General features: G+C 68.7%; 223 protein-coding genes, 2 tRNA genes and 4 pseudogenes (2 of these 229 cut by a window edge). 144 read left to right on the forward strand and 85 right to left on the reverse strand.

The genetic code is table 11. The annotated features are described in order from the left end of the window. From EDF69_RS06160 to EDF69_RS06190, 7 genes are all read right to left on the reverse strand, one after another. Positions 1-79, reverse strand: the beginning of a protein-coding gene (locus EDF69_RS06160; protein WP_132882526.1) for a TIGR02466 family protein. Its footprint begins 527 nt before the window's first position; the window shows 79 of its 606 coding nt (coding positions 1-79); its start codon is at positions 77-79; its stop codon lies off the left edge, out of view. 193 nt (positions 80-272) lie between these two features. Further along, positions 273-845 (reverse strand): aminoacyl-tRNA hydrolase, encoded by a 573-nt coding sequence (pth, locus tag EDF69_RS06165; protein ID WP_132882525.1) that lies wholly within the window; start codon positions 843-845, stop codon positions 273-275. A gap of 96 nt (positions 846-941) precedes the next feature. Then, the gene (locus tag EDF69_RS06170) at positions 942-1562 is read right to left on the reverse strand and encodes a 50S ribosomal protein L25/general stress protein Ctc (RefSeq protein WP_125962222.1); all 621 of its coding nucleotides are present in this window, start codon (positions 1560-1562) and stop codon (positions 942-944) included. A gap of 130 nt (positions 1563-1692) precedes the next feature. After that, the gene (locus tag EDF69_RS06175; RefSeq protein ID WP_132882524.1) at positions 1693-3003 is read right to left on the reverse strand and encodes an amidohydrolase; all 1311 of its coding nucleotides are present in this window, start codon (positions 3001-3003) and stop codon (positions 1693-1695) included. A gap of 71 nt (positions 3004-3074) precedes the next feature. Further along, complete coding sequence (locus tag EDF69_RS06180) at positions 3075-3689, reverse strand: DUF4893 domain-containing protein (protein ID WP_132882523.1); 615 nt, start codon at positions 3687-3689, stop codon at positions 3075-3077. 101 nt (positions 3690-3790) lie between these two features. Beyond that, complete coding sequence (locus tag EDF69_RS06185; RefSeq protein WP_132882522.1) at positions 3791-4576, reverse strand: 3-hydroxybutyrate dehydrogenase; 786 nt, start codon at positions 4574-4576, stop codon at positions 3791-3793. A 20-nt stretch (positions 4577-4596) separates the two neighbouring features. Continuing rightward, positions 4597-5769 carry a patatin-like phospholipase family protein gene (locus tag EDF69_RS06190; RefSeq protein WP_132882521.1) on the reverse strand — a complete coding sequence of 391 codons (1173 nt, stop codon included), beginning with the start codon at positions 5767-5769 and terminating at the stop codon, positions 4597-4599. A gap of 126 nt (positions 5770-5895) precedes the next feature. Here EDF69_RS06190 and ypfJ point away from each other — a divergent pair, with 126 nt between their 5' ends. From ypfJ to EDF69_RS06215, 5 genes are all read left to right on the forward strand, one after another. After that, positions 5896-6789 (forward strand): KPN_02809 family neutral zinc metallopeptidase, encoded by an 894-nt coding sequence (gene ypfJ, locus EDF69_RS06195; RefSeq protein WP_132882520.1) that lies wholly within the window; start codon positions 5896-5898, stop codon positions 6787-6789. 4 nt (positions 6790-6793) lie between these two features. Next, positions 6794-7270, forward strand: coding sequence for a GreA/GreB family elongation factor (locus EDF69_RS06200; protein WP_132882519.1), 477 nt, complete (start codon positions 6794-6796; stop codon positions 7268-7270). Beyond that, positions 7267-7722 (forward strand): YaiI/YqxD family protein, encoded by a 456-nt coding sequence (locus EDF69_RS06205; protein ID WP_132882654.1) that lies wholly within the window; start codon positions 7267-7269, stop codon positions 7720-7722. The genes EDF69_RS06200 and EDF69_RS06205 overlap by 4 nt, the downstream gene beginning before the upstream one ends. Positions 7723-7748: 26 nt before the next feature. Then, the gene (locus EDF69_RS06210; RefSeq protein ID WP_125962215.1) at positions 7749-7928 is read left to right on the forward strand and encodes a hypothetical protein; all 180 of its coding nucleotides are present in this window, start codon (positions 7749-7751) and stop codon (positions 7926-7928) included. 67 nt (positions 7929-7995) lie between these two features. Beyond that, positions 7996-9000 (forward strand): zinc-dependent alcohol dehydrogenase family protein, encoded by a 1005-nt coding sequence (locus EDF69_RS06215; RefSeq protein ID WP_132882653.1) that lies wholly within the window; start codon positions 7996-7998, stop codon positions 8998-9000. A 96-nt stretch (positions 9001-9096) separates the two neighbouring features. On the opposite strand, the gene EDF69_RS06220 is transcribed toward EDF69_RS06215, so the two are convergent. Continuing rightward, entirely contained in the window at positions 9097-10470 is a 1374-nt protein-coding gene (locus tag EDF69_RS06220) for a DUF2171 domain-containing protein (protein WP_132882518.1), read from the reverse strand. Positions 10471-10684: 214 nt separating this feature from the next. Here EDF69_RS06220 and EDF69_RS06225 point away from each other — a divergent pair. Both EDF69_RS06225 and EDF69_RS06230 read left to right on the forward strand, forming a co-directional pair. Further along, positions 10685-10760: transfer RNA gene (locus EDF69_RS06225), tRNA-Ala, on the forward strand. Between the two features lie 224 nt (positions 10761-10984). Further along, positions 10985-11254, forward strand: a complete 270-nt coding sequence (locus tag EDF69_RS06230) for a DUF6894 family protein (RefSeq protein ID WP_425336595.1) — start codon at positions 10985-10987, stop codon at positions 11252-11254. A 1-nt stretch (position 11255) separates the two neighbouring features. Here EDF69_RS06230 and EDF69_RS06235 read toward each other — a convergent pair whose 3' ends face one another. The 6 genes from EDF69_RS06235 to EDF69_RS06260 all read right to left on the reverse strand — a co-directional run bounded on the left by EDF69_RS06235 (position 11256) and on the right by EDF69_RS06260 (position 14779). Then, positions 11256-12560: a tyrosine-type recombinase/integrase gene (locus EDF69_RS06235; RefSeq protein ID WP_132882516.1), complete on the reverse strand. Its 1305-nt coding sequence runs from the start codon at positions 12558-12560 to the stop codon at positions 11256-11258. Positions 12561-12711: 151 nt separating this feature from the next. Then, positions 12712-13056: a hypothetical protein gene (locus tag EDF69_RS06240; protein WP_132882515.1), complete on the reverse strand. Its 345-nt coding sequence runs from the start codon at positions 13054-13056 to the stop codon at positions 12712-12714. Next, positions 13049-13342 carry a hypothetical protein gene (locus tag EDF69_RS06245; RefSeq protein WP_132882514.1) on the reverse strand — a complete coding sequence of 98 codons (294 nt, stop codon included), beginning with the start codon at positions 13340-13342 and terminating at the stop codon, positions 13049-13051. The genes EDF69_RS06240 and EDF69_RS06245 overlap by 8 nt, the downstream gene beginning before the upstream one ends. Then, on the reverse strand, positions 13339-13848 hold the full coding sequence (locus EDF69_RS06250; protein WP_132882513.1) for a hypothetical protein: 510 nt from the start codon (positions 13846-13848) through the stop codon (positions 13339-13341). The genes EDF69_RS06245 and EDF69_RS06250 overlap by 4 nt, the downstream gene beginning before the upstream one ends. After that, positions 13845-14147: a hypothetical protein gene (locus tag EDF69_RS06255; RefSeq protein ID WP_132882512.1), complete on the reverse strand. Its 303-nt coding sequence runs from the start codon at positions 14145-14147 to the stop codon at positions 13845-13847. The genes EDF69_RS06250 and EDF69_RS06255 overlap by 4 nt, the downstream gene beginning before the upstream one ends. Beyond that, positions 14144-14779 (reverse strand): hypothetical protein, encoded by a 636-nt coding sequence (locus EDF69_RS06260; protein WP_204991323.1) that lies wholly within the window; start codon positions 14777-14779, stop codon positions 14144-14146. The genes EDF69_RS06255 and EDF69_RS06260 overlap by 4 nt, the downstream gene beginning before the upstream one ends. A gap of 21 nt (positions 14780-14800) precedes the next feature. Here EDF69_RS06260 and EDF69_RS06265 point away from each other — a divergent pair, with 21 nt between their 5' ends. From EDF69_RS06265 to EDF69_RS06285, 5 genes are all read left to right on the forward strand, one after another. Beyond that, positions 14801-17668: an SGNH/GDSL hydrolase family protein gene (locus EDF69_RS06265; protein WP_204991324.1), complete on the forward strand. Its 2868-nt coding sequence runs from the start codon at positions 14801-14803 to the stop codon at positions 17666-17668. A gap of 51 nt (positions 17669-17719) precedes the next feature. Next, positions 17720-18319: a hypothetical protein gene (locus tag EDF69_RS06270; RefSeq protein WP_239555331.1), complete on the forward strand. Its 600-nt coding sequence runs from the start codon at positions 17720-17722 to the stop codon at positions 18317-18319. After that, on the forward strand, positions 18316-18768 hold the full coding sequence (locus tag EDF69_RS06275; protein ID WP_204991325.1) for a hypothetical protein: 453 nt from the start codon (positions 18316-18318) through the stop codon (positions 18766-18768). The genes EDF69_RS06270 and EDF69_RS06275 overlap by 4 nt, the downstream gene beginning before the upstream one ends. Before the next feature lie 737 nt (positions 18769-19505). After that, positions 19506-20063, forward strand: a complete 558-nt coding sequence (locus tag EDF69_RS06280) for a glycoside hydrolase family 108 protein (RefSeq protein ID WP_132882509.1) — start codon at positions 19506-19508, stop codon at positions 20061-20063. Further along, entirely contained in the window at positions 20060-20497 is a 438-nt protein-coding gene (locus tag EDF69_RS06285) for a hypothetical protein (protein WP_132882508.1), read from the forward strand. Before EDF69_RS06280 ends, EDF69_RS06285 begins: the two co-directional genes overlap by 4 nt. Positions 20498-20921: 424 nt before the next feature. Here the strand turns inward: EDF69_RS06285 and EDF69_RS06290 are convergent, their stop codons facing one another. Beyond that, complete coding sequence (locus EDF69_RS06290) at positions 20922-21125, reverse strand: hypothetical protein (protein ID WP_132882507.1); 204 nt, start codon at positions 21123-21125, stop codon at positions 20922-20924. 302 nt (positions 21126-21427) lie between these two features. Further along, positions 21428-21646: a hypothetical protein gene (locus EDF69_RS06295; RefSeq protein ID WP_132882506.1), complete on the reverse strand. Its 219-nt coding sequence runs from the start codon at positions 21644-21646 to the stop codon at positions 21428-21430. Positions 21647-21744: 98 nt separating this feature from the next. Here EDF69_RS06295 and EDF69_RS06300 point away from each other — a divergent pair, with 98 nt between their 5' ends. Together EDF69_RS06300 and EDF69_RS06305 are read left to right on the forward strand one after the other, a co-directional pair. Beyond that, the gene (locus EDF69_RS06300; protein ID WP_132882505.1) at positions 21745-21930 is read left to right on the forward strand and encodes a hypothetical protein; all 186 of its coding nucleotides are present in this window, start codon (positions 21745-21747) and stop codon (positions 21928-21930) included. Continuing rightward, positions 21923-22111 carry a MucR family transcriptional regulator gene (locus EDF69_RS06305; RefSeq protein WP_165889981.1) on the forward strand — a complete coding sequence of 63 codons (189 nt, stop codon included), beginning with the start codon at positions 21923-21925 and terminating at the stop codon, positions 22109-22111. The genes EDF69_RS06300 and EDF69_RS06305 overlap by 8 nt, the downstream gene beginning before the upstream one ends. 4 nt (positions 22112-22115) lie before the next feature. On the opposite strand, the gene EDF69_RS19555 is transcribed toward EDF69_RS06305, so the two are convergent. Together EDF69_RS19555 and hspQ are read right to left on the reverse strand one after the other, a co-directional pair. After that, positions 22116-22544 carry a thermonuclease family protein gene (locus tag EDF69_RS19555; RefSeq protein WP_132882504.1) on the reverse strand — a complete coding sequence of 143 codons (429 nt, stop codon included), beginning with the start codon at positions 22542-22544 and terminating at the stop codon, positions 22116-22118. A gap of 335 nt (positions 22545-22879) precedes the next feature. Next, positions 22880-23260 (reverse strand): heat shock protein HspQ, encoded by a 381-nt coding sequence (gene hspQ, locus EDF69_RS06310; protein WP_132882503.1) that lies wholly within the window; start codon positions 23258-23260, stop codon positions 22880-22882. Positions 23261-23391: 131 nt separating this feature from the next. On the opposite strand from hspQ, the gene EDF69_RS06315 reads away from it, so the two are divergent. After that, positions 23392-23481, forward strand: a tRNA-Ser gene (locus EDF69_RS06315). Between the two features lie 90 nt (positions 23482-23571). Here EDF69_RS06315 and EDF69_RS06320 read toward each other — a convergent pair. Continuing rightward, entirely contained in the window at positions 23572-24528 is a 957-nt protein-coding gene (locus tag EDF69_RS06320; RefSeq protein ID WP_204991326.1) for an NADP-dependent oxidoreductase, read from the reverse strand. Between the two features lie 111 nt (positions 24529-24639). Here EDF69_RS06320 and EDF69_RS06325 point away from each other — a divergent pair, with 111 nt between their 5' ends. Together EDF69_RS06325 and EDF69_RS06330 are read left to right on the forward strand one after the other, a co-directional pair. Then, on the forward strand, positions 24640-25194 hold the full coding sequence (locus tag EDF69_RS06325; protein WP_339538013.1) for a TetR family transcriptional regulator: 555 nt from the start codon (positions 24640-24642) through the stop codon (positions 25192-25194). A gap of 359 nt (positions 25195-25553) precedes the next feature. Beyond that, positions 25554-26246, forward strand: coding sequence for a DUF3313 family protein (locus EDF69_RS06330; RefSeq protein ID WP_132882501.1), 693 nt, complete (start codon positions 25554-25556; stop codon positions 26244-26246). Positions 26247-26404: 158 nt separating this feature from the next. Here the strand turns inward: EDF69_RS06330 and EDF69_RS19560 are convergent, their stop codons facing one another. Further along, positions 26405-26725: a TolC family protein gene (locus EDF69_RS19560; RefSeq protein WP_239555333.1), complete on the reverse strand. Its 321-nt coding sequence runs from the start codon at positions 26723-26725 to the stop codon at positions 26405-26407. Positions 26726-26838: 113 nt separating this feature from the next. On the opposite strand from EDF69_RS19560, the gene EDF69_RS19565 reads away from it, so the two are divergent. Further along, complete coding sequence (locus EDF69_RS19565) at positions 26839-27192, forward strand: hypothetical protein (protein WP_239555335.1); 354 nt, start codon at positions 26839-26841, stop codon at positions 27190-27192. Between the two features lie 447 nt (positions 27193-27639). On the opposite strand, the gene EDF69_RS19570 is transcribed toward EDF69_RS19565, so the two are convergent. After that, on the reverse strand, positions 27640-27840 hold the full coding sequence (locus EDF69_RS19570) for a hypothetical protein (protein ID WP_165889980.1): 201 nt from the start codon (positions 27838-27840) through the stop codon (positions 27640-27642). Then, the gene (locus tag EDF69_RS06340) at positions 27837-28073 is read right to left on the reverse strand and encodes a hypothetical protein (protein WP_132882500.1); all 237 of its coding nucleotides are present in this window, start codon (positions 28071-28073) and stop codon (positions 27837-27839) included. The genes EDF69_RS19570 and EDF69_RS06340 overlap by 4 nt, the downstream gene beginning before the upstream one ends. Here EDF69_RS06340 and EDF69_RS19575 point away from each other — a divergent pair. The 5 genes from EDF69_RS19575 to paoC all read left to right on the forward strand — a co-directional run bounded on the left by EDF69_RS19575 (position 28072) and on the right by paoC (position 33078). Then, positions 28072-28524: a LysR family transcriptional regulator gene (locus EDF69_RS19575; RefSeq protein ID WP_239555337.1), complete on the forward strand. Its 453-nt coding sequence runs from the start codon at positions 28072-28074 to the stop codon at positions 28522-28524. The two genes, EDF69_RS06340 and EDF69_RS19575, sit on opposite strands and share 2 nt — an antisense overlap. 175 nt (positions 28525-28699) lie before the next feature. After that, entirely contained in the window at positions 28700-28966 is a 267-nt protein-coding gene (locus tag EDF69_RS19580) for a LysR substrate-binding domain-containing protein (RefSeq protein ID WP_239555339.1), read from the forward strand. A 307-nt stretch (positions 28967-29273) separates the two neighbouring features. Then, complete coding sequence (paoA, locus tag EDF69_RS06350; protein ID WP_132882499.1) at positions 29274-29915, forward strand: aldehyde dehydrogenase iron-sulfur subunit PaoA; 642 nt, start codon at positions 29274-29276, stop codon at positions 29913-29915. Next, entirely contained in the window at positions 29912-30862 is a 951-nt protein-coding gene (locus EDF69_RS06355; RefSeq protein WP_132882498.1) for an FAD binding domain-containing protein, read from the forward strand. The genes paoA and EDF69_RS06355 overlap by 4 nt, the downstream gene beginning before the upstream one ends. After that, positions 30859-33078, forward strand: coding sequence for an aldehyde oxidoreductase molybdenum-binding subunit PaoC (gene paoC, locus EDF69_RS06360; RefSeq protein WP_132882497.1), 2220 nt, complete (start codon positions 30859-30861; stop codon positions 33076-33078). Before EDF69_RS06355 ends, paoC begins: the two co-directional genes overlap by 4 nt. Positions 33079-33181: 103 nt before the next feature. Here the strand turns inward: paoC and EDF69_RS06365 are convergent, their stop codons facing one another. Next, positions 33182-34285, reverse strand: coding sequence for an IS630 family transposase (locus EDF69_RS06365; RefSeq protein ID WP_132884640.1), 1104 nt, complete (start codon positions 34283-34285; stop codon positions 33182-33184). Positions 34286-34469: 184 nt separating this feature from the next. On the opposite strand from EDF69_RS06365, the gene EDF69_RS06370 reads away from it, so the two are divergent. The 5 genes and pseudogenes from EDF69_RS06370 to EDF69_RS19585 form a co-directional block, all read left to right on the forward strand. Then, positions 34470-35378 (forward strand): LysR substrate-binding domain-containing protein, encoded by a 909-nt coding sequence (locus EDF69_RS06370; RefSeq protein ID WP_132884616.1) that lies wholly within the window; start codon positions 34470-34472, stop codon positions 35376-35378. Positions 35379-35481: 103 nt separating this feature from the next. Next, positions 35482-36249 (forward strand): glucose 1-dehydrogenase, encoded by a 768-nt coding sequence (locus tag EDF69_RS06375; protein ID WP_132884617.1) that lies wholly within the window; start codon positions 35482-35484, stop codon positions 36247-36249. Positions 36250-36341: 92 nt separating this feature from the next. Further along, complete coding sequence (locus EDF69_RS06380) at positions 36342-36752, forward strand: (R)-mandelonitrile lyase (protein WP_132884618.1); 411 nt, start codon at positions 36342-36344, stop codon at positions 36750-36752. A gap of 163 nt (positions 36753-36915) precedes the next feature. After that, complete coding sequence (locus tag EDF69_RS06385) at positions 36916-37218, forward strand: hypothetical protein (RefSeq protein WP_132884619.1); 303 nt, start codon at positions 36916-36918, stop codon at positions 37216-37218. Positions 37219-37973: 755 nt separating this feature from the next. Further along, a pseudogene (locus tag EDF69_RS19585) lies at positions 37974-38612 on the forward strand (glycosyltransferase); the annotation flags it as partial. A gap of 75 nt (positions 38613-38687) precedes the next feature. On the opposite strand, the pseudogene EDF69_RS06395 reads toward EDF69_RS19585, so the two are convergent. Both EDF69_RS06395 and EDF69_RS06400 read right to left on the reverse strand, forming a co-directional pair. Continuing rightward, a pseudogene (locus tag EDF69_RS06395) lies at positions 38688-39308 on the reverse strand (dTDP-glucose 4,6-dehydratase); the annotation flags it as partial. Continuing rightward, a pseudogene (locus EDF69_RS06400) lies at positions 39299-39691 on the reverse strand (dTDP-4-dehydrorhamnose 3,5-epimerase family protein); the annotation flags it as partial. The pseudogenes EDF69_RS06395 and EDF69_RS06400, both read right to left, overlap by 10 nt. Before the next feature lie 109 nt (positions 39692-39800). Between EDF69_RS06400 and istA (EDF69_RS06405) the strand changes: the two are divergent. Beyond that, entirely contained in the window at positions 39801-41288 is a 1488-nt protein-coding gene (gene istA, locus EDF69_RS06405) for an IS21 family transposase (protein WP_132884630.1), read from the forward strand. Between the two features lie 14 nt (positions 41289-41302). Further along, the gene (istB, locus tag EDF69_RS06410; RefSeq protein WP_204991410.1) at positions 41303-42136 is read left to right on the forward strand and encodes an IS21-like element helper ATPase IstB; all 834 of its coding nucleotides are present in this window, start codon (positions 41303-41305) and stop codon (positions 42134-42136) included. Between the two features lie 88 nt (positions 42137-42224). Here istB (EDF69_RS06410) and EDF69_RS06415 read toward each other — a convergent pair whose 3' ends face one another. Then, positions 42225-42977, reverse strand: coding sequence for a hypothetical protein (locus EDF69_RS06415; RefSeq protein WP_132884386.1), 753 nt, complete (start codon positions 42975-42977; stop codon positions 42225-42227). Between the two features lie 193 nt (positions 42978-43170). On the opposite strand from EDF69_RS06415, the gene rarD reads away from it, so the two are divergent. After that, entirely contained in the window at positions 43171-44067 is an 897-nt protein-coding gene (rarD, locus tag EDF69_RS06420; RefSeq protein WP_132884385.1) for an EamA family transporter RarD, read from the forward strand. 36 nt (positions 44068-44103) lie between these two features. Here the strand turns inward: rarD and EDF69_RS06425 are convergent, their stop codons facing one another. After that, positions 44104-44643 (reverse strand): glycine zipper 2TM domain-containing protein, encoded by a 540-nt coding sequence (locus tag EDF69_RS06425; RefSeq protein WP_132884384.1) that lies wholly within the window; start codon positions 44641-44643, stop codon positions 44104-44106. Between the two features lie 167 nt (positions 44644-44810). On the opposite strand from EDF69_RS06425, the gene EDF69_RS06430 reads away from it, so the two are divergent. Further along, entirely contained in the window at positions 44811-45302 is a 492-nt protein-coding gene (locus EDF69_RS06430) for a hypothetical protein (RefSeq protein WP_132884383.1), read from the forward strand. A 369-nt stretch (positions 45303-45671) separates the two neighbouring features. On the opposite strand, the gene EDF69_RS06435 is transcribed toward EDF69_RS06430, so the two are convergent. Beyond that, positions 45672-46370, reverse strand: a complete 699-nt coding sequence (locus tag EDF69_RS06435; RefSeq protein ID WP_132884381.1) for a hypothetical protein — start codon at positions 46368-46370, stop codon at positions 45672-45674. A 63-nt stretch (positions 46371-46433) separates the two neighbouring features. Continuing rightward, on the reverse strand, positions 46434-47264 hold the full coding sequence (locus EDF69_RS06440; protein WP_132884380.1) for a class I mannose-6-phosphate isomerase: 831 nt from the start codon (positions 47262-47264) through the stop codon (positions 46434-46436). A gap of 126 nt (positions 47265-47390) precedes the next feature. On the opposite strand from EDF69_RS06440, the gene EDF69_RS06445 reads away from it, so the two are divergent. Together EDF69_RS06445 and recN are read left to right on the forward strand one after the other, a co-directional pair. Next, on the forward strand, positions 47391-48194 hold the full coding sequence (locus EDF69_RS06445) for an outer membrane protein assembly factor BamD (RefSeq protein ID WP_125961676.1): 804 nt from the start codon (positions 47391-47393) through the stop codon (positions 48192-48194). Positions 48195-48233: 39 nt separating this feature from the next. Next, positions 48234-49898 carry a DNA repair protein RecN gene (gene recN, locus EDF69_RS06450; protein WP_132884379.1) on the forward strand — a complete coding sequence of 555 codons (1665 nt, stop codon included), beginning with the start codon at positions 48234-48236 and terminating at the stop codon, positions 49896-49898. A 646-nt stretch (positions 49899-50544) separates the two neighbouring features. Here the strand turns inward: recN and EDF69_RS06455 are convergent. Then, positions 50545-50967, reverse strand: coding sequence for a DUF4279 domain-containing protein (locus tag EDF69_RS06455; RefSeq protein ID WP_132884378.1), 423 nt, complete (start codon positions 50965-50967; stop codon positions 50545-50547). A gap of 266 nt (positions 50968-51233) precedes the next feature. On the opposite strand from EDF69_RS06455, the gene EDF69_RS06460 reads away from it, so the two are divergent. Together EDF69_RS06460 and EDF69_RS06465 are read left to right on the forward strand one after the other, a co-directional pair. Further along, positions 51234-52874: a M28 family metallopeptidase gene (locus EDF69_RS06460; RefSeq protein ID WP_132884377.1), complete on the forward strand. Its 1641-nt coding sequence runs from the start codon at positions 51234-51236 to the stop codon at positions 52872-52874. A 237-nt stretch (positions 52875-53111) separates the two neighbouring features. Then, positions 53112-53945, forward strand: a complete 834-nt coding sequence (locus tag EDF69_RS06465) for an NAD(P)-dependent oxidoreductase (protein WP_132884376.1) — start codon at positions 53112-53114, stop codon at positions 53943-53945. On the opposite strand, the gene EDF69_RS06470 is transcribed toward EDF69_RS06465, so the two are convergent. The 4 genes from EDF69_RS06470 to EDF69_RS06485 all read right to left on the reverse strand — a co-directional run bounded on the left by EDF69_RS06470 (position 53855) and on the right by EDF69_RS06485 (position 58771). Further along, positions 53855-54784, reverse strand: a complete 930-nt coding sequence (locus tag EDF69_RS06470) for an EamA family transporter (RefSeq protein ID WP_132884375.1) — start codon at positions 54782-54784, stop codon at positions 53855-53857. The two genes, EDF69_RS06465 and EDF69_RS06470, sit on opposite strands and share 91 nt — an antisense overlap. Beyond that, entirely contained in the window at positions 54781-55782 is a 1002-nt protein-coding gene (locus EDF69_RS06475) for a threonine aldolase family protein (protein WP_132884374.1), read from the reverse strand. The genes EDF69_RS06470 and EDF69_RS06475 overlap by 4 nt, the downstream gene beginning before the upstream one ends. A gap of 53 nt (positions 55783-55835) precedes the next feature. Continuing rightward, positions 55836-58061 (reverse strand): transglycosylase domain-containing protein, encoded by a 2226-nt coding sequence (locus tag EDF69_RS06480; protein WP_239555345.1) that lies wholly within the window; start codon positions 58059-58061, stop codon positions 55836-55838. Between the two features lie 143 nt (positions 58062-58204). After that, positions 58205-58771 carry an HNH endonuclease gene (locus tag EDF69_RS06485; RefSeq protein WP_125961668.1) on the reverse strand — a complete coding sequence of 189 codons (567 nt, stop codon included), beginning with the start codon at positions 58769-58771 and terminating at the stop codon, positions 58205-58207. 96 nt (positions 58772-58867) lie between these two features. Here EDF69_RS06485 and gluQRS point away from each other — a divergent pair, with 96 nt between their 5' ends. The 5 genes from gluQRS to egtD are packed head-to-tail and all read left to right on the forward strand — an operon-like array spanning position 58868 to position 62798. Next, positions 58868-59737, forward strand: a complete 870-nt coding sequence (gluQRS, locus tag EDF69_RS06490) for a tRNA glutamyl-Q(34) synthetase GluQRS (RefSeq protein WP_132884373.1) — start codon at positions 58868-58870, stop codon at positions 59735-59737. A 9-nt stretch (positions 59738-59746) separates the two neighbouring features. After that, positions 59747-59974 carry a twin transmembrane helix small protein gene (locus EDF69_RS06495; protein WP_132884372.1) on the forward strand — a complete coding sequence of 76 codons (228 nt, stop codon included), beginning with the start codon at positions 59747-59749 and terminating at the stop codon, positions 59972-59974. Continuing rightward, on the forward strand, positions 59974-60543 hold the full coding sequence (locus EDF69_RS06500) for a cob(I)yrinic acid a,c-diamide adenosyltransferase (protein ID WP_132884371.1): 570 nt from the start codon (positions 59974-59976) through the stop codon (positions 60541-60543). The genes EDF69_RS06495 and EDF69_RS06500 overlap by 1 nt, the downstream gene beginning before the upstream one ends. 15 nt (positions 60544-60558) lie before the next feature. After that, on the forward strand, positions 60559-61827 hold the full coding sequence (gene egtB / locus EDF69_RS06505; protein ID WP_132884370.1) for an ergothioneine biosynthesis protein EgtB: 1269 nt from the start codon (positions 60559-60561) through the stop codon (positions 61825-61827). Further along, positions 61827-62798, forward strand: a complete 972-nt coding sequence (gene egtD / locus EDF69_RS06510) for an L-histidine N(alpha)-methyltransferase (RefSeq protein ID WP_132884369.1) — start codon at positions 61827-61829, stop codon at positions 62796-62798. Before egtB ends, egtD begins: the two co-directional genes overlap by 1 nt. A 4-nt stretch (positions 62799-62802) precedes the next feature. Here the strand turns inward: egtD and EDF69_RS06515 are convergent, their stop codons facing one another. Beyond that, entirely contained in the window at positions 62803-63903 is a 1101-nt protein-coding gene (locus EDF69_RS06515; protein ID WP_132884368.1) for a DUF1176 domain-containing protein, read from the reverse strand. A gap of 72 nt (positions 63904-63975) precedes the next feature. On the opposite strand from EDF69_RS06515, the gene EDF69_RS06520 reads away from it, so the two are divergent. From EDF69_RS06520 to EDF69_RS06535, 4 genes are all read left to right on the forward strand, one after another. Continuing rightward, positions 63976-64845: a 3-hydroxybutyryl-CoA dehydrogenase gene (locus tag EDF69_RS06520; RefSeq protein WP_132884388.1), complete on the forward strand. Its 870-nt coding sequence runs from the start codon at positions 63976-63978 to the stop codon at positions 64843-64845. A gap of 275 nt (positions 64846-65120) precedes the next feature. Continuing rightward, a complete protein-coding gene (otsB, locus tag EDF69_RS06525) occupies positions 65121-65876 on the forward strand; it encodes a trehalose-phosphatase (RefSeq protein ID WP_204991327.1) in 756 nt (251 codons plus the stop codon). Then, positions 65873-67672 (forward strand): glycoside hydrolase family 15 protein, encoded by a 1800-nt coding sequence (locus EDF69_RS06530; RefSeq protein WP_132884367.1) that lies wholly within the window; start codon positions 65873-65875, stop codon positions 67670-67672. The genes otsB and EDF69_RS06530 overlap by 4 nt, the downstream gene beginning before the upstream one ends. After that, positions 67669-69063, forward strand: coding sequence for an alpha,alpha-trehalose-phosphate synthase (UDP-forming) (locus EDF69_RS06535; RefSeq protein ID WP_132884366.1), 1395 nt, complete (start codon positions 67669-67671; stop codon positions 69061-69063). The genes EDF69_RS06530 and EDF69_RS06535 overlap by 4 nt, the downstream gene beginning before the upstream one ends. A 22-nt stretch (positions 69064-69085) precedes the next feature. Here EDF69_RS06535 and EDF69_RS06540 read toward each other — a convergent pair whose 3' ends face one another. Together EDF69_RS06540 and EDF69_RS19795 are read right to left on the reverse strand one after the other, a co-directional pair. After that, entirely contained in the window at positions 69086-70348 is a 1263-nt protein-coding gene (locus EDF69_RS06540; protein ID WP_132884365.1) for a NupC/NupG family nucleoside CNT transporter, read from the reverse strand. Further along, on the reverse strand, positions 70345-70479 hold the full coding sequence (locus tag EDF69_RS19795) for a hypothetical protein (RefSeq protein ID WP_272695210.1): 135 nt from the start codon (positions 70477-70479) through the stop codon (positions 70345-70347). Before EDF69_RS19795 ends, EDF69_RS06540 begins: the two co-directional genes overlap by 4 nt. A gap of 53 nt (positions 70480-70532) precedes the next feature. On the opposite strand from EDF69_RS19795, the gene EDF69_RS06545 reads away from it, so the two are divergent. From EDF69_RS06545 to EDF69_RS19875, 9 genes and pseudogenes are all read left to right on the forward strand, one after another. Next, positions 70533-71189 (forward strand): queuosine precursor transporter, encoded by a 657-nt coding sequence (locus EDF69_RS06545; protein ID WP_132884364.1) that lies wholly within the window; start codon positions 70533-70535, stop codon positions 71187-71189. Beyond that, a complete protein-coding gene (locus tag EDF69_RS06550; RefSeq protein ID WP_132884363.1) occupies positions 71186-71494 on the forward strand; it encodes an alkylphosphonate utilization protein in 309 nt (102 codons plus the stop codon). Before EDF69_RS06545 ends, EDF69_RS06550 begins: the two co-directional genes overlap by 4 nt. Before the next feature lie 204 nt (positions 71495-71698). Beyond that, positions 71699-72598 carry an acetylglutamate kinase gene (argB, locus tag EDF69_RS06555; RefSeq protein ID WP_132884362.1) on the forward strand — a complete coding sequence of 300 codons (900 nt, stop codon included), beginning with the start codon at positions 71699-71701 and terminating at the stop codon, positions 72596-72598. Positions 72599-72689: 91 nt separating this feature from the next. Then, positions 72690-72992, forward strand: a complete 303-nt coding sequence (locus tag EDF69_RS06560) for a YggT family protein (RefSeq protein ID WP_125961655.1) — start codon at positions 72690-72692, stop codon at positions 72990-72992. Continuing rightward, positions 72992-73303, forward strand: coding sequence for a DUF167 domain-containing protein (locus EDF69_RS06565; RefSeq protein WP_132884361.1), 312 nt, complete (start codon positions 72992-72994; stop codon positions 73301-73303). Before EDF69_RS06560 ends, EDF69_RS06565 begins: the two co-directional genes overlap by 1 nt. Then, on the forward strand, positions 73300-74175 hold the full coding sequence (gene folD / locus EDF69_RS06570; RefSeq protein WP_132884360.1) for a bifunctional methylenetetrahydrofolate dehydrogenase/methenyltetrahydrofolate cyclohydrolase FolD: 876 nt from the start codon (positions 73300-73302) through the stop codon (positions 74173-74175). Before EDF69_RS06565 ends, folD begins: the two co-directional genes overlap by 4 nt. Before the next feature lie 17 nt (positions 74176-74192). Further along, the gene (locus tag EDF69_RS06575; protein WP_132884359.1) at positions 74193-74813 is read left to right on the forward strand and encodes a MarC family protein; all 621 of its coding nucleotides are present in this window, start codon (positions 74193-74195) and stop codon (positions 74811-74813) included. Between the two features lie 416 nt (positions 74814-75229). Continuing rightward, complete coding sequence (locus EDF69_RS19870; RefSeq protein WP_339538739.1) at positions 75230-76918, forward strand: TonB-dependent receptor plug domain-containing protein; 1689 nt, start codon at positions 75230-75232, stop codon at positions 76916-76918. After that, positions 76888-77952: pseudogene (locus EDF69_RS19875) on the forward strand (TonB-dependent receptor domain-containing protein); the annotation flags it as partial. The gene EDF69_RS19870 and the pseudogene EDF69_RS19875, both read left to right, overlap by 31 nt. Before the next feature lie 77 nt (positions 77953-78029). Here the strand turns inward: EDF69_RS19875 and clpB are convergent. After that, positions 78030-80609, reverse strand: a complete 2580-nt coding sequence (gene clpB, locus EDF69_RS06585) for an ATP-dependent chaperone ClpB (protein WP_132884358.1) — start codon at positions 80607-80609, stop codon at positions 78030-78032. Between the two features lie 65 nt (positions 80610-80674). Here clpB and EDF69_RS06590 point away from each other — a divergent pair, with 65 nt between their 5' ends. From EDF69_RS06590 to EDF69_RS06605, 4 genes are all read left to right on the forward strand, one after another. Beyond that, entirely contained in the window at positions 80675-80986 is a 312-nt protein-coding gene (locus EDF69_RS06590; protein ID WP_132884357.1) for a hypothetical protein, read from the forward strand. A gap of 636 nt (positions 80987-81622) precedes the next feature. Next, positions 81623-81874: a TonB family protein gene (locus EDF69_RS06595; protein WP_165890080.1), complete on the forward strand. Its 252-nt coding sequence runs from the start codon at positions 81623-81625 to the stop codon at positions 81872-81874. Between the two features lie 134 nt (positions 81875-82008). Further along, on the forward strand, positions 82009-84891 hold the full coding sequence (locus EDF69_RS06600) for a M16 family metallopeptidase (protein WP_132884355.1): 2883 nt from the start codon (positions 82009-82011) through the stop codon (positions 84889-84891). An 11-nt stretch (positions 84892-84902) separates the two neighbouring features. Next, complete coding sequence (locus tag EDF69_RS06605; RefSeq protein ID WP_132884354.1) at positions 84903-85205, forward strand: hypothetical protein; 303 nt, start codon at positions 84903-84905, stop codon at positions 85203-85205. A gap of 78 nt (positions 85206-85283) precedes the next feature. Here EDF69_RS06605 and EDF69_RS06610 read toward each other — a convergent pair whose 3' ends face one another. Next, positions 85284-85592, reverse strand: a complete 309-nt coding sequence (locus EDF69_RS06610; protein WP_125961646.1) for a hypothetical protein — start codon at positions 85590-85592, stop codon at positions 85284-85286. Between the two features lie 347 nt (positions 85593-85939). Here EDF69_RS06610 and EDF69_RS06615 point away from each other — a divergent pair, with 347 nt between their 5' ends. Beyond that, positions 85940-86515, forward strand: a complete 576-nt coding sequence (locus EDF69_RS06615; protein WP_132884353.1) for an outer membrane protein — start codon at positions 85940-85942, stop codon at positions 86513-86515. Between the two features lie 131 nt (positions 86516-86646). Further along, complete coding sequence (locus EDF69_RS06620; protein ID WP_132884352.1) at positions 86647-87318, forward strand: fumarylacetoacetate hydrolase family protein; 672 nt, start codon at positions 86647-86649, stop codon at positions 87316-87318. A 61-nt stretch (positions 87319-87379) separates the two neighbouring features. On the opposite strand, the gene EDF69_RS06625 is transcribed toward EDF69_RS06620, so the two are convergent. From EDF69_RS06625 to EDF69_RS06645, 5 genes are all read right to left on the reverse strand, one after another. Next, complete coding sequence (locus EDF69_RS06625; protein ID WP_132884351.1) at positions 87380-88060, reverse strand: TonB-dependent receptor domain-containing protein; 681 nt, start codon at positions 88058-88060, stop codon at positions 87380-87382. Between the two features lie 77 nt (positions 88061-88137). Then, entirely contained in the window at positions 88138-88971 is an 834-nt protein-coding gene (gene istB, locus EDF69_RS06630; RefSeq protein ID WP_204991410.1) for an IS21-like element helper ATPase IstB, read from the reverse strand. A 14-nt stretch (positions 88972-88985) separates the two neighbouring features. Continuing rightward, complete coding sequence (gene istA / locus EDF69_RS06635) at positions 88986-90473, reverse strand: IS21 family transposase (protein WP_132884630.1); 1488 nt, start codon at positions 90471-90473, stop codon at positions 88986-88988. Positions 90474-90581: 108 nt separating this feature from the next. Beyond that, positions 90582-91634, reverse strand: a complete 1053-nt coding sequence (locus EDF69_RS06640) for a ribonucleotide-diphosphate reductase subunit beta (protein WP_132883166.1) — start codon at positions 91632-91634, stop codon at positions 90582-90584. Between the two features lie 44 nt (positions 91635-91678). Then, positions 91679-91879: a hypothetical protein gene (locus tag EDF69_RS06645; RefSeq protein WP_132883167.1), complete on the reverse strand. Its 201-nt coding sequence runs from the start codon at positions 91877-91879 to the stop codon at positions 91679-91681. A 56-nt stretch (positions 91880-91935) separates the two neighbouring features. Here EDF69_RS06645 and EDF69_RS06650 point away from each other — a divergent pair, with 56 nt between their 5' ends. Continuing rightward, the gene (locus tag EDF69_RS06650; protein ID WP_132883168.1) at positions 91936-92214 is read left to right on the forward strand and encodes a DUF2171 domain-containing protein; all 279 of its coding nucleotides are present in this window, start codon (positions 91936-91938) and stop codon (positions 92212-92214) included. A 172-nt stretch (positions 92215-92386) separates the two neighbouring features. Here the strand turns inward: EDF69_RS06650 and EDF69_RS06655 are convergent, their stop codons facing one another. Next, positions 92387-94288 carry a ribonucleoside-diphosphate reductase subunit alpha gene (locus tag EDF69_RS06655; RefSeq protein WP_132883169.1) on the reverse strand — a complete coding sequence of 634 codons (1902 nt, stop codon included), beginning with the start codon at positions 94286-94288 and terminating at the stop codon, positions 92387-92389. A 408-nt stretch (positions 94289-94696) separates the two neighbouring features. On the opposite strand from EDF69_RS06655, the gene EDF69_RS06660 reads away from it, so the two are divergent. Continuing rightward, complete coding sequence (locus EDF69_RS06660) at positions 94697-96286, forward strand: amidase (RefSeq protein WP_239555347.1); 1590 nt, start codon at positions 94697-94699, stop codon at positions 96284-96286. A 128-nt stretch (positions 96287-96414) separates the two neighbouring features. Here EDF69_RS06660 and EDF69_RS06665 read toward each other — a convergent pair whose 3' ends face one another. The 3 genes from EDF69_RS06665 to EDF69_RS06675 all read right to left on the reverse strand — a co-directional run bounded on the left by EDF69_RS06665 (position 96415) and on the right by EDF69_RS06675 (position 97972). Further along, entirely contained in the window at positions 96415-96807 is a 393-nt protein-coding gene (locus EDF69_RS06665) for a DUF4345 family protein (protein WP_132883170.1), read from the reverse strand. After that, entirely contained in the window at positions 96804-97265 is a 462-nt protein-coding gene (locus EDF69_RS06670; protein ID WP_132883171.1) for a DUF2721 domain-containing protein, read from the reverse strand. Before EDF69_RS06670 ends, EDF69_RS06665 begins: the two co-directional genes overlap by 4 nt. Positions 97266-97348: 83 nt before the next feature. Next, the gene (locus EDF69_RS06675) at positions 97349-97972 is read right to left on the reverse strand and encodes a DNA-3-methyladenine glycosylase family protein (protein ID WP_132883172.1); all 624 of its coding nucleotides are present in this window, start codon (positions 97970-97972) and stop codon (positions 97349-97351) included. A gap of 78 nt (positions 97973-98050) precedes the next feature. Between EDF69_RS06675 and EDF69_RS06680 the strand changes: the two genes are divergently transcribed. After that, positions 98051-98368 (forward strand): 2Fe-2S iron-sulfur cluster-binding protein, encoded by a 318-nt coding sequence (locus tag EDF69_RS06680; RefSeq protein WP_125961975.1) that lies wholly within the window; start codon positions 98051-98053, stop codon positions 98366-98368. 156 nt (positions 98369-98524) lie between these two features. Here the strand turns inward: EDF69_RS06680 and EDF69_RS06685 are convergent, their stop codons facing one another. After that, positions 98525-99532: a quinone-dependent dihydroorotate dehydrogenase gene (locus tag EDF69_RS06685; protein WP_132883173.1), complete on the reverse strand. Its 1008-nt coding sequence runs from the start codon at positions 99530-99532 to the stop codon at positions 98525-98527. Between the two features lie 181 nt (positions 99533-99713). Here EDF69_RS06685 and EDF69_RS06690 point away from each other — a divergent pair, with 181 nt between their 5' ends. From EDF69_RS06690 to EDF69_RS06720, 7 genes are all read left to right on the forward strand, one after another. Continuing rightward, on the forward strand, positions 99714-100196 hold the full coding sequence (locus EDF69_RS06690) for an SUF system Fe-S cluster assembly regulator (RefSeq protein ID WP_125962022.1): 483 nt from the start codon (positions 99714-99716) through the stop codon (positions 100194-100196). Then, complete coding sequence (gene sufB, locus EDF69_RS06695) at positions 100196-101659, forward strand: Fe-S cluster assembly protein SufB (RefSeq protein WP_132883174.1); 1464 nt, start codon at positions 100196-100198, stop codon at positions 101657-101659. Before EDF69_RS06690 ends, sufB begins: the two co-directional genes overlap by 1 nt. Positions 101660-101731: 72 nt before the next feature. Beyond that, positions 101732-102475, forward strand: coding sequence for a Fe-S cluster assembly ATPase SufC (sufC, locus tag EDF69_RS06700; protein ID WP_132883175.1), 744 nt, complete (start codon positions 101732-101734; stop codon positions 102473-102475). Continuing rightward, positions 102472-103551, forward strand: a complete 1080-nt coding sequence (locus EDF69_RS06705; protein ID WP_132883176.1) for a SufD family Fe-S cluster assembly protein — start codon at positions 102472-102474, stop codon at positions 103549-103551. The genes sufC and EDF69_RS06705 overlap by 4 nt, the downstream gene beginning before the upstream one ends. Then, positions 103548-104762, forward strand: coding sequence for a SufS family cysteine desulfurase (locus tag EDF69_RS06710; RefSeq protein WP_132883177.1), 1215 nt, complete (start codon positions 103548-103550; stop codon positions 104760-104762). Before EDF69_RS06705 ends, EDF69_RS06710 begins: the two co-directional genes overlap by 4 nt. Further along, complete coding sequence (locus EDF69_RS06715) at positions 104762-105232, forward strand: SUF system Fe-S cluster assembly protein (protein ID WP_132883178.1); 471 nt, start codon at positions 104762-104764, stop codon at positions 105230-105232. The genes EDF69_RS06710 and EDF69_RS06715 overlap by 1 nt, the downstream gene beginning before the upstream one ends. Before the next feature lie 14 nt (positions 105233-105246). Beyond that, complete coding sequence (locus EDF69_RS06720; RefSeq protein ID WP_132883179.1) at positions 105247-105600, forward strand: HesB/IscA family protein; 354 nt, start codon at positions 105247-105249, stop codon at positions 105598-105600. 707 nt (positions 105601-106307) lie between these two features. On the opposite strand, the gene EDF69_RS06725 is transcribed toward EDF69_RS06720, so the two are convergent. Further along, entirely contained in the window at positions 106308-106991 is a 684-nt protein-coding gene (locus EDF69_RS06725; protein ID WP_239555349.1) for an arylesterase, read from the reverse strand. A 65-nt stretch (positions 106992-107056) separates the two neighbouring features. On the opposite strand from EDF69_RS06725, the gene EDF69_RS06730 reads away from it, so the two are divergent. The 5 genes from EDF69_RS06730 to EDF69_RS06750 all read left to right on the forward strand — a co-directional run bounded on the left by EDF69_RS06730 (position 107057) and on the right by EDF69_RS06750 (position 112043). Continuing rightward, a complete protein-coding gene (locus EDF69_RS06730; protein WP_132883180.1) occupies positions 107057-107755 on the forward strand; it encodes an ABC transporter ATP-binding protein in 699 nt (232 codons plus the stop codon). After that, positions 107752-110265 carry an FtsX-like permease family protein gene (locus tag EDF69_RS06735; RefSeq protein ID WP_132883181.1) on the forward strand — a complete coding sequence of 838 codons (2514 nt, stop codon included), beginning with the start codon at positions 107752-107754 and terminating at the stop codon, positions 110263-110265. Before EDF69_RS06730 ends, EDF69_RS06735 begins: the two co-directional genes overlap by 4 nt. Before the next feature lie 22 nt (positions 110266-110287). Next, entirely contained in the window at positions 110288-110911 is a 624-nt protein-coding gene (locus EDF69_RS06740; RefSeq protein ID WP_125961985.1) for a TetR/AcrR family transcriptional regulator, read from the forward strand. 142 nt (positions 110912-111053) lie between these two features. After that, entirely contained in the window at positions 111054-111464 is a 411-nt protein-coding gene (locus EDF69_RS06745; RefSeq protein WP_132883182.1) for a hypothetical protein, read from the forward strand. A gap of 237 nt (positions 111465-111701) precedes the next feature. Further along, entirely contained in the window at positions 111702-112043 is a 342-nt protein-coding gene (locus EDF69_RS06750) for a hypothetical protein (protein ID WP_132883183.1), read from the forward strand. A gap of 55 nt (positions 112044-112098) precedes the next feature. Here the strand turns inward: EDF69_RS06750 and EDF69_RS06755 are convergent, their stop codons facing one another. From EDF69_RS06755 to tgt, 4 genes are read right to left on the reverse strand one after another with little or no spacing between them, the layout of a single operon-like run. Further along, positions 112099-113070 (reverse strand): cell wall hydrolase, encoded by a 972-nt coding sequence (locus EDF69_RS06755; protein WP_339538015.1) that lies wholly within the window; start codon positions 113068-113070, stop codon positions 112099-112101. 25 nt (positions 113071-113095) lie between these two features. Continuing rightward, positions 113096-115942: a M16 family metallopeptidase gene (locus tag EDF69_RS06760; protein WP_132883184.1), complete on the reverse strand. Its 2847-nt coding sequence runs from the start codon at positions 115940-115942 to the stop codon at positions 113096-113098. A 23-nt stretch (positions 115943-115965) separates the two neighbouring features. Further along, positions 115966-116166: a hypothetical protein gene (locus tag EDF69_RS06765; protein ID WP_125961989.1), complete on the reverse strand. Its 201-nt coding sequence runs from the start codon at positions 116164-116166 to the stop codon at positions 115966-115968. A gap of 19 nt (positions 116167-116185) precedes the next feature. After that, positions 116186-117316, reverse strand: coding sequence for a tRNA guanosine(34) transglycosylase Tgt (gene tgt / locus EDF69_RS06770; RefSeq protein WP_125961990.1), 1131 nt, complete (start codon positions 117314-117316; stop codon positions 116186-116188). Between the two features lie 111 nt (positions 117317-117427). Between tgt and EDF69_RS06775 the strand changes: the two genes are divergently transcribed. Beyond that, positions 117428-117592: a hypothetical protein gene (locus EDF69_RS06775; protein ID WP_165890013.1), complete on the forward strand. Its 165-nt coding sequence runs from the start codon at positions 117428-117430 to the stop codon at positions 117590-117592. Between the two features lie 199 nt (positions 117593-117791). On the opposite strand, the gene pgeF is transcribed toward EDF69_RS06775, so the two are convergent. From pgeF to lgt, 4 genes are read right to left on the reverse strand one after another with little or no spacing between them, the layout of a single operon-like run. Further along, on the reverse strand, positions 117792-118556 hold the full coding sequence (gene pgeF, locus EDF69_RS06780; protein ID WP_132883185.1) for a peptidoglycan editing factor PgeF: 765 nt from the start codon (positions 118554-118556) through the stop codon (positions 117792-117794). Then, positions 118553-119062 carry a GNAT family N-acetyltransferase gene (locus tag EDF69_RS06785; protein WP_132883186.1) on the reverse strand — a complete coding sequence of 170 codons (510 nt, stop codon included), beginning with the start codon at positions 119060-119062 and terminating at the stop codon, positions 118553-118555. The genes pgeF and EDF69_RS06785 overlap by 4 nt, the downstream gene beginning before the upstream one ends. Continuing rightward, positions 119059-120105 carry a class I SAM-dependent methyltransferase gene (locus EDF69_RS06790; protein WP_425336599.1) on the reverse strand — a complete coding sequence of 349 codons (1047 nt, stop codon included), beginning with the start codon at positions 120103-120105 and terminating at the stop codon, positions 119059-119061. The genes EDF69_RS06785 and EDF69_RS06790 overlap by 4 nt, the downstream gene beginning before the upstream one ends. Then, the gene (lgt, locus tag EDF69_RS06795; protein WP_132883187.1) at positions 120102-120980 is read right to left on the reverse strand and encodes a prolipoprotein diacylglyceryl transferase; all 879 of its coding nucleotides are present in this window, start codon (positions 120978-120980) and stop codon (positions 120102-120104) included. Before lgt ends, EDF69_RS06790 begins: the two co-directional genes overlap by 4 nt. Positions 120981-121093: 113 nt before the next feature. Here lgt and EDF69_RS06800 point away from each other — a divergent pair, with 113 nt between their 5' ends. Genes EDF69_RS06800 through phbB form a run of 3 tightly spaced genes read left to right on the forward strand, consistent with a single transcriptional unit; the run spans position 121094 to position 125141 of the window. Next, positions 121094-123355, forward strand: a complete 2262-nt coding sequence (locus EDF69_RS06800; RefSeq protein ID WP_132883188.1) for a xanthine dehydrogenase family protein molybdopterin-binding subunit — start codon at positions 121094-121096, stop codon at positions 123353-123355. Then, on the forward strand, positions 123352-124359 hold the full coding sequence (gene hemH, locus EDF69_RS06805) for a ferrochelatase (RefSeq protein WP_132883189.1): 1008 nt from the start codon (positions 123352-123354) through the stop codon (positions 124357-124359). The genes EDF69_RS06800 and hemH overlap by 4 nt, the downstream gene beginning before the upstream one ends. A gap of 59 nt (positions 124360-124418) precedes the next feature. Further along, entirely contained in the window at positions 124419-125141 is a 723-nt protein-coding gene (gene phbB, locus EDF69_RS06810) for an acetoacetyl-CoA reductase (RefSeq protein ID WP_132883190.1), read from the forward strand. Between the two features lie 104 nt (positions 125142-125245). Here the strand turns inward: phbB and EDF69_RS06815 are convergent, their stop codons facing one another. Next, positions 125246-125638 (reverse strand): glycine zipper 2TM domain-containing protein, encoded by a 393-nt coding sequence (locus EDF69_RS06815; protein ID WP_132883191.1) that lies wholly within the window; start codon positions 125636-125638, stop codon positions 125246-125248. Between the two features lie 164 nt (positions 125639-125802). Here EDF69_RS06815 and EDF69_RS06820 point away from each other — a divergent pair, with 164 nt between their 5' ends. Continuing rightward, a complete protein-coding gene (locus EDF69_RS06820; protein WP_132883192.1) occupies positions 125803-126801 on the forward strand; it encodes an esterase-like activity of phytase family protein in 999 nt (332 codons plus the stop codon). A 44-nt stretch (positions 126802-126845) separates the two neighbouring features. Here the strand turns inward: EDF69_RS06820 and rpmB are convergent, their stop codons facing one another. Beyond that, positions 126846-127148, reverse strand: a complete 303-nt coding sequence (gene rpmB, locus EDF69_RS06825) for a 50S ribosomal protein L28 (protein WP_132883193.1) — start codon at positions 127146-127148, stop codon at positions 126846-126848. 183 nt (positions 127149-127331) lie between these two features. On the opposite strand from rpmB, the gene EDF69_RS06830 reads away from it, so the two are divergent. Together EDF69_RS06830 and EDF69_RS06835 are read left to right on the forward strand one after the other, a co-directional pair. Then, positions 127332-127550: a hypothetical protein gene (locus EDF69_RS06830; protein WP_125962000.1), complete on the forward strand. Its 219-nt coding sequence runs from the start codon at positions 127332-127334 to the stop codon at positions 127548-127550. A gap of 98 nt (positions 127551-127648) precedes the next feature. Further along, positions 127649-128077, forward strand: a complete 429-nt coding sequence (locus EDF69_RS06835) for a nucleoside deaminase (RefSeq protein ID WP_132883282.1) — start codon at positions 127649-127651, stop codon at positions 128075-128077. Between the two features lie 150 nt (positions 128078-128227). Here the strand turns inward: EDF69_RS06835 and EDF69_RS06840 are convergent, their stop codons facing one another. After that, positions 128228-128905, reverse strand: a complete 678-nt coding sequence (locus EDF69_RS06840) for an OmpA family protein (RefSeq protein WP_125962028.1) — start codon at positions 128903-128905, stop codon at positions 128228-128230. Between the two features lie 157 nt (positions 128906-129062). Between EDF69_RS06840 and EDF69_RS06845 the strand changes: the two genes are divergently transcribed. After that, positions 129063-130370 carry a hemolysin family protein gene (locus tag EDF69_RS06845; RefSeq protein ID WP_132883194.1) on the forward strand — a complete coding sequence of 436 codons (1308 nt, stop codon included), beginning with the start codon at positions 129063-129065 and terminating at the stop codon, positions 130368-130370. Between the two features lie 20 nt (positions 130371-130390). On the opposite strand, the gene EDF69_RS06850 is transcribed toward EDF69_RS06845, so the two are convergent. Further along, positions 130391-131098 (reverse strand): helix-hairpin-helix domain-containing protein, encoded by a 708-nt coding sequence (locus tag EDF69_RS06850; RefSeq protein ID WP_132883195.1) that lies wholly within the window; start codon positions 131096-131098, stop codon positions 130391-130393. Between the two features lie 80 nt (positions 131099-131178). Next, positions 131179-132441, reverse strand: coding sequence for a phosphoribosylamine--glycine ligase (purD, locus tag EDF69_RS06855; RefSeq protein WP_132883196.1), 1263 nt, complete (start codon positions 132439-132441; stop codon positions 131179-131181). On the opposite strand from purD, the gene xseA reads away from it, so the two are divergent. The 5 genes from xseA to mtnP are packed head-to-tail and all read left to right on the forward strand — an operon-like array spanning position 132440 to position 136429. Beyond that, complete coding sequence (gene xseA / locus EDF69_RS06860; protein ID WP_132883197.1) at positions 132440-133819, forward strand: exodeoxyribonuclease VII large subunit; 1380 nt, start codon at positions 132440-132442, stop codon at positions 133817-133819. The genes purD and xseA overlap by 2 nt on opposite strands. Before the next feature lie 19 nt (positions 133820-133838). Further along, on the forward strand, positions 133839-134039 hold the full coding sequence (locus tag EDF69_RS06865; protein WP_125962004.1) for a DUF2093 domain-containing protein: 201 nt from the start codon (positions 133839-133841) through the stop codon (positions 134037-134039). 35 nt (positions 134040-134074) lie between these two features. Beyond that, entirely contained in the window at positions 134075-134953 is an 879-nt protein-coding gene (locus EDF69_RS06870; protein ID WP_132883283.1) for a M23 family metallopeptidase, read from the forward strand. Between the two features lie 56 nt (positions 134954-135009). Next, on the forward strand, positions 135010-135543 hold the full coding sequence (locus tag EDF69_RS06875; RefSeq protein WP_132883198.1) for a superoxide dismutase family protein: 534 nt from the start codon (positions 135010-135012) through the stop codon (positions 135541-135543). A gap of 16 nt (positions 135544-135559) precedes the next feature. Further along, a complete protein-coding gene (gene mtnP / locus EDF69_RS06880; protein ID WP_132883199.1) occupies positions 135560-136429 on the forward strand; it encodes an S-methyl-5'-thioadenosine phosphorylase in 870 nt (289 codons plus the stop codon). 127 nt (positions 136430-136556) lie between these two features. On the opposite strand, the gene EDF69_RS06885 is transcribed toward mtnP, so the two are convergent. After that, positions 136557-136982 carry a GNAT family N-acetyltransferase gene (locus tag EDF69_RS06885; protein ID WP_132883200.1) on the reverse strand — a complete coding sequence of 142 codons (426 nt, stop codon included), beginning with the start codon at positions 136980-136982 and terminating at the stop codon, positions 136557-136559. Positions 136983-137483: 501 nt separating this feature from the next. Beyond that, a complete protein-coding gene (gene acnA, locus EDF69_RS06890; RefSeq protein ID WP_125962007.1) occupies positions 137484-140156 on the reverse strand; it encodes an aconitate hydratase AcnA in 2673 nt (890 codons plus the stop codon). A 236-nt stretch (positions 140157-140392) separates the two neighbouring features. Between acnA and EDF69_RS06895 the strand changes: the two genes are divergently transcribed. The 3 genes from EDF69_RS06895 to EDF69_RS06905 are packed head-to-tail and all read left to right on the forward strand — an operon-like array spanning position 140393 to position 143125. Continuing rightward, a complete protein-coding gene (locus EDF69_RS06895) occupies positions 140393-141172 on the forward strand; it encodes a histidine phosphatase family protein (protein ID WP_132883201.1) in 780 nt (259 codons plus the stop codon). Beyond that, entirely contained in the window at positions 141169-142053 is an 885-nt protein-coding gene (locus EDF69_RS06900) for an NAD(P)H-hydrate dehydratase (protein WP_132883202.1), read from the forward strand. The genes EDF69_RS06895 and EDF69_RS06900 overlap by 4 nt, the downstream gene beginning before the upstream one ends. Positions 142054-142105: 52 nt before the next feature. Next, complete coding sequence (locus EDF69_RS06905) at positions 142106-143125, forward strand: glycosyltransferase family 2 protein (RefSeq protein WP_132883203.1); 1020 nt, start codon at positions 142106-142108, stop codon at positions 143123-143125. A gap of 171 nt (positions 143126-143296) precedes the next feature. On the opposite strand, the gene EDF69_RS06910 is transcribed toward EDF69_RS06905, so the two are convergent. Together EDF69_RS06910 and EDF69_RS06915 are read right to left on the reverse strand one after the other, a co-directional pair. Continuing rightward, complete coding sequence (locus EDF69_RS06910) at positions 143297-144028, reverse strand: class I SAM-dependent methyltransferase (protein WP_132883204.1); 732 nt, start codon at positions 144026-144028, stop codon at positions 143297-143299. A 1-nt stretch (position 144029) separates the two neighbouring features. Beyond that, on the reverse strand, positions 144030-144413 hold the full coding sequence (locus tag EDF69_RS06915; protein WP_132883284.1) for a GtrA family protein: 384 nt from the start codon (positions 144411-144413) through the stop codon (positions 144030-144032). Positions 144414-144587: 174 nt separating this feature from the next. Between EDF69_RS06915 and EDF69_RS06920 the strand changes: the two genes are divergently transcribed. Next, positions 144588-146378 (forward strand): AcrB/AcrD/AcrF family protein, encoded by a 1791-nt coding sequence (locus EDF69_RS06920; RefSeq protein ID WP_204991429.1) that lies wholly within the window; start codon positions 144588-144590, stop codon positions 146376-146378. A gap of 6 nt (positions 146379-146384) precedes the next feature. Here EDF69_RS06920 and EDF69_RS06925 read toward each other — a convergent pair whose 3' ends face one another. From EDF69_RS06925 to EDF69_RS06935, 3 genes are all read right to left on the reverse strand, one after another. Further along, on the reverse strand, positions 146385-146768 hold the full coding sequence (locus EDF69_RS06925; protein ID WP_204991328.1) for an acyl-CoA thioesterase: 384 nt from the start codon (positions 146766-146768) through the stop codon (positions 146385-146387). A 31-nt stretch (positions 146769-146799) separates the two neighbouring features. After that, entirely contained in the window at positions 146800-148911 is a 2112-nt protein-coding gene (locus tag EDF69_RS06930) for a RelA/SpoT family protein (RefSeq protein ID WP_132883206.1), read from the reverse strand. Between the two features lie 145 nt (positions 148912-149056). Then, positions 149057-150265, reverse strand: coding sequence for an LL-diaminopimelate aminotransferase (locus EDF69_RS06935; protein ID WP_125962013.1), 1209 nt, complete (start codon positions 150263-150265; stop codon positions 149057-149059). Positions 150266-150439: 174 nt separating this feature from the next. Here EDF69_RS06935 and EDF69_RS06940 point away from each other — a divergent pair, with 174 nt between their 5' ends. The 4 genes from EDF69_RS06940 (at position 150440) to murA (ending at position 155088) form a co-directional block, all read left to right on the forward strand. Next, positions 150440-152224, forward strand: coding sequence for a PHA/PHB synthase family protein (locus tag EDF69_RS06940; protein WP_132883207.1), 1785 nt, complete (start codon positions 150440-150442; stop codon positions 152222-152224). Positions 152225-152346: 122 nt separating this feature from the next. Then, the gene (locus tag EDF69_RS06945) at positions 152347-153120 is read left to right on the forward strand and encodes a phasin family protein (RefSeq protein WP_132883208.1); all 774 of its coding nucleotides are present in this window, start codon (positions 152347-152349) and stop codon (positions 153118-153120) included. Between the two features lie 188 nt (positions 153121-153308). Next, entirely contained in the window at positions 153309-153668 is a 360-nt protein-coding gene (clpS, locus tag EDF69_RS06950; RefSeq protein WP_129342525.1) for an ATP-dependent Clp protease adapter ClpS, read from the forward strand. 136 nt (positions 153669-153804) lie between these two features. Continuing rightward, positions 153805-155088, forward strand: coding sequence for a UDP-N-acetylglucosamine 1-carboxyvinyltransferase (gene murA, locus EDF69_RS06955; protein WP_132883209.1), 1284 nt, complete (start codon positions 153805-153807; stop codon positions 155086-155088). Between the two features lie 56 nt (positions 155089-155144). Here murA and EDF69_RS06960 read toward each other — a convergent pair whose 3' ends face one another. From EDF69_RS06960 to EDF69_RS06975, 4 genes are read right to left on the reverse strand one after another with little or no spacing between them, the layout of a single operon-like run. Beyond that, complete coding sequence (locus EDF69_RS06960; protein ID WP_132883210.1) at positions 155145-156101, reverse strand: cation diffusion facilitator family transporter; 957 nt, start codon at positions 156099-156101, stop codon at positions 155145-155147. Positions 156102-156154: 53 nt separating this feature from the next. Beyond that, a complete protein-coding gene (gene coaD, locus EDF69_RS06965) occupies positions 156155-156607 on the reverse strand; it encodes a pantetheine-phosphate adenylyltransferase (RefSeq protein ID WP_239555747.1) in 453 nt (150 codons plus the stop codon). A 53-nt stretch (positions 156608-156660) separates the two neighbouring features. Further along, complete coding sequence (locus EDF69_RS06970) at positions 156661-157566, reverse strand: polyprenyl synthetase family protein (protein WP_339538017.1); 906 nt, start codon at positions 157564-157566, stop codon at positions 156661-156663. A 1-nt stretch (position 157567) separates the two neighbouring features. Further along, positions 157568-157813, reverse strand: a complete 246-nt coding sequence (locus EDF69_RS06975) for an exodeoxyribonuclease VII small subunit (RefSeq protein ID WP_132883213.1) — start codon at positions 157811-157813, stop codon at positions 157568-157570. Between the two features lie 99 nt (positions 157814-157912). Between EDF69_RS06975 and EDF69_RS06980 the strand changes: the two genes are divergently transcribed. Then, the gene (locus EDF69_RS06980) at positions 157913-159316 is read left to right on the forward strand and encodes an NAD-dependent succinate-semialdehyde dehydrogenase (RefSeq protein WP_132883214.1); all 1404 of its coding nucleotides are present in this window, start codon (positions 157913-157915) and stop codon (positions 159314-159316) included. 170 nt (positions 159317-159486) lie between these two features. On the opposite strand, the gene EDF69_RS06985 is transcribed toward EDF69_RS06980, so the two are convergent. From EDF69_RS06985 to EDF69_RS06995, 3 genes are read right to left on the reverse strand one after another with little or no spacing between them, the layout of a single operon-like run. Beyond that, complete coding sequence (locus tag EDF69_RS06985; protein ID WP_132883215.1) at positions 159487-160863, reverse strand: efflux transporter outer membrane subunit; 1377 nt, start codon at positions 160861-160863, stop codon at positions 159487-159489. Then, positions 160860-162035, reverse strand: coding sequence for an HlyD family secretion protein (locus tag EDF69_RS06990; protein WP_339538018.1), 1176 nt, complete (start codon positions 162033-162035; stop codon positions 160860-160862). Before EDF69_RS06990 ends, EDF69_RS06985 begins: the two co-directional genes overlap by 4 nt. Continuing rightward, a complete protein-coding gene (locus EDF69_RS06995) occupies positions 162032-163582 on the reverse strand; it encodes an MFS transporter (protein WP_204991329.1) in 1551 nt (516 codons plus the stop codon). Before EDF69_RS06995 ends, EDF69_RS06990 begins: the two co-directional genes overlap by 4 nt. 283 nt (positions 163583-163865) lie before the next feature. On the opposite strand from EDF69_RS06995, the gene EDF69_RS07000 reads away from it, so the two are divergent. The 4 genes from EDF69_RS07000 (at position 163866) to EDF69_RS07015 (ending at position 166476) form a co-directional block, all read left to right on the forward strand. Next, entirely contained in the window at positions 163866-164303 is a 438-nt protein-coding gene (locus tag EDF69_RS07000; protein WP_239555354.1) for a phasin family protein, read from the forward strand. Positions 164304-164390: 87 nt separating this feature from the next. Beyond that, on the forward strand, positions 164391-165170 hold the full coding sequence (gene modA / locus EDF69_RS07005; protein WP_132883216.1) for a molybdate ABC transporter substrate-binding protein: 780 nt from the start codon (positions 164391-164393) through the stop codon (positions 165168-165170). A gap of 9 nt (positions 165171-165179) precedes the next feature. Continuing rightward, on the forward strand, positions 165180-165866 hold the full coding sequence (modB, locus tag EDF69_RS07010) for a molybdate ABC transporter permease subunit (RefSeq protein WP_132883288.1): 687 nt from the start codon (positions 165180-165182) through the stop codon (positions 165864-165866). Then, positions 165856-166476: an ATP-binding cassette domain-containing protein gene (locus EDF69_RS07015; protein WP_132883217.1), complete on the forward strand. Its 621-nt coding sequence runs from the start codon at positions 165856-165858 to the stop codon at positions 166474-166476. The genes modB and EDF69_RS07015 overlap by 11 nt, the downstream gene beginning before the upstream one ends. Positions 166477-166501: 25 nt before the next feature. Here EDF69_RS07015 and EDF69_RS07020 read toward each other — a convergent pair whose 3' ends face one another. Then, positions 166502-168565, reverse strand: coding sequence for a TonB-dependent receptor (locus tag EDF69_RS07020; RefSeq protein ID WP_132883218.1), 2064 nt, complete (start codon positions 168563-168565; stop codon positions 166502-166504). Between the two features lie 148 nt (positions 168566-168713). Here EDF69_RS07020 and EDF69_RS07025 point away from each other — a divergent pair, with 148 nt between their 5' ends. The 29 genes from EDF69_RS07025 to tatC all read left to right on the forward strand — a co-directional run bounded on the left by EDF69_RS07025 (position 168714) and on the right by tatC (position 199540). Further along, on the forward strand, positions 168714-169706 hold the full coding sequence (locus EDF69_RS07025; RefSeq protein ID WP_132883219.1) for a cysteine synthase A: 993 nt from the start codon (positions 168714-168716) through the stop codon (positions 169704-169706). Positions 169707-169753: 47 nt separating this feature from the next. Next, positions 169754-170071 carry a hypothetical protein gene (locus EDF69_RS07030; RefSeq protein ID WP_239434590.1) on the forward strand — a complete coding sequence of 106 codons (318 nt, stop codon included), beginning with the start codon at positions 169754-169756 and terminating at the stop codon, positions 170069-170071. 359 nt (positions 170072-170430) lie between these two features. Then, complete coding sequence (locus EDF69_RS07035; protein ID WP_132883220.1) at positions 170431-170913, forward strand: division/cell wall cluster transcriptional repressor MraZ; 483 nt, start codon at positions 170431-170433, stop codon at positions 170911-170913. Continuing rightward, entirely contained in the window at positions 170910-171857 is a 948-nt protein-coding gene (gene rsmH / locus EDF69_RS07040) for a 16S rRNA (cytosine(1402)-N(4))-methyltransferase RsmH (protein WP_132883221.1), read from the forward strand. The genes EDF69_RS07035 and rsmH overlap by 4 nt, the downstream gene beginning before the upstream one ends. Then, positions 171857-172594, forward strand: a complete 738-nt coding sequence (locus EDF69_RS07045; protein ID WP_204991330.1) for a hypothetical protein — start codon at positions 171857-171859, stop codon at positions 172592-172594. Before rsmH ends, EDF69_RS07045 begins: the two co-directional genes overlap by 1 nt. A 20-nt stretch (positions 172595-172614) precedes the next feature. Further along, positions 172615-174300, forward strand: a complete 1686-nt coding sequence (locus EDF69_RS07050; RefSeq protein WP_239555759.1) for a peptidoglycan D,D-transpeptidase FtsI family protein — start codon at positions 172615-172617, stop codon at positions 174298-174300. Next, on the forward strand, positions 174297-175718 hold the full coding sequence (locus EDF69_RS07055) for a UDP-N-acetylmuramoyl-L-alanyl-D-glutamate--2,6-diaminopimelate ligase (RefSeq protein ID WP_132883224.1): 1422 nt from the start codon (positions 174297-174299) through the stop codon (positions 175716-175718). The genes EDF69_RS07050 and EDF69_RS07055 overlap by 4 nt, the downstream gene beginning before the upstream one ends. Next, on the forward strand, positions 175715-177085 hold the full coding sequence (locus tag EDF69_RS07060) for a UDP-N-acetylmuramoyl-tripeptide--D-alanyl-D-alanine ligase (protein ID WP_132883225.1): 1371 nt from the start codon (positions 175715-175717) through the stop codon (positions 177083-177085). The genes EDF69_RS07055 and EDF69_RS07060 overlap by 4 nt, the downstream gene beginning before the upstream one ends. Then, on the forward strand, positions 177085-178155 hold the full coding sequence (mraY, locus tag EDF69_RS07065) for a phospho-N-acetylmuramoyl-pentapeptide-transferase (RefSeq protein ID WP_125961454.1): 1071 nt from the start codon (positions 177085-177087) through the stop codon (positions 178153-178155). Before EDF69_RS07060 ends, mraY begins: the two co-directional genes overlap by 1 nt. Beyond that, positions 178152-179441, forward strand: a complete 1290-nt coding sequence (gene murD / locus EDF69_RS07070) for a UDP-N-acetylmuramoyl-L-alanine--D-glutamate ligase (RefSeq protein WP_132883226.1) — start codon at positions 178152-178154, stop codon at positions 179439-179441. The genes mraY and murD overlap by 4 nt, the downstream gene beginning before the upstream one ends. After that, the gene (locus EDF69_RS07075) at positions 179438-180667 is read left to right on the forward strand and encodes an FtsW/RodA/SpoVE family cell cycle protein (protein ID WP_132883227.1); all 1230 of its coding nucleotides are present in this window, start codon (positions 179438-179440) and stop codon (positions 180665-180667) included. The genes murD and EDF69_RS07075 overlap by 4 nt, the downstream gene beginning before the upstream one ends. After that, on the forward strand, positions 180667-181818 hold the full coding sequence (gene murG / locus EDF69_RS07080; protein ID WP_132883228.1) for an undecaprenyldiphospho-muramoylpentapeptide beta-N-acetylglucosaminyltransferase: 1152 nt from the start codon (positions 180667-180669) through the stop codon (positions 181816-181818). Before EDF69_RS07075 ends, murG begins: the two co-directional genes overlap by 1 nt. Beyond that, the gene (murC, locus tag EDF69_RS07085) at positions 181815-183242 is read left to right on the forward strand and encodes a UDP-N-acetylmuramate--L-alanine ligase (protein ID WP_132883229.1); all 1428 of its coding nucleotides are present in this window, start codon (positions 181815-181817) and stop codon (positions 183240-183242) included. The genes murG and murC overlap by 4 nt, the downstream gene beginning before the upstream one ends. Further along, the gene (locus EDF69_RS07090; protein ID WP_132883230.1) at positions 183239-183436 is read left to right on the forward strand and encodes a hypothetical protein; all 198 of its coding nucleotides are present in this window, start codon (positions 183239-183241) and stop codon (positions 183434-183436) included. Before murC ends, EDF69_RS07090 begins: the two co-directional genes overlap by 4 nt. Beyond that, on the forward strand, positions 183433-184347 hold the full coding sequence (gene murB, locus EDF69_RS07095; RefSeq protein WP_132883231.1) for a UDP-N-acetylmuramate dehydrogenase: 915 nt from the start codon (positions 183433-183435) through the stop codon (positions 184345-184347). The genes EDF69_RS07090 and murB overlap by 4 nt, the downstream gene beginning before the upstream one ends. 43 nt (positions 184348-184390) lie before the next feature. Beyond that, on the forward strand, positions 184391-185332 hold the full coding sequence (locus EDF69_RS07100) for a D-alanine--D-alanine ligase (protein WP_132883232.1): 942 nt from the start codon (positions 184391-184393) through the stop codon (positions 185330-185332). After that, entirely contained in the window at positions 185329-186309 is a 981-nt protein-coding gene (locus EDF69_RS07105; RefSeq protein ID WP_132883233.1) for a cell division protein FtsQ/DivIB, read from the forward strand. Before EDF69_RS07100 ends, EDF69_RS07105 begins: the two co-directional genes overlap by 4 nt. A 10-nt stretch (positions 186310-186319) precedes the next feature. Further along, positions 186320-187579 (forward strand): cell division protein FtsA, encoded by a 1260-nt coding sequence (ftsA, locus tag EDF69_RS07110; RefSeq protein ID WP_125961446.1) that lies wholly within the window; start codon positions 186320-186322, stop codon positions 187577-187579. A gap of 112 nt (positions 187580-187691) precedes the next feature. Continuing rightward, positions 187692-189176, forward strand: coding sequence for a cell division protein FtsZ (ftsZ, locus tag EDF69_RS07115; protein ID WP_132883234.1), 1485 nt, complete (start codon positions 187692-187694; stop codon positions 189174-189176). Positions 189177-189314: 138 nt separating this feature from the next. After that, positions 189315-191285 (forward strand): tetratricopeptide repeat protein, encoded by a 1971-nt coding sequence (locus tag EDF69_RS07120; RefSeq protein WP_132883235.1) that lies wholly within the window; start codon positions 189315-189317, stop codon positions 191283-191285. After that, positions 191282-192451 carry a deoxyguanosinetriphosphate triphosphohydrolase gene (locus EDF69_RS07125; RefSeq protein ID WP_132883236.1) on the forward strand — a complete coding sequence of 390 codons (1170 nt, stop codon included), beginning with the start codon at positions 191282-191284 and terminating at the stop codon, positions 192449-192451. Before EDF69_RS07120 ends, EDF69_RS07125 begins: the two co-directional genes overlap by 4 nt. Before the next feature lie 214 nt (positions 192452-192665). After that, positions 192666-194390 (forward strand): arginine--tRNA ligase, encoded by a 1725-nt coding sequence (argS, locus tag EDF69_RS07130; RefSeq protein ID WP_132883237.1) that lies wholly within the window; start codon positions 192666-192668, stop codon positions 194388-194390. Then, a complete protein-coding gene (locus EDF69_RS07135) occupies positions 194390-195139 on the forward strand; it encodes an SPOR domain-containing protein (RefSeq protein WP_132883238.1) in 750 nt (249 codons plus the stop codon). The genes argS and EDF69_RS07135 overlap by 1 nt, the downstream gene beginning before the upstream one ends. 308 nt (positions 195140-195447) lie before the next feature. Then, complete coding sequence (locus tag EDF69_RS07140) at positions 195448-196452, forward strand: glycoside hydrolase family 3 N-terminal domain-containing protein (protein WP_132883239.1); 1005 nt, start codon at positions 195448-195450, stop codon at positions 196450-196452. 217 nt (positions 196453-196669) lie between these two features. Further along, on the forward strand, positions 196670-197398 hold the full coding sequence (locus EDF69_RS07145; protein WP_125961440.1) for a segregation and condensation protein A: 729 nt from the start codon (positions 196670-196672) through the stop codon (positions 197396-197398). Next, positions 197395-197973, forward strand: coding sequence for an SMC-Scp complex subunit ScpB (gene scpB / locus EDF69_RS07150; RefSeq protein WP_132883240.1), 579 nt, complete (start codon positions 197395-197397; stop codon positions 197971-197973). Before EDF69_RS07145 ends, scpB begins: the two co-directional genes overlap by 4 nt. Before the next feature lie 30 nt (positions 197974-198003). Then, entirely contained in the window at positions 198004-198297 is a 294-nt protein-coding gene (locus EDF69_RS07155) for a twin-arginine translocase TatA/TatE family subunit (RefSeq protein ID WP_132883241.1), read from the forward strand. Positions 198298-198350: 53 nt separating this feature from the next. After that, positions 198351-198767: a Sec-independent protein translocase protein TatB gene (tatB, locus tag EDF69_RS07160; protein ID WP_132883242.1), complete on the forward strand. Its 417-nt coding sequence runs from the start codon at positions 198351-198353 to the stop codon at positions 198765-198767. Next, on the forward strand, positions 198764-199540 hold the full coding sequence (gene tatC, locus EDF69_RS07165; RefSeq protein WP_132883243.1) for a twin-arginine translocase subunit TatC: 777 nt from the start codon (positions 198764-198766) through the stop codon (positions 199538-199540). The genes tatB and tatC overlap by 4 nt, the downstream gene beginning before the upstream one ends. A 266-nt stretch (positions 199541-199806) precedes the next feature. Here the strand turns inward: tatC and EDF69_RS07170 are convergent, their stop codons facing one another. From EDF69_RS07170 to EDF69_RS07190, 5 genes are all read right to left on the reverse strand, one after another. Further along, positions 199807-201129 carry a serine hydrolase gene (locus EDF69_RS07170; RefSeq protein WP_132883244.1) on the reverse strand — a complete coding sequence of 441 codons (1323 nt, stop codon included), beginning with the start codon at positions 201127-201129 and terminating at the stop codon, positions 199807-199809. A gap of 34 nt (positions 201130-201163) precedes the next feature. After that, complete coding sequence (locus EDF69_RS07175; RefSeq protein ID WP_132883245.1) at positions 201164-202306, reverse strand: hypothetical protein; 1143 nt, start codon at positions 202304-202306, stop codon at positions 201164-201166. Between the two features lie 104 nt (positions 202307-202410). After that, positions 202411-204393: a DNA topoisomerase IV subunit B gene (gene parE / locus EDF69_RS07180; RefSeq protein WP_132883246.1), complete on the reverse strand. Its 1983-nt coding sequence runs from the start codon at positions 204391-204393 to the stop codon at positions 202411-202413. A 51-nt stretch (positions 204394-204444) separates the two neighbouring features. After that, positions 204445-205449, reverse strand: coding sequence for an alpha/beta fold hydrolase (locus EDF69_RS07185; RefSeq protein ID WP_132883247.1), 1005 nt, complete (start codon positions 205447-205449; stop codon positions 204445-204447). 78 nt (positions 205450-205527) lie between these two features. Next, positions 205528-206244 (reverse strand): GcrA family cell cycle regulator, encoded by a 717-nt coding sequence (locus EDF69_RS07190; RefSeq protein WP_132883248.1) that lies wholly within the window; start codon positions 206242-206244, stop codon positions 205528-205530. Between the two features lie 69 nt (positions 206245-206313). Here EDF69_RS07190 and EDF69_RS07195 point away from each other — a divergent pair, with 69 nt between their 5' ends. From EDF69_RS07195 to EDF69_RS07220, 6 genes are all read left to right on the forward strand, one after another. Beyond that, on the forward strand, positions 206314-207156 hold the full coding sequence (locus EDF69_RS07195) for an ABC transporter permease (protein ID WP_132883249.1): 843 nt from the start codon (positions 206314-206316) through the stop codon (positions 207154-207156). 128 nt (positions 207157-207284) lie between these two features. Further along, positions 207285-208475 carry an aspartate aminotransferase family protein gene (locus EDF69_RS07200; protein ID WP_132883250.1) on the forward strand — a complete coding sequence of 397 codons (1191 nt, stop codon included), beginning with the start codon at positions 207285-207287 and terminating at the stop codon, positions 208473-208475. 90 nt (positions 208476-208565) lie between these two features. Next, positions 208566-209492 (forward strand): ornithine carbamoyltransferase, encoded by a 927-nt coding sequence (gene argF / locus EDF69_RS07205; RefSeq protein ID WP_132883251.1) that lies wholly within the window; start codon positions 208566-208568, stop codon positions 209490-209492. Between the two features lie 304 nt (positions 209493-209796). Next, the gene (locus tag EDF69_RS07210; protein WP_132883252.1) at positions 209797-210708 is read left to right on the forward strand and encodes an Hsp33 family molecular chaperone HslO; all 912 of its coding nucleotides are present in this window, start codon (positions 209797-209799) and stop codon (positions 210706-210708) included. 73 nt (positions 210709-210781) lie between these two features. Beyond that, positions 210782-211210, forward strand: coding sequence for a DUF3617 domain-containing protein (locus EDF69_RS07215; RefSeq protein ID WP_132883253.1), 429 nt, complete (start codon positions 210782-210784; stop codon positions 211208-211210). Between the two features lie 338 nt (positions 211211-211548). After that, positions 211549-211752, forward strand: a complete 204-nt coding sequence (locus tag EDF69_RS07220; RefSeq protein ID WP_125961426.1) for a hypothetical protein — start codon at positions 211549-211551, stop codon at positions 211750-211752. A 17-nt stretch (positions 211753-211769) separates the two neighbouring features. Here EDF69_RS07220 and EDF69_RS07225 read toward each other — a convergent pair whose 3' ends face one another. Then, entirely contained in the window at positions 211770-213062 is a 1293-nt protein-coding gene (locus tag EDF69_RS07225; protein ID WP_132883254.1) for a M20/M25/M40 family metallo-hydrolase, read from the reverse strand. Between the two features lie 46 nt (positions 213063-213108). Next, positions 213109-213564, reverse strand: a complete 456-nt coding sequence (locus EDF69_RS07230; protein ID WP_125961424.1) for a universal stress protein — start codon at positions 213562-213564, stop codon at positions 213109-213111. A gap of 125 nt (positions 213565-213689) precedes the next feature. On the opposite strand from EDF69_RS07230, the gene EDF69_RS07235 reads away from it, so the two are divergent. The 8 genes from EDF69_RS07235 to rpsL all read left to right on the forward strand — a co-directional run. Next, on the forward strand, positions 213690-215006 hold the full coding sequence (locus EDF69_RS07235) for a pyruvate dehydrogenase complex dihydrolipoamide acetyltransferase (protein WP_132883255.1): 1317 nt from the start codon (positions 213690-213692) through the stop codon (positions 215004-215006). Positions 215007-215046: 40 nt separating this feature from the next. Further along, on the forward strand, positions 215047-215268 hold the full coding sequence (locus tag EDF69_RS07240) for a hypothetical protein (RefSeq protein WP_132883256.1): 222 nt from the start codon (positions 215047-215049) through the stop codon (positions 215266-215268). Beyond that, positions 215261-215650: an acyl-CoA thioesterase gene (locus tag EDF69_RS07245; protein WP_132883257.1), complete on the forward strand. Its 390-nt coding sequence runs from the start codon at positions 215261-215263 to the stop codon at positions 215648-215650. The genes EDF69_RS07240 and EDF69_RS07245 overlap by 8 nt, the downstream gene beginning before the upstream one ends. A gap of 27 nt (positions 215651-215677) precedes the next feature. Further along, the gene (lpdA, locus tag EDF69_RS07250; RefSeq protein WP_132883258.1) at positions 215678-217078 is read left to right on the forward strand and encodes a dihydrolipoyl dehydrogenase; all 1401 of its coding nucleotides are present in this window, start codon (positions 215678-215680) and stop codon (positions 217076-217078) included. 107 nt (positions 217079-217185) lie between these two features. Next, complete coding sequence (locus EDF69_RS07255; RefSeq protein ID WP_132883259.1) at positions 217186-217467, forward strand: hypothetical protein; 282 nt, start codon at positions 217186-217188, stop codon at positions 217465-217467. 87 nt (positions 217468-217554) lie between these two features. After that, positions 217555-218163 carry a DUF4142 domain-containing protein gene (locus EDF69_RS07260; RefSeq protein ID WP_132883260.1) on the forward strand — a complete coding sequence of 203 codons (609 nt, stop codon included), beginning with the start codon at positions 217555-217557 and terminating at the stop codon, positions 218161-218163. Positions 218164-218280: 117 nt separating this feature from the next. Next, the gene (locus EDF69_RS07265; RefSeq protein WP_132883261.1) at positions 218281-219585 is read left to right on the forward strand and encodes a Xaa-Pro dipeptidase; all 1305 of its coding nucleotides are present in this window, start codon (positions 218281-218283) and stop codon (positions 219583-219585) included. A 245-nt stretch (positions 219586-219830) separates the two neighbouring features. After that, positions 219831-219838, forward strand: partial view of a 30S ribosomal protein S12 gene (gene rpsL, locus EDF69_RS07270; RefSeq protein WP_086129340.1) — the beginning only. The gene runs 364 nt beyond the window's last position; the window shows 8 of its 372 coding nt (coding positions 1-8); the start codon lies at positions 219831-219833; its stop codon lies beyond the right edge, outside the window.

Here is a 219838-nt window from a genome sequence, read left to right on the forward strand (position 1 = left end):
CCTCCAGCTCGGCGATCAACTCGGGCTGGCCGATCTGCTCCTGGTAGAGCGGAGTGGTGAAGAGGTGGCGGACGGGCATGGGGGACTCCTGGGGTAGATCGACATGATACCCGACCCGTTCGTCTCGAGTAGGGATCGAGCTTGTCGAGAGCCCGTATCGGGAGAGCCACCGCAATCGGTCTCTCGATACGCCGTCTCGACAAGCTCGACGGCTACTCGAGACGAACGGCGGATGAGGTAGGCGGGCAGAGCATCCGCGACAGAGGAGTGCCCTAATCCCGCTGCAGCCGCAGCGCGACCTCGTTCATGAAGCGGACGTCGTCGCCGCGCGCCAGCCACTCGGCTTCCGCCGCGACCGCACCCAGCATGTCGGACAGGTCCTCGATCTCGGCCTTGGCATAGTTGCCGAGCACATAGCCGGTGACCCGGTCCTTGTGCCCCGGATGGCCGATGCCGAGCCGGACGCGGCGATAGTCGTTGCCGATGTGCTGGTCGGTGGAGCGCAGGCCGTTGTGGCCGGCAGCGCCGCCGCCGGTCTTCACCTTCACCTTGAAGGGGACCAGGTCGAGCTCGTCGTGGAACAGCGTCACGTCGGCCGGTGTCAGCTTGTAGAAGCGCATCGCCTCGCCGACCGAACGGCCGCTCTCGTTCATGTAGGTGCCGGGCTTCAGGAGCAGCAGCTTTTCGCTGCCGATGCGCCCTTCCTGCACCCAGCCCTGGAACGCTTTCTTCGGCGGGGAGAAACCGTGCACCTCGCCGATCGCATCGACGGCCATGAAGCCGACGTTGTGGCGCTGCATCGCATGTTGCGGGCCCGGATTGCCCAGGCCGACCCAGAGCTGCATGGCTGTCCCCGTGCTTGGGTGTTCCAAAAGAACATCGCCCCCGCAACAGGTTGCGGAGGCGATGCTGTCTTTACCGATGTCGGAAAAGGGAAGGGCTCAGGCGCCCGCACCCTCGACTTCGGTCTGGGTGTCGCCTTCGCTCGACTTGAGCGCGGACGGCGCCACGATCGTCGCGATGGTGAAGTCGCGGTCTTCGATCGCCGGCTGCGCGCCCTGGGGCAGCGTCACCGCGGAGATGTGGATCGAGTCGCCGACTTCGGCGCCCTTGAGCGAAACCTCGACCTGGTCGGGGATGTTCGCTGCGTCGACCACCAGCTCCAGCTCGTGACGGACGACGTTCAGAACGCCGCCGCGCTTGATGCCGGGAGCCTCTTCCTCGTCGGTGAACACTACGGGCACCTGGACGGTGACGGTCGAGTGCTCGCCGATGCGCAGGAAGTCCACGTGCACCGGCAGGTCGGTGACGGGATCGAAAGCCACGTCCTTGGGCAGCGTGCGGATCGAGGAACCGCCGGCGTCGATCATCACGACCGAGTTCATGAAGTGGCCGGTCATCAGCAGGCGCATCAGTTCGCGACCGTTGACGTGGATCGGGGTCGGTTCTTCGTTGTTGCCGTAGATCACGGCGGGCACGCGGCCTTCACGACGAAGCGAACGGGAGGCTCCCTTGCCAACCCGATCGCGCGTCTCGGCCGACAGCGTAAGCTGGTCGCTCATCACAGTCTCCGTATTGCGCTTGGTTCCATGTTCGCCGACCGGGCCTCCAGGGATGACCCCGGCACGACAAGGGCGCGCGCTTACGCGAACGCGCGCCGAAACGCAAGCAAGGCGCCCGTTCGGCGGTCTGCTACTTCTTGAGCACGTCCAGCGCCGCTGCCGTCAGCGCCTCGGTCGCGGTGCCGATCACGGCCTCCGCATCCGGTGCCCAGCCGGCGCTGTGGAGCGAGGGCAGCTCGGCCACCCCGTCCTGTGCCTTCGCCCACTTGTCGGCGGGCACCCCGCCGACCCAGAAGATCATGCTCTGGATCGACTTGTCCGCCAGATAATAGCGGCTGAAGTCCTCCCCGCCCATCGTCGCCGGCACCTCCTTGACCCGCGCTTCGCCGAAGCGCCCGGTGAACAGCGTGCGCAGTTCGCCCGACAAGGGCTCGGTGTTGAAGGTGGCGGGGGTGTAGGTCTGCTCGACCTGGACGGTCGGCATGCGATCCTCGGGGATGCCGGCGGCGATCGCCTCGCCGCGCGCGATCCGGGCGATGCCGTCGAGCAGCTGCTTGCGCGACTCGTCGGTGTAGCTGCGCACGGTCAAGAGCAGCTTCGCCTCGTCGGGGATGATGTTATGCTTGGCGCCGGCATGGAAGCTGCCGACCGTCACCACGCCCGGCGTCTGCGGGTCGAGTTCGCGCGACACCAAGGTCTGGAGCGCGCCGACGATGCGGGAGGCGAGCACGATCGGGTCCTTGGTGGTGTTGGGATAGGCGCCATGACCGCCGACGCCGCGGACCACCACGTCGACCGAGTCGACGTTGGCGAAGGTGTAGCCGGAATGGACGCCGATCACGCCTGCCTGCAGCCCGGCGCTGTCGTGGAAGGCGATGGCATGGGTGGGCTTGGGAAAGCGCGTGTAGAGGCCGTCCGCCAGCATCGCCTGCGCGCCGAGCCCCACTTCCTCCGCCGGCTGCGCGATCATCACCAGCGTGCCGGACCATTGGCCTTTCATCGCCGACAGGTTGCGCAGCGTGCCGACCCAGCTCGCCATGTGCGTGTCGTGGCCGCAGGCGTGCATCACGCCCGTCTCGACGCCATCGGCGGTGGTGGCGCGGACTTTCGAGGCGAAGGGGAGGCCGGTCGCCTCCGTCACTGGCAAGCCGTCCATGTCGGTGCGGATCAGCAGCGTGGGGCCGGGGCCGTTGCGCAGCACCGCGACGACGCCGGTGCCGCCGACCTTCTCGGTCACGGTGAAGCCTGCCTTGCGCGCCTCGGTCGCCATGCGCGCGGCGCTCTTCACCTCCTGCCGGCTGAGCTCGGGAGCGGCGTGGAGTTCGCGGTAGAGCGCGGTCAGCTGCGGCAGTGCCGCCATGGTCGCGTCGCGGACCGGTTCGGCAGCGGCAGGCGAGGCCGGCACCCCAAGCGTGGTGGCGAGCAGAGCGGTGGCGAGCATTGGACGCATGGCGATTCCCCCTGATGTGGACGCCAGCGTGCGACGACCAGCCGCCGCTTGGCAAGCAGCGCTCAGCCGGCGGGGACCAGCTCGATCACGTCCAGGGTGGATTCAAAGCGCGGATAGGGAAGGGCGATGCGCCAGCGGCCCTCCGCCACGCGCTCCACCCGGCCGGCCATGTCGCGGGTGGTGTCGCGGCCATAGTCCAGGGGGGCGGTCTCGTCGCTGAGCATCAGCGTGCCCAGGAAGATGCCGCGCACCTCGCTGTCCGGCAGGATGAGCCCGACCGGACGCTGTGAGCCGGTGCGCTTGTAGAAGCTCAGCACATCCCCCTCCTGCTCGATGCGGCAGTCGAAGAAGGGATAGGCGACGTAGCCGGGGGTGGCGGCACGACCGGTGCCGAGCTTGAAGACGCGGCAGCGATAGTCGCCGGGCGGTGGCGGCGAGCCGGGCAGCGCCAGGTCGGGATCGAACAACTCACCCTGCGCCGCGACCTCCTTCGGACTAACCACCCGGGCCGCCGCCAGTGCCGCCATCCAGGCGGTGCGCCAGTTGCGCAGCCGGTCGCGATCGGCGGCGGTCGCCATCGAGCGCCAGTCGGGCGTGGCGCTCGGCGTGGCGGCAACGTCGGAACGCTCGGCTCCGCCATGGGCACAGCCACCTGCGAGCAGCGCCGCCGTCAACACCGTCCAACACCCGCCAATTCGCATCCGCACCATCCCCCCGATCCGATTTCGTTTTGTCGAACGACCAAGCTCGCCGCTTCGATCCGCAAGCGCAAGCGCCGTCAGGCGGCGGTCCAGCCGCCGTCCATCGAGAGATTGGCGCCGGTGATCGCCTTGGCCTCTTCCCGGCAGAGGTACAGCGCGAAGGCGGCGACCTGCTCGGAGGTGACGAACTCCTTGGTCGGCTGGGCAGCGAGCAGCACGTCGTTCATCACCTGCTCGCGGGTCAGCCCGCGCGACTTCATGGTGTCGGGGATCTGCTGCTCCACCAGCGGCGTCCAGACATAGCCCGGCGAGATGCAGTTGACGGTGATGCCGTGGGTCGCGGTTTCCAGCGCGATCGTTTTGGTGAGGCCGGCGATGCCGTGCTTGGCCATGACATAGGCCGACTTGTTGGGGCTCGCGACCAGCGAATGGGCCGAGGCGGTGGAGATGATCCGGCCCCAGCCCTGCCGCTTCATGTGCGGCACCGCGGCGCGCATCATGTGCCAGGCAGACGACAGGTTGATGGCGAGGATCGCGTCGAACTTCTCGACCGGGAATTCCTCGATCGGGGCGACGTGCTGGATGCCGGCGTTGTTGACGATGATGTCGACGGAGCCGAATTCCGCCGCGGCGCCATCGACCATCGCCGCGATCTCGTCCGGCTTGGTCATGTCGGCGGCATTGTAGCGCGCCGCACCCCCGCTCAGCGCCGCCAGGCCAGCGCGCTCACGCTCGATCGCTTCCGCATCGCCGAAGCCGTTGATGACCAGCGTCGCGCCCTCGGCGGCCAACGCCTTGGCGATCGCCAGGCCGATGCCGGAGGTGGAGCCGGTGACGATCGCGGTCTTGCCCTTCAGGAACATGGCAGGGTCCTTTTGCTGGATCAGCGCGGCGCCGGGGGGAGCGGCGGCGTGCGGGTGAGGTCGTAGGCGGCGGTCTTGCCGTTGAGGAGGTCGGCGGCGACCACCTGCGCATTGGCCATGGTCTCGGCAACGGCGGCACCGCCGGCGGCCCAATGCTCGTGCATGGTGCGCGCTGAGAATTCGAAGTCGCGCGATCCGCCCTCCCAGGCGTTCGCGCGATAGATCAACTGGACCAGGCTCACCGGCAGCTCGGCCGCCATCGCCGCGAGCGCCTGTACGTCCGGATCCGTCGACATGTCGTCAGGGAGCTTGGCGAGGACCTTGCGGATCGCCTCGCGCTCCTGGCGCAGCTTCATGCGCTCGTCGCTGACCTGGCGGGTGCGGCTGGAGAAGCGAATCTCCTTTTCGCGCGCCAGCACGTCGGTGATCGTGCGCGGGCGTTCGGAGGCCGCGGCGAACAGATCGACCTGGAACACCAGCATCGCCGCGTCCTGATGATCGAGCACATGGGTGAGCGGCGTGTTGGAGACGAGGCCGCCGTCCCAATACCATTGCCCGTCGATCTCCACCGGCGGCAGGCCCGGCGGCAACGCGCCCGACGCCATGATGTGGCGCGCGTCGATGCGGCGCTCGCGGGTGTCGAAATAGGCGAAGTTGCCGCTCTCCAGGTTCACGGCGCCGACCGAAAGGCGCACCGGTCCGTCGTTGAGCAGGTCCCAGTCGACCAGCGCGTCGAGCGTCTCGCGCAGAGGTTCGGTGTCGTAGAAGCTCAGCGCCTCGCGGGTGCCGGGCAGGGCGAGGGCGGGGGGCCAGAGCCGCGGGCGGAAGAAGCCGGGGACGCCCTGGCCGAGCACAAAGGCGGCGGACCATTCGTGCACCGCCTCGCGCACGCGGTCGTCGGGATAGAGCGGAAACCGCGGCAGGGCGCTGCTCGCCTGTTCCCAGAAGGCGCGAAGCCGCTCGATCCGGCGCTCGGGCGGATTGCCGGCGATGATGGCGGCGTTGACGGCACCGATGGAGATGCCCGCCACCCAGTCGATCTCGATGCCGGCGCCTTCCAGCGCCTCGACCACGCCGGCCTGATAGCTGCCCAGCGCGCCGCCGCCCTGCAGCACCAGGGCCACGCAGTCGGGCAGCGGAAGGACGTCGCGGCTGCGGCGCGTGCGGCGCAGGCTGGGATCGGCATCGGCCATCGGGAGCGACCATGGACCGGAAGCGCCGCGGCTTCAACGGGATGCGCACATTCGGCGGCGGGGCGTGCAACGTCCCGGCTCGCCGCGCATTTTGGTTGCGGACCTTCAACGAACAGGGATGGCGCGATGCGTCTCGACGATCTCGATCCGACACGGAACGCACGCGACCTGGGAAGCGGCGGCGGCGGGGGCGGCGGCTTCGGCCTGCTCGGCCTGTTGCCGCTGTTGCTCGGCCGAGGGCGGATGGGCTGCGGCAGCTTCGCGATCCTGGCGGTCGTGGTCGTCGGCTATCTGTTGATGAGCGGCGGCGGCGGTATCCTGGGCGGCGGCGGTGGCCAAAGCGTGCAGCAGGGCCGGGTCGCCAGCAGCGGCAACAACGTCGCCTGCGATACCGAGGCGGAGCTGTTCTCGTGCCGGGTGATGACCTCCACCGAGCAGACCTGGGGCCGGATCTTCCAGGAACAGGGCGCCACCTACCGCCCGGCCACGATCAACTTCTACCAGGGTGGCGCGCAGTCTGGCTGTGGCGCCGCCCAATCCGCGATGGGGCCCTTCTACTGCCCGCCGGACCAGGGCGTGTACCTCGACACCAGCTTCTTCCAGGAGCTCAGCCAGCGCTTCGGCGCGGCGGGTGACTTCGCCGAGGCCTATGTCATCGCGCATGAGGTCGGCCACCATATCCAGAACCTGACCGGTACGGCCGAGAAGGTGACGGCGATCCAGCAGCGCTCCAGCCGGGCGGAGGGTAATGCCGCTTCGGTGCGGCTGGAGCTGCAGGCGGACTGCTATGCGGGCGTCTGGGCGGCGCGCAACCGCGACCGCATCGAGCCGGGCGACGTCGAGGAAGGCATGCGCGCGGCGCAGGCGATCGGCGACGACACGCTCCAGCAGCAGTCGCAGGGCCGCGTCGTTCCGGAAAGCTTCACCCACGGCACCTCTGCCCAGCGGATGAAGTGGTTGCGCACCGGCCTGGAATCGGGTGATCCGGCCAAATGCGATACTTTTTCCGGAGCGATCTGACCCGATGAGCGTGGCCTTTCGACGTGAGGACGACGACGAGCACAAGGAGCCGAAGTTCGAGCTGCCGCTGCCGCCCGGCGAGAATCTGGTGACCCGCCGGGGCCTGGCGAAGATCGAGGCGGAGGTCGCCCGGCTGGAGGCGGCGGTCGTCGCCGCGGCCGACGACGAGAAGCGTGCAACGTTGAAGCGCGACCTGCGCTATTGGCGCGCGCGCTTTTCCACGGCGACCATCGCGCCGCCCCCGCCGGAGGGCGAGGTGGCGTTCGGCTCTTGCGTGACCTTTCGCCTGAACGGCCAGACCCGCACCGTGTCGCTGGTCGGCAGCGACGAGGCGGACCCCGCGGCGGGGCTGATCCCGTTCACGGCGCCGCTTGCGGTCGCGATGACGGGCGCGGAAGTGGGCGATCTGGTCGATTTCGGCGGGGGCCCGGCGGCGATCGAGGTGCTCGATACCCGCCCGATCGCGGAGCCGGCGTCCTGAGTACGTCGCTTCGCGTCCTGGTCGACGCCGATGCCTGCCCGGTCAAGGACGAGGTGTACCGCGTCGCCGAGCGCCACGGCGCGCAGGTGACGATCGTCAGCAACGCCTGGCTGCGGGTGCCCCCGGGCGTCGAGCGGGTGGTGGTCGACAGCGGGTTCGACGCGGCCGACGACTGGATCGCCGAGCATGCCGACGCCCGATCCGTGGTGGTCACCGCCGACATCCTGCTCGCGGACCGCGCCTTGAAGGCGGGAGCGAGCGTGGTCGCACCCAGCGGCAAGCCGTTCACCACCGCCTCGATCGGCAGCGCCATCGCGGTGCGCGCGATCATGGCGGACCTGCGTGCCGGGGGCGAGCAGATCGGCGGACCACCGCCCTTTTCCAAGGCGGATCGATCGCGCTTCCTGCAGGCGCTCGACACGCTGCTGGTGCGGCTGGCGCGGACGGGGTAGCGCAGGGCTTCCCAAGGAGAACCATCATGGCCGAACGTTTCGAGCGCCATCGCCAGCCCTGGCGCCCCGACGAGATCCAGAAGCTGCACACGCTCGCCAAGAAGGGCATGGCCCTGAAGGCGATCGCCAAGGCGCTCACCCGCAGCGAGGAATCGGTGAAGCAGCGCGCCAAGGAAGACGGGCTGCCGATCGCCAAGCTGCACTGATCGCGCGGGCGGGAGACCCGCGCCGTCGCCTGCGTTGTGCCTGCATCCCGAACAGGAGATGCAGATGATGAAGGCGATGACAGTAGCCGCCCCGGGCGGGCTCGACCGGCTGCGGCTGGAGGAGCGGCCCGATCCGGGCGATCCCGGCCCCGGCGAGATCCGCGTGGCGCTGCACGGAAGCTCGCTCAACTATCACGACTATGGCGTGGCGACCGGCGGCATGCCCACCGAGGACGGGCGCGTGCCGATGGCCGACGGCGGCGGCACGGTGGAGGCGGTCGGCGAGGGCGTCAGGGAGTTCGCCGTCGGGGACTCGGTGGTGTCCTGCTTCTTCCCGGATTGGCTCGCCGGACCGCCCAGGATCGGCGACTTCAGCCGGACGCCCGGCGACGGCATCGATGGCTTTGCGCAGGAGCGGGTGGTGTTGCCCGCCACCGCCTTCACCCGCGCGCCCAAGGGCTATGACGCGGTGGAAGCGGCGACGATCACCACCGCCGGCCTCACCGCCTGGCGCGCGCTGGTGGTCGACGGAAATCTCAAGGCCGGCGACACGGTGCTGCTGCTGGGCACCGGCGGCGTCTCGATCTGGGCATTGCAGATCGCCAAGGTGATGGGCGCGCGGGTGGCGATCACCTCTTCGTCCGACGAGAAGCTGGAGCGTGCCCGCACCCTCGGCGCGGACTTCACGCTCAACTACCGGTCCGAAGCCGAGTGGGGCCGCCGGGTGCGCGACTGGAGCGGGGCGGGCGTCGACCATGTTGTGGAGGTCGGCGGACCGGGTACGCTCGCCCAGTCGATCGAGGCGGTGCGGGTCGGCGGGCACATCTCGCTGATCGGCGTGCTGACCGGGCGCGGCGGCGAGGTGCCGACCGCGGCGCTGATGGCCAAGCAGGCGCGGTTGCAGGGGCTGATCGTCGGCAGCCGCGCGGACCAGCAGGCGTTCGTCACCGCCCTGGAGGCGACCGGCATCCGCCCGGTCGTGGACCGGCGCTTCGCACTCGAAGACCTTGCGGACGCCTTCCGCTACGAGGAAAGCGGCAGCCACTTCGGCAAGATTGGCGTCGAATGGTAGCGTCTCACTGAGAGATACAAAAAGGGCCCGGACCGAAGTCCGGGCCCTTGCCGTAGGTGCTGCCAGGCAGGGGGAAGCCTGGCAGCGCTCGGGGGCTCAGCGGAAGGTTGAGCCGCCCTGAGGGGTGGTGCCGCCGGTCGTGCTCGACCCCGCGGCAGTACCCGTTCCCGACGTACCGCCGGTGTTGGCGGTCGCGCCCACGGTGCCCAGCGTGCCGGTGGTGCTGGTCGTGCCGGTGGTGCTGGAGCCGGTCGTGCCCGAGCCGCCGACGCCGCGGCCCGCGCCCGATCCGCCCTGCGCATCGTCACCGAACATCGCCTGGCTGTGCTCCTCGTCACGCCAGTGGCGCTTCGCTTCGTCCGCGGTCTTGCGGATCTTCACCTTGTCGTCGACCGTCTCGATCCAGCGCGACGGGATCGAGTGGTGGCGGCCGTGGGCGTCGGCATCATTCTTGGTCAGGAGGATGCGGTCGCCACGCACCTTGTCGACGGTGCCGACGTGCTGACCGTCCGAGCCGACCACTTCCATATGCTCATGGACACGGTTCAGCGAAGTGCGCTGGCCCTGCCGCTCGGTGCGCCAGCTACTGAACTCGTTGTGGAACTTGCTCGCATGTTCCTGGCGATACTCGTCATAGTCGCGATCGAACTCGGCAAGCTGGTTGCTGCGCCAGTTGCTGTAGTGGGGATCGTGGCCATAGCGGTCGTCGCGACGCTCGCGCTGCTCGTCATAGCGCTGGTCCAGCTCGCGGCGGCGTTCCGCCTCTTCGTCGCCGAACCAGGAGCGGACCTCGTCGCCGGCGCGTTCCAGGAAGCCGCGCTCGTCATGGTCATAGCCCTGCGGCCGTCCGCCGAAGCGCCGCTCGTCGCGATCGTCCCGGTCGCGGAAGCGGTTCTGCGCGCCATAGCCGCGATGATGATCGCGTTCGCCATGGCTGCGCTCGCCAAAGCTCCGCTCGCCATAGCCGCGTTCGCCGTGGCTGCGATCGACGAAGCCGCGCTCGCCATAGCCGGAGGATGCGCCGTAGCCGCCGCGGGGGCGCTGGTCGCGGTCGCCCAGATACCGGCCGCCGGAGTTGCGATCGCCGCCGTAGCGGTGGTCGCGATCCCAGCTGCCGCCCTCGTCCTGGTTGTCGACGTCGGTGAAGCGGTGGCCGTCGCTTGCGTAGCTGCCGCGATAGGGCTGGCTCGACCCGCGGTCGCGATAGCGCCCACCGCCGTATCCGCCCGAACCCTCGCCGCCGAAGTTGCGCGCGCCATAGTCCCGGTTGCCGTAGTCGCGGCCGCCATAGTCACGCTCGCCATAGCCACGACCCTCGTCGCGCCGGTAGCCGCCGCGTCCACGATCCTCGTCATAGCCGGCCGCCGCATAGTCGCGCGCGCTGGAATAGGTATAGTCGCGGCCCGAGCCGAAATCTTGGCCATAGTCACCCGCGGTACCGCGCCCGCGGGGGTAGCGTTCATACGCCATGGATCGTCTCCTGAAACGTCATCCTGCGGTGCCGCGTCTCGTGGCGCAGCTTCCGGAAATTATAACAGGTTAAGGATGAGCCGGTTCCGCGCGCTGGACGCACAGCGGGTGCCGTTCGGCGCACGATGCGGGGCTGGTTTCGGAAGAAGGCGACGGTTGCATCGCCCGAAAAGCCCGGCTAAGGGAGCGGCCCCGGCTTTGCCGGGGACGGGGCGGGGCTGTAGCTCAGATGGGAGAGCGCTGCAATCGCACTGCAGAGGTCAGGGGTTCGATTCCCCTCAGCTCCACCACCCCGCAGCCCAGCATTTCCGCCTGTCTCGTGTTGCTGGCCTCTCCGAGCTTCTGACGATCTGACGCTGTTGGGACCGCATTGGGACCGCAGGCCTGGGCTGGATTACGATCGCGAGTGTCTCAAGGAGCGGCCTGTAGGGTTGTGAGGCAAAACTCGGCGGAGACGAAACCCGAGTAGCGTCAGGTCGTTGGACATCGACACGCCGGCCCGGAGGCCCTGCCGATGCCAAGGTACTTTATCAACCTGCGGACCGGATCTCATGTCGCCAGCTCCACGGAGGTGAAGCGTGAGGATCTGACGAAACTTCGGTTGGAACTAGCAAAATTCGTCGGGGAGGTCCTGAAGGATCACGCCGAGCAGATCTGGTCGGATGAGTTGTGGCAGATCGAGGCGACTGATGAGTCGGGGCTGATCCTTTTCGTGATGCACGTTTCCGCATCTGACGCACCAGCGACGCGCCGCTTGGTTCCAGCCACACCAGCGGGCGTGTAAACTACATAGCCGCGGATGATCTGGGTCGCAGATGCACCGTGGTGTACCGCTTCATCTCCGACCAATAGTCCTCAACGGCACCGATCAGCTCAGCCAGATAGTCCGGCCGCAGGTGCCGGTAGTTGCGCTTGTTCGTGCCCTCGCCAACGTGGCCCGCTGCCGCTTCAATCTGCGCCTCAGGAACGCCGCGCGCGTGCATCTCGGTGATGATGGTGTGACGTAGGGTGTTCGGTGTTCCGCGCCCGCGCAGCTTCGGCCGCGGCTTGGTCTCGCCCAGCTTTCGGCGTGGCGGCAGCATGGCGGGCTTACCCCGCGCGTCCAGCACCGGCCGGCTAATCCCGGCCTCGACCAGGCAGGCGTCGAAGGCGTTGCCCAGGTCGTAGCAGTCGCGCTCGAAGAATTCCGGCACGTCCGGATCGGCCCACTTCGCCTGCGCCAGCTCTGCGCGGTACTTGATAACCTTGCCGCTGACACCTTCCAGCCACGGCGCCAGCGTCGGCGCGATCGGCACGATGGACCGGCGCTTGGACGTCTGGTCGCGATCCGGATCCAGGAAGAAGATCAGGCCGCGGTCGATCTGGTGATCGTGCAGGTCGAGGATTGCTTCGCTTCGGCCGCAGGTGCTCAGGGCGATCAGCGAGTAGAGGAACACGTGGTGTCGCTCGGGCCGGCTCCAGGCTGCTTCCAGCAGCGCCGCCACCTGCTCCATTGAGTAGGTGAGGTCGCGCGGCTTCGCCTTCTCCTTCGCCTCCACGTCCTTCACGAACGGGGCCGCCTCGATGAGCTCCTCGCGCCACGCCCAGTTCAGCGCGCCGCGGAGTGCCGCCAGGTCGCGGCTGATCGTGTGGCCGCCGACGGCCTCGCCCTTTCGGAATGCGATGAATCGATCGACGAACGTCTTGTTGATGTCGGCGACCGTCACGCCGCCCGTGATGCGGCCGAGGCGTTGCTCGCGGTCGAAGAAGCGCAACAGGTGCTGCACGGAGATGGCGTAACGCGCGCTGTCCGCCTTCGTCGCGACGTGATCCCGCATCCAACCGGTGAGCAATTCGGGCACCATCGCCTGCGCCCTCGGCTGAGGCTCGGCCGGCTTGCTTGCCTCCAGATAGTGGCGAGCTAGCGCTTCCCGCGCTGCCTCGGGCGGCTCAGCGCTGCCGCTTCCTCCAATGCCTGTCTTGCGGCGGCGCCGTGTACGAGCTGCGGGATCGTACCAGCAGATGCTCCAGTCGTCTCTTTCGGCTCGGTATTCGAGCCAGAAGGATCCGAGCTGGACGCGCTCAGCGCTTTGGGCCTTCTGTCGCGCCATGTGGCGACGAGCTCCTTCCTGCGTTCGTCGGTGAGAATGGAATAGGCGGGGGACTCGACCAGAGCCCGCACGACATCCGGTGCTAGGTGCGCCCTGGTCCCGTTTCGGGCAGCGCGCTCGAGCTGATCGGTCAGTTCATGAAAGGGCAGGGTCACTGGACCCTCCAACGGTATGCGACGTACCGCCGATTATCCGCCGTCGAGACGTGCAGCCGTATCTGGCTGGCTTTAGCTCGGTATCGCCGTCCCTCGAAGTCGAACTTCGCGACCCGTTTGCGGCCAGTCAGTGCTGCGACCGCGGCCTGGGCTGCGTCGAGCAGGGCTGTTGTCTCCTCTGTTGAGAAGTCGCCCTCGGCCAGCACGTCCCGCGCCGGCGCCTGACTCGCTTCTTCGCACTTGCCGGGCTGGTCGGCTGGTGCCGGCACGCGCACAGCTGAGAGGCTCCGCTCGAGGTGCGCCTCGGCGATCGCGTTCGCCTGATCGACGTCGTCAGCCAACGGCCTGCTCCGTCCGCCTGACCCACGCGGCGTGCGCCTCGAAAGCGCTTGCCGGGTCTTCGTCAGTTGGAAGCTTTGGCTCCAGACCGGCCAGGAATAGCTCCATGAACCGATCCCAGAGCCGGGCCACCTCCTGCGCCGCCTGCATTCGCGCAGTGCGGGCCTGTGCGGTGTCAGCGGTGCCTCGCTCTGCGGCCGAATAGCGCGCGTGCAGGGCGAGGGCGGCGGCGTCGAAAGCGGCCCATGCCGCCTCTACGGACGAGTTCTCTACTGCCAGCCGGATCATGCTGCCGGTTCCTGGGTCCGTGCGGCCGGGCGCTTGCCTCGTACCTCCCAGACGAACGCGAGTAGCTTGGCAATATTGTCGAACGAGCCCTGGCTGGCCCAGCGCGAGCACGATACCACCTTGCCGTTCGGCATTTCGACGAAGTTGCCGATGTCTTCCGGTTCGCTGACACCGTCGTTGACGCCGGAGGCAGTCACCGGGCGAACTTCTCCGTCGATGCACAGAGCCCAGCCGATCAAGGGGATTGCTTCGACAAACCACTCAGCTGCCTGACCATCATCGCTGCCATCATCGCTGAAGATCTGCAGGAGGTTGGTTCCGGGTTCCGAAGGGATCAGCTGAACAGGCGTCTCGCCGAACCGCTCCCACGTCATCAGGTCCATGTTCGTGGTGCCGTCCGCCTGCCGAAGCTTGAGCATTTCCACGCCGTGCCGGTTCTCGACCGACGAGGCGCTGACGACCTGGTGCAACGGGATGAAGCAGCGGTGATTATAGATGCCGGTCATGAGTGGAGCTCCGGATTGATGGTCTCGAAGGGGCTAGGTGACCGCTGAGCCGCGGCGATGAGGCGCTGGAGCTTCCTGGCCAGCCGGTCACACAGCGCCCGCGTCTTTGCGGGTGTCTTCGTCTCGACGCTGGTCGAGCTGAGGAGAGCGATCATCGACAGCATGGCGTCGATGACCTCGGCGCTGCGCACGAAGGCTGTGCGCGGCTGGCCAGGCTCCTCGACGAGCGACACTGTCATGATCGCCTGCATGAGCGCCTCGGTGAAGCGTGCCTGATAGGCGTGGTCGATGTCGCTCATGCTGCGTCCACCCACGGCTGAGCGGGTTCAGCAAGGCCAAGCTTCCGGGCCTCCGCCAGCGCCTTAGTCGCTAATTCCTGGGCCGGTTCGAAGCCCTCCTCGACGATTTGCGCAATCAGTAGCAGTTTCGTCATTACGTCCGGAGATGTAGCCGCCGGAGTGTCGAACAGACGCTCCTCAAGCGCGTTCATGCGCCCGCAAACCACGTTTCTTTCCTCGTCAGTAAGGTCAGGCTCGCCAAGTCGACCAAGCTCCGCATTACGCTCGTTGAGGATGTTGCGGAGACCGGCACCATTTTTCCCGGAAAGGCGTGCCACGCCGGCCGCGCTTGGCTCGACTGTGGCTGCGCGCGCCACCGGCGGGGTGATGTTCGGGCCGCCGTCGGCAACCATGGAGGCGAGATCTACGCCGCCAAGTTTCGCCAAGTCGTCGATCGCGCCCCAGAGCAGCCGGGTGTACCAGTCGCTGGAGGCCAAACCGTCCCGGAATACCACATGGCTGGTATCGGCGATGGCACGGTCAGACCACGCCTGGCCGACGTTCCCCCTGAACGCTAGGCGCAGCTTCGCCAGCACGCCCTCGATCGTCGTCGCACGCGCGGCAAAGATACGCTCCTCAGCTGCGTCGATCACCGCGCCAGTTTCATCGGCGGATTGATCATCGAGCTCTGGGCCGGCCGCGAGCCACTCTTCTGTGCCGCGCCTGCATACTGCGAACGCGGACAGAAGGTCTTCGTCCTGCTGGCGGAATGCTCCACGCCGGCCGAACCGGCGCGCGTCGGATGCGAGCACCTCGGCGATCCGCTGGTCGCAGCGCGCCCAGTCCTGCGTCTGGCGGGCGTGGAGATGGTGGACGGCGTGCCTGTGAGCACGATCGTCGGGCGCTACAACCTGACTACCATGCGGGACAAGCTGCCCTACGGCGGTGAGGTCGGCGCCGACTACCCGATGGTCCACGAGATCGAGCTGGACGGGCAGACCCGCTTTTACGGGCGGTGGACCGCACGCGGCACGGTCATGGACAGCGAAACCGCGCCGGTTCAGCGCGAGTCGCTCGCACGGACATCGAACCTGGCGTCGACTGACACTGTGGAGATGTCTGCCACCATTGCTGGTGACGAAGTCATCCAGCTTTCGATCAACGGCACGGCCGAACTGAACGAGATGCTCACCAAAGCCGCCAGCGAGCTGGGGCAACAGGTGGCGACAGCTACTGGCGAGCGCGTGCTTGCCCAGGATGCAGCAGCGGAGGCCCGGGGGCTCTCCCGGCCGTTCCTGTCCTACATCTACGACACGGCCACGGTCGGCGGTGCAACCGCATTGACGAGCGCCGGAACTGCAACCGGCAACCGAACCTATTTCGGACCGGTCTTCGACCGGCCCTTCCTTCTGGAACAGGTAGATTTCCGCGCGTTCAGCACCAACACGGCACCCGGCGCCCTGCACCTGGTGAAGCGGATCAGCGCCGGGGCGTATAGCGTGATCGCGTCCGCGCCCATTCCGATCGGCGCTATCCAGGCTGACCTCGACACCGTCCTGAAGAACACCGGATGGCTCGTGGAGGGCGGGTATCTTTTGCCGGCCGGCTACACCGTCGCCATCTTCGGGGCGGACGCCCGTATGCGGCAGACTACGCTTGCTGGCGGCGTGTTGCCCTACGTGCAGGGCAATATCGCCGGCGACAACGTGGCCGTGAGCACGACCAACGGCGCCATCCCGCAGATCCGCATGGTGGGCCGCGTGGCGCCGGGCACCTACGCGAAGGTCGCGGAGCATCAGCAGTATATCGACTCCCTGAAGGCCGCGAATGCGCTGACTGCCCTCAAGGGCGTCGCGTTCGCCACTCCTGCTGTGCTGGGCGTTCCGGAACACGAACAGGCCGGGGCCGCCAACGCCGGCCGGACGAACATTGTTCGGACCGCGACCGAGCCGTTCCTGCTCACGGGCATCGAGTTCGAGATGCTCACCGGTACCGGCTCTGTAGGGGCCTTCAAGCTGCTGAAGGAAGAGAGCGTCGGGATCTATTCGGAGATCCTGAGTTCGCCGGTTGCCATCGCCGCCGGCGGCAACGTCATTCCGGCCGGCACGGGCTGGATCCCCGGCGATGGCTATCTGATCCCGGCCGGCTGTGCCGTCGCGGTGTATACGCCGGGCGACGCCCGGATGCGCACCAAGGCGACCGGTCGCGATAGCTATTACAAGGCGGGCGTGAACCTCACGGGTTCCAACCAGGTGACTTCACTCTCTGCTGGCGTGGAACCGCAGATCCGCCTGCGTGGCTACACGGCGCCGGGTGTGGCGGCCGAAGTGCGCGAGCTGGCGGCAAAAGTAGCGGCTCTCCCGAGCGGCGGGCTCGTGATAGCGGACGCGCTGCGCGGCTCCACGGTCATCGTCGACCAGGTGATGAAGGCCGGCAACGACCTGCCCGCCGCGTGGCGGCTGAACGGATGGACGCAGGCGGCGGCGGGCATCGTGCCCCCAGCTACCCGGACGGGCTGGGGCGCCACCGCCTATTTCGACGCGGACAGCGCGCAGGATCGCAAGACGATCCGCATGCGGGCGACGGTGCACGATGCGAACGCCGTGTTCGGCCTGCGCGCCGTTCGTGGCGCCCGCGGCTCGACGCTGATGGTCGACGGGCAGGCGGGTACGCTCACCCTCTATGCCGACGTGGGCGGCGAGACCGACCAGCTTTCCCTTGAAGCTCCGGGAACTCCCGGCCCCTCGGTTCTCCTGCCTGCCGGCTTCCTGGTGGCGGGTCACGAGTACCTGCTCGAAATGAAGCGGGTGAACCTCACCATTCGCGCCTTCATCCGCGACACCACCAGTCAAGTCTCGGTGCCAGTGTCGACGGCGTACACGGGCGGCTTCCTCACCATGCTGAACGGTGGCGTCGGCGTGGTGGCGGTCAGCGGCAACGTGACGGTGTCCCGCCTTACCTGGATCGTGAACGTCGACAGCCGGCCGTTCGCGCTGTGGTTCGGCGACAGCATCACCGATGGCGTAGCGATCCGGAAGCCCGACGCGCCGACCGGCGGTCGCCTCATCGAAAAGTTCCGGGGGCGTGGCGACATGATGACCTGCGGCAAGAGCGGAGATCGCTCGTCGGACATCCTGTCGCGGCTCCAGTTCGAACTGACCTGGGCAACCCCGCGCTACGTCGTGATCCTCGCCGGGGCGAACGACGGCGGTGTGGTCTCGTGGGAGACCAACATGAAGGCGATGATCGCAGCGGTGGAGGCGAAGGGCAGCATCCCGGTCCTGGTCACCACGCCGCCGCGCAACGCCAACACGGCGGCGATGAACGATCGCCTCCGCAACAGCCCCGACTTCGCCAAGTACACGCTGATCGACCTCAACAAGGCGGTCACGCTCAACCACGACATGACGACATGGGACGATACCCTGCACATCGGCGATGGCGTGCATCCGAACGAAGAGGGGCACCTTCGCTACTCTCGGCAGATCGAGATCGATGCGCCCTTCCTGCTCGACAACGGCGCCGGGCTGTCGCTCGCCTAACTGCGCGTTCCTTTAAGCGACGCCCGGCGCTGTCCGGGCAGGAGATCCACAATGCACCCATCGCGCTTCGTCGCGGTGCTGGTGGGCCTGCTCGTGCCCGTCAGTGCCGCATGGGCTTCTGCGGCCAACAGCTTGGCCGCCCAGATGATCGCCAACGCGCCACGATCGCAGGCGCCGCCGTCGTTCAACGGCGACCCGACCCTGTTCGCCTGGAACCTGTTCCTGATGACCGCGGGCATGTTCCTCGGCTTCATGCTTTCTGCGCGGCAGGCGCAGCGGATCTGGTCACAGCGCGTCTATGACCATCCGCTTCACCCGGTGACGCTCTACCGCGCGATCACCTTCCTGGCGGCGGTCGCACTGATGATCCGATGCGGTACAGAGGCGCTGAACCTGTGGGGCTGGAACCCCGACGATCCCGCCACCTATGCCCGCGTCGTTATGGCGAAGCGCTGGCTGGACCCGGTAGCGCTGGGCTGCGGCTTCTCGTGGATGGCGATCGTGGTGCTCGGCGAGCCCGGCATCGAGTACAAGCTGCGCAGCGGGCCTCTGCCGGTCGACATGTGGTCTCGCTGGCCGGTGTTGGCGCGGGCGGCGGGTATTGTGATCTTGAGCGGTATCATCGCCGCTGCGGCTGTCCTCCTTCGGTGAAGGCTCAGGCGGCGGCGGGGGCGGCCGCGGCAGTCCCCATTCCGGTCGTATGGTCGATCGCGGGCTATCAGTTCCAGGCGGGGCCGTTGGTGGTGACCGTCGGCATCGTCCTGATCACGCGGCTGTGCGTCTATCTCAACACTCAGGGTAAAAAGCAGATCGCCCTCGACCTGGCGGTGACGGCGCTGTGCAGCGCGATCGCGGCGCTGTGGACGCAGGCGCACCAGCTGGACCTGCTGCCGGCCGGCATCAGCGCAATGACCATCGCCGGCATCGGCTATGGCCTGATCGGCATGGCGAAGAGCCAGATGCTCAACGCGGTCCGTGAGGGCTTCCAGGCGATGATCCGTACACTTGGCGCACCGGCGCCGCCCAATCCAGCTGAGCGGACGCTGAGCGATGACGATGAAATCGAGCGGCTGACCCGGGAACTGCGCAAACACGATTGATAAAAAGCCCCACCTGAGGGGACAGGCGGGGCAGGTTCTTAGGAGAGGGGTGCCGGCTTCATGAGGAGAGCCGGACAGCGGTTGTTCTGCCAAGTCAATGTTACGCCAGGATTAACAGGGTCGGACGAGTCCCGTACTTCTGGCCATTCAGCTCATCGTCGACCAATATTCCGAGGCTGTGATCGCGCAGCCGAATGGGTTTGCCGGTCCGAGTGTTGGCGCCGGCGACGCAGCTGGCGCACCATCTTCTCCCATTCTCGGGCCTGAGCTTCGTGCCGGAGGCGCTTGGCCTCCCGCCTTTGGAGCTGACGGTTCCGCTGCCGCCTCTGCCAAAATAGCCCGGCTACGGTGGCGACGACTGTAACCATTAGAAAGAACGTTAACCACATAAGGCACCTGTACGCTTCGACGCGCTTACGTTGCGCGCTGCATCCTGAACCCCCTGTGACCTGCACTGATCCGCGCCTCATGGCAGGAACGACACAGCTGACCAGTGCGAGCGAGAAGCCGCGTTATCTGGAAGATAATCGTCGTCGGTGAAGGCCCAGGCTGCGCGTCCACGAAGAGCGAAGAAGTCGCCCCGGCTCTTCGTGTTGCTGCCCGGGAGCCGGGGCGAGAGCGCATAGGACAGACCTGCGGCCCGTCTGAAACGTGGACCTCCAATCCTTACGAGAAAATGAACGCTGCGCGGCCGGGGCGTGCAGCTTGCTCCCCAATTGCACCTGAAAGGAAGAGCCATGACGAAGACAGCGATTCAGCTGGTCGACGAGGTGATCGCGCGCGAGGGTGGGTATAGCAACCACCCGGCCGATCGCGGCGGCCCCACGAATTGGGGCATCACCGAGCAGGTGGCGCGGGCCTATGGCTATAGGGGCGACATGCGCGCCCTGCCACGCCAGACCGCGGTGGAGATCTACCTCAAGCGCTACTGGACCGCGCCCGGTTTCGACAAGGTGGCGCAGCGTGACGCGGCGGTCGCAGCCGAGCTGTTCGACGCTGGCGTGAACATGGGGCCGGCCTGGGCGGGCAAGTTCCTGCAGCGCGCGCTGAACCTGCTGAACAGCGAGGCGAAGCACTATCCAGACATCGCAGTGGACGGCGGGGTCGGCGCAATGACGCTGGCGTCGCTCGACGGCTACCTGCGGCAGCGGAACAACGGCGAGGGCAGGGCGGTGCTCCTGTGGCTCGTGCGCGCCTTCCGGACCGGGCGCTATGCGGACATTGCCGAGGCCAACTGGACGCAGGAGGTGTTCCTGTACGGCTGGATCGCGCGCCAGGTGCGAGAAGCGGAATGACCGCGCTCGCACTGCTGCGCCGCTTCTGGTGGGCGCTGCCGATGCTGGCGCTCGCCGCCGCGCTCCTCGCCACCCGGGCGACGCTAGCCGACCGCACGGCCACGCTGCGCGCCGAGCGCTCCGCTTGGACATCCGCGCTCGATGCTGCGGAGAAGGTGCGCCTGGAGACCGAACGACGCTTCGCCACCAACGTCGCGCAGGCGGCGACCAACTACGCCGATGGGCTGGCTGCGCGCCAACCGATCATCGTTCGATCCACTAACACCGTGAGGGAATATGCGCAGACTGATGCTGGGCGCGTGCTGTGTCGTGATGCTGACCGGGTGCGCGCGATCGACGCCCTCGATGCCGAGCTCGCCGAAGCTGCCCGATCCGCCGGCGGCGGCGCTGGTCCCGTGCGAGCCGACGCCGCAGCGGCGGCAGGCGGACGGTAGCGCGACGGCCGCCGACGACGACGAGACGATTCGCGACGGGCGGTTCGACCTGGCCGCGTGCGAAGCGAAGCGTCGGCTGCTGGTGGAGGCGTGGCCTCGGTAGCGGTGCTGTTATTCCTCGGACGGCTTACTCGGAATGGTGGGGATGGCGCCCTGCGCCAACTTATCGAGCACGATCGGTGCTGATGCGCCGAGATAGAAGGCACTTAGTACGGTGTTAGCATCAAACACTACCGCCAGCGTGCCGCCGCCAAGCGCGAGGAGGATCCTAACGAAAAGGTACCCTGGCTTCCTGTAACGGCGCGGTAGATCGCCATCTGAATTTGCAGTGGCACGCGCACATACTCCGATCTCGACTAGGCCGCTGCCTATGACGCCGACCCAGAAAAGGCCGATCGAGCCGAAGTAAGGAAGTTCCAGAGAGCTAGCGGTGGCGGTACGGTCGCGATTGCGTGAAGCTATCGCTCAGGCGCAGCATCGAGACCACCTTCGAAAAATGGGAAAGGAAACGCATCGCCGCCCGCCGCTGATGGAGCAGGGTAGCCAGTACGACTAGGACGTTCGCCAAGATCAGGGCACCCGCTACGGTCGCCATCACGGCGCTCAGGGAGTTAATCAGGAAGTCCATGTCCGTACGCCTCTCTCCTCCCGTTTAAACGCGCTGCCCCCAGCGCTAGATCCGGTAGATCGTCTTGGAAAGAGCCGGAGTCAAGGCGTGGGGCGGGGCGGTGGCTGTGCGGCGAGCTGGGCAACTTGGTGGCGCTGTTTCTGACCCGACGAGAAGGGTCTGATCCAGTTCAGTATCGAAGTGCACGGGTTTGAGTCTCCGGCGCTGAAAAGCTCCGCGCCGCCGCGAGCGCAACCGCTGGGTAGGTCAGACTACCCACGCCCATAGACCAGCGACCAACACCAGCACTGTCAGGGCTCCGATCAGTAGAGCTTCCGCGCGTGTCGCTGCGGGAGAGCGCCTTCGGTGTGCCCGTGTCGCAGCTGGGTCAGCATGACGTCGATCCGCCGCATCCTCTGCTCGCCTTCGCGGTCGCCCGCGTGCATCCTCGCCACGATCTGTTCGGCGACCCACAGCGGCGCCATTTCGCCGTGCGTGGCTTCGATCCTGCGTGCTTCCGCCCATAGTTCTGCCTCGCTCATGCAACCTCTCGTAGTAATCTTTAGACAGTGCTGTCGTGTTGGTAAGGGCTGGACTTGATGCCAACCCTCGTTCAACTTCGCGTTCGGGAGGGAATCACATGCGCTACTTGCTGCTGGCTGCGATGCTCGTCGTTGGATCTCCGAACGTCAACCCGTGCAATGCGGCGTTTGCGGCGGCAGCGGCGTGCTGCAAAGTCTGCTCCAAGGGCAAGGCCTGTGGCAACAGCTGCATCGCGCGCAACAAAACTTGTCATCAGCCGCGCGGCTGCGCCTGCGATGGCTGAGAAGATTCAGCCGTCAACCCGCCAGGATGACAGCCTCCTCGACGGACAAGGCAAGCTGGACGTCGCTAAGGTTGTGACGCGGATCGCAGTCGCTTGGTTAAGGAACCCACGCAATAAGATCCCCGCCGAAACGGTTCCGGAACTGCTGCGGCGCATCCATGAGGGGCTCGCGTCGCTTTAGCCGCTCAGCACCTATGTCGCTTCCAGTAGCGCCTCCATTGCAACACCGTTCCCGTGTCGACCATTGCGCAGGAGATATCACCGGCGACTGGAGACACGCACCAGGCGCCCGTCCTGCTGCCGATCGCCCGTCCAGTCGAGGTGCAGCGGAGCGCCGGCCCCCGCACCAGGACATGCCCTTGCTTGCTCTTGCCGGTCGCGGTCCCCAGCAGCCGGACGAGTGCCTGGCGCGCCTGCTCCGCCGTAGCGCGCGGGCAAGGTTGGTTGCTCCGGCAGGTGCCGTCGGACTCCCGCGCGGCGATCCCGGCCAATCGGATGCGTGGTCCTTCCTTGCACCAAACCGGTCCATCTCCGTCCCAAACACGGGTAGGAGTGCAGGTGAACGTCTGGCCGGCAGGGATTACGGCTGCAGCTAGTGCGGCAAGGATGAGCATGGCTCCCTCGCTAGCGCCGTGCAGTTCAGGCGTCCACGTAGAGGTGTTCGTTCGCTGATCGGCAGCCAGCCGCAGCGGCGCGGATGCCAAAGTTGGGACCGCACCGGGACCGCAAATCGCCCGATGTTCCTTAGCTGTTCCGCTTTATAGATCGGTGCAGCTAGGCGCTTTCTCTGTGATGAGGCAACGTTAGCTGCAATCGCACTGCAGAGGTCAGGGGTTCGATTCCCCTCAGCTCCACCACCCCTTTCGCCGCCGGATCGCCGGGCGGCACGCCACCCGGGACATTGCAGGAAACCGGCACGCCTCCTTGAAGGTTGCGGCGCCTTCGGCTCTCAGTGCCGGTGTTCGCGGCGCAGTCGGTAGCGACCTTCCGAATAGACGTCGAACAGACCCTCGATGGCGGGGTGCTCGACCGGCTCGTCGCTCTCATCGACCACCAGGTTCTGCTGGCTGACATAGGCGATGTAGCTCGCCTCTGCATTCTCGGCGAGCAGGTGGTAGAAGGGCTGGTCCTTGCGCGGGCGGATCTCTTCCGGGATCGCTTCATACCATTCGTCGCTGTTGGCGAAGACGGGGTCGACGTCGAAGACCACGCCGCGGAAGTCGAACAGGCGGTGGCGGACCACGTCGCCGATGGAAAAACGGGCATGCGCAACGGGCGGCATCGCCACCGGCGCATCGAGCAGGTTCCGGGGCTCGGACATTTCGATCATGCACAATATCTAGTCCCGGGAGAAAAAGGCACAAGGAGGCGCTTGCACTCCTGAACGCTTTGGCCTAACGGCGACCGCTCGCTGACCGGCGCGCCGTTTCTTCTCAGGAACGGATCGCGCCAAACCTCTGCGGAGAGGTGCCGGAGTGGTCGATCGGGGCGGTCTCGAAAACCGTTGAGCCCGCAAGGGTTCCGAGGGTTCGAATCCCTCCCTCTCCGCCAAGAGGCGCCGAGTCTACGCCGTGGCGCGATGTTCTGCGACATCGCTACCGAACGCCCCCGATATCCGGATCCGGTCAGTTCCTATATAGTTTAGTCGCCAACGGGCAGGAGCACCAGCTTGCCATGCGCACGTCCGCCATGGCTCAACTCAAAGCCGGTGCGCCATTCATGGATAGGAAATGTGTGCGCAATGGGAATTGTGAAGCGTCCCTCCGCCGCAAGCTGTGCATAGCGGGCAAGTGCGTCGTAGCGTGGAATTAGGCCCGCTTCTCGACCTGTCGTGCGGACGCCGAGCCCCTCTTCATCAAAGTCGGTGATGCTCATTACCCGATCGGCGTCACCATCGACGATCCTGATCAAATCCGGCAACACCCCCGGTACCAGCGCCGTGTGGAATACCAGATCTGGCGCGCCCCCGGCGATCTCGCGAACGCGATCGACCATCCCGTCGCCGTAAGACGTGACCTTTGCACCCAGGTCTCGCAAACGCTCCGCGAAGGTCCTGCCGGCGGTCGTGATTGCGTGGGCGCCGCGCATCAGTGCGATCTGGACGGCAGCAAATCCTACCATCGTTCCGCCACCGTTGATTAGAATGGTCTGACCGGCGGACAACCCAAGCAGATCGAGGCTACGAACGGCCGTCTCGACCGCCATGGGCAGCGCAGCCGCCTCGACAAAGTCCAAGCCTTCCGGAACAAGTTCCCATACAGCCAGAACCACTTGATCCGCCGCTCCGGCTGTCGAATAGCTCATATAATCTGGAACGCCGAACACACGGTCGCCCACGCGCACGTTCGTTACACCTTCGCCAACAGCATCGACGGTTCCGGAAACGTCGAGCCCGACGCCGCCGGGCAGAGGTCCAGGCATAACCCCGAGGCAGAGAACCCAATCCATCGGATTCAAGGCGCACGCGCGAACCCGAACGCGTATCTGGTTCGCACCCGGTTGCGGGACTGGCGCCTCTTCGAGCCGAAGCACGTCCGACCATTGCCCATAGCGATGAAAGCGCAGGCTTCTCATTGTCGCGTGTTCGTCGTCGCTCATGGCTTGCTCCTGCGAAGGTTACTCTCTAGGGTGTCAGTCGCTGACTATACGTTCAATAGTCAGTGACTGACAAGAGGATGTTGCAGATTCGTGCCACGAAACCGAGAGCAGGTGCGTCGCCGCCTCCAGCAGGCCGCTTTGGAATTATTTCGCGAGCGCGGGTTCGATGCGACGACTGCAGCAGAAATCGCACAACGGGCCGGTGTCACGGAACGCACTTTCTTCCGGCACTTTCCCGACAAGCGCGAGATCCTGTTTGATGGCGAGGATGCCTTTGCGGCGGCGCTGGTTGACGGAGTAGCCAACGCACCCCAGGCCTTTGGGCCGCTTCAAATCCTGTTTCGCGCCTTTGAGACCGTAGAGCAGATACTCGAATTCAATCGCCCATTCTCGGAGCCCCGGGCTCAGATCATCGCCGATGCGCCAGCTTTGCGTGAACGCGAACTGGCAAAAACAGAAGCATTGAAGAGTGCGTTGGCGGCAGCCTTGCTGGAACGCGGTGTAAAGGATCGTCTGGCAATGCTCGCCGCTCAGACTGGCATGGCGGCATTTAGCCAGGCTTTTTATGCATGGCTGAAAGATCCCTCGCGCAAATTGCACGAACACCTCATCGAAGCCTTCAGCGATCTTGACACATTGTGGCCGTTTCGCGGGGCGATCTGCTAGCCGGCGGGATAAGAGACCTAATGACCCTGGAATATTGAGGCCAATCAGCCGCGGAGCCAACCGAGCGGCGTTAGAGGCGATAGCGTAGACGTAGTGCTCATCATCGGGCGCGGCCCGCCAAGAGGTCGCCTTTCCAAGCATTGGTGAGATTCCTCTGGTTGCCCGTTCGGCTGCCACTCTGAGGTGGCTGCGCACGAACGGCCGAGCATCCGGCTCATTCCCTGGCTCAGGGATGGGGCGGCGCTTCACGCAGCCGCACCGGGGCTGCGGACATATCCGGACCATGATCGGTAGTTCTGCCGATGGCGAACCCGGCCCTCGAGAGCCTTTACTCCTGATCCAAGGACAGGAGACCCCCGATGAGAAGCTTTGCGATCGTAGCGTCGCTCCTGCTGGCAACAGCGACCGTGCCGGCCGCGATCGCGCAGGACGAACACAGCTGGGACAACCTGCTGCGCGTCAAGGCCAAGAAGATGGACGCGGTGTATCTGCTGCCGCAGGCGGACTTCCGCGGCTATACCAAGGTGATGCTGGATCCGACGCAGGTCGCGATGCGCAAGGACTGGAAGCGCGATCGCAACAACGAAACGGTGGGCATCTTCGAGGACGTGACCGACAGGGACGTCACCCGTATTCTCACCGAGGCGCGGACGGGGTTCGAGAAGCTGCTTCGCGAGGCCTATACCAAGGCGGGCTACCAGATCGTCACCGAACCCGCCGCCGACGTTCTTCGGATCGAGACCGCCGTGGTGGACATCGACGTCGAGGCGCCGGACACCATGTCCGCCGGGATGACGCGCGTATACACGCACGAAGCCGGAGGTGCGGTCCTGGTGGTGGAAGCGCGCGACTCGGTCACCGGTGCCGTGCTCGGACGCGCGGTAGACGGGGACACGACGGGCGACCTCGGCCCCTATCTGCGCAACCGGGCGACGAATACCGGCGAGTTCGAGCAGCTTTTCTCGCACTGGGCGAAGGTGAGCGTCGACGGCCTTGCGGAACTGAAGCAACTGTCGCCGGTGGATGCGCAGGGACGCCTCGCCAAACGTTGAACAGGCGAAGGTAGAAGGGCTGATCACTTGCGCGGGAAGTTTGCCCCCGCGCGAACGCCTGCTGCTCGCCGCGCGGGTGAGCCGCTGGATCATCGAGGAAAATGGAAGCGGCAGAGAGTTGGAGCGGCGCATCCGATCGCCGGTACGCGCTGTCAGCCTCAGCGTTCCAGCCCCAACGCCCCGCGATCGGCGGTGGCGGCCGCGAGTTCCGCGCGCGCGCCCGCGATGCGACTTTGCGCGTCAACCACTCGCACGCGTGCATCCGTCGCCGTTTCCTCACGCTGGTTCACGAGGAAAAAGTTGCTTGAACCCAACTCGAACCGGCGGCGTTCGGCGGCCACCAGCCGTTCTGCAAGCTGGAGTTCCTGTTCGGCAATCGCGGCCAGCCGTTCGGCCGCGTCGATACCGATGGTGATGCCGTCCACTTCCACCGCGATCTGATCGCGCAGGAACCGACTGCGCGCCTCCAGCGCGTCCATCTCTGCACGCGCCTCCGCGACGCGACCCCGCGCGGCGCGGTTTTCAGCGGCACGGAGAAGCGGACCCCGATTGCGGCTTCGAGCGGCGTGCGGGACGGGCCGCCCAAGCCCTCGTGGCCGACATCCTTGCCGACCTCTCCGCGGAGGTCGAGCCGCGGCCGAAGTTCGTTCTGCGCCAGCGCCAGGCGCGCCGTATCCTGATCGATGCGCGCCAGCAGCGCCTGAAGGTCGGGACGTCCCCGTGCGAAATCCGGACGGGGGACGGCGGCCACGCCGGACAGGGCGTCCGCATCGCGGGGCAGGCGCTCCGGCCCGACCCGTACCGGCTCTCCTGCCTCGTTCCGCAGGTAGAGCGACAAGGTGTTGGCCGCAGCCTGGAACTTGCCCTCCGCCCGCACCACCCGCGCACAAGATTTTGGTCGTTTTCGGCCAGAAGGATTTCGGGTCGGGCCCCGAGTTGCACCTGACGCGCCAGACCGCCGCGTCGGCTCTCCGACAGACTCGAGCAGGTCGCGGTAGGCGCGCAGCCGCAGGTCCGCGGCGACCCAGGTCTGATAGGCGTCGATGACCCGCCGCTGCACGCCGGTCGCCACTGCCTCCCGTTCGAAGCGCGCGATGTCGATGTCGCCGGATGCCAAGGTGCGCCGCGTGCGGCGCTCGTCCACCAGCCGATCCCGGAGCAGGGAGTAGAGCGCGCCGACTTTCACCTCCCCCAGGCGGTTGGTGTGATTCTCGTCCTCATAGACGGGAAAGGCGCCGCGGCTGACGCGGTAGCCACCGTAGACATAGCCCCCATTGCCGTCAGCGGGCGCGTCGCGCGCGTTCCGGCGACGGTTCCATCGCAATAGCCCAGGACTCGCGATCGGCCATCGATCTCGAACACGATGTCGAATACGCCAGGGACTCAGGGCGTGTCATTCGGCGACGCGTACCCGTGCCAGTGCCTCGACGATCTGCGGCGCTGCGCGGGCGGAGGCGCGCAACACTTCCTCCAAGGTCAGCGGCGCGGATGCCGGCGTCGCTGCCTCAGCGGCTGCATTCCGCTGGGGCGCTGCAGAGGTGGCGGAATCGGGCGCAGTGATGAGCGCGGGTATGAGGAGCAGGGACCGGATCATTCCGACTTCCCCACCTTGGCGGCGACCTTGCTGCTATCTTCCCTCGTGTCGCTCTTCTCAGTCGCGGCCGGACGACGAGCCGAGCCGCGTATCCAGCCCCAGCGGTAGGCTGGCCAGGCGAGCGCGCCGAGGTCGGCCCCGCCGATTTGGATCAGCCCGCTTTCGGGATGGGCATGCCACTTCAACAACAACGCCAGCCGATGCTCGGCACCGGACTCGACTATAGCCTTCATGCTTACCCTGCGGCAGCGCCACTATCTGCTGGCCATTGCGGACACCGGATCCTTTGCGATGGCGGCGCGCCCCGCCAACGTCTCGCAGCCGACGCTCAGTCGACAGGTACGCGGGCTTGAGGAGCGGGTGGGTGTGCGGTTGGTGGAACGCAGCACCACGGGCGCCGTGCTGACGCCGATCAGCCGGAGTATCGTCGCGACGGCGCGTCGGATGTTGAGTGATGCGCGAGACATCATCGCCCTCGCAGGCGGAGCTTCGGACAGCCGGGCCGGCACGTTGAAGCTGGGCACGACCCCCACGCTTGGTTCGTATCTCCTGTCTCCGATCATTGCCGAACTGCATCGGACGGCCCCGCGTCTGCGCCTGCACGTGTGCGAGGGCATCCCGACGAACAGGTGCTCGAACTCTCGCGAGGGAACATTGATGTCTTGCTGGGGCCGCTGCCGATAACCGGCGACGATCTGATGAGTTCCGTGAGCCGCTCCACCTCGTCGCGGCGCTAGACCATCCTCTGGGGCTCGACGGAGCGGTGACTCGCGATGACCTGGCGGGCAGCCCGCTTCTGACGCTGGATCCCCGACATCACCTCGCCTGACAGGCAGGTGATGTCGCCCAGGCCTACGACATGAAGATTGCGCCGGATTACTACGGCACAAGTCTGGACAGTCTGCACCAGATGGTAGCGAGCGGGCCGGGACTGGCTCTGCTGCCGAGCCTCTATCTCCGGTCCGAGGTGGGCGGGGCCGCAGGCAACAAAATCCTGCCTATCGAGGGGTGGCGAGCCCATCGGTCGATCGCCATGGCCTGGCGGAGGCAGTCATCGATGAGCACGGCTTTCAAGCTGATAGCCGAACACGTACAGGCCAGTGCGAAGCGCTTGCTGGTGGGATAGTCTCCGGAAGGTCTGCCGCGGCATGTCAACGGACCCCCGGCACGTTCGATGCACCCGCACACGTTGCGCGGACGGCGCCGATGCCGTCCGACGTTGTGGCAAAGCGTCTCGGGCGGGAATGTGTCACGGGAGAGGTCGCTAGCCTCCACCGTCCTCACCCAATTCGATGAAGAACATTCATCGCCTCGTTGAGCTGCTTTGCGGGCGCGATCGCCTGTGCCAAGCGTTAGAAAGAGTTGCGCGCAACGGCGGTGCGGCCATGCGTATGCGCGGCGCTGACGGACCGGCGAAGGAAGGAACCTTTATCATGGCCGCAGAGGCTGAACTCGGAATGTCTCGCCGAACCGTCCTTGCCAGCGGGGCGGCGACGGCGGTCGTCGCGACTGCGCCGGCGAGCGCCGCGGCAGCGCAAGCGACAACCGCTGTGAAAGCGGTGCCGACCATGCCCGTCTCGTTCGAGGTGAACGGCCAGAAGCGCGATCTCACCCTCGATCCGCGCACCACGCTGCTCGATGCCCTGCGCGAGCACCTGCACCTCACCGGCACCAAGAAAGGCTGCGACCACGGGCAGTGCGGCGCCTGCACGGTGATCGTGAACGGCGTCCGCATCAACTCCTGCCTCAGCCTCGCCGCCCAGCACCAGGGCGACACGGTCACGACGATCGAGGGCCTCGGCACGCCTGAGAAGCTGCACCCGATGCAGGCCGCGTTCGTCCGCCACGACGGCTATCAATGCGGTTATTGCACGCCGGGCCAGATCTGCTCGGCGGTGGCGGTGCTGGACGAGATCAAGCGCGGCGTGCCGAGCCATGTGCAGGCGGACCTGACGGGGAAGCCCGGCTTCACCAACATCGAGATGCGCGAGCGGATGAGCGGCAACATCTGCCGGTGCGGCGCCTATTCGAACATCGCCGAGGCCATGGCCGAAGTGGCGGGAGCCAAAGCATGAAGGCCTTTACCTACGAACGCGCCACGGACCCGGTCGCGGCCGCCCGGGCCGCGGCCCGGCCGGGCACCAAGTTCCTGGCCGGCGGCACCAACCTGCTCGACCTGATGAAGCTGGAGATCGAGACGCCGACCCATCTGGTGGACGTCCAGGACCTGGGCTTCGACAAGATCGAGAAGACCGCGGACGGCGGCCTCCGGATCGGGGCGCTCGTCACCAACACCGATCTTGCGACCGACGCGCGCGTGCGCCGCGACTATGGTGTGCTCGCCCGTGCGATCGTGGCGGGCGCGTCCGGCCAGCTTCGCAACAAGGCGACGACCGCGGGCAACCTGCTCCAGCGCACCCGCTGCCCCTATTTCTATGACACCAACATGCCCTGCAACAAGCGCAAGCCGGGCTCCGGCTGCAGCGCGATCGGCGGTGTCTCGCGCCAGCTCGCGGTGATCGGATCGAGCGAGGCCTGCATCGCGACCAACCCCAGCGATATGGCGGTGGCGATGCGCGTGCTCGACGCCACGGTCGAGACGGTCAGTCCGCAAGGGCAGACGCGATCGATCCCGATCGCCGACTTCCATCGGCTGCCCGGCGACACGCCGCACATCGAGAATGTGCTGACCCGGGGTGAGCTGATCACCGCGGTGACGCTGCCCAAGCCCGTCGGCGGGTTCCAGGTGTACGAGAAGGTGCGGGACCGCGCGTCCTATGCCTTTGCCGTGGTGTCCGTGGCCGCGATCGTCCAGAAGGACGGCACGGGCCGGGTCGCGCTGGGCGGGGTCGCGCACAAGCCGTGGCGTGTCGAGGCGGCCGAGGCGGCGATGCCGCAGGGCGCCAGGGCGGTTGCGGCGAGGCTGCTCGCCGGGGCGAAGCCCACGCACGACAATGCATTCAAGCTGCCGCTCGCTGAGCGCACGCTGGCAGCGGTGATGACCGAAGCGAGGTCCGCATGAAGTTCGACTCGCCCGCGGGCACCAACCCGATCGATCAGCAAAAGGTCGTGGGTCGCGCCCACAGCCGCATCGACGGACCGCTCAAGACTACCGGCACGGCACCCTATGCCTATGAGTTCCACCGGGAGGTCGCCGACGCCGCCTATGGCTATGTGGTGGGGTCGGCCGTGGCGAAGGGCCGGATCCGCGCGATGAACCTGCGCGACGCGAAGGCGGCGCCGGGGGTGATCGCGATCGTGACGGCCGCCGATGCCGGCAAGCTCGGCAAGGGCAACTACAACACGGCCAAGCTGCTGGGCGGGCCGGAGGTCGACCATTATCACCAGGCGGTCGCCCTCGTCGTGGCCGAGACGTTCGAGCAGGCCCGCGCAGCAGCCGCGCTGGTCCGCGTCGACTATGACCGGCGCGCCGGCCGCTTCGACTTGGACGAGGGGCTGAAGACGGCACCGCTGACGGGGGGCAACAGCGGCGAGGGCAGCGAATCCCCGCCCGAGCACCGGGTCGGCAAGTTCGAGGAGGCCTTTGCGGCAGCGCCCGTGAAGCTGGACGCGCTGTATACCACGCCCGACCACAGCCATGCGATGATGGAGCCGTTCGCTTCCATCGCCGCCTGGAACGGCGACGAGCTGACGCTCTGGACGTCCAACCAGATGATCGACTGGGGCCGTTCGGACCTCGCCAAGACGCTGGGGATGCCGAAGGAGAAGATCCACTTCCTTTCGCCCTATGTCGGCGGTGGCTTTGGCGGGAAGCTGTTCCTGCGCACCGACGCAGTGCTGGCGGCGCTGGGCGCACGCGCGGCGAAGCGGCCGGTGAAGCTCGCGCTGCAGCGCCCGCTGATCGCGAACAACACCACGCACCGGCCCGCGACGCGGCAGCGCATCCGCATCGGCACTACGCCGGACGGCACCATCACCGCCATCGCGCACGAGAGCGGATCCGGCGATCTGCCCGGCGGCGGCCCCGAGACCGCGGTGAACCAGACCGAGCTGCTCTATGCCGGTGCCAACCGGCTGACCTCGCTGCGGCTCGCCGTGCTCGACCTGCCCGAGGGCAATGCGATGCGCGCGCCCGGGGAAGCACCGGGCATGATGGCGCTCGAGATCGCGATCGACGAGATGGCCGAGAAGCTCGGCATGGACCCGATCGCCTTTCGCGTGAAGAACGACACCCAGGTCGACCCCAAGACGCCGACGCGCCGGTTCTCGCAACGCAACCTCGTCCGCTGCCTGGAGGAAGGTGCCGGCCGCTTCGGTTGGTCGCGTCGCCAGGCGAAGCCCGCCCAGGTGCGGGACGGCCGCTGGCTGGTGGGAATGGGCGTGGCGGCGGCGTTCCGCAACCACCTCGCCCTGCCGTCCGGCGCGCGGGTCCGGCTGGGCCGCGACGGGGTGGTGACGGTCGAAACCGACATGACGGACATCGGGACCGGCAGCTACACCATCATCGCCCAGACCGCGGCCGAGATGATGGGCGTGCCGATCGAGCAGGTGGCGGTGAAGCTCGGGGATTCGAGCTTCCCCATCTCTGCCGGTTCGGGCGGGCAGTTCGGCGCCGCCAGCGCGACCTCTGGCGTCTATGCCGCCTGCGTCAAGCTGCGCGAGGCGGTGGCCCAGCGGCTCGGCTTCAACTCGGCCGACGCGCAGTTCACCGGCGGCAAGGTCACCAGCGGCAATCGCTCGGCCACCCTGGCCCAGGCGGCGGCTGCCGGAGAGCTGGTCGCCGAGGACAAGATGGAATGGGGCGACCTCGGCAAGCAGATGCAGCAGTCGACCTTCGGCGCGCATTTCGTCGAGGTCGGCGTCGACGCCTATACGGGCGTGACCCGCGTGCGGCGGATGCTGGCGGTCTGTGCGGCCGGGCGGATCCTGAACCCCGTTACTGCCCGCAGCCAGATGATCGGCGCGATGACGATGGGTGTCGGCGGCGCGCTGATGGAGGCGCTGGAGGTCGACAAGCGTTTCGGCTTCTTCGTCAACCACGACCTTGCGGGCTATGAAGTGCCGGTTCACGCCGACATTCCGCACCAGGAGGTGATCTTCCTGGACGAGGCGGACCCGACGGCGAACCCGCTGAAGGCGAAGGGCGTGGGCGAGCTGGGGCTCTGCGGGGTCGGGGCGGCGGTCGCCAACGCGATCTACAATGCGACGGGCGTCCGGGTGCGCGACTATCCGATCACGCTGGACAAGCATCTGGAGAAGCTGCCTGCGATCGCCTGATGCGGACAGCTGCCACGCTTCTCCCCTTCGATGCGGTTGTTCCGGGTCGGGTGGGCTGACGCGCAAGAAGGTCTAGACCCATGAGCGATCTAGTCACCTGAATCTAAAGTTCGCCGCATAACGTACGGTCTGCGGCTTGGCAGAAGCGCTTTACGGAGGCGAGTATCTCGTCGGCGGACTTGGTCCATCGGTAGGGCTTCGGGTTCTCGTTGTGGCGCTCGATGAAGGCACGGATGTCCTGCTCGAGCTGATTGGTGGAGGTATGGACGCCGCGGCGCAGTTGCTTGCGGGTAAGTTCGGCAAACCAGCGCTCGACCTGGTTGATCCACGAAGCCGAAGTCGGCGTGAAATGCACATGATAGTGCGGCCTGCGGGCGAGCCAGGCCCGGACGAGCGCGGTTTTGTGGGTCGCGTAATTGTCCATGATGATGTGGACATCGAGATCGGGCGGCACCTGGGCGTCGATCTGCTTAAGGAAGTCCAGAAACTCGGCGGCGCGATGACGCTTGTAGCATTTGCCGATCACGAACCCCGAAGCGATGTCGAGCGCTGCGAACAGCGAGGTCGTGCCGTGACGGACGTAACTGTGAGTGCGCCGCTCGGGTACTCCTGGCATCATCGGCAGGACCGGCTGCTCTCGATCGAGCGCCTGGATCTGGCTCTTCTCGTCGACGCTGAGCACCAACGCGCGGTTAGGCGGGGAGAGATAGAGCCCGACAATGTCGCGGACCTTTTCCACGAACAGGGGATCGCTCGACAGCTTGAACGTCTCCGACCGATGCGGTTGCAGCCCAAAGGCCGACCAGATGCGCCGGATCGTCGTGTGGGAGAAGCCGGTCGCACCCGCCATCGAGCGTATCGACCAGTGGGTCGCGTCAGTTGGCGTGGAGCGGAGTGTGCGCTCGATCACGGCAGCAACCTGATCATCGTCGATCGTTCTCGGTCGTCCGGGCCGAGCCTCGTCCATCAGTCCCTCAACTCGGTCCTTCAGGAAGCGCCGTCGCCACTTACCGACTGTGTGCTCGTGCACGCCCAACTCAGCAGCGACAACCTTGCTCTGAATACCGTCCGCACAGCGAAGGATAATACGGCACCGCTCCGACATCGAGCGAGACACCCGCCGCCGGCGAACCTGCCGCTCCAGATAGTCCCGCTCCTCCGCCTCCAACACCAGAGGCATCGTCGGTCGGCCGCCCGCGTTCGCCATGCCAAGCTCCTCATCAGCGGAGCCAGCATACAATGCGACTTACTTCAGTTCCAGGTGACTAGCGCTCCATCGTTTAACTGGGGACGACGGCACCATGCCGGGCTTCGGCATGTATCAGACGGTATTTGAGGAAGCCGCTCGGTCGTTCGAGACCCTGATCAATCCAGGCGATCGGCTGTAGCCCGTGGCTGCGAACCGTTCCGATCTTGCCGACATCACCTACTTCCTGGCCATCGCCAGGCACCGCAGCTTCCGCTTGGCGGGACTGGAGGTAGGGGTCAGCGCATCCGCGCTGAGCCATGCCTTGAAAGGACTGGAAGGGCGCCTCGGCGTCAGGCTGCTCAATCGCACCAACCGTAGCGTCACGCTGACTGCGGCGGGTGAGGAACTGCGCGACGCGATCAGCCAGCCGTTCACCGCGATCGACCGGGCGCTTGAGGATCTCAATCGCTACCGTGATGCGCCAACCGGCCGCATCCGCCTGAATGTCGTCGCCGATGCGGTCCCGTTGCTGTTCGGATCGGTGCTGCCGCTGTTCGCCGAGCGCTTTCCCGACATCGAAGTCGACATCGTTGCAACCAACCGCATGGTCGATGTGGTCGGCAGCGGTTTCGACGCGGGGATCCGCTATGGCGGCACCGTTCCCGAAGACATGGTCGCCCAGCGTCTCTCCGCCAACCTGCGCTGGGTCGTGGCGGCATCTCCTGCGTATCTGGAACGCTACGGGGTGCCTGGTGCGCCGCAGGACCTCCAGCAGCATCGCTGCATCGGCGTGCGGCTGGGAAACGGGCGTATCTATCATTGGGAGTTCGAAGGGCCGGAGGGCGAGTTCGCCCTGCCGGTTCACAGCAAGATCACCGTGGATGATACTCAGGCTCTGTTGACGCTGGGCTTGCAGGGCATGGGGCTCATCTATGGTCTGGAACCGGCCTTCGCGCCGTACGTGGCCCGCGGCCAGCTCAATCTGGTTCTGGAGGAGTGGGCCACCCAGGGGCCAGGCTATCACATCTATTATTCCAGCCGACACCAGGTGCCGACCGCGCTTCGCCTCCTGATCGAGCTCATCCGCGAAGTCCGTCCCTTGGGCTTGTGAGCGCGCGCGATGAGCGACGCTCACCGTCTCATGAACGGCTGCCGGGCTAATCCCGCTCCGGCTTGAGGCCTACCTCCGGGGTGACAAGCTTCGGAGGCAAACAATGACCCCTACCTACGACTTTACGGGCCAGGTCGCATTCGTGACTGGCGCAAGCCAGGGCATGGGCCTGGCCGCGGCGAAGGCCTATGCCGCAGCGGGTGCCATCGTGGTGCTCACCGATGTGCAGGCAGAACGCATCCAAGCCGAAGCCGAGAAGATCCACGCCCAGGGAGGCAGAGCGATCGGCGTTGCTTGCGATGTCAGCGAGGAGGACCAGGTGGCCGCAGCGATCGAACAGACGGTTGCGGAGTTTGGGCGCCTCGACATCGCATTCAACAACGCCGGTGTGCAGGCGCCCGCGAACGATCTGGCCGACCAGCCGACCGAGGACTTCGATCGTGTCATGGCGATCAACCTGCGCGGCACCTGGGCGTGTATGAAGCACGAACTGAGGCAGATGCGGGCGCAAGGAACGGGCGCGATCGTCAACATGGCCTCGATCGGCGGGCTGATCGGCAACCTCGATCTCGCCGCGTACAACGCCACCAAGCATGGCGTGATCGGGCTGACCAGAAGCGCCGCACTGCGCTACGCCAAGCTCGGCATCCGCATCAATGCAGTCTGTCCGGCCACGATCAACACTCCGATGGTGGCGAGCATGCTGGAAACCCAGCCTGAGGCGATGGAGGACATCATGCGCCTGCAGGTGATCGGCCGTCTCGGTGAGCCCGAGGAAGTCGCCGCGGCAGTGTTGTGGCTGTCGAGCGCTGGCGCCAGCTTCGTCCACGGAATCGCCCTGCCCGTCGACGGCGGCTTCACGGCGAATTGACGATGATCGCTCGATCGCTCTTCGGGCCCGCAATCCTGGCGGGCTCACTCATCCTCCCGACCATCGCGCATGCACAGCAAGGAGAACCGAAGATGGAAATCACCCGCAAGGCGGCGATGAAGACCGCCGACGGCCCGGCGGAATATTTCACGGGCAAGGTCATCATCACGGGCCAGTTCCAGCGCCCGGATCCCTCCCGCGTCAGCGGCGCGATCGTCCATTTCGAGCCGGGCGCGCGCACCGCGTGGCACACCCATCCGGCCGGGCAGACGCTGATCGTCACGGAGGGCGTGGGCTGGACCCAAGTCGAGGGCGGACCGAAGCTCGAGTTCCATGCCGGCGACATCCTGTGGTGCCCTGCCGAGCACAAGCATTGGCACGGTGCGACCCAGCACGAAGCAATGACCCACATCGCGCTCCAGGAAGCGGTGAACGGCTCCCCCGTGACCTGGATGGAGAAGGTGACGGACGAGGAGTATCTTGCCCCGGTCGCGAAGGATTGATCCCATGCCGCGCCTGTGAATGAGGCGGATGATTGCGTCGCCTCTTCCTGCCGACCGCGCTCGGCAGCCGCTCTTTCAAAAACGGGGCGAGCTTCGGGTGTGGCCGGAACCGGTGCGAGCCGCGTCCGTGCAGCCGAACGAGCATCCACGCGTTGCGCCAGCCATGAATTATGTCGAGCACATCCTCGTTGCCCTTCTCGTCCAGTCGGCGGTCGGACTTTTCAGCGGAAACTGGTGGGCAGGGGCAGGCGTGGCGTCGACGTACTTCATCAGTCGGGAACTCGCGCAGGCGGAGTACCGATGGATCGAGCAATTCGGCCATGGGCTCCGATCCAACATGCCATGGTGGGGGCCATTCGACCGGCGGGTGTGGACGACGCTCGACCAGTGGGTCGACTGGCTCGGACCGCTGATCGTCACGTTTGGCCTAGCCTGGTTCCTCACCCGCTATGTGGTGGGTCGCTGAAGCGAGGCTGAAGCCGCGGCGGACGCCGTTTCCACTTGCCGGTTGCCCGTCAACCGCTATCGGCAGGCGGCATGGCTTGGCACCGGATACAGGGTTGGGGGCGGCCTCGGGCACTGCGTTGCCGGACCGCCTGGCTGGTGCTGGCCGTCCATTGGGATGCCGTGTGCCTTGCGCCCCGCAGATGGTGCCGGGCAGTTCTGTGGCGCCTGCTGGGCAAGCGCGTGCGTGCGCGGGCGCAACTCGCACCGCTGCTCGCCGCGTCCCCCAGGGCCTACCGGCTCTGGATGCAGCGACAGGCCAGGCCCGTTGACGTTTCCTCCTTAGAGGGGCCGGCGATCGTGGCGCTGGTGCAGGCAGGCCCCGGCCAGGACGAGACCCTTCGCGCCGCACGGAGCCAGAACCTCGGCGTGCTGGCGATCGGCACGCCCGAGGTCCCGGATCTGGCGGCCGCCGTCGCGCACATCGACTGGGGCTCGCAGCCCTGGCTGATGCCGCTCTGCGCTGGCGACGTGCTCGCCCCCGACGCAGCGCGGATATATCGGGCCGCTGCCTCGACCGGCGCTGGCGGCCTCATCTATGCGGACGATGACTGTATCGACGGTCGCGGGCGACGAACGCAGCCGCACTTCAAGCCCGATTGGAACCCGGAACTGTTTCGGCACTTCGACTATCTGACGGGCGCCTGTATCCTGCAGGCGCCGAGGGAGGCGGTGGCACGCCTTGAGGGCGAGGATTGGGCGGGGGCGCTCGTACGGATGGCGCTTGACACGGGAGGCGGGGCGCCAATCCACGTCCAACGCATCCTGCACCATCGGCGTGCCCGCCCTGAGCCGCGGGTGCCGGCGGCCGTAGGGCGCACAGGGGCGGGCACGCTCCCGCGCGTCAGCGTGATCGTGCCGACGCGCAATCGGCTCGACCTGCTGCGCCCGTGCCTGGAAGGGGTTGCGGCAACCGATTATCCCGACATCGAGGTGCTGGTCGTCGACAATGGCAGCGACGACCCGGCCACGCTTGCCTATCTGGCGAAGCTGGAGGGGGAAGTGGCAAGTATCCGCTATCGGGTTTTAGGGTGCCCTGGCCCATTTAATTTTTCCGCCCTCAACAATCATGCGGCGCGACTGGCGAGCGGGACGATGCTGTGCCTGCTCAACAACGACATCGAGGTGATCTCACCCGATTGGCTGAAGATTATGGTCGCCCAAGCGTTGCGTCCGGATATCGGCGCGGTTGGCGCGCAACTGCTCTACCCGGACGGGCGAATCCAGCACGCTGGCGTCGTGGTGGGGGTCGGCGGCGCTGCCGCACATGCGCACCGGCTGTTGGCACCGGAGGCGGAGGGTTATTTCCGGCGCCACGCCTTGCCGCAATATGTTTCGGCCGTGACGGCGGCATGCCTGGTCGTTCAGCGCCAGCGGTTTTCCGCGGTCGGGGGCCTGGATGAGGAACAGTTCGCCGTGGCCTTCAACGACGAGGGCGTTGAGGATGGTGAGGGGAATCAGCTTTTCGGGGAAGTGATAGGGGCCATAGTTGTTGGAGCAGTTCGAGACGACGACGGGAAGGCCGTAGGTCCGCTGCCACGCCTTGGCAAAATGATCGGACGCCGCTTTCGACGCCGAATAGGGCGAGCTCGGATCATAGGGCGTGGTCTCGGCAAACAAGCCCGTCTCGCCAAGCGAGCCATACACCTCGTCCGTCGAGACGTGCAGGAAGCGGAAGCGTTCGCGCGCATCGGCCTCAAGGCCGTTCCAGTAGCTGCGAGCGGCTTCCAGCAGGGTGAAGGTGCCCACGACGTTCGTCTGGACGAAATCCGCGGCGCCGGTGATGGAGCGGTCGACGTGACTCTCCGCGGCCAGGTGCATGATACGGTCTGGCCGGAACGTGGCGATTGCCGTCTCCATCGCCGCGCCGTCCCGGATGTCGGCCCTGAGGAAGCGGTGGTTCTTGTGCCCGGCCACCGCCCGCAGCGATGCCTCGCAGCCGGCATAGGTCAGGGCATCGATCGTGAGGACCTCGGCCTCTTTGTCGAGCACCAGATGGCGCACCACTGCCGAGCCGATGAAACCCGCTCCGCCTGTCACGATCACACGCATCGGTTCATCGCCTCCCGTTCAGATTGTTCCTTGCCCTCGGCCCACTCGAAGTAGAGGGGCAGGTCGTCGAGGCCGGGTTGATTGCGGTCTTTCTGGGAAAGGCTTCCGGGGTCCGCCACGTTGGGCCAGGTCACACCGACCGCGGCATCGTCCCAGCGCAGGCCGCGATCGCTGCCTGCGTCATAGAAGTCGGTGACCTTGTAGGAGACCACCGTATCCGGCTCGAGCGTGCAGAAGCCGTGCGCCATGCCGGGGGGCACCCAAAGCTGCCGGCCGTTCTCCGGCGTCAGTTCCTCGCCGAGCCAGCGGCCGTAGGTCGGGGAGCCCTGCCGGATGTCGACCACGACATCGAACAGCGCGCCAGCGGTGCACCGCACCAACTTCTGTGAAGGGCGGTGACAAACCAGGCCACAGGACCGCCGGCGCAGTGCCGTCGGGGGCGGAGTAAAATCCGGCCAGTTGGTAAGCTGCTCCCTTTGCGGAGCGGCGGGGATGTTTGTCGTGGAGAGCTACGCAGCGGTCAGACGGTTTGTATTTGTCGAGGGGCATAGTCGCCGGGAAGCGGCGGAGGTGTTCGGGCTGAACCGGGATACGGTACGCAAGATGTGCCTGTATTCGGCGCCTCCTGGATACCGCCGGACGAAACCTCCGACCAAGCCGAAGCTCGGGACGCTGCTACCGGTTATCGACGCAATCCTGGCAGCCGACCGCGAGGCGCCGGGCAAGCAGCAGCACACGGCCAAGCGGATCTTTGAGCGGCTGCGCGACGAGCATGGCTATACGGGCGGCTACACGATGGTGAAGGACCATGTGCGGCTGTGCAGGGCCCGCGGGCGCGAGACCTTCGTGCCGCTGGCGCACCCGCCGGGGCATGCACAGGTCGACTTTGGCGAGGCGGTCGCGGTCGTCGGCGGGGAGCGGATGAAGATCCACTATTTCTGCATGTCGCTGCCGCAGTCGGATGCCTGCTTCTTCAAGGCGTATCCGCGCGAGACGACCGAGGCGTTTCTTGACGGGCACGTGTCGGCATTCGCGTTCTTCGGGGGCGTGCCGCTGTCCATCCTCTACGACAACACAACCATCGCCGTGGCAAAGATCTGCGGCGATGGAACGCGCGAGCGCACACGCGCCTTCACCGAGTTGGTCAGCCACTACCTGTTTCAGGACCGTTTTGCGCGTCCAGCGCGAGGCAACGACAAAGGCAAGGTCGAGGGGCTGGTGAAGTTTGCGCGCAACAACTTCATGGTGCCCGTGCCGGTCGCTGCCAATTTCGATGTCCTGAACGCCAGGTTCGAGGAGTCCTGCCGTACGCGCCAGGGCGAGCATGCCGGTCAGCACGCGCAGACCATTGCCGAGCGGCTGGCGGCAGACGTATCGGCATTGCGCACGCTGCCGTCCGTACCACTGGAGCCATGCGAGAAACGCGCGGCGCGCGTGTCGTCGACCGCGATGGTGCGCTACCGGACCAACGACTATTCGGTGCCGACCGCGTACGGCTACCGCGACGTGATGGTGAAGGGGTTCGTCGACGAGGTCGTCATCATATGCGCGGGCGAAGAGATTGCCCGGCACGCGCGTTGCTACGACGAAGGCGTATTCGTCTCCAACCCACTGCACTATCTCGCGCTCATCGAGACCAAGCCCGGTGCGCTCGACCAGGCGGCAGCCCTTCAGGACTGGAACCTGCCGGACATCTTCCAGCATCTGCGCCACCTGCTCGAGGCCCGGATGGGCAACAAGGGTAAACGCGAGTTCATCCAGGTGCTGCGGCTGCTCGAGGCGATGCCGCTTCCCATCGTCACGGATGCCGTGACCGAGGCAGTCCAGTTGGGCGCACCTGGTTTTGACGCGGTAAAACTCATCGCGCTGGCGCGTATCGAGCGCCGTCCGCCGCGCCTGGATTTAGCGGCGTATCCGCACGTGCCCAAGATGGACGTCAAAACGACGTGCGCGGCCGACTATGCGGTGCTGGCAGCATGACGGACAAGGACGCCATGCCGGTGGGCACGACCGCAGGTACGCCACAGGTGCTGCTCGCCCATCATCTCAAACAACTCAAACTGCCAACCGTTCTGCGCGAGTACGAAAAGGTCGCGCGCGAATGCGCGCAAGGCGGGGTCGACCACACGCGCTACCTGTTGCGGCTTATCGAGTTGGAGCTCATCGACCGCGAGCGCCGGACCATCGAGCGACGGATCCGCGCAGCCCGTTTCCCGGCTGTGAAGAGCTTCGACACCTTCGAGTTCACCGCCATCCCCAGCCTGAACAAGATGATGGTGGTCGAGCTCGCACGGTGCGAATATATCCTGCGCCGCGAGAACGTCATTGCGCTCGGCAACAGCGGGACAGGCAAGACGCATGTAGCCCTCGCGCTCGGCCTGGCGGCTTGCCAGAAGGGCTTCACAGTCGCCTTCACTACCGCGGCCTCGCTGGTGAACCAGTTGATGGAGGCGCGAGACGAGCGACGGCTGCTCAAGCTCCAACGCGAGATGGCGGCCGTGAAGCTGCTCGTCGTCGATGAACTCGGCTACGTCCCGTTGTCCCCGACCGGCGCCGAACTGCTCTTCGAGGTGCTGTCGCAGCGCTACGAGCGCGGCTCGACCATCATCACCTCCAACCTGCCGTTCGAGGACTGGACGCAGGTGCTCGCCTCCGAGCGGCTGACCGGCGCACTGCTCGACCGGCTCACCCACCATGCCACCATCCTGACCATGAACGGCGACAGCTATCGCCTCAAGCAGTCCACCGGACGCAAACGTCGCGGGGCGGAGCAAAACCAGGCCAGTGCCCTGTCCGACCCGGACACCGGTGAGATATTATCTTCCTGACCATCAGGCCGAGGACGGCAACGATATGAAAAGGGCCCCGATCGGGGCCCTTTTCATATCGTCAGCGCGCGCCTCAAGTGGCCTGCTTTTACTCCGCCCCGCTGGCCTGGTTTTGCTCCGCCGTTGACACCAGCGACAGGGTGAGGGTCGCGAGCGGTACGTGCGGGACGCTTGGCCCCACGAAGGCAGAGGCGTCGCCGGTCCGCAGCAACGCGTGGCGCGGCCGCAGGCTGGGCCAGACCAGCAGCAGCACGAACGACCAGAAGATCAGATGGAAGAGGGCCGAGCTGAGGTTTGGGAAACGGATCGCGGCAAAGGCATTGCCGATCAGCGGATTGGCGGTGGCGAACAGCGCGAGAAAGGTCGCGCCACCCAGGAGCGGCAGCGCGAGGATCGTGAGAACCGCCACTGGCCCGGTCCCCGGCCGCGCGGGTGAGACCTTCCGCAGGCGCACCATGTCCTGCAGCAGCGCCAACGGAGTGAGCAGGCCGTGGAGGAACAGCCGCCCGGTCCAGCCAATCGCGGTCCCGAACCGGTGCTGCGGCAGCAGGGCCGCGGAGGCGAGCGCCGCCCAGAACAGGCACCAGTCGAGCGGGTCGGGATCCTCCACCAGTGCGAAACCGGCCGCGATCGCGAACAACAGCGCGCCGAGCGCAGCCCGGTTGCGGCGCAGGTCGGGGCGCGTGAGCGCGAGCACCGCGGTCCAGGCGAGCGCGAATACGCCGAGGGTGGCGCCTGGCTCCTCGCCGTAGAAGAGCAGTTGCGCCACCGCGACCAGCGCGACGGCGCCGAGGGCTTTGCGATGGAAGGTGAAACCTGGTCGATGCGTGCTGGCGGTCATGCCGATCTCCCTTGATCGGCCCGGGACTAAACAGCGCCCGTCGAGGTCGCGCGGAAGCGGTCGACCGGAAACCATGGCGCTTCGGTGCAGAAGCCGTGCAGAGGGGCGACCGAAGTGCGCGACGGGTGGACATGGCAGCGCTTTGGCGGCACGGCGGCGGCGCTTCTCCCCCATCACCGCGGGTTCCGAATTCATGACGCATCAGCCTGAAAGCCGTCGCGGCCTGATCCACGGCGCCACCGCCTATGGCCTGTGGGGGCTGCTGCCGCTCTATTTCCACCTGCTCGACCAGGTCGACGCCGGCGAGATCGTGGCGCAGCGGGTGCTGTGGTCCGTCGTGCTGCTGGTGCCAATCGTGCTGGTGCTGGGCCGTCGCGCCTCCTTGTGGGCGGTGCTGCGCAATCCGCGGACCATGGCGATGCTGGCGGCGAGCGCGGTGCTGATCGCGGCCAACTGGCTGCTCTATGTCTGGGCGGTGCTGCACCACCAGGTGCTGGCGGCGAGCATGGCCTATTTCCTGAACCCGCTGCTCAACATCGCGATGGGCGTGGCGCTCCTGGGCGAGCGGCTGACGCGCGCGCAGGCGGTGGCGGTGCTTCTTGCCGGGGCGGGGGTCGCGGTGCTGGCGCTGGGGGCGGGCGGTGCGCTGTGGATCAGCCTGACGATCGCGCTGAGCTTTGCCTTCTACGGCCTGATCCGCAAGCTGGCCCCGGTCGAGGCGTTCGAGGGGCTGACGATCGAGACGCTGCTGCTGGCGCCGTTTGCGCTCGCGTATCTCGTCTGGCTGTCGGGCCACGGCGGCATGAGCTTCGGCCGGGAGGGCGGGACCACCGCGCTGCTGGTGCTGGCGGGGGCGGTCACCACGGTGCCGCTGCTGCTGTTCGCGGCGGCCGCACGCGAGCTTCGGATGGCGACGCTGGGCCTGCTCCAGTTCCTGGCGCCGACCATGCAGTTCCTTTTGGCGATCACGCTGTTCGGCGAGCGGCTGGACCCGGCCAAGCTGCTGAGCTTCGGGCTGATCTGGGCCGGGCTTGCGGTCTATGTCGGCGGCAGCGTCCTCGGCCGCACGCGGCGTGACGCCGTCGCCTGACGAAAACGGGGCCGGCAGGCGCCGGCCCCTCCTGCCTTAGCGGCAGACCACCTCGCGACGATCGAGCGAGCGGCCGAGCAGTGCGCCGCCCGCACCGCCGATCAGCGTCCCCAGCAGCTGCGAGTCGCCGTTGGTGAGGATGTTGCCCAGCACGCCACCGGCCAGGCCGCCGACGATCAATCCGGTCGTGCCGTCCGTGCGGCGGCAGTAGTAGCGGCCGTTGCTGCCGCGGTAGACGCGGTCGTTCCGGCTGAGGTAGCGCGGCTGGTAGTAGTTGCCGCCGCGATAGTAGCGATCGGCATAGTAGCGGCCCTGGCCGCGCTCGTACCGGTTGTAGTCGTAGTTGCGGTACTGGCGCCAATCGCGCTGATTCTGGGAGATGCGGCGGCGGTCGTCGCGGCGATCCTCGCGGCGTTCGTTCCAGCGCCGCTCGTTCCGCTCGCGCTGCTGCCGGGCGCGGGCATCGCGATAATCCTGATCGCGCCATCCCTGCGCGGCCGGCGCCGCCGACGCGGCAGCCGGGATGGTGGGAAGAACCATGGCCGCCATCAGGCTGGCGATCAGGGGAATACGCATGACAGTCTCCACTTGGCTTTGATGCGTGAAGAACGGTGCGATGGAGTCCCGGGTTGCGTGAACGGCAAACTACCTTCCGTTCATGCGAAGGCTAGCAAGCGAGGCGGGAGAGTTTGAATGCTGGTCAGGAGTGGGTGGACAGCGGACATAGCGTGTAACGGTATTATATGACGATCAGAGGCATTGAGCATTTTCCGCAACCGGAAGACTGGACCGAATTCAGCCTCCAGCAGCTTGGCTACAGGCGGTACTCGGTCTCGATATTCGACCACTGGCTGACAGAGAACGAATGGTCACTGCACCCGTTCGTCTCGCTGGAGCGAGCCCGCGCCAACGGGTTTGAGCAGGCTTTCCACGAGCAAAACCGGAGATTCCGCGCCTTTTACCGCAGCATCTTCGACGGTGGTGTTTTCCGTCTGACTGGATCGCGTTCGAGGCCGCAGGTGACTTGGCACGCTCGCTGGGATCGCCGTCTGAAGAAGGCCGTGACCGCTATGGTAGAAGATCGAACTTGGGGCGCGGAGTTCTACGCACCGGTCTCTCACATCCGTATCTCGTCCGGCGATGCCCGCACCGATACCGTGTTCCTCGAACGGAATGCGGATGAGGTCGCCATCAGAAACCTCGTGATGAGTCACGGCCTAAATCTCATCGGCTGATCCGACATGGGTGCAAGTAAGTGGTTAGCTGCCGTTCAGTCGAACCAGCGAGTGTGCATAGAGCTCAAAAAAGATCGGTCTTCCACGGGATACCCGGACGCTGAACCGATCACCGAATCCACGCCGCACTGGGGGCAAAGGGCTGTTCCGCCTTCATCCTCCAGCCACTCATCGATACTAGCCGTCATGAAGGTTGCTTGGCAGTAGAAGCAGCCGCACACACCACTTCGCTCCAGCTGCTCCCGGTGGTCGCGCGAATGACGGTGAGCAGCATCCAACGCCTGAGATCATATTCCATCAGGCCAGCATCGACGCGCTAGGGAATGTCGGCAAGTAGGCGCTAGTTGCCGCTCTCGTTCAGGCCGCAACCTAGTCCGCGTCTGCCGAACCGAGCGACGCAGCAATGCCCGCAGCGGCTTCGCGCAGCATCGCTTCGGATTGCGCGGCGGCTTTCAGGAAGTCGGCCTGGGAAGCGGGCGTGTAGTTGCAGCCGACGAACAGATGGTCCGTGGGAGGGGACGGAGGCGCCTCGCCGCCGAACGCCTTGGCCAGTGCCGCCTCGATCGAGCCGCCGGTCGGTTCATAGGCGCCGAGCATGGGGCCGGTCTCGGGATCCACGAAGCGATAATATTGCTCGGTGACCTTGATGGGCGCGCGCTCCATTTTCTGCGCGGCGATAAAGGCCGCCGCCTTGTCGCGCGGCCAGAACGTCACGACCCAATCCTTCAGGAAATAGACGGTGGAGACCTGCTCCCCCAGGAACGCGACGGGCTTGGAGAGCGTGTAGCCGTAGAGGCCGATCACGCCCTTTGTCTCCTCGCTCTCCTTGATCTCCCGCATCCAGGCGGGCGGCTTGCCCTGAAGGAACAGCGCGGTGGCGAAGGCGACCGCGGCCGGATGGGACCGGCAGCTGAGCGCATCGCCCAGCGTCTCGGGCGTAAGCTGGATGTCCTCTTCCTCCACCGCGTCCTCGGTCGCCTCGAGCTCGGCCTCGTCGGCCTGGGCGAGCGCCGGCACGGGCAAGGCAAGCGAGAGCGGAAGCAGCAGGCGCAGCAGAGTCGTGTTCATCAACCAACCTGTCGAACGGAGGCGAGCCGACCCGAGCGCGGGCGCGCGGGTCGGCCGTGTGGATCAGGCGGCGATGCGCTCGCTGCCCGGGTAAGCGAACAGCAGGTCGGCGCCTTCGCCGGCTTCGACCTGGGTGGTGCCGGTCAGCGTCAGGCATTCGCCGGCCTTGAACGGGGTGCCGTCGGCGGTGCCTTGGCCGGTGACCGGGACCAGCCAGCCGGTGGTGCCTTCCGGCAGCGTCACGGTGCGGGTGCCGGCGGGCCAGCGTTCCAGCACGAACTTGGGACCTTCGACCAGGATGGTGCGATCCTCGGACACCTTGCCGGCTGCGGCCGGGGCGACGAAGGGCACCGCGTCCGACACGGCGACGCCGTCGTCCAGGTGCAGCTCGCGCGGGCGGCCATAGTCGTAGAGGCGGTAGGTCGTCTCGGAGTTCTGCTGGATCTCGATCAGCGTGATGCCGGCGCCGATCGCGTGGACGGTGCCGGAGGCGGAGTAGAAGAAGTCGCCGGCCTTCACCGGCTTCCAGTCGAGCTTGTGCTCGATCGAGCCGTCCTCGGCTGCCGCGCGCAGCTCCTCGTGGGTCATCGGGGCGAGCGTGCCGAGCGCGATGGTCGAATCCGGCTCGGCGGCCAGGATCACCCAGCATTCGTCCTTGCCGCGCGGCAGGCCGCGGGCCTGCGCCTGGGCGTCGTCCGGGTGGACCTGCACCGACAGCTTCTCGCTGGTGAAGAGGTACTTCACGAGCAGGTCGGGGGTCGAATCGCCGGGCGACTTGAACCAGACCTCACCGATCGGATCGCTGCCCGGGGCCGGATCGGGGAAGCCGGGCCACAGGTCGGTGCGGCCCCAGGGCTTTTCGACGCGGTGGGTTTCGAGCATCGTCGCGGGCAAGTCGGTTCTCCGTTCTCGTGGGGCACAAGGCGTCGGGATGCACGGCGGGGCCGCCGCGCATCCGATCGGTTTCACGTTGCGCGAAAGCTATTGTTCGCGCCACCCCTAAGCGGCTAGACGCAGGTCATGCGTAAGTCCCTGTTCCGTGCAAGCACGCTGGTCCTGTTCGCCGCTGGAGCGGCAACCCTCTCCGGCTGCGCGCGCAGCGGGGGCGGCTCCGCCGACACGCCCTATGTGGCGCGCGACGTGGGCACCCTCTACACCGCGGCGAAGAACCGCCTGGATCGGGGGCAGTACAAGCTCGCCGCCGGGCTGTTCGACGAGGTCGAGCGCCAGCACCCCTATTCGGTCTGGGCGCGCCGCGCGCAGGTGATGGGCGCGTTCAGCTATTACCTCGACAAGGACTATGCGAAGGCGATCGCCGGCGCGCAGCGGTTCCTGACGGTGCACCCGGGCAATCAGGAAGCGCCCTACGCCTATTATCTGATCGCGCTGTGCTACTACGAGCAGATCGCCGACGTCACCCGCGACCAGAAGATCACCGACCAGGCGATGACCGCCCTGGGTGAGCTGATCCGCCGCTATCCCCAGACCAACTATGCCGCCGACGCGCGCCTGAAGCTCGACCTGGTGCGCGACCATCTCGCCGGCAAGGAAATGGAGATCGGCCGCTTCTACGAGCAGCGCGGCCAGTGGCTCGCAGCCTCGATGCGTTTCCGTCGGGTCGTCGACGAGTATCAGACCACCACCCATGCGCCCGAGGCGCTGATGCGCCTGACCGAGACCTATCTGGCGCTGGGCGTGCCGGACGAAGCGCGCAAGGCCGCGGCTGTGCTCGGCGCCAACTATCCCGGCACCGAATGGTACGAGCGCGCCTACAAGCTGATGCAGGAGCATGCGCCCCAGACCGCGGCCGCCAAGGACGCCTGACGCGCGCGATCCCCGACCCCGGACGATGAGGACGGATCGATGCTGACGGCACTGTCGATCCGCGACGTCGTGCTGATCGAGGCGCTGGACCTGGAGTTCGGCGCCGGGCTGGGCGTGCTGACCGGCGAAACCGGGGCGGGCAAGTCGATCCTGCTCGACGCGCTCGGCCTCGCGCTGGGCGCGCGCGGCGACACCGGGCTGGTGCGCGATGGTGCAACCCAGGCGGTGGTGACCGCAAGCTTCGATGCGCCCGCGGCCGGCACGCCGCTCGCCGCCATCGTCGAGGAAAACGGGCTGGAACTGGAGGCCGGCGAGCCGCTGATCGTGCGGCGGCTGGTGAAGCGCGACGGCGGCAGCCGCGGGTTCGTCAACGACCAGCCGGCGTCGGCGGCGCTGCTGCGCGAGATGGGGCAGCATCTGGTCGAGGTCCACGGCCAGCACGACGATCGCGGCCTCCTCAACCCGCGTGGCCACCGCGCCCTCCTCGATGCCTTTGCGCGGATCGATGTGCGGGAGGCGAGCGCCGCCTATCGCAAATGGCGCGATGCCGAGGCGGCGCTCGGCGCGGCGCAAGCCGAGATCGAGACCGCGCAGCGCGACCGCGAGTGGCTGGAGCACGCTGTCGCCGAACTCGACGCGCTCGCGCCCGAGCCGGGGGAGGAGGAGGCGCTCGCCGACCGCCGTCGGCTGATGCAGCGCGCCGAAAAGGCGTCCGACGATCTGCGGGCGGTGGAAACCCTGCTGGAAGGATCGGGCGGCGGCCTCTCGCAACTGCGCCAGGCGGCGCGGGTGCTGGAGCGGCTGGGCGACGACCATCCCGCGCTCGCCGAGGCGCTGGCGGCGGTCGATCGCGCGGTGATCGAGGGGGCAGTGGCCGAAGACCGGCTGCGCGAGGCGCGGGCGGCACTGGCGTTCGATCCGCGCGCGCAGGAGGACGACGAGGCGCGGCTGTTCGAGCTGCGCGGGGTGGCGCGCAAGCACCGCGTGCGGCCGGACGAACTGGCCGAGCTGGCCGACGAGCTGCGCGGGCGCTTGCGGCGGCTGGAGTCGGGCGAGGAAGGGATCGCCGCGCTGGTGGCCGAGGTCGCGACGGCGCGCGGCGCCTATGATGCGGCGGCCGAGGCGCTGAGCGCGCGGCGGGCGGCGGCGGCGGGCGCGCTGGACCGTGCGGTCGCGGGCGAGCTGGCGCCCCTCAAGCTGGAGGCGGCGCGCTTCCGCACGGTGGTCGCGCCGCTGGGCTCGGAGCAATGGTCGGCCGCGGGCAAGGACCGGGTCGAGTTCGAGATCGCGACCAATCCCGGCACGCCGTTCGCGCCGCTGATCAAGATCGCGAGCGGCGGCGAACTGTCGCGCTTCATCCTGGCGCTGAAGGTCGCGCTTGCCGAGGAAGGCGGCGCGGGGACGATGGTGTTCGACGAGATCGACCGCGGCGTCGGCGGCGCGGTGGCGTCGGCGATCGGCGACCGGCTGGCGCGGCTGGCCGAGCGCACCCAGGTGCTGGTGGTGACCCACAGCCCGCAGGTGGCCGCGCGTGGGCGGCGGCATTTGTTGATCGCCAAGCGGCATGACGGGGTGGTGACGCGCACCGGCGTCACGCCGCTCGATCCGGCGGAACGGCGCGAGGAGATCGCGCGGATGCTGTCGGGCGCGGAGATCACCGACGAGGCGCGCGCGCAGGCGGCCCGGCTGATCGACGCCGCCTGAGCGGGGGCATTGCGGGGTGCTGGGTGGTGAACGCCTATAGGGGAACGTCCGCTAACGCCCCACTTGCGGACAACGCTCCGTTGCCGCAGGGTTGAGGATGACTGACCGGCCCTCCGTTCCGATCCCCCACCTTCTTCCTGCTGCGCGCCGCTTACGATTTGGAGCAGTTGGTGCTTCTGCTGGGGGACGGGACAAATTGTCCGCTTCTGGAGGTTGTGTTCACGCTTCCCCGAGCCTTTCGATCCTTTGCGGAGAGCGATTACCACCGATATTTAGGTGCTTTTGAAGGTAGGCCGCTCATCTATTCCGCTGACCCAGGCTGCGGCATCGAGCTAAGCGGCGACGCCCCCTACCTCCTTGACTACCGCGCCAACGCTCGCGTCCAGGAATCGGAGGAGACATTTTCCTGCCTGATTAGAACGCCGGATCATTGCTTGGAGGTCATCTGCTTCGAGGAGCCCGCGCTTCGTTATTTCTAACGTCCGCTTTCCACCCATTTCGGATATCAGCGGCGGAGACACCGTCCGCCGTGCTCCAGCAGACACGGCAGAAAAGCTAGGTCTAAGCGGCGCTACCGCCAGACGATACCCCGACGGCACCCCCGAACGGCAGGGCACGAGGCGCCCACGTCGGCTATTGGTGCGGGTTAGGTGACCGGTTCGTCAAATCGGTCGTACATATCCAAGTGCAATGAAAGGCCGCGCTGTGCCAAACCCAGCAGCGTACCGGGCGACAGCACGGCCTCTTCATTCGAGCTGTTCAGCATGAGGCCGCAGAAGATCTTACCCGATAGCGTGCGATTGATCTCCGCCCACAGGGCAGGGTCGTCCGGCAGCTGATCAAGGAGCTCCCGAAGCAAGAGCTCGAGAGGCTGGTCGGTCCGCCAGCCGGTTGTGAGCTGGAAGCGTCCGGTGCTCGACACCATCTTCTCACCGGTTTCGGACAGGTAGATGTCGCCCTTGCGGATGCAGTAAGCTGGGGTGCACCCGAGTGATCGAGCAAGCTTGTCCGGGTCCAGCTCGTCACCCTTGAGCCATAGAGAAGCTTTGCATTCGGCCAGCTCGATCATTGGTGGAGCATAGCTCGTACACGCCCGCTTTCCACCCACAATGCGCCATACAGGCCAGCGATCGGCCGAACGACCGTGACGTCCAGTTGCGGACGCGAGATCGCTTAAGCGGTGAGTGACGATGGACGCGGTTAACCGTGGCGTGAACCGCACTCTGTAGCAGTCGGCGACGTAGAGAGATCCGTGCCGCGCCTGCGCCATGCCGCTTCTGCTTGGCGCTATCCTGCTCTAGGGTGGTGCTTTCTCTCCCTCCCCGAAAGTTGCCGATGCGTTCCCTGCTGCTTTGCCTGCCGTTGCTTTCCCTGATCGCGGCACAGCCCGCGCTTGCCCAAGCCGCGCCCGCGGTGTCCACGGCCGAGGCGGCGCTCACCCCGAAGCAGGCGGCGCTGAAGGCGCATGTCGCGTTCCTGGCCTCCGACGTGCTGCGGGGGCGGGAGGCGGGGACGCCGGACTATGACGTGGCGGCGGAATATGTCGCCGCGCAGATGCTGGCGGCGGGGCTGACGCCGGGCGGCAAGGACGGTAGCTGGTTCCAGCCGGTGCCGCTGGTGGCGGCCAAACCGGCGGGCGAGCCGACGATGGCGCTGCGCGTCGCGGGCAGGGCCGTGCCGATGGCGTTCGGCACCGACTGGACGATCCGGGTGACGCCCACTGCCGAGCGCATCGCGCTTTCCGCGCCGGTGGTGTTCGCGGGCTATGGCATCGTCGACAAGGCGAGCGGGCGCGACGACTATCGCGGGCTCGACGTGCGCGGCAAGATCGTCGCGATCCTCTACAGCGGGCCCAAGGGGCTCAACAGCGAGATCGCGGCGCACCTGAGCAACCGGCTCGATCGCGCGCGGGTGGCCAAGGCGCATGGCGCGGTAGGCGTGGTGGTGATCGAGACCAGCCAGATCCACCAGGTGTTCCCGTTCGAGGCGATGGCCGAGGGCTGGGACACGCGCGGCGTCACCTGGGCGGACGCGGCGGGCAAGCCGCGCGACGTGGGCGTGCCGACCCTGGGCGTGCTGAGCTTTGCCGGCGCGGAGAAGCTGTTTGCGGGATCGAAGATCCGCTGGAGCGACGTGCGCGCGGCGGACGATGCCGGCAAGAAGCTGCCGACGGGTGCGCTGGCGGCGACGCTGTCGACGGAGCAGCGCTTCACGATCGAGCATGTGCCGAGCGCCAATGTGGTGGGGATGCTGCGCGGCTCCGACCCGACGCTGGCGCGCGAAGTGGTGGTGCTGTCCGCACACCTGGACCACATCGGGGTGACCAAGCCGGTGGATGGCGATGCGATCAACAATGGCGCGCTCGACAATGCGATTGGCATCGCATCGATGCTGGAGGTCGCCAAGGCGTTCGGCGCCGAGAAGACGCGGCCCAAGCGCAGCCTGTTGTTCGTGGCCGTCACCGCCGAGGAGAAGGGGCTGATCGGCTCCGATTACTTCGCGGCCCACCCGACGGTGGCGAAGGAGAATGTAGTTGCCAACGTCAACCTGGACATGCCGATCCTGACCTATCGCTTCGTCGACCTGGTCGCGTTCGGGGCCGACCGGTCGAGCATCGGACCGGCGGTGGCGGCGGCGGCCAAGGCGCGTGGCCTCGCGCTTTTGCCCGACCCGGCGCCGGAGGAGGCGGACTTCGTGCGTACCGACCATTACAGCTTCGTGCGGCAGGGCGTGCCCTCGGTGTCGCTCAACCCGGGGCCGGGCGGGCCGGGAGCGGCGGCGACCAAGGCGTTCCTGGAGAACAACTATCACCAGCCCTCGGACGAGATCGGGCTGCCGATCGACTGGCAGGCGGCGGAGGACTTCGTCGACGTGAACCAGGCGATCGTGCGCACGCTGGCGGATGCGCCGGACCGGCCGCGGTGGAACAAGGGCGATTACTTCGGGACGCTCTACCAAGGGCCGATGGCGAAGTAAGTCGGATCGCGCAGGCTCCCGCCCCGTTTGTCTCGAGCAGGGATCGAGCTTGTCGAGAGCCTGTGTCGAGAGGGAGGCGCGACCTCTCGACACGAAGGGGAGGGGTGCAGGCGGGGTGTGAGAGCGGCGTCGAAAGAGCCGCAAGCGATTTCTCGATACGCTGTCTCGACAGGCTCGACGGCTACTCCAAACAAACGGGTAGGAGGGATGGCGTGGTGAGGATGGGGTCGGTCTAGGATGCGGATGCTGGTGTTCGGGCTGGGCTATGCCGCGGGCGTTGCTGCCGAGCGGCTGCGCGTGCGGGGCTGGCGGGTGATGGGCACTAGCCGGGACGGGCGTTATGGGACGATCGCGTTTGGCGATGCCGATCGCGTCCGCTTCGAGATTGCTGCGGCTGATGCGGTGCTGTCGACTGTGCCGCCCGAAGGCGACTTGGACCCGGTGCTGGCGGCTTATGGCGGGGCGCTGGCCGAGCGGGGGTGCTGGCTCGGCTATCTGTCCTCGACCGGGGTCTATGGCGACGCCGGAGGCGGCTGGGTGGACGAGAGCGCGCCCTTGCGCGGGCGGCGGCCGGCACGGGTGGCGGCGGACCGGGCGTGGCTGGAGCTGGGCGCGCGGGTGCTGCGGCTGCCGGGGATCTATGGTCCCGGCCGCTCGCCGCTCGACCGCGTGCGGGCCGGGACCGCGCACCGCGTGGACCTGGCTGGACAGGTGTTCAGCCGGGTGCATGTCGAGGACATTGCCGAGGGCGTCGTGGCGGCGTTGGACGGGCCGGCGGGGGCGTACAACCTCTCCGACGACCTGCCGGCGGACCAGAATGCGGTGGTCGAATATGCCGCGCGGCTGCTGGGGATGGCGCCGCCGCCGTTCGTGCCACTCGAAAGCCTGTCGCCGATGGCGCAGGGTTTCTATGCTGAGAACCGGCGAGTGGCGAACGGGCGGGCAAAGCGCGTGCTCGGCTGGCGGCCGCGCTATCCCGACTATCGGTTCGGCCTGCGCGCGCTCAATGCGATGACGAGTCCGGCGAGCACCAGCAGCGCCCCGGCGCCGGCCATCAGCGACCAGCGATAGCCCTCGAACAGGGTCGAGAGCAGCATCGCGATCACCGGCACGACGACGCCGTTGTACGCCGCCTTGGCCGGGCCGATCGCGCGGATGATGCCGAAGTAGAGCGCAAACGCGATCGCCGAGCCGAAGATCGCGAGATAGAGGATGCCCGCGACATAGGCCCAGCGCCAGTCGAACACCGGCGGGCCGACCGTGGCGCTGGCGAACGCCGCGTCCATCGCGGCGCCCATCAACATGGCGATGCCGAGCACCGGCGCCATCGGATAGCGCTTGGCGGCCTTGGTCGCCTGCATGACGTTGGCGACGGAGGCGCAGAGCACGCCGGCAAGGGTGATGCCCATGCCCAGCAGCACCGTGTCGCTGTCGGCCGCTGCCTGGCGCAGCTCATGCACGAACAGCAGCGCGACCCCGGCCATGGCGATGCCGGAGCCGACCAGCAGCTGGCGGCCCATGCGCTGGCCGAGGAAGATGCGTGCCAGCGTCGCATTGGGGACGATCAGCAGCGCGTAGACGACGGCAACCAGCCCCGAAGTCACGAACTGTTCGGCGCGATAGACGAAGTTGAAGTTGAGGCAGAACTGGGTGAGCGCCAGCACGGCGGCAAAGCCCCAGCCGCGCGCGTCGAGGCGAAGCGACTCGCGCCGGAGCAGCGCCCACACCAGCATGGCGATCCCGCCGACGCCGAAGCGATAGGCGACCGACCAGGTCGGCGGCACCACGCCCAGCTGGTCGCGGATGACGATCCAGGTCGATCCCCAGATCAGCGTGACGATCCCGAACGGGACCAGCACGCCGAGGGTTGCGGAGCGTGGTGTCTCCTGCGCGGGGACGGGAGTGGTCACAGCGCCGCGATCGCCTCTGCCAGCGGGCGGATCTGGTCCTCGGTCTGATCCCAGGAGGTGACCAGCCGGATCTCGCCGGCGGCCCAGTCGTAGAAGTCGAAGCCGAGCGCGCGCAGCGACGCGGCCTCCTGCGGAGTGGCGCGCAGGAAGACCTCGTTGGCCTGGACCGGGTGGACTAGGCGGTCGCCTGCCGCCTGGGCGAGCAGGGCGGCGCCCGCATTGGCGGCGCGGGCGTTGGCGAGCCACAGGTCGTCTTCGACCATCGCCAGGATCTGCGCGGCGAGGAAGCGGCCCTTGGAGGCGAGCAGGCCGGCGCGCTTGCGGCGGGCCTTGGCGACCGCGGCCAGCTCGGGCTTGAAGAACACCAGGGCTTCCGCGCTCATGCCGCCGTTCTTGATGAAGCCGAAGCTCAAGGCGTCGACGCCGGCCTGCCAGGTGACTTCGGCAGGCGAGCAGCCGAGGTGGGCGACGGCATTGGCGAAGCGGGCACCGTCCATGTGCAGGCCCAGGCCGCGGGCGCGGGTGATGGCGCCGATCGCGGTGACTTCTTCGGGCGTGTAGACCAGGCCGTATTCGGTGGCGTTGGTGATGGAGACCGCGTGCGGCTGGACCCAATGGACGCCCTCGACGACGCGGTCGAGGCGGGCGGCCAGGGTGTCGGGCGTGAGCTTGGCGCCGGGGCCTTCGACCAGCAGCAGCTTGGCGCCATGGGTGTAGAATTCGGGTGCGCCGCCCTCGTCGTTCTGGATGTGCGCGTCGGCGTGGCAGACGACGGCGCCGTGCGGCGGGCAAAGTGCTGCGAGCGCGAGGCAGTTGGCGGCGGTGCCGGAGGGGACCCACAGCGCCGCGACCTCGGTCTCGAACAGCTCCGACAGTCGGCCGTCGAGCGACTGGCTGAGCGCATCGCCGTCATAGGCGGTGTCGAGCCGGTTGGCGGCGAGGATCGCCTCGATCACCTGGGGGCAGGCGGCAGCGGCATTGTCGGAGAAGAAGCGCATGGCCGCGCCTTGGGCGGCGGCGCGGCCGAGGTCAACGGCTAGCTAGGCCGCGCTCACTCTTCGTCTTCAGGCAGGCGGCGGGCGTCGGGTTCCCGCGGGGGCGGGGGCGCGCGGCGGTCGGGGCCGTTGCGGTCCACCACGATGCCGCCGTCCCGGTCGAGGCGCAGGTTGAGGCCGAGGCCCTGGACCTGTCCCTCCAGCGCGTCCGTCGCCTCGTCGATCCTGGCACCGGCCTCATCGATCGCGTCGCCTGCGATGTCGACGCTGTTGTCGATCGCCTCGTCGACATCCTCGTTCACTTCCGGCGGCGGGGGCGGCAGCTGCACGCCGAGCGCCTCGGTCATGAAGTCGCGCCAGATCCGCGCGGGCAGGCCGCCCCCGGCGAGGCCGGGATTGGGCGTGTTGTCGTCGTTGCCGAGCCACACGCCCGCGACGATGTCGCCGGCATAGCCCACGAACAGCGCGTCGCGAGAGTCCTGGGTGGTGCCGGTCTTGCCGAACGCCTCGATCGGCAGGTTCGCCTGGTGGCCGGTGCCGCGGATCGAGGCGGCGAGCAGCTCGCGCATGCCGTCGAGCTCGCGGCGGCCGAGCGGGCGGCTGCTGTTGCGCAGCCGTTCGAACCAGCTGGTCTGTTCCTCGTCCTTCAGGCCATGCGGGCGGACCGGCGCCTCGCCGGCCGCGATCGCGGCATAGGCGGCGGTGAGTTCGAGCAGCGAGACGTTGGCGGTGCCGAGCGCGATCGTCGCCTCGTTGGGGATCGGCGTCGAGATGCCGAGGTCGCGGGCGGCGCGGATCACGTTGCGCACGCCCACTTCCTGCGTCAGCCGCGCCGAGGCGACGTTGCTGGAGCGGGCAAAGGCGCGGGTGAGCGGGATGGTGCCGAGATAGCGGCCGTCGCTGTTCTTGGGGCTCCAGTCGCCGATCGTGAGCGGCTCGTCCTGCACGGGAGAGTCGGGGCTGAGGCCCGAACGCAGGGCCGCCAGATAGACGAACAGCTTGAAGGTGGAGCCGGGCTGGCGGCGCGCCTGCACCGCGCGGTTGAAGGGGCTGTCCTTGTAGTTCTTGCCGCCGATCATCGCGATCACGCGGCCGTCGGGGTGCATCGCGACCAGCGCGACCTGGGTCTGGCGCAGGCCGGCACGGCGCACCGCACGCTCGGCGGCGCGCTGGATGCGGCTTTCCAGCGTGGTGGTGACGCGCAGGTCGGGGCCGACGCCGCCGGCACGGTCGCGGGCAGCCGGGATCACCCAGTCGGCGAAATAGGTGCCGCTGGGGAGATCATCGCCCTTGGCGACGCGGAGCTTGGCGGGCTTCACCGCCCGCGCCTCGGCCGGGGTCAGGAACCCGGCGGCTTTCATCGTCGAGACGATCACGGCCTGGCGCTCGCGCGCGCCCTTGAGATTGCCGGTGGGGGCGAGGCGGGAGGGCGCCTTGACGAGGCCTGCGAGCATCGCTGCCTGGGCGGTATTCAGGTCCTGCGGCTTGCGGCTGAAATAATGCTCGGACGCGGCCGCCAGGCCATAGGCGTTGTCGCCGAAATAGACGTTGGAGAGGTAGCGCGACAGGATCTCGTCCTTGGTCAGCCACGCTTCCAGCCAGAAGGCGATCATCACCTCGCGCAGCTTGCGCGCCGCCGTCCGATCCGAATCGAGGAAGGCGTTCTTGGCGAGCTGCTGGGTGATGGTGCTGCCGCCCTCGCGCACCCCGCCCGACATGGTGTTGTGCACCATGGCGCGCAGGATTCCGCGCGGGTCGATGCCCCAGTGGCTGTAGAAGCGGCGATCCTCGACGGCGAGGAACGCCTGGGTCACGTGCTTGGGAAGCTTGGTCGCGTCGACCGGCTTGCCGATGTTGGCGCCGCGCTGGGCGATCGGAGTGCCCTCGGCAGAGAGCAGCGTGATCGAGGGCGGCAGCGGCGGCTGCAGCGACTTCGACAGGGGCGCGGTGAGCGCCAGCCACGCGATCGCCAGCACCAGCAGAATGATGCCCGCCGCCACCAGCCGGATCGTCCAGCGCAACCAGCGGGGGCGGCCGCTGCGGACCGGCGGCACGGAAGGCGGCGGCGGCGGGGGCGGCGGCGCCCCGAAGCCGCCGTTGTTGCCGAGCGGCGTGGCGGTGCCGGCACCGGCGCCAGCAGCCAGATCGAACTCCGCCAGCGCGGCATCGAACTGCGCCATCCGCGCACGGCGCTGCTGCTCCAGCTCGCGCAGGGCGGTGGAGGAGCGGCCGACGCGGGCCGGATCGAGCGGGCGGCCTTGCGGGAAGGGATCGTCTTGCATCTGAAGGGCTGTGTTACGTCTCTAGCACAGCATCCGCAAGCGCGGGTGCGTCGCGGTGGTGCGCAAGGACCCGCTAGCGCACGAGCTAGGCGAGGAAAAGGCGGGGTTCGGTTGCGAAAACGTGGCCGGCTTGACCGCAGCCCTCAGGCCTCTAGTTCGGCGTCCCAGTAGAGCCAGTCGTGCCAGGTGTCGTGCAGGTGGTTGGGCGGGAAGCGGCGGCCGTGTTCCTGCAACTGCCAGTTGGTCGGGCGGATCGGCGCGATGTGGAGCGGCATGTCGGCCTGGCGGGGGGTGCGGCCGCCCTTTCTGAGGTTGCACGGCGCGCAGGCGGTGACGACATTCTCCCAGGTGGTGCGGCCGCCCTGGGCGCGCGGCACGACGTGGTCGAAGGTCAGGTCCTTGGGCGCGCCGCAGTACTGGCAGGCGAAGCGGTCGCGCAGGAACAAGTTGAAGCGGGTGAAGGCGGGAAAGGCGGAGGGGCGGACATATTGCTTGAGCGCGATCACCGAAGGGAGCTTCAGCGAGGCGGTGGGGCTGTGCACTTCGCGTTCGTAATGGGCGACGATGTCGACCCGATCGAGGAATACCGCCTTGATCGCGGTCTGCCAGGGCCACAGGCTCAAGGGATAGTAGCTGAGCGGCGTATAGTCGGCGTTCAGCACAAGGGCCGGGCAACTGTCCGGATGGCGCATCAGATCGGGATGAAACATGCGTTCCCCTCGCCCTCGTTCCCGGCTGCCTATGACAGCGCGTGGTGACAAGGGCATGACAGCATGGGCCGCAAGGGCCGGTCAAGGGGGAGTTGCATGATCCGCACCAGCCGCTTCGCGCCGAGCCCCACGGGACGGCTGCACCTGGGACACGCCTGGTCGGCGGTGCAGGCGCATGCGCTGGCGCGGGCGAGCGACGGCCGCTTCCTGCTCCGCATCGAGGACATCGATCAGGGCCGCAGCCGGCCCGAGCACGTCGAGGGGATCCTGGCGGACCTCGCCTGGCTTGGGCTCGAGCACGACGGGCCGGTGGCGTTCCAGTCGCAGCGGATGCCGATCTACGCGGAGGCGCTCGACCGGCTGAAGGTGAAGGGGCTGGTCTACCCGTGTTTCTGCACCCGCGCCGACATCGCGCGCGAAGTGGCGGCAAGCGCGTCCGCTCCCCACGGCAGCGACGGGCCGGTCTACCCGGGAACCTGCCGCGAGCTTGCGCCCGATGTCCGCGCCCGCCGGCTCGCCGTCGAGCCGCACGCGTGGCGGATCGACATGGCGCGCGCGGTCGCGGCCGCCGGGCCGCTCGAATGGCGCGATGCCCATGTCGGGGTGGTGCGCGCCGATCCGCAGGGCCAGGGCGATGTCGTGCTGGCCCGCAAGGACGCGGGCGTCAGCTATCACCTGGCGGTAACGGTGGACGACGCGGCACAAGGCGTCACCGACGTGGTGCGGGGCCGCGACCTGTTTGCGGCAACCCACGTCCACCGGCTGCTCCAGGCGCTGCTCGATCTGCCAACGCCCTTCTACCATCACCACCCGCTGCTGGTGGGAAGCGATGGCGAGCGGCTCGCCAAGCGGCATGGTGCGCCGACGCTGGAGTCGATGCGGCTGGCGGGCGTCGATGGGCGGGCCCTCGCAGGCGATCTGAGGGCGGGGCGCCTGCCGCTTGGCTTCGCGCTGGCAAGCGCCTAGGCTCCCCGCATGAACACGTTTCTCGTCCTGCTCCTGGTCGCGGCGATGATCGCGACGGTGGTTGCGCTGGTCCGTGGCGTGGTCACGTTCCTGAAGACCTCCGGCGAGGAGGCGCGCGGGCAGGGGCCGAGTGCGGCGAGCCTGAAGTCGAACAAGATGATGCAGGCGCGGATCCTGTTCCAGGCGATCGCCATCCTGATCGTGGTACTGATCCTGTTCGCGGCGGGGCGCACCTGATGGTCAAGCTCAACAAGATCTACACGCGCACCGGCGACGACGGCACGAGCGGCCTGGCGGACGGTTCGCGGGTTGCGAAGTCCTCCTTGCGCATGACGGCGATCGGCGACGTGGACGAGGCGAACAGCGCCATCGGCGTCGCGCGCACGGCACTGGGGCAGGGCATCGTCGAGGAAGCGCTGGCGCGTATCCAGAACGACCTGTTCGACCTGGGCGCGGACATCGCGACTCCGCTGGCGGAAGGGGAAGCGCCGGGCGCGGCGCTCCGCATCGTCGCCTCCCAGGTCACCCGCCTGGAGCAGGAGATCGATCGGCTGAACGACGAGCTGAGCCCGCTCACCAGCTTCGTGCTGCCGGCAGGGGACGCGTCCGCGTCCGCCCTTCACCTGGCGCGCGCGATCGCCCGGCGCGCCGAGCGCAGCGCGGTTGCCGCCACGCAGGACGCGATGCTGAACCCGCTGGCGCTCGCCTATCTCAATCGCCTTTCCGATTATCTGTTCGTCGCCGCCCGCTGGGTGAACCAAGCCGGGGCCGGAGACGTTCTCTGGGTTCCAGGGGCACAGCGATAGGCGAAACGGCGGGCGATGCAGGACATTCAGTACGAGCCTGCGTCTCCCCCGCTCCAGCGTCGGTTCGCCGGGGTGCGCGCCTTGAGCGAGGCGCTGGTCGCGCCGCTCTCGGATGCCGACGCCAGCGTCCAGTCGATGCCCGACGCGTCGCCCGCCAAATGGCATCTGGCGCACACCAGCTGGTTCTTCGAAACCTTCGTGCTGCGGGACCATGTGCCGGGCTACACGCTGCACGATCCGCGCTTCCCCTTCCTGTTCAACAGCTATTACGAGGCAGAGGGGAAGCGGCACGCCCGCGCTCGCCGCGGCATGGTGACGCGCCCGACGCTCGCGGAGGTGCTCGCCTATCGCCGCGCGGTAACCGAGGCCGTGCTGGCAAACTGGGCGCGCCTGCCGCCGCACGCCGTGGAGCTGGTCGAGCTCGGTTGTCACCACGAACAGCAGCACCAGGAACTGCTGCTCACCGACATCCTGCACCTTTTTTCCGAGAACCCGATCGAGCCGGCGCTGTGGCCTGCGCCACGCAAGCAGCCGGTCACAGTCCCGCCGCCGATCGGCTGGATCGAGCATGCGGGCGGTATTGCCGAGGTGGGGCATGGCGGCCAGGACTTCGCCTTCGATTGCGAGGGGCCGCGCCACCGGGTGCTGCTGCACCCCCATGCGATCGCCGACCGGACCGTCACCAATGGCGAGTGGACGGCCTTCATCGCCGATGGCGGCTATCGCGAGCCGCGCCACTGGCTGTCGGACGGCTGGGCCTGGGTGCAGCGCGAGGGGATCACGGCGCCGCTTTACTGGGCGGAAGGCGAGGGCGGCGGCTGGACCCGCTTCGGGCTGGATGGACGGCGCCCGCTGGATCCTGCCGCCCCGGTCACGCATGTCAGCTTCTTTGAAGCGGATGCATATGCCAGCTGGGTGGGCGCACGCCTGCCGACCGAGCAGGAGTGGGAAGCGGCAGCCGCGGGTGAGGATGCCTGTGGCGGCAACCAGCTGGACGGGGCCGGGCCGGTCGAGCCGCGCCCGGCTGCGGCCGCCCCCGCCTTCTTCGGCGACGTCTGGGAGTGGACCGGCAGCGCCTACCGTCCCTATCCGGGGTTTCAGGCGGCCGAGGGGGCGGTCGGCGAGTACAACGGCAAGTTCATGAGCGGCCAGTTCGTGCTGCGCGGAGGCTCCTGCGCCACTCCGCGCGGACACCTGCGGGCGAGCTACCGCAACTTCTTCTACCCGCACCAGCGCTGGCAGTTCACCGGCGTACGGCTCGCGAAGGACCTTGGATCCCCCTGATGCCAGGACACCACGCAGCCGCGCCTGCCGCCGTCGACCCGCGCTTCCGCGCCGACGTGCTCGCCGGCCTTGCCATGCGCCCGCGCGCAATTCCGGCGCGCTGGTTCTACGACCGCCGTGGATCGGAGCTGTTCGAGGAGATCACCCGACTGCCGGAATACTACCCGACCCGGACCGAAACCGCGCTGCTCCACCGGGCGGTGCCGGAGGTCGCGGCGCTGTGCCGGGCGGGCCGTGCGGTGGTGGAGTTCGGATCGGGCTCCTCCGCCAAGACGCCGATCCTGCTGGGGGGCATCGCCCCCGCGGCCTATGTGCCGATCGACATCTCGGGCGACTTCCTCCGCGACTCCGCCGCCGAGCTGCAGCAGGCATTCCCGACCCTGCCGGTCCTGCCGCTGGAGGCGGACTTCCTCCGTCCCGTGACGCTGCCCGGCGCCGTCGAGGGCAAGCCCAAGCTCGGCTTCTTTCCCGGCTCCACCATCGGCAACATGGAGCCTTATGCCGCGGTGGACCTGCTGCGGGCGATGCGCGGATCGCTGGGGGAGGGCGCGCAGCTGCTGATCGGGATCGACCGGGTGAAGCCGGAGGCGGTGCTGGTTCCCGCCTATGACGACGCCCAGGGCGTCACCGCCGCCTTCAACTGCAACCTGCTCGAACGAATCAACCGGGAGCTGGAGGGGACGATCCCGGTCGCGCACTTCGTCCACCGGGCGATCTGGAACGACGCCGCCTCCCGCATCGAGATGCATCTGGAAGCGACGCGCGACCTGCGCTTCACCGTCGCTGGCCAATCCTTCGAGATCGGCGCGGGCGAGACGATCCACACCGAGAACAGCCACAAATATGGGGAGCGCGGTGCCCGCGTGCTGCTGCGCGCCGGAGGCTGGACCCCGATCGGCGAATGGTCCGACGAGCAGGGCTGGTTCGCGCTGATCCTGGCGGAGGCGCAGCCCTTCGCGGCCGCGCCCTAGCGCCTCAGCGCACGACCCGGGCGCGCCACGTCGGCAGGTACACCTTGCTGCCGCGGCACTCGGGCATCTCCTCCTGGCGGGAGAGGCGGAAGCGGGTGCCGTCCCAGACGAACTCCTGGCGGATGCCGCAGTCGCCGAGCCCACGGCCCCGCGCGAAGCTGGTGAGCACCTCATTCTCGAAACTGCCGTCGACGACGTTCTGGATCGGCGAACCGTCTTCGGACATGCCCGAGGGTGCGTCGAACTGCGCCGGCGTGTGCTTGCCGTCGCGCACGGTGAACACCGCCATCATCAGATTATAGGCGCCCGACGAGCAGGGGAGCAGGACGAGGGTGCGGTCGCCGAGCGGCTTGGCCTGCGGCGGGCCGAGGTCGCGATCGGTTTCGCATCCCGCCTCGCGCTTCATGGCAGCGACGCGGGCGGGATCGAGCAGTGCGGCTTCCCCGCGTACCGGCACGGCCCGGATCACCGGAAGTGCGGGGGCGGTGGCCGTATCTGCCTTGCTCCCGCGGGCGACCAGTGCGCCGCTGGTGCCGGCGCGTCCCTGCCGTTCGTCGATCCAGCGAAGGGCGGCGGCGGCGCCCGCCAGGCTCACCGTGCCGATCGCCTTGCCCGTATCGTCCGAGACAGCGAGCCGCCGTCCGTTGCCGAGCGCGGCGGCGATCCGTTCCGCATCGGTGCCGTCGAACTGCACCGCGCCATCGGCTGCCGTGCCGCCCTTGGCGAGTTGCTTCCCGTCTACGGAGATGGTGAGCGGCGGCAGGCGTTCCTCCTGTCCCGTGACATGCACCTCGGGCACCGCTCCCGGTCCCGCGGCACGGTCGAGGGTCAGCATCAGCGTCGGCTGGATCTCGTCTTCCGGCGCAAGCGCCACGGCCCGGCACGCAAGCCCATTGTCGCAGCCGACGATCCAGTCCCGGAACGTCTTGGTCTCGGCAGGCTTCGGGGAAGCGTGACTGTCCGCATCCGCCTGCTGCGGTGTCTGGGCAAGGGGCTGGGGCGCAGCGGCGGTCTGGCCCGGCTGGGCGTTGGCAGGCGCGGAATCGTTGCCGCAGCCGGCGAGAGGCAGGAGGAAAAGGCAGGCGAGCAGGGAGAGGCGGTGCATGGGGCGACACTATCGCGCTGTGCCGGCCGTCGAAACCCGCTATTGCCGCCGTCAAAGACAGGAGGATGGATGATGCAGGCAGTCGGAGTGATCGGCGCAGGGCAGATGGGGGCGGGGATCGCCCAGGTGGCGGCGCAAGCCGGCTACCGCGTGCTGCTGTCGGACGTGTCGGTCGAGCGCGCCGAAGCAGGCAAGGCGGGGATCGCCAGGCAGCTTGCCCGCGCCGTGGAAAAGGAAAAGATCACCGCCGACGACCGCGATGCGGCGCTCGGGCGCATCGAAGCGGTAGGCGACGTCGCCGCCATGGCACCCTGCGACCTGGTCATCGAGGCGGCCACCGAGCGTGAGGCGATCAAGCGCGCGATCTTTGCCGAGGTGGGCAAGGTGCTGGGTCCCGACGCGATCCTGGCGAGCAACACCTCGTCGATCCCGATCACCCGCCTGGCGCAGGCGTCGCCCGATCCCGCCCGCTTCATGGGCGTGCACTTCTTCAATCCCGTGCCGGTCATGGGGCTGATCGAATTGATCCGCGGGCTCGCGACCTCGGACGAGACGGTGTCGCGCGTGGAGGCGTTCGGCCAGTCGCTCGGCAAGCGGATCGTGCATGCGAACGACGCGCCCGGCTTCATCGTCAATCGCGTGCTGATGCCGATGCTGAACGAGGCCTGCTTTGCGCTCGGTGAGGGCGTGGCGACGATCCCGGACATCGACGCCGCCTGCCAGCTGGGGCTCAACCACCCGATGGGGCCGTTCACGCTCGCCGACTTCATCGGGCTGGACACCTGCCTGGAGATCACCCGTGTGCTGTTCGAGGGGACGGGCGACCCCAAGTTCCGGCCGGCACCGCTGCTGGTGAAGTATGTCGAAGCCGGCTGGTACGGCCGCAAGACCAAGCGCGGCTTCTATGACTACACGGGCGCGGAGCCGGTGCCGACGCGGTAGGCGACTGGCGGGGTGAGGCTTCTGCTGGGCTGCCAACGCCACCCCAGCACTCCGTATCCCCGCGCAGGCGGGGATCCAGGGCCAAGCAGAGCAACGGCGGGCAGTCCCTGGAACCCCAGGCTCCCGCTTCCGCGGGAGCACGGAAAGGGAGCGCGAGGCGGATTACGCCTGGCCCCCCCCAGTGGTCGAGCGCATGCGGGGGCGCTAAAGGTCGTTTCCGGGACGAAATGATCGGCTGCGCGAAACGAATGCGCGGCTGTGGGGTTAGGAGAGGCATGCAAGTTTCGTCGGCGTCCGCGGCTCTGGTCGAGCCTCCATTTTCCCTGCTTCATGATGCAAGCCTGTTCCTGGATTTCGACGGGACGCTGGTGGAACTGGCCCAGCGGCCGGACGGCGTGTCCGTCGACGAGGCGCTCCACACGCTGCTGCAACGCCTGGGCGAGCGGCTCGACGGGCGCGTGGCGATCGTCAGCGGGCGCTCGATCGCGCAGATCGACGACTTTCTCGGTCGTTCGCTCGGGCGGATCGCGGTCGTGGGCAGCCATGGCGCGGAGATCCGCCGCGCCGGCGGCGCGATCGTCCGGCCGGAGCGCCCTGCGGCACTGGAGACCGCCGAGGCTGCGTTCACGGAGCGGTTCGGGAACCGCCCCGGCGTCGTCATCGAGGTGAAGTCGCTGGGCGTCGCCATCCACTACCGCATGGCGCCCGAAGTCGAGGCGGAGGCCCAGGCGCTGGTGGAGGCCTTCGCCCGGCACGAGGGGCTGGAGGTGCAGCACGGGAAAATGATGGCCGAGCTGCGCATGGCCGGCCATGACAAGGGCACCGCGATCGCCGCGCTGCTGGAGGATGCGCCGTTCCTTGGCCATGCGCCGATCTTCGTCGGCGACGACCTGACCGACGAGCCCGGCTTCGTGTTGTGTGCCCGTCATGGGGGTGCCGGCATCCTGATCGGCAGCCCGCGCGATACCGCGGCCCGGTTCCGGCTCGAGGACGTGTGGAGTCTGCGCCGCTGGCTGGAGGTGGCGGCTTGACGGCGACGCTCGACCTCTGGCCGATCGGCAACTGCCAGGTGTCCGCGCTGGTCGATCGGGCCGGCCGCTTCGTCTGGGGATGCGTCCCGCGTGTCGACGGCGAACCGACCTTCTGCTCGCTGCTCGACGACCGGCCCCGGGGTGGCGAGGAGGGGTCGAGCGGCTTCTGGGACATCGACCTCGAAGGCTGCGTCGAGACCCGCCAGTCCTACGTCCGCAACACCCCGGTGCTGATCACCCGGCACAGCGACGCCGACGGCAACGCCATCGAGGTGGTCGACTTCGCACCGCGCTTTCGCCGCAACGGGCGCATGTATCGGCCGGTGGCCTTCTGCCGCATCGTCCGGCCGGTGGCGGGATCGCCGCGGGTGCGCGTGCGGCTGCGCCCGGCGCGCGACTGGGGTGCGCAATCACCCGAGCGGACGCGGGGCAGCAACCATATCCGCTACCTGCTGAACGACATGACGTTGCGGCTGTCGAGCAACGCGCCGATCGGCTGGATCGAGGAGGAGCGCCTGTTCCGGGTAGAGCGCCCGCTCTATTTCTTCCTGGGGCCGGACGAGAGCTTCGCGGCCGCGATCCCGACCGCGATCGATGCGATGCTCGACCGGACGGTGCGCGAATGGCGACACTGGGTGCGGGATCTCGCCACGCCGGCGGAGTGGCAGGACGCCGTGATCCGCGCGGCGATCACGCTGAAGCTGTGCCAGCACGAGGAGACCGGCGCCATCGTCGCGGCGCTCACCACCTCCATCCCCGAGCATGCGGGGTCGCAGCGCAACTGGGATTACCGCTTCTGCTGGATCCGCGATGCCTATTACACGGTGCAGGCGCTCAACCGCCTGGGCGCGCTCGACGTCCTGGAAGGCTATCTCGAATATCTGCGCAACATCGTCGACAACGCCAAGGGCGGGCACATCCAGCCGCTCTATGGTGTGGGTGGCGAGGCGCAGCTTCCCGAGCGCATCGCGGAGAGTCTCCCCGGCTATCGCGGCATGGGTCCGGTGCGCGTCGGCAACCAGGCCTATGAGCAGGTCCAGCACGACGCCTATGGGCAGATCGTGCTGTCGAACGCCCAGGCCTTTTTCGACCAGCGGCTGTTCCGGATCGCCGGGCAGGGCGACTTCGAGGCGCTGGAGCCGGTAGGCGAGCGCGCCTGGGAGGCGTTCGACAAGCCCGACGCGGGGCTGTGGGAACTGCGCACGCGCAGCCACGTGCACACCTATTCGGCCGCGATGTGCTGGGCGGCATGCGACCGGCTGGCAAGCGTGGCGAAGCACCTGGGGCTCGCGGATCGTGCCGCCTTCTGGCGCGACCGTGCGGACACGATGCGGCAGCGCATCGAGCAGGCGGCGTGGCGGCCGGACACGAAGCGCATGTCGGCGACCTTCAGCGGCGACGATCTGGACGCGAGCCTGATCCAGCTGCTCGACCTGCGCTTCGTCGCGCCCGACGACCCGCGCTTCCGCGGCACGCTGGAGGCGGTGGAGGCGGGGCTCCGGCGCGGATCGCACATGCTGCGCTATGCGACCGAAGATGATTTCGGCCTGCCGCATACCGCCTTCAACGTCTGCACCTTCTGGCTCATCGAGGCATTGCACGCGACGGGGCGTGTCGAGGACGCGCGCGTCCTGCTGGAGGAGATGATCGAGCGGCGGACGCCGGCAGGACTTCTTTCGGAGGATATCGATCCAAGCACCGGGGAGCTGTGGGGCAATTACCCCCAGACCTATTCGCTGGTGGGGCTGATCAATTCGGCGATGCTGCTCAGCAAGCCGTGGACGGAGGTACGATGAGTCGCCTGATCGTGATTTCGAACCGCGTGCAGGCGCCGACCGCCGCCGACGCGGGGGGTGCGCAGGGCGGCCTTGCTGTGGCGCTGACGGCGGCGCTGCGCGAGGAGCACGGCATCTGGTTCGGCTGGTCGGGCGAGACCGGGGAGGACCATAAGCTCCGGTTCGAGACCTATGAGGGCGTGACTTCCGCGGTCATGGACCTGTCCGAGCAGGACGTGGAGGAATATTACGACGGCTTCGCCAACCGCACGCTGTGGCCGCTGTTCCACTACAGGCTCGACCTTACCGAGTTCGAGCGCGACTTCCAGGGCGGCTATGAGCGGGTGAACCGCGTCTTCGGCCAGGCCATCGGCCCGCACATTGAGCCCGACGACGTGGTGTGGGTCCACGATTATCACATGATCCCGCTCGGTTGGGTGCTGCGCCAGCAGGGCGTGAAGAACCGCATGGGCTTCTTCCTCCACATCCCGTGGCCGCCGACCCGCCTCCTGGTCGCGCTTCCGCAGCATCGCCGGCTGGTCGAGTCGCTGTTCGCCTATGACGTCGTCGGTTTCCAGACCGAAGAGTGGCTCGAATCCTTCCGCCACTATGTCGTGACGGAAATGGGCGGCGTGCTGTCGGACGGCGACTGCGTGACCGTGGGCGGACGGACGATCCGCGCGATCGCCTGCCCGATCGGCATCGATGCGGACTCGTTCATCAAGGCTGCCAATGGCCCCGTCGCCAAGGCGACCCAGCTGCGTATGCTCGAAAGCGCGGTGGGCCGCAGCATGATGGTGGGCGTCGACCGGCTCGACTATTCCAAGGGCCTTGCCGAGCGCTTCTCGGGCTATGAGCGCTTCCTCCAGAACCATGCCGACCGCCGCGCGCTGGTCTATCTGCTGCAGATCGCGCCGCCTTCGCGCACTGCGGTGCAGAGCTATCGCGACATTCGCGACAACCTCGACGCCATGTCGGGGCGCATCAACGGCGCCTATGCCGATATCGACTGGGTCCCGATCCGCTACGTCAACCAGGGCTATCCGCGCGACGTGCTGGCGGGGATCTACCGCGCGGCCCGGATCGGCCTCGTCACCCCCTTGCGCGACGGCATGAACCTGGTGGCGAAGGAATTCGTGGCGGCGCAGGACCCGCACGACCCGGGCGTGCTGATCCTGTCGCGCTTTGCGGGTGCCGCCGCGCAGATGCCGCAGGCGGTCCTCTGCAATCCCTACAGCGCCGAGGACGTGGCCGACGCCATCGACAAGGCGCTGCGCATGTCGCGCGAGGAGCGCATCGCCCGGTGGAAGCCGATGTTCGACAACGTCCGCAACGAGGACGTGCTGTGGTGGCGCCGGCGTTTCCTAGATACGCTGACCAAAGCGCCGCTGTGCGAGCGGAACACAATCTAGGCCCGGCCGCTGCGCCCTGGGCTCAGGACAGCAGCAGCCCGGCGAGCGCCGCCGACATCAGGTTGGCAAGGCTTCCGGCCACCAGCGCGCGTACGCCGAGCTTTGCGATCATCGGGCGCTGATTGGGCGCCAGGCTGCCCGTCGCGGCCATCTGGATCGCGATGGAGCTGAAGTTCGCGAAGCCGCACAGCGCAAAGGTGACGATGGCGACGGTGCGCGGCGACAGCTGATCGCGCAGGTTGCCGAGCTCGATGAACGAGACGAACTCGTTCAACACGACCTTGCTGCCGAACAGGCCGCCGGCGATGCCCGCCTCGTGCCAGGGGATGTTGAGCAGGAACATCACCGGCTGGAACACGGTGCCGATGATCATCTGGAAGCTGAGCTCCGGATGGCCGAACCATCCACCCACCGCACCCAGAAGGCCGTTGGCGAGCGCGACGAGCGCGACGAAGGCGAGTACCATCGCCCCGACGGCGACGGCGATCTTTACGCCGATCTGCGCGCCCGTGGCCGCCGCCATGATCAGGTTGGCGGCCTTTTCCTCCTCGAGATTGACTTCCGCCGCGCGGATCGCGGCTTCCTCGTCCGCCTGTGCGTCCGCATCCTTTGCCGCGACCGGCGCGTCCGGCATGATGATCTTGGCCATCAGCAGCCCGCCGGGTGCCGCCATGAAGGAGGCGGCGAGCAGGAAGGGAAGCGATTGCGGGCCGAGGAAGGCGGCATAGGCCGCGAGGATCGTGCCGGCGACGCCCGCCATGCCCACCGACATGACGGCGAACAGCTGCGAGGGCGTGAGGGTGGCGAGATAGGGGCGGATCACCAGCGGCGCCTCGCTCTGGCCGACGAAGATGTTGGCGGCGGCGCACAGCGACTCGACCTTGGAGACGCCGGTCACCTTTTCGATGCCCCCGCCGACCCAGCGGACGACGAACTGCATCACCCCCAGGTGGTAGAGGATCGAAACCAGCGCCGCGAAGAAGATGATGACCGGCAGCGCCGAGATGGCGAAGCTGTGGCCGCCCATCTCCGGCCGTGCGAGCGGGCCGAACACGAAGTCGGTGCCGGCCTGCGCATAGCCGAGCAGCGCGGAGACGCCGGCGGCGGCGGCCTGGATCAGGCGGCGGCCGAACGGCACGTAGAGCACCAGCACGGCGATGCCGACCTGCAGTGCGAAGGCGGCGCCGACGACGCGCAGCCGGATGGCCCGGCGGTTCGTCGAGATTGCGAAGGCGATCGCAAGGATCACGACGATACCGGCCACGCCGATAAGAAAACGGTTCATTCCTGGTTCCGGCCCCGTGCCCGCTCGGCAGGCGTAGTGATGGTCACGTCGAGCTTCTGGCGCAGAAGCGCGGCGGGACTATGGCCAAGCGGCGCCCGCGGCAACAGTCCTTTCGTCGTGGGACGTTCCATTTCAGGCGGTTGCGCGCATTGACCGACACGGGAAAGCGTCTAGCGTCGCGCGGATGACTCCCCATCCTTCCACCGCGGTGCCGCGGTCGTTGTTCGTGTTCTCCATTTTCTACGGCGGCATGGTCTGCATCGCAGGCGTGCTCGGCAACAAGCAGGTCGCCGTCGGGCCGCTCGCCGTCGAAGCGGGCATCTTCGCCTTCCTGTTGCTCGTGACCGTCTCCAGCGCCGTCGCGGAACTGCACGGCCGTGCCATGGCCAATCGCCTGGTGCAGTTCGGCTTCGTGCCGCTGATCTTCTCCATCCTGCTGTTGCTCGCCGTGCTGACGGTGCCGGCCGCACCCGACATGGAGCCCGAGCGGCTCGCGGCATTCGAGTTGATGATGCGCGCGACCCCGCGCATCTGGGGGGCGGGCATCGTCGCTTATGGCGTGTCGCAGACGTTGAACGTCACCATATTTGCCGCGATGCGTCGCGGTGCGGGCAAGTTCCTGTGGCTGCGGGCGGGAACGGCCAGCGCCCTGTCCCAGATCGTCGACACGCTGATCTTCATCACCATCGCCTTCTACGGCGCCTTCCCGATCGGCCAGCTGATCGTCGGCCAGATGATCGCCAAGGTGGTGCTCTCGATCGTGCTGGTCCCGCCGCTCATCTACTTCTTCGTCGCGCTCGGCCGCTGGCTGGACGGGACGCGCGCGGAGCAGGCGGCATGAGCGACGACTATATCTATGACGAGGCGACCGGCGAGTGGATCAGCCCGGACGACGCCGCCGCTGCCGCCCCTGCGGAATCGCCAGACGGCGGCGTCGAGGTGCGGGATGCGGCGGGTAACCTGCTCGCCGACGGCGACAGCGTGACGCTGGTCAAGGACCTGAAGGTCAAGGGCGCGAACCAGACGCTGAAGCGGGGCACCGTCATCAAGTCGATCCGCCTGACCGGCGACGCGCAGGAGATCGACTGCCGCTACGAAGGCATCAAGGGGCTCGTCCTGCGCGCGGAGTTCGTTCGCAAGCGGTGAGGCTCGCGCCGCTGGGCCTCTCTTGAGTACCCCGGCGGAGGCCGGGCTCCGGTTGGGATAGCGTCGGCGAGGGCGCGCCAAGTCTCGGGAGCCTCCGCAACTGGGCCCCGGCCTTCGCCGGGGTACGGGTACAGGTCGGTGCGGTAGCCGCACGTCCCTTCAAAAACTTTGGATCGCGGCGCGCTTGGCGCTACAGGCGCGCGCATGACCGACCATTCCCCCGATCCCGCGATGCTTGCCAAGGCGGAGACGCTGACCGAAGCGCTGCCCTATCTCCAGCGCTACGCCGGCATGACCTTTGTCGTGAAATACGGCGGCCACGCGATGGGCGATCCCGAGCTGCAGCGCGACTTCGCCGAGGACGTGGTGCTGCTGAAGGCAGTCGGCATCAACCCGGTGGTGGTACACGGCGGCGGGCCGCAGATCGGCGCGATGCTCAAGCGCCTGGGCGTCGAAAGCCGCTTCATCGACGGGCTGCGCGTGACCGACGCGGCCACGGCCGAGGTCGCGGAGATGGTGCTGGCCGGCAAGATCAACAAGGAAATCGTGTCCTGGATCGCTGCCGCCGGCGGGCGCGCGGTCGGTATCTCGGGCAAGGACGCCGGCCTCGTGCGCGCCGAAAAGGTGCAGCGGACCGAGCCCGACCGCAACTCGGGCATCGAGCGCCACGTCGACCTGGGCTTCGTCGGCGAGCCGGTGGCGGTCGACCCGACGCTGCTCAACAGCCTGGCGCGCGACGGCTTCATTCCCGTCGTGGCGCCGGTGGCGCTGGGCGCGGACGGCCACACCTATAACGTCAACGCCGACACCATGGCGGGTGCGATCGCGGGTGCGCTGGGGGCCGCCCGCTTCTTCCTGCTGACCGACGTTCCGGGCGTGATGGACAAGTCGGGCGAGTTGCTGACCGACCTTCAGCCCAAGGACATCGCCGCCTTGAAGGAAGACGGTACGATTCGTGGCGGCATGATCCCCAAGGTCGAGACCTGCGTCGCCGCCGTCGGCGCCGGGGTGGACGCGGCGGTGATCCTGGACGGCCGCATCCCGCACGGGCTGCTGCTGGAGATCTTCACCCGCCAGGGCGCAGGTACGCTGGTCCGCGCCTGATGCGCACCGCTTCCGCATCCAGGCAGCGGGCGCTTGTCCGCTGCCGTCCGGGTAGGGTATCGCTGCCCAAGACCGTTTCGGAGCCGCACCGTTGAACGTCCTGATTCAAATCATCGACTACCTGCTCAACGTCCTGTGGTGGGTGATCTTCGTCCAGTTCGTGTTGTCGATCCTGATTGCTTTCAACGTCATCAACACGCACAGCGACTTCGTGCGCAGCGTATGGCGGGCGCTGAACGTCATCACTGAGCCGATCTATCGCCCGTTCCGCCGGATCCTGCCGGACCTGGGTGCGATCGACCTCGCGCCGATGGCGGTGCTGGTGACCATGGGCATCCTGCAGACGATCGTGCTGCCGGCGCTCTACCGGGCGACGCTGCCCTACGCGATCTGATGCGGGGCGGGGCGGCCTGGTCGCCCGACCAGCAGGGCCTCCGCATCGCCGTCCGCGTGACGCCGCGCTCTTCGCGTGAGGCATTCGGGGGCAGCGATGCCGAGCATTTCGCCGCCCGCCTGACGGCGCCCCCGGTCGAGGGCGCGGCCAACGCCGCCCTGGTGCAGCTGGTCGCGCGCAGCTTCGGCGTGCCCAGGCGCGCGGTGACGCTGGTTGCCGGCGACACGGCGCGGGTGAAGCGGTTGCTGGTCGAAGGCGACACCACAGCGCTGGAACAGACGGCCGCGAGCCTCTATGCGACCAAGGCATGAGCGCTGACATCATCGACGGAAAGGCCTTTGCGGCCAAGTTGCGGGGCCGGGTAGGCGAGGCCGCAGGAGCATTTGCCGAGGCCGCCGGCCGCCCCGCGGGGCTTGCGGTGGTGCTGGTGGGCGAGGATCCGGCCTCGGCGGTCTACGTCCGCTCCAAGGGCAAGGCGACGGTCGCCGCCGGCATGGCGAGCTTCGAGCACCGCCTGCCGGCCGACACCGACCAGGCGACGCTGGAGGCGCTGGTCGACCAGCTCAACGCCGATCCTGCCGTCGATGGCATCCTGGTACAGCTGCCGCTTCCGCGCCACCTGGATGCCGACGCAGTGCTGCTGCGCATCGACCCGGACAAGGACGTGGACGGCTTCCATCCGGTCAACGCCGGTCGGCTCGCCTCCGGACTGCCGGGGTTCGTGCCGTGCACGCCGCTTGGCTGCCTGATGCTGCTGCGCGACCGGCTGGGCGACCTGTCGGGGCTGGAAGCCGTGGTGATCGGCCGTTCCAACATCGTCGGCAAGCCGATGGCGGCCCTGCTGACCGCCGACAGCGCCACCGTCACGCTGGCGCATTCGCGCACCCGGGACTTGCCGGGTCATGTCGGGCGGGCGGACATCGTCGTGGCGGCGGTGGGGCGCCCGAACTTCGTGCGCGGCGAGTGGCTGAAGCCCGGTGCCACGGTGATCGACGTCGGCATCAACCGCGTCGAAGGCGGGCTGGTCGGCGACGTCGACTTCGCCTCCGCAGTCGAGGTGGCCGGGGCGATCACGCCGGTACCGGGCGGAGTGGGGCCGATGACCATCGCCGTCCTGTTGCGCAACACGCTGGTGGCGGCGCACCGCCGCGCGGGCGTGCCGCTCGACGAAGCCACGCTCTAACCTGCGAGGGCCCCGCCGTGCTCGAGCTGTTCATCTCCGCCCTGATCACCTTCTTCGTGGTGATCGATCCCCCCGGCTGCGCCCCGATCTATGCGGGACTGACGGCGGGGGCGAGCGGGGTGCAGCGCCGCAGCATGGCGATCCGCGCGGTGCTGACGGCGGCCGCGATCCTGCTGGTGTTCGCGCTGTTCGGGCGCGGGCTGCTCCATGCGCTCGGCATCAGCCTCGACAGCTTCCGCATCGCCGGCGGCATCATGCTGTTCCTGATCGCGCTGGAGATGGTGTTCGAGAAGCGCACTCAGCGCCGCGAGGACCGCGCCGCCAAGATCATCGAGACGCATGAGGTGGAGGACGTCTCCATCTTCCCGATGGCGATGCCGATGATCGCGGGACCGGGCTCGATCGCCAGCGTGATGCTGCTGATGGGGCAGACCGACGGCACCACCGCCAAGCTGGTGGTGCTCGCCGCCCTGGCGACCAACCTCCTGCTGATGCTCGTCGCGCTGCTCGCCGCCGCCCCGCTGATGCGCCTGCTGGGCGCCAAGATCGAAGCGGTGATCACCCGCGTGCTGGGTGTGCTGCTGGCAGCACTCGCCTCGCAGTTCGTGATCGACGGCCTGCGCGCGAGCTTCTTGTGAGGTGAAAGGGCTTCCTGTCCGCCAAAGTCATTCTGGACAGTAAACGCACCGGTAAGGTGCATTTGTTGCGGGAGGGCTACACCCGCGAAAGAAAAGTACGCGGCCCGCCGCCCTGTCCTTTACAAATCTTAGCCCTGGGTCGCATTGCTGCTCCACCGGCTTCCGTGCCGGGGGGAAGCGATCCGCTGCGTAGCGGGCGAAAAAGGGACAGTATCTTGATCAAATCCTCGATGTTGCGTGGAACCACCGCGCTGACCGCGCTCGTGCTGGTTGGCATGGGCGTTTCCGCGCCGGCGTTCGCCCAGACGGCGGACGAGCAGGCGACCGCCACCGCAGATCAGGCGCAAACGCCTGGGGCTCGCGAGGCCGCGACCGACACCGACACGACCGGTCAGGAGATCGTCGTCACCGGGTCGATGTTCCGCCAGGCCGTCACCCCGTCGCCCGTCACCGTCGTCTCGACCGAGAACCTCGAGCAGCGCGGCATCCAGACCGTCCAGGAAGGCATCCAGCGGCTGGCGGCCAACAACGGCCCGGCGCTCACCAACTCGTTCAGCGCGAACGGTGCGTTCGCAGGCGGCGCTTCCGCCGTGTCGCTGCGCGGCCTTTCCAGCAGCTCGACGCTGGTGCTGTTCGACGGCCTGCGTGCGGCCTATTTCCCGCTCGCCGATGACGCGACCCGCAACTTCGTCGACCTGAACACCATCCCGGACGACATCGTCGAGCGTGTCGAAGTGCTGCGCGACGGCGCATCGTCCAGCTATGGCGCCGACGCGATCGCGGGCGTGGTGAACATCATCACCAAGCGCAGCTTCCGGGGCGTCGCAGCCCGCGCCGAGGCCGGCATCTCCGAGGACGGTATCGCGCCGACCCAGCGCCTGTCGCTGACCGCCGGCACCGGCGACCTCGATAGCGACGGCTACAACGCGTACATCAGCGGCTTCTACTACCGCGCGGGCGAGGTCTATAACCGCGACCTGCCCTATCCGTTCAACTCCTCCGACCAGACCGGCATCGGCGGCCCGAACGACACGATCAATCCGGACACCTGGGGCGTCACCAACGCCGGTTCGAACCTGTACATTCGTCCGGTCGGGTCGACCCAGTATTCGCTGCTCTCGGGCGGTTGCGCCAATGGTAACGCCGTGTCGACCGGTGCGCCGGCAACCGGCGTGGTGCCCGGCACCATCTGCAGCCAGGACAACATCAACCAGTATGGCGTGGTCGCGCCGAAGGTTGAGCGCTTCGGCGGTTCGGCCAAGTTCACCGCGATGGTCGGCGACAGCTCCGAAGCCTACGCGCAGTTCAACTTCCAGCAGACCACCAGCAGCTATAACGGCACGCCCTCGCAGATCTATGCGAACGCTCCCGCCGGCATCTACTTCCAGCCGTTCTCGACCCGCTCGAGCGCTGCGTCCTATGCACCGGGCTCGGGTCCGCTGACGCTGCCGGGGACCAACCCGTACAATCCGTTGGGTGTGGACGCTGAGCTGGTCGGTTGGCTGCCCAACTCCATCGAGCGTGACGAGACCCGCAGCCGCGTCTATCGCGCCGCTGCCGGTATTCACGGCACCGTGTTCGGTGACTGGGACTATCGCGTCGACCTGACCGCGATGCACACGGACCTGCGTCGTCGCCAGAACGGCTACGTCTACATCCAGCACCTGCTCGATGTGATCGCGGACGGATCGTACAACTTCATCAATCCGTCGGCGAACAGCCAGAGCGTCACCGACTATCTGATGCCGGAGAACATCACCGACGCCTCGTCGGACCTCTACCAGGCACAGTTCTCGGTCAACAAGGCCGTGACCCAGCTGCCGGGCGGCGACCTGGAAGTCGGCTTCGGCGGCTCGATCTACTATGAGGCCGTGGACGCGCCGAGCGCGAACTCGGACATCAATGGTCCTACCGAGCGCTATTTCCGCCTCAACGCCTTCGGCACCGAGGGCAACCGTACCGTCACCTCGGCCTTCGGCGAAATCAACGCGCCGGTGCTCGATCAGCTGACGCTCAACGCCTCGGGTCGCTTCGACCATTATTCGACCGCCAGAGCAACTTCTCGCCCAAGCTCGGCGCGAAGTTCACGCCGATCGAGCAGCTGACGGTGCGTGGTACCTGGTCGCGCGGCTACCGCATCCCGAGCTTCGCGGAAGCAAACGCACTGCCGACCACCGGCTATGTGACCAACTCGCCGAACCTGTTCACCGACGCGTTCCTGGCGCAGTATTCCACTCCGGGTGCGGTGTGCTCGAAGGACACCTTCAGCAGCTGCCCGACCTACATTCGTTCGGGCAGCTATGGTTCGACGACGCTCGCGTCGCCGGATCTGAAGCCGGAGAAGTCGCGCAGCTTTACGGCCGGCGTGGTGTTCGAGCCGTTCCACAACGTCGCGTTCACGGTCGACTACTTCAACATCAAGAAGACCAACGCGATCACGTCGCTCACCGCCGGTGACGCGCTGCAGGCCTACTACGCCGGGCAGCCGGTGGATCCGGCCTTCACGATCACTCCGGACGCCCCGGACGCGGCCTTCCCGAACGCCACGCCGCGCGTGCTCTACGTCGCGTCGGCGCTGGTCAACGCCAACACGATCAAGTCGGAAGGCATCGACTTCGGCATCAACAGCCGCGTGCAGTTCGGTGACGTGACCTGGGTGAGCAACCTGGATGCGACGCTGCAGCTGGAACTGAGCACCACCTTCCCGGATGGTCGCAAGGAAAGCTATGTCGACACGCTCGGCAACTACAACCTGACGGCCGGCTCGGGCACGTTCCGCTGGCGCGGCAACTGGCAGAACACCCTGCTGGTGGGTCCGTACTCGCTGACCGCGACGGCGAACTACACCTCGGGCTATGACCTGTCGGCAGAGGACCAAGGTGGCGAAGCAGGCGACTGCAGCCTGGCACCGAGCCCGAACTACACGGGCTGCCGCGTGAAGAGCTACTTCACGCTGGACCTGAACGGCACCGTCAAGGTCAGCGACAACATGACCTTCTACGTGAACATGCTGAACGTGTTCGATCGTCTGCCTGACGTCGATCCGGTCACCTATGGCGCGTGGCTGTACAACCCGGTCCAGGCCGGCGAGAACATCTACGGCCGCCGCTTCCTGGCGGGTGCGCGCGTCAACTTCTAAGTCGACGGACGCTGAAAATAAGAAGGGGCGGCTCCGAAGGGAGCCGCCCCTTTTCGTTTGGGCAGAGGCCCCGCGCCTCAGTCGACGGTCAGCCGCAGCGCGCCTTCGCCTTCGTCGACGGTCACGGTCGAGCCATCGCGGACCTCGCCCTTCAGGATCAGGTCGGCGAGGGGGTCCTGCAGGTAGCGCTGGACGGCGCGCTTCAGCGGCCGCGCGCCATAGACGGCGTCGTACCCGACCCGGCCCAGCCAGTCGCGGGCGGCGTCCGTCAGGTGGATCGTGATCTTGCGATCCGCCAGCAGCTTCGCGACGCGACCGACCTGGATGTCGACGATCGGCGCCATGTGAGCGCTGCCCAGCCGGTGGAACAGGATGATCTCGTCCAGCCGGTTGAGGAATTCCGGGCGGAAGTGCGCGCGCACCACGTCCATCACCTGCGGCTCGACATCCTCGACCGACTGGCCCTCGGCAAGGTTGGTCAGATACTGGCTGCCGAGATTCGAAGTCAGGATGATGATCGTGTTCGAGAAGTCGACGGTGCGGCCCTGGCCGTCGGTCAGCCGCCCGTCGTCGAGCACCTGGAGGAGCACGTTGAACACGTCGCCGTGTGCCTTCTCGACCTCGTCGAACAGCACGACCTGATACGGCCGGCGCCGCACCGCCTCGGTCAGCACGCCGCCTTCCTCATAGCCCACATAGCCCGGAGGGGCGCCAATCAGCCGCGCAACCGCGTGCTTCTCCATGAACTCGCTCATGTCGATGCGCACCATCGCGTTGGGATCGTCGAACAGGAATTCGGCGAGCGCCTTGGTCAGCTCGGTCTTGCCAACGCCCGTCGGCCCCAGGAACAGGAACGAGCCGAGCGGGCGGTTCGGGTCCTGTAGCCCCGCGCGGCTGCGGCGGACGGCGGTGGAGACCGCGCGCACGGCTTCCGACTGGCCGATCACGCGCTTGCCGAGCTGTTCCTCCATGTGGAGCAGCTTTTCGCGCTGGCCTTCCTGCATGCGGTCGACCGGAATGCCGGTCCAGCGGCTGACCACCGCGGCGATGTCGTCGGCGGTGACCTCCTCGCGCAGCATGGCGCCCTTGGTCTGGCTCTGCGCTTCCTCCAGCTGGCGGGTGAGCGCGGGAATGCGGCCGTAGGAGAGCTCGCCGGCGCGGGCGAGATCGCCCTGGCGCTGCGCCTGCTCCAGCTCGACGCGGGCTGCGTCCAGCTGTTCCTTCAGCTTCGCCTCGGCGCCGATCTTGTCCTTTTCGCCCTGCCAGCGGGTGGTGAGCTCGGCCGATTGCTGCTCAAGGTTGGCGAGTTCCTCCTCCAGGTTGGCGAGCCGGTCTTGCGAGGCGGCATCGCTCTCCCGCCGCAGCGCTTCCCGCTCGATCTTGAGCTGGATGATGCGGCGGTCGAGGGTCTCGATCTCCTCGGGCTTGGACTCCACCTCCATGCGGATGCGGGACGCGGCCTCGTCCATCAGGTCGATCGCCTTGTCGGGGAGGAAGCGGTCGGTGATGTAGCGGTTCGACAGGGTCGCCGCGGACACCAGCGCGCCGTCGGTGATGCGCACGCCGTGGTGAAGCTCGTACTTCTCCTTCAGGCCGCGCAGGATCGAGATGGTGTCCTCGACCGTCGGCTCGCCCACGAACACGGGCTGGAAGCGCCGCTGGAGCGCGGGGTCCTTTTCGACGTACTTGCGGTATTCGTCGAGCGTGGTCGCGCCGATGCAGTGAAGCTCACCCCGGGCGAGGGCTGGCTTCAGCAGGTTGCCGGCGTCCATCGCGCCTTCCGACTTGCCCGCGCCGATCAGCGTGTGCATCTCGTCGATGAAGAGGATGATCTGGCCTTCGGCGCCCTTCACCTCGTCGAGCACGCCCTTCAGCCGTTCCTCGAACTCGCCGCGATACTTCGCGCCGGCAATGAGGGAGCCCATGTCGAGCGCCATCAGCGTGCGGGCCTTGAGCGTGTCGGGCACGTCGCCGTTGGCGATGCGCAGCGCGAGGCCTTCGGCGATGGCGGTCTTGCCGACGCCCGGCTCGCCGATCAGCACGGGATTGTTCTTGGTGCGGCGGGCGAGGATCTGGATGGTGCGGCGGATTTCCTCGTCGCGGCCGATGACCGGATCGAGCTTTCCGGCGTGCGCCGCCTCCGTCAGGTCGCGCGCGAACTTCTTGAGCGCGTCATAGCGGTCCTCGGCGGTCGCGGTGTCGGCGGTGCGGCCGCCGCGCAGATCGTTGATCGCGGTGTTGAGCGCTTCCGCGCGCACCCCGGCGGCGGCAAGCGCCTTGCCCGCGGCAGTGTTGGGGGAAAGCGCAAGGGCGAGCAGCAGCCGCTCGACGGTGACATAGCTGTCGCCGGCTTTCTGGGCGACCTGCTCGGCCTGGTCGAGCACGCGCACTGCATCGTTGTCGAGCCCGGGCGTCTGCTGCGCGCCACTGCCCGACACGGCGGGGATCTTCGCCAGTGCCGCGTCCGTGTCCGCCACGGCCCGCCGCGGGTCGCCCCCGGCGCGCTCGATCAGCCCGGCGGCCATGCCCTGGTCGTCCTCGAGCAGTGCCTTCAGCAGATGCTCGGGCGCGATGCGCTGGTGGTTGAGCCGGATGGCGACGGTTTGCGCCGCCTGGAGAAAGCCCTTCGCGCGGTCCGTGAATTTCTCTAGGTTCATAACAAATCCCTGTTATCTTCGGGAACCAAGGTGGTGTTGCTTTTATGCAACACAAGAGGTGCGTGATGCTGACACTCGCGTTGTTGACCCTGGCTGCCGTTCAGGATGCGCCACCGCCGCCGTCGGTCAATCTGGTTGTGCCTGCCGGCCCCTGCAAGCCCACCATCGACGGCGTCGCCGTCACGCTCGATGGCCTGCGCGCGACGACGGCGCGCTGGGCCGCCACCAAGCAGGAAGTGCGGTTCGAGCCGGACGCGAAGGCCGCCGACTCCTGCATGCAGGACGTGCTCAAGATCCTTGCCGCGGCTGGGGCAGGGGAGCGGTTCCCGATCGCGTTCGTGGACAACGAAGCCTTCACCGGGGTGGAGGGCGGCTGACGCCCGGCGCTCAAGGGCAATGGCGAGGCGAGAGCGGACCCGTTTCGATGCTTGCGGCGCTGCTGCGGCGGCCGCTACTCTGATGCGGTGAAGTACGCCGCTGCTTCCCGCCTGCCTCCTGGCGCACCCCTGTGGATGCGGACGGCGGGGTTCGGCTCGGCGATCTTGCTACATCTCCTGGCGTTTCTGCTGCTGTTGTGGCTGTGGGCACCGGTTCCGCCGACTGCGCGCCCCGAACAGCGCAGGCTGACGCTCTGGGAGCTTCCGCCTCCGCCTCCACCGCCGCAACCTCTTCCGCAGCCCATCGAGCAGCGCGTGCCTCAGCCGCAGGCGCCGCCGGCGCAGGAGATTGCCGGCGGCAGCCGGGGAGGGAGCCCTCCTGCTTCCTTACCCGCACCGAAGGCTGTCGAGCCCCCGCCATTGCCCCTGGTGCCGATGCGCCCCGCGGCACCCGCGGCCATCGGGCCACCGTCGACCGGGAACGGCGGTTCGGCGGCCGATGCAAATGGGTCTGGGGCCGGCGCCTCGGGAAGCGGGAGCGGGAGCGGGGATGGCACGGGCGCCGGCAGTGGGCGCGGCGGGGCGGAACCTGCGATCACGGTAGCGCGCTGGGTGCGGCGCCCCGGCTTCCAGGAGTTGAACCCGTCGATTCCTTCAGAGGTCCGCAAGCGCGGCATCTCGGGCACGGCCTATCTGGTCTGCCGGGTCCAGAGGAACAAACACCTGCGCAACTGCTCAGTGCTCAAGGAGACGCCGGCAGGAAGCGGCTTCGGTGCGGCGGCGCTGGCGGCGTCGCCCAAGTTCCGGATCTATCCGCCGGAGGTGGACGGCAAGCCGTCCGATCTGGCGTGGGTGATCGTGCCGATCGAATATCATTTCCAGAAGTAAGGCTCGGAACAACGCGCTTTTCGAAGTGCCGGGCTGCGACGACGCGATGATTTCGTACGACGAGCCGCAGTTTTCGTTGTCAGCCAGTTCGCGAGCCCATAGGCTCGCGCTTTCCGCTCCGACCGCGAGGTTTCATGTTCCGCTCCTTCGCCTATGCCCTTGCCGCTTCCACTGCACTCGCCAGCGGCTCTGTCGCCTGGGCCGCGCCACTTCCGGCGCAGACGGCACCGGCGCCCGCGGCGCAACTGCCGGCCGCACCGCTCGCGGAGCTCATTCGTCCGGTCGACATCCCTCATGAGAAGTTCACGCTGCCCAACGGCCTGACCGTGATCGTCCATACCGACCGCAAGGCGCCGATCGTCGCGGTCTCCACCTGGTACGACGTCGGCTCCAAGCACGAGCCCAAGGGCAAGACCGGCTTCGCGCATCTGTTCGAGCACCTGATGTTCAACGGATCGGAGAATGCACCCGGCGATTTCTTCGCGCCGCTGCGCGAAGTGGGGGCGACCGACTTCAACGGCACGACCTCGTTCGACCGCACCAACTATTTTGAAACGGTGCCCCGGGCGGCACTGGACCGCGCCCTGTTTTTGGAAAGCGACCGCATGGGCTATCTGCTCGGCGCGATCACCCAGGGCGTGCTAGACGAGCAGCGCGGCGTCGTCCAGAACGAGAAGCGTCAGGGTGACAACCAGCCCTATGGCCTGGTCAAGTACAAGATGACCGAGGGCCTGTTCCCTGCAGGCAGCCCGTACCACCACTCCGTGATCGGCTCGATGGCGGATCTGGATGCGGCGAGCCTGGAGGATGTGAAGACCTGGTTCCGCAGCCACTATGGCCCGAACAATGCGGTGCTCGTGCTCGCCGGGGACATTACCGCGGCAGAGGCGCGGCCGCTGGTGCAGAAGTATTTCGGCAGCATTCCGAAGGGGCCGGAGTCGGCGCGTCCCGCCATCACCGTACCGACGCTCTCTGCGCCGAAGGTCGAGACGATGCGCGACCGCGTCGCCACCACCCGCGTCATGCGCATGTGGGCGGTGCCCGGCATGGACAGCGCCGATGCGACCGCGCTGGACGTCGCGGCAGGGGCGCTCGGCGGGCTGGGCAGCTCGCGGCTCGACAATGTGCTGGTACGGCAGGAGAAGCTGGCGGTCTCGGTTTCCGCCTCCAACCAGACGCTCGCGCAGGCGGGCATGTTCGTGATCAGCATGGACGTGCGCCCGGGCGTGGATGCGAAGCTTGCCGCACAGCGGCTGGACCAGGTCGTGGCAGACTTCCTGCGCAGCGGTCCGACGGCGGAGGAGGTGCAGCGCGTCGCCACCGTCACCGTCTCCGGCACCGTCGCGGGCCTGGAGGCGGTCGGCGGCTTCGGCGGCAAGGCGGTCGCGCTTGCGGAAGGCGAACTCTATCTGCGCGATCCCGACTATTACAAGAAACAGCTCCAGCGGCTCGCCGCCACGACCCCGGCGAGCGCGAAGGCGGCGGCGACCAAGTGGCTGTCGCGGCCGGTTTATGCGCTGACGGTGGAGCCGGGCGCGCGCGACGCCTATGAGGAGACGCAGGCGGCGCCCAAGGTGCCCGCCGGCAACACCGCGCCCACGCCCGCGTCGGCGGAAGGGCCGGCAAAGGGTACCCGCGGGGCGATGCCGGCAGTCGGCCAGGTGCAGGACCTGAGCTTCCCCGCGATCCAGCGGAGCCGGCTCTCCAACGGCATCGAGCTCGTCTACGCGCAGCGCACGGCCGTGCCGGTGACGCAGATTGCGATCAGCTTCGACGCGGGTGCGGCCGCGGATCCGGCGGGCAAGCTCGGCACCCAGGCGCTGACGCTGGCGGTGATGGACGAAGGGACCACCACCCGCAATTCGGTGGCGCTGGCAGAGGAGCAGGAACGCCTCGGCACCCGCATCTTCTCCTCGAGCTCGCCGGACCTGACCTATATCGGCCTGGGCGGGCCGAGCGCGAACCTTGCCAGCAGCGTGACCCTGCTCGCCGACGTCGTGCGCAACCCTGCCTTCGCTCCGGCGGAAGTGGAGCGGCTGAAGGCGACGCAGCTCGCCCGCATCGCACAGGAGATGACGAGCCCGGGTGGCCTGGCGAGCCGCGCGATGCCGCCGCTGCTCTATGGCAAGGATTCGCCCTATGCGAAGCTCGCCGCCGGCAGCGGGGATCCGGCCGCGGTTCAGGCGCTGACCCGCGACGATCTGGCCGCCTTCCACCGCGCCTGGCTGCGCCCGGACAAGGCGAAGGTCTTCGTCACGAGCGATCGGCCGCTCGCCGAGGTGCAGGCGGCGCTCGAGAAGGGCTTCGGCGACTGGCGTGCAAGCGGGCAGGCGGGGGTCAAGAACTTCGCCTCCGCGCCCGTGCAGGCCACCCCCAGGATCCTGCTGATCGACCGGCCGGATTCGCCCCAGTCGTTGATCTATGGCGCGCAGCTGACGGCGGAGAAGGGAACCGACGACCTGCTCGCGCTGAACACCGCGAACGATGCGCTGGGGGGCAACTTCCTGTCGCGGATCAACATGGACCTGCGCGAGGAGAAGCACTGGTCCTATGGCGCCCACGGATCGGTGAACCAGCTGCCCAACGCGGTGAGCTATGTGATCTCGGCGCCGGTCCAGGCCGATCGCACCGGGGACTCGATCGCGGCCCTGCAAAAGGACGTGCGCGAGTTCCTGACCACCAACGGCATGACCCAGCAGGAGTTCGACCGGACGATCACGGGCGAGACGCGCGAGCTGACCGGCCGGTTCGAGACGTCGGACGCGGTGCTGAACGCGATGATCTCGAACGACCTGCTCAAGCGGCCCGACGATTATTACGCGACCATCACCGACAAGTACCGCGGCTTCACCCTGCCGCAGCTCAATGCAGCCGCGCGCAAGGCGCTGCGCCCGGACCGGTTCGTCTATGTCGTGGTCGGTGACGCCAAGGTCGTCCGGCCCCAGCTTGACAGCCTGGGGCTGCCGGTCGAGGTGGTTGCAGCACAGCCCGCAGCAAGCGCGCAGGGCAGCAAGTAGGAGAGCGTAGCATGGCAGATATCGACGGCAGCTGGGATACGGTGACCAAGACGCCGCTGGGCGAGCAGCAGGCGACGCTGACCATCCGGCAGGAAGGCAGCGGCTTCACCGGCACCTATTCCGGCGCGATGGGCTCGGTCGACATCGAGAACGGCCAGGTCGAGGGCGACACGCTGCGCTGGAAGGTGTCGGTGACCGTGCCGATGCCGCTGACGCTCGACTGCACGGCGCGGATCGAGGGCGACACCATCACGGGTGACGTCGGCGCGGGGGCATTCGGCAGCTTCCCGATGACGGGAACGCGCGTCGGCTGACGGCGCAGCAATACGCGCATGCGAAAAGGGCCCGCTTGCCAGTTCGGCAGGCGGGCCCTTTTTCATGGATGCGCGATCCTATTCGACGATCACGACCGGGATGCGCCGGATCGGGCGGCCTTCCTCGGCCATTTCCTTGCGGAAATCATGTTTGGCGTCGGCGATCTCACGCCGATACTCGGCCCAGGCATCCTCCCGGTCCGCTTCGTCATCCGCGCGCGCCAGGTCCTTGCGGAGCTCACGCTTCGCTTCGCTGATGTCGGTCTTGTAGTCGAGATAGTGGGAATTCGCGTCCGAGTAGATCGGCGCCCGGCTCCGGTCCCCGGCGAGGGCGGGGGTGGCGAGGACGGTTCCGGCGGCGGCAAGGGCCAGCATGGTCTTGTACATGATACGCTCTCCTGATGGCACCTGCTGCAAACCGGCGTCGCCAAGCGCGAGTTCCGCTGTTGCCGCAAGCGGTGCCGTGGCTGCGCCGAGCCGAAGCAATCGGGCTTTACAAATGCAAAAGGCGTGATTGCCACATCTCCGCCACGTTTCGGCGGCTCCCCTGCCGCAGTTGGCGCGCTTTGTTCACCCCCGCGTCAGGAACTGTTGCCGAAAGGCCACTGGTTCCAACTGAGTGGCGCCGCGAAACGATCGCGGTGCAACATTCCTGATGCTGGCCGGTTAACGGAGCCTCGGATAGCCGGCGCACCAACGACACCGGATCCAAACGAGTAACAGAGGTACAGAGTATGCGTAAGTTCACGCTTGCGGCCGCCGCCGCCGCCGCCTTCGTCGCCATGCCGGCTTATGCGCAGGACGAGGCCCCCGATGGCTCGCGCGCGTTCGGCATCGATCCGTATGTCGCCGTGCTGGGTGGCTGGGAGCAGTTCGACAACGAGCCGAACGAAGCAGGCATCCCGGCCGCGACCCGCGGCCGTCTCGACGGCAGCCTGGTCCAGGGCATCGTCGGCTTCAACGTGCCGCTCGGCCCCGTGTTCGTGGGCGCCGAAGGCAATGTCGCCAAGGGCATCTCGGGCGACATCGACTGGGAGTATGGCGTTGCTGGCCGCGCGGGCGTTCGCGCTGGTGAGAGCGGCCTGATCTACGGCAAGGTCGGCTACCAGTGGGTGAACTTCGCAGCGTTCGGCAAGGACAGCCCTGACTATCACGCCATGACCTACGGCCTCGGCTTCGAAGTCGGCCCGAAGGACATCGGTCTCGGCGGCATCACCGACAACGCTGGCGTCCGCCTCCGCGCGGAAGTCACCACCTTCGGTGACGCCCAGAGCCTCCGCCCGATGGCGGGTCTGGTCGCGCACTTCTAAGCGCGATCGTGTAACTGCGTACCGGAAGGGGCGGGGTTCGGGATACCGGACCCCGCCCTTTCTGCGTCTGGAGGATGCGAAGGCTGGCCGTCCCCTGGCCGGCCGGGCGCCGGGGAGCTATCCTGCGCCCCATGAAGCTTCCCACCGTCCACACGCCAAGCCTTGCTATTCACGACAGCAGCGCCCGTTTCCCGGTGCGCCGCATCTATTGCGTCGGCCAGAACTATGCCGAGCATGCCCGTGAAATGGGCAATGATCCCGATCGGCAGGAGCCCTTTTTCTTCTCGAAGCCGGCCGATGCGGTCGTCCCGAGCGGCACGGTCGTCCCGTTCCCCACGCGGACGCAGGACCTTCACCACGAGGTGGAACTGGTGATCGCGCTGGGTGCCGGAGGATGCGACATCCCCGTGGAAGAGGCCGAGCAACGGATCTTCGGCTGCGCAGTGGGCGTCGACCTCACCCGTCGCGACCTTCAGGCGGTAGCCAAGAAGGTAGGACGTCCGTGGGACATGGCCAAGGGCTTCGACCGGTCCGCGCCGATTGGTCCCCTTGTTCCGGGGCCGGTGCCGCGGGATGGTGCGATCACGCTCGCGGTGAATGGCAGCCCGCGGCAGTCGGGCAGGCTTTCCGACATGATCTGGGCGCCGGCTGAGATCCTGGCCATCCTTTCGACCTATGTGCACCTGGCTCCCGGCGATCTCATCTTCACCGGAACGCCGTCGGGCGTGGGGCCGCTGAAGTCCGGCGATCGGGTCACAGGGCGCGTCGACGGTCTCCCCGCGGTGCACATCGAAGTTGCTTAAACCAGAAGAGGCGCGGTCCCGAGGGACCACGCCTCCATTGTAGTCGATCGCGACGGTTCTGTCAGAAGCGGAAGCGAACGCCGAGCGAGTAGGCGCGCTCCAGGTACAGGACCTGACGGGTATAGGCGTCGCCCGTCTCGCTATACTCGCGCGTGCGACGGAGCGGGTTTCCTAGCAGGTTCACGATGTCGAATGCGATCGTGACGTTCTCGATCGGCGTCACCGAGGTCGAGAAGTCCAGCTGGCCGCGGCCTCGTTCGACGATCGGGTGCGCGATGGGATCGAAGGTCTCAAGCGTGTAGGCGGTGATGAACTTCGAGCGATAGTTGTACGCCAAGCGTGCGGAGAACTGCGGGCGCTCGTACAGGCCGACGACGTTATAGGCCCAGCGCGATACGCCCGGAAAGGCTTCCTGCCCGCCGCCGCGCGTCTCTGCAAAGCTTGGGATCAGGTCACCCTTTGCATCGATGTAGGTGCCGTTGGCCTGGATGCCGAAGCCCTTTGCCCAGTCCGGCAGCCCCTCGAAGTCGAGGAAGCTGGTGAAAGTGACTTCCGCGCCCTGCAAACGCGTTTTGCCGAGGTTTACCGGACGGGCGATGCGCAGCCCCTCGACGGAACGATCGTCCACCGTCGCAAGGAAGCCGGCGGCATCATGCCGGAAGAGCGCTGCGGTGAACGATCCGGTCCGCGTGTCAACGGCGGAGCAAAACCAGGCCAGCGGGGCGGAGTAAAAGCAGGCCACTTGAGGCGCGCGCTGACGATATGAAAAGGGCCCCGATCGGGGCCCTTTTCATATCGTTGCCGTCCTCGGCCTGATGGTCAGGAAGATAATATCTCACCGGTGTCCGGGTCGGACAGGGCACTGGCCTGGTTTTGCTCCGCCCCGCGACGTTTGCGTCCGGTGGACTGCTTGAGGCGATAGCTGTCGCCGTTCATGGTCAGGATGGTGGCATGGTGGGTGAGCCGGTCGAGCAGTGCGCCGGTCAGCCGCTCGGAGGCGAGCACCTGCGTCCAGTCCTCGAACGGCAGGTTGGAGGTGATGATGGTCGAGCCGCGCTCGTAGCGCTGCGACAGCACCTCGAAGAGCAGTTCGGCGCCGGTCGGGGACAACGGGACGTAGCCGAGTTCATCGACGACGAGCAGCTTCACGGCCGCCATCTCGCGTTGGAGCTTGAGCAGCCGTCGCTCGTCTCGCGCCTCCATCAACTGGTTCACCAGCGAGGCCGCGGTAGTGAAGGCGACTGTGAAGCCCTTCTGGCAAGCCGCCAGGCCGAGCGCGAGGGCTACATGCGTCTTGCCTGTCCCGCTGTTGCCGAGCGCAATGACGTTCTCGCGGCGCAGGATATATTCGCACCGTGCGAGCTCGACCACCATCATCTTGTTCAGGCTGGGGATGGCGGTGAACTCGAAGGTGTCGAAGCTCTTCACAGCCGGGAAACGGGCTGCGCGGATCCGTCGCTCGATGGTCCGGCGCTCGCGGTCGATGAGCTCCAACTCGATAAGCCGCAACAGGTAGCGCGTGTGGTCGACCCCGCCTTGCGCGCATTCGCGCGCGACCTTTTCGTACTCGCGCAGAACGGTTGGCAGTTTGAGTTGTTTGAGATGATGGGCGAGCAGCACCTGTGGCGTACCTGCGGTCGTGCCCACCGGCATGGCGTCCTTGTCCGTCATGCTGCCAGCACCGCATAGTCGGCCGCGCACGTCGTTTTGACGTCCATCTTGGGCACGTGCGGATACGCCGCTAAATCCAGGCGCGGCGGACGGCGCTCGATACGCGCCAGCGCGATGAGTTTTACCGCGTCAAAACCAGGTGCGCCCAACTGGACTGCCTCGGTCACGGCATCCGTGACGATGGGAAGCGGCATCGCCTCGAGCAGCCGCAGCACCTGGATGAACTCGCGTTTACCCTTGTTGCCCATCCGGGCCTCGAGCAGGTGGCGCAGATGCTGGAAGATGTCCGGCAGGTTCCAGTCCTGAAGGGCTGCCGCCTGGTCGAGCGCACCGGGCTTGGTCTCGATGAGCGCGAGATAGTGCAGTGGGTTGGAGACGAATACGCCTTCGTCGTAGCAACGCGCGTGCCGGGCAATCTCTTCGCCCGCGCATATGATGACGACCTCGTCGACGAACCCCTTCACCATCACGTCGCGGTAGCCGTACGCGGTCGGCACCGAATAGTCGTTGGTCCGGTAGCGCACCATCGCGGTCGACGACACGCGCGCCGCGCGTTTCTCGCATGGCTCCAGTGGTACGGACGGCAGCGTGCGCAATGCCGATACGTCTGCCGCCAGCCGCTCGGCAATGGTCTGCGCGTGCTGACCGGCATGCTCGCCCTGGCGCGTACGGCAGGACTCCTCGAACCTGGCGTTCAGGACATCGAAATTGGCAGCGACCGGCACGGGCACCATGAAGTTGTTGCGCGCAAACTTCACCAGCCCCTCGACCTTGCCTTTGTCGTTGCCTCGCGCTGGACGCGCAAAACGGTCCTGAAACAGGTAGTGGCTGACCAACTCGGTGAAGGCGCGTGTGCGCTCGCGCGTTCCATCGCCGCAGATCTTTGCCACGGCGATGGTTGTGTTGTCGTAGAGGATGGACAGCGGCACGCCCCCGAAGAACGCGAATGCCGACACGTGCCCGTCAAGAAACGCCTCGGTCGTCTCGCGCGGATACGCCTTGAAGAAGCAGGCATCCGACTGCGGCAGCGACATGCAGAAATAGTGGATCTTCATCCGCTCCCCGCCGACGACCGCGACCGCCTCGCCAAAGTCGACCTGTGCATGCCCCGGCGGGTGCGCCAGCGGCACGAAGGTCTCGCGCCCGCGGGCCCTGCACAGCCGCACATGGTCCTTCACCATCGTGTAGCCGCCCGTATAGCCATGCTCGTCGCGCAGCCGCTCAAAGATCCGCTTGGCCGTGTGCTGCTGCTTGCCCGGCGCCTCGCGGTCGGCTGCCAGGATTGCGTCGATAACCGGTAGCAGCGTCCCGAGCTTCGGCTTGGTCGGAGGTTTCGTCCGGCGGTATCCAGGAGGCGCCGAATACAGGCACATCTTGCGTACCGTATCCCGGTTCAGCCCGAACACCTCCGCCGCTTCCCGGCGACTATGCCCCTCGACAAATACAAACCGTCTGACCGCTGCGTAGCTCTCCACGACAAACATCCCCGCCGCTCCGCAAAGGGAGCAGCTTACCAACTGGCCGGATTTTACTCCGCCCCCGACGGCACTGCGCCGGCGGTCCTGTGGCCTGGTTTGTCACCGCCCTTCACATTACTCCGCGGCGACGCCGTTGTGGGAGAACATGTCGCTCTCGCCGGCTTCCTCGTTCGCGGCGGCCGGGCCCTTGGCCTTCTGGCGCTTGTCGAAGCTGTCCCAGACCTCGTTCCAGTTGCCGCGGGTCGCGCCCTTCGAATATTCGGTCGCGCGCTGTTCGAAGAAGTTGGCGTGCTCGACGCCGTTCAACAGCGGCGTCAGCCACGGCAGCGGATGCTCGTCGATCATGTAGATCGGCTTCATGCCCAGCTGCCCCATCCGCCAGTCGGCGATGTAGCGGATGTACTTCTTGATCTCCTTGGGGGTCATGCCGTTGACCGGCCCCATCTCGAACGCGAGGTCGATGAAGGCGTCTTCCAGGCGGATCGTCGTCTGGCACTGGTCGGCGATGTCGTCCTTCACCGCCTTGGTCAGGCAGTCGCGCTCCTTGGTAAAGGCGTGGAACAGCTGGATGATGCCTTCGCAGTGCAGGCTCTCGTCGCGCACCGACCAGGACACGATCTGCCCCATGCCCTTCATCTTGTTGAAGCGCGGGAAGTTCATCAGCATCGCGAACGACGCGAACAACTGCACGCCCTCGGTGAAGCCGCCGAACATCGCCAGGGTGCGGGCAATGTCCTCGTCGCTGTCGACGCCGAACTGCTGCAGATAGTCGTGCTTGTCCTTCATCTCGGCATAGTCGAGGAAGGCGCCATATTCGCTCTCGGGCATGCCGATGGTGTCGAGCAGATGGCTGTAGGCCGCGATGTGGATCGTCTCCATGTTGCTGAACGCCGTCAGCATCATCTTGACCTCGGTCGGCTTGAACACGCGGCCGTATTTCTCGTGGTAGCAGTCCTGCACCTCGACGTCGGCCTGGGTGAAGAAGCGGAAGATCTGCGTCAGCAGGTTGCGCTCGTGATCGGACAGCTTCTGCGCCCAGTCGCGGCAGTCCTCGCCCAGCGGCACTTCCTCCGGCAGCCAGTGGACCTGCTGCTGGCGCTTCCAATATTCATAGGCCCAGGGATATTCGAAGGGCTTGTAGGTTTTGCGGGCGTCGAGAAGAGGCATGAGTCAGACTCCAGGAATTTGAATGGGGCGGGCGCGGCGACCGGTCATGGTGTCTGGTTCCAGGACCATTGCGCCGTCGCGAAGATGGCAAGGACGAGGGCGAGGGCCGCGAGCATCGTGCCGGCGATGCGATAGCCGTAGACCGCACCCTCGCTAGTGGCGATGCGCAGCCGCAGGAGCAGCCAGGCGCCGGCAAACCCTGCGACGAGTGCCACGCCGTACATGATGAACACCGCCACGGTCATGCGACCATCCGCGGCGACGTGCGTTGATCGGCCGTCACCAACCAAGGAGGACTCCCATGGCAGACCTGTCGGCCATCAAGGAACATATGGAAGTGATCGGCGCGGACGGCGTCCATGTCGGTACCGTCGACAAGGTCGAGGGCGACCGCATCAAGCTGACCAAGCAGGACAGCGGTGCCGACATCGAGGGTGTCGAGGAAGGCCTGCATACCGACCATCACCACTTCATCTCCATCGGTCTCGTCGCCGAGGTCGAGGGCGACAAGGTCCGCCTGTCTGCCAATGCGGCCGTCGCGGTCACCTTCGAAGAGGAAGAGGACGGCGAGCCGCTCTGATTCGGATGCCGCCGCAGCGGTCCGCGATGGGCGGGCCGGTGCGGCGTTTCCGAACGTGGCGGAGGCTGCGTTCATTCCATCCTCGTCGCCCCAGCCGGGGCGGATCGGCGTCCCGGAGCAACGGCTTCCGGGACGCCTTCCTATAGCATAGCCGACGGGCGGCTGCGCGGCCTTACTGGCAGGCCAGGCACTCGTCGTAGTCGGTGCTCTCGCCGATTTCGAACTTGGGCGCCTCGGGCGTGTTGTCCGCCTCGACGCCGCCGGTGCCGGCAAAGCCCGCGCGCTGGATCGACTTCGAGCGCAGGTAATAGAGCGACTTGATGCCCAGCTCCCACGCGCGGAAGTGGAGCATCAGCAGGTCCCACTTCTCCACGTCGGCCGGGATGAACAGGTTCAGCGACTGCGCCTGGTCGATATAGGGCGTACGGTCACCGGCCAGTTCGAGCAGCCAGCGCTGGTCGATCTCGAAGCTGGTCTTGAAGCACGCCTTCTCGTCCGCCGACAGGAAGTCGAGGTGCTGGACCGAGCCGCCATGCTCCAGGATCGAGTTCCAGACCGCGTCCGAGTCCTTCGACTTCTCGCGCAGCAGCTTCTGGAGGTGCGGGTTCTTGACCGCGGTCGAGCCCGACAGCGTCTTGTGCGTGTACATGTTCGCCGGGATCGGCTCGATGCACGCAGACGTGCCGCCGCAGATGATCGAGATCGACGCGGTGGGCGCAATCGCCATCTTGCAGCTGAACCGCTCCATCACGCCCATATCGGCGGCGTCGGGGCAGGGGCCGCGCTCGACCGCCAGCTGCATCGACGCCTCGTTCACCTGGGCGTTGATGTGCTTGAAGATCTTGAGGTTCCACGACTTGGCCATGGCGCCCTCGAACGGCAGCCCGCGCGCCTGGAGGAAGCTGTGGAAGCCCATCACGCCCAGGCCGACCGAACGCTCGCGCTCCGCCGAATAGCGGGCACGCGCCATCTCGTCGGGAGCGTTCTTGATATAGTCGGTCAGCACGTTGTCGAGGAAGCGCATCACGTCCTCGATGAAGCGCTTGTCACCGTTCCACTCGTCCCACTTCTCCAGGTTGAGGGAGGAGAGGCAGCACACCGCGGTGCGATCGTTGCCGAGATGGTCGGTGCCGGTCGGCAGCGTGATTTCCGAGCAGAGGTTCGAGGTCGAGACCTTCAGCCCCAGGTCACGATGATGCTTGGGCATCGTCGAGTTCACATGGTCGGAGAAGACGATGTACGGCTCACCGGTGGCGAGGCGGACCTCGACCAGCTTCTGGAACAGCGCGCGCGCATCCACCTTGCCGCGGACCGAGCCGTCCTTGGGGCTCTTGAGCTCCCATTCGGCGCCCGCGCGGACCGCTTCCATGAACGCGTCGGGGATCAGCACGCCGTGGTGGAGGTTCAGCGCCTTGCGGTTGAAGTCGCCCGAGGTCTTGCGGATCTCGAGGAACTCCTCGATCTCCGGGTGGGAGATGTCGAGGTAGCAGGCGGCCGAGCCGCGGCGGAGCGACCCCTGCGAAATCGCGAGGGTCAGCGAGTCCATCACGCGTACGAACGGGATGATGCCGCTGGTCTTGCCGTTGAGGCCGACCGGCTCGCCAATGCCGCGGACATTGCCCCAATAGGTGCCGATGCCGCCGCCGCGCGATGCCAGCCACACATTCTCGTTCCAGGTCTCGACGATGCCTTCCAGGCTGTCGGGGACCGAGTTGAGATAGCAGGAGATCGGCAGGCCGCGACCGGTTCCGCCGTTGGACAGGACGGGCGTCGCCGGCATGAACCACAGGCGGCTGATATAGTCGTAGATGCGCTGCGCATGCGCGGCATCGTCGGCGTAGGCCGAGGCCACGCGCACGAACAGGTCCTGGAACGACTCACCGGGCAGTAGATAGCGGTCGGTCAGCGTCTCCTTGCCGAACTCGGTCAGCAGCGCGTCGCGCGCATGGTCGACCTCGACCGGATAGGGGCGGGCGATCGAGCGGCTGTCGCGCGCGGCCGCAGGGGCGGGTGCGTCCAGCGTGGTCGTGCTGTCGCCTGCGCGATTGTCCTGGCTGTCCCTGCTGAAGTCCATGCTGCCCTCGTTCCAAATGTCTTGTTCGCGGCCTTGGCAGGCCCGATGTAGCGTCGCCGAACACGGCCGCAGCCGGCCCGCGTGAGCCACCTGCACCGTCATAAAACGCGGCTTTTCCGCCGCATTCCGTTCAAACTGGAAGCCTTCGCTGGATACCAGCGATAGCGCCGCTTCCCAGGCGCCACCACAAGACTTGGTGTCGCGCAAACCTCGGCGGCTTGCAAGATGGCTGATCGCGGTGAAGAGCCTGTTCATCGTTTCGCGGTCACCGCGACGCGTGGACATTCCTAGCGTTCAAGCGAAAACCGCAGGCTGAAAAAATTTTCGCCTGCGGTCGGCAGCCCTGCAGGCCCGTTGCAAGCGGTCGCTGCCGGCCTCAAGCTGCGTCCAGAAGGTAGGGAGTATCGGATGCGGCGGGTACAAGGGGGAATGCTGGGATTGGCGCTGCTGGCGCTTGCGACGACCGCGCGCGCGGAGCCGCCCCAGACGCCTCCCGTCGAGGAACTCTCCCTCTCCGACGCGGCGACTGCGCTGGCCGCGGGCACCAGCAGCGAGGCGCTGACGCGCGCCTATCTCGCGCGCATCGAGGCGATCGACCGCAAGGGGCCGACGCTGCGCAGCGTCGTCGCCGTGAACCCCGAGGCGCTGGCGCAGGCACGTGCCCTCGATGCGGAGCGCCGCGCAGGACGAATCCGCGGTCCGCTTCACGGCGTGCCGGTGCTGATCAAGGACAATATCGAGACCCGCGAACTGCCGACCACCGCCGGCAGCCTGGCGCTCAAGGACAATCGCACGGGCCGCGATGCGCCGGTGGTGGCGCGGCTGCGCGCCGCAGGCGCCGTGATCCTGGGCAAGACCAACCTGTCCGAATGGGCGAACATCCGCTCTTCGGGGTCGATCAGCGGATGGAGCGCGGTCGGCGGGCTGGTGCGCAACCCCTATGCGCTCGACCGGACCGCGTGCGGCTCGTCGAGCGGCAGCGGCGCCGCGGCCGCTGCCAGCCTCGCCGCTGCGGCGGTGGGGACGGAGACCGATGGCTCGGTCGTGTGCCCGGCGGCGATGAACGGGCTGGTGGGACTCAAGCCGACGATCGGTCTGGTCAGCCGCACCCACATCGTGCCCATCAGCCACAGCCAGGACACCGCGGGGCCGATGGCGCGCAGTGTGCGCGATGCGGCGCTGCTGTTCTCGGCGATGATCGGCAGCGACCCGGCCGACCCGACCACGCGCGATGCGGACCGGCGCCGCGCGGACTATGCCGCCGCGCTGTCGGCCGATGCGCTGAAGGGCGTGCGGGTGGGGGTGCTCCGGCCTGAAATGTCGGCGCCGCTCGCGAAGCAATATGATGCGGCGCTGGCGGTGCTGCGCGCGGCAGGCGCGACCCTGGTCGACGTGACGCCGCCCAAGCTCGACGGCTTGGGCGAAGCCGAGTTCCTGGTGCTGAAGGCGGAGCTGAAGGCCGACCTCAACGCCTATCTCGCGACCACGCCGCCCGCCGTGAAGACCCGCACGCTCGCCGACGTGATCGCCTTCAACGCCGAGCATGCCGACACCGAGATGCGCTTCTTCGGCCAGGACACGTTCGAGGCGGCGCAGAAGATGCCCGGCCTCGAAGACCCGGCTTATCAGGAAGCGCGCGCCAAGTCGCTGCGGCTCGCGGGTGCCGAGGGCATCGACGCGATGCTGCGCGACTCCAAGGTGCAGCTGCTGGTATCGCCGACCTATGGTCTGCCGTGGCTGTCCGATCCGGTGCATGGCGACCATTTCGTGCCGCCCTCGGCCAGCGAATTGCCCGCGGTCGCGGGCACGCCGCACCTGACCGTGCCGATGGGCCTGGTGCAGGGGCTGCCCGCCGGCTTGTCCTTCCTCGGCCCCAAGTACAGCGAGGCGCTGCTGCTGGGCGCGGGCTATGCGTTCGAGCAGCGCGGGCGGATGCGGGTGAAGCCCGGCTATGCGGCGAGCGTGCCGACGGAGGGCGGGCTGGAAGCAGCGCGGTAAACGGCCTGGCGTGCGCCTCCCGCGTGCTCCTGCGCAGGCAGGAGCCCAGGGTTCCAAGCGCGATCGTCGTTCTGCTGGGCCCTGTATCCCCGCCTGCGCGGGGATACGGAAGGAAGTGCGACGAAGATCTAACCGCGCCAGCGGCGTTGCAGGCTCGCCTGCCACAGCAGCACCAGCGGCACCGCCCCCAGCTCGACGCACAGCCCGACCAGATGCCCCGTCGACGGCGGGCCAACCTCGATCAGCGACCACTCCCGGGCAAGCCCGCCGATCACCACCATCATCCCCAGCAGGCGAAAGCGCGCGCCCTGCCGCTCGATGGCGGGAATGCAGCTGGCAAAGCCCAGGGCTAGCCCCAAGAACACGCCGGACAGGTAGCGGAAATGGCTGTCGAGGTCCGCGCGCACGACGTCATGCGCCAGCCACTCGGCCCCGCGCAGGATGCCGACGCTCGCCGTGGACAGCGGGATCAGGCACAAGAGCGCGACGACCGCCTGCAGCAGCCGGCGCTCCCAAGTCACGGCAGCGGCAGTTCGAGCAGGTCGGAGCGGACGCGGATCGCGCGCACGGACATGTGGATCTCGATCAGGAAGCAGATCAGCCCGCCGGTCAGCAGCAGCATCGAGACGATGAAGGCAACCGCGATCACCTGCCCGATCTGGAAATTGCCCAGTTCGGCGACGAACAGCATCGCCACCACCAAACAGATCGCGATCGCCGCCATGACGACCAGATAGACCGCATTGTTGATCATGCGGATGCGCCCGTCGATCAGCCGCAGTTCCTGGACGTGCTGGATTCGCTCGGGATCGTCGCCGCGCAGTTGCAGGGTGGTCAGCTGCCGCGAGCGGTCGACGATGCGGGCGAGCCGCCCGACCATCACGTTGAGGATCGCGCCGAGGCCGGCGAGCAGGAAGACGGGCGCGATCGCGACCTGGATCGTTTCTGCGACGGTGGAGAGGACGGGAGAGAAAGCCACGCGCCCGTTATTCGTGGGCCGTCAGGGTTGCGCAAGCGAAATGGTGGCGTCGGGGCGCCGCCCGGTCGAACCGCGCCGGGCGTTCAGATCACCTCCATCTTGCTGTTGTAATGGTGCCAGGCGAGGATCGCGGCGGCCCCGCGGTGTGGCCTCCAGCCTTCCGCCAACACCCGCACCAGCTTCTCGTTCGGGCGTTCGGCGTGGCCCAGGATGCGCCCGACCTCCACCTGCACCGCGAGGTCGCCGGCCGGCCAGATGTCCGGCCGCCCCTCCGCGAACAACAGGTAGATTTCCGCCGACCAGCGCCCGATCCCCTTGATGCGGGTAAGCGCGGTGATCGCTTCCTCGTCGTCCGCCGGCAGCGCGGCCAGGTCCAGTCGCCCGCTCGCCACTTCGTCGGCCAGGCTGCGGGCATAGCCGATCTTCTGCCGGGAGAGCCCGGCGGCGCGCAGCGTCTCGTCGCTTGCGGCGGCAAGACGGGCGGGGTCCTCGACTGCGCCCAGCGCCTCCTCCAGCCGGCCCCAGACGGCGGCGGCGGCATGGACGCTCACCTGCTGGCCGACGATCGTGCGCAGCAGCGTCGCATAGCCGGGCTCGCGAATGCGCGGCGGAGGATAGCCGACGCGCCCGACCGCCGCGGCGAACGCCGGCTCGATCGCGGCGAGGGCATCCAGCGCCTCGCGCAGCTGTTGTGCGCTCAGGCCCATGCCGGCATCCGAGCCCGTGCGCCTTGAATTTGGCGGCGGCGGTCGCCAATGCCCTGACAGCTGTTCTGGAGAAAATGCATGCCCACGCTTACCGTCACCACGCGCGAAGGAGAAGAACGCAGCGTGCCCGCAGAGGTCGGCCTGAGCGTGATGGAAGTGATCCGCGACGCCGGCTTCGACGAACTGCTGGCGCTGTGCGGCGGCTGCTGCAGCTGCGCGACCTGCCACGTCCATGTCGACGCGGAATTCCTGCCGCTGCTGCCGCAGATGAGCGAGGACGAAGACGAGCTGCTCGACAGCACGTCGGACCGTGACGAACGCTCGCGCCTGTCGTGCCAGATCCAGTTCACCCCGGCCCTCGACGGCCTGCGCGTGACGATCGCCGCCGAGGACTGAGGCTAGGGGCACGAACGTTGAACCCACCCGTTCGTCCTGAGTAGCCATTGAGCGTAGTCGAAATGGCGTATCGAAGGACCGCCACGGTGCTTCGATACGGGACTTCGACTTCGCTCAGCCCTTACTCAGCACGAACGGACATATTTTCCTGATGCTTCAGGCGCTGGGCTTCAATCCGGCGACGATGCGCCGGGCCAGCCCCGGCCCCTCGAACACCAGCGACGAGTAGAGCTGGACGAGGCTGGCACCCGCATCCAGCCGACGCTGGGCTTCATCCGCCGAGCCGATGCCGCCGACCGACACCAGCGGCAGCTGCCCGCCGGTGATGTCGCGCGCCTCGGCAAGCTTGGCGCGGGCGAGCGCGGCGAGCGGCGCCCCCGAAAGCCCGCCCGTTTCGCCCGCATTCCCCGACCGCAGGCCCGCCGGCCGCGAGATGGTGGTGTTGGAGACGACCAGCGCGTCGATGCCGCCGTCGATCGCAGCGCGGGCGGCGACCTCCAGCCCGGCGCGATCGAGATCGGGCGCCACCTTCAGGAACAGCGGCACCCGCCGGATCGCCAGGTGACGCGCCGCGTCGCAGGCGGCGATCAGCTCGCCCAGCGCCGGCTGTGCCTGCAGGTTGCGCAGGCCCGGCGTGTTGGGGGAGCTGATGTTGATCGTCAGATAGTCGGCGAAGGGCGCTGCCTTGGTGACGCCGGCGACATAATCCGCAATGGCGCTGTCGCCTGCCACCGATTCCTTGTTGGCGCCGACGTTGATGCCGAGCACGCCGCGGCGCTCGGGCATGCGGGCGATGCGGTCGAGCGCCGCGTCGAGCCCGCCGTTGTTGAACCCCATGCGGTTGATGACCGCGCGGTCCTCCACCAGCCGGAACAGCCGCGGCTGCGGATTGCCCGGCTGCGGGCGCGGGGTGAGCGTGCCGACCTCGACCGAACCGAAGCCGAGCGCGAAGAAGCCGACGACGGCCTCCGCATCCTTGTCGACGCCCGCCGCGAGCCCGACCGGGTTCGGGAAGCGCAGCCCTGCGATCGTGACTGGCATCTCGCGGGCGGCACCGGGGGCCAGCGGCGTGCCGGCGGCACCCCAGGCGGCCAGCATGCGGATCGTCAGGCGGTGCGCACGCTCGGCATCGAGCGAGAACAGCAGGGGATGGTAGAAGCGCATGGCCAGGCTATGGCAGCGGCGGCAAGGGGGGTCAAAGCCTGCGAGTGTCCCGGCGCGGCCGGCCGATTACTGTAATCGGAACAATAACGCCGAAGAAGCCTTCGCGCCTGCAAAATCCGGTTGACCCCAAGGGTCGCTGCTCCCATTTGCAATTCCGACCGGAATGATCCGATTGGGAGCCATGCGACTTTCCAGCCTTGCCGACTACGCCGTCGTGATGATGAGCGCGACCGCGCGCCACTGCGGTGGCGTAGCGCGGCTCAACGCGACGCGTCTGGCCGAGGACACGGGCCTGCCGCTGCCGACCGTCCAGAAGCTGGTGAGCCGCCTGTCGGCCGCCGGGCTCGTCGAGACCGGGCGTGGGGCTGCCGGCGGCTTCCGGCTGGCACGGCCCGCAGCGGCGATTTCGCTCGCCGACATCGTGGAGGCGGTGGAAGGGCCCATCGCCCTCACCACCTGCGTGGATGCCGACCGCCACGACTGCGCGGTGGAGGGCAGCTGCCGGGTGCGTCCCCATTGGGGCGGCGTCAACGCGCTGGTCCGCGACGCGCTCGCCTCGGTCAGCCTGGCGACGATTTCTTCTTCTGCAGGCCCCGAGCCTGTTGAACCAACCCTTTCCCAACTGGACCCCGCGCTTCGCCCGGGTGCCGGAGTGCACGCATAATGGCTACCAAGAACGCAGAGGCGCTCGCCGCCGCGAACAAGAAGTACGAGTGGGGTTTCTCCTCGGACATCGAGCAGGACTTCGCGCCCAAGGGGCTGAGCGAGGACACCGTCCGCTACATCAGCGCCAAGAAGGGCGAGCCCGAATGGATGCTCGACTGGCGGCTGAAGGCGTTCCGCCTGTGGCAGACCATGGAGGCGCCGGACTGGTCGAAGCTCAACGTCCCGCCGATCGACTATCAGGACGCCTATTATTACGCCGAGCCCAAGGCGAAGCCGAAGCTCGGCAGCCTGGACGAGGTCGATCCCGAGATCCTGCGCGTCTATGAAAAGCTCGGCATCCCGATCGAGGAGCAGAAGATGCTCGCCGGCGTCGAGGGCGCGCGCAAGGTCGCGGTCGACGCGGTGTTCGACAGCGTCTCGGTCGCCACCACCTTCCGCAAGGAGCTGGAGGCCGCCGGCGTCATCTTCCGCTCGATCTCGGAAGCGATCCGGGAATACCCGGATCTCGTCCGCAAGTGGCTCGGCAAGGTCGTGCCGCAGCGGGATAATTACTTCGCGACGCTGAACTCCGCGGTCTTCTCCGACGGCACCTTCGTCTATGTGCCGGAGGGCGTGCGCTGCCCGATGGAGCTGTCGACCTATTTCCGCATCAATGCGGAAAACACCGGCCAGTTCGAGCGCACGCTGATCGTCGCCGACAAGGGTGCGTACGTCAGCTACCTCGAGGGCTGCACCGCGCCGATGCGCGACGAGAACCAGCTGCACGCCGCGGTGGTCGAGCTGGTCGCGCTGGACGATGCCGAGATCAAATATTCGACCGTCCAGAACTGGTACCCGGGCGACGAGAACGGCGTCGGCGGCATCTACAATTTCGTCACCAAGCGGGCGTTGTGCCAGGGCAAGAATTCGAAGGTGTCGTGGACGCAGGTCGAGACCGGCTCCGCCATCACCTGGAAATACCCGAGCTGTGTGCTGGCGGGCGAGAACAGCGTCGGCGAATTCTATTCGGTGGCCGTCACCAACAATCGCCAGCAGGCCGATACCGGCACCAAGATGATCCATCTGGGCAAGGGGTCGCGCTCGACGATCGTGTCGAAGGGCATTTCCGCCGGCCGCTCGGACAACACCTATCGCGGGCTGGTGCGCGTCGGCCCGACCGCCGAGAACGTCCGCAACTTCACCCAGTGCGACAGCCTGTTGCTCGGCGACCAGTGCGGCGCGCACACGGTTCCGTACATCGAGGTGCGCAACCCCTCGGCGCAGATCGAGCACGAGGCGACGACCTCGAAGATCAGCGAGGACCAGCTGTTCTACGCGATGCAGCGCGGGCTCGACCAGGAAGCGGCGGTGGCGCTGATCGTCAACGGCTTCGCGCGCGAGGTGCTGCAGCAGCTGCCCATGGAGTTCGCGGTCGAGGCGCAGAAGCTGCTGGGGATCTCGCTCGAAGGCTCGGTCGGCTGATCGACGCAAGGGCGCTTGGTACTACGGGGCGGCGCGCGCTGCCCGGACAATGGAAAGTTCTGGAAGTCATCCATGCTGAAGATTGAAAACCTGCACGCCGAGATCGACGGCAAGCCGATCCTCAAGGGCCTGACGCTGACCGTGAATGCGGGCGAGGTGCACGCGATCATGGGGCCGAACGGCGCCGGCAAGTCGACGCTCGGCTATGTGCTCGGCGGGCGTCCGGGCTATGAGGTGACCGAAGGCTCGGTGACCTTCGCGGGCGAGGACCTGCTGGAGATGGAGGCGGACGCACGCGCGGCTGCCGGCCTGTTCCTGGGCTTCCAGTATCCGGTCGAGATCCCCGGCGTCTCCAACGTCCAGTTCCTGCGCGAGGCGCTGAACGCCCAGCGCAAGGCGCGCGACGAAAAGCCGCTGTCGGGCGGCGAGTTCCTGAAGCTCGCCCGTGCGCAGGCCGATGCGCTCAGCATGGACGCGGAAATGCTCAAGCGCCCGGTCAACGTTGGCTTCTCCGGCGGCGAGAAGAAGCGCAACGAGATGGTGCAGATGGGCATCCTCGATCCCACGCTCGCGATCCTGGACGAGACCGACTCCGGCCTCGACATCGACGCGCTGCGCATCGTCGGCGACGGCATCAACCGCATCATGCGCGCGCCCGACAAGGCGGTGATCCTGATCACCCATTATCAGCGGCTGCTCGATTACGTGAAGCCGGACGTGGTCCATGTGCTTGCCGACGGGCGGATCGTGCGCACCGGCGGTGCCGAACTCGCGCTCGAGCTGGAGCGCGAGGGCTACGCGCAGGTGGCGGCGTGAGCACCCTCGAACTTCCGTCGCCCAAGCTGGAGCGGTGGCGCTGGGCGGACCTGCCGGCGCTGCAGCGTGCGGCCGAGAGCCCGCGTGGGCCCGCGCCCGATCTCGATGCCGCGCTGCTGCCGCTCGAGGGCCCGCGGCTGGTGTTCGTCGACGGCGTCTTTGACGCGGAGCGCAGCGCGCCGGGGCCGGTGACCGTGGGCCGCCGCGCCTGGACGAGCGAGCACCCGCTCGCGCGTTTCGGTCAGCTTGAGGGCTGGGCGCTCGACCTGGGCCAGGAGGCGGTGACCGATCCGATCCAGATCGTCCATCTGGGCTCGGGCGGCGACAATCATCTGCGCGGGTTCATCGCGCTCGCGGCCGATGCTGCGGCGTCGGTGGTCGAGACCTTCGTCGGCAGCGGCTGGGCCAATCGCCAGACCCGCATCGAACTCGCACGTGGTGCGCGGCTGATGCGTTCGGTGCGGCTGATCCAGGCGGACGGCTTCGTCTCGATTCGCGACGAGGTCGATGTCGGCCAGGCGGCGAGCTATGCCGCAACCTTCCTGGGTGCGGGCGGCATGGGCAGCCGCATCGACGGCGAACTCGTGGTGAGCGGCACCGATGCCTATGCTGAAATGGGCGGCGCGCTGCTGACCCGCGGCGACCAGCGTCAGGAATGCGCGGTCACCGTGCGCCACGCCGCCGAGCGCGGCACCAGCCACCAGACCTGGCGCGCGGTCGCCGCCGACCGTTCGGCCGCGAGTCTTGCCGCCCGCGTCGACGTCGCCCGCGGCGCGCAGAAGACCGATGGCGAGCAGTCGCTGCGCGGCATCCTGCTCCAGCGCACGGCGACCGTGAACCTGAAGCCTGAGCTCGAGATCTTTGCCGACGACGTGAAGTGCGCGCATGGCGCGACCGTGGGCGAACTCGATAACCGCGCGCTCTTCTATCTCCAGAGCCGCGGCGTGCCGCGCCCGCGCGCCAAGGCGCTGCTGACCCGCGCGTTCGTGGCGGACTCGCTCGACCGCATTGGCCAGAAGACGGTGCGCGAGGCGTTCGTGGCGGACGCCGATCGCTGGCTGGAAGCGGCGCTGTGAGCATCCTCGCCGATACCCGGCCGCTCGACGTGATCGCCGACTTCCCGGCAATCCCGGCCGGCTATGCCTATCTCGATACCGCCGCCACCGCGCAGAAGCCACGGCCGGTGCTCGACGCGATTGCGCGTGGCTATGGCGAGACCTACGCCACCGTCCACCGCGGCGTCTACCAGCGCTCGGCCGACATGACGCTGGCCTATGAGGCGGCGCGGCGGCGGGTGGCGAGCTTCATCGGCGCGGGCTCGTCGGACGAGATCGTCTTCACCCGTGGTGCGACCGAGGGGATCAACCTGGTCGCGCAATGCTGGGCCGGCACGCAGCTGAAGGCGGGCGACCGCATCCTGCTGTCGATGCTGGAGCACCACAGCAACATCGTGCCGTGGCAGATGGTCGCTGAGCGCGTAGGTGCCGCGATCGATGTCGTGCCGCTCACCACCGACGGCCGCATCGACCTGGACGTGATGGAGCAGATGCTGCGGCCGGAGCATAAGCTCGTGGCGCTCGCGCATGTCTCCAACGTGCTCGGCTCGGTGCTGGACGTGCAGCGCGCGACTGCGCTTGCACATGGGGTTGGCGCGAAGATCCTGATCGATGGCTGCCAGGCGGTCGCACGGCTGCCGGTGGACGTGACGAAGCTCGGATGCGACTTCTACGTCTTCTCCGGTCACAAGCTCTATGGCCCCACCGGCATCGGCGTGCTGTGGGGCAGGGGCGAACTACTGGAGGCCATGCCGCCGTACCAGGGCGGCGGGTCGATGATCGACCGGGTGACGTTCGAGCGCACCACCTATGCGCCGCCGCCGGGCCGGTTCGAGGCGGGAACGCCCCACATCGTCGGCGTGCTCGGGCTGCATGCCGCGATCGACTATGTCGCGGGCATCGGCCTCGACGCCATCCATGCGCACGAGACGGCGCTGGTCGCGGCGGCACGCGAGGGGCTGGGACGGATCAACTCGGTCACGCTTTTCGGGCCGGAGGACTCCGCCGGCATCGTCAGCTTTGCGATCGAGGGGGTGCATCCGCACGACATCGGCACCATCTTGGATGAGGAACGCGTGGCGATCCGCGCCGGCCACCATTGCGCACAGCCGCTGATGGACCGGCTCGGCGTGCCGGCGACCGCGCGCGCGAGCTTCGGCGTCTATAATTCCCAGGCCGATGTGGACGCACTGGTGCGCGGACTGGAACGAGTGAGCAGGATCTTCGGCTAATGGACGAGACACGCAAGATCGCGGTGGAAGAGGTCGACACGGTGGATGCACCGCGTCGGGCGCGCGTGGACGAGGTCGTCGACACGGCGGCCGAGCCGCGCCGCCGCGACTATCTGGACGGCTTCCTCGCGCAAAAGCCGGAGCCGCAGTCAGCCGGCGAGCCGGGCGGCGAGATCTACGACGGCGTCATCGCGGCGCTGAAGGAAATCTTCGACCCCGAAATCCCGGTCAACATCTATGACCTGGGGCTGATCTACGGCGTGGACGTCGCTGAGGGCGGCCATGTCGCCGTCACCATGACGCTGACGACGCCGCACTGCCCGGTCGCGGAGTCGATGCCGGGTGAGGTCGAGCTACGCGTCGGGGCGGTACCGGGCGTCGGCACGGCCGAGGTGAACCTCGTCTGGGATCCACCCTGGGACCCGCAGAAGATGTCCGACGAGGCCAAGCTCGAACTCGGAATGCTGTAAGGGAGGAACGAGACATGGCCACCACCTTTCGCCCCCGTCCCGCTGCGCTGACGCTGACCCCGTCGGCCGAGCAGCGCATCGCCGACCTGATGGCCAAGGCGCCCATGGGCGCGATCGGCGTCAAGCTCTCGACCCCGCGCCGCGGCTGTTCGGGCCTCGCCTATTCGGTCGACTATGTCACCGAGGCCAAGCCGTTCGACGAGCGCATCGATACGCCAAGCGGCACGCTGTTCGTGGACGGCGGCTCGATCCTCTACCTGGTCGGCTCGACCATGGACTGGGTCGAGGACGATTTCACCGCCGGCTTCGTGTTCAACAACCCCAACGCCAAGGGCGCCTGCGGCTGCGGGGAAAGCTTCACGGTCTGAGGATCACCTCCGCCGAGGCAGGGGCGGTTTAGCTGTCTCCATCGCCAAGCCGAGGCCGTGCTCCTGCGTAGGCAGGAGCCCAGGGCCACGAAGGACAGCGCCTGAAACCCTAGGCTCCTGCCTGCGCAGGAGCACGGTGGACAAAGGCCGGGCCGCAGCTCCCGCAGAGCCGCGGGGGCGGTGCGTCTCATGCGGGTGCCGCGAGCCGACTATTGTTGCGCCTGGGCTTCGTCGAGGCGGAGCCGGGCTTGCTTCGCCTCCTCGCAATGAAGGTCGGACTGGCGACAACTCGCCTCCAGCGCCTCGACCAACTTTCGCTGTTGTTCAAGAACATACGGGTCCGTCAGCACGCGAGGGGAATATACGTCCCTGCCGGATGCGCCTCCAATTCCGGCCGTGATGGGTCTGCTCGGATCTTTCGGAGGCTCGGACGACCCGTGGATGCCGACGATGATCCCTGCCGGGAACGCAACCGAGGCCCCGATCAGCAGAGCACAGCCAATGCCTCGCCACTCTCGCCTGCCGCTCCGTGACACTTGGGCCTCCGGTCTGGGGAGCTATACGAGTGCTGGGTGCAGAAGGCGTCCGCAAGAGGCAATGGTGCTACAAGTCGTCGATAACGTCTTTCTCTTCAGGATGATTGGCGGCAGCGCATCGGCCGTCGCTCGCAGCGGGCGGGAGCGTCCGATCTCCTCACACGTGCCGCCTCAACTCAGCCGCTGCAGCCGCTCCGTCACGACCGGTGCGATCCGCGTGACCATTTGCTGCACGCCCTTGGCGTTCGGGTGCACCCGGTCGGCCTGCATCAGCGCGGGGTTGCCGATTACGCCGTTCAGCACGAACGGGTAGAGCACCGCGTCATACTCCTCGGCTAACTCCGGGAAGATGCGGTTGAACGCGCCGGCATAGTCCGCCCCCAGGTTCGGCGGCGCCATCATGCCGGTCAGCACGACGGGAATCTTGCGGCGCTTCAGCTCGTCCAGCATCGCCTTCAGGTTTTCGCGGGTGATGGCCGGCGGGATCTGGCGCAGCACGTCGTTGCCGCCCAGGCCCAGCACCACCAGGTCCGGCGTGCGCTTCAGATTGTCGAGCGAGAAGGCGAGCCGTTGCCGCCCCGCCGCAGTCGTGTCGCCGGACACGCCTGCGTTCACCACCGTCGCGTTAATGCCGGCACCGCGGAGCGCTGTCTGCAAGCCGTCCGGGAAGCTCTGCCCGCGCGCCAGGCCGTAGCCTGCATAGAGGCTGTCGCCGAACGCCAGCACCAGCCGCTCGGGACCCTGGGGCACGCTTGCCGCGGGTGCCGCGGCCGCCTGCGCGCCGTTCACCGGTACGTTCGCCTGTTCGGCCGGAACCCCTTGCGCCCGTCGATCATCGCAGCCTGCGAGCAGCAAGGCTTGGAGAAGCAGCGTACCCGCTCCATAACGAAAGCTACCATCCTCCAATGCGATCCTCCGACATGCCCGAAACGAACCACGGCGATATGGTGATCGCCGCGCGTGATGTCACCTTGACCCTCGGCAACGGCGACGCCGCCACGCCGATCCTGCGCGGGATTGATCTGTCCGTGGCCCGCGGCAGCAGCCTGGCGCTGCTCGGCGCGTCGGGCTCCGGCAAGTCGTCGCTGATGGCGGTGCTTTCCGGATTGGAGCGGGCGACGGGCGGCAGCGTGCACGTGGCCGGCCTCGACTTCGGCGCGCTCGACGAGGATGCGCTGGCACGGGCGCGGCGGGGACGGATCGGCATCGTGCTCCAGGCATTCCACCTGCTGCCCACCATGACCGCGCTCGAGAATGTCGCCGTCCCGATGGAACTGGCCGGCGACATGGATGCGTTCGCGCGCGCCGAGGCGGAACTGCAGGCGGTCGGGCTCGGCCATCGCCTCCGCCATTATCCCGCGCAGCTTTCGGGTGGCGAGCAGCAGCGCGTCGCGATCGCCCGTGCGCTCGCCGGCCGGCCGGAGATCGTGTTCGCCGACGAGCCGACCGGCAACCTCGATGCCGCAACCGGCGCCGCGATCATGGACCTGTTGTTCGAGCGGCGCGCGGCCACCGGCGCGACGCTGGTCGTCATCACCCATGATCCCGCGCTTGCCGAGCGCTGCGACCGCATCGTCTCCCTGGCAGACGGACGGATCGTGCGGGACGAGACCAAGTGAACGAGTGGCGGCTGGCCTGGCGGCTCGCACGCCGGGAACTGCACGGGCGGTTCCGCGGCTTGCGGCTGCTGCTGGTGTGCATGTTCCTGGGCGTTGGGGCACTGGCGGCGATCGGCAGCCTGTCGGCCGCGATCGACGGCGAGCTCAAGGCGCGCGGCGCCGCGATCCTGGGCGGCGACGTCGAGTTCGCCACCTCGCAACGTGCCGCGACCGAGGCGGAGCGCGCAGCCTTTGCCCGGCTCGGCAGGGTTTCCGAGACCACCGGCATGCAGGCGATGGCCGTGCGAGATGGCGGTGCCGAGAGCCCCCAGACGGTTCCCGTGACGCTCAAGGCGGTGGATCGCAGCTACCCGCTCTACGGCAACCTGCGCCTTGCCGATGGCAGCATCGCCCATCCCGCCGACCCGACGCGCGTCTGGATCGCCCCCGGCCTTGCGGAGCGGTTGTCCGTCGGCATGGGGCAGCAGCTTCGCCTGGGAAGCGCCCGCTTCACCATCGCGGGTATCATCGCCGACGAGCCGGACCGGCTTGGGGAGGGCTTTACCCTCGGCCCCGTCGCGATCGTCTCGCTGGACGGTGTCGCCCGCACCGGGCTGATCCAGCCGGGCAGCCTCTATGAGACCAAGTACCGGATCGCGCTCCCCGCCGATCGCGCGCCGGACGCGGCGGCGGAGGCGATCAAGGCCGCCTTCCCCGATGGCGGATGGGAGGCGAAGACCCGCGACCGCGCCTCGCCGGGCGCAGCGCGCTTCCTGGACCGCATGGGCCAGTTCCTGGTGCTGGTGGGGCTTGCCGCGCTGGCCATCGCCGGGATCGGCGTCGGCAATGGCGTGGGCTCCTATCTGGCGACCCGCCGCGGCAGCATCGCCGCATTGAAGGTGCTGGGCGCGACCTCGGGCGGCATCGCGCGCGTCTACCTGCTTCAGGTCGCGGTGGTCGCCGGCGTCGGCATCCTGCTGGGGCTGGTGGCCGGCATCGCCGCCGTGCCGCTGATCCTATGGGTGGCGGGCGACGTGCTGCCGGTGGCACCGGAGTTCGCGATCCATCCGGCACCGCTGGCGCTCGCCGCCGGCTATGGCCTGCTGACCGCGCTCGCCTTCACCGCGCCGCCGCTGGTTCGGGCGGGCGCCGTGCCGGCCGCGGGCCTGCTGCGCGGCAGCCTCGATCTGCGGCGCGCGCCCTGGCGGCGAGTGCTGCCGTGGACGGGCGGGGCGGGGCTCCTGGTGGTCGCGATTGCGGTCGCCACCGCCGAGCAGCCGTGGTTCACCGCCAGCTTCTTCGCCACCATCGCCGGCACGCTGCTGCTTCTGGCGGCCTTCGGCTGGGGTGTGCGCTGGCTCGCGGCGCGCTTGCCGCGGCCGCGTGGCCCGCTGCTGCGACTGGCGCTCACCGGGCTCCACCGGCCGGGCGCGCGTACGGTCACGCTGGTGGTGGCGCTGGGGCTGGGCCTCACGCTGTTCGTGCTGCTGGCGGCGATCCGCACCAGCATCGACGCGAACATCCGCGAGACCATCCCGCAAAAGGCGCCGGCGCTGTTCGCGCTCGACGTGCCCCGCGACCAGGTTGATCTGTTCCGCCGCACGGTCACCGGCGTTGCGCCCCAGGCAGAGCTGCGGATGGTCCCGCTGATGCGCGGCACGATCACGGCCTATGCCGGGACGCGCGTTGCCGACCTCGAGACCCTGCCGGAAGGTGCCTGGGCCCTTCGGGGTGAGCGTGGCCTCACCTATTCGGAGACGCTTCCGGAGCGCAACGAACTGGTGGAGGGGAGATGGTGGCCGGCCGGCTATGCCGGCCCGCCGCTGGTGTCGCTCGACGTCGATCTCGCGCGGGCCCTGGACCTCAAGATCGGCGACCCGATCCGCTATTCGGTGCTCGGAGTCGAGCGGGAGGCGCGCGTCGCCTCCTTCCGCCGCATCCACTGGGACAGCCTGGGCTTCAACTTCGTGATGGTGTTCAGTCCCAACGCCATTTCCGACGTGCCGCACAACCTGGCCGCCACGATCGACCTGGCGAAGGGGCAGGAGGGCGCGGTCACCCGTGCACTGCTGCCGCGCTTCCCCTCCGTCTCCGTGGTCGAGGTGCGCGGCGTCGTGGAGCAGGTGCGCACGATCGTCAGCCAGATGGCCACCGCCATCGCCGCCGCCGCCTCCGTCACGATCCTCGCGGGCATTGCCGTGCTGATCGGCGCGGTCGCCGCGGCGCGGGAGGCGCGCACCTATGACGGCGTGATCCTGAAGACGCTGGGCGCCACGCGGGCGCAGGTGCTGGCGGTGCAGGCGCTCGAATATGCGTTGCTGAGTGCTGCCATCACGGCCCTGGCGCTGGCGCTCGGCCTGGTGGGCGCCTGGTACGTCGTGGTGGAGGTGTTCGCGTTCGAATGGCTGCCGGACTACCCGGCCGTGTTGGGGACGCTTGCGGTCGGGGCGGGGGTGACGCTGGTCATCGGCATCCTTGGCGCGCTTCCGATCCTGGGCATTCGTCCGGCACGCGCCTTGCGTCAGCTCTAGCCGTGAGCGCTAAGTTGCTTATATGACGGGAATTATGAAAGCCGCGCTTTGCTGTTCCGGACGGGGTCGTCCCCGCGAATTCGATGTCGAGGAAGCCTTGGCCGCCGCGCTGCGGGTGTTCTGGAGCAAGGGCTATGAGGGCGCTTCGCTGTCCGACCTGACGGAGGCGATGGGGATCACGCGCCCGAGCCTCTATGCCGCCTTCGGCAACAAGGAGTCGCTGTTCCGCAAGGCGCTAGACCTCTACGAGCGCGAAAAGCTCAGCTATATCAGCGTCGCGCTGGAAGCGCCGACCGCCCGCGAAGTCGCCGAGCGGCTGTTGCGCGGCGCGGTGGAAAGCCACGCGAGCACCTCCGGGCCGCGCGGCTGCCTGGGCGTGATCAGCTCGGTCGCCTGCGGGGCGGACGCGGAGTCGATCCGCGAGGAAGTCCTGAAGCGGCGCGCCTCTTCGCAGGCCGCGCTGGTGGCCCGTTTCGAGCGCGCGAAGGCCGAGGGGGACCTGCCCGCGCACGTCGATCCGCAGGGTCTTACCGCCTACCTGGTGGCCATTCTCCAGGGCATGACGGTGCAGGCGGGCGCGGGTGCCAGCAGCGAGGCGTTGAACGCCTTGGTCGATACCAGCCTGGCGATGTGGCCGAGCGCCTGAACGCTGGGTTTCGCTAAAAACTACCAACGGGTACAAATATCCCGTTGACGGAGCGAATCGTCTTCTGTACCGGTCAGTAGGTATTGAGGGGACGACGACGGCACCGCCGTGGACCTGCCCCATCCGAGATCGAGGGAAGGCCATGGGCTATCTGACATTCAGCGAGTTGGGCGGCGCTGCCGCTGCAAAGGCGGCGGCGGCTCCCATCGTGCCGCAGGCCGATCCGGTGCCCGTCCAGGCCGGGCTGTCGCCGCTCGAATGGTCGGTCGTGGCGATCGCCCGCAAGGAACGCCTGGGAAGCCTCCGTCAGCCCGGCCCGCTCCTGACGGCGCTGGGGTCGCTGTTCGGCGCCCGCCCGCGCCTGCCGCTCGCCGATCCCAAGCTGGAGGCGCTGCGCCGCTTGTCGGTGCTTGCCTGGCACCGCGGCGACAACCTGCCCAAGTCCGAGATCGCCCGCTTCTTCTCCGCAGGGTTCAGCACCCACCAGTTCGAGACGCTGCTGACCAGCATCGGCCGCGGCCGGCTGGCGAGCACGCGCACCCGCGCAGCCTGAGACGCGCACGACTTCCGTTCCCTCCCGACCATTCCCCCTTGGGCGGTCCGTCTTCCGGCGGGCCGCCCGCTTTTTATGCAGGCAGAACGCTCCAACCCGGGGTGGCCGAAGATGAACGACGCCGTCGCACTTGCGACAATCGGCGACACAAAAGCGCTATTGCTGACACGATCCAGCGACGGCGCGGCCCCAAATTGCTTCTCGACCGGACGAAGGTCGGATTTGAGGAGTGTAGCCATGAAGAAGATCGCACTGATGATCGCGGGCCTGGGGATCGCCGCGGCCGCGCTGCCCACCGCCGCGAGCGCGGCGCCGTGGCAGAACATCAACCAGCGCCAGGCAACTGTCGAGCACCGCATCGACCAAGGCGTGCGCAGCGGCCGCCTCGATCGTCGCGAGGCCACTCGCCTCCGCGCCGACTACCGCCAGATCGCGCAGCTCGAGAATCGCTATCGCCGCAGCGGCGGTGGCCTCTCGGTGGGCGAGCGGCGTGACCTCGACCAACGGCTCGACCGGCTGATGGCACGCACCAAGTATCAGAAGCATGATCGCCAGGGATATCACGGCCCCCGCCGCTGAGCCCGACGATCGCGAACCAGGACGCCTCGCCGGTAACGGCGGGGCGTCGTTCGTTTCAGCGCAACGGCTTGCCCGAGTCCTTCCACCGGTCGAGCACCGTCGATTCCGGCAGCTTGTTTTCGGCCGCGGGCGGCGCCGGAGTGGGTGCGGGGCGCACTTCGGGCGCGTCGGTGCCCGGTTGCAGCGTCGGGGGCGGAGCTGCGCCCGCAGCGGTTTCCGGAAGCGGGAGCGGGTCGAGCGGCGAGGGCAGGTGCGGCCCCGGCGGGGGCTCGCGCCCGGCGTAGCGGTCGCTGAACGCATCGGCCGTCCCCCACCACCCCTTCCAGCGGTGGAAGAAATGCGCCCCGAACGCGCCCGTCATCACCAGCGAGCGGTTCCACGCCGGGGTGACCGCATAGGTGTGATAGTGAGTGGCGAGCCCCACCGGCGCGAACACCGCGCCGCTCAGCGCCTGTGCCGCGACGCGCCGCGCGCGTGCCCAGGCGGCGGGGACGCGCCGCCGGGCCATGGCACCGTCGCAGGCGAAGCTGAACTGGCAGCCCCGCCGCTCCGATCCCTGGTAGACCACGCCGCACACGGTTGCCGGGAAGGCGGGATGGCGGACGCGATTGAGCACCACCTGCGCCACCGCGCGCTGCCCGTCGTCGGGCTCGTTCGCCGCCTCGTAATAGACTGCGGCCGTGAGGCATTCGAGCGCACGCGCCTGGTCGAGCACGCTGCCGCGCGCGCGAAAGGGGCGGGCGGGCACGATCGACCCGTCTCCCTCCATGGCGGCGAGCGCGGGGATCGGCAGGTCCGGCAGCGGCGCGGTGCCGGTGGTGCCGGCCTGCGGTGCCGCGAGCGCGCCGGAGAAGGGCGGCGCCTCCGCCTGCGCGGTGCTGCGGGGGGGCAGGGCCATGCGGCGGGCGGCGGCGCGCTGCTGCTGGTCGAGCGCGATGCGCCCCGCATGCAGCGAGAAGGCCAGGGCGGCCGCGGCCGCCGTCGTCACCGCGACCTGTCGCCTGCCAATCCGTCCCAGGCGCCGCACCGTCACTCCCTGGCCCTTGCCCCGATCAGCGCGTCAGCTTCGGCGTGTCGAGGTCGAGCGCGCTGGCCGGGATCACCTCGGCCTGCGGGTAGCGCTGGCGCAGCGTGTCCGCGAACTGCTTGGCATCACCGACCACGACGATGCTCGCGCCGGCCGGGTCGAGCACCTGCGCCGCCACCTGCTGCACCGCCTGCGCATCGACGCCCTCGATCTCTGCGAGCGCATTGTCGATCGCGTTCACCGGCTGGCCCGCCAGCACATAGGCGCCGAGCTTGCCCGCCAGGCCGCCGCGCGTCTCGACATCGCGGCTGAAGCCGCCCGAGAGCACCGCCTTGCGCGTCGCGAGCTCGGCGGCCGGCACCGGATCGCGGCCGATGCGGCGCAGCTCCGCGACGATCAGGTCCACCACCTCGGGCGCGGACTCGTTCTTGGTCTGCACGGTGGCGCTGAACGGGCCCACGCCACGATCGCCGGCAAGGGCGCTGCGTGCCCCGTAGGAAAGCCCGCGCTTGATGCGGATTTCCTGGTTGAGCCGCGACGAGAAGCCGCCGCCCAGCACCGTGCTCGCCAGCCGCGCGGCCGGGAAGCGCGGATCGCCGCGCGACAGCGCCGCGCGCGAGACCACCACCGCCGCCTGCCCGCTGCCAGGCAGGTCGACCACGACGACGCGGGGCTTCGCTGGAAGCGCGGGCTCCGCCGGTGCCGCGGCGCTGGCGCCGCTTGCCTGCCAGTCGCCGAACAGCTGCTCGGCCATGGCCTGCGCCTTGGCGGGCGTGATGTCGCCGACCAGGATCAGCGTCGCGCGATCCGGCCGCCAGGCTTCGCCATGGGAGGCGACGATCTGCTCGCGAGTGACGCCACGATAGCTGGTTTCCGTGCCAACCTTGCCATAGCGACTGTCGCCGAACACCGCGCGCGCCGCGACCTTGCCTGCGAGCGAGCCGGGATCCGACTGTTCGATCTGGAGCGCGTCAATCCACTGGGTACGGACCCGCTCGATCTCCTTGGGATCATAGGCGGGATTGCGGACCACATCGGCCAGGATGCCCATCGCCGGAGCGAGCCCGTTGGTGCCCACCAGCAGCGAGACGCTCGCGCCGTCGTCCTCTGCGTCGGTGTCGAGCGATGCGCCCAGCGCCTCCACCTCCGCCGCGATCTGCGTGGCGGAGCGGGCGCGGGTGCCTTCGGTCAGCAGCTCGGTCGCGAACTGGCTCGGTTCCGGGCGGCGGCCGGGCGCGGAGAGCTCACGCGTGTCGACGACCAAGGTCGCGGCGACCAGCGGCAGGCCGGGCTTGGGCACGGTTACGAGCCGCAGCCCGTTTGCGAGCCGCGTCTCCGTCCGCGCGGGAAGCGCCGCGGTGGCGGCAGGACCCGGCTGTGGCAGCGGCTTGCGTTCGGCCTCCGATGCGACCTGATGCAGCGCCACCCCGGCGGGAATGGTCAGCGCGCGGGTCTCGACGGTGGGGGCGATACGGATCGAGTCGTCTGGGGCTGCACCCTCGGCCTGCGGCAGATATTGCAGCACCGCCCCCTGGTTCTCCCCCAGATAACGGCGGGCGACGCGCTGGACCGCGGCGGCATCGACCTTGGCGATCGCGGCGAGCTGGCGGTCGGCGGCGCGGGGATCGCCGTTGACGATCACGCTGTTGGCGAGCGTGAAGGCACGCCCCTCGGCGGTTTCGCGCCGGGCGAGTGCGGCCGCCAGGATCTCGTTCTTGGCCTCCGCCAGTTCGGCGGCGGAGACCGGCGCATCGCGCAGCCGTGCCACTTCCCGCTTCAGCCCGGCTTCTACCGCGCCGATGTCCTTGCCCCCAGCAGCGATCGCATAGGCCGCGAGCACGCCGGTGTCCTTCTTGCTGTCCAGATAGGTCTCGGCCGACTGGGCGAGCTGATCGCGATAGACCAGCGCCTGGTACAGCCGCGAGTTGCGCCCGGTCGAAAGCACCGCGTTCAGCACCGCGAGTGCGGCCTGGTCCGGGTGGTTGTCGGGCGGAACCTGGTAGCTCAGCACCACTGCGGGGAGCGGCGTGTTCTCGGCATGGACGACGTGCCGCGTGGCGGCGGTGCGTGGGGGCTCCTTCACCGCCACGCGCGGGATCGGCCGGTCGGGCTTGGCTACGGGCGCGAAATACTGGTCCACCCAGCGGTCAAGCTCGGCGGGGTCGAAGTTGCCGGCGACCACCAGCACGGCGTTGTCCGGCCGGTAATAGGTCGCGTGGAAGGCGCGGATGTCGTCGATCGTGGCCGCGTCCAGATCCTCGATGCTGCCGATCCCCGGCCGCGCATAGGGATGGCGGGTGTAGGAAATCATCGGCAGGTAAAAGCCGAACAGCTTGCCATAGGGCTGCGCGAACACGCGGCTGCGCAGCTCCTCCTTCACCACGCCCCGCTCGGAGGCGAAGCTGGTCGGCTCCACGACCAGCGTCGCCATGCGATCGGCCTCGGCGAACAGCAGCCGCTCAAGATGATTGGCCGGCACCACTTCGAAATAGTTGGTGTAGTCGTCGGCCGTCGAGGCGTTGTTGTAGCCGCCCACGTCCTCGGTCAGCCGGTCGAACGCCTCGGACGGCAGGTTGCGCGTCTGCTTGAACATCAGATGCTCGAACATGTGCGCAAAGCCCGATCGCCCGCGCGGATCGTCCTTCGAGCCGACGTCATACCAGACCTGCACCGCGACGTTGGCGGTGGAGGTGTCGCGGATCGCATAGACCCTGAGGCCGTTCGCCAGCGTCCGCTCGGTATAGGCGAGCGGTGCGACCGGGGCCGGTGCTGGTGGCTTCGCGGTCGATGCGGCGGGGGCGTGCTGCCGTGCGGCGGCGGTTGCGGGAACAAGTGCAGTGGCGAGCAGCAGCGCCGCGCGGAAAGGGTGCATCGATCAGCCTTGCGGTGCGCGGGTCAGCGCTTGGTACGGGAGCGGTTTGCGTAGAGCAGCGCGGCGGTGAGCGCCGCCGAGCCGATGCCGACGCCGATGCTGATCGGAACGGCGGGCCAGCGCTTGGGCCGCTCGATATCGGCGGTTTCGGCCGCGGCTTCGCGCACGCGCTTGGCGTCCTTGCAGGCGGCCTCGACTTCGTTGATCGGGTGCGTGTCGGTCATTGCTCTTCTCCGAGTACGATCATCCGCGACTGGAATAGCGCGTCCGGAAGTCGTTGGCGAACATGGATAAGCTGCCCGCCGCAATTGCCGCGCGCAGGTCCGCCATCAGCCGCTGGTAGAACCACAGATTATGCTCGGTCATCAGCATCGCCCCCAGGATCTCGCCCGCGCGGACCAGATGATGGATATAGGCGCGGCTCCACCCGGTGCAGCTGGGGCAGGGGCATTCGGGATCGAGCGGCCCCGTGTCCTCGGCAAAGCGCGCGTTGCGGATGTTGATTGGGCCGGTGCGGGTGAACGCCTGGCCGGTGCGGCCCGAGCGGGTCGGCAGCACGCAGTCGAACATGTCGACGCCGCGCTCGACCGCACCGACGATGTCGTCGGGCTTGCCAACGCCCATCAGGTAGCGGGGCCTGGCCGCGTCGAGCTGGCCGGGCGCATAGTCGAGTACGCCGAACATCGCCTCCTGGCCCTCGCCGACCGCGAGGCCGCCGATCGCATAACCGTCGAAGCCGATGTCTTTCAGCGCATCCGCCGACTCTCGGCGCAACTCCTGATCGAGCGCGCCCTGCTGGATGCCGAACAGCGCCGCACCCTCGGCATGGGCGCCGCCCGAATCGAAGCCGTCGCGGCTGCGCTTCGCCCAGCGCATCGAGCGCTCCATCGCGCGCGCCTGCACGTCGCGGGTGGCGGTGGTCGGCACCAGCTCGTCGAACGCCATGACGATGTCGGACCCGAGCAGCCGCTGGATCTCCATCGAGCGTTCGGGGCTCAGCAGATGGCGCGAGCCGTCGAGGTGGCTCTTGAACTCGACGCCGTCCTCGGAGCGCTTGGTGAGCTCGGACAGGCTCATCACCTGATAGCCGCCGCTGTCGGTCAGGATCGGCCGGTCCCAGCCCATGAAGCCGTGGAGGCCACCCAGCCGGTGCACGCGCTCGGCGCCCGGGCGCAGCATCAGGTGATAGGTGTTGCCGAGCAGGATGTCGGCGCCCGAGGCACGCACGTCCGCGGGTTTCACGGCCTTCACGGTGGCGGCGGTGCCGACCGGCATGAAGGCAGGGGTGCGGATGGTGCCGCGGCGCATCGCGATCTCGCCGGTGCGGGCGCGGCCGTCGGTCGCGTGGATGGTGAAGTCGAAACGAGGGGACATGCCCGCCTGATGCCGCCGCGCGCTGCCGCTGTCGAGCCGCGATCACGCTTCCCGTGCAGGGAGCGTCGGCCGCTCCGGTGCGTTTCGACGCGTGAGGAAGAGGAGCATGCCATGGCCGAACAACCCCTGTCGCCCGGCGACGACGCCGCACCCGGTACGCCCGGCACCGGCGAGAACCTCTGCCCGCGCTGCAGCGGCAGCGGGCGGATCAACGGCGTGGAGTGTCCGGAATGCGAGGGCACCGGCAAGGTGATCGAGGGGATCGGCGGCGGGTGAGGGCCCTTTTCGGCCGCGCGAAAGGATGTCAGCCTTAGCTGGCATGACGAAGTAGACGCGGGAAGGCCCCAGAACCACCACCGTTCGTCCTGAGTAGCCATTGAGCGAAGTCGAAATGGCGTATCGAAGGACGGGATGCTTCGATACGGGTCTTCGACAAGCTCAGCCCCTACTCAGCACGAACGGGGATGTTGAAGGTCTATTCCAGCCCGATGATCGCGATCTGCCGTCCATAATCCGGTTCGCCGCGGTGGGTCGCGCGGCGGTAGCTGAAGAACCGCTCCGGATCGGCATAGGTGTCGAGGCCGAGCGCCTCGATCCGCCGCACGCCGGCGCTTGCGAGCCGGTGGACGACATAGGCCTCCAGGTCGAACTGGGCGTGGCCTTCTCGCGTGTCGGTGAAGAAGCGTTCGTTCTCCGGATTGGCTTCGGCAAAGCGGCGAACGAAGTCGGCATCCACCTCATAGCTGGCGCGCGCGATGCAGGGACCGACCGCAGCAGCGATCCGCTCCCGCCTGGCGCCCAGCTGCTCCATTGCCGCCAGCGTGGAGTCGGTGACGCCGCCGATCGCGCCCTTCCAACCCGCGTGCGCAGCCCCGACGATGCCCGCCTCACGGTCGGCGAGCAGCACCGGCGCGCAGTCCGCCGTGAGAATGCCGAGGGCGAGGCCCGGCCGGTCCGTCACCAGCGCGTCGGCGTGCGGGCGCAGGGCCTGCTCGAACGGCTGCGTCACCACGACCGCCTCGGCGGAATGGACCTGGAACAGCGTCACCAGCTGCGCTCCCGGCAGCACCGCCTCGGTCGCGCGGCGACGGTTCTCCGCCACCACTTTGGCGGCATCTTCGGAGCCCAGCCCGACGTTCAGCCCGGCATGGATGCCGCTCGACACCCCGCCGCGCCGGCCGAGGAAGCCGTGCGGCACGCCTGCCAGCGTGGCGGCGCGGATCACTTCGGGATGGTTCACAGATCCAGGCTCCAGATTCGGTCGTCGTCGACCTGCTCGCCGACGACGAATTCATAGCGACCGACCTCGACGAAGCCGTAGCGCGCGTAGAAGCGCTGGGCGCGATGGTTGTCGACGTAGACGCTCAGCACCAGCCGGTCGGCGCCCTGGGCGCGGGCGGTGGCGAGCGCCCAGTCCATCAGCGCTGGCGCCACGCCTTCACCCTGCCAAGGGCCGAGCACGTACAGCTGGTGCAGCTCGACGGTCCGCGCACCCCAGTCGCCCGGGAAAACGACGGGGCCCAGCTTGGCGAAGCCGGCGATCGCGCCGCCTTCCGCCTCGGCCAGCCGCATCTTGTAGGCCGGATCCGACAGATGCGAAGGCAGGCCGTTCTCGCCGAAGGTGGCGTCGAGGAACGCAGCCAGATCAGAGGCGCGGTAGAGCGTGCCGAAGGTGTCGCAGTAGCAGCGCTTCGCCATCTCCGACAGCGCCGGCCCGTCCGCCGGCAGCGCGTCGCGCAGGATCATGCGAACCCCGCCGGCGCCGGCCAGTCGGGCGCGGTGACGGCGATCGCCTTGAACAGCTCGCCCATCTTGTCGGGCGCGACCAGCCGCTGGCGATCGTCGGCGATCTGCTGCGCGCGCTCCGGGCTGGCGAGCGCGAGCGTCGCCACCCGCGCGTCGATGCCGAGCGCGGTCAGCCAGAACCCCTGTTCGAGCGGGCCATATCCCTTGGCGTCCTCGACCCGTGCGGCCTCCAGCAATGTCCCGAAGTCGACATGGGCGGTGAGGTCCACCTCGCCGGGCGTGTCGAACGGATTGGCGAATTGATGCTCGCGCACCGCCTGCAGCGAGTCGCCGATCGCGGGCCCGGTGTAGCCATAGTCGATCACCAGCGCGGTGCCGCCCTGCGCCACCAGCCGCTTCGCCAGCTGGCGCATCACCGCGACGGCGGCGGGCGCCGTCTCCAGGATCGAGCCCGGGGGTGCGTCGCGCAGCGCCTCCGGCACGATCGGGTCGAAGCCGGTGGTGCCGGCGATCGGCAGGAACAGCGTGTCCTGGCAGGCGACCAGCCGCTCGCGCCAGCCCTCGACGGTCTTGATGAGTTGCCGGATGGGAAGGGCGTCGAAGAACTCGTTCGCCACCACCAGCAGCGCGCCGTCGTCGGGAACCCCGACCAGGTCGACGTGCCATTCGGCGTCGGGCACGCGCTCCTTCTGCGCGGCGCGCAGCGTGGCGCTCGTCTCGATGAAGTGCACCTGCGGCTTGAGCCCTGCGCTCGCCATGGCGCGCAACGCGTCGGCTGCCAGCGTTCCCCGGCCCGGCCCGAGCTCGACATAGCGGGCGGGCGGCCGCCCGGCGCGGTGCCAGGCGTCGGCAAGCGCCAGCCCCACCAGTTCGCCGAACATCTGGCTGACTTCGGGCGCCGTCGTGAAGTCGCCCCGCGCGCCCAGCGGGTCGCGGCTGTTGTAATAATGGGCGTTCGCTGCGCCCATGAACTGGGACAGCGGGATCGGCCCGCCCAGCGTGATCGCGCGGGCGAGCCGGTCGGGGAGCGACCCCTCGCTCAAGCCACGCTCTCCGACCCCGCGATCGGCTCGATCCGCTGGCGGCGGCGATTGGCGGTGACGATCAGGTAGATGCCGCCCGCGATCATCGGCAGCGTCAGCCACTGGCCCATGTGCAGCCCGGTCTGCCGCGCGAACTCCATCAGCTGCTCGTCCGCCTCGCGGAAGAACTCGACGAAGAAGCGGCTGAGGCCGTAGCCCAGCAGGAACCAGCCGACGAGCTTGCCCGGCTGATAACGGGCGTTGGTGCGCCAGAACAGGAACCAGAGAAGCGCGCCGAGAAGAATGCCCTCAAGGCCCGCCTCATAGAGCTGGCTGGGGTGGCGCGCCGGATCCAGCCCGCCCGCCACGGTGTTGGGAAACACGATGCCCCAGGGCACGTCCGTCGCCTTGCCCCACAGTTCACCGTTCACGAAGTTCGCGAGCCGGCCGAAGAACAGCCCGAAGGGTGCGCAGCACGCGACATAGTCATGGATGCGCAGCCAGTTGAGCTTGTGCTTGCGTGCCATCAGCAAGATGCCGATCGACGTGCCGACCACGCCGCCGTGGAACGACATGCCGCCGTCCCACAGGCGCAGGATCCGCCACGGATCGGACCACATGTCCTCGCCATAGAACAGCACATAGCCGATGCGCCCGCCCAGGATGATGCCGAGCGTCGCATAGAAGACCATGTCGTCGGCATGGCGGCGCGCCATCGGGGCGCCCGGCTGCGCCAGCAGCTTCAGCAGGTACCACCAGCCGACCAGGATGCCGGCCAGATAGGCAAGCGAATACCATTTCAACGTGAAGAAGCCGAGGTCGAGCGCCACGGGGTCGAGCCCCAGCTGGTCGAACCGGATGTGGCCGCCGGCGGCGGCAAGCGTCGAAAGGATCAAGTCGAAGGCTCCGGAAGTCTTTGCGCTGCTGGTACGCCGCTCGCCCGGAAAACCCAAGCGCGGAAGCGCAGGCCGGCTGGCGCCGGCTTTCGCCGGGCGATAGAGCGGCGGCCATGGCTTTGGATGCAGTGTCGCGCGCGGCCCCTTCGGCAACGGGATTGACCCGGCGCAGGCTGCTGGTCGGCGGCGCGGCGGGGGTGGGGCTGGTGGTCGGCTGGGCGCTTTGGCCACGCGACCACGCCGTCAACCTGACGGCGGCCGAGGGCGAGACGATCTTCGGCCCGTGGATCAAGATCGGTGCGGACGGCCAGGTGATCGTCGCGGTGCCGCAGGCGGAGCTGGGGCAGGGGGTGTTCACCGCCCTGCCGCAGATCGTTGCCGACGAACTGGGCGCGGACTGGCGCACCGTCGCGGTCGAGCCGGCACCGATCAACCCGCTCTATGCCAACCGGCTCGCGGCATCGGTGCTGTTCGAGGATGCGCTGGGCCACCTGCCCGAGCGGGTGCGCAGCCGTCACGCCGAGGCGCAGACGCTGATGCTCACCGCCGCGTCCACCTCGGTCCGCGCGTTCGAGGGGGAATTGCGCAAGGCCGGGGCTGCTGCCCGGATCCTGCTGTGCAAGGCGGCGGCGCGCCGCTGGGACGTGGACTGGCACCGCTGCGCCACACTCGACGGTTTCGTGATCGCCGGCGGGCAGCGTGAGCGGTTCGGCACGCTTGCCGCGGACGCGGCCGACGAGCGGCTGCCAAGCGGCGACCTGCCGCTGCGCACGGGCGAGGAGAAGCGGCTGACCGGGGAGTCGCTGCCCCGCCTCGACGCGCCCGCCAAGGTCGACGGCAGCGCCAATTTCGCGGGCGACATCCGTCTGCCCGGCATGGTGTTCGCAGCCATCCGCCAGGGGCCGATCGGCGACAGCCGGCTCGTGCGCGTGGACCGTGCGGCCGCCGATCGCGTGCGCGGCGTCTCTGCGGTGGTGGAGAACCCGAATTGGGTCGCCGCCGTAGGAGAGACCTGGTGGGCCGCCAATGCTGCGCTCGATGCGCTGGCCCCCCGCTTCGAGACGCGCAGCCCGCTGGTGGACAGCGAATCGATCGACGCCGCACTCGACGCCGCGCTCGATGGCGAGGGTGCCCGCATGGCGCGCGTCGGCGATCTCGCCGCGACCTTCAAGGACGCACAGGTCGTCACCGCCGACTATCGCGTGGGGGCGGCCCTGCATGCGGCGATCGAGCCGACCACCGCCACCGCGGCGTGGCGGGACGGGCGGCTGACGCTGTGGATGCCCACCCAGGCCCCGGCGCTCGCACGCGCGGCGGCGGCGCGGACGCTTGGCATCGGCGAGGAGCGCGTCGTGCTGCACCCGACGATCGCCGGCGGCAGCTTCGGCGCGAACCTGGAGCATCAGGTCGCCGAGCAGGCAGCGCTTTTGGCCCGGCGCCTGGAAAAGCCCGTGCAACTGACCTGGTCGCGCAGCGAGACCTGCCTCCACGATCGCTACCGCCCGCCGGCCGCCGCCCGCATGACGGCGCGGCTGGCAAAGGGGGGCGGGGTCGCCGGCTGGCTGTGCAAGATCGCGGCGCCTCCCGTCGGCCACGAGCTTTCGGAGCGCCTGCTCGCCGGCGACACGACGGCGCGCGCGGCCATGCTGCTGCCGCAGGGCGGTGACACGCTGGCGGTGGAGGGCGCGGTCCCCGCCTATGCGATCCCTGCGCTCGCAGTGGACCATCACCCGGCCGACATCGGCGTGCCGGTCGGCTACTGGCGATCGGGCGCCCACAGCTACACCGCCTTCTTCAACGAGTGCTTCATCGACGAGCTCGCCCATGTGGCGGGCATCGAGGCGCATTCCTTCCGCATCGCGATGCTCGGCGGCAACCCGCGGCTGGCGCGGTGCTTGTCGACGGTGGCGACGCTCGGCGGATGGCAGGGCGGGATCCCGGGCAGCGGCCAGGGGCTCGCCTGCCACCAGATGCGCGGCTCCTTCATCGCGGTGATGGCGGAGGCGCGGATGGGCGCGGACCAGCGGGTGAAGGTCGATCGCCTGGTCGCGGCGGTGGATTGCGGGCGGCAGATCAACCCGGACCTCGTGCTCCAGCAGATCGAGGGCGGGCTGATGTTCGGAATGGCCGCGGCGCTCGGCGCCACCACGGGCTTCACCGACAATCTCGCCGATGTGCGCGGCTTCGGGGCGATGAACCTGCCGCGGCTCGCCGACACGCCCGAGGTGTCGGTGGAACTGATCCGTAGCGACGCCGATCCGGGCGGGGTGAGCGAGCTCGCGGTGCCGCCGGTCGCACCCGCCATCGCCAACGCGGTGATGGCCGCAACCGGCGTTCGCCTCCGCCGCCTTCCGCTGCTACCGGAGGAAGAATGACGCCGCCCGCCGATCATCCCGCCATTCCCCAGCCCCGGATCGGCGTCCTGCTGATCAATCTCGGCACCCCCGATGCGCCCGAGCCGCGGGCGGTCAAGCGCTACCTGGGCGAGTTCCTGTCGGACCGGCGGGTGGTGGAACTGCCGGCGATCGCGTGGCAGCCGATCCTGCGCGGCATCATCCTGAACACCCGGCCGAAGAAATCCGCCCATGCCTATAGCCAGGTGTGGACGGAGCAAGGCTCGCCGCTCGCCGCCGTCACCCGCGCGCAGGCGGAGGGACTGAAGGACGCGTTCGGCCCCGAGGTGCTGGTCGAATGGGGCATGCGCTACGGCAATCCGGCGATCGGCGAACGGCTGCGCGCGATGAAAGCCGCGGGATGCGAACGCATCCTGCTGGCACCCCTCTACCCGCAATATTGCGCAGCAACGACGGCGACGGCCAACGACAAGGCGTTTGCCGCGCTCGCAGGGATGCGCTGGCAGCCGGCGATCCGGACGCTGCCGCCCTATCACGATCATCCCGCCTATATCGACGCGCTGGCGCAGACGGTGCGGGAGGATCTGGCGAAGCTTTCCTTCACCCCCGACGCGATCGTCGCCAGCTTCCACGGCATGCCGCAGCGGACGCTGGAACTGGGCGATCCCTATCACTGCCACTGCCAGAAGACTGGCCGGCTCCTCTCGGAAGCGCTGGGGACTGAACTGGCGGTCGCGTTCCAGTCGCGCTTCGGCCGGGCCAAGTGGCTGGGGCCGGCGACCGACGACACGCTGGCGGCGCTCGCCCGGGCCGGAAAGCGGCGGGTGGCGATCGTCGCTCCGGGCTTCTCGGCCGATTGCGTGGAAACGCTGGAGGAACTGGCGATCCGCGGACGCGAGACGTTCGAGGAGGCGGGTGGTACCGATTTCGCCTATCTCCCATGCCTCAACGCCGAGCCTGTGGGATTGCGGATGCTGCGCAGCATCCTTGCAGCGGAGCTTGCAGGCTGGCTGCCCGCCGCCTAGCCTGATGGGGAAGCGAGCGGCCTGTTTTGGCGCGCGTAACTCGGATGGAGAGCAAGGTCATGGCACGGGTAGCGATTGTAACCGGTGGCACGCGCGGCATCGGCGAGGCGATCAGCCTGGCGCTCAAGGAAGCAGGCATGACCGTCGCCGCCAACTATGCCGGCAATGAGGAAAAGGCGAAGGCGTTCACCGAGCGTGCCGGCATCGCCGCGTTCCGCTGGGACGTGAGCGACTATGATGCCTGCCAGCAGGGCGTCGCCGAGGTCGAGGCGGCGCTGGGGCCGGTCGACGTCGTCATCAACAACGCCGGCATCACCCGCGACGGCACCATCCTGAAGATGACGGCCCAGATGTGGGACGAGGTGATCCGCACCAACCTGGGGGGCTGCTTCAACATGGCGAAGGCCGTGTTCCCCGGCATGCGCGAGCGCAAATGGGGACGCATCGTCAACATCGGCTCGATCAACGGCCAGGCCGGCCAGTATGGCCAGGTCAACTATGCGGCGGCGAAGTCGGGCATCCACGGCTTCACCAAGGCGCTGGCGCAGGAAGGCGCGCGCTTCGGCGTGACCGTGAACGCGATCGCGCCGGGTTATATCGATACCGAGATGGTGGCGGCAGTTCCGGCGGACGTGCTGGAAAAGATCGTCGCCAAGATCCCCGTCGGACGCCTTGGCCAGGCGCATGAGATCGCGCGCGCGGTCGCCTTCCTCTGCGCGGAGGACGGCGGCTTCATCACCGGCTCGACCCTGTCGATCAACGGCGGCCAGCACATGTACTGATCCGGGGGCGGGCTTCCTCCCGCCCTTACGGCCAAAACGAAAAAGGGCCGGTCCATCGCTGGACCGGCCCCGGCTCCCGATACGCTACAGGGGAGCGAAATCCGTTAGCGGCAGCGACGCGGGCTGTCCGCACGGTCGATCGCACGACCGGCGACCGCGCCGACTGCACCACCCAGCACCGTGCCGAGCAGGCGGTCTCCGCGACCCGCAACCTGGTTGCCGAGCAGGCCGCCTGCGACCGCGCCGATCACCGTGCCGCCGTCGCCATTGTCGCAGCGACGATAGTTGCGGTTGTTGTAGTAGCGGCGGTCATTGCCGCGATAGCTGCGGCGATCGTACCCGCGGTCATAGCGGCGGTCGTAGCCACGGTCGTAGCCGCGATCATAGTGGCGATCACCGTAATAGTGGCGGCTCTGCGCGACCGCCGGAGCGGTGGGAACCAGCGCGGTGAAGCCCATGGCGAGGGCGGCGCCTGCGAGAGAAAGCTGCTTGAACATCGGTCGTCTCCCAACTCGAACTTTTCCGTCAGCGGCGGGATTGCCCGTCGTCGATGAAGCCCTTTTGGCCGAGTCGCCTTGAGCCGAGCCTGAATGCGCTCGTTATCGGAGGTTCATGCGCGAAACGGCTGTCGCGATGCCGAATCGCCGCTTAAGGCCGATGCATGCGTATCGCTTCCGTGGTGCTCCTGACGCTGGCGCTCGTGCCGAGTTGGACCGGCACCATTCCCCGCCAGATCCTGGGCAAGCACCCGACCGTGACGGCGCGGCAAGTGCCGCTGCGGGCGGGCGACCCGCAGGATCGCCGGGTGGGAGCGCTCACCTATCTGGGCGGCGTCCAGCTCACCAGCCGCGACCGCGCCTTCGGCGGCTTCTCCGCGCTTCGCGTCGAGGGAGATCGGTTCACGCTCCTCAGCGATTTCGGGTCGGTCGTTCGCTTCCGCATGGGCGCCGACTGGCAGGTCACGGAGCCGGAGTTCCTGTCGCTCCCCGGCGGCCCCGGCACCGGCTGGGAAAAGCGCGACCGCGACAGCGAATCGCTTGCGGTGGATCCGGCGACGGGACGCCTGTGGGTAGGCTTCGAGCGCGCGAACGCGATCTGGCGCTACTCCGCCGATTTTCGCGCCGCGGAGCGACACGTCCGCCCAAGGGCGATGGCCAAGTGGCCCAACGCCAGCGGGCCGGAAGCGATGGTGCGCCTGCGATCCGGCGCGTTTCTGGTGTTCAGCGAAGGTGCCCGCAACCGGAAGCGGCGGGAGATCGGCTTTGACGCGATCCGATTCGCAGGCGACCCGACGGTGCACCCGGACCGCGGCTTTCACTTCCGCTACCTGCCGCCCAAGGACTATGCGCCCACGGACGTGGTGGAGCTCGCCGACGGACGGCTGCTCATGCTGCATCGTGCGGCATCGCTGCGAAAAGGATTCACCGCCATCCTCTCCGTCATCGAACCGGAGGCGATTCGGCCGGGTGCGGTGGTGCAGGGGCGGGAGATCGCCCGGCTCGCGGACGACGTGATTCACGACAATTACGAGGCGCTGGCCGTCACGCATGAAAAAGACGCGACCATCCTGTGGCTCGCGTCCGACGACAACCAGATGTGGATCGAGCAGTCGCTGCTCTTGAAGTTCCGGCTGGACCTTCCGCCCGCAGGCGGAAGGTAGCAGGATCAGGCCGCCCGTCCGCCCGAAGGGGACAGGCAGCTAAATCAGGCCGCCGCCTCGGTGGTGGTGGCGACCTTCTTGGCGATCTCGCGCTTCAGGCGACGAACGCGCAGCGACAGGTCGGTGTCGCGGGTCTTGAGCAGCCAGTTGTCCAGGCCGCCGACATGCTCGACCGAGCGCAGGCCGTGCGTCGACACGCGCAGCTTCACGCCGCGCTCCAGCGCGTCCGAAAGAAGCGTCACGTTCTGCAGGTTCGGCAGAAAGGTACGCTTGGTCTTGTTGTTGGCGTGGGAAACGTTGTTACCCACCTGCCGGCCCTTGCCGGTCAGCTCGCAAATGCGCGACATGCGTTGGTTCCTGGTTACGGCAATGGTCGGGGCAACTGCCCCGGGAAAGTCGGCGCTAGTAACGGCAGAGGCGCGCCGCGTCAACCGCGCCACCGCGGACTGACGTTGCGCAGCGTGCAACCGCCCGCCGCCTGCGCGCGTTATTCCGGCAGCGAATCCTTTTGGCAACCGGGGAATCCTTTCATGCGCGCGATCCTCTTCATCCTCGGCCTCGTCGTCCTGCTGCTGATCGGCGCGATGATGCTTGGCCTGGTCAGCATCGACATGGTCCGTCCCGCCGCCGTCCAGGCGCCCAAGTTCGAAGCGGACGTGGGCCGCGTCGACGTCGGGACCGAGAACCGCACCGTGCAGGTGCCGACCCTCGACATCCAGCGCGCCGACAACACCCAGGCGGCGCAGTAACCGCCACGCCACGGCCGGGGTGTCTCGCACCCTGGCCGCTGGCGTAAGGCTTCCCGGCGGGCCATGACGCGGCCATGGCCTTTCCGCTTCCCGAACCCATGCGCCTGGCGCTCGACGCGGCGCGCGCTGCTGCGGTTGCGGGCGAGGTGCCGGTGGGCGCCGCGCTGCTCCAGAACGGGCGCGTGCTCGCGGTCGCCGGCAACGCGCCGCGCACGCTCTGCGACCCGACCGCGCACGCCGAGATGCGGGTGATTCGCGCCGCCGCCGCCGCGCTCGGGCGCGAGCGGCTGGAGGATTGCGACCTGTGGGTGACGCTGGAGCCCTGCGCGATGTGCGCCGGCGCGATCGCCCATGCCCGGATCGCCCGGGTCTATTACGCCGCATCCGATCCGAAAGGCGGGGCCGTGGAGCATGGTCCGCGCTTCTTCGCGCAACCGACCTGCCACCACCGGCCCGAAATCTATCCGGGCATCGGCGAGCGCGAAGGCGCGGCGCTGCTGCGCGATTTCTTTGCGGACCGGCGGTAGCAGCGCGGCTGAGCCCAGGATCTGCACGCCCACCGCGATGTCGGCAAAGGCCGGCACAGCAAAACGCCCGCCGAAACTCGACGGGCGCTTCGCAATTACCGTGCTCCTGCCTCCGCAGGAGCGCTGGCTGGGGACAGAACCCGGCCCGCCTTAGCGGACCTCGTCCTGGTTGATCGGCACGATCTTGATCTCGACGCGCCGATTCGCGGCGCGGCCGGCGTCGGTGTCGTTGCTGGCGATCGGCTGGGTCTCGCCAAAGCCGCGGGTGCCGATTCGCGCGCTCTGCACGCCGTGGGTCGTCAGATAGCCGGCCACGGCCGAGGCGCGGCGCTCCGACAGCGTCTGGTTGTACGCGTCCGACCCGTTCGAATCGGTGTGGCCGTACACGTCGATATAGGTCTGGTTGTACTGCGACAGCACGTCGGCGACCTGGTCCAGCGTCGGCTGGAACTGCGGCTGCACGGTGGCGCTGTCATAGGCGAAGGTGATGCCGGACGGCATGTTCAGCAGCAGGTCGTCGCCCTGACGGACCACCTGCACGTCGGTGCCGGCGGTGCGCTGGCGCAGCTCGCGCTCCTGCCGGTCCATGTAGTTGCCGATCGCAGCCCCTGCGATGCCGCCCAGGCCCGCGCCGACGATCTTTTCGGTGCGGTCGTTGTGTCCGCCCACCAGGTCGCCCAGCAGATAGCCGCCGAGCACACCGCCGACGCCGCCGATCGCTGCCTTCGAAATCGTGCGCTGGCCGGTTTCCGGGTCCGTCACGCACGCGCTGGTCAGCGTCATCGTGCCCAGCGCGCCTGCCAACATCAGCTTCGACACACTCCGCATCATGCTCCTCCGTCTGCAATTTCGTGATTTGATCTTGTTTCGGTGAACACCGACCCGGACAGGATTGTTCCGCACGCGATTTGAACGCTGCCTGACCAAAAGCCTGAGGATGCGGTTGTCGGGGCCGCACCATTGCGGCTAAGCGTGGGGCAGAACAATGACCCAGTTCACCCCATTTCCGTGGATCGACGTCGCGATCATTCTCGCGCTGGTCCTCCTGAACGGCGTCTTCGCCATGTCCGAACTCGCGATCGTGTCCGCACGGCCCGCCCGGCTGGAGGCGCTGGCCCGCGCCGGCGGCAGGGGAGCGGCCACCGCGATGCGGCTGGCGAGCGATCCGGGCAAGTTCCTGTCCACCGTGCAGATCGGCATCACCCTGATCGGCATCGTCGCGGGTGCCTATTCGGGCGCGAGCCTCGGTGGTCCGGTGGGCGAGCGGCTGAGCGCTTGGCTCGGCCTCGCGCCGGAGACCGGCGAGACGGCGGGCTTCGCGATCGTGATCGGGCTCACCACCTATGCCTCGCTGGTGATCGGCGAACTGGTGCCCAAGCAGTTCGCGCTTCGCTCGCCCGAGCCGATCGCCGCCATCGTTGCGTTGCCGATGCATTACCTGTCGAAGCTGACCGCGCCGCTGGTCTGGCTGCTCGACACGACGACCGGCCTCGTCTTCCGGCTGCTGCGCCTCGATCGCGAGACGGAGAACCGCGTCACCGCCGAGGAACTGCAACTGCTGGTGGCCGAGGCGACCAAGTCCGGCGTGATCGAGGAGCATGAGCGCTCGATCATCTCCGGCGTGGTGCGGCTGGCGGACCGGCCGGTGCGGGAGATCATGACGCCGCGAACCGACGTCGATTGGCTCGACCTGGACCTGGAGCCGGAGAAGCTGCGCGCCGCCCTTGCCGATACGCCGCACACCCGCTTGCCCGTCGCCGAAGGCTCGATCGACAAGGTCGTGGGCGTGGTGCAGGCGCGCGATATCGTTGCGGCGACCATGCGCGGCGAGGCGCTGGACCTGCGCCGCCTGATGCATGTCGCCCCGGTGCTGCCCGATCAGGTCGATGCAATGGACGCGCTCACGGCGCTGCGCGGTGCCGATGTGCCGATGGGCCTGGTCCACGACGAATACGGCCATTTCGAAGGGCTGGTGACGCCTGCCGACCTGCTCAAGGCGATCGCCGGCGAGTTCGCATCCGACGCCGAGCCGGGCGACACGCCTAACGTCATCGCGCGGGAGGATGGCACCCTGCTGGTTTCCGGCCAGCTCTCGGCCGACGCGCTGGCCGAGCGGCTGGGGATCGAGCTGCCCGAGGATCGTGACTATGCGACGGTCGCGGGTCTCGCCCTTGCGATCCTCAAGCACCTGCCCGAGGAGGGCGAGCACTTCCTCGAGCAGGGCTGGCGGTTCGAGATCGTCGACATGGACGGGCGCAAGATCGACAAGCTGCTGGTGTCCGCCGCGGCCTGACCCGCGGCGGCTTCAAGAGTTCAGCCGAGCTTCCCGAACTTCGCTTCATAGCCGGCGCGGTCGCCTGCTGCGAGCAGGCGCGCCTGCTCGACCCAGCGGTCGCGCGCCATCCGGCCCTGGAAGGTGCCGAGCGACGCATCGATCCGGTCGGCCTCGGCCGGGCTGAGCGCAGCCAGGTCGGCGATGCTCGTGATCCCCATCTCGGCGAGCTGCGCGGCCACCTTAGGGCCCAGGCCCTTCAGCGTGGTGAGGTCGCTTGCTGCGTTAGCAGGGACGGGTGCGGGTGCCGGGGCGGGGCTGGCAGGCGGCGCGCTCGGTGCAGCTGCGGCCGGGGGCTCGGCAGGTGCCGGCGGTGCCGCGGACGCGATCGGCTCGGCGGGTGCCGGCGCGGTCGCGGGAGCGGCGTGCTGCGGTTCCTGCACAGGCTGCGGCGCGGGGGCGGGGAGGTCGGTCGGCTCCACCGGCGCTCGGCGCTCGGCTGCGATGGCCGCGCCCGGTGCGTCCGGATCGGCGACCGCCGCCCCAGGTTCCTCGCGGCGACTGTGTCCGATCGCTTCCAGCTCGCGCTCGGCGGCGCGGCGCTTGGCGCGAAGCCGCATTCCCCACAGGATCGCGATGACGATGATCGCCGCAAAGACCGCGATCACCACCAGATGGGTGACGGTGATGGGCATCATCTGGTCCGCCGCCCCTACGACGGTCTGGCGGGATTGTTCGGCTTCTTCCATGTGTACGCCTCCGGCCGGCCAAACCGCGGCCGGAGGCAGAACATAGCGGCGCAGCCGCCATCCTCAAGGCGTTGAGGTGCTTAGCCTTCTTCGCGCGCGATTTCGCGCCAGCCGATGTCGCGCCGGCAGAAGCCGTCGGCAAAGGCGATGCGGTCGACGGCGCGGTAGGCCGCGGCCTGTGCCTCGCGGACGCTGCGGCCGGTCGCGGTGACCGTCAGCACGCGGCCGCCCGACGCGACCAGCGCCTCGCCCTCGCGGCGAGTGCCGGCCTGGAACACGCGGGCGCCATGCGCCTCGGCCGTGTCGATGCCCGTGATGGTGCCGCCGGCCGCCGGTGTGCCCGGATAGCCGCGCGCCGCCACGACGACGGTGAGCGCGGGGTCGTCGGAAAAGCGCACCTTGTGCCCTGCCAGCCGGCCCTCGGCGGTCGCCAGCATGATCTCCAGCAGGTCGCTTTCCAGCCGCATCATCAGCACCTGGCACTCGGGATCGCCGAAGCGGGCGTTGTACTCGATCAGCTTGGGGCCGAGCGGCGTCAGCATCAGCCCGGCATAGAGGACGCCGCTGTAGGGCATGCCTTCCTCGGCCAGCTTCTCGATGGTGGGGCGCACGATCGTGTCGATCGCCAGCTGCTCCAGCTCCGGCGTCAGCACCCGTGCGGGGCTATAGGCGCCCATGCCGCCGGTGTTCGGGCCCACGTCGCCGTCGCCGACGCGCTTGTGGTCCTGCGCCGATCCGAAAGGCAGGTAGCTGGTGCCGTCCGTCAGGACGAACAGGCTGGCTTCCTCACCGGTCAGGAACTCCTCGATCACCGCCTCCGCGCCGGGGCCATCGAACAGCGCGACCAGCGCCGCGTCTGCCTCCTCCGGCGAGCTGGCGATGGTCACGCCCTTGCCGGCAGCCAGGCCATCCGCCTTGATGACGACCGGCAGCCCGAAGGTGCCGAGCGCGTTGCGAGCGGCTTCGAGCGAAGTCACCCGGACATAGCCCGCGGTCGGGATGTTCGCGCGCTGGCACAGGTCCTTGGTGAAACCCTTGGAGCCTTCCAGCTGTGCCGCCGCCGCAGATGGCCCGAACACGGCGATGCCGGCCTCGCGCAGCCGGTCCGAAAGCCCTTCGACCAGCGGCTGCTCGGGCCCAACCACCACGAAGCGTATGTCGTGCTCGCGGCAGAAGGCGAGCAGCGCCGCCTGATCGGTGGCGGCGATCGGCACGCATTCGGCATACTCGGCAATGCCGGGGTTGCCTGGCGCGGCATAGAGCCTATCGAGGAGCGGAGATTGTGCGAGCCGCCATGCGAGCGCGTGTTCGCGCCCCCCCGAGCCCACCAGCAGGACGTTCATGCCCGATCCTTTTTCCGGCTTTTCATCGGGGCGGCTCGTAGCCGAGCCCATCCCCGGCGACAACGCCGCACCCGTCAGCGTCAGCGAACTTGCCGGCCGGCTGAAGCGCATGGTCGAGGGCGAGTTCGGCCATGTCCGCCTGCGCGGCGAGATTTCGGGCTACAAGCGTGCCGCCTCCGGCCACGTCTATCTGTGCCTGAAGGACGAGAGTGCGGTCATCGACGGCGTGATCTGGCGCGGTGCCGCCGCCGCGCTCCCGTTTCAGGCGCAGGACGGCATCGAGGTCGTCGCGACCGGCAAGCTCACCACCTATCCTGGTCGCTCCAAATACCAGATCGTGATCGATCGCATGGAGCTGGCGGGCGAGGGCGCGCTGATGGCGCTGCTCGAAAAGCTCAAGGCCAAGCTCGGCGCCGAGGGGTTGTTCGATGCCGCCCGCAAGAAGCCGCTGCCCTTCCTGCCGCGCGTGATCGGCGTCGTCACCTCGCCCACGGGTGCGGTGATCCGCGACATCCTCCACCGGCTGGAGGACCGCTGCCCCAGCCATGTCATCGTCTGGCCCGTCCAGGTGCAGGGGGAGGGTGCCGCCCAGCAGGTCGCAGCGGCGGTACGCGGTTTCGACGCGATCGAGCCCGGCGGCCCGGTGCCGCGTCCCGACCTGCTGATCGTCGCGCGCGGTGGCGGTTCGATCGAGGATTTGTGGGCGTTCAACGAGGAAGCCGTGGTGCGCGCGGTCGCGGACTGCTCGATTCCGGTGATCTCGGCGGTGGGGCATGAGACCGACACGAGTCTGTGCGACAATGCCGCCGACCTGCGCGCGCCGACCCCGACTGCGGCGGCGGAGCTTGCGGTGCCGGTGCTCGCCGACCTGCGCCACACCGTCCAGAGCCACGCGATGCGCACCGAGCGTTGCGTCCGCCGCTATCATCAGCGCGGGGAGGAGCGGCTGGCAGCGCTCGTCCGCGTGCTGCCGCGGCGCGACGCGCTGCTCGGGCCGCAGCGTCAGCGGGTCGACGATCTCGCGCAGCGGCTGGGCCTGGGGCTGGAGCGGCGGCTGGGCCAGGCGCGGCGCACACTCGACCGCCAGTCGGCGGTGCTGCGGCCCGCGATGCTGGACCGCCAGCTCGATCGCAGCCGCCAGCATCTCGCCTCTGTCGGCCGGCTGCTGGAAAGCGTGAACCCGGACAACCTCCTCAAGCGCGGCTATGTCCGCGTCGAGGCGCGCGGCACCGGCAAGACCATCGACTCCGCCGCCGCCGCCCGTGCTGCGGGCGGCCTGAAGCTCCACTTCCGCGATGGCGTGGTGGACGCACGGGTTGAGCGCGCCGGGGGCAAGCCCTATTCTTCGGACAAGCCCGAGCAGCCGAGCCTGCTCTGATGCCTCTATGGATTACCGGATGTTGATGTCGAACAGCTCGCGCCAGGCGCGCCTCCACTATCTCTCGGGCGGGTTCCGCGTCCTGTCGCCGGGAGACCACGTCGTCTGCGCCCGCACCGGTGAGAAGATCCCGCTCGAGGAGCTTCATTACTGGAGCGCCGAGCGGCAAGAAGCCTATGCCACTGCGGAGGCCGCAACCGCGGCGATGCGTCCGGCGTGAGGCTGCGCGCAGGCGCGACACTCGCAGCGGGGCTGATGGCGGCGCTGCCCGGCTGCGCCGTCGTGCCGGAAGCGGCCGGCCGGGCCCAGCCGGTTCAGGCGCCGCCCGCGGCCGTGGCGGTCGCGCCTGCGCCCGCGCCGCGGCCGGCGGCCCCTGCGCCGTTCCGGTACGAGGGGCAGCGCATTCAGGGCGGCATGCTGGTCGGCACCGCGCCGGCAGGGGTGACGTCGCTCACGTTCGACGGCGAGCCGATCGTACTCGCACCGGACAGCCGCTTCCTGATCGCCTTCGATCGCGACGCGGGGCCCACCGCCCGGCTCGTCGCGCGCTTCGCAGACGGACGCGAACAGGTCGAGACGCTCAGCGTCGCCCCGCGCGCCTGGCAGATCGAGCGGTTGCCGACGCTTCCCAAGGTCAGCCAGCCGAGCGCCGAGTTCCAGCGTCGCCGCCCGCCCGAACTCGCCCAGATCGCCGCCGCCCGCAAGCAGGAGACCGGTGCGCAAGGCTGGTCGCAACGCTTCCAGTGGCCGGCGACCGGCCGGATCTCTGGCCGGTTCGGGTCGCAGCGCATCTATGCGGGCGAGCCCGGCAGCTACCATTCGGGGGTCGACGTGGCCAAGCCCACCGGCGCCCCGGTGACGGCGCCGGCAGACGGCGTGGTGATCCTGGCGGCCGATTCGCCCTTTACCCTGGAGGGCAATCTGCTGATGCTCGACCACGGCATGGGGCTCAGCAGCGCATTTCTTCACCTCTCGCGGATCGACGTCCGGCCCGGGCAGCGCATCCGCCAGGGCGAGGTGATCGGCGCGGTCGGCAGCACGGGCCGCGCGACCGGCCCGCATCTCCACTGGGGCATGGTCTGGAAGGGGCGTCGGCTCGACCCGATGCTGATCGCGGGGCCGATGCCCGGCTGACGCGGAACTGCCACTGCGATCGGCCATTGAACTGGCAACAAACAAGGGGAACGACGATGAAGACGCACCTGGCCCTGCTCGCCGCGACCGGTCTGATGGCTGCCTGCACGCAGACCGCTCCCGTCGACAGCAGCGCAGCGCCTGCCGCCCCGCGCGTCGCGACCGCGATGCTGCGCACCGCCGCCAATGCGCCGGCGGGTACCGCCACGGCGACGGAGGTGCCGGGTGGCGTCCGCATCGCCCTCAGCGTCAACGGGCTGCCCCAGGGGCCGCACGGCGCCCATGTCCACACCACCGGCCGTTGCGATGCGCCGGACTTCACGACGGCGGGCGGCCACTGGAACCCGACCGCCCGGCAGCACGGCACGAAGAACCCAGCCGGGCCGCACGCGGGCGACATGCCCAACCTGCTGGTCGGCACCGACGGCACCGGCTCGATCGAATTCACGCTGCCGGGCGGCACCTTCGACGGCCTGCTCGATGCCGATGGCTCGGCGTTCATGGTGCATGCGAGCGCGGACGACCTGATGACCGATCCTTCGGGCAACAGCGGCGGCCGAATCGCCTGCGGCGTGTTCAACCCCGCCTGACGACGGGCTTGGCGGCGTGAGCGGTTGGACGCTCGGTATCATCGGCGGTTCCGGCCTCTACGCGGTCGCAGGGGTGGAAGAGGGACGGTGGGAGACGGTGGAAACGCCGTGGGGCTCGCCGTCCGACGCTTGCTACGTCGGGCGGATGGGGCATGTCCGCGTGGTGTTCCTGCCGCGCCACGGCCGCGGGCACCGCATCCCGCCCTCCGACCTCAACGCCCGCGCCAACATCGATGCGCTGAAGCGCCTGGGCGTGACGGACGTGCTGGCGATCTCCTCGGTGGGATCGCTCGTGGAGGATCGGCCGCCCGGCAGCTTCACCATGGTCGACCAGTTCATCGACCGCACCCGCGGGCGGCCGTCGAGCTTCTTCGGCCCGGGTCTGGTGGCGCATGTCTCGATGGCAGACCCGGTGTGCCCGCGCCTGTCGGCGCTCGCCGCCGACGCCGCCCGCGCGGCCGGTGCCGCGGTGTCGCCGACCGGCACCTATCTGGCGATGGAAGGTCCGCAGTTCTCGACCCGTGCGGAGAGCCGACTCTACCGCAGTTGGGGTTGCGAGGTGATCGGCATGACGGCGATGCCCGAGGCCAAGCTCGCGCGCGAGGCGGAGCTGCCCTACGCGCTGGTCGGCATGGTCACGGACTATGACTGCTGGCGCGAAGGGGAGGCGGTGGACACTGCCGAGATCCTCGCGCAGCTCGACGCCAATGCATCGAAGGCGCGGGCGCTCGTGCAGCATCTGGTCACGGCTCTGCCGGAGGAGCGACCAGCGTCTCCGATCGATACCTGCCTCGACTCGGCCTTGATGACCGCGCCGTCGATGCGGGATCCTGCGCTGGTGGCGCGGCTGGACGCGGTGGCAGGCAGGGCGCTGCGCCGCACGTAATGCTACGTGCTCCGGCGAAGGCCGGGGCCCAGTTGGGAAGGTGCCAGAGGGGCGCGCAAACGCCCGAAGCGCATCGCAACTGGACCTCGGCCTTCGCCGGTGTACGAGGACTTTCTGCCGTAGAAGCCTAACCGTCCAGCCGCTTGCTGAGAAAGAACCGCCGGCTGCCGCGCGGGTGGTCTTCCAGCGTCCCGAACACGCGGAACCCCAGCTTCTCGTAGAAGCCGCGGGCCTGGAAGGCGAAGGTGTCCAGCCACAGGCCGCAACAGCCGCGCGCCCGGGCGATCCGTTCCGCTTCGGCGATCAGTGCGCTCCCGGTCCCTTGGCCGCGCCACGCCTCCGGGACCGCCAGATACTCGACAAACAGCCAGTCATAGCCGCTGCGACCCCACAGGCCGCCCACGCTGTTGCCCTCTTCATCGTGCAACAGGATCGCCACGGGTTCGGCCTTCGCCGGTCCTGCCATCTGCTCGTTGTAGGCGCGCAGCGGCGCAAGCACCGCCTCGCGATCTTCGGGGCTCGGCTGTTCGGGGATGTGAAGGCGGAACGTCATGGTGCGCTTGTAGCGCGTCCGGGCAGCAGTGTCCCGGCTTGGCGGCAGGCGGTCCGGCCGGCCATCGAACCAAAAAAGAGGATGCTCGTGGGGGAGAGCAGGCGCTGGTGGCAGCTCGATCCCCCACGCTGCACCCGCCGTCATGCCGGTTTACCGGCGGCTCCGCTCCCAGTGATTATTATCGTTCGGCGGCTGCAGTGCCATGCGCATAGCAGAACGGCGGACAAAAAAAAGGGCCGACCCGAGGGCCGGCCTTGAAAGGTTTAGGAGAGGATGCCTGAAAGGCACGTCCTTTGTGCGCCGCAGCACGGCTTTGCGCAATTGCGAAGGTTTATTGGTGCAGTTGCAGTTCTTGCAACATCGGCGTGCGCGTAAATTCCGCACCTCTGCAGGGGAATTAGGCAGCCGCCCTGCAAGCTGCTCATTCCGCGGGCAAAGGAGCAAAAAAAAGGGGCGCGGGAAGCTTCCTTCCCACGCCCCTCTTGCTCGTCCGGCGGCTGCTTAGGCGGCGAGCTTGCGCAGCACGTAGTGCAGGATGCCGCCGTTCAGGAAATACTCGAGCTCGTTGACGGTATCGATCCGGCAGCGGGCCTGGAACGTCTCGGTGGTGCCGTCGGCACGGACCAGCGTGACCTCCACGTCCTGGCGCGGGCGCAGGCCCGCGACGTTCTGGATGGTGAAGGTCTCGTCGCCCTTCAGCCCCAGCGACTGGCGGCTGACGCCTTCGGCGAACTGCAGCGGCAGCACGCCCATGCCGACCAGGTTCGAACGGTGGATGCGCTCGAAGCTCTCGGCGATCACCGCGCGCACGCCCAGGAGGTTGGTGCCCTTGGCCGCCCAGTCACGCGACGATCCGGTGCCATATTCCTTGCCGGCCACGACCACCAGCGGGGTGCCGTCCGCCTTGTGACGCATCGCTGCGTCATAGATCGGCATCACCTCGCCCTCATACTGGGTCATGCCGCCCTCGACGCCCGGCACCATCTCGTTCTTGATGCGGATGTTGGCGAAGGTGCCGCGGACCATGACTTCGTCGTTGCCGCGGCGCGCGCCGTAGCTGTTGAAGTCTTTGCGCGCGACCTGGTGCTCCTGGAGGAAGCTGCCCGCCGGGCTGTCGGCCTTGATCGAGCCGGCCGGGGAGATGTGGTCGGTCGTGATCGAGTCGCCCAGGATCGCCAGCGGCTTCGCCTCGATGATGTCGGCGACCGGCGCCGGCGTCATCGACATGCCTTCGAAATAGGGCGGGTTGTGGATGTAGGTCGAGCTGGTCGGCCAGCTGTAGGTGTCCGAACCCTCGACCGAGATCGCGCTCCAATGCTCGTCACCGGCATAGACGTTGCCGTAGCGCGAGCGGAACATCTCGTCGTCGATGTTGGCCGCCATCAGGTCGGCGACTTCCTGGTTCGTCGGCCAGATATCCTTGAGGAACACGTCCTGGCCGTCCGAGCCCTGGCCGATCGGGGTTTCGATCAGATCCTGGGTGACGGTGCCCTTCAGCGCATAGGCGACGACGAGCGGCGGCGAGGCGAGGAAGTTGGCGCGCACGTCGGCCGACACGCGGCCTTCGAAGTTGCGGTTGCCCGACAGGACCGACGCGGCGACGATGTCGTTGCCGTTGATCGCCTGGCTGATCGGCGCCGCGAGCGGGCCCGAGTTGCCGATGCAGGTGGTGCAGCCATAGCCGACGAGGTTGAAGCCGATGGCGTCCAGGTCCTCGGTCAGGCCAGCCTTGTTGAGGTAGTCGGTAACCACCTGCGAACCCGGCGCGAGCGAGGTCTTGACCCAGGGCTTCGGCTTCAGGCCCAGCGCACGCGCCTTGCGAGCGACCAGGCCGGCGGCAACCAGCACCGACGGGTTGGAGGTGTTGGTGCAGCTGGTGATGGCCGCGATCACGACGTCACCGTCGCCGATGTCGTGGTCCTTGCCCTCGACCGCGACGCGCTCCGGCTGCTCCTTCTTGTAGAGCTTGGTGAGGTCGCCGTTGAACACCTCGTCCACCTTGTTCAGGCTGACGCGGTCCTGCGGACGCTTCGGGCCGGCGAGGCTGGGGACGACGCTGCCCATGTCGAGCTCAAGCGTGTCGGTGAAGATCGGGTCTTCGCGACCGGCTTCGTGCCAGAAGCCGTTGGCCTTGGCATAGGCCTCGGTCAGCGCGATCACTTCCTCCGGGCGCGCGGTCAGGCGCATATAGTCGATCGTCTTCTCGTCGATCGGGAAGAAGCCGCAGGTCGCACCATATTCCGGCGCCATGTTGGCGATGGTCGCGCGGTCGGCGAGCGTCATCGACGACAGGCCCGGGCCGTAGAACTCGACGAAGCGGCCGACGACGCCCTTGGCGCGCAGCATCTGGGTGACGGTCAGCACCAGATCGGTCGCGGTGATGCCTTCCTTGAGCGCGCCGGTCAGCTTGAAGCCGACGACTTCCGGGATCAGCATCGACACCGGCTGGCCGAGCATGGCGGCTTCCGCCTCGATGCCGCCCACGCCCCAGCCGAGCACGCCGAGACCATTCACCATCGTGGTGTGGCTGTCGGTGCCCACCAGCGTGTCGGGATAGGCGATGGCGCTGCCGTCGGTTGCCTGCGACGACCAGACCGACTGCGCGATATATTCCAGGTTCACCTGGTGGCAGATGCCGGTGCCCGGCGGAACGACCTGGAAGTTGTTGAGCGCCTTGGAGCCCCACTTCAGGAACTCATAGCGCTCCATGTTGCGCTGGTACTCGAGCTCGACGTTCTGCTCGAACGCCTTGGGCGTGCCGAACTCGTCGACCATGACCGAGTGGTCGATGACGAGGTGGACGGGAACCTGCGGGTTGATCTTGGCCGGATCGCCGCCGAGCTTGGTGATCGCGTCGCGCATCGCGGCGAGGTCGACCACGCAAGGGACGCCGGTGAAGTCCTGCATCAGCACGCGCGCCGGGCGGTACTGGATCTCGCGGTCGGAGCGCGCGTCCTTCTGCCAGTCGACGATCGCCTGCGCATCGGCCGGGGTGACGGTGGTGCCGTCCTCGAAGCGGAGCATGTTCTCCAGCAGCACCTTCATCGAGAAGGGCAGGCGGCTGATGTCGCCGAGCTTCGCCGAGGCCTTGGCGAGGCTGTAGTAGCTGTAGCTCTTGCTGCCGACCGTGAGCGTGTCACGGGTGCCGAGCGTGTCCTGGCCGATGGCGGTCATAGGTGGACTTGTCCTTCCAGTCTGCGCGGCGCGGACGGAGGGGCGGGAGGGGGTCCCGCTCGGGCGCGCCGCCATCAAAAGCGAATGCGAGATTCGCGGCGGGCTGTAGCAAGGGGGTGCGGCTGTGGGAAGTGCGGGTTCTTACCTGCGAAAGGGTCGCAAAAAGAGGGAGTTCTGGAACTCCCTCCGGGGTTCGCCGCTTCCTTCCTGCGAAGATGCCGCAGGAGCCACCGTCCATGCCGACCGTCCATTCCCCCGCCTGGCCCGAACGCCTCTGGATCGTGCGGCACGGGGAAAGCGCGGGCAATGTGGCGCGCGACGCGGCCCACGCGGCGGGCGCCCCGCGGATCGCCGTGGGCACCCGCGACGTGGACGTGCCGCTCTCCCCCCGCGGCGAGGAGCAGGCGCGCGCGCTCGGCCGCTGGTTTGCGCGGGGCGAGGCGCACGGCCGGCCGGAGGTGCTGCTCGCCTCCCCCTATGCCCGGGCGATGGAGACGGCGCGGCTGTTCCGCGAGCAGGGCGGCACCGCCATTCCCGAAGAGCCGATCTGCCCGGACGAGCGACTCCGCGAAAAGGAGTTCGGTATCCTCGATGGCCTGACCACCAGCGGCATCGTCACGCTCCAGCCCGAACAGGCGGAGTTCCGCCGGCTGCTCGGGAAATTCTACCATCGGCCGCCGGGTGGCGAGAGCTGGTGCGACGTCATCTTCCGCCTGCGCTCGCTGATGGACACGGTGGGGCTGCACTATGGCGGCCGCCGGGTGATGATCGTCGCGCATCAGGTCGTGGTGCTCTGCCTGCGCTACGTCATCGAGCGGATGAGCGAGGCGGAGATCCTGGGCATCGACCGGGAGGGAGACGTGGCGAACTGCTCCGTCACCGAATATCGCTATGATCCGGACAAGGGCCGCTACGGCGGCCTGGCGCTCGTCCGCTACAACGAGACGGCGCCGGTGGAGGAAAGCGCGGTCGCGGTCACCGCCGAGCCGGACCGCAGCGCCGGAGTGCGCGGATGAGCGGACCGACGGCAATCGACAGCGCCTGGCTCGCCAAGAATCCGCTGCCCATCCATGGCGAAGGCACCGACAAGAACAGCCGGGGACGGGTGCTGGCTGTCGGCGGTTCCCGGCGCGTGCCGGGCGGGCTGCTCCTGACCGGTGAGGCGGCGCTCCGAGTCGGCGCCGGCAAGCTGATGCTCGCGACGATCGCTTCGGCAGCGCCCTTGCTCGGGGTTGCAATGCCCGAAGCCGGAGTGACCGCGCTCCAGGAGGACGCGGACGGCGAGATCGCGGGCGAGGCGGGCGCGCTGGCGCAAGAGTCGCGGCGCTGCGACACCATCGTGGTGGGGCCGGCCATTTCGGATCGCACGGCAGCGATCCGGCTGGTGGAGCAACTCGCGGACGATCCTCCGGAGGATGCGGCACTGGTGCTGGACGCGGCCGCCGTCGCCTGTGCCGGGCCGCTCGCCGAGCGGCTGGCCTCGGCCTTCGGGGGCAGGCTGGTTCTCACGCCGCACCTCGGCGAGATGGCGGCGCTGTGCGACTGCGAGCCCGAAGAGATCGCCAGGGATCGCGAGGGCGTGACCCTGCGAACGGCAGAGCGCTTCCAGGCCGTGGTCCTGCTCAAGGACAGCAGCACGCTGGTCGCGGCACCCGATGGGCGGACGCTGTTGCGCTATGCGGGTGGCGGGGTCGGGCTTGCCACGGGCGGCTCGGGCGACGTGCTCGCGGGCGCCATCGCGGGGCTGATCGCGCGCGGGGCCGATCCGCTGGTCGCCGCCGGCTGGGGCGTGTGGCTGCACGGCGAGGCGGGGGCGGCGCTGGCGATGGCAAACGGGCCGATGGGCTTCCTCGGTCGTGAACTGCTGCCCCAGCTTCCGCGACTGTTGCCGCGCTGACCGTCGCACAGGCAATTCCGTTCGGCGCAGAGTTGGAGTATCGCGCCGGCCCATGAACCGGCCTGCGCTCTCGATCGTGATCCCCTGCTACAATGAAGAAGCGTGTCTGAACGCGCTCCACGCGCGCGTCTCCGCCGCGGCCCATACCGCGGTGGGGGCCAGCCACGAGATCGTGCTGGTCAACGACGGCTCGCGCGACGGCAGCTGGCCTGTCATGCAGCGCATTGCCGCTGCGGATCCGTGCGTCGTCGCCATCAATCTTTCGCGCAACCATGGTCACCAGCTGGCGCTCACCGCCGGGCTCGACCTGTGCGCGGGCGAGCAGATCCTGATCCTCGACGCCGATCTTCAGGATCCGCCCGAACTGCTGTCCGACATGCGCGAGACGATGGTGCGCGAGGGCGCCGACGTGGTCTACGCCGTGCGCCGGAAGCGCGAGGGCGAGTCGCTGTTCAAGAAGCTGACGGCGGCCATCTTCTACCGCGTGCTCGATCGCGTCACCGACACGCCGATCCCGCTCGACACCGGCGACTTCCGCCTGATGAGCCGGCGTGCGCTCGACGCCTTCCTGTCGCTTCCCGAACAGGCGCGCTTCATCCGCGGCATGGTCGCCTGGGTCGGCTTCCGCCAGGTGCCGTTCCTCTACGATCGTGCCGAGCGCCACGCTGGCGAAACCAAATATCCGCTAGCCAAGATGATGCGCTTCGCGTTCGACGCGATGACGGGCTTTTCCACCGCGCCGCTGCGGCTCGCCAGCCACATGGGGCTGGTGCTCACCGGCGCGTCGGTGCTGCTGATGCTCTACATCGCCGTCGGCTGGGCGATGGGGAATGCGGTCCAGGGCTGGACCTCCACCATGCTGGTGGTGGTGTTCCTGGGCGCGGTGCAGATGTTCGTGCTCGGCATGATCGGCGAATATCTCGGCCGGCTCTACGTCGAATCGAAGCGCCGGCCGCTGTACCTCGTCGCCGACGTGGCAGGCCCGGTGCAGGGCCGCGCCTCGCTCGGCTATCGCGCCGGCGAGCCGGGCGAAGTCATCTACGCGCCCCGCGGACCCGGCGCGGCGGAGTAGGCGTGAGGACGCGGAGTATACCCGTTCGTCCTGAGTAGCCATTGAGCGAAGTCGAAATGGCGTATCGAAGGACTGCCACCGGTGCTGCGATACGGGGCTTCGACAAGCTCAGCCCTTACTCAGCACGAACGGTTCGATGCGAAATCCTTGCGCATCATGCCCGCAGGAGGGTCAAGCCCGTCGCGACAGCAGCGTGATCAGCGACAGGCCGGGCGGCAGGGGCATGCGGCCCACCAGGTGCCGCTCCAGCGCAAAGATCTTCTCGAACGCCAGGTTGAGCGGCTTCGCGGGCGGTGAATCGTCGCTGTCGTCCTTGCCGGTCAGCTTGCCGACGGCACGGGCCGCCAGCGCCGCCGGGAACAGCAGCGAGTTGAAATAGCGCAGGCCGTTGTGGGCCAGGCCTGCGTCGGTGATCGCCTTCGCCAGCGTCGCCTTGGAATAGCGGCGATGGTGGTGGTTCACCACGTCGTGCGCGCTCCACATCCACTGGTGCGCCGGAACGGTGACCAGGATCTTGCCGCCCGGCTTCAGCCGGCGCGCCATGCCGGCGAGTGCCGCGACATCGTCCTCGATATGCTCGACGACATCCAGCACCGCGACCATGTCGTAGCTCCCCTCCGGAACGCCGGTGAGCTCGGGAAGCGGCGCCTCGCCCACGGGCTTGCCGAGCCGCGCGCTGGCGATGTCGCGCGCCTCGGCGTCGATCTCGATCGCATCCACGTCACCGAACGCGGCCAGCATCGGCAGGTTGTGGCCGGTGCCGCAGCCGATCTCCAGGATGCGCGCGTCCTTCGGCAACCCCGCATAACGCCCGATATAATCGGCAAGGATGTCGCGACGGGCACGATACCACCAGTGGGTGGAGTCATGCGCTGCCATGCGATCGTAGATGACGCGGTCCATATCAGCCAAACACCAGCCAGCGGTTGAGGATGAAGGTGAAGATCGTGGCGAGCGCCACGGCCGGAAGCAACGGCGCCCAGGCAGGAAGCCCGAACAGCGCCGTCCCCACCCAGGTGATCGCGGCGTTCAGCGCCATGCCCGATCCCTGCACCGCCACGAACTGCAGCTGCTGGCGGATACCCGGATGGCGGGTGCCATGGCCCTTGAAGCTCCAGCGGCTGTGCAGGAAGAAGCCCGCGGTCACCGCCACGGCGAAGGCGAACGGCACCGCGTAGACCGCATGCTCCCGCGGAAAGACCCAGGTGGTGAGCGGCAGGTACACCGCGGCATAGATCAGCGTTGAGATGCCACCCGCGATGCCGAATCGGATCAGCTGGCCGAGCATGCCGCTCGTCCGCATCGTCTCGACCCGTCTCAAGATGGTGTCCACGCCCGTCTCGCCCTTGCCCTTTGCGCGCCCGCCACTAGAGCCGGCGCCGAGCGCGCGGGCAGTATCGTGCCCGCCGGGGTGAGGAAAGCGGTTTTGAACGACGGGTCGGGCAAGCTCAGTCTCGCACAGATGCTGGAGCGCCATTGGGTGCGCCGGGCGCTGCTGGTTTGGGTGGTGATCGCCACCGTCTATCTGATGCAACGCTGGCCGCAGATCCACTGGCTGGTGCTCAACGACACCGACGACAACATGCGGCTGATGCAGGTCCGCGGGCTGCTCGGCGGCCAGGGCTGGTACGACCTGCGCCAGTACCGCCTCGATCCCCCGGCCGGGATCGACATCCACTGGTCGCGGCTCGTCGACCTGCCGATCGCCGGGCTGTTCCTGCTGTTCAAGCCGTTCACCGGTGCGGCGCTTGCCGAGCGGCTGGCGTGCGGCATCGCGCCGCTTCTGCCGCTGGGCATCGTGCTGGTCGCGATCGCCGCCACCGTCCGCCGGCTGGTCGCGCCCCAGGCATGGGCGCTCGCCATCCTGTTCCTGTTCGGCTGTTCCGCGACGCTGCCGATGTTCATGCCAATGCGCATCGACCACCATGGCTGGCAGCTCGCCTGCCTCAGCGTGACGGTCGCGGGCCTCGCCGATCCGCGCAAGGGCAGGGGCGGGGCGCTGGTCGGCATCTCGAGCGCGGTGTCGCTCACCATCGGCCTGGAACTGTTGCCCTATTGCGCGATGGCAGGCGGCCTGGTCGCGCTGCGCTGGGTGTGGGACCGGGCGGAGGCGCGGCGGCTCGCCGTCTATGGCGCGACGCTCGCCGGCGGCAGCGCGCTCGGCTTCGTCGCCTTTGCCTCCAACGCCAACTACGCGATGCGCTGCGATGCGCTGACCCCGGTGTGGCTGTCGGTGACGGTCGCGGGCGGCGCGGCCCTGTTCGCGCTCTCGCGGCTGCCGCTCGAAAGCCGCCTCGCGCGGCTCGCGGCCGGCGCCGCCGTGGGCGCGGTGATCGCGGGCGGCTTCGCCGTGCTGTTCCCCAAGTGCCTGTCGCGGCCGGAGGGGGTGTCGGACGAACTCGCCAACCTCTGGCTCAACAACGTCCGGGAAGCCAAGCCGATCTACAAGCACCCGCTGCGCATCGCCGTGCCGATCGCGGTCGTGCCGGCGCTGGGCCTGTTGGGCGCATGCCTCGCCTGCTGGCGCGCCCGGCGCAATCCGGAGCAGCTGGCGGGCTGGGCCGCGATCGCGCTGTTCACCGCCTTTGCCGGGGCGATGCTGCTGTGGCAGATCCGCGCCGGCCCCGCCGCACAGCTGCTGGCGATCGCAGGCGAAGTGGCGCTCGCCTGGATGATCCTCACCTGGTTCGTCAGCCGCCGTTCGACCGCCATCAAGGTCGCAGGCGCGGTGCTTGCGGTCGTGTTGCTGCTCGCCGGGCTGTTCTCCGCGACGCTGATCCAGCGCCTGCGACTCGACCCGCCGGATCGGCGGACGCTGATGGTGAACCGCGCCAGCGCGCGCTGCATGAGCATCTCGGCACTGGCAGAGCTGGACCGCATTCCCGCGGCCACCATGTTCACCCACGTCGACCTGGGCCCGCGGCTAATCGTGGGCACGCATCACAACGGCATCACCGGACCCTATCATCGCAACGAGCAGCCGATCCTGGACGTGCACCACGCCTTCCAGGGCAGTGCCGATGCGTTCCGCGAAATCGCCCGGCGCCACGGCGCGACCTATCTGCTGGTCTGCCCGAACCTTGCGGAAACCACGCTCTACCGCGCGCGCGCGCCGGAGGGCTTCTACGCCCAGCTTGCCAAGGGCCAGGTGCCGGCATGGCTGGAGCCGGTGCCGCTGTCGAAGCGGGCACCGTTCAAGCTGTGGCGGATCCGCTATGCGGACGCAGTCACGCCCGCAGCGCCGGCCCGCTGATCGGGATCAGTCCGGAAGGAAGCGGCTGACGACGTCGCGCGCCAGCCGCGAGGGGCGGCGCGTGTCCGAATCGAGCGAGCACCAGGTGCTCTGCACCTCGGCCAGCACTTCCTCGCCGCGCTTGATCAGCGTGGAGAAGAAGGCACGCGCACCCTGGACGCGCTCGGCAACCACGGTCGCGATGATCGCGTCGTCCAGAAAGGCCGGGCGGCGATAGGTGATCTCGTGCTTGAGCGCGACCCACAGGTGCTGGCCGACCGCCTCGGCAGGAGCGACCTTCTCCCAATAAGCGACGACGGCTTCCTGGACCCAGGACAGGTACACCGCATTGTTCACATGACCCATGTGATCGATGTCGGCAGGTGCCACGGCGAGCGGGTGGAGGTGCATGGGAAACGCCTGCGCGCCACTGACAATCCTGTCAATTGCTTTGGGTGGAACCGTCGATGCGCTGCGCTGCATTCACCACGTCGGCCGCCCGAAGCGCCGCCAGCAGGCGCATCAGGTGGGTCGCGTCCCGCACCTCCAGGTCGATGGTGTTGGTGTGGAAGGTGGTGTCGCGGTTGTCGAGCCGCAGCCCCAGGATGTTCGCCTTGTGCGCGCCGATGATGGTCGCGATCGCGCCCAGCGCGCCCGGCTCGTTCTTCAGCGTCACCGCGATGCGCGCAGTGCCGCCTTCCGCACCGTCGCCCCAGGCGACGTCGATCCAGTCGGCGTCGTAGCGGTCGGCGAGCGAGGGGCAGCTGATCGCATGCACCTCGATGCCGCCACCGGGCTTGCGCAGCGCAACGATGCGATCGCCGGGGACCGGGCGGCAGTCCTCGGCCAGGTCGAAGGCGACCCCCGGCGTCAGCCCCTCGATCAGGATCGGGGCGCGCTGCCCGAGCAGCTGCTTGGCACGGGCGCCCGCGGCGGTGCCGGGCATCAGCGCCTCGATCACGGCTTCGTCGTCCAGCTTGCCGTTGGCGATCGCGTCGCGCAGCGCGTTTTCGTCCGACAATCCCAGCCGCTTGAGCGCGTCCTCCACCGCTGCCGCGCTCAGCGTGACCGGCAGCCGCGCGACGATGTCGTCATAGAGCTTGGCGCCGAGCGCCAGCGTCTCCTCGCGCTCCTTGTGCCGCAGGTGGCGGCGGATCGCGGCCTGAGCCTTGCCGGTTACCGCGAAGTTCAGCCAGTTGCTCTGCGGCTCCTGCGCCTTGGAGCGCAGGATCTGCACCTGGTCGCCGTTGCGCAGTTCGGTGCGCAGCGGCACCACGCGACCGTTGACCTTGGCGCCCACCGCCTGGCTGCCGAGATCGGTGTGGACCGCATAGGCGAAGTCGATCGGCGTCGCGCCCTTGGGCAGCTGGTGCAGCTCGCCCTTGGGCGTGAAGGCAAAGATTCGATCCTGGTACATCGCCATGCGCGTGTGCTCGAGCAGCTCTTCCGGGCTCTCGGCCGTGTCCAGGATTTCCACCAGGTCGCGGATCCAGCTGACCTGGGTGTCGGGTCGCACCGCGTCCTGCTTGTAGGCCCAGTGCGCCGCCATGCCGAACTCCGCCTGGGCATGCATGGCGCGCGTGCGGATCTGGATCTCCACGCGCATGTTCTCGGAATGGATGACGCTGGTGTGCAACGAGCGATAGCCGTTGCGCTTGGGCGTGGAGATATAGTCCTTGAACCGGCCCGGGACCATCGGCCAGCGCCGATGGATGATGCCCAGCGCCCGGTAGCATTCCTCCTCGGTCTCCACGATCGCGCGGAAGGCCATGATGTCGGTCAGCTGTTCCATGCTGACGTGGCGCTCCGACATCTTGCGCCAGATGGAATAGGGGTGCTTTTCGCGGCCGGAGACCTCGGCCTCGATGCCGCTGCGCTCCAGCAGCTGTTTCAGCCCGCCCGCGATGCTCTCGATGCGCTCGCGGCCGCCGGTCTGCAGCTGCTCCAACCGGCGCGTGATCGACTCGTACGCCTCCGGCTCGATCTGCTGGAAGGCGAGCGTCTGCATCTCGTTCATGAATTCGTACATGCCGATCCGCTCGGCGAGCGGGGCGTAGATCTCCATGGTTTCGCGCGCGATCCGCCGCCGCTTCTCGGACTTGGCGATGTGATGCAGCGTGCGCATGTTGTGCAGCCGGTCGGCCAGCTTCACCAGCAGCACGCGGATGTCGTCGGACATCGCCAGCAGGAACTTGCGCAGGTTTTCCGCCGCGCGCTGGTTCTCGGTCTGCGCCTCGATCTTCGACAGCTTGGTCACGCCGTCGACCATGCGCGCCACCGACGGCCCGAACTTCGCCTCGATCTCCTCCGGCGTCGCGACCGTGTCCTCGATCGTGTCGTGGAGGATCGCGGTGGCGATCGTCTCGTCGTCCAGGTGCAGGTCGGTCAGGATGCCCGCCACCTCGATCGGGTGGCTGAAATAAGGGTCGCCCGATGCCCGTTTCTGGCTGCCATGGGCATGCATCGAAAAGACATAGGCGCGGTTCAGCAACGCCTCGTCGGCCTCCGGGTCATAGCCTTTGACCCGCTCCACCAGTTCATATTGTCGCAGCACGGGAACTAGATGGGGTGGCTCGCTGCTGCTTTGCAACGAAATTCTCCCGCTTCAGGGGGAGATTTGCTTCGTTGGCTCTCGGCGATGCGGCGCAGCATCGCCGGGCTGGCGGCGGAGCGAAGACCGGCCTCGCTCCGCCCCTGGATCAGCCGGCCGCCTGGCCGGGCGTGTTGACGCCCATCGACTGGAGGTAGCGCTTCACGTTGCGTGCCGCCTGGCGCAGCCGCTGCTCGTTCTCGACCATGGCGATGCGGACATAGCCCTCGCCGTTCTCGCCATAGCCGACGCCGGGTGCCACCGCGACCTTGGCATGGGTGAGCAACTGCTTGGAGAACTCCAGGCTGCCGAGGTGGGCGAGCGCCGGCGGCAGGGGCGCCCATGCGAACATCGAGGCGGGCGGGGAGGGGATGTCCCAGCCGGCGCGCGCGAAGCTCTCCACCATCACGTCGCGGCGCTTGTGATAGAGCTGTCGGTTGCGCTCGACGATGTCCTGCGGGCCGTTGAGCGCCGCACAGGCCGCCGCCTGGATCGGGGTGAACGCCCCGTAATCGAGGTAGGACTTCACCCGCGTCATCGCCGCGATCAGCTGCTTGTTGCCGACCGCGAAGCCGATCCGCCAGCCCGCCATCGAATAGGTCTTCGACAGTGAGGTGAACTCGATCGCGACATCCTTCGCGCCCTTCACCTGCAGGATGGAGGGCGTCGGCTTGCCGTCGAAATACAGCTCCGAATAAGCGAGGTCGGACAGGATCCAGACCTTGTTCTCCTTCGCCCAGGCGACCAGCCGCTCGTAGAAGGCGAGGTCGACCGCCTCCGCGGTGGGGTTCGACGGATAGTTGACCACCAGGATGCTCGGCCGCGGCACCGTGAAGTTCATCGCGCGCTCGAGGCTTTCGAAATAGGCGTCGTCCGGCGTCGTCGGCACCGCGCGGATCGTCGCGCCCGCGATGATGAAGCCAAAGGTGTGGATCGGGTAGCTGGGGTTGGGCGCCAGCACCACGTCGCCCGGCGCCGTGATCGCGGTGGCGAGGCTGGCGAGCCCCTCCTTCGATCCCATGGTCACGACGACTTCGGTCTCGGGATCGATGTCGACGCCGAAGCGGCGGCCGTAATAGTTGGCCTGCGCCCGCCGCAGCCCCGGGATGCCCTTGGACGCCGAATAGCCATGGGCGTCGGGCTTGCGCGCCACTTCGCACAGCTTGTCGATCACATGCGGCGGCGGCGGCAGGTCCGGATTGCCCATGCCGAGGTCGATGATGTCCTCTCCGCCCGCGCGCGCGGCCGCTCGCATCGCGTTCACTTCGGCGATGACATAGGGCGGCAGGCGCTTGATGCGGTAGAATTCCTCGGACATCGGTCCCTCGTTGCTTGATGGAGCGTTCTTCTACGCCATTCGCGGGCTTGCGGGAAACAAAGTTGGCGTCCCGCACGCACCGGCCGCAACGAAAACACGCCCGCCCGATCAGGCCTGACGCAACCGCTGGCTTGCGCTACACCCGCCGGACGGCACCAGATCGAGAGGAATGTCATGGCAGACGATGCCGCACCCCCGCCGCCGGAGCAGCCGGCGATCCCCTCGCTCGCCGACCTCCAGCATTGGACGGCGGTGTTCGGCCGCGCGCAGCAGATGTTGCTGGAGCATGGCTTCGCCTTCCCGGCCGACAAGGACGCCAAACCGGCTCCGGCCGGTGACGCTGCTACCGCCGCTCTGCCCGCCTGGGCCGATCCGTTTGCCCTGGCGCAGGCCAGTGCCGATTATTGGGCGGACACGCTCAAGCTATGGCAGCGCTTCGTCGATCCCGCCCATGCCGAGCCCTATGTCGAGCCGGAGGCGCAGGCCCGCGACCGCCGGTTCAAGGCGCCGCAATGGCATGAGCAGCCGGTGTTCGACTTCATCCGCCAGAGCTATTTCCTGGCCTCCGAGCATCTGATGAAGGGCGTCGATGCGCTCGAGGGCGTCGAACCGCGCCAGAAGGAGCGGCTCCGCTTCCTCACCCGCGGCTTCGTCGACGCGATGAGCCCGACGAACTTCCCCGTCACCAACCCGCTGGTGCTGGAGCGGATCGTCGAGACGCGGGGCGAGAACCTGCTGAAGGGCCTGCAGAACCTGTTGTCCGACATGGCGCGCGGGCAGATGACTCACAGCGACGCCAGCGCGTTCGAGGTCGGGCGCAACATCGCGACCACCCCGGGCAAGGTCATCAAGCGCACCGAGCTCTACGAACTGATCCACTATGCCCCCACCACCGAGAAGGTGCTGGCAACCCCGCTGCTGATCTTCCCGCCGTGGATCAACCGCTTCTACATCCTCGACCTGACCGCCGAGAAGAGCTTCATCCGCTGGGCGGTGGAGCAGGGGCTGTCGGTGTTCGTCGTCTCCTGGCGCTCGGCCGACGCCAGCATGAAGGACGTGCGCTGGGACGATTATGTGCTGCGCGGCCAGATCGACGCGATCGACACCGTGCGCGCGCTGCTGGACGTGCCGGCGGTGCACACGGTCGGCTATTGCGTGGCGGGCACGACGCTCGCGGCGACCCTGGCGCTGCTGGCGGCGCGGGGCGAGTCCGAGAAGGTCGCCAGCGCGACCTTCTTCACCGCGCAGGTCGATTTCTCCCAGGCAGGCGAGCTGTCGCTGTTCGTGGACGATGACCAGCTGGAGCTGATCCGCACCCTCTCGGCAGAGGGGTTCCTGGACGGCCGGGTCATGGCCGCGACGTTCAACCTGCTGCGCGGGCGCGAGCTGATCTGGAACTATGTCACCGCCAACTATCTGCTTGGCGAGGACGCCCCGCCGTTCGACCTTCTCCACTGGAATGCGGACGTCACCAACCTGCCGGCGACCTGGCACCTGAGCTACCTGACCGATCTCTATCGCGACAACCGGCTGGTGCAGCCCGGGTCGATCGCGATCGACGGGACGCCGCTGGACCTCACCACCGTCCGCACCCCCAGCTACATTCAGGCGGGGCGCGAGGATCATATCGCGCCGGCGGAAAGCGTGTGGCGGATCACCCACCACTTCGAAGGGCCGCTCCGCTTCGTCTTGGCGGGCTCCGGCCACATCGCCGGCGTCGTCAATCCACCGTCCGCGGGCAAGTACCAGTATTGGCTCAACGACTCGCCCGGAGTGGAGACGCTCGCCGACTTCCTGGCCGGCGCGCGCGAGGTGAAGGGCAGCTGGTGGCCCGACTGGATTGAGTGGCTGCGCGGGATCGATGCTGCGGAGGTGGAGGCGTTGGGCGCACGCGTTCCGGGCGAAGGTGCGCTCCCGGCACTGGGGCCGGCCCCCGGAGAATATGTTCTGAAAAGATAAGCCTTCCCGGGCCGTTAGCGGTTTCGTGAGCAGCGATGCTGCGCCGCACAATCCCGATTGCAATGGGCGGCAACAAGGCGTATTTGTTGCAGCGCAGCAGCGTTACGCAGGAGGCCGTTCGCATGGCAGGCAAGGAACCCAAGGCAAAGGCGCCCGCGCCATTGGCTCGCAAGGCTCCGCCGCTTCGTGCCAAGCCGGCCGTGTCCCCGCCGCCTGTTGCCGCCGCCGCCGAAAAGAAGCCTGTCGAAGTCCCGTTCGTGGCAGCCGCCGCGCCGGAGCCGATCGAACAGCTCGTGGCTCCGGTGACCGCGCAGTTGGAAACCATCGCCGACAAGCCCGCCGACACCGCTGCCGCCGCGATGGCCGCAGCCGATGTGCAGGCGCATGCCGGGGAAACCAGCCCGGACGCCGCCCAACCGGCCGCGCCCGCGCCAGAGGAACGCACCATGATCCACACCAACGAAGCTGCCGAAGCCACCACCGACAAGGCGCAGGCCCTGTTCTCCGACTTCAACGCCCGCACCAAGGCGGCGATGGAAAAGAGCGCCAAGAGCGTCGAGGAAATGACCGACTTCGCCAAGGGCAACGTCGAAGCGCTGCTCGAGGCCAGCCGCATCGCTGCCAAGGGCCTGGAGTCGATCGGCCATGACGCCGCCGACTTCGGTCGCCGCAACTTCGAGAACGCGACCGCGACCATGAAGACGCTGGCGTCCGTCAAGTCGCCGACCGAGTTCTTCAAGCTCCAGTCCGACTTCTTCCGCGGCGCGTTCGACTCGTTCGTCGCCGAGACGTCGAAGAACACGGAAGCGATGCTGAAGCTGGCCGGCGATGCCGCGCAGCCGCTGTCGAACCGCGTCGCGCTCGCGACCGACAAGTTCAAGGTCGTCGGCGCCTGAACCCATCCACGCGTCGCATCCGACGCGGGAAGAAAAGGGGCGTTCGCGCAAGCGGGCGCCCTTTTTTCATGTCCGTTGCTCCGCTGTGACGGTGGTCCGGCTGTGCTGGTCCGGCACGGCCAAATCCATTGGTCCGCGCCCGCGCGGCCTTGCCCTTGCAGCGTGCGATGCCATATTTGCCGTTCGTGATGATCGATGCTTCCACCCTGCGCCCCCGCCTTGCAGAAGGCGGCGAGAACGACGACGATTCGGGCTCCGTCTCGGGTGTCGCCACGCGCACCCGCACGCGGACCAAGAAGCCGACGCCCTATCGCGTGCTGATGCTGAACGACGACTACACGCCGATGGAGTTCGTCGTCCTCGTCCTGCAGCGCTTCTTCCGCATGAACATGGAAGAGGCGACTCGCGTGATGCTCCACGTCCACCAGAAGGGCGTCGGTGTCTGCGGCGTGTTCAGCTACGAGGTGGCGGAAACCAAGGTCGGGCAGGTGATGGACTTCGCGCGCCAGAACCAACATCCGCTCCAGTGCACGCTGGAAAAGGCCTGATCGCCAGGCGCTGATCCCCGTCGCCCCTTGTGCTCCTGCGCAGGCAGGAGCCCAGGGCCGCACGCACCACCGACCATTGTTCTGCCTGGCCTTGGCTGCCGCTTGCGCGCCGCCCGCAACTGAGTAAAGCCGCGCCATGGACCGTATCCTCATCCGCGGCGGCAACCGTCTGAAGGGCCGCATCGCCATCTCGGGCGCGAAGAACGCTGCCCTCACGCTGCTGCCCTGCGCGCTCCTGACCGAAGAGCCGCTGACGCTGCGCAACCTGCCGCGTCTCGCCGACGTCGACAGCTTCGGCCACCTGCTCAACCAGTTCGGCGTCTCGACCATGATCGAGGGCGCCCATCCCAGCGACTTCGGCCGCGTGATGACGATGCGCGGGCAGCGCCTGACCTCGACAGTCGCGCCCTATGACATCGTCCGCAAGATGCGCGCTTCGATCCTGGTGCTCGGGCCGCTGGTCGCGCGCGCGGGTGAGGCGACCGTGTCGCTGCCGGGCGGCTGCGCGATCGGCAACCGCCCGATCGACCTTCACCTCAAGGCCCTGGAGGCATTGGGCGCGGAGATCGAACTCGCCGCCGGCTATGTGAAGGCGACGGCGCCGAACGGCCGTCTGCCGGGTGGCCGCGTGACCTTCCCGATCGTCTCCGTGGGCGCGACCGAGAACGCGCTGATGGCCGCCGTGCTCGCCTCCGGTTCCTCGGTGATCGACAACGCCGCGCGCGAGCCCGAGATCGTCGATCTGTGCCGCTGCCTCGTCGCGATGGGCGCGCGCATCGACGGCATCGGCACCGAGCGGCTGGAGATCGAAGGCGTTGATCGCCTCCACGGTGCGACCTATGCCGTCATGCCCGATCGCATCGAGGCGGGCAGCTATGCCTGCGCGGCCGCGATCACCGGCGGTGCGGTTGAACTGGCGGGGATCGCCGCCGAGGACATGCGCGCGACCATCGACGCGCTGGTCGAGGCGGGCGTCACGGTCGAGGAGCGCCGCAACGCGCTGTTCGTAGAGGCGACCGGCCCAATCGGCCCGCTTACCCTGTCGACCGCGCCGTTCCCGGGCTTCGCCACCGACATGCAGGCGCAGTTCATGGCGATGCTGACCAAGGCCAATGGCGCCAGCGTGCTCACGGAGACGATCTTCGAGAACCGCTACATGCACGTGCCGGAACTGGCCCGCATGGGCGCCGACATCCAGGTGCGCGGCCGCGTCGCCGTGGTGCGCGGTGTCGACAAGCTGGTCGGCGCGCCCGTGATGGCGACGGATCTCCGTGCGTCGATGAGCCTGATCATCGCCGGCCTCGCCGCCGAGGGCGAGACCTCGGTCAGCCGCATCTATCACCTCGACCGCGGCTATGAGCGGCTCGAGGAGAAGCTCCAGGCCGTCGGCGCCGACATCCAGCGCGTCGGCGGGGAATAAGGGGAGGGGGCGCACGGCCCCTCCGTCAACCCGCTAACGGAGTCGAGCAGCCGGGATCAGACCGTCCGCTCGCCCATGCCGCAATCCGCGGCTTCGGACAGCTCGATCTGCAGCGTGGCATGGCCGATCCCGAAGTCGTGCGACAGCCGGTGCTGCGTGCTCGCCAGGAACGCATCGCCCGGGTGCCCGCCCGGCATCACCAGATGCGCGGTCAGCGCCGTCTCGGTGGTGCTCATCGGCCAGATGTGCAGGTCGTGCAGCCGCGCCACGCCGGGCAGCCCCTCCAGCATCGCCGCCACCTTGTCCGGATCGATCCCCGGGGGCACCGCCTGCAGCGCGAGCACGGTGGATTCCTTGAGCAGCCCCCAGGTGCTCCACAGGATCACCGCCACCACGAGCAGGCTGACCGCCGGATCGATCCACGCCGCCCCGCTCCACAGGTAGAGTGCGCCAGCGACCACCACGCCTGCCGAAACCGCGGCGTCCGCGGCCATGTGCAGGAACGCGCCGCGGATGTTCACGTCGCCCTTGCGGCCGCTCGCGAACAGCATGGCCGTGCCCAGGTTCACCACGATGCCGATGGCGGCGACGATCATCACCGGCCCCGCCTCGATCGGCTGCGGATCGGACAGGCGTCGGAATGCCTCCAGCGCGATGGCGCCCACCGCCACCAGCAGCACCAGCGCGTTCGCCAGCGCCGCCAGGATCGAGGAGCCGCGCAGGCCATAGGTGAAGCGCTTGGACGTAGGCCGCTTGGCAAGCTCCGCGCCGCCCCAGGCGATCAGCAGGCCCAGCACGTCCGACAGATTGTGCCCCGCGTCCGCCAGCAGCGCCACCGAGTTGGTGAGGAAGCCCGCACCACCCTCGATCGCGACGAAAGCAAGGTTGAGCGCGGTGCCGATCGCAAAGGCGCGGCCGAAGTCGGCGGGCGCATGGCTATGCCCGTGGCCGCCGTGCGCATGGCCGTGGCCGTGGCCGTGACTATGTCCGTGATTCGCGTGGTCGTGTCCCATCCCGGCCTGGGTAGCTGGCCGGGGGGAGGTGATGCTAGCCCATCGGTCGCGCCTCAGACGCTGCCCTTGCGTCCCATCTTCTCGACGCGCGCGACCACGTCCTCGCGCACCGCGGGGCACACGAACTTGCTGATGTCGCCGCCGTAGAGGGCGATCTCCTTCACCAGCCGGCTGGCGATCGGCTGGAGCGAGACGTCGGCCATCAGGAACACCGTCTCGACCCGCGGATTGATCTGCTGGTTCATGCCGGCCATCTGATATTCGTATTCGAAGTCGGCGACGGCGCGCAGGCCTCGCACGATCACGCTGGCATGCTCGCGCTCGGCGAAGTCCATCAGCAGCGAATCGAAGCTCACCACGCGGATATCGCCGCCGATGTCGGCGACTTCGCGCTCCACCATCGCCAGCCGCTCGGCCAGCGAGAACATCGGCGACTTGGACGGGTTGGTGGTGACGCCGATCACCAGCCGGTCAACCAGCTTGGCGCCGCGGCGGATGATGTCCATGTGACCGCGCGTGATCGGGTCGAAGGTGCCGGGATAGACCCCGATGCGCACGCTCACCGATCGCGCTCCAGCACATAGCGGGCGATGTCGCACAAGAGGTCCGCCTCCGGCCCGAAGGCGTGGAGATGCGCCACCGCCTGGTCGATCAGCATGCGCGCCTGTTCGCGCGCGCGCTCCTGGCCCAGCAGCGAGACGAACGTCTCCTTGCCGGCGTCGCCATCCTTGCGAAGCGCCTTGCCGACCGCCGCTTCGTCGCCCTCGACGTCGAGCAGGTCGTCGGCGATCTGGAAGGCGAGGCCCAGGTCATGCGCATAGCCGCGCAGGCCGGTGCGGCCCTCTGCCGGCAACCGGCCGAGGATCGCGCCCGCCTCGACCGAGCAGGCGATCAGCGCGCCGGTCTTGAGCGCCTGCAGGCGGGTCACGGTGGCAAGGTCGAAACGGGTGCCCTCCGCCTCCAGGTCCATCGCCTGGCCGCCCGCCATGCCCGCCGGGCCGGCCGAGCGCGCGAGGTCCGCGATCAGTTCGACGCGCACCCGCGGATCGGCATGGGTCTCCTCGTCTGCCAGCAGCTCGAAGGCGAGCGCGTGCAGCGAATCACCCGCCAGGATCGCCGTCGCCTCGTCGAACGCCTTGTGCACCGTCGGCTTGCCGCGGCGCAGGTCGTCGTCGTCCATCGCCGGCAGATCGTCGTGGATCAGGCTGTAGACGTGGATGCACTCGATCGCGGTCGCGACGCGCGCCAGGCAGGTGCGGTCCACCGCGAACAGCTGGCCCGTCGCGAACACCAGCAGCGGGCGCAGCCGCTTGCCGCCGCCGATCGCGGCATGGCGCATCGCCTCGTACAAGGGTGCGCGTGCATCCTCGGGCACCGGCAGCAGCAGGTCGAACTGCCGGTCGATCTCCGCCCCGACCTCGCGCAGCGCGGCCTCCAGCGACGAGAGGGTTTCGGCGGTCGCCACGTCAGCCTGCGGCAAAGGGCGTGGTGCCGATCGGGCGGCCGTCGGCGCCCAGGCGGATCGCCTCGATCCGCTCCTGCGCGGCATCCAGGCGGGCGGCGCAATGCTGGCGCAGCTTGTCGCCCCGCTCATAGAGCTGGATCGCCTTGTCGAGCTCCTCGTCGCCCGTTTCCAGCCGGCCGACGATCTGCTCCAGTTCCTTGAGCGCCTGCTCGAAGCTGAGCCCCGCGACGTCCTGTTCTTCTGTCATGCGCGAGCTATGCGGCAGGTGCGGCAAAGGCGCAACCGCCGGACCGATCGCCGCGCTGCCGCGTTACTGCGGCAACCCCGAACCGTCGAGAAAGCCCCCATGTTCACCAGCATCAACCCCGCCACGGGCGAGACCGTCGCCACCTATCCCGAGCTGACGGACGCCGAAGTGGAGAAGAAGGTTGCCGCCGCCCACGCGGCGTTCGCGCAGTGGCGCACGACCGATCTCGCCACCCGGACGGCGCTGCTCTCCGCGATCGCCGACCAGTTTGAGGCGCACAAGCAGCGCCTGGGCGAGATTGCGACGCGCGAGATGGGCAAGACGCTCAAGTCCGCGATCGCCGAGGTCGAGAAATGCGTCAGCGGCTTTCGCTACTATGCCGAGCACGGCCCGAAGCTGCTGGAGCCGGTCGAGGTGCCGCTGGCCAAGGGGACGGGCACCGCGCGCTGGCTGCCGATCGGCGTGGTGCTGGCGATCATGCCGTGGAACTTCCCCTATTGGCAGGTGGTGCGCTTCCTCGCCCCCTGCATCCTCGCGGGCAACGTCGGCCTCCTGAAGCATGCCTCGCTCACCCAGGGCTGTGCGCAGGCGATCGAGGAGATGGTGACGGCGGCCGGCGCGCCGGAGGGGCTGTTTGCAAACCTCGGAATCCCGTCGCGCCGGGTCGCGCCGCTGATCGAGGACGACCGCATCGTCGCCGTGACCCTCACCGGCAGCGAGGGCGCGGGCATCAAGGTCGCGGAGGCCGCAGGCCGTGCGCTCAAGAAGGTGGTGCTCGAACTCGGCGGCTCGGACCCGTTCATCGTCATGCCCTCCGCCGATCTCGACGCGGCGGCCCAGGCGGCGGTCACCGGCCGTATCCAGAACGCCGGGCAATCGTGCGTCTGCGCCAAGCGGATGATCGTCCACGCCGACATCTACGACGCCTTCCTCGACAAGTTCGCGCAAGGCATGCGCGACGCCAGGGTCGATGACCCGATGGCCGAGGACACGACCATGGGGCCGCTCTCCAGCGTGGAGCAGCGCGACACCGTCCTCGAACAGGTCGCGACCGCGCAGGAGAAGGGCGCGCGGCTGCTGATGGGTGCCGAAAAGATCGATCGCCCCGGTGCCTGGATGACGCCCGGGGTGCTTGTCGACGTGCCGCTCGACGATCCGGTCGCGCAGGAGGAACTGTTCGGGCCGGTCGCGATGGTGTTCCGCGCCGCCGACATCGACGAGGCGATCCGCATCGCCAACGACGTGCCCTTCGGCCTCGGCTCCAGCGTCTGGACCAAGGATCCGTCCGAGCAGGAGCGCTTCGTGCGCGACATCGAGGCCGGCATGACCGCGATCAACCAGATCCTCGCCTCCGTGCCGGAGGCGCCGTTCGGCGGCATCAAGCGCTCCGGCCACGGCCGCGAGCTCGGCCCCTGGGGCCTGCACGAGTTCATGAACCTGAAGGCCGTGCTCCGCGCGCCGGAGACGGCGCCGAAGGACGCCGGCAGCGCCGCCAGCGAATAGCGAAATAGCGGTTTGGGCGTACCCCGGCGGAGGCCGGGGGCCAGTTGAGGTGGCCGCGCGAGGTTCGCTGCCCTTTCAGCCGACATCGCAACTGGACCCCGGCCTTCGCCGGGGTACCGGAACCAACGGCCGACGGACCGTGCGCCGCGCGCGAACCCGCCCCGGCGGAACTACGGCGTCGGCGTGCCCGCCCAGCCGCCGCCCATCGACTGGTACACGGCCACCAAAGCGGTCAGCTGGTCGGCGCGCGCCTGGGCAAGCGCCAGCTGCGCATTGAACAGGCTGCGCTGCGCATCGAGCTGCTCCAGATAGGGGCTGTAGCCGGCACGATAGCGGTTGGTCGCGTGCCGCAGCGTTTCGGCCAGCGCCACCCGCTGCGCCTCCAGCCGGCGCTGCTGTTCGCCCAGCCGATCGACCGCGGCCAGTGCATCCTCCACCTCGCGGAACGCGGTCAGCACCGTCCGCTGATAGCCGAACGCCGCCTGGTCCCGCCGGGCGGCCGAAGCCTCGACGCCGCCCCGCAGCCGTCCGCCCTGGAAGATCGGCGCGAGCACGCTTGCCCCCAGCGACCAGATGCCGACCGGGCTGCCCAGCGAGCTGGAGAACAGCTCACCCGTCGATGCCGCCAGGTTGAGCGAGGGAAGAAACGCCGCGCGCGAGGCTGCGAGCGTCGCGTCCGACGCGGCCAGGGTCAGCTCGGCCTGCGCGATGTCCGGCCGCCGGCGCAGCAGTTCGGAGGGTAGGGTGGCCGGGATTGCCGGCGCCTGCAGCGTCGCGAGCGTGGCCCCGCGTTCGATGGCGCGGGGCGACTCGCCGATCAGCACCGCCAGGGCATCCTCCTGCCGCCGCGCGGCGAGTTCGAGCGTCGGCAGAGTCTGCGCGACGTTCTGATACTCGGCTTCCGCCTGGCGGAGCTCCAGTTCGGAGGTGTAGCCGACTTCGGCGCGATTGCGGGCGATGCGCAGCGCCTCGCCGCGGGAGGCGATCGTATCGCGCGCGATGGCGATGCGAGCATCCAGCCCGCGCAGGGTGATGTAGCCGGATGCGGTCGCCGCAGCGACGCTCAGCCGCGCGGCGTCCGCCGCAGCGGCCGCGGATTCGGCGGACAGCCGCGCCGCCTCGACCTGGTTCGCGATGCGCCCGAACAGGTCGATCTCATAGGCGGCCTGGAATACCGGCTGGGCCGAGGTGCCGACCCCCGGCTGGCCGAGCGCATTGACGCTGCGCGATTCGGTCAGGCTGGTGCCGGCGCTGAGGGTCGGCAGCCGGGCGGCGCGGGCGATCGTCTCCTGGGCGCGCGCCTCCCGCACCCGCGCGACCGCGATCCCGATCTCGCTGTTGCGGGCAAGCGCTGCCTCCACCAGCCGGGTCAACACCGGGTCGCCGAAGCGCTGCCACCATTGCGCGTCGACCGTCGCGCTGGCCGGCAACTGCGTGCGCCATGCCGCCGGAGGCGTGACGGAGGCACCGGCGGGCGGGGGCGTCTCGGGTGGGGTGCAGCCGGCAGCCAAGGCGACCGCCGCAAGCGCGCAGAGGCTGCGCCTCATCGCGCGGTCGGAGCGGGGGTGCCCCGCGTGTCCACGCGTGCGTCCACCGACATGCCCGGCCGAAGCCGGCCGAACAGCGGGTCGTTGCGGTCGATCGCGATCCGCACCGGGATACGCTGCGCCACCTTCACGAAGTTGCCGGTGGCATTGTCGGGGCGGATCACGGTGAACTCGTTGGCGGCGGCCGGCGCGATGCGCTCGACCCGGCCGTGCAGTTCGGCGCGGGCGAGCGCATCGACGCGGATGGTGGCTGGCTGGCCAGGCGCCATGCGCGCGGTCTGCGCTTCCATGAAATTGGCCATGACCCACACGGTTGGCGGCACCAGGAACACCAGCTGCGTGCCCGCGGTGACATATTGCCCCAGCCGCACGCCCACCTCACCCAGTCGCCCGTCCTGCGGTGCCCGGATCACCGTGTTCGCGAGGTCGATCTCGGCGAGGCGCAGCGCCGCGCGCGCACCTTCGACCGCCGCCTCCAGCCCGCCGCGGCCGACCGAAACCGATCGTACCTGTTCCTGGGCGACGCTGCGCTGCGCCTCGGCTTGGTGCACGGCGGCTTCCGCCTGGCGCAACGCGGCGAGCGTCTGGTCGCGCTCGCGCAGCGACACCGATCCCTCGTCCACCAGTTCGGCGACGCGCCGCATGTCCGCCTGCGCACGGGCGAGCTGGGCGCGCGCATTCTCGACCGCCGCGGCCTGGCCGCCCAGCGTCGCCTGGCTCGACCGCTGGCTCTGGGCGGAGTTGCTGAGCGTGGCCACCTGGGTGGCGAGCTGCGCGCGCGCCTGCTCCACCCGCTGGCGATAGATGCGGTCGTCGATCCGAGCGAGCACCTGCCCCTTCTTCACCACCTCGAAGTCGCGGACGGCCACCTCGGTGATATAGCCGTTGACCTGGGGCGCGATCACCGTCGTCTGCCCGCGGACATAGGCGTTGTCCGTTTCCTGGAACGCCGTGGTGAAGGGCGGCAGGCCCCAGGCGTAGAGTGCCAGCAGCACGCCCGCGACCAGCATCGCGACGAAGCCGATGGTCGCACGCAGGCTGCCGCGCGGCGGTGCCCAGCCGCGGGAGGGCGCCGGCGCGGGAGCGGCGGCCGCGTCGGCCTCGCGCGGCACCTCGATCGGATCCTTCAGCCGCTCGTGCGGCTCCGGGGCGGGGGTGCGGGTGTCGCTCACGTCGTCTGTCGCATCCGTTGCACTGCCAGGAGTTCCTCTGCGAGCGGGTTGACCCCGCGCACCTTGTGATAGAGCCAATAGCCGCCGAGCCACACGGTCAGCACGACCGAGAGCATCGCGACCATGAGGAAAACGTCGTTGTACGCCAGGATGTTCGCCTCGCGCGTGACCAGCTGGGCAAGCAGGCTCGTGCCCTGCGCCTGCTGCCGGACGGGATCGCCGATCGCCGACGCATAGGCGCCGCCGAGTTGCCGGATGCGCGACACGACCTGCGGGTCCGTCGTCGTCAGCGCCTGCGTGATCTGAAACGCGTGGAACTTCTCCCGCACGATCTGCAAACTGCCCAGCAGCGACGACCCGACCAGCCCGCCCATCGTTTGCGAAATGCCGAACACGGCGGAAAAGCTGATGATGTGGCTCGGCCCGCGGGCGAGCGCGCGGAAGATGCCGATCATGATCATCGGCCCTAGGAAGAACAGCGCGGCAAAGGCGATCAGCGCCTGGCTCAGGTAGAGGTTGGCCGGCCGGGTGAGGTTGGTCGCGTGCGAGTCCATCCACGCCGCGATGCCGATCAGCACCACCGACGCGATCACCGGCAGCCCCAGCTCGTTAGGCGTCAGGGTCGCCAGGCTCACGCAGATGCCAGCGATCGAGGCGAACACCACCACCACGTTCAGCGTGACCAGCTGCTCGTTGCCCATGCCCAGCGCGGTCAGCAGGCCGATGGACCCGAAATTCTGTTCGGACAACAGGATGCGCATCGATGCTGCGACGATTGCGAAGCGCAGGATGTTGCCGTTGCGCATCCAGCGCGTGTTGAGCAGCGGGTTGGCCCGGTTGTGCTCGATCAGCAGCGCGGTCCCGATCAGCGGGATCGCCGCGGCGATCGCATAGCCCAGCCATTCGGTCGTCCACCACTGAATGCGGCCCTGCACCAGCACCGCGCACAGCAGCGCCATGCCCGGCGCGAACAGGGCAAAGGTCAGGAAGTCGATCCGCTCGAACGCCTGAAACCGCTCGCTCGGCGGCAGGCGGAGCAAGCCGACCGAGGCAAGCGCGGCGAGGGTCAGCCCGAGCTCGAACAGGAACAGGTTCTGGATATGGCCGTCCAGCAGCAGCAGCGGTGAGATCACCCGCGCCAGCGGCAGCGCCACCGTGGAGGAGCCGAAGCCGATGATCATGCCCGACAGGCGCATCGACGCCGGCAGCGACTGCATGATGTACATGAAGCACAGCGTCGTGAGCGCGCTTCCCACCAGCCCGGCCGCCCCGCGGACGATCAGCTGGGTCACATAGCCGTGGACAAACAGCTGGAAGACGTTGAGGCACAGGAACGCGATCAGGAACACGCGGGTGAAGCGCTGCAGGCCGAACTGCTGGCGGAACTTGATCAGCAGCATGCCCATGCACACGCTGGTCATCGCGTTGATCGCGGTCAGCCAGCCGCCCTGCACGGGTGTCAGGCCAAGCGAACCTTGGATCTGGGGCAGGTTGGCAGTGAGCAGCCCGTTGTTCAGGCCACCCGTGATCCCAAGCAACGTGCCCACTGCGAAATAGGCATAGCGGCGGCCGAGCGGATGCTCGGGCGTCGCCGGCGAACCCGGAAGCAGCGGCCGCTCGTGCGGCTTGAATTCATAGGCGGTGGCGACGGCTCGACTCCGCTCAAGGACGACGGCTGGGAGACGATCAACTTTTCGCGCGGGAAGTCGTTCCGTTGCGGAGATGAAACGGCCCGCTGACGCGGAACCTTGCCGATCCTCGCGCGTCGCACCGACAGGCGCGGGCAGACCCCCTTTTCGAGGCCGGGCGCCGCGCCGGCAGGAGACAGACATGGCGGAACAGAATCCCGGTAACAGCACCTCCGAACCCGCAGGCGACGGTGCCGCAACCACGGGAGCGGGCATCGGCGGCGCGGACAACGCCTTCGGCGGCGACGGCATGCCGGGCGGATCGGGCGATGCGGCCGGCGGCATGGCCGAGGGGCTGCGCGCCGCGGGCGAGCGCATGCGCGCGGCCGGCGGGCAGATCGCCGGCCAGGGCAGCGAGCTCGGCCTCAGGATGCTCGACCAGGCCGAGACCAACACCCGCGAAGCCTTTCGGATGATGCGTGCCGCCGCCCAGGCCCACGACATGACCGAGGTGATGCGCCTGCAAAGCGAATATCTGCGCGAACAGAGCACGCGCTCGGTCGCCCAGGCCCGGGAAATCGGCGAACTCATCGCAAGCTTCGGCCGCGCCACCATCGGCCAGATGACCGGCAAGTCCTGACGCCCCTGGTCGGCCGCGGCTGGCCAAGCGACAGGTGCAACCGCCTCCGTCTCCCGCTAGGAACGGCGGAATGAGACGGAGACGGGGATGTTGAGACGAGGCGTACTCGCTGCGCTCGCGCTGCTGGGGCTGGCGGGTGCTTCCGCCTTCACGCCCGTTGCTGCACAGCCGCGGTCGCCGCTGGTGCTCGCCGCGGCCAGCCTGCAGGAGTCGATGAACGCGGCGGCCGACGCCTGGGCGCGCCGCGGCCATCCCCGGCCGCGGCTGTCGTTCGCCGCCAGTTCGGCACTCGCCCGGCAGGCGGCTTCCGGTGCGCCGGCAGACCTGTTCGTATCGGCCGATCGCGATTGGATGGATGACCTCCAGCGGCGCGGGCTCGTCGTGCCCGGCACGCGCACCGATCTTCTCGGCAACCGGCTGGTGCTGATCGCGCCGAAAGGCAGCAGCGCTCGCGTGGCGTTGCGCGCCGGCGTCGATCTCCGCCGCGCGCTTGGGCCTCGCGGGCGGCTCGCCATGGCCAATCCCGATGCGGTGCCGGCGGGCAAATACGGCAAGGCGGCGCTCGAAAAGCTCGGCGGCTGGCAGCAGGTCGCGCCGCTGGTGGTGCGCGGCGAAAGCGTCCGCGCGGCGCTGGCGCTGGTGGAGCGCGGCGTGGCCCCGCTCGGCATCGTCTACGCGACCGACGCGCGCGCCTCTGCAAAGGTGCGGATCGCCGGGGTGTTTCCCGCCGGCAGCTACCCGCCGATCGTCTATCCCGCGGCGCGCCTGAAGAACGGGACCAGCCCGGATGCGGAGGCGTTCCGCCGCTTCCTGAACAGCCGCGAGGGCAAGGCGATCTTCGCCCGCTTCGGCTTCTCGACGCGCTGAACGGTGGAATTGTCGCCCGAGGAGTGGACCGTCGTCTGGCTGTCGCTGCGCGTCGGCGGAGTGGCCGTGGCAGCGGCGCTGCCGGTCGCCTTCGCGCTCGCCTGGCTGCTCGCCCGCGGGCGCTTCCCCGGACGGGTGCTGCTCGACGGCATCGTCCACTTGCCGCTGGTGCTGCCGCCGGTGGTGACCGGCTGGCTGCTGCTGCTCGCCTTTGCGCCGGCAGGCCCGATCGGCGCATTCGTCGAACGCTGGACCGGCGAGACCGTGCTGTTCCGCTGGACCGGGGCTGCGATCGCGGCGGCGGTGATGGCGCTGCCGCTGATGGTGCGCGCGATGCGCCTCTCGATCGAGGCCGTCGATCGCCGCCTCGAATCGGCCGCGCGCACGCTCGGGGCAGGGCGGGTGCGCGTCTTTGCGACGATCACCCTCCCGCTGAGCCTTCCCGGTGTGCTCGCAGGCGCCGTGCTCGGCTTCGCGCGCGCGCTCGGCGAATTCGGCGCGACCATCACCTTCGTCTCCAACGTGCCGGGGGAGACCCAGACGCTGCCGCTCGCCATCTATGATGCGCTCCAGGTGCCCGGGCGCGAGCCGGCGGTGCTGCGGCTGGCGCTCCTCTCGGTGGCGCTCGCCCTGGCGGCGCTCGTCGTCTCCGAGGTGCTGACCCGCCGTTCCGGGCGGAGGCTGCATGTCCTTTGACGTCGATGTCGTGCTCCGCCGCGGCGACCGCAGCTTCGCGTGCCGGATCGCGCCGGCACCCGGGCTGACGGTGCTGTTCGGACCGTCCGGAGCCGGCAAGACCACGGTGCTGAACATGGTAGCCGGCCTGGTCCGCCCCGATCGCGGCCATGTCAGGGTGCGCGAGCGCACGCTGTTCGACTCCACTACGGGCATCGACGTGCCCGTCGCCCGGCGGCAGGCCGGCTATGTCTTTCAGGAGGCGCGGCTGTTCCCGCACCTGCGGGTGCGCAGCAACCTGCGCTACGGCGCCCGCCGCGCGGCGCGGGAGGGCGCGCTGATCGGCTTCGACGAGGCGGTGGCGCTGCTGGAACTCGAACCCCTGCTCGATCGCTGGCCGCGCACGCTCTCGGGCGGGGAGGCGCGCCGCGTCGCGATCGGCCGAGCGCTGCTTTCGGGCGCGCGCTTCCTGCTGCTGGACGAACCCATGTCCTCGCTCGACCGCAACCGGCGCGAGGAGGTGATGCGCACCATCGAGCGGCTCCGCGACGAACTCGCGCTCCCCATGCTGATGGTCACCCACGATCCCGGAGAGGTCGAACGCCTCGCCGGGACGGTCGTGGAGATGTAAGCCTTCTCCTGCCCCGGCGTGCCGCTTACCCCCGGTAGCGCAGCCCCACCCACAGCGTCCGCGGCGACGCCCGCTCGATCACGTCGGCGCCGCTGATCCCGGTTTCCACCCGCTCGTTGAGCAGGTTCTCGCCCCGCAGCTCCACCGAGAAGCCGGCGCGAATGGGTGCCGCGAAGAAGGCGTCGACCGTGGTCGCAGGCGCCAGCGCCTCCTCATTGGCATCGTCCTCGAACTGGCGGGCGGCGTGGCGCAGCGTCAGTGCGGCGCCCCAGCCGCCCTGCCGCCAGTCGACGGTCGCCGACACCAGGTCGCGCGGCGTCTGCGCCGGCCGCAGCCCGTCGAGCGCCGCGGCGCTGCCCGACGCCTCCACCAGCGGATCGGTGTGCGACCAGGACACGCGCGCGCCGACCGGCCCCGGCCGGTAGCTCGCATCCAGCTCGAACCCCTTCGACTCGATCGCGTCGAGGTTGCGCCGCACCCGATAGACGCCCGCCGCCGACACGAAGCCCACGCCCGGGAAATTGCCCGGCCCGCGGCCCTCCGTCACATTGGCGATCGCATCCTCCAGCCGGTTCCAGAAGAAGGTGCCCGACAGCTGCATGCCCGGCAGCGGGGTGAGGGTGACGCCACCCTCGGCCCCGGTCAGCTGCTCCGGCGCCAGGTCGGGATTGGCCGCGGTGGCGTCCGGCCCCACCCGGAACGGCCGGTAGAGTTCGTTGAGCGTCGGCAGCCGCCACCCGCGATAGGCCGCCGCGCGCAAGGCGATCGCATCGCTCGCCTGCCACGCGATCCCCGCACGCCCAGTCGCTTCGCTGCCGTCGCGATCGGCAAAGCGCGTGTCGGTCAGCGCCGCGCCCCCGGTGAGCGCGCGCTCGTCGAGATGCCCGTCCTCGATCCGCCACCAGTCGACGCGGCCGCCCAGCGACAGGGTCAGGTCGCCCAGCTGCGCCGATCCGTCCGCAAACAGGCCCAGCGTCTGCGTCCGTCCGCCGGTCTCCCGGCGCCGGGTCGGGCTGCCAGCGACGAAGGTGTAGCGTTCCTGCGTGCGCCCCTCGAGCGCCCGCACGTCGCCACCCAGCCGCAGCGAAACGCCCTTGCCGACCGGCGGCGCGACTTCGAAGCGCGCGCCGATGCCGGTGGCCGGCACGTTATACTGGTCCAGCGACTGGGTGGCGGTGGTGCGGGTCGCGTCGATGCTCGCAAAGCTGCTCGCAAACGCCCGCGTCTGGACGTAGCCGAGCGCCGACCAGCCCCAGCGGCCGCGCCCGACCAGCCGCACGCTCGCGTCCGCGCCCTCGCTGCTGTTGTCGGTGAAGGCAGTGCCGCGCTCGCGCCGGTCGGTGAAGGCGCTGACGTTGACCTGCACTTCCGTCTCCGGCGCGAGCGCGATGCCCGCTCGGATCGCGCCCGACGCCTGCTCATAGGGGGCTGCGCGATCGGCGGGGCCGCGGTCTTCCGCCACGGTCGGCACGAAGCCGTCGCCCCGGGCATAGGCGCCCGACACGGTCGCAAAGCCGCTGCCGCGCACCAGCGTTGCCGATCCGTTGGCCTCCACCGAGTCGCGGCTGCCATAGGCGATGCTGCCGGTGAGCGGCGACAGCTGGTCCGGCGTCGCGCTCTCCAGCTCGACCGTGCCGGCGAGCGCGCCGGAACCCCAGAAGCCGCTGCCGCCGCCGCGGGTCACGCGGATGCGGCCCAGCCGCTCGGTCGCATAGGCGGGGAAGGCGACCCAGCCGCCGAACGGGTCCGCCTGCGGCACGCCGTCCAGGATCAGCAGCGCGCGGCTCGACGCATTGCCGCCGACGCCGCGCAGCGACAGCCCCTGCGCGGTCGGATGCGCCGATCGCGAGTCGGCGCGGCGGAACTGCTGCAGGCCGGCCGCATCGGCGAGCAGGGTTTCGAGCCGATGGCTCGCCTCCGACAGGATGCGCTCGCGGTCGATCTCGACCACTGCCACCGTCGCTTCGGCGGGTGTCTCCAGCCCGCGACCGGTGACCACCACTTCGTTCGCGGGCGGCGTTGCCTCCTGCGCCGCGGCGGCGGCAGGAGCGCACACCGCGAGCGCGGCGATGGAGTGCGACAGCTTCATGGTGGAAATCCCCTTGTGTCCGGCCCGCGCCCTATTGCCTTCGCGCGCCAAGCTGAACCGAAAAGCGCGGGCATCCAGCGAATGCGGGTTGGCCCGCCCGTAGCATCGCTTGCTTGTGCCCGCGGCGGCTTGCACCCATGTAGCCGTCATGCACACCGCTCCCAACTCGCTCGCCCTGATCGGCAACACTCCGCTCGTCCTGTTGAAAGGTCCAAGCGAGGCTGCGGGCGCGGAAATCTACGGCAAGTGCGAGTTCACTAACCCCGGCGCCTCGGTGAAGGATCGCGCGGCGCTTTCGATCATCGAGGATGCCGAGGCACGCGGCCTGATCGCGCCCGGCGGCACCATCGTCGAGGGGACGGCCGGCAACACCGGCATCGGCCTGGCGCTGGTCGCCAACGCCAAGGGCTATCGCACTATCATCGTCATGCCGGAGACGCAGAGCCGGGAGAAGATGGACACGCTGCGCGCGCTGGGGGCCGAGCTCGTGCTGGTGCCGGCGGCGCCCTATTCGAACCCCGGTCATTTCGTGCACACCTCGCGCCGCATCGCTGAGGAGACGCCGAACGCGATCTGGGCCAACCAGTTCGACAACATCGCCAACCGTCGCGCGCACATCACCGGCACCGCGCCCGAGATCTGGGACCAGATGGACGGCCGCATCGACGGCTTCACCTGCGCGGCTGGGACGGGCGGAACGCTCGCGGGCGTCGGCTTGGCGCTCAAGGAGCGCGATCCGAACGTCACTATCGCGCTCAGCGATCCGCACGGCGCCGCGCTCTACGAATATTATGCCTGCGGCGAGCTGAAGTCCGAAGGGACCTCGGTCGCGGAAGGGATCGGCCAGGGGCGCATCACCGCCAACCTGGAGGGGGCGCCGATCGACACCCAGTTCCGCATCTCCGATGCCGAGGGCTATGAATGGGTCCGCCGCCTCCTGGACGAGGAGGGGATCTGCGTCGGCCTGTCGTCGGGCATCAACGTCGCCGGGGCCGTACGCTTGGCGCGGCAGCTCGGGGCCGGCAGCCGGGTCGCGACCATCCTGTGCGACACGGGCTTTCGCTATCTCTCCACCCTCTACAACCCCGAATGGCTGGCGGCGAAGGGCCTCGCACCGCGACGCGAAGCGGCGGCAGCCTGACGCCACGGTCGACAGTGCCGGACGATTCGACTAGTTCTCCTTCACGCATGCCGAATGCCAATGAACAGCTGAGCGCGATGCAGCGTGTGCGGGTCGGGATGACCGGCCTCGCCGTCGTGCTCATCCTCATCCTGCTGGCGAGTGCGCTGGTCAGTTCCGCGCGCAACGATGCGCCGGTGGTGGCGGTCGGCGCGCCGAACGTGGAGACGGTCGCCAACATGACCGGCACCGACAAGGGCGTGAGCACCGCCGACGCCGGTCGCGAGCCGCTCGCCGAGCTCGGCATCGCGCCCGCCGCCACCAACAGCATCGCGCCCCCTGCCAAGCTCGCGCCGATGGAGCCGCCGGCTTCGATTCCCCAATAGGGGCGGTTTCCACCCGCTGACGGACGAGCTCGCGCATCGCCATCCGGCGTTCGCGTTCCCGCGCCTGTGCCCGCGATCGGGCGGCGTTTCCCATTCTCTCCCACTGCCATTCGCCCGCTCCCGCCTCCTCCACGGGAGCCGGGTTCTTGCGCGTGCCAGTGAATCTCGGACCAAGCGGGAAAAAGTGGCGGTAAATCCCACTCTCACCCAGGTTAGCCCATTGTGGGCCAAAGATGGATTTGATACGAATGTGTCAACGAGGGGGCAGCACCTCCGCCGCGAAGCCGAAGCGCGACTGGCCGGCGCCAGCATCGTGAGGACAGCGGGGAAGGCGACGCTGCGCGACCGATTGGGGCAGCGTGTCAGACCGAGAACTCTATCTGAGCTACGGGCTGCAAGCAGTTGACGCCAAAGGGCGAGTCGCTGTTCCCGCAAAGCTGCGCGCCGCACTGGAGCGCAACGCGGACGCTCGCGACCTGCTGATCGCGCGCGACTCCCAGCACGGCTGCTTGGTCGGGTTCGACGTCAACTGGCCCCGCATCCTGCACGCGCGCATCGATCCGCGCGAACTGGCGGTCGAGGACAGCGGGGAGGCGGTGGACTACAACGTGGCGGGCAACGCGTTCGGCAACCTGGAATCGGCGCCGTTCGATAGCGCCGGCCGCTTCGTGCTGCCGACCTTCTTCCGCCGCCGTGCCAAGATCGAGAAGTGGGCCTTCTTCCACGGCCGCGGCAACACCTTCAACATCTGGAACCCCGAAGCGCTGCTCGCCGACGAGAGCATCGCCGAGGAGACGCGCGAGCTCGTCGAGTTCTGCATGGAAGAGAAGGGGCTGCGATGAGCGACGCGCCTCACATCCCCGTGCTGCTGGACGAGGTGCTCGAGGGCCTCGCGATCGAGGCCGGCGAAGTGCATGTCGACGCCACCTTCGGTGCCGGCGGCTATACGCGTGCGATGCTCGGCCGGCGCGCGCGGGTGATCGCGTTCGATCGCGATCCCGATGCGGTGGCGAATGCCGCGCCGACGCTTGCCGAGGCGGGCGAGCGGCTGACGCTGGTCGAGGCGCCCTTCTCCTCCATGGCCTCGGCGCTGGCGGATCTGGGTGTGGTGCCCGTCGACGGCGTGACGATGGACATCGGCGTGTCCTCCATGCAGCTCGACCAGGCGGAGCGCGGCTTCTCCTTCCAGGCGGACGGGCCGCTCGACATGCGGATGAGCCAGTCGGGGCCCACTGCTGCCGACTTCGTCAACACCGCCGACGAGGCGGAGATCGCCGACGTGCTCTATCACTATGGCGAGGAGCCGCGCTCCCGCCGGGTGGCGCGCGCGATCGTCGAGGCGCGTCCGATCACCCGCACGGCCGAGCTGGCATCGATCGTCCGCCGCGCGCTCGGCCACAAGCCGCACGAGAAGAAGGATCCGGCGACCCGCACCTTCCAGGCGCTGCGCATCCACCTGAACGCCGAGCTCGACGAGCTCGAGCGCGGGCTGGAAGCGGCCGAGCGCGTGCTGAAGCCGGGCGGGCGGCTGGCGGTAGTCACCTTCCACAGCCTGGAGGATCGCATCGTCAAGCGCTTCCTGCGGGAGCGCAGCGGCAGCACGCCTTCGGGATCACGGCACATGCCCGCCCAGGCGGCAGGCCGCGCGCCCAGCTTCGGATCTCCCGCCAAGCCGGTCCGCGCCGGCGAGGCGGAGCTCGCGCGCAACCCGCGCGCACGATCGGCAACATTGCGAACCGCCCGGCGTACGGCCGCCGCGGCATGGACAGAGGCAGGAGTGAAGTAATGGCAGCGTTCGGGTTCAAGACACTCGGCTGGTGCCTGTGCGTGGCGGTGGTCGCGCCCGCCTTCTACCTCGTCACCTCGCAGGTGGCCGCCGAGCGCAGCCGTGTCGAATCGGTCGAGCGCGCGATCGTGAAGGCGCGCAACGACATCCGCGTGCTGGAGACCGAGTTCGACACCCGCGCCAACCTCGCCCAGCTGGAGCGCTGGAACGGCGACGTCCTCTCGCTGGCCGCTCCGCGTGCCGAACAGTTCGTGGGTGGCGAGGCGATGCTGGCCCAGCTGCCCGGCCGCACGCCCGGCGACGATGTCCAGTTCGCCTCCTATGTGGTGCCGAGCGCCGGGGTGGTGCTGACCGCCGCGACCATGGCGCAGGCGGAGGCGGACGCCGCCGCAGCCAAGGTCGCAGCCGAAGCGGTGACCACCCGCGCACCGGTCGCCACCGCCAGTGTCGTGTCGGCCAAGCCCGCCGCCGCAGCAGCACCGGTCACCGTCGCGCGGACGCAGCCGGCGCCGCGCAAGGCTGCCGCCGCACCGGTCGCCGTCGCAAGCGCCGCGCCCGCTGTGCGCAAGCCTGCCGCCGCCCCGGTCCGTACCGCCGGCCTGGTGACTGCTGCCCCCAGCCGCCCGGCCGAGCGCAAGGCACAGGCCGTGGCGATGCTCGATCAGACGCTGCTCAGCGACCGCACCTTGCGTGATCTCGCCCGCGGCGCCCGGCAGGAGGCGGTGAAGAACCGGTGATCGTCGTCGTCGCGCCCCCGATGACTCAGCGCCAGGGCGATGGCGGCCGGCATTCGCTGGTCGCCATTGCGCATGTGCGGCTGATGATCGTGCTGCTGCTGTTCGCGGCGGGCGTGGCGATGGTGCTGCTCCGGCTGGCGACGCTCGCCATTTCGACCTCACCCGCCTCCTCGCGCGATGCGGCGGCGGCGCTGGTGCCGCTGCGCGCGGACCTCGTCGACCGCAACGGCGCGCCGCTTGCCCGCACCATCGACGCCTGGTCCATCGCGGTGCGGCCGAACAAGGTGATCGGCGACAAGGCGCTGCTCGCCGAGCAACTCGCGGCCGTCCTCCCCGAGCATGACGCCGGCTATTACCGCCGCATCCTGCAGAGCGACACGACCTTCCGTTATCTCCGCCGCCGTGCGCTGCCTGAACTGGTGGGGCAGGTGAACGCGCTGGGCGAGCCCGGCATCGTCTTCGCGCGCGAGCCGGAGCGGCTGTATCCGCAGTCGACGCTCGCCGCCCATGCGCTCGGCTATCTCGACATGGACGGCCGCGGCATGCGCGGCATGGAGCGCTACCTCGACACCCGGCTGACCGACCCGGCAGAGCGCGGCCAGCCGGTCGCGCTGTCGCTCGACGTGCGGGTCCAGGCGGCGCTGGAGAGCGAACTCAGCCAGGCGATGGCGCGCTTCCAGGCGGTGGGTGCCGCCGGCGTCATCCTCGACGTGGACTCGGGGGAGGTGATGGCGATGACCTCGCTTCCCACCTTCAACCCGAACAAGGTGACGAGCGGCGGGTCCGAGCTCAACATCCCGACCCAGGGCGTCTACGAGCTCGGCTCGACCTTCAAGCCGCTCACGGTCGCCGCCGCGATCGAGACCGGCGTCGCAAGCTCGATGAGCAAGCGCTACGACGCGACCCAGCCGCTGCCGATCGGTCGCTTCCGCATCCACGACGACCATCCCGAACGCCGCTGGCTCAATATCCCGGAGACGCTGGTCCACTCGTCGAACATCGCAACCGCCCGCATCGCCGACGAGATGGGCGAGGCGCGGATGCGCACGCTCTTCCGCAGCCTGGGCTTCGACACGCCGCCCAGCATCGAGATCGAGAAGGCGCGCCCGATCTGGCCGACTTTCTGGGCGCGCACCACCACCATGACCTCCGCCTATGGCCATGGCATCGCGGTGACGCCGCTCCACCTCGCGACCGCCTATGCGACCATGGTCAACGGCGGCATCTGGCGCCCCGCGACCCTGTTGAAGCGCGCGCCCGGCACGGTTCCGAAGGGACGACGCGTGTTCAGCCAGGCGACCAGCGACCGCATGCGCCAGCTGCTGCGCCTGGTGGTACAGGAAGGCACCGGCCGCCGCGGCGAGGCTCCCGGCTTCCGCGTCGGCGCCAAGACCGGCACCGCCGAGCGCGTGTCGGGCGGCGGCTATTCCAAGAAGGTCAACGTCTCGACCTTTGCGGCGGCTTTCCCGATGGACCACCCGCGCTATGTGGTGATCGCGATGCTCGACTCGCCCAAGGGAACCAAGGAAACCTACGGCTTCACCAGCGCCGCCTGGACGGCAGCGCCGGTGGCGTCGCGGGTGATCAGCCGCACGGGGCCGCTGCTGGGCGTGATCCCGGATGCGCGGGCCGACGTCGACACGAGCGAATTGCGCGGGCTGCTGTGGCATCCCGCTGGCCAGGAAAAGAGCGCGGGACCGGAATGAAGTTGGGAACTCTCCTCGGCACCGATGGCGGCCCGGCCGTCACCGGCTTCGCCATCGACCATCGCAAGGTGGCCCCGGGCACGATCTTCGGCGCGTTCGAGGGCGCGACGGTGAACGGCGAGGACTTCATCCCCGCAGCCGTCGCTGCCGGCGCCATTGCCGTCGTCGCGCGACCGGAAGCGGTGGTCGAGGGGGCGGTGCACATCGCCGACCGCAACCCGCGCGAGCGCTTCGCCCGCCTCGCCGCTGCGTTCTTCGCGCCGTTCCCCGAGACCGCGGTCGCCGTGACCGGAACCAACGGCAAGACCTCGACGGTCGAGCTCACCCGTCAGCTCTGGCGCATGCAGGGGCATCACGCCGCCTCGATCGGCACGCTCGGAGTCACCACCGCCGACGATCGCGTCTCGACTGGCCTGACGACTCCCGACGTCGTCACCTTCCTCTCCAACGTCGCCGGTCTCGCCCGCGAGGGCGTGACCCATGTGGCGTTCGAGGCATCGAGCCACGGCCTGTCGCAGTACCGCACCGAAGGCCTGCCGGTGCGCGCCGCCGCCTTCACCAACCTCAGCCGCGACCACCTCGACTATCACGGCGACATGGCGACCTATTTCACCGCCAAGCTGCGCCTCTTCTCCGAAGTGCTCGACCCGGATGGCGCGGCCGTGGTGTGGGTTGACGATCCCCACGCCGATCGCGTGATCGACCTCGCACGCATGCGGGGCAACCGGCTGCTCACGGTCGGCGAGCATGGCGAGACGCTGCGCCTCGTCGGCCGCGACCCCACCTTGCTGGGTCAGACGCTCACGATCGAGGCGGAAGGGGAGACCCACAAGGTCAACCTGCCGCTGATCGGCGCCTATCAGGCTGCCAACGCGCTCACCGCCGCCGGGCTGGTGCTGGCGACCGGCGGCGACCTGAAGGCGACGCTCGCTGGCCTTTCCCGGCTGCAGCCGGTGCGTGGCCGCCTGGAGCGTGCCGTCATCACCCGCAGCGGCGCGCCGGTGTACGTCGACTATGCGCACACCCCGGACGCGCTGGAGGCGGCGATCGCTGCGCTGAAGCCCCATGCCGCCGGCCGCCTGATCGTGGTGTTCGGCGCGGGCGGCGACCGCGACACCGGCAAGCGCAAGCCGATGGGTGCCGCGGCCGCGGCCGGGGCCGACCTGGTCATCGTCACCGACGACAATCCGCGCAGCGAAGATCCGGCCGCCATCCGTGCGCAGGTGCTCGAAGGCGCGCCGGATGCCCGCGAGATCGGCGGCCGCCGCGACGCGATCGCCGCCGCCATCGCGGAAGCGGGACCCGAAGACATCGTGCTGCTCGCCGGCAAGGGGCACGAACAGGGGCAGATCGTCGGGGATTTGGTGCTGCCGTTCGACGATGTCGCGGTGGCACGGGAGTGTGCGGGGACGGCATGACACCCTTGTGGACCTCGGCCGAGATCGCGGCTGCCACCGGCGGCACCGCCTCGGCCGAATTCGCGGTCGGCGGCGTCACCTTCGATTCGCGGGAGGTGGCTCCCGGAGACCTGTTCGTCGCGCTGAGCGGTGAGGCGACCGACGGCCACCGCTTCCTCGACGGCGCCTTCGTTCGCGGCGCCGCCGGCGCGCTGGTGTCGGCCGATACGCCGCATCCGAGCGTGCGCGTGGAGGACACCATGGCCGGGCTGGAGGCGCTCGCCCGTGCCGCGCGCGCCCGCACCGACGCGACGGTGATCGGCGTCACCGGCTCCGTCGGCAAGACCGGCACCAAGGAGGCGCTGTTCGCAGCCCTCGATCGCGGCGCGCCCGGCAGCGCGCATCGCTCGGTCAAGAGCTACAACAATCACACCGGCGTGCCGCTGAGCCTCGCGCGCATGCCGGCGGCGACCCGTTTCGGCGTGTTCGAAATGGGCATGAACCACGCGGGCGAACTGGCGGCGCTCACCCGCATCGTGCGCCCGCACATCGCAGTCGTCACCACCATCGCCCCGGCGCACACCGCCTTCTTCCCCTCCGAAGCCGCCATCGCGGACGCCAAGGGCGAGATCTTCCAGGGCCTGGAGCCCGGCGGCACCGCCATCATCCCCTTCGACAGCCCGCACCGGGATCGCCTGATCGCCGCGGCGCGCCCGCATGCCGGCCGGATCGTCACCTTCGGGCTGGGCGAGGGCGCGGACGTGCGCGCGGTCGAGCATGTCGCGATCGGCACCGGCGGCACCTTCGTCATCGCGAAGCTCGGCGACCGCGAACTGAGCTTCACCCTGGCGCCTCCCGGCGTGCACTGGGTCGCCAACGCGATGGCCGTGCTCGCCGCGGTCGAGGCGGCCGGCGGCGACCTCGCCCAGGCCGGGCTCGCGCTTGCCGACCTGCCGGGGCTTCCCGGCCGCGGCGCGCGCACGCAGATCGCGATCGGCGAGGGCAGTGCGCTGCTGATCGACGAGAGCTACAACGCCAATCCCGCCTCGATGCGCGCGACGCTCAAGGTGCTGGCCGAGGAGCCGGGCCGCAAGCTCGCGGTGCTCGGCGAAATGCGCGAACTGGGGGAGGCGAGCGACCGCTTCCACGCCGAGCTGGCGGGTCCGCTCGGCGAAGCGGGGGTTTCGCACGCCATATTGGTGGGCGCGGGCATGAAGGCCCTTGCCGAAGCCCTTGAGGGCACGGTCGATTTCGTCCATGTGCCCGACGCCGCTGCCGCGCAGGACCGCCTTTCGGCGCTGCTTGCGCCGGGCGACGCGGTTCTCGTCAAGGGCTCGAATGGGGTGGGGCTGGCAGCCGTGGTCGCGGCGCTGGCGGAAAGAGGCTGATGCTGTATCTGATCGCCGAGACGCTGGGCTTTCCGGGCGTCCTCAACCTCGTCCGCTATCTGAGCTTCCGCAGCGGCGGCGCCGTCGCGACGGCGCTGTTCCTCGGCCTCATCATTGGCCCCTGGTTCATCGGCTGGCTGCGCGTCCGCCAGGGCAAGGGGCAGCCGATCCGCACGGACGGGCCCCAGACCCATCTCGCCAAGGTCGGCACGCCCACCATGGGCGGCCTGATGATCCTGACCTCGATGACGCTGTCGATCCTGCTGTGGATGGACCTGCGCAACCCGTTCGTCTGGGCGTGCCTGTTCGTGACGCTCGGCTTCGCGGCGATCGGGTTCCTCGACGACTATGACAAGGTCCGCAAGGCGAGCACCGCGGGCGTGCCCGGGCGCGTCCGCCTGCTGCTGGAATTCGTGATCGCCGGCATCGCCAGCTGGCTGATCATCCGCGAGACCGGCACCCAGCTCTATGTGCCCTTCTTCTCCAACGTCGCGATCGACCTGGGGCCGTTCTACGTCGTGTTCGCCGCCTTCACGATCGTGGCGTTCGGCAATGCCGTGAACCTGACCGACGGTCTGGATGGCCTCGCGACCATGCCGGTCATCATCGCCTCGGTCGCGTTTATGGTGATCGCCTATCTCGCGGGTAACGCCAAGTTCGCGGGCTATCTCGGCATTCCCTATGTGGCGGGGGCGGGTGACCTCGCGATCCTGTGTGGGGCCATTGCGGGGGCAGGTCTCGCCTTCCTGTGGTTCAACGCGCCCCCGGCGGCCGTGTTCATGGGCGACACCGGCAGCCTGGCGCTCGGTGGCGCGCTCGGCGCGATCGCGGTGACCGCACACCACGAAATCGTGCTCGGCATCATCGGCGGCCTGTTCGTGGTCGAGGCGCTCAGCGTCATCATCCAGGTGTTCTTCTACAAGCGCACCGGAAAGCGGGTGTTCAAGATGGCGCCGATCCACCATCATTTCGAACAGCTTGGCTGGGCGGAGGCGACGGTGGTGATCCGCTTCTGGATTGTGGCGCTGGTGCTGGCATTGGCCGGCCTGTCGACGTTGAAGCTGCGATGATCGTCGCGGGCGGCTGGTCCGGCAGGCGCTATGCGGTGCTGGGGCTTGCACGCTCCGGCATCGCCACGGTCAACGCGCTGCTTGCAGGCGGCGCGAGCGTCACCGCCTGGGACAGCGATCCCGCACGCCGCGACGCCGTGAGTGGCGCCACGCTTGCCGACCCGCTGGAGATCGACCTCGCCGGCTTCGACGGCGTGATCGTGTCGCCGGGCGTGCCGCTCAACAGCCATCCGATCGCCGCCAAGGCAGCCGCCGCGGGCGTGCCGGTCCTCGGCGACATCGAGCTGTTCGCACAGGCCCGCGCCGACCTGCCGCCCCACCGCGTCGTCGGCATTACCGGCACCAACGGCAAGTCGACCACGACGGCGCTGATCCACCACATCCTCCAAACGGCGGGCATGCCCGTCCTGATGGGCGGCAACATCGGCCTGCCGATCCTGGAGCAGCAGCCGCTGCCGGCGGGCGGCGTCTATGTGCTCGAACTGTCGAGCTACCAGATCGACCTCACCACCACGCTCGACTGCGACGTGGCGGTGCTGCTCAACATCACCCCCGACCATCTCGACCGCTACGATGGGTTCGAGGCCTATGCCGCCTCCAAGGCGCGGCTGTTCGCGATGCAGTCCGCTGGCCACGCCGCAATCATCGGCATCGGGGATACGCCCTCCGCGCTGATCGCCCGTCACGTCGCACAAGCGGGCCGCAGCGCCGACCTGACCAAGATCGCGCCCGGCGTCTGCATGGACCAGTCGCGCTGGCCGTCGCTCCAGGGCCCGCACAACGCCCAGAACGCGCTCGCCGCCATCGCCGCCTGCGAGGCGCTGGGCGTCGACAATGCCGCCATCGACGCCGGCCTCGCCAGCTTTTCCGGCCTGCCCCATCGCATGCAGCGGGTGGCGGAAGTGAACGGCGTCGCCTTCATCGACGACAGCAAGGCGACCAACCCCGAGTCCGTCGCACCCGCGCTCGCGGCTTTCCCGCGCATCCACTGGATCCTGGGCGGCAAGCCCAAGGGCGACGATCTCGACGCCTGCCGCCCCGGCTTCGGCCATGTCGTGCGCGCCTATACGATCGGCGAGGCCGGGACCCACTTCGCCGAGGTGCTGGCCCCCGTCATGCCGGTGGAGGAAGCAGGCACGCTGGACGCAGCCGTCCGCGCCGCCGCCGCCCGTGCGAAGCAGGGCGAGGTGGTGCTCTTGTCGCCGGCCTGCGCCTCGTTCGATCAGTTCAGCGACTATGCCGAGCGTGGCCGCGCCTTTGCGCGTGCGGTGGAGGACCTGCGATGACCGATGTTGCGCGCGCCGCTTCTCTCCGTGCCGATCCGCTGCGAGAGCGCGTCCAGCGCCACGTCGGCCGCGGCGCCCGCTCGCCGATCGGCCTGTGGTTCCGCGACATCGACCGGGTGCTGCTGCTGATCGCGATGCTGCTGGTCGCGCTCGGACTGGTCGCCGTCGCCGCCGCCAGCCCCGCCACCGCGGTGCGTTACTCCAGCGGTGCGGTGAAGATCCCGGCGATGGCCTATTTCTGGCGCCAGGCGCTGTGGGTGGTCCTGTCCTTCCCGGTGATGATCGGCGTCTCGATGTTGCCCGCGACGGCGGCACGGCGTTTTGCGCTGGGCGGGGCCGCCGTGTTCCTGGTGCTGCTGATGGCGACGCCGCTGATCGGGGTCGAGATCAACGGCGCCCGGCGCTGGATCGGGGTCGGGATCAGCCAGTTCCAGCCCTCCGAGTTCCTGAAACCGCTGTTTATCGTTGCCACCGCCTGGATCCTGTCGTTCCGCGCCAAGGACCCGCACCTGCCGGTCGTGCCGATCACCGGCGCGCTCACCGCGCTGGTGGGATGCGTGCTGATGCTCCAGCCGGACTTCGGCCAGACGATCATCTTCGGCTCCGTCTGGCTGACGCTGCTGATGATCGCGGGCATCTCCACCCGGATCATGGCGCTGCTGGGCGCGCTGGGCGCAGGCGGCGTGGTCGCGGCCTATGTCTTCTACGACACGGCGCGCATCCGCATCGACAGCTTCCTGTTTCCCGATCCCAACGCCGTCCACACCGACAGCTACCAGACCGACATGGCGCACGCGGTGCTGACGGCCGGCGGCATCACCGGCACGGGTCCCGGCGGCGGCCGCATCAAGTTCAAGCTGCCGGAAGCGCACACCGACTATATCTATGCGGTCGTGGGCGAGGAGTTCGGCCTGATCGCCTGCGCCGCGATCGCGCTCCTGTTCCTGGCCTTGGTGGTCCGCGTGTTCGTGCGGCTGCTGGACGAGGAGGACGCCTTCCGTCTGCTCGCCGCCGCCGGACTCGCCGTGCAGTTGGGATTGCAGGCGCTGATCAACATGGCGGTGAACACCGGCATCGCGCCTTCGAAGGGCATGACCCTGCCGTTCATCAGCTATGGCGGCTCTTCGATGATCGCGCTGTCGCTCGGCATGGGACTGCTGCTCGCTTTCACGCGCCGGAACCCGTATCTGACGCGATCTCCCTACGGTACCCGGTGGAACGGTTGATGCGCGGATCGAAACATTATGTCCTGGCAGCTGGCGGCACGGGGGGGCACATGGTCCCCGCGGCGGCCCTTGCTACGGAGCTGACCGCGCGCGGCCACCGCGTCGCGCTGGTCAGCGACGAACGCGGCGTCCGTTTCCCGGGGCTGTTCGACGGCGTCCAGACGCATGTGCTTCCTGCCGGCCGCCTCCAGGGCGGGCCGCTGGGCTGGCTGCGCGCCGGGCGCGAGATGCTCGCCGGCCGCGCGATGGCGATGGCGCTCTACGACACCTTCCAGCCGTCCGCCGTCGTCGGCTTCGGTGGCTATCCCGCGCTTCCGGCGCTGCTCGCGGCCTTTGCGCGCAAGGTGCCGACCGTGATCCATGAGCAGAACGCCGTCCTCGGCCGCGTCAACCGCTTCGTCGCCGGGCGCGTGAACGCCATCGCGACCTCGTACGAAGACGTGCAGCGGCTGAAGCCCGCCTATGCCGGCAAGGTCCATCTGGTCGGCAACCCCGTGCGCGAGTCCGTGCTCGCCCTGCGCGATCGCCCGTTCCCGACGCCGGAGGAAGACGGCCTGTTCCGCGTGCTGGTGACCGGCGGCAGCCAGGGTGCGAGCATCCTCAGCCAGGTCGTGCCCGACGGCCTCGCGCTGCTTCCGCTGCACTTCCGCCGCCGTCTGCAGGTGACGCACCAGGCCCGGCTGGAGGACATCGACCGCGTGCGCGCGCAATATGCCGAGCACGGCATCCCGGCGGAGATCGCCACCTATCTGCCCGACCTGCCCGAGCGCCTCGCTTGGAGCCATGTCGTGATCGCCCGCGCCGGTGCCTCGACCATCGCCGAGCTCACCGCCGCCGGCCGTCCGGCGATCCTGGTGCCGCTCCCCAGCGCCACCGACGATCACCAGACCGTCAACGCGCGCGAGATCACGCAGGCGGGCGGCGCACGCACCGTCCCGCAGACCGCCTTCACCCCGACGGAGCTCGCCAAGCAGATCCAGAAGCTTGGCCTCGAGCCGCAGGCGCTGGAGAATGCCGCGCTTCGGGCGCGCAGCTGCGGCCGCCCCTATGCCGTCCGCGACCTCGCCGACCTGGTCGAGAGCATCGACTCGCCTCCGGCCAAGATCCCGAGCGGATCGGCCAAGCCCGCCGTGCGGGAGGCGCTGGCATGAAGGGCGTCGCAACCGACATCGGTACGATCCACTTCGTGGGCATCGGCGGCATCGGCATGTCCGGCATCGCCGAGGTGATGAAGAACCTGGGCTACCGCGTGCAGGGCTCCGACGTGGCCGAGGGCTATGTCGTCCAGGGCCTGCGCGACCGCGGCATCCCGGTGGCGATCGGCCATGCCGCCGCCAACCTGGGCGACGCGGCCGTGGTGGTGACCTCGACCGCCATCCAGCGCGGCAACCCGGAGGTCGAGGCTGCCCTTGCGCGCCGTGTGCCGGTCGTCCGCCGCGCGGAAATGCTCGCCGAGCTGATGCGCCTGAAGTCCACGGTCGCGGTCGCCGGCACCCACGGTAAGACCACCACGACTTCGCTGATCGCAGCCCTGCTCGACGCCGGCGGGGTCGATCCCACCGTCATCAACGGCGGCATCATCAACGCCTATGGCTCCAACGCGCGACTGGGTGCCAGCGACTGGATGGTGGTGGAGGCCGACGAGAGCGACGGCAGCTTCCTGCGCCTCGATGGCACGATCGCGGTCGTTACCAACATCGATCCCGAGCATCTCGACCATTATGGCTCGTTCGATCGCGCCAAGGACGCGTACGTCGAGTTCGTCGAGAACGTGCCTTTCTATGGCGCGGCGATCCTGTGCCTCGACCATCCGGAGGTGCAGGCGATCATCCCGCGCGTGCGTGATCGCCGCATCGTCACCTATGGTTTTGCCGCGCAAGCCGACGTGCGCGGCACCAACATCGTGTCGAAGGACGGCTGCAACCGCTTCGATGCGGTGGTGCGGGAACGCGACGGCAGCCAGCGCACCATCGCCGGCATCGTCCTGCCGATGGCCGGCCGCCACAACGTCCAGAACGCGCTCGCCGCCATTGCCGTCGCGATCGAGATGGGCATCGACGATGCCACTATCGCCAGCGGCTTCGGTGCCTTCGGCGGGGTAAAGCGCCGCTTCACCAAGGTCGGGACGGTCGCCCAGCCGGCGATGACGGTGATCGACGACTATGCGCACCACCCGGTGGAGATCCGCGCCGTGCTCTCCGCCGCGCGCGAGGCCTCTGCCGGGCGCGTGATCGCGGTCGTCCAGCCGCACCGCTATTCGCGGCTCGGCGCGCTGATGGATGAGTTCGCGCAGGCGTTCAACGACGCCGATGCGGTCTATGCGCTCCCCGTCTATGCGGCGGGTGAGGCACCGGTCGAGGCCGTGAGCGGGGAGGCGCTGGCCGAGCGCATCTGCCGGCGCGGCCACCGCTCCGCACGCTCGGTCGCGGATGCCGCGGCGCTCGCACAGCTGCTCGCCGCCGACGCGCGCGAGGGCGACCTGATCGTCTGCCTGGGTGCCGGCGACATCACCAAGACCGCCGCCGGCCTCGCGGATGCGATCGTCCAGGCGGCGCGCGTGGAGCAGGTGGCATGAGCGACTGGTTCAAGACCGCGACCGAGGCGCAGCGCGAGCTCTTCCGGGCCCATGAGGCGCAGGTCGATGCCGTCCGCCGCATGCTCCAGGCCGGTAGCCAGGCCGCTGATTTCCAGGACGCCGGCCGTCGCGCGGCAGAGGCGCAGTGGAAGGCATGGCTCGCCTGGGCGAAGCTGTGGGGCTGGAGCAAATGAGCACCGCCCTCCGCCTTGACACGGGCGCGCTGCCCCCGGTCGCCGGCAAGGTCGAGCCGCAGGGCTCGCTCGCCGACTTCATCTGGTTTCGCACCGGCGGGCCGGCAGAGTGGCTGGTGCGCCCCGACACGGTCGAGGCGCTGGCGGATCTCCTCGCCACGCTGGACCCGCAAGTGCCGGTGCTTCCGGTGGGCGTCGGCTCCAACCTGATCGTGCGCGACGGTGGCGTGCCGGGCGTGGTCGTGCGCCTGCCCAAGGGGGTGGCGCGCGTGTCCGTCGAACCCGGCAACCGCGTGCGGGCAGGAGCGGGGGCGATGGGGATCACCGTGGCGTCCGGCGCACGGGACGCCGGCATTGCCGGCCTGGAGTTCCTGCGCGGCATTCCCGGCACGGTCGGTGGCGCGGTGCGGATGAACGCCGGCGCCTATGGCCGCGACACCAGCGATATTCTGGTCGAGGCGACCGTGGTCACGCGCCAAGGCGCGATCGAGACCTGGCCCGCCGCGCGGCTGGGCTACACCTATCGCCATTCCGAGCTGCCGGCCGGCGCCGTGGTGGTCGAGGCGGTATTCGAGGGCACGCCCGGGGATCCGGCTGCGATCGGCGCGGAGATGGATCGCATCGCCGCCGAGCGCGAAGCCTCGCAGCCGCTGCGCAGCCGCACCGGCGGGTCGACCTTCAAGAACCCGGACGGCCACAAGGCCTGGGCGCTGATCGACGCCGCCGGCTGCCGCGGCCTGCGCCGCGGCGACGCGCAGGTCAGCGAAAAGCACTGCAACTTCCTCCTCAACCTGGGGTCGGCCAGCAGCGCCGAGATCGAGGCGCTGGGCGAGGAAGTGCGCGCACGGGTGAAGGCCCATTCCGGCGTCGAGCTGGAATGGGAGATCCAGCGCGTGGGACTTGCCAAGTGATGCCGCGCACCCTCGTTCTGGCCGCGAGCCGAGGAGTTTCCCTGTGACCCAGCGCACCCTTCACATCGCCGTGCTGATGGGCGGCTGGTCGGCCGAGCGTCCGGTCTCGCTCATGTCGGGTACGGGCGTCGCGGACGCGCTGGAGTCGCTGGGTCACCAGGTGACACGCATCGACATGGATCGGGACGTCGCGCTGCGCTTGGCCGAGGCGAAGCCCGACGTGGTGTTCAACGCGCTCCACGGCTCGCCCGGCGAGGACGGCACCGTGCAGGGCATGCTCGACCTGATGGGCCTGCCCTATACCCACTCCGGGCTCGCCACCTCGGTGATCGCGATCGACAAGCAGCTCACCAAGCAGGCGCTGGTCCCGCATGGCATCCCGATGCCCGGCGGCCGCATCGTCGCCACCGAGGAGCTGTTCGAGCGCGATCCGCTGCCGCGCCCCTATGTGCTGAAGCCCGTCAACGAAGGCTCGTCGGTCGGCGTCGCCATCGTCACCGACGAGGGCAACTACGGCAACCCGATCGCCCGCGACGCGACCGGCCCGTGGCAGGAGTTCGACGAGCTGCTGGCGGAGCCGTTCATCCGCGGCCGCGAGCTCACCACGGCAGTGCTGGGCGACCGCGCGCTTGCCGTGACGGAGCTGCGCCCCAAGTCCGGCTTCTACGACTTCGACGCGAAATATACCGAGGGGCTGACCGAGCACGTCTGCCCGGCGGAGATCCCAGAGGACATCGCCGAGGCGTGCAAGGCGATTGCGGTTGCCGCGCACCAGCGGCTCGGCTGCCGCGGCGCGTCGCGCTCGGACTTCCGCTGGGACGACAGCCAGGGCGTCGAGGGTCTGTTCCTGCTGGAGGTCAACACCCAACCCGGCATGACCCCGCTCAGCCTGGTACCCGAACAGGCGCGTGCGGTGGGCATGTCCTATCCGCAGCTGGTACAGTGGATCGTCGACGAGGCCCTCACCCACGGAGCGACCGAATGAGCCGTGCAAGTTCCCGGCGCCCGGCACCCGCGCGGACGGTGAAGCCCAAGCGCCGTCCGCAGCCCAAGCGCCAGCGCCGCGCCTCGATCCTCGACCACGCCGTGGCCCGCGTGCCTGGCGGCGAGGCGACGGTGCGCAAGGCGGCGGCCTGGGGCATCACCGCGCTCGTCGGCGGTGCGGCGATCGCCGCCGCCGGGTGGCTCGGCGTCTTCGGCTTGGTCGGCACTGCGATGGCAGAGGGGATCGGCAGCCTCGGCTTCCGCGTCGCCCAGATCGAGGTCACCGGCCTCAAGCGCATGGACGCGAACTCCGTCTACGCGGTCGCTCTCGACCAGCGCTCGCGCGCGATGCCGCTGGTCGACCTGAACGGCACCCGCGACCGCCTGCTCGAATACGGCTGGATCGCCGATGCGCGCGTGTCGCGGCGGTTGCCCGACACGCTGGTGATCGACGTGGTGGAGCGCGATCCCGCCGCCGTCTGGCAGAACAACGGCCAGCTGATGCTGATTGACCACAAGGGCGTGCTGCTGGACGAGGTGCCCGCCCACGCGATCCCGCGCCTGCCGCTGGTGATCGGCGAGGGCGCCAATGCGCAGGAGCCGGCCTATCAGCGCCTGATCGGCGCCGCACCGGCGCTCCGCCCGATGGTGAAGGCCGCGACCTGGGTCGGCAATCGCCGCTGGGACCTGCTGTTCCAGTCGGGCGAGACGCTGGTGCTGCCGGAAGGCGAAAAGGCCGCGGCCAACGCGCTGGTCAAGTTCGCGCAGATGGACGGCACCATGGGCCTGCTGGGCAAGGGCTATGCCCGTTTCGACCTGCGCGATCCCAGCAAGCTGGTAGTACGCATGGCGCCGGGTGCCGCAGCCGCGCCCGCGGCCGACGATGCCGCGCCCGGCAATGCGGCGGAAGGGGCTGCGCCTGCCGGCCAGGGCAACGAGACAGGCAGCGTAGAGACAGGCAGCACGGGCGTCGTTTAAGGGGCAGGCGATGGCGAAGGTAGCACCGGAAGGATTGATCACCGCACTCGACATCGGATCGTCGAAGGTGTCGGCGCTGATCGCGCAAAAGGGGGACGGCGGCGAACTGGTGGTGCTCGGCACCGGCCAGCGCGAGAGCCGCGGCGTCAAGCGCGGCTATATCGCCGACATGAAGGCGACCGAGACCGCCGTGCGCGAGGCGGTGGAGCAGGCGGAACGCATCGCCGGCCTCAACATCGAGGACGTGTGGGTCAGCTTCTCGGCCGGCGGGCTCCTGTCCGACATCGTCAAGCTCGAGGTCGACCTGGGCGGTCACCGCGTCGAGCAGTCGGACGTGGACGCGCTGCTGAAGGCCGGCCGCAACGCGATCGACCCCGGCGCGCTGATGGTGATGCACGCCCAACCGATGCGCTATTCGCTCGACGGCCTCGGCGGTGTGCGCGACCCGATGGGCCTCCATGCCGACCGTCTAGGCGTCGAGATCCACGTCGTCGCGACCGAAGGCTCGCCCGTCCGCAACCTCGACCTCTGCGTCCGCTCTGCGCACCTGGAGGTGAAGTCGATCATCGCCGCCCCGGTCGCGACGGGCCTTGCCTGCCTGTCCGAGGAGGAGCGCGAACTCGGCGTCGCACTGGTCGAGATCGGCGCGGGCGTCACCAACGTGTCGGTGTTCGCCAATGGCGTGCTCACCGGCCTCGCCTCCATCTCGATGGGTGCCGCCGACATCACCGACGACGTCGCCTCCGCCTTTGGCACCGGCCGCAATCAGGCGGAGCGGCTGAAGTGCTTCTACGGCTCGGCCAACATGAGCCCGCGCGACAACCACGACATGATCGATGTGGCGCCGGTCCGCCCTGACGAGGATGCCGAAGGGACCCGCATCACCCGGGCGCAGCTGATCGCGGTCATCCGCCAGCGGCTCGACCGGCTGATGGCAGAGATCCAGAAGGAGCTGCGCAAGCTGAACTTCGACGATCCCGTCGGGCGTCAGGTGGTGCTCACCGGCGGCGGCGCGGAGCTGAAGGGCATCGCCGACTATGCGCAGCAGGCGCTCGGCCGCACCGTCCGCGTCGGCCGTGCACGTGGGTTGACCGCCTTGCCGGAGGCGCATTCGGGTCCGGGCTTCGCGACGCTGGCAGGCCTGGCGATGTTCGCGGCGTCCGATCCGGTGGACCTCCGGGCGATCCAGCCGACCCATCAGGTGGTCACCCGACCCAGTCCGATGGCGATGTTGCAGCGCCTGATGGCCGCCTTTCGGACCAACTATTGAAGATTCGCTACGGATGGTGCTGATCGGGGGTAGATGCCCCCAAGCCGTTGGTGCAGAAGAAACTAGTTAGGCGGTTGCTGGCCAGCGGCCGGCCCGCTTCGGGAGATCAGGAATGAGCATCGAATTTCTTCCGCCGGACCTCGACGATCTGACGCCGCGCATTTCGGTGATCGGCGTCGGCGGGGCGGGCGGCAACGCCATCGCGAACATGATCCGCGCCGAAGTGCAGGGCGTGGAATTCCTGGTCGCCAATACCGACGCGCAGGCGCTCAAGCAGTCGGACGCACCGCAGCGCATCCAGCTGGGCGTGAAGATCACGCAGGGCCTGGGCGCCGGCAGCCGGCCGGAGATCGGCCGCGCCGCGGCTGAGGAAACCATCGAGCAGGTCCAGGAAGCGCTGCAGGGCGCCCACATGTGCTTCATCGCGGCCGGCATGGGCGGCGGCACCGGCACCGGTGCGGCGCCGGTGATCGCCAAGGCGGCGCGCGAGATGGGCATCCTGACCGTCGGCGTGGTCACCAAGCCCTTTTCGTTCGAAGGCAAGAAGCGCGCCCGCTCGGCCGACGCCGGAATCGAGGAGCTTCAGAAGTACGTCGACACGCTGATCGTCATCCCGAACCAGAACCTGTTCCTGATCGCCAACGCCAACACGACCTTCAAGCAGGCGTTCGAAATGGCGGACGAGGTGCTGCAGCAGGGCGTGCGCGGCATCACCGACCTGATGGTCATGCCCGGCCTCATCAACCTCGACTTCGCCGACGTCCGCTCGGTGATGCAGGAGATGGGCAAGGCGATGATGGGCACCGGCGAGGCAGAGGGCGACAGCCGCGCGATCGAAGCCGCGCAGAAGGCGATCGCCAACCCGCTGCTCGACGGCGTCTCGCTGAACGGCGCCAAGGGCGTGATCGTCTCGATTACCGGCGGCGACGACATGCGCCTGCTCGAAGTGGACGAGGCCGCGAACCACATCCGCGAGCTGGTCGACGACGACGCCAACATCATCTGGGGTTCGGCGTTCAACCCGGAGCTCGAAGGCAAGATCCGCGTCTCGGTGGTCGCCACCGGCATAGAGGCAAGCTCGCCCGCGCAGCAGGCGGCGATCGCTGCCGAACCGGCACGCACCTCCTTCTCCTTCGGCGGCAGCCGTCGTCCCGCTCCGGCGGGCGAGCCGCAGGCGGCCGAGGCTCCGGTCCAGCCGGCAGCCCAGCCCGCACCGGCCCCGCAGGCGGCAGCGCCCCAGGCCCAGCCGGTCGCTGCCCCGCAGCCGGCACCCCAACCGGCGCCGCAGCCGCCCGTGGAGGATGCCGACGAGCTGGTGCTCGGCGCGGACACCATGGTCCCGCAGCAGGCCGCTCCGGCGCCGGCGCCCACGCCGTCTGCCGACGAGCCGCGCCCCGGCTTCGAGGCACGTCGTCGCTGGCTGACCCCGGGCACCGAGGCGGCAGCCGGCGAGGAGCAGGGCAGCGGCCGCAGCCGTCCGGGCGGTACCCTGTTCGAGCGCATGGCGAACGCCGGCCGTGCGCCGGCACGCGGGGACGAGACGGCCAAGGAGCCGCTCGACATCCCGCGCTTCCTGCACCGCCAGAACAACCAGTAAGGTCGGTGGCCGGGCGCCTCCCTGGGGTGCCCGGCCATCTCCCCGCACGCAGTTCGTCCCCTGCGGGCATCGTCTGGTCGCCTGGTCAGCGGCGCACAACTTCCGTATTCCGCTCGCGCCTCTAAGGTGGCTGCACCCATGAACCGTTTCCCGACCACCGGTCGCGGGGCGTTGCTGCCAACGCTGCTCGCCGCCTCCTGCCTCGCCCTGGCGCAGGCGAGTCTGCAGCCCGCATCGGCGCAGGCGATCGTCCAGCAGCCGACCCCGAACGCGGACCGCCTGTCCGAACAGATGCGGATCCTGGCGACCAGTCCCAACGACCTTACCGCCCTGATCGAGGCCGGCCGCCTGAGCACACGCCTCGGCGACCCGCAGGCATCGGTGCAGTTCTTCGCGCGGGCGGAGAAAGTAGCGCCCGGCGATCCGCGCGTGCTCGCCGGACGCGCCTCCGCGCTGTTGTCGATGGAGCGGCCGGGGGAGGCGATGCGCCTCTTCGCCGCGGCCGAGCGCGCAGGTCTGGCGCCTCGTTATTTTGCGGCCGACCGCGGGCTCGCGTTCGACCTGCTCGGCTATCCCACCAACGCGCAGCGCGATTACCGGCTCGCGCTTTCGGTCGATCGAGATGACGAGATCGTTCGCCGCCTCGCGCTGTCGCTCGGCATCACCGGCGACGTCCGCGCCGCCAACCAGCTGCTCGACCCGCTGCTGCGCCAGAGCGACCGTGCGGCGTGGCGCGTCCACGCCTGTGTCCTCGCGATGCAGGGCGATGCGGCCGGGGCCGACCGGATCGCCGCCACCATGCTACCCGGCTTCGGCACCCAGCTCGCCCCCTTCTTCCGCCGCCTGCCGTCGCTCTCGCCGGCCGATCGCGCCTTTGCCGTGCATTTCGGCCGCCTGGGGACCACGCCCGCCCGCATCGCCGATGCCCGGCTCGCGCCCCCGATCGTGCCCGCACCGCGCGCGGAGACGCCGGTCGCCGTCGCCGCAGTAACTACCGCCGTGCAGCCAGCCCAGGCGACCACGCGCACCCGCAAGCTGTCTCGTCGGGAGCGCCGCGAGGCCGCAGCCGCTGCCCGCCGCGAGACCGAGGCTCGCCAGCGCGAGGCCGAACTCGCCGCCGCGCGCAAGGCGGAGGCCGATCGCGTCGCCGAAGCGGCCCGCGTCGCCGAAGCCGCCCGTGCCGCCGAAGCCGCACGCCTCGCCCAGGTCGCGCGTGCGGCCGAAGCGGCCCGCACCGCTGCCGCTGCCGAGACGGCCCGCCGGGTCGAGGCCGAGCGCCTTGCTCAGGCCCAGCGTGCGGCAGAGGCTGCCCGGCTCGCCGAGGCGCAGCGCCTGGCGGAGGCCGCCCGGCTCGCCGATGCGCAACGAGCAGCTGCTGCCGCCGCCGCCCAGGAGGCGCGCGACGTCGCTGCCGCCGAACCCAGGCAGGTGGCCTCTGCGCCCCAGCCGCCGGCGCCCGCGCGCAGCGATGCCGCCGCCGCTGCCACCGACACCACGCTTGCGACCATCATCCGCAACCTGACGATCCCGGCCACCGAGCTGGGCGTCGCGCCGCTGCCCTCCGCCGCGCCCGCGCCCGCACCCTTTACCCCTGCCGCCACGGTCCCCGCTGCGCCCCCGGTTCGTGTCGAACCCGCCCGGCCCGAGCCCAAGCCGACGCCTGCTAAGGCTGCCGCGGCACGCGAGACGGAAAAGCCTGCCGCCAAGGAGCCGGCGGCCAAGGCCAAGGATGCCGCCGCAAAGCCCGGCGGGGCCAAGACGGCGGCAAAGGACGACCCCAAGGCCGCGACCGCAAAGGGCAAGACGAAGACCCCGGCAAAACCCGATCCCGTCAAGCGCGATCCTGCGCGCACCTGGGTGCAGGTCGCGGGCGGCGCCAACAAGGCGGACCTGCCGAAGGCCTATCGGGCGTTGGGCGCCAAGGCCGCGGCGCTCAAGGGCCGCTCGGCGTGGACCACGCCGCTGCGTGCCACCAACCGGCTGCTGGTCGGCCCCTTCAAGACCGACGACGAAGCGCAGGCCTTCGTCAACACGCTTGCCAAGCAGGGGCTCTCCGCCTTTGTCTGGGCCAGCGAACCCGGACAAAAGATCGAGCAGCTTCCCAAGTGACCAGACAACAGGCGCCCTGGGCGGCGGACCCTCGGGCGCATGGCGGACGCCTGCACGACGAGGGCAACGAGACGGCGCGCGGCCCCCGCGACGCGTTTCAGCGCGATCGCGACCGCATCATTCACTCGATCAGCTTCCGGCGCCTGCGTCACAAGACGCAGGTGTTCATGGCGCCCGACGGGGACCATTTCCGCGTCCGCCTCACCCACAGCCTGGAGGTCGCGCAGATCGGCCGCGCCATCGCGCGCGCGCTGGGATTGAACGAGGACCTGACGGAGGCGCTGTGCCTCGCGCACGACATCGGCCATCCGCCGTTCGGCCATGCCGGCGAGGATGCGCTCAAGGACGCGCTGATGGGAGCGGGCGGCTTCGACCACAACGGTCACACGCTGCGCACGCTGACGCGGCTCGACAGCCCGTATCCCCGCTGGCGAGGGCTCAACCTCACCTGGGATACGCTGGAGGGGCTCGCCAAGCACAACGGCCCGATCCGCCGCCCCGGCTGGGCACTGGCGGACGTGGACGCCGCCTTTCCGCTGCGGCTGGGCGAATGGTCCTCGCTGGAGGCGCAGGTCGCAGCCCTCGCCGACGACATCGCCTATGACAACCACGACATCGACGACGGTCTGCGCGCCGGCCTGCTGACGTTCGACCAGATGCTGGGCGTCGGGATCGTCGCCGAGCGCTGGGACGAGGTGCGCGCGCAATTCCCGGATGACGCGCCCGATCGGCTGGTGGGCGAACTGATCCGCGCGCAGATCGGCGCGATGGTCAACGACCTGATCGCCGAAACCCGCCGCCGCATCGCCGACGCGGGCGTGCAGAGCGTCGCGGACGTGCGCGCCTGCGGCCGCTGCCTCGTCGGCTTCTCCGACAAGGTCCGCGAGCAGGAGCGCACGCTTAAGCGCTTCATGTACGCCAACCTCTACCATCACCCCTCGCAGCTGGCAGCGGCGGACGCCGCGCGCACGGTGGTGACGGGGCTGTTCGCCGCCTATCGGAATAATCCGTCGCTGCTGCCCGACGGCTGGCGCACCGATCTCCCCAACGATGAGCCCGGGCGCAGCCGCCACATCGCCGACTTCATCGCCGGCATGACGGACCGCTTCGCCATCGCCCGCTACCGCGAGCTGGTGGGCGAGGTGAGCCTGCCCGAGGGGTTCTGACCCCGCGGCTTGACGGGAGAACCCGTGTTCCCGCGAAGGCGGGAACCCAGGGCCACACGAAACCGCCGCCCGTTGCGTCTGGAACCCTGGGCTCCCGCCTGCGCGGGAGCACTGAGGCGGAATAGGTCCGCAATCCCACTTTCGTCAGGATGATGGTTCAAGCGAACGGAAAACTCCTCTACAGCCGCGCCTGATTTTCACCACCGGAACGCCCATGACGCTGTACGCACGCTTTGCCGCCCATCTCGATGCCGCCCTCGACGCGCTGGTCGCGGCGGGCGACCTGCCGGAGGGGCTGGAACGACGCGCCGTCACGGTGGAGCCGCCGCGCGACCCGAGCCACGGCGATCTGTCGACCAACGCCGCCATGGTGCTGGCCAAGCCCGCGCGCACCAATCCGCGCGCGCTCGCCGAAAAGCTCGCCGCCGAACTCGGCAAGCTCGACGCGGTGGCCGAAGTGTCGGTCGCCGGGCCGGGCTTCATCAACCTGACGCTGACCGACGACACCTGGCGCGACGAGCTGCGCGGCATCATCCAGGCGGGCGGCGACTATGGCCGCTCGACCATGGGGGCGGGGACCACCGTCAACATCGAATATGTCTCGGCCAACCCCACCGGTCCCATGCACATGGGCCATTGCCGCGGCGCGGTGGTGGGCGACGCGCTCGCCAGCCTGCTCGAATTCGTCGGCCACAAGGTCATCCGCGAATATTACGTCAACGACGCCGGCGGCCAGGTCGACGTGCTCGCCCGCTCGGCGCACCTGCGCTACCGCGAGGCGCTGGGCGAGACGATCGAGATCCCGGAGGGCCTCTACCCCGGCGATTACCTCAAGCCGATCGGCGAGAAGCTGGCGGCCGAGCATGGCGCCCGCTTCGTCGACGCGCCCGAGAGCGAGTGGCTGGCCATGTTCCGCAAGGAAGCGGTGGCCGCCATGCTCGTCATGATCAAGGACGATCTGGCGCTGCTCGGCATCCACCACGACCTGTTCTCGTCCGAGGCCGAACTCCAGGCGGCCGGCAAGCCCGAGGCGGCCGAGGCGTGGCTGCGCGAGCGCGGCCTCGTCTACGACGGCGTGCTCGAAGCCCCCAAGGGCGAGACGCCGGAGGATTGGGAGCCGGTCGAGCTGCCGCTGTTCCGCTCGACGCAATTCGGCGACGATCAGGATCGCCCGATCAAGAAGTCCAACGGCCAGTGGACCTATTTCGGCGCCGACCTCGCCTATCACTTTCAGAAGGCGCAGACCGCCGACCAGCTGATCGACATCTGGGGCGCGGACCATGCCGGCACCGTCAAGCGCATCGTCGCCGCCGTCCAGGCGCTGACGGAGGGCAAGACCCGCTTCGACGTCAAGCTCGTTCAGATGGTGCGCCTGCTGCGTGCCGGCGAGCCGGTGAAGATGTCGAAGCGCGCCGGCAACTTCGTAACGCTGGCGGAGGTGGTGAAGGAGGTCGGCAAGGACGTCGTCCGCTTCACCATGCTCACCCGCAAGGCGGATGCGCAGATGGACTTCGACTTCGCCAAGGTGGTGGAGGCGTCGAAGGATAATCCGGTCTTCTACGTCCAGTACGCCCATGCGCGAGTCGCCTCGCTGCATCGCCGTGCGCGGGAGGCGGGGATCGAGTGCGACACGGTCGACCTGTCCCGGCTTGATACGACGGAGCTGCGGCTGGTGAAGCGCGCCGCCCAGTTCCCCCGCGTCGCGGAAGCGGCGGCGACGGCGCGCGAGCCGCATCGCATCGCCTTCTATCTCTATGATCTGGCGGCGGAATTCCACGCCGCCTGGAACATGGGCAACGACGATCCCTCGCGCCGCACCCTCCAGCCGGACGATCCGGCGCTCACCTGCGCGCGGCTTTTCCTGGCCGACGCAATCGGGCAGATCATCCGCAACGGGCTCGCCGTGATGGGGGTCGAGGCCGTCGAGGAGATGCATTGATGGCCGACCGGCTGGCGACGGGCATGCACGCGCGCGACGAGGATCGCCTGCCGTGGCTGGAGAGCGTCGAGCCCCCGCCCGAGGCGACCGCCTCGCTGTGGCGGGTGCTGCTTCTCGTCCTGGTCGGCATCGCCGTGCTCGGCGGCGTCGTGTGGGCGGCGCTCAACTTCGGCGCGAACGTCACGGGCGGCGGCGGTGGCAACGGCGCGATCATCACCGCGGAGAAGGGTCCGTACAAGGTGAAGCCGGACCAGCCCGGCGGCATGGAAGTGGAAGGCACCGGCGATACCGTCTTTGCGACCAGCGAAGGGCGGGACGCGGGCGCCGCGACTGTCGACCTGAGCAAGGTGCCCGAGGCGCCGGTCCTGGGCCAGGCGGCACCGGCACAGGCGCCCGCCGCGACCCCGTCCGAGGGTGCGGCCAAGGTGGTGGCAGCGGTTCCTGCCCCCGCCGGCCAGCTCCAGGCCCGTGCGCCCGCCCGCCAGGCGGCAGCGGCCCCGGCCCGCACCGCCTCCGGCTCGGTGGTCCAGCTCGGCTCCTTCCCGCAGGCAAGCGTCGCCAACAGCAGCTGGCAGCGGCTCACCAAGCGCTTCGGCTACCTGGCCCCGCTCACCCCCTCGATCGAGCAGGCCGAGGTCAACGGCAAGACCGTCTACCGGCTGCGCGTCGACGCGGGCGACGCTCCCAAGGCGGGCGAACTGTGCGGCAAGCTCAAGCTCGCCGGCGAAGGCTGCTACATCGCCCGCTGACGCCTGAGCCGCAGGCAGTACCCCGGCGAAGGCCGGGGCCCAGTTGGGTGACCGAAGCGAAGGCGCAACGCACCTCGTCACCGTTTTCCCTCGTCTCGCGCAGGGCACGGCCAGACCAAACCCCCGCCGTGCTCCTGCGAAGGCAGGAGCCCAGGGTTCCGCGCGCCGACCGCTGTTACGCTGCTCCATCCTGGATTTCCGGCGCCGCAGGGAAACGCCTCCTTCAGAACAGGCTCGCTCCGCAGATGCGCGACGAACCCCGCCCCCGGGGTGTTCTAATCCCGCCTCCAAGCCGCTAGGCAGCGGGCATGAAGCCCGTGATCTTCGGCCTGTCCGGCCCCGCGCTCACCGACGGTGAAGCCGCCTTCTTCCGCGATGTGGAGCCGGCCGGCTTCATCCTGTTCGGCCGCAACGTCGTCGATCGGCCACAGTTGCGCGCGCTCACCGACTCGCTGCGTGCGCTCACCGGCCGCGACGACCTGCCGATCCTGATCGACCAGGAGGGCGGGGCGGTCTCCCGCATGAAGCCGCCCGAATGGCCGGCATTCCCTGCCGGCGCCGCCTTCGCCCGGCTTTGGGACGTCGCCCCGGCCTCCGCGATCGAGGCGGCGCGCGCCAATGCCGAGGCGATCGGCCACACGCTCGCAGAGGTCGGCATCACCGTCGACTGCCTGCCGCTGCTCGACGTGCGGCAGCCCGACACCACCACCGCCGTCGCCGAGCGCACCTATGGCGCCGAACCGCTGCAGGTCGCCGCGATCGGCCGCGCGGTGCTCGACGGCCTCGCCCGCGCTGGCGTGGTCGGCGTCGTCAAGCACATGCCCGGCCACGGCCGCGCCGTGGTCGACAGCCATCTCGAACTGCCCGTGGTCGAGGCCGATGCCGAGGCACTGGAGCAGGACATCGCGCCGTTCCGCACGCTGGCGAACGCGCCGATGGGGATGACCGCCCACGTCGTCTACCGCGCCTGGGACGCCGAGCGTTCCGGCACCCTGTCACCGACCGTGATCGGCGAGGTGATCCGCGGCCGCATCGGCTTCGACGGGCTGCTGATGACCGACGACATCGACATGAAGGCGCTCTCCGGCACCGCGGGCGAAAAGGCGGCGGCTGCAATCGCCGCCGGCTGCGACCTGGTGCTCGACTGCTGGGCCCGCATGGACGAGATGGTCGAGATCGCCGGCCGCCTCGGCGAGATCGCGCCCGAAAGCCGCGCAAGACTGGACCGCGCCATGGCGAGCGTCACCCGGGCCGAAGCAGCCGGCATTGCTCCCCTGATCGCAAAGCGCGACGCCCTCCTGGCGCTCGCCTGAACCAGACGCGCTGCTTCTTCTTCGTACCCCGGCGAAGGCCGGGGCCCAGTTGGGAAGGCGGCGGTAAGGGAGCGCAACCCCCCGCCAGAACACCGCGACTGGGCCCCGGCCTCCGCCGGGGTACGGGTTGCGCGCCAGATCAGTCGCCTGCGATCCTCAGACGCGCAGGACACCGCCCCCTCTGGCAATCCGTACGCGGACCCTGTCTAACACCCTCATGGAAACGGACGACACGCTGACGGTGGAGGTGGAGGGCTGGGAAGGCCCGCTCGACCTGCTGTTGGCGCTCGCCCGCACGCAGAAGGTCGACCTGCGCGAAATCTCGATCCTGAAGCTCGTCGAGCAGTATCTCGCCTATGTCGAGCAGGCGCGCGCGTTGAAGCTGGAGCTCGCCGCCGACTATCTGGTGATGGCCGCCTGGCTCGCCTTCCTCAAATCCGCGCTGTTGCTACCCCGCGACCCGGAGGCGCAGCCCGACCCGGAAGAATTGGCGCTCCGCCTACAACTCCGCCTCGAGCGGCTGAACGCGATGCGCGAGGCCGGCGCCCGCCTGCTCGCGCGCGACCGCATCGGCCGCGACGTCTTCCCCCGCGGCGCGCCCGAGGGGCTGCGCGTCCTGCGCCAGACGATCTGGCAGGCGGAGATCTACGACCTGGTCGCCGCCTACGGCCGCGTGAGCGCGCGGACCCGCCCGGTGCTCCACATCGTCCAGCATCGCCCGGTGATGACGCTGGAGACCGCGATCGAGCGGGTGTCGGCGATGCTCGGCACCCATCTCGACTGGACGGTGCTCGAACGCTTCCTGCCCGAGGATGCCGACGCCGCCTTCCGCCGCTCGGCGCTCGCCTCCAGCTTCCTCGCGGCGCTCGAACTCGCGCGCCAAGGCAAGGTAGAGCTCGACCAGTCCGCGCCCTTCGCGCCGCTTCGCATCCGGGCGATCCGGTGAGCACCGCGCCCGACGAACTGGTGCGCGCGGTGGAGGCGGTGCTGTTCGCGGCCGACTCGCCGATGAGCGTCGCCGCGATCCGCGCCTATGTGGGGGAGGGGGCGGACGTTCCGCGTGCGCTCGACCAGCTCGTCGCCGACTATGCCGGCCGCGGGATCGCCCCCGTCCGCCGCGGCGACCGCTGGCATTTCGAGACCGCGCCCGATCTCGCCCGGTTCCTGCGCCGCGATCGCGAGGAGCCGCGCCGCCTGTCGCGCGCCGGCATCGAGACGCTGGCGATCATCGCCTATCACGAGCCGGTCACCCGCGCCGAGATCGAGGCGATTCGCGGCGTGCAGGTGGCAAAGGGCACCATCGACGTGCTGATGGAGGCCGGTTGGGTGCGTCCCGCCGGCCGTCGCGAAGTGCCGGGCCGGCCGCTCACCTACGCCACCACGCCCGAATTCCTGACCCACTTCGGCCTTCGCACGCGCCGCGATCTGCCCGGAATGGACGACCTGCGCGCCGCCGGCCTGCTCGATCCGATCGACGTTGCCCTTGCGGGCGAGCTAGAAAGCGGCGACGAGAGCGACTAAGTGGGCGCCAACGCGTAATGGAGAGTGACAATGGGCGGTCTTAGCATCTGGCATTGGCTGATCGTCGGGATCATCGTGCTCCTGCTGTTCGGCAAGGGCCGCTTTTCCGACATGATGGGCGATGTCGCCAAGGGACTGAAGAGCTTCAAGAAGGGCATGGCCGAGGAAGACGACGATCTGCCGCCCGCCCGTCCGACCCGTCTGGAGCAGCGCACCGACGCGAACCGCGGCTATGATGCCGAGGTCGCGCCCCCGCGTGAGCCGGTCCGCGATCCGGTAGTGGATCCGGTGCGCGACGCCGACCGCACCCGCGACGACCGCTGATCCTGATCTTCACGGGCGCGCCCGGCGCGCCCCTCGACGCGAACGGGCGCTGAATGTTCGATATCGCTCCGACCGAGCTGATGCTGGTGGCCGTGGTTGCGCTGCTGGTGATCGGCCCGAAGGACCTGCCAAAGGCAATGCGCTTCGTCGGCCACTGGGTCGGCAAGGCACGCGGCGTCGCGCGCCAGTTCCGCTCCGGCTTCGACGCCATGGTGCGCGAGGCGGAACTGGCCGAGATGGAAAAGAAGTGGGCGGAGGAAAACGCCCGCATCCTGCGTGAGCATCCCGCGCTCCCGGCTGCGGACACCGCCAGCCCCGCCGCCCCTGAAACGGGCGCAGCGGACACGGCGCCGTTCCCCACCGACGTGCAGGACGCGCCCGTCATGGTCGAAAAGCCGCATGTCGAGCCCGCGGGCGAGGACGATCGCCCGGCTCAGTCGCCGGCGCTGGATGGAAAGGCGCCGTCGTGAGGGACATCGACGACAGCCAGGCACCGCTGCTCGACCATCTGATCGAGCTTCGCCAGCGCCTGATCTACTCACTGATCGCGATTGCGATCGCGTTCGGCGCCTGCTTCTATTTCTCCGAACAGATCTTTGCCTTCCTGGTCCAGCCGCTGCTCGCGGCCGGGCAGAAGCGGATCATCTTCACCCAGATCTTCGAAGGCTTCTTCGTCCAGGTGAAGGTCGCCTTCTTCGCGGCGATGATGCTGTCCTTCCCGGTGATCGCGAACCAGCTGTGGCAGTTCGTGGCCCCCGGCCTCTACCGGTCGGAAAAGAAGGCGCTGTTCCCCTTCCTGCTCGCGACGCCGGTCCTGTTCCTGATGGGCGCGGCGCTCGCCTATTACGTCACCATCCCGGTCGCCCTGCACTTCCTGCTCGGCTACCAGGGCAATCTCGGCGGCGTGCAGCAGGAGGCGCTGCCCTCGGTCGCCAACTACCTGTCGTTCGTGATGCAGTTCCTGTTCGCGTTTGGCTTGGCCTTCCTGTTGCCCGTGCTGCTGATGCTGCTGGAACTCGCCGGCATCGTCACCCGCCAGCAGCTGGTGAGCGCGCGCCGCTATGCGATCGTGGCTGCCTTTGCGCTTTCGGCGGTGCTGACGCCGCCGGACGTCTGGTCGCAGATGCTCCTCGCGATCCCACTGGTGCTGCTCTACGAGGTCGCGCTGATCGGCATCTGGTTCACCGAACGCAAGCGCGCCCGCAACGCCCCGCCCGAGGAAGAGGACGAGGCAAAGGCCTGAGCCGCGGGGCGGCGGCGTTCCACACACCTCCTGTACCCCGGCGAAGGCCGGGGCCCAGATGGGGGGCGCTCGAGAGGTGAGCAGTCTCTCGCCGCGACGCGGGGAATTTTGAGGGACGGTACCAACCCCTCCACCGTATCCCTACGAAGGCAGGGCTCCAGGGCCAAGCAGAGCAACGGACGAGGGCGTTCGGGACCCTGGGCTCCTGCCTGCGCAGGAGCACTGGAGTAGCCCGTAAGGCCCCCCAGCGCGCCGCAGCGCACTTCCTACGGCGCAGCCAGCGCCGCCGCCTTGTTGATCAACCCGACGAAGCGCGCCTCATCGATCGCCGCCTGCGGGTTGTTCCAGCTCCCGGCCATGGCCACCCAGCCGCCGGACTTGGCCCGCATCAGCAGGGTCATGTTGATGACCCCGGGCTCCGATCCGCCCTTGTAGCCCACCCAGCCCCAGCGGGCGGCGTGCGCCGGAGCAATGCCCGGGTTCTTCGACAGCACCGCGCGCGCTTCCGCTCCCGCCGGCCCTTCGGTATTGCGTCGCAGCCAGTCCATCACCCGCAGCAGGTCGTCGGCCGAGGCGAACCACTCGACCGTCGCGATCCGGATCGGCTTGCCATCCTGGAACAGCGAGGGCGGGATCGCCGACACAGGTGCTTGCGCGACCGCCCCGTCCAGCAGCGCCCGGCGGCCGGCGACGTCCGCCGCCTCCCACTGCCGCCCGAGTGCACCGCCTTCCACGCCCTTGAGCTTGAACGCCTCCAACGTACCGAGGAACGGCACATTCCGCCCGCGTGCATCGTGGATGCCGATCACCGGCAGCATCGCCTCCACCTTGTCGCGCCCCAGCGCGCGCAGCAGGATGTCGGTGGCGGAATTGTCGCTGACGGAGATCATCTGCGTCGCCAGCTCGCGCAGCGAGACGCGCGTGCCTGCAGGCTTGCCCGTATAGCCTCCGCCCGGAAGCGGGTTGCCATCCAGCGTCACCATGTCGTCCCACCCGCGCTTGCCCGCCCGCGTGGCGCGCACCAGCTCCGCCAGGATCACCAGCTTGAACGTGGAGCCGATCGCCAGCGGCATGGCTGGATCGTGCGCCGCCAGAGGCACGGGGCCGCCATCCTCCAGCCGCGCGAGCGCAAAGCCGGTGGCACCCGGCAGGGCACGGATCGCCTCCACCACCGCCTGGATGCTCGCCTCCGACGCCTCGCGTGGTTCGCTGCCCGTGATCCGGAGACCGGTCACCAGGTGCGGAGCGGCGGGATCGACCACGATCTGCCCGACCGCAGTCCCGCGCTCGAAGCCGAGGCGGAAGTCGGCGACATGGGGCGTGCGCACCACCAACGCTTCGAGCCGGGTGGGCTTGCCGAGGCCCCCCGTCAGCTGGTCGCGTACCTGCCGGAATGCCGCCTCCGGGATCGCTGCGCGGAAGCTCGGCGCGAAATAGCGGTCATAGGGGATGTTCCCCGTGATCGCCGCCGCCAGCGCCTCCGCCCGCTGGCGCAACTCGGGCGATGCGGTCACCGCCTGCGCCTCAGGGGCAGGAGCGGGCGCTTCCTGCGCGGCGAGCGGTGTCCCGGTCGCAAGTGCGACTCCCAACGCCGCGGCCCGAAACCGGCGAAGCGGCACCCGCTCAGCTCGCCCGCTGCGGATTCATGCCCGGCGGCGGTGCGTCCATCGTCAGGTCGAGTACCTCCACGCGCGGCAGGCCGGTCGGTTGGGGAATGCGCGACCCGAGTTTCGTCGCCAGGCGAGAGGTGATGGTGTAGCGTTCCACCCGCAGGAGCCCCGGGTCGCCCGGCGGGAGTGCCAGCGGCACATAGCGGCGGGACGCCAGCGATTCGAGCACGCGCTTGTTCCAGCCACCGCTGTAATGCTCGCTTTGCCGCAGCAGCGCTGCGTCGCGGGTGCGGCCGTCCGGACCGATCCAGAAAGCGACGTCGATCCACTGGTCCTCATAGCTCTGGAGCGGCGGATCGTCCCACTTTCCGGCGCCAAGCTTGACCGGCTCGCTATAGAGCAGGCGCGGCGTGCTGGCCGGTTCCGCCTGCACTCGGGCGATCAGCGCATCGACCGCGTCCGCGGCTCCCTCGGCCATCGCCAGCCGGGATTCCAGGACTTCTGTCGCCAGTTGGAAGCCGGTCGCATCGGACGCCGAGGAGGTCTTCAGCTGCCGGAGCGCGGCACGGGCCTCGGGGCGAAACCGCTCGCTGAGCTGCGCAAGGGAGACCTTGAGCGAAGCGGTACGCAGCAACGCGAAATTCCGGATCGTCGGCTGCCCGGCTGCCGCCGCGTCCTCGGCAATGGCCTTGTACTCGCGTTCCGCCCCACGAATGTTGCCCAGTTCGGAAAGCCCATCGGCCAGCTCGATACGGCCATAGAGCGTCTGCGGATCGGTCTCCGAGAGCCCCGCGCGCAGGGAGGCGAGCATGCCCCGCATGGCGGCCTTCATCCCGTCGCCATCGCCCAGGTGGGCGTGGATCCGTGCGTCGGCCCGGTAGAGCACAGCCACGTCCACGGGATTGGTCTTTGCAAAGCCGCGATTGCGCCGGATCGCCTCCGCGATCGTCCGCCGGGCGTCGCGATACGCTCCCGCCACGAACTGGTTCTCGACATGGGAGAGCGAGGCAGCGACGTCCTCGGCAGGCGGGCAGTGCCGCGCGATGCACGCGGCCAGCCTCTGTTCCGTCTGCTCCAGCCGGACGGCGGTGACGACGACCTCGCCTCCCGCGCTCTCCGGCGCCTCCTGGGCCGCTGCCGCCGAAGCCAGCAGCATGGAAAGGGATACGCCAAGTGCAGTTCGCAGCATCGCCAAGACCTCGCCATCGGGAGTTCCGATGACGAGGCTATCAAGCGGCGACGTGGTCTGTCACGCGCTTTTCAGGCGTCGATGACTTCTTCGTCCAATCTTGCCGCATTCTCCTGGATGAAGGCGAAGCGGTGGGCGGGATTATTGCCCATCAACCGGTCGACCAGGTCCTTCACCCCTGCGCGTTCCTCATATTCCTGGGGCAGGGTGATGCGGATCATCGAGCGCGTCTTGGGATCCATGGTGGTCTCGCGCAACTGCATCGGGTTCATCTCGCCCAGGCCCTTGAAGCGTGCGACCTCGACCTTCTTGCCCTTGAACGCGGTGCGCTCCAGCTCGGCGCGGTGCGCATCGTCGCGCGCGTACAGGCTCTTCGCCCCCACCGTCAGGCGATAGAGCGGCGGCTGCGCCAGGTAGAGATGCCCGCGGCGCACCAGGTCCGGCATTTCCTGGAAGAAGAAGGTCATCAGCAGCGTCGCGATATGCGCGCCGTCGACGTCCGCGTCCGTCATGATGACGATGCGCTCGTAGCGCAGGTGGCTGGGGTCGCAGTCCTTGCGCGTGCCGCAGCCCATGGCGAGGATCAGGTCCGCGATCTCCTGGTTCGCCAGGATCTTGGCACTGGTGGCGGACGCCACGTTCAAAATCTTGCCGCGGATCGGAAGGATCGCCTGGGTCTTGCGGTCGCGCGCCTGCTTGGCCGAGCCACCGGCCGAGTCGCCCTCGACGATGAACAGCTCGGTGCCGGCGGGATCGTCGGCGGCGCAGTCGGTGAGCTTGCCCGGCAGGCGCAGCTTGCGGGCCGAGGTCGCCGTCTTGCGCTTGACCTCGCGTTCCTGCTTGCGGCGCAGCCGCTCGTCCATCCGCTCCAGCACATAGCCGAGCAGCGCGCGGCCGCGCTCCATATTGTCGGAGAGATAATGGTCGAAATGGTCGCGCACCGCCTTCTCGACCAGCGCGGTGGCGTCGGGCGAGGTCAGCCGGTCCTTGGTCTGGCTCTGGAACTGCGGGTCGCGGATGAACACCGACAGCATCACCTCGGACCCGGTGAGCACGTCGTCGGGGGTCAGGTCCTTGGCCTTCTTCTGCCCCACGAGTTCGCCGAAGCCGCGCAGGCCGCGCACCAGCGCCTGGCGCAGGCCCTGTTCGTGGGTGCCGCCGTCGGGCGTCGGAATGGTGTTGCAGTACCAGCTGTAGCTGCCGTCGCTCCACAACGGCCAGGCGACCGCCCATTCGACGCGGCCCTGCGCGTCCGGAAACTCCTGCGCGCCGGCGAAGAAGTCGGACGTCGCGCACTCACGGGTGCCGACCTGCTCGCGGAGGTGATCGGCAAGACCGCCCGGGAATTGGAACACGGCCTCGGCCGGGGTGTCGTCGGAGATCAGCGACGGCGCACAGCGCCAGCGGATCTCGACGCCGGCGAACAGATACGCCTTGGAACGGACCAGCTTGTGCAGCCGCGCCGGCTTGAACAGCATGTCGCCGAAGATCTCGGTGTCGGGCGTGAAGGTGACCGAAGTGCCGCGCCGGTTGGGCGCCGCGCCGACCTTTTCGAGCGGCCCGAGCGTCTGCCCGCGCGCGAAGCGCTGGCGGTACAGCTGCCGGTCGCGCGCGACCTCGACCACCGTGTCGGACGACAGCGCGTTGACCACGCTGATGCCGACGCCGTGCAGGCCGCCGGAGGTCGCATAGGCCTTGCCGGTGAACTTGCCGCCCGAGTGCAGCGTCGAGAGGATCACCTCCAGCGCCGACTTGTCGGGGAAACGCGGGTGCGGGTCCACCGGGATGCCGCGCCCGTTGTCGACGATGGTCAGGCGATTGCCTTCCTCCAGCGTCACCTCGATGCGGTTGGCGTGGCCCGCGACCGCCTCGTCCATCGCATTGTCGAGCACTTCGGCCGCGAGGTGGTGCAGCGCGCGCTCGTCGGTGCCGCCGATGTACATGCCGGGCCGGCGGCGCACCGGCTCCAGCCCCTCGAGCACCTCGATCGACGAGGCGTCGTAGCTGTTGCTGGCGGTGGTGGAGGAGGGCGACGCGAACAGGTCTTCTGCCATGGAACAGCTATAGTACGCGGGGAGCGCGGGCGCAAAGCACGCCGGCCATGCTCAGTGCCGAATCGCGTGGGCTAGGGCGAGGTGGAAGCTCTTGGGATCCTCGACCATCGGCGAGTGGCCAAGTGCGGGCAGCCGCACCAGCCGCGCGTTGGGAAAGGCCTTCACCGCGGTCTCCGCCGCCTGCGGCACGGTGCGTACCTTCGGCCGCACCACCTCCGGCGCGGTGTTGGCGCGGAACGCGGTCTTGTCGAGCTGGCCGATGAGGAGGGTGACGGGCACTGCCACGCGCGACAGCTCGGCCGCGACGGGCTGGGTCTCAATCATGTCGGAAAGCCGCGCCTGGGCTTCGCGCACCGTGTCGCCCTCGGCGCTCGCATATTGCCCGGCGAGCATCGCCACCCAGCGATCATAGGCCGGACGCCACTGGCCATGGTAATAGTTGCGCAGCTGATAGGCCTTGATCGAGCCGGCGTCGGTCTTCGCCTCCTCGGCGCGCAGCCCGTCGAGCGGCGTATAGGGCACGCCCTCCGCCAGCGTGTCGTTCAGGCCCAGCGGGTTGACCAGCACCAACTGCGATAGCCGCTTGGGGTAGAGCAGGGCGAAGCGCGTCGCGAGCACGCCACCCGTCGAATGGCCGACCAGCACGATCCGCCCGGCACCCGCCTTGTCGAGCAGGGCCGCCGTCAGGGTCGCCAGCGCGTGGAAGCTGTACTGGAAGCCCGCCGGCTTGGACGACTTGCAGAAGCCGATCTGGTCGGGCGCGATCACGCGATAGCCGCGTGCCGCCAGGTCGCCGATCGTCTCGCCCCAGGTGGCCGCGCAGAAGTTCTTGCCGTGAAGCAATACGACGGTGGTGCCGTTCGCGGCCGCGGTCGGGGCCACGTCCAGATAGGCCATGCGCACCGCCTCGCCCTGCGCGCGCGTTTCGAACCAGCGGACCGGATAGGGATAGTCGAACCGCTCCAGGTTCGCGCCGAAATCGGCTTTCGACTGGGCAAGCGCCGGGAAGGGCGCTCCTGCCAGTGCCAGCGCAATCATCCAACCCGCAGTCCGCATCCTTGCCTCCTCGCAGCCCCGTAAAATGCGATCGCCCCGGAACCGGGTTCCAGGGCGATCCGTGTTTCGTGCTCTGCCTCAGCGGACGCGCGGGCCGCCATAGGGCAGCGGCGGCGGCGGGCGCCGGTCGCGGCGGGGCAGCTGCGCCTGATAGGCGTGGCCGCAATGCTCGACGCAGTAGGGGAAGCCCGGGTTCACCTTGTCGCCGCAGAAGTGGAAGTCCGGCTCGCCCGGGTGGCCGATCGGCCACTTGCAGATGCGGTCGTTGAGGTCGAGCAGCGTGGTCTTGCCGGCGATCGCCTCGCTGGGGCGCGCGGGCACCAGGCGGCGGGGCGGGGCGGGCGTGATCGGCGCGCTGTTCTCGCCCGGGTTCTGGCGCAGGAAGCCGCCGGGGCCGACCGAACGCAGCGTCGGCTGGGGCCGCGACTCGGCGGCCGGCGCCGTGTCGTCCTCCTCGGCCGGTTCCGGCGCGGCAGCGCGCACCGGCTCGGGCGCGCGCACCGGCGCAGGCTTCACGGGCTCGGGAGCAGGCGGGGGCGACGCTTCGACTCGCTTGGGCGCCGGCGGCTCGACCGGCGCGGCCACGGGTGCGGCCGGGGCTGCCGCGGCGGCCTTCTTGGCCTCCGGATCATTGGCGCGAACGGGCGAGGGACGCGACTGGAGCCCCAGCCGGTGCGCCTTGCCAATCACCGCATTGCGGCTGATCCCGCCCAGCTCTTCCGCGATCTGGCTCGCCGTCTGCCCGGCCTCCCACATCTTGGTCAGCGTGGCGATGCGTTCCTCGGTCCAACTCATTCGTCGTCGTTCCCCACTCGGTTTCCGGTGCGGGTTGCGGCCCACGACGCCAGCGACTAGGCGGCACCCATGGCCGATCAGCCCCTCGCATCCGAAAACAGGATTTCCGACCCCGGTGTTCCGGTCATCCGGAACGTCAACTGGGGCGGCTTGCGTGCGCTCTATATCAAGGAGGTGCGCCGTTTCTTCAAGGTGCAGCTCCAGACGATCTGGGCACCTGCCGTGCAAACCCTCCTGTACCTCGTGGTGTTCACCACCGCGCTCGGGGCACGCGGGGCGGTTCCGGTCGGCGGCGGCACCGTCGCCTTTGCCGATTTCCTTGCGCCTGGCCTGATCGTCATGGGCATGCTCACCAACGCCTATGCCAACGCCAGCTTCTCGCTGCTGGTGGGCAAGATGCAGGGCACGATCGTCGATTATCTGATGCCGCCGCTCTCGACGGGCGAGCTGTTGGCGGCGCTGACCGGCGGCGCCGTCACGCGCGCGTTCCTGGTCGGCGGCGCGGTGTGGCTGGCGATGGCGCTGTGGCCGGGCGTGCACGTGACGCCGCAGCACCTCTGGGCGATCCTGTGGTTCGGCTTCCTGGGCTCGGTGTTCCTGGCGCTGGTGGGCGTGCTCACCTCGATCTGGGCGGAGAAGTTCGACCATGCCGCCGCGGTCCAGAACTTCGTGGTGGGCCCGCTCACGCTCCTGTCCGGCACCTTCTATTCGGTCGAGCGCCTGTCGCCGACCTTCCAGGCGATCAGCCACGCCAACCCGTTCTTCTACATCATCTCGGGCTTCCGCTACGGCTTCATCGGCACCGCCGACTCGCCCGTGCTGCTCGGCAGCCTGGTGATCCTGGGCGTCGACGTGGTGCTCGGCATCATCGCCTATCGGCTGCTCGCAACCGGCTGGAAGACCAAGAGCTGAGGCCGCTGCACCAGCCTTGGTGTTGACCGGCTTTGCCGGTCGCGCGTAAAGCAACGGGAGGGCGGCCTGGCTGGGCCGCCTTTCGCGTTTTTGGAGCTTTTTCCACCTAGCCTGAAGGAGGCCGTTCGATGTCGATCACCGCGCTCATGCCCGTTTACCCACGGTGCGGCGTGCGCCCGGTGCGAGGCGAGGGCTGCTACCTCTTCAGCGAGGACGGCACCCGCTATCTCGACTTCGCCGCCGGCATTGCGGTGAACGCGCTCGGCCACGGCCACCCGCACCTGGTGAAGGCGATCGCCGACCAGGCTGCGACGTTGATGCACGTCTCGAACCTCTACGGCAGCCCGCAGGGGGAGGCGCTGGCGCAGCGCATCGTCGACAACAGCTTTGCCGACACCGTGTTCTTCACCAACTCGGGTGCCGAGGCGGTGGAGTGCGCGATCAAGACCGCGCGCCGCTACCACTACGCCAACGGCAATCCGGAGCGGCACAAGCTCATCACCTTCCAGAACGCCTTCCACGGGCGCACGCTCGGCGCGATCTCCGCGACCGACCAGCCCAAGATGCGCGACGGGTTCGAGCCGCTGCTGCCGGGCTTCGACTATGTGCCTTTCAACGATCTGGAGGGCGCGCTCGCCAAGATCGATGACGAGACCGCCGGCTTCCTGGTCGAGACCGTCCAGGGCGAGGGCGGGCTGATGGCCGCGACGCCGGAGTTCCTCCAGGGCCTGCGCAAGGCGTGTGACGAACACGGCCTGCTGCTGGTGCTGGACGAGGTGCAGTGCGGCTACGGCCGTACCGGCACCTTCTTCGCGCACGAGCAATATGGCGTCACGCCCGACATCATGTCGGTTGCCAAGGGCATCGGCGGCGGCTTCCCGCTCGGCGCCTGCCTCGCGACCGAGGAAGCGGCCAAGGGCATGGTCTATGGCACCCACGGTTCGACCTATGGCGGCAACCCGCTCGCGATGGCGGCGGGCCAGGCGGTGCTCGACGTCATGCTGGAGCCGGGCTTCCTCGATCATGTGAAGCAGATGGGCGAGCGCCTGCGCTCGGCGCTCGAGCAGATGATCCCCAACCACGACCATCTGTTCGAGGAGGTGCGCGGCAAGGGGCTGATGCTCGGCATCAAGCTCAAGGCCGATGCCCGCGAGTTCGTGGCGCACCTGCGCGACAACCACCAGCTGCTGACCGTGTCTGCCGGCGGCAACGTGGTGCGCGTGCTGCCGCCGCTGGTGATCGACGAGCGCCACATCGCCGAGGCGGTGGAAAAGCTCTCCGCGGGCGCGCGCACCTTCGTGCCCGTCGCCGACGATTGATCCTCGCCACCTGACATCGACCGGCCCGTCCTGGCCGTCCGCCCTCGCGAACGGGGCGGCCGGTCCGGCGGGGAGCCAAGGGCCTTTGCCATGACCCAGACCCGTCACTTCCTCGATCTCTCCTCCGCCGGCGCCGACGGCGTCGCGGCGATGCTCGCCGACGCGCTCGATCGCAAGCAGGCGCGCGCCGGCTTCCCCAAGGGGCGCCCTGACGCCGACGCGCCGCTCGCTGGCCACACGCTGGCGATGGTGTTCGAGAAATCCTCCACCCGCACCCGCGTGTCGTTCGACATGGCGATGCGGCAGCTCGGCGGCAGCGCGGTGATCCTCGACAGCGGCACCAGCCAGCTCGGCCGCGGCGAGACGGTCGCCGACACCGCGCGCGTGCTGTCGGGCTATTGCGACGCCATCATGGTGCGCACCGACGACCATGCGAAGCTGGAGGAGATGGCGGCCTATGCCACCGTCCCCGTCATCAACGGCCTCACCGACAATTCGCACCCCTGCCAGATCATGGCCGACCTGCTGACGGTGATCGAGGCCGGCCTGGCGCTGCCGGGCAGCAAATGGGCCTGGCTGGGCGACGGCAACAACGTGCTTCACTCGATCATCGAGGCGGGCGCGCTGATGCACTTCGACGTGGTCGCCGCCTGCCCCGAAGGCTTCGACCCCGCACCGCACGTGCTGGAGGCAGCGGGCGCCCGCGCGCGCGTCTGCCGCGATCCGCTGGAGGCGGTGTCCGGTGCCGACGTGATCGTCACCGACACCTGGATCTCGATGGGCCAAGCCCATGCCGATGCGAAGCTCGCGGCGATGGCGCCGTTCCAGGTGACCGAGGCGCTGATGGCCGCCGCCAAGCCGGATGCGAAGTTCCTCCACTGCCTGCCCGCCCACCGCGGGGAGGAAGTGGTGCCGGAAGTGATCGACGGCCCGCAATCGCTGATCTGGCCGGAGGCGGCGAACCGCCTCCACGCGCAAAAGTCGGTCCTGCGCTGGTGCTTCGGCCAGGTCGGCTGAGCGACCCGCATTCATCCCCGTTCGTGCTGAGTAGGGGCTGAGCTTGTCGAAGCCCCGTATCGAAGCATCCTTCGATACGCCATTTCGACTTCGCTCAATGGCTACTCAGGACGAACGTCGGCGCCAGTAAGAGGCTCTTGAGGCGGCTTCGGCGCATGAGTTGCCGAACGCGCGCGGCTTCCTATCTCTATTCCACACCACCGAGCGCCGTTTCGCCCCGCCACGAGGGGCCGCTCTTCTTCTCCCATGCGGGCGGAAGGAGAAGGGCAGGGCTCGGACAGGCTCAGCCCGAACGGTAGACACCATGCAGGAACCCACCGCCACCGATCTCGACCGCGCGATCGGCTTCACCATTCCCGATCGGGACGCCCGCGGCCGCATCACCCGGCTGGGGCCGGTGCTCGACTCGATCCTCTCCGCGCACGCCTATCCGCCAGCGATCGAGACGCTGCTGGCCGAGGCGCTGGCGCTCACCGCATTGCTCGGCTCGACGCTGAAGGGCGAAGAGGGGCAGCTCACGCTCCAGGCGCAGACGCAGAACGGCGTCGTGCGGCTGATGGTCTGCGACTTCAAGGCCGGCGAGCTGCGCGGCTATGTGGACTATGACGCCGAGCGGCTGGCGGCGCTGCCGGAGGCGCCGTCGCTGTTCGCGTTGTTCGGCAACGGCTATCTCGCGATCACCTTCGACCAGGCGGTGACCGGCGAGCGCTACCAGGGCATCGTGCCGCTGGATGGCGAGTCGCTGGCGGACGCGGCGCAGAGCTACTTCCTCCAGTCGGAGCAGATCCCGAGCCTGGTGCGCCTGGGCGTCGGCCGCGATGCGGCCGGCCGGCCGGTCGCGGGCGGGCTGTTCCTGCAGCATCTGCCCGATGGCGAGGAGGGGCGCGATCGTATCCACACCCGGCTCGATCACCCGCAGTGGCAGCACGTCGAGGCACTCGGCGCCACCATGGGTGCGGACGAGCTCACGGATGCGGCGCTTCCGCTCGAGACGCTGGTCTGGCGCCTGTTCAACGAGGAGCGCGAGGTGCTGGTGCAAGGAAGCACGGCGATGAGCCGCGGCTGCCGCTGCGACGTGACCTACATCCAGCAGGTGCTGTCGCGCTTCCCGGAGGAGGAGCGGCGCGAGATGGCCGACGAGAACGGCCTGATCACCGTCGACTGCGCCTTTTGCGCCACCAAGTTCCCGGTGCCGTTCGAGACGGCACTCTCCTGACGTTGCATCCCCGGCAGGCAGCCCCCACATGCGCGGCGGGGGCTGCCGCGCTGCGGCAAACGGAAGGTGAGACATGAGGGGTGGGGGCGCAGGTCGCGCCATTCTGGCCGCAGTGGCGGCGATACTCGGCGCGGCGTCTGCCGTAGCGGTGGTTCCGGGCTCCGGACTAAGGGCAACAGCGTCGATCGAGCCGGGCCTGTGGCAGGTCCGCGAACGCGGTGCGAAGGCGGGGGGACGCAATCTGTGCGTCCGCGACGTCGGCGCGCTGGTTCAGCTCCGTCATGCCGGCGTGCAGTGCTCGCGCTTCGTCATCGAAGATGCCGGAAATCGCGCGACGGTACACTATACCTGTCCCGGATCAGGACATGGGCGGACCACCATCACGGTCAATACCTCGCACGCGCTGACGGTCGAGACGCAGGGCATCGCCGAAGGCTTGCCGTTCCAGGAGGAATACTGGGTCCGGCGCCTCGGCAGCTGTTCGCCCGGCCGCGGTCGTTAAGGCTGGGTTTATGCGGGCCGTTCTACGAAGCGAATAGCCGGATTTCGGCGCATGTTCCCCTAACAACATGATCCTCGGGCCGCTCTTCAGCGGCCCGTTCTTTGCCGGTCTCGCGCTTCGCGGCTGACCGCTTGAGTCGCTGGACGCAATCTCCTAGTCCTCTTGAGGGCGCTACGTAGTAATTCGTACGCGGTTTACCGGAGCGCGGCCACGTACGGTCGCTAAGGGCGTGGCGCGTTTTTGCGGTGCAGCGTATGCCTCCTGTGCTCTTCGGCCTCCGTGGGGGGCGGTTACTTCGGGGCCGAAGCGCATATCAGGGGAGAGTCGGGAGACGATCCGTGGGTTGGCTTTGTATGGTGATGGGCCACAAGCACGCGAAGCGTGTGTGGCACGATGGGGTCGACTTTCGCGCCCGTTGCACGCGCTGCAGCGAGGAGATGCTGCGCGATGACGTCCGGGGCGAATGGCGCCTCTTCGATCCGGTCCGGGACGCCGATCCGACGCGCACCGAGAAGCCGGACCGCCAGTCCCGCGCGGGCTGAGGCGCCGCCTCCGATCCTCACCCGCGGGGGGCGCGCCCCGCAAAGCTGACCAGGCTCTCGCTGCCATCCTTGGCAAGCGCCGACACGCCGACGAAGTGGTCGTCGACGATCACGCCCTTCAGCACATGGCTGGTGCCCGTCACGTCCACCTGGTCCGTCCAGTCCTGGCGATCGTTGCGGCGCCAGCGGATGCGATATCCGGCGGCGCCCGGCACCGGCTGCCAGCGCGCCGTCGTGTCGGTGCTGAGCGCGCCCGCGATCGTCACGCCTTCGGGTGCGGCCGGCGCCGCTGCCAGCCGCGCGAGCGTCGCCACGTTCAGGGCGGTCACCTTCGCGAGATAGGGGAAGTCCATCCGGTCGACCGTGTCGCCATAGACGCGGCCGCTCTCGGTGCGCAGGTCCTGGTGCTGGGCGTCGTAGTTCTCGACCCCCACGGAGAAGCGCACGGCCGGGTAGCCGAGCTTCAGGAACGGCTCATGGTCGCCGCCGCGGCCGAACCGGTCGGGGCGGCGTTCCAGCACCGCGTCGAGCCCGCCCGGCACGGTTCCCGCCAGCCCGTCGACCGCCTTAGCGAGCGACCGGCTGGGCCCGTCGTCCTCGCCGCCGGCCGCGCGGCGCGCGATCTGCTGCTCCAGCGATTCGGAACTGCGGATGCCTTCGGAGAACACCCGCACCCGGTCCGCGACTCGCCGCCCGTCGAGGCCGATCGTGTTGCCGACGATGTCGTTGTTGAGCACCGCGCTCACCGTCCAGCCGCGTTCGCGCGCGGTGTCGGCGAGCAGCTCGCCGCCCCACAGTCCCTGTTCCTCGCCCGACAGCGCCGCATAGACGATGGTCGCGTCGAACTTCTCCTTCGACAAGATGCGCGCCGCCTCCAGCACCAGCGCCACGCCCGATGCGTCGTCATTAGCGCCGGGCGCGTCGCTGGTCGCGTCCATGACGTCCGTCACGCGGCTGTCGATGTGCCCCATCACGATCACCACACGCTTGGGATCGCGCCCTTGCTGGAAGCCGAGCACGTCGACGATCTGCACACCATTGGGCGCGCGCGGACCGGTGAAGCCGCGGGCGATGTTCGCCACCGTGATGCAGCCGCCGCACGCCTCGCCGATCCGGCCCATCTCGTCCGCGAACCAGCGCCGCGCCGCGCCGATCCCGCGGCTGGGGTGGTCGGCCGACGACAGCGTGTGCCGGGTGCCGAACGACACCAGCTTCTCGACGTCCGCCTTCATCCGGTCGGGCCTGGGCGCCTCGCGCGCCGTGGCAGGGGTAGCGAGGGCGAGGAGCGGCAGCAGGAAAAGGGTTCGCATGGCCAAGGGTTTGGCCGCGTTTTTGCCCCGGCTCAAGCGCCGCGTGTCAACTCAGCCGGTCGATCGCCTCCCGGTCCAGGCTGCCGGGGATGATCATCACCGGCACGGGCAGCGTGCCCGCGTCGGTGCCGGAGAAGTGGCTCACCAGCGGCCCCGGGGCGCCGCTCGCCGCCGCGCCCAGCACCAGCGCGGCGATTTCGGGATTGCCGGCAATCATCTCCCGCACGATCGCAGGGCCGTCGCCTTCGCGGACGGTCAGCGCGGGCTTCAGGCCCGACTCTTCCAGCAGCGTGCCCGCGGCGGCGGCGACCAGCCCTTGCGCGCGTTGCTGGGTTTCCTGCTCCATGGTGGCCATCACGCCGCCCCATTGGACGAACTCCGGCCGCTCGATCAGCGCCAGGATCTCAACCGAGCCGCCGGTCTTCACCGCGCGCCGCGCGGCAAAGCGCAGCGCGATCTGCGACTCGGGACTTTCGTCGATCACCACCAGATACGTACGCATCGAAAACGCTCCCCTTTGGTTTGAAGCGTGGCGACGCTCGGCCGTTCGCGCAAGCCCACGGGGTTGACCGGTGCGGCTGTGACGGCAAAGGAAGGTCAGAGCCCCGAGAGGATCCAGCTGTACCCATGTCGATCGAAATCAAGATGCCCGCGCTTTCCCCCACCATGGAGGAGGGAACCCTCGCCAAGTGGCTGGTGAAAGAGGGCGACACCGTTCGTTCCGGCGACCTGATGGCGGAGATCGAGACCGACAAGGCGACGATGGAGTTCGAGGCGGTGGACGAGGGCGTGATCGCCAAGATCCTCGTCGCCGAGGGTTCGGACAATGTGAAGGTCGGCACCGTGATCGCAATCCTGGCGGGTGAAGGCGAGGACGCCAGCACGATCGAGGCGCCGGCAGCCGCCGCCCCGGCCGCGACGCCCGCTCCGGCAGCGAGCCCGGCCCCTGCCGAGCAGCCCAAGGCGGAGGCGAAGCCCGCTTCCGCACCGGCAGCCCCGGCCAGCAGCGGCAGCCGCGTGAAGGCCAGCCCGCTCGCACGTCGACTCGCCGCCGAAAAGGGCATCGACCTCGCGGGCCTCAGCGGTTCCGGTCCCAACGGCCGCATCGTCAAGGCCGACCTCGACGGCGCCAAGCCGGGCCAGGCGAAGGCGGCGGCTCCCGCACCGGGCGCCTCGGCCGGCGCTGCGGCCAGCGTTCCCGCCGGCGGGACTGCGCCCAGCCAGGAGACCAAGGCGGTCTGGTACGACGAGTCGATCCCGCACGAGGTTTCGAAGCTCTCGAACATCCGCAAGACGATCGCGCGCCGCCTGACCGAGGCGAAGCAGACGATCCCGCACATCTACCTGACGGTCGACGTCCGCCTCGACGCGCTGCTCAAGCTGCGCGGCGAGCTCAACAAGAGCCTGGACGCGCGCGGCGTGAAGCTGTCGGTCAACGACCTGCTGATCAAGGCGCTCGGCATCGCGCTCGAGCAGAGCCCGAAGTGCAACGTGACGTTCCTGGGCGACCAGCTCGTCAGCTACACCCGTGCCGACGTGTCGGTCGCGGTCTCCACGCCGACCGGCCTGATCACCCCGATCATCCGCGACGCGGCTGCCAAGGGTGTCGCCCGCATCTCCACCGAGATGAAGGAGCTCGCCGGCCGCGCCAAGGAGAACAAGCTGAAGCCCGAGGAATATCAGGGCGGTACCGCCAGCCTTTCCAACATGGGCATGTTCGGCATCAAGCAGTTCGAAGCGGTCATCAACCCGCCGCAGGGCATGATCCTGGCGGTCGGCGCGGGCGAGAAGCGCCCGTACATCGTCGACGACGCGCTCGGCGTCGCGACCGTCATGACGGCGACCGGCAGCTTCGACCACCGCGCCATCGACGGTGCGGACGGCGCGCAGATGCTCAAGCTGTTCAAGGCGCTGGTCGAGCAGCCGATGGGCCTGCTTGCTTGAGGCCCGGGCGCAGCCGGTGGTTGCTAGGCGGAGCGCGGCGATGAAGGTGCGGATTGCGATCGAGCTGATCCAGATCGTGTTGAGCGTCGCGGCTGTCGTCGGGGTGGGGATGCTCTCCGCCTGGTCCTACCGGCCCGCGCGTGACGACGTCGAGCTGGTGACGCTGGGCGCGGTGCTGGTGGTGGTGGTGCTCGGCATCCGCCAGCTGCAACGCGCCATCGCCGAACAGCGCCTTGCCCGCGGGAGTCTGGCCCATGACTGACGGCCCGCCCCAGGGGCAGCCGGCGCTGCGCGTCACCACCATGCCCGCCGACGCCAATCCCTATGGCGACATCTTCGGCGGCTGGCTGATGAGCCAGATGGACATGGCCGCCGGCCTCACCGCCGCACGCCACGCCCGCGGCCGCGCCGTCACCATCGCGGTGGAGGCGATGCAGTTCCACGCCCCCGTGGCGGTCGGCGACGAGGTGTCGGTCTATGCCGAGCTGGTGAAGACCGGCCGCACCTCCATGACTATCGAGGTCGAGGCCTGGCGCCGCGGCCGCCACGTCGAGGAACAATGCCGGGTCACCCAGGCGCGCTTCGTCTTCGTCGCGATCGACGAGAACCGGCGCCCGCGCTCGATCAACACCGTACAATCCTGAAGAATCGCAGAACGAAAGCACCAAGCCATGGCTGAAACCTACGACCTCATCGTTCTCGGCTCGGGGCCGGGCGGCTATGTCGCGGCGATCCGTGCGGCGCAGCTGGGCCTCAAGACCGCGATCGTCGAGCGCGAGAACCTGGGCGGCATCTGCCTCAACTGGGGCTGCATTCCGACCAAGGCGCTGCTGCGCTCGGCCGAGATTTTCCACTATATGCAGCACGCCAAGGACTATGGCCTGGTCGCCGACAAGATCAGCGCGGACCTGGATGCGGTGGTGAAGCGCTCGCGCGGCGTCGCCAAGCAGCTCAACCAGGGCGTCACCCACCTGATGAAGAAGAACAAGGTGGCGGTGCACATGGGCACCGGCAAGCTGACGGGGAAGGGCAAGCTCAGCGTCACCGGCGCCGACGGCAAGACCACCGAGCTTGCGGCCAAGAACATCATCGTCGCGACTGGCGCGCGCGCCCGCGACCTGCCGAACCTGCCGGCGGACGGCAAGCGCGTGTGGACCTATCGCCATGCGATGACGCCGTCCGAGATGCCGAAGAAGCTGCTGGTCATCGGATCGGGCGCGATCGGCATCGAGTTCGCCAGCTTCTACAACGACATGGGCGCCGAAGTTACCGTCGTGGAGATGATGGACCGCATCGTCCCCGTCGAGGACGCCGACATCTCCACCTTCCTGGAGAAGTCGCTCACCAAGCAGGGCATGAAGATCCTGACGAGCGCCAAGATCGACAAGATCTCCGCCGACGCCAACGGCGTGAAGGCGACGATCACGGGCAAGGACGGCAAGGCGTTCGACGGCGAGTACAGCCATGTCATCGTCGCGATCGGCATCGTGCCGAACACCGCCGACATCGGCCTGAAGGAGCTGGGCGTCGCGATGAACGACCGCGGCTTCCTGGAGACCGACGCCACCTGCAAGACCAACGTCGAGGGGCTGTGGGCGATCGGCGACATCACCGCGCCGCCCTGGCTCGCGCACAAGGCCAGCCACGAGGGCGTGATCGCGGTCGAGGCGATCGCCGGCAAGCACCCGCACGCGATGGACGTCCGCAACATCCCGGGCTGCACCTATTGCCACCCGCAGATCGCGAGCGTCGGCCTGACCGAGGCGAAGGCCAAGGAAGCGGGCTATGAGGTGAAGGCGGGGACCTTCCCCTTCATCGGCAACGGCAAGGCGATCGCCCTGGGTGAGGCCGAGGGCTTCATCAAGACGGTGTTCGACGCCAAGACCGGCGAGCTGCTGGGCGCGCACATGATCGGCGCCGAAGTGACCGAGATGATCCAGGGCTACACCGTCGGCAAGACGCTGGAGACCACGGAAGCCGAGCTGATGGAAACGGTGTTCCCGCACCCGACCATGTCCGAGGCGATGCACGAGAGCGTGCTCGCCGCCTACGGACGCGCCTTGCACATCTGATCCGGCCGGCGGGCGGTCCTTTGGGCCGTCCGCCGCCCCCTGTCTGGCCGGCGGCTTCGGAACGGCCTTCGCGAACGCACGTTGTTGCCCGCGAAGGAGACGCCGCCATGACCAAAGCCGTTCCGATGCTGATGCTGCCGCTCGTTGCCCTGCTCGGCGCCTGTGGAGGCGGCGAAGAGGTCCGCGTGACCAACGACGAGAACGTCGTCCTCAACGACAGCTACGACAACATGGCTTTCTCGAACGATGGCGAGGATCCTGCCAACGCGATGGGCAGCGCGGGCGGGACGGACGGCGCCATGATGGGCAACGGCACTGACGCCAACATGGCGATGCCGGCCACGAACGACACGCTGCCGATCGCCAACGACGCGACGCCGACTCGCTGAGCGGGGCGGCGGCCTGCCCACGCTTCATCGCAAATAAAGGAACGGGGGCGTGCAGACTGCGTTGCACAGCCCCGAAGGAGAGAGCGCATGAAGAAGCTTTTGCTGATCGGGGCCGTGTTGCCCGCACTGGCGGGCCTCGCGGCCTGCGGCGATCGTACCACGACCGACAACACCAACACCGTGGTTGTCGATGAGGGCACGGCCAACGACACCGTGCTGACCGACGAGACGCTGGACGGCAACGCCGCCGCCACGACCGGCAACGCGACCGATGCTGCGGGCCTGACCGCGCAGAGCTTCGCCAACACCATGGCTGCCAGCGACACGTTCGAGATCGAATCGGCCAAGATCGCGCAGGACAAGGCGACGGCGCCCGCGCTCAAGAAGTTCGCGGCGCAGATGGTGAAGGATCACACCGCCTCCACCGCCAAGCTGAAGACCGCGGCCGCCAGCGCCAACGTCACCCCGGCGCCGGCGCTCACCGCCGAGCAGAATGCGAACCTGGAAGCGCTGCGCGCCGCCAGCGGTGCCGATTTCGACACCGTTTATAAGCAGCAGCAGGTCGCAGCCCACCAGCAGGCGCTCTCGGCGCTGCAGGGCTATGCCGCCAATGGCGAGGCTGCCTCGCTCAAGACCTTCGCCTCGAACACCGCCCCGGTGGTCGAAGGCCATCTGAAGGAAGTGCAGGGGATGTGATCCCCGGCGGCGGGCGCGAAGGCTCTGCGCTTTCGCGCCCGCCGCATTTTCTCCCTCGCATGGATTGACCCGACCTGCATCCGTCCCGACCAAGGGGCGAACGCGGGCAGGGGGACGATGATGCGGAACTTGGGGGTGGCGGCTGCGGCCGCAGCGGCGGCATTCGCGCCGCCGGCATTCAGCCAGACGACGGGCTCGGAGACGGTCGTGGTGACGGCCGATCGCATGCTCGACGTCCAGAGCGGCCGGCTGCTCGATCAGCCGGTGGTGGTCATCACCGACGGGCGCATCGCCTCGGTCGCGACCGGCAACGCGCGGCCGCTGATTCCGGCCGGCGCGACTCGCATCGATCTTCCCGGCAAGACGATCGTCCCCGGCCTGATCGACATGCACGTCCATCTGACCAGCAATCCGAAGTACGGCGGCTACACCGGCCTCCAGTTCACCGACAGCTTCTGGGTGGCGCAGGCGGCGGGCAATTCCGCGCGGACGCTGCGCGCGGGCTTCACCACCGTGCGCAACGTCGGGTCCGATAATTACGCCGACGTCGGCTTGAAGCAGGCGATCGAAGAGGGCTGGATCGAGGGACCGCGCATCGTCCCCGCTGCCTATGCGCTCGGCGCCACCGGCGGCCATTGCGACGAGACCTTCCTGCCGCCCTCCTTCCAGCGCGTCTCGCCCGCGATGGGCGACAGCCCGGAGGAGCTGAAGAAGCGGGTGCGCGAGCAGCGCAAATATGGCGCGGAGGTCATCAAGGTCTGCGCCACCGGCGGCGTCTTCTCCCGCAACACCGAGCCGGGCATCCAGCAGCTCCATGAAGAGGAGCTCAAGGCCGTCGCCGACGAGGCGCATTTCTGGAAGCTCAAGACCGCCGCCCACGCCCATGGTGCCGAGGGGATCAAGGCCGCGATCCGCGCCGGCATCGACACGATCGAGCACGTCAGCTTCATCGACGACGAAGGCATCCGCCTCGCCCGGGAACGCGGCACCTGGCTCGGCTTTGACGTCTACAACACCGAGTATACGCTGGCGGAGGGCAAGGCGAACGGCGTGCTGCCGGAGAACATCGAGAAGGAACGCCGCGTCGGCACCCTCCAGCGCGAGAACTTCGGCCGTGCGGCGAAGGCGGGCGCGCGCATGATCTTCTCGACCGACGCCGGCATCTATCCCCATGGCGACAATGCGCGCCAGTTCGCGGTCATGGTCCGCTTCGGCATGACCCCGCTGGACGCGATCCGCACCGCCACGTGGAATGCCGCGCAGGCGCTGGGCCGAGAGGCGGACGTGGGGGCGATCGCGGTCGGCCGCTTCGGCGATCTCGTGGCGGTGGACGGCGATCCCACCCGTGACGTGACCCTGCTCGAACGTCCCGCAGCGGTGGTGAAGGGCGGCAAGCTCGTCACCGGCCGTCAGGGCGGGTGACCGGCGGCCGGCGCGGCAGGGCAGGGGGCAACGCCTTCTCGTTCCGGCGCCCGCCATTGACCGTGCGCGGGCGAGCGCGTATAGGCGCGCCCGTTCAATGGGATGGTTCCGGTTTCCGGTCCCGACCTGCTGGGCAGCGCTGAACGTTGTTGGAGACCTAAGGCCCCGGGGCGTCTCGCCGCGTGGCCTTTGCGCATTCCTGTCACGACTCCGGCAAAGTAACCGTTTGAAAGGTGAAGGGCTTCATGCCGAC

The organism is Sphingomonas sp. JUb134, assembly GCF_004341505.2.
GTDB lineage: Bacteria > Pseudomonadota > Alphaproteobacteria > Sphingomonadales > Sphingomonadaceae > Sphingomonas.

Coding starts and splice junctions, on each gene's coding strand:
- EDF69_RS06235 (WP_132882516.1), bottom strand. CDS start 12,560: ATGGCGCGACAGAAGGCCCAAAGCGCTGAGCGCGTCCAGCTCGGATCC.
- clpS (WP_129342525.1), top strand. CDS start 153,309: ATGATCGATGCTTCCACCCTGCGCCCCCGCCTTGCAGAAGGCGGCGAG.
- EDF69_RS06245 (WP_132882514.1), bottom strand. CDS start 13,342: ATGATCCGGCTGGCAGTAGAGAACTCGTCCGTAGAGGCGGCATGGGCC.
- EDF69_RS06655 (WP_132883169.1), bottom strand. CDS start 94,288: ATGGACTTCAGCAGGGACAGCCAGGACAATCGCGCAGGCGACAGCACG.
- EDF69_RS06445 (WP_125961676.1), top strand. CDS start 47,391: ATGCGTAAGTCCCTGTTCCGTGCAAGCACGCTGGTCCTGTTCGCCGCT.
- EDF69_RS06480 (WP_239555345.1), bottom strand. CDS start 58,061: ATGCAAGACGATCCCTTCCCGCAAGGCCGCCCGCTCGATCCGGCCCGC.
- EDF69_RS06565 (WP_132884361.1), top strand. CDS start 72,992: ATGCGGGGCGGGGCGGCCTGGTCGCCCGACCAGCAGGGCCTCCGCATC.
- murA (WP_132883209.1), top strand. CDS start 153,805: ATGGACCGTATCCTCATCCGCGGCGGCAACCGTCTGAAGGGCCGCATC.
- EDF69_RS19580 (WP_239555339.1), top strand. CDS start 28,700: ATGAAGATTGCGCCGGATTACTACGGCACAAGTCTGGACAGTCTGCAC.
- EDF69_RS06300 (WP_132882505.1), top strand. CDS start 21,745: ATGCGCTACTTGCTGCTGGCTGCGATGCTCGTCGTTGGATCTCCGAAC.
- EDF69_RS06500 (WP_132884371.1), top strand. CDS start 59,974: ATGGTCAAGCTCAACAAGATCTACACGCGCACCGGCGACGACGGCACG.
- ftsZ (WP_132883234.1), top strand. CDS start 187,692: ATGAGCATCGAATTTCTTCCGCCGGACCTCGACGATCTGACGCCGCGC.
- EDF69_RS06415 (WP_132884386.1), bottom strand. CDS start 42,977: ATGACCGCCAGCACGCATCGACCAGGTTTCACCTTCCATCGCAAAGCC.
- ftsA (WP_125961446.1), top strand. CDS start 186,320: ATGGCGAAGGTAGCACCGGAAGGATTGATCACCGCACTCGACATCGGA.
- murG (WP_132883228.1), top strand. CDS start 180,667: ATGCGCGGATCGAAACATTATGTCCTGGCAGCTGGCGGCACGGGGGGG.
- EDF69_RS06675 (WP_132883172.1), bottom strand. CDS start 97,972: ATGGGCCTGAGCGCACAACAGCTGCGCGAGGCGCTGGATGCCCTCGCC.
- EDF69_RS06295 (WP_132882506.1), bottom strand. CDS start 21,646: ATGAGCGAGGCAGAACTATGGGCGGAAGCACGCAGGATCGAAGCCACG.
- EDF69_RS06870 (WP_132883283.1), top strand. CDS start 134,075: ATGGCGGCGCTGCCCGGCTGCGCCGTCGTGCCGGAAGCGGCCGGCCGG.
- EDF69_RS07215 (WP_132883253.1), top strand. CDS start 210,782: ATGAGGGGTGGGGGCGCAGGTCGCGCCATTCTGGCCGCAGTGGCGGCG.
- EDF69_RS06980 (WP_132883214.1), top strand. CDS start 157,913: ATGTTCACCAGCATCAACCCCGCCACGGGCGAGACCGTCGCCACCTAT.
- EDF69_RS06185 (WP_132882522.1), bottom strand. CDS start 4,576: ATGTTCCTGAAGGGCAAGACCGCGATCGTCACCGGCTCCACCTCCGGC.
- EDF69_RS07015 (WP_132883217.1), top strand. CDS start 165,856: ATGTCCTTTGACGTCGATGTCGTGCTCCGCCGCGGCGACCGCAGCTTC.
- EDF69_RS07185 (WP_132883247.1), bottom strand. CDS start 205,449: ATGCGGACTGCGGGTTGGATGATTGCGCTGGCACTGGCAGGAGCGCCC.
- istA (WP_132884630.1), top strand. CDS start 39,801: ATGTTTGTCGTGGAGAGCTACGCAGCGGTCAGACGGTTTGTATTTGTC.
- EDF69_RS06905 (WP_132883203.1), top strand. CDS start 142,106: ATGAACCGGCCTGCGCTCTCGATCGTGATCCCCTGCTACAATGAAGAA.
- EDF69_RS06650 (WP_132883168.1), top strand. CDS start 91,936: ATGGCAGACCTGTCGGCCATCAAGGAACATATGGAAGTGATCGGCGCG.
- EDF69_RS07225 (WP_132883254.1), bottom strand. CDS start 213,062: ATGCGAACCCTTTTCCTGCTGCCGCTCCTCGCCCTCGCTACCCCTGCC.
- EDF69_RS07055 (WP_132883224.1), top strand. CDS start 174,297: ATGAAGTTGGGAACTCTCCTCGGCACCGATGGCGGCCCGGCCGTCACC.
- EDF69_RS06835 (WP_132883282.1), top strand. CDS start 127,649: ATGCGCCTGGCGCTCGACGCGGCGCGCGCTGCTGCGGTTGCGGGCGAG.
- EDF69_RS07145 (WP_125961440.1), top strand. CDS start 196,670: ATGGAAACGGACGACACGCTGACGGTGGAGGTGGAGGGCTGGGAAGGC.
- EDF69_RS06430 (WP_132884383.1), top strand. CDS start 44,811: ATGACGATCAGAGGCATTGAGCATTTTCCGCAACCGGAAGACTGGACC.
- EDF69_RS06220 (WP_132882518.1), bottom strand. CDS start 10,470: ATGGCGTATGAACGCTACCCCCGCGGGCGCGGTACCGCGGGTGACTAT.
- hemH (WP_132883189.1), top strand. CDS start 123,352: ATGACGCCGCCCGCCGATCATCCCGCCATTCCCCAGCCCCGGATCGGC.
- EDF69_RS06600 (WP_132884355.1), top strand. CDS start 82,009: ATGTTCCGCTCCTTCGCCTATGCCCTTGCCGCTTCCACTGCACTCGCC.
- EDF69_RS07240 (WP_132883256.1), top strand. CDS start 215,047: ATGAAGGTGCGGATTGCGATCGAGCTGATCCAGATCGTGTTGAGCGTC.
- EDF69_RS06740 (WP_125961985.1), top strand. CDS start 110,288: ATGACGGGAATTATGAAAGCCGCGCTTTGCTGTTCCGGACGGGGTCGT.
- EDF69_RS06375 (WP_132884617.1), top strand. CDS start 35,482: ATGACCCCTACCTACGACTTTACGGGCCAGGTCGCATTCGTGACTGGC.
- mraY (WP_125961454.1), top strand. CDS start 177,085: ATGCTGTATCTGATCGCCGAGACGCTGGGCTTTCCGGGCGTCCTCAAC.
- EDF69_RS06200 (WP_132882519.1), top strand. CDS start 6,794: ATGAGCGTGGCCTTTCGACGTGAGGACGACGACGAGCACAAGGAGCCG.
- EDF69_RS06615 (WP_132884353.1), top strand. CDS start 85,940: ATGCGTAAGTTCACGCTTGCGGCCGCCGCCGCCGCCGCCTTCGTCGCC.
- EDF69_RS06255 (WP_132882512.1), bottom strand. CDS start 14,147: ATGAGCGACATCGACCACGCCTATCAGGCACGCTTCACCGAGGCGCTC.
- EDF69_RS06305 (WP_165889981.1), top strand. CDS start 21,923: ATGGCTGAGAAGATTCAGCCGTCAACCCGCCAGGATGACAGCCTCCTC.
- EDF69_RS06215 (WP_132882653.1), top strand. CDS start 7,996: ATGAAGGCGATGACAGTAGCCGCCCCGGGCGGGCTCGACCGGCTGCGG.
- EDF69_RS06640 (WP_132883166.1), bottom strand. CDS start 91,634: ATGCCTCTTCTCGACGCCCGCAAAACCTACAAGCCCTTCGAATATCCC.
- gluQRS (WP_132884373.1), top strand. CDS start 58,868: ATGATCCGCACCAGCCGCTTCGCGCCGAGCCCCACGGGACGGCTGCAC.
- EDF69_RS06620 (WP_132884352.1), top strand. CDS start 86,647: ATGAAGCTTCCCACCGTCCACACGCCAAGCCTTGCTATTCACGACAGC.
- EDF69_RS06270 (WP_239555331.1), top strand. CDS start 17,720: ATGCACCCATCGCGCTTCGTCGCGGTGCTGGTGGGCCTGCTCGTGCCC.
- EDF69_RS06645 (WP_132883167.1), bottom strand. CDS start 91,879: ATGACCGTGGCGGTGTTCATCATGTACGGCGTGGCACTCGTCGCAGGG.
- EDF69_RS06960 (WP_132883210.1), bottom strand. CDS start 156,101: ATGGGACACGACCACGCGAATCACGGACATAGTCACGGCCACGGCCAC.
- EDF69_RS19795 (WP_272695210.1), bottom strand. CDS start 70,479: ATGGAACGTCCCACGACGAAAGGACTGTTGCCGCGGGCGCCGCTTGGC.
- EDF69_RS06365 (WP_132884640.1), bottom strand. CDS start 34,285: ATGGCGAACGCGGGCGGCCGACCGACGATGCCTCTGGTGTTGGAGGCG.
- argF (WP_132883251.1), top strand. CDS start 208,566: ATGACCCAGACCCGTCACTTCCTCGATCTCTCCTCCGCCGGCGCCGAC.
- EDF69_RS06760 (WP_132883184.1), bottom strand. CDS start 115,942: ATGCACCCTTTCCGCGCGGCGCTGCTGCTCGCCACTGCACTTGTTCCC.
- coaD (WP_239555747.1), bottom strand. CDS start 156,607: ATGGACATCATCCGCCGCGGCGCCAAGCTGGTTGACCGGCTGGTGATC.
- EDF69_RS06380 (WP_132884618.1), top strand. CDS start 36,342: ATGGAAATCACCCGCAAGGCGGCGATGAAGACCGCCGACGGCCCGGCG.
- EDF69_RS07235 (WP_132883255.1), top strand. CDS start 213,690: ATGTCGATCGAAATCAAGATGCCCGCGCTTTCCCCCACCATGGAGGAG.
- EDF69_RS19560 (WP_239555333.1), bottom strand. CDS start 26,725: ATGGACGCGCTGGAGGCGCGCAGTCGGTTCCTGCGCGATCAGATCGCG.
- EDF69_RS06925 (WP_204991328.1), bottom strand. CDS start 146,768: ATGCACCTCCACCCGCTCGCCGTGGCACCTGCCGACATCGATCACATG.
- EDF69_RS06175 (WP_132882524.1), bottom strand. CDS start 3,003: ATGCTCGCCACCGCTCTGCTCGCCACCACGCTTGGGGTGCCGGCCTCG.
- murC (WP_132883229.1), top strand. CDS start 181,815: ATGAAGGGCGTCGCAACCGACATCGGTACGATCCACTTCGTGGGCATC.
- EDF69_RS07135 (WP_132883238.1), top strand. CDS start 194,390: ATGGCCGACCGGCTGGCGACGGGCATGCACGCGCGCGACGAGGATCGC.
- parE (WP_132883246.1), bottom strand. CDS start 204,393: ATGGCAGAAGACCTGTTCGCGTCGCCCTCCTCCACCACCGCCAGCAAC.
- EDF69_RS06460 (WP_132884377.1), top strand. CDS start 51,234: ATGCGTTCCCTGCTGCTTTGCCTGCCGTTGCTTTCCCTGATCGCGGCA.
- EDF69_RS06355 (WP_132882498.1), top strand. CDS start 29,912: ATGAAGGCCTTTACCTACGAACGCGCCACGGACCCGGTCGCGGCCGCC.
- EDF69_RS07045 (WP_204991330.1), top strand. CDS start 171,857: ATGGCAGCGTTCGGGTTCAAGACACTCGGCTGGTGCCTGTGCGTGGCG.
- EDF69_RS06840 (WP_125962028.1), bottom strand. CDS start 128,905: ATGCGGAGTGTGTCGAAGCTGATGTTGGCAGGCGCGCTGGGCACGATG.
- EDF69_RS06515 (WP_132884368.1), bottom strand. CDS start 63,903: ATGCACCGCCTCTCCCTGCTCGCCTGCCTTTTCCTCCTGCCTCTCGCC.
- EDF69_RS06715 (WP_132883178.1), top strand. CDS start 104,762: ATGGACGAGACACGCAAGATCGCGGTGGAAGAGGTCGACACGGTGGAT.
- EDF69_RS19575 (WP_239555337.1), top strand. CDS start 28,072: ATGCTTACCCTGCGGCAGCGCCACTATCTGCTGGCCATTGCGGACACC.
- murB (WP_132883231.1), top strand. CDS start 183,433: ATGAGCACCGCCCTCCGCCTTGACACGGGCGCGCTGCCCCCGGTCGCC.
- EDF69_RS06290 (WP_132882507.1), bottom strand. CDS start 21,125: ATGGACTTCCTGATTAACTCCCTGAGCGCCGTGATGGCGACCGTAGCG.
- istB (WP_204991410.1), bottom strand. CDS start 88,971: ATGCCGGTGGGCACGACCGCAGGTACGCCACAGGTGCTGCTCGCCCAT.
- EDF69_RS06330 (WP_132882501.1), top strand. CDS start 25,554: ATGAGAAGCTTTGCGATCGTAGCGTCGCTCCTGCTGGCAACAGCGACC.
- EDF69_RS06885 (WP_132883200.1), bottom strand. CDS start 136,982: ATGACGTTCCGCCTTCACATCCCCGAACAGCCGAGCCCCGAAGATCGC.
- EDF69_RS06540 (WP_132884365.1), bottom strand. CDS start 70,348: ATGAACCGTTTTCTTATCGGCGTGGCCGGTATCGTCGTGATCCTTGCG.
- EDF69_RS06690 (WP_125962022.1), top strand. CDS start 99,714: ATGCGACTTTCCAGCCTTGCCGACTACGCCGTCGTGATGATGAGCGCG.
- clpB (WP_132884358.1), bottom strand. CDS start 80,609: ATGAACCTAGAGAAATTCACGGACCGCGCGAAGGGCTTTCTCCAGGCG.
- EDF69_RS06435 (WP_132884381.1), bottom strand. CDS start 46,370: ATGAACACGACTCTGCTGCGCCTGCTGCTTCCGCTCTCGCTTGCCTTG.
- EDF69_RS06900 (WP_132883202.1), top strand. CDS start 141,169: ATGAGCGGACCGACGGCAATCGACAGCGCCTGGCTCGCCAAGAATCCG.
- EDF69_RS07230 (WP_125961424.1), bottom strand. CDS start 213,564: ATGCGTACGTATCTGGTGGTGATCGACGAAAGTCCCGAGTCGCAGATC.
- istB (WP_204991410.1), top strand. CDS start 41,303: ATGCCGGTGGGCACGACCGCAGGTACGCCACAGGTGCTGCTCGCCCAT.
- EDF69_RS07000 (WP_239555354.1), top strand. CDS start 163,866: ATGGCGGAACAGAATCCCGGTAACAGCACCTCCGAACCCGCAGGCGAC.
- EDF69_RS06660 (WP_239555347.1), top strand. CDS start 94,697: ATGCGGCGGGTACAAGGGGGAATGCTGGGATTGGCGCTGCTGGCGCTT.
- sufB (WP_132883174.1), top strand. CDS start 100,196: ATGGCTACCAAGAACGCAGAGGCGCTCGCCGCCGCGAACAAGAAGTAC.
- EDF69_RS07105 (WP_132883233.1), top strand. CDS start 185,329: ATGAGCCGTGCAAGTTCCCGGCGCCCGGCACCCGCGCGGACGGTGAAG.
- EDF69_RS06495 (WP_132884372.1), top strand. CDS start 59,747: ATGAACACGTTTCTCGTCCTGCTCCTGGTCGCGGCGATGATCGCGACG.
- EDF69_RS06605 (WP_132884354.1), top strand. CDS start 84,903: ATGGCAGATATCGACGGCAGCTGGGATACGGTGACCAAGACGCCGCTG.
- EDF69_RS06785 (WP_132883186.1), bottom strand. CDS start 119,062: ATGATCCTGCGCGACGCGCTGCCGGCGGACGGGCCGGCGCTGTCGGAG.
- EDF69_RS06865 (WP_125962004.1), top strand. CDS start 133,839: ATGTTGATGTCGAACAGCTCGCGCCAGGCGCGCCTCCACTATCTCTCG.
- EDF69_RS06730 (WP_132883180.1), top strand. CDS start 107,057: ATGCCCGAAACGAACCACGGCGATATGGTGATCGCCGCGCGTGATGTC.
- EDF69_RS07030 (WP_239434590.1), top strand. CDS start 169,754: ATGCCGAATGCCAATGAACAGCTGAGCGCGATGCAGCGTGTGCGGGTC.
- murD (WP_132883226.1), top strand. CDS start 178,152: ATGATCGTCGCGGGCGGCTGGTCCGGCAGGCGCTATGCGGTGCTGGGG.
- rpmB (WP_132883193.1), bottom strand. CDS start 127,148: ATGTCGCGCATTTGCGAGCTGACCGGCAAGGGCCGGCAGGTGGGTAAC.
- EDF69_RS06550 (WP_132884363.1), top strand. CDS start 71,186: ATGAGCGACGACTATATCTATGACGAGGCGACCGGCGAGTGGATCAGC.
- EDF69_RS06320 (WP_204991326.1), bottom strand. CDS start 24,528: ATGAGCGACGACGAACACGCGACAATGAGAAGCCTGCGCTTTCATCGC.
- pth (WP_132882525.1), bottom strand. CDS start 845: ATGCAGCTCTGGGTCGGCCTGGGCAATCCGGGCCCGCAACATGCGATG.
- EDF69_RS06680 (WP_125961975.1), top strand. CDS start 98,051: ATGCCCACGCTTACCGTCACCACGCGCGAAGGAGAAGAACGCAGCGTG.
- EDF69_RS07020 (WP_132883218.1), bottom strand. CDS start 168,565: ATGAAGCTGTCGCACTCCATCGCCGCGCTCGCGGTGTGCGCTCCTGCC.
- phbB (WP_132883190.1), top strand. CDS start 124,419: ATGGCACGGGTAGCGATTGTAACCGGTGGCACGCGCGGCATCGGCGAG.
- EDF69_RS06520 (WP_132884388.1), top strand. CDS start 63,976: ATGCAGGCAGTCGGAGTGATCGGCGCAGGGCAGATGGGGGCGGGGATC.
- EDF69_RS06545 (WP_132884364.1), top strand. CDS start 70,533: ATGACTCCCCATCCTTCCACCGCGGTGCCGCGGTCGTTGTTCGTGTTC.
- purD (WP_132883196.1), bottom strand. CDS start 132,441: ATGAACGTCCTGCTGGTGGGCTCGGGGGGGCGCGAACACGCGCTCGCA.
- sufC (WP_132883175.1), top strand. CDS start 101,732: ATGCTGAAGATTGAAAACCTGCACGCCGAGATCGACGGCAAGCCGATC.
- EDF69_RS07075 (WP_132883227.1), top strand. CDS start 179,438: ATGACCGATGTTGCGCGCGCCGCTTCTCTCCGTGCCGATCCGCTGCGA.
- istA (WP_132884630.1), bottom strand. CDS start 90,473: ATGTTTGTCGTGGAGAGCTACGCAGCGGTCAGACGGTTTGTATTTGTC.
- EDF69_RS06875 (WP_132883198.1), top strand. CDS start 135,010: ATGAAGACGCACCTGGCCCTGCTCGCCGCGACCGGTCTGATGGCTGCC.
- EDF69_RS07140 (WP_132883239.1), top strand. CDS start 195,448: ATGAAGCCCGTGATCTTCGGCCTGTCCGGCCCCGCGCTCACCGACGGT.
- EDF69_RS06385 (WP_132884619.1), top strand. CDS start 36,916: ATGAATTATGTCGAGCACATCCTCGTTGCCCTTCTCGTCCAGTCGGCG.
- EDF69_RS06685 (WP_132883173.1), bottom strand. CDS start 99,532: ATGCGCTTCTACCATCCCCTGCTGTTCTCGCTCGATGCCGAGCGTGCG.
- EDF69_RS06935 (WP_125962013.1), bottom strand. CDS start 150,265: ATGTCCGAGGAATTCTACCGCATCAAGCGCCTGCCGCCCTATGTCATC.
- EDF69_RS06535 (WP_132884366.1), top strand. CDS start 67,669: ATGAGTCGCCTGATCGTGATTTCGAACCGCGTGCAGGCGCCGACCGCC.
- EDF69_RS19870 (WP_339538739.1), top strand. CDS start 75,230: ATGTTCCGCCAGGCCGTCACCCCGTCGCCCGTCACCGTCGTCTCGACC.
- EDF69_RS06910 (WP_132883204.1), bottom strand. CDS start 144,028: ATGGACCGCGTCATCTACGATCGCATGGCAGCGCATGACTCCACCCAC.
- EDF69_RS07200 (WP_132883250.1), top strand. CDS start 207,285: ATGTCGATCACCGCGCTCATGCCCGTTTACCCACGGTGCGGCGTGCGC.
- tgt (WP_125961990.1), bottom strand. CDS start 117,316: ATGTCCCCTCGTTTCGACTTCACCATCCACGCGACCGACGGCCGCGCC.
- EDF69_RS06590 (WP_132884357.1), top strand. CDS start 80,675: ATGCTGACACTCGCGTTGTTGACCCTGGCTGCCGTTCAGGATGCGCCA.
- paoC (WP_132882497.1), top strand. CDS start 30,859: ATGAAGTTCGACTCGCCCGCGGGCACCAACCCGATCGATCAGCAAAAG.
- EDF69_RS06455 (WP_132884378.1), bottom strand. CDS start 50,967: ATGATCGAGCTGGCCGAATGCAAAGCTTCTCTATGGCTCAAGGGTGAC.
- EDF69_RS19555 (WP_132882504.1), bottom strand. CDS start 22,544: ATGCTCATCCTTGCCGCACTAGCTGCAGCCGTAATCCCTGCCGGCCAG.
- ypfJ (WP_132882520.1), top strand. CDS start 5,896: ATGCGTCTCGACGATCTCGATCCGACACGGAACGCACGCGACCTGGGA.
- EDF69_RS06475 (WP_132884374.1), bottom strand. CDS start 55,782: ATGCGCTTCTTCTCCGACAATGCCGCTGCCGCCTGCCCCCAGGTGATC.
- argB (WP_132884362.1), top strand. CDS start 71,699: ATGACCGACCATTCCCCCGATCCCGCGATGCTTGCCAAGGCGGAGACG.
- EDF69_RS07175 (WP_132883245.1), bottom strand. CDS start 202,306: ATGCTGCTGGCTTCGGCGGCAGCGGCCCAGGAGGCGCCGGAGAGCGCG.
- EDF69_RS07090 (WP_132883230.1), top strand. CDS start 183,239: ATGAGCGACTGGTTCAAGACCGCGACCGAGGCGCAGCGCGAGCTCTTC.
- EDF69_RS07260 (WP_132883260.1), top strand. CDS start 217,555: ATGAAGAAGCTTTTGCTGATCGGGGCCGTGTTGCCCGCACTGGCGGGC.
- EDF69_RS06210 (WP_125962215.1), top strand. CDS start 7,749: ATGGCCGAACGTTTCGAGCGCCATCGCCAGCCCTGGCGCCCCGACGAG.
- EDF69_RS07060 (WP_132883225.1), top strand. CDS start 175,715: ATGACACCCTTGTGGACCTCGGCCGAGATCGCGGCTGCCACCGGCGGC.
- EDF69_RS06425 (WP_132884384.1), bottom strand. CDS start 44,643: ATGCGTATTCCCCTGATCGCCAGCCTGATGGCGGCCATGGTTCTTCCC.
- EDF69_RS19570 (WP_165889980.1), bottom strand. CDS start 27,840: ATGATCCGGTCCCTGCTCCTCATACCCGCGCTCATCACTGCGCCCGAT.
- EDF69_RS07050 (WP_239555759.1), top strand. CDS start 172,615: ATGACTCAGCGCCAGGGCGATGGCGGCCGGCATTCGCTGGTCGCCATT.
- EDF69_RS06745 (WP_132883182.1), top strand. CDS start 111,054: ATGGGCTATCTGACATTCAGCGAGTTGGGCGGCGCTGCCGCTGCAAAG.
- EDF69_RS06920 (WP_204991429.1), top strand. CDS start 144,588: ATGCTGGAGCGCCATTGGGTGCGCCGGGCGCTGCTGGTTTGGGTGGTG.
- EDF69_RS06830 (WP_125962000.1), top strand. CDS start 127,332: ATGCGCGCGATCCTCTTCATCCTCGGCCTCGTCGTCCTGCTGCTGATC.
- EDF69_RS06340 (WP_132882500.1), bottom strand. CDS start 28,073: ATGAAGGCTATAGTCGAGTCCGGTGCCGAGCATCGGCTGGCGTTGTTG.
- EDF69_RS07155 (WP_132883241.1), top strand. CDS start 198,004: ATGGGCGGTCTTAGCATCTGGCATTGGCTGATCGTCGGGATCATCGTG.
- egtD (WP_132884369.1), top strand. CDS start 61,827: ATGCCAGGACACCACGCAGCCGCGCCTGCCGCCGTCGACCCGCGCTTC.
- xseA (WP_132883197.1), top strand. CDS start 132,440: ATGCCCGATCCTTTTTCCGGCTTTTCATCGGGGCGGCTCGTAGCCGAG.
- EDF69_RS06465 (WP_132884376.1), top strand. CDS start 53,112: ATGCGGATGCTGGTGTTCGGGCTGGGCTATGCCGCGGGCGTTGCTGCC.
- otsB (WP_204991327.1), top strand. CDS start 65,121: ATGCAAGTTTCGTCGGCGTCCGCGGCTCTGGTCGAGCCTCCATTTTCC.
- EDF69_RS06280 (WP_132882509.1), top strand. CDS start 19,506: ATGACGAAGACAGCGATTCAGCTGGTCGACGAGGTGATCGCGCGCGAG.
- EDF69_RS06975 (WP_132883213.1), bottom strand. CDS start 157,813: ATGACAGAAGAACAGGACGTCGCGGGGCTCAGCTTCGAGCAGGCGCTC.
- EDF69_RS06285 (WP_132882508.1), top strand. CDS start 20,060: ATGACCGCGCTCGCACTGCTGCGCCGCTTCTGGTGGGCGCTGCCGATG.
- EDF69_RS06820 (WP_132883192.1), top strand. CDS start 125,803: ATGCGTATCGCTTCCGTGGTGCTCCTGACGCTGGCGCTCGTGCCGAGT.
- folD (WP_132884360.1), top strand. CDS start 73,300: ATGAGCGCTGACATCATCGACGGAAAGGCCTTTGCGGCCAAGTTGCGG.
- EDF69_RS06485 (WP_125961668.1), bottom strand. CDS start 58,771: ATGTTTCATCCCGATCTGATGCGCCATCCGGACAGTTGCCCGGCCCTT.
- lpdA (WP_132883258.1), top strand. CDS start 215,678: ATGGCTGAAACCTACGACCTCATCGTTCTCGGCTCGGGGCCGGGCGGC.
- EDF69_RS07210 (WP_132883252.1), top strand. CDS start 209,797: ATGCAGGAACCCACCGCCACCGATCTCGACCGCGCGATCGGCTTCACC.
- rarD (WP_132884385.1), top strand. CDS start 43,171: ATGACGCATCAGCCTGAAAGCCGTCGCGGCCTGATCCACGGCGCCACC.
- EDF69_RS06985 (WP_132883215.1), bottom strand. CDS start 160,863: ATGAGGCGCAGCCTCTGCGCGCTTGCGGCGGTCGCCTTGGCTGCCGGC.
- EDF69_RS06815 (WP_132883191.1), bottom strand. CDS start 125,638: ATGTTCAAGCAGCTTTCTCTCGCAGGCGCCGCCCTCGCCATGGGCTTC.
- acnA (WP_125962007.1), bottom strand. CDS start 140,156: ATGACCGCCATCGGCCAGGACACGCTCGGCACCCGTGACACGCTCACG.
- rsmH (WP_132883221.1), top strand. CDS start 170,910: ATGAGCGACGCGCCTCACATCCCCGTGCTGCTGGACGAGGTGCTCGAG.
- EDF69_RS06750 (WP_132883183.1), top strand. CDS start 111,702: ATGAAGAAGATCGCACTGATGATCGCGGGCCTGGGGATCGCCGCGGCC.
- EDF69_RS06940 (WP_132883207.1), top strand. CDS start 150,440: ATGGCAGACGATGCCGCACCCCCGCCGCCGGAGCAGCCGGCGATCCCC.
- modA (WP_132883216.1), top strand. CDS start 164,391: ATGTTGAGACGAGGCGTACTCGCTGCGCTCGCGCTGCTGGGGCTGGCG.
- EDF69_RS06775 (WP_165890013.1), top strand. CDS start 117,428: ATGGCCGAACAACCCCTGTCGCCCGGCGACGACGCCGCACCCGGTACG.
- EDF69_RS06765 (WP_125961989.1), bottom strand. CDS start 116,166: ATGACCGACACGCACCCGATCAACGAAGTCGAGGCCGCCTGCAAGGAC.
- EDF69_RS06895 (WP_132883201.1), top strand. CDS start 140,393: ATGCCGACCGTCCATTCCCCCGCCTGGCCCGAACGCCTCTGGATCGTG.
- EDF69_RS07265 (WP_132883261.1), top strand. CDS start 218,281: ATGATGCGGAACTTGGGGGTGGCGGCTGCGGCCGCAGCGGCGGCATTC.
- EDF69_RS06250 (WP_132882513.1), bottom strand. CDS start 13,848: ATGACCGGCATCTATAATCACCGCTGCTTCATCCCGTTGCACCAGGTC.
- EDF69_RS06800 (WP_132883188.1), top strand. CDS start 121,094: ATGGCTTTGGATGCAGTGTCGCGCGCGGCCCCTTCGGCAACGGGATTG.
- EDF69_RS06190 (WP_132882521.1), bottom strand. CDS start 5,769: ATGGCCGATGCCGATCCCAGCCTGCGCCGCACGCGCCGCAGCCGCGAC.
- EDF69_RS07120 (WP_132883235.1), top strand. CDS start 189,315: ATGAACCGTTTCCCGACCACCGGTCGCGGGGCGTTGCTGCCAACGCTG.
- EDF69_RS06915 (WP_132883284.1), bottom strand. CDS start 144,413: ATGCTCGGCCAGCTGATCCGATTCGGCATCGCGGGTGGCATCTCAACG.
- EDF69_RS06610 (WP_125961646.1), bottom strand. CDS start 85,592: ATGTACAAGACCATGCTGGCCCTTGCCGCCGCCGGAACCGTCCTCGCC.
- EDF69_RS07190 (WP_132883248.1), bottom strand. CDS start 206,244: ATGAGTTGGACCGAGGAACGCATCGCCACGCTGACCAAGATGTGGGAG.
- EDF69_RS06230 (WP_425336595.1), top strand. CDS start 10,985: ATGCCAAGGTACTTTATCAACCTGCGGACCGGATCTCATGTCGCCAGC.
- EDF69_RS06720 (WP_132883179.1), top strand. CDS start 105,247: ATGGCCACCACCTTTCGCCCCCGTCCCGCTGCGCTGACGCTGACCCCG.
- EDF69_RS06945 (WP_132883208.1), top strand. CDS start 152,347: ATGGCAGGCAAGGAACCCAAGGCAAAGGCGCCCGCGCCATTGGCTCGC.
- EDF69_RS06170 (WP_125962222.1), bottom strand. CDS start 1,562: ATGAGCGACCAGCTTACGCTGTCGGCCGAGACGCGCGATCGGGTTGGC.
- EDF69_RS07195 (WP_132883249.1), top strand. CDS start 206,314: ATGGCCGATCAGCCCCTCGCATCCGAAAACAGGATTTCCGACCCCGGT.
- paoA (WP_132882499.1), top strand. CDS start 29,274: ATGGCCGCAGAGGCTGAACTCGGAATGTCTCGCCGAACCGTCCTTGCC.
- EDF69_RS06845 (WP_132883194.1), top strand. CDS start 129,063: ATGACCCAGTTCACCCCATTTCCGTGGATCGACGTCGCGATCATTCTC.
- egtB (WP_132884370.1), top strand. CDS start 60,559: ATGCAGGACATTCAGTACGAGCCTGCGTCTCCCCCGCTCCAGCGTCGG.
- EDF69_RS06850 (WP_132883195.1), bottom strand. CDS start 131,098: ATGGAAGAAGCCGAACAATCCCGCCAGACCGTCGTAGGGGCGGCGGAC.
- tatB (WP_132883242.1), top strand. CDS start 198,351: ATGTTCGATATCGCTCCGACCGAGCTGATGCTGGTGGCCGTGGTTGCG.
- recN (WP_132884379.1), top strand. CDS start 48,234: ATGCTGACGGCACTGTCGATCCGCGACGTCGTGCTGATCGAGGCGCTG.
- EDF69_RS07245 (WP_132883257.1), top strand. CDS start 215,261: ATGACTGACGGCCCGCCCCAGGGGCAGCCGGCGCTGCGCGTCACCACC.
- EDF69_RS07025 (WP_132883219.1), top strand. CDS start 168,714: ATGCACACCGCTCCCAACTCGCTCGCCCTGATCGGCAACACTCCGCTC.
- argS (WP_132883237.1), top strand. CDS start 192,666: ATGACGCTGTACGCACGCTTTGCCGCCCATCTCGATGCCGCCCTCGAC.
- hspQ (WP_132882503.1), bottom strand. CDS start 23,260: ATGATCGAAATGTCCGAGCCCCGGAACCTGCTCGATGCGCCGGTGGCG.
- EDF69_RS07255 (WP_132883259.1), top strand. CDS start 217,186: ATGACCAAAGCCGTTCCGATGCTGATGCTGCCGCTCGTTGCCCTGCTC.